Source organism: Rhodococcus sp. P1Y, assembly GCF_003641205.1.
In the GTDB taxonomy this organism is placed as follows: Bacteria; Actinomycetota; Actinomycetes; order Mycobacteriales; family Mycobacteriaceae; genus Rhodococcoides.
The window spans coordinates 629,294-859,979 of the sequence record NZ_CP032762.1 but is presented as its reverse complement, the minus strand read 5'-3'; the positions used below and the strand labels follow the sequence as shown (position 1 = coordinate 859,979).

General features: G+C 63.3%; 196 protein-coding genes, 3 tRNA genes and 1 pseudogene (2 of these 200 cut by a window edge). 102 read left to right on the top strand and 98 right to left on the bottom strand.

Features of this window, described 5'->3' with window-relative positions; genetic code table 11:
* The 3 genes from D8W71_RS03990 to D8W71_RS03980 form a co-directional block, all read left to right on the top strand.
* On the top strand, nt 1-379 hold the 3' portion of the coding sequence (locus D8W71_RS03990; protein WP_236077701.1) for a hypothetical protein. 221 nt of this gene lie to the left of the window's left edge; 379 of the gene's 600 nt are visible here — the last part of the coding sequence; its start codon lies beyond the left edge, outside the window; its stop codon occupies nt 377-379.
* Entirely contained in the window at nt 379-603 is a 225-nt protein-coding gene (locus D8W71_RS03985) for a helix-turn-helix domain-containing protein (RefSeq protein ID WP_121111185.1), read from the top strand. Before D8W71_RS03990 ends, D8W71_RS03985 begins: the two co-directional genes overlap by 1 nt.
* 69 nt (nt 604-672) lie before the next feature.
* The gene (locus tag D8W71_RS03980) at nt 673-1,929 is read left to right on the top strand and encodes a TerD family protein (RefSeq protein ID WP_201265246.1); all 1,257 of its coding nucleotides are present in this window, start codon (nt 673-675) and stop codon (nt 1,927-1,929) included.
* Here D8W71_RS03980 and D8W71_RS03975 read toward each other — a convergent pair.
* From D8W71_RS03975 to D8W71_RS03960, 3 genes are all read right to left on the bottom strand, one after another.
* The gene (locus tag D8W71_RS03975; RefSeq protein ID WP_442972013.1) at nt 1,920-3,488 is read right to left on the bottom strand and encodes a glycosyltransferase family 87 protein; all 1,569 of its coding nucleotides are present in this window, start codon (nt 3,486-3,488) and stop codon (nt 1,920-1,922) included. The genes D8W71_RS03980 and D8W71_RS03975 overlap by 10 nt on opposite strands.
* A gap of 10 nt (nt 3,489-3,498) precedes the next feature.
* On the bottom strand, nt 3,499-5,937 hold the full coding sequence (locus D8W71_RS03970; RefSeq protein WP_236077700.1) for a transglycosylase domain-containing protein: 2,439 nt from the start codon (nt 5,935-5,937) through the stop codon (nt 3,499-3,501).
* A gap of 378 nt (nt 5,938-6,315) precedes the next feature.
* Complete coding sequence (locus D8W71_RS03960; protein ID WP_121111181.1) at nt 6,316-6,777, bottom strand: DUF5318 domain-containing protein; 462 nt, start codon at nt 6,775-6,777, stop codon at nt 6,316-6,318.
* Nucleotides 6,778-6,834: 57 nt separating this feature from the next.
* Here D8W71_RS03960 and D8W71_RS03955 point away from each other — a divergent pair, with 57 nt between their 5' ends.
* From D8W71_RS03955 to D8W71_RS03940, 4 genes are all read left to right on the top strand, one after another.
* The gene (locus tag D8W71_RS03955; protein ID WP_236077699.1) at nt 6,835-7,650 is read left to right on the top strand and encodes a DUF1707 SHOCT-like domain-containing protein; all 816 of its coding nucleotides are present in this window, start codon (nt 6,835-6,837) and stop codon (nt 7,648-7,650) included.
* Nucleotides 7,651-7,667: 17 nt separating this feature from the next.
* Nucleotides 7,668-8,510, top strand: a complete 843-nt coding sequence (locus D8W71_RS03950; protein WP_121111177.1) for a DUF1707 SHOCT-like domain-containing protein — start codon at nt 7,668-7,670, stop codon at nt 8,508-8,510.
* A gap of 476 nt (nt 8,511-8,986) precedes the next feature.
* A complete protein-coding gene (locus D8W71_RS03945; protein WP_121111175.1) occupies nt 8,987-9,568 on the top strand; it encodes a PadR family transcriptional regulator in 582 nt (193 codons plus the stop codon).
* On the top strand, nt 9,561-10,637 hold the full coding sequence (locus D8W71_RS03940; RefSeq protein ID WP_121111173.1) for an inositol-3-phosphate synthase: 1,077 nt from the start codon (nt 9,561-9,563) through the stop codon (nt 10,635-10,637). Before D8W71_RS03945 ends, D8W71_RS03940 begins: the two co-directional genes overlap by 8 nt.
* A 113-nt stretch (nt 10,638-10,750) precedes the next feature.
* On the opposite strand, the gene D8W71_RS03935 is transcribed toward D8W71_RS03940, so the two are convergent.
* From D8W71_RS03935 to D8W71_RS03925, 3 genes are read right to left on the bottom strand one after another with little or no spacing between them, the layout of a single operon-like run.
* Nucleotides 10,751-11,806, bottom strand: a complete 1,056-nt coding sequence (locus D8W71_RS03935) for a PDR/VanB family oxidoreductase (RefSeq protein WP_121111171.1) — start codon at nt 11,804-11,806, stop codon at nt 10,751-10,753.
* Nucleotides 11,803-12,681 (bottom strand): metal-dependent hydrolase, encoded by an 879-nt coding sequence (locus tag D8W71_RS03930; protein ID WP_121111169.1) that lies wholly within the window; start codon nt 12,679-12,681, stop codon nt 11,803-11,805. Before D8W71_RS03930 ends, D8W71_RS03935 begins: the two co-directional genes overlap by 4 nt.
* Entirely contained in the window at nt 12,678-13,577 is a 900-nt protein-coding gene (locus D8W71_RS03925; RefSeq protein ID WP_121111167.1) for an alpha/beta fold hydrolase, read from the bottom strand. The genes D8W71_RS03930 and D8W71_RS03925 overlap by 4 nt, the downstream gene beginning before the upstream one ends.
* Nucleotides 13,578-13,715: 138 nt before the next feature.
* On the opposite strand from D8W71_RS03925, the gene D8W71_RS03920 reads away from it, so the two are divergent.
* Nucleotides 13,716-14,384 (top strand): TetR/AcrR family transcriptional regulator, encoded by a 669-nt coding sequence (locus D8W71_RS03920; protein WP_121111165.1) that lies wholly within the window; start codon nt 13,716-13,718, stop codon nt 14,382-14,384.
* Nucleotides 14,385-14,669: 285 nt separating this feature from the next.
* Here D8W71_RS03920 and D8W71_RS27525 read toward each other — a convergent pair whose 3' ends face one another.
* Genes D8W71_RS27525 through D8W71_RS03905 form a run of 4 tightly spaced genes read right to left on the bottom strand, consistent with a single transcriptional unit; the run spans nt 14,670 to nt 18,008 of the window.
* Entirely contained in the window at nt 14,670-14,846 is a 177-nt protein-coding gene (locus D8W71_RS27525; RefSeq protein ID WP_201265245.1) for a hypothetical protein, read from the bottom strand.
* The gene (locus tag D8W71_RS03915) at nt 14,843-15,664 is read right to left on the bottom strand and encodes a carbohydrate ABC transporter permease (protein ID WP_121111163.1); all 822 of its coding nucleotides are present in this window, start codon (nt 15,662-15,664) and stop codon (nt 14,843-14,845) included. The genes D8W71_RS27525 and D8W71_RS03915 overlap by 4 nt, the downstream gene beginning before the upstream one ends.
* Nucleotides 15,661-16,710, bottom strand: coding sequence for a carbohydrate ABC transporter permease (locus D8W71_RS03910; protein ID WP_201265244.1), 1,050 nt, complete (start codon nt 16,708-16,710; stop codon nt 15,661-15,663). Before D8W71_RS03910 ends, D8W71_RS03915 begins: the two co-directional genes overlap by 4 nt.
* Before the next feature lie 26 nt (nt 16,711-16,736).
* Nucleotides 16,737-18,008 carry an ABC transporter substrate-binding protein gene (locus D8W71_RS03905; RefSeq protein WP_121111161.1) on the bottom strand — a complete coding sequence of 424 codons (1,272 nt, stop codon included), beginning with the start codon at nt 18,006-18,008 and terminating at the stop codon, nt 16,737-16,739.
* 217 nt (nt 18,009-18,225) lie between these two features.
* Between D8W71_RS03905 and D8W71_RS03900 the strand changes: the two genes are divergently transcribed.
* The 9 genes and pseudogenes from D8W71_RS03900 (at nt 18,226) to D8W71_RS03855 (ending at nt 41,718) form a co-directional block, all read left to right on the top strand.
* Nucleotides 18,226-19,050: a DUF2786 domain-containing protein gene (locus D8W71_RS03900; RefSeq protein ID WP_121111159.1), complete on the top strand. Its 825-nt coding sequence runs from the start codon at nt 18,226-18,228 to the stop codon at nt 19,048-19,050.
* Between the two features lie 102 nt (nt 19,051-19,152).
* The gene (locus tag D8W71_RS03895) at nt 19,153-19,665 is read left to right on the top strand and encodes a TIGR04338 family metallohydrolase (RefSeq protein WP_201265243.1); all 513 of its coding nucleotides are present in this window, start codon (nt 19,153-19,155) and stop codon (nt 19,663-19,665) included.
* Nucleotides 19,666-19,692: 27 nt separating this feature from the next.
* On the top strand, nt 19,693-20,457 hold the full coding sequence (locus D8W71_RS03890; RefSeq protein WP_121111157.1) for an LLM class F420-dependent oxidoreductase: 765 nt from the start codon (nt 19,693-19,695) through the stop codon (nt 20,455-20,457).
* A gap of 58 nt (nt 20,458-20,515) precedes the next feature.
* On the top strand, nt 20,516-21,220 hold the full coding sequence (locus D8W71_RS03885) for a class I SAM-dependent methyltransferase (RefSeq protein ID WP_236077698.1): 705 nt from the start codon (nt 20,516-20,518) through the stop codon (nt 21,218-21,220).
* A gap of 128 nt (nt 21,221-21,348) precedes the next feature.
* Nucleotides 21,349-23,052: pseudogene (locus tag D8W71_RS27520) on the top strand (ABC transporter substrate-binding protein/permease).
* A 4-nt stretch (nt 23,053-23,056) separates the two neighbouring features.
* Entirely contained in the window at nt 23,057-23,782 is a 726-nt protein-coding gene (locus D8W71_RS03870; protein WP_121111151.1) for an amino acid ABC transporter ATP-binding protein, read from the top strand.
* A 142-nt stretch (nt 23,783-23,924) separates the two neighbouring features.
* Entirely contained in the window at nt 23,925-25,970 is a 2,046-nt protein-coding gene (locus tag D8W71_RS03865; protein ID WP_121111149.1) for a PhoX family protein, read from the top strand.
* Nucleotides 25,971-26,317: 347 nt separating this feature from the next.
* Complete coding sequence (locus tag D8W71_RS03860) at nt 26,318-40,741, top strand: non-ribosomal peptide synthetase (protein WP_236077697.1); 14,424 nt, start codon at nt 26,318-26,320, stop codon at nt 40,739-40,741.
* Entirely contained in the window at nt 40,741-41,718 is a 978-nt protein-coding gene (locus D8W71_RS03855) for an alpha/beta hydrolase (protein ID WP_121118530.1), read from the top strand. The genes D8W71_RS03860 and D8W71_RS03855 overlap by 1 nt, the downstream gene beginning before the upstream one ends.
* 96 nt (nt 41,719-41,814) lie before the next feature.
* Here the strand turns inward: D8W71_RS03855 and D8W71_RS03850 are convergent, their stop codons facing one another.
* Nucleotides 41,815-42,510, bottom strand: a complete 696-nt coding sequence (locus tag D8W71_RS03850) for a glycoside hydrolase family 25 protein (protein WP_121118528.1) — start codon at nt 42,508-42,510, stop codon at nt 41,815-41,817.
* 122 nt (nt 42,511-42,632) lie between these two features.
* Nucleotides 42,633-43,970, bottom strand: coding sequence for a glucosylglycerate hydrolase (gene ggh, locus D8W71_RS03845; protein ID WP_121111147.1), 1,338 nt, complete (start codon nt 43,968-43,970; stop codon nt 42,633-42,635).
* A gap of 118 nt (nt 43,971-44,088) precedes the next feature.
* Between ggh and D8W71_RS03840 the strand changes: the two genes are divergently transcribed.
* The 4 genes from D8W71_RS03840 to D8W71_RS03825 all read left to right on the top strand — a co-directional run bounded on the left by D8W71_RS03840 (nt 44,089) and on the right by D8W71_RS03825 (nt 47,273).
* Nucleotides 44,089-44,613: a DinB family protein gene (locus tag D8W71_RS03840; protein WP_121111145.1), complete on the top strand. Its 525-nt coding sequence runs from the start codon at nt 44,089-44,091 to the stop codon at nt 44,611-44,613.
* Nucleotides 44,614-44,661: 48 nt separating this feature from the next.
* A complete protein-coding gene (locus tag D8W71_RS03835) occupies nt 44,662-45,333 on the top strand; it encodes an SDR family oxidoreductase (RefSeq protein WP_121111143.1) in 672 nt (223 codons plus the stop codon).
* Nucleotides 45,334-45,474: 141 nt separating this feature from the next.
* Nucleotides 45,475-45,900: a pyridoxamine 5'-phosphate oxidase family protein gene (locus tag D8W71_RS03830; protein ID WP_121111141.1), complete on the top strand. Its 426-nt coding sequence runs from the start codon at nt 45,475-45,477 to the stop codon at nt 45,898-45,900.
* Between the two features lie 143 nt (nt 45,901-46,043).
* Nucleotides 46,044-47,273, top strand: a complete 1,230-nt coding sequence (locus tag D8W71_RS03825) for a glutaminase (protein WP_121111139.1) — start codon at nt 46,044-46,046, stop codon at nt 47,271-47,273.
* Nucleotides 47,274-47,432: 159 nt separating this feature from the next.
* Here D8W71_RS03825 and D8W71_RS03820 read toward each other — a convergent pair whose 3' ends face one another.
* Both D8W71_RS03820 and D8W71_RS03815 read right to left on the bottom strand, forming a co-directional pair.
* Nucleotides 47,433-48,074, bottom strand: coding sequence for an SGNH/GDSL hydrolase family protein (locus D8W71_RS03820; protein WP_121111137.1), 642 nt, complete (start codon nt 48,072-48,074; stop codon nt 47,433-47,435).
* A 28-nt stretch (nt 48,075-48,102) separates the two neighbouring features.
* On the bottom strand, nt 48,103-48,543 hold the full coding sequence (locus D8W71_RS03815) for an Lrp/AsnC family transcriptional regulator (protein ID WP_121111135.1): 441 nt from the start codon (nt 48,541-48,543) through the stop codon (nt 48,103-48,105).
* Nucleotides 48,544-48,623: 80 nt separating this feature from the next.
* Here D8W71_RS03815 and D8W71_RS03810 point away from each other — a divergent pair, with 80 nt between their 5' ends.
* From D8W71_RS03810 to D8W71_RS03800, 3 genes are all read left to right on the top strand, one after another.
* Nucleotides 48,624-49,298, top strand: a complete 675-nt coding sequence (locus tag D8W71_RS03810; RefSeq protein ID WP_121111133.1) for an AzlC family ABC transporter permease — start codon at nt 48,624-48,626, stop codon at nt 49,296-49,298.
* Nucleotides 49,291-49,617 (top strand): branched-chain amino acid transporter permease, encoded by a 327-nt coding sequence (locus D8W71_RS03805; protein WP_121111131.1) that lies wholly within the window; start codon nt 49,291-49,293, stop codon nt 49,615-49,617. The genes D8W71_RS03810 and D8W71_RS03805 overlap by 8 nt, the downstream gene beginning before the upstream one ends.
* Before the next feature lie 384 nt (nt 49,618-50,001).
* Complete coding sequence (locus D8W71_RS03800) at nt 50,002-50,694, top strand: thioesterase domain-containing protein (RefSeq protein WP_121111129.1); 693 nt, start codon at nt 50,002-50,004, stop codon at nt 50,692-50,694.
* On the opposite strand, the gene D8W71_RS03795 is transcribed toward D8W71_RS03800, so the two are convergent.
* Nucleotides 50,675-52,522 carry an AfsR/SARP family transcriptional regulator gene (locus D8W71_RS03795; protein ID WP_121111127.1) on the bottom strand — a complete coding sequence of 616 codons (1,848 nt, stop codon included), beginning with the start codon at nt 52,520-52,522 and terminating at the stop codon, nt 50,675-50,677. The genes D8W71_RS03800 and D8W71_RS03795 overlap by 20 nt on opposite strands.
* A gap of 64 nt (nt 52,523-52,586) precedes the next feature.
* On the opposite strand from D8W71_RS03795, the gene D8W71_RS03790 reads away from it, so the two are divergent.
* Nucleotides 52,587-53,381: an SDR family NAD(P)-dependent oxidoreductase gene (locus tag D8W71_RS03790; protein ID WP_236077695.1), complete on the top strand. Its 795-nt coding sequence runs from the start codon at nt 52,587-52,589 to the stop codon at nt 53,379-53,381.
* A 45-nt stretch (nt 53,382-53,426) separates the two neighbouring features.
* Here the strand turns inward: D8W71_RS03790 and D8W71_RS03785 are convergent, their stop codons facing one another.
* Both D8W71_RS03785 and leuS read right to left on the bottom strand, forming a co-directional pair.
* The gene (locus D8W71_RS03785) at nt 53,427-54,695 is read right to left on the bottom strand and encodes a lipase family protein (RefSeq protein ID WP_121111123.1); all 1,269 of its coding nucleotides are present in this window, start codon (nt 54,693-54,695) and stop codon (nt 53,427-53,429) included.
* A gap of 89 nt (nt 54,696-54,784) precedes the next feature.
* Nucleotides 54,785-57,673: a leucine--tRNA ligase gene (gene leuS, locus D8W71_RS03780; protein WP_442972012.1), complete on the bottom strand. Its 2,889-nt coding sequence runs from the start codon at nt 57,671-57,673 to the stop codon at nt 54,785-54,787.
* A 51-nt stretch (nt 57,674-57,724) separates the two neighbouring features.
* Between leuS and D8W71_RS03775 the strand changes: the two genes are divergently transcribed.
* From D8W71_RS03775 to D8W71_RS03765, 3 genes are all read left to right on the top strand, one after another.
* Nucleotides 57,725-58,126, top strand: coding sequence for an SdpI family protein (locus D8W71_RS03775; RefSeq protein ID WP_121111121.1), 402 nt, complete (start codon nt 57,725-57,727; stop codon nt 58,124-58,126).
* Nucleotides 58,111-59,085 carry a DUF1648 domain-containing protein gene (locus tag D8W71_RS03770; RefSeq protein ID WP_121111119.1) on the top strand — a complete coding sequence of 325 codons (975 nt, stop codon included), beginning with the start codon at nt 58,111-58,113 and terminating at the stop codon, nt 59,083-59,085. Before D8W71_RS03775 ends, D8W71_RS03770 begins: the two co-directional genes overlap by 16 nt.
* A 300-nt stretch (nt 59,086-59,385) precedes the next feature.
* A complete protein-coding gene (locus D8W71_RS03765) occupies nt 59,386-60,327 on the top strand; it encodes a GGDEF domain-containing protein (protein WP_236077694.1) in 942 nt (313 codons plus the stop codon).
* A 64-nt stretch (nt 60,328-60,391) separates the two neighbouring features.
* On the opposite strand, the gene D8W71_RS03760 is transcribed toward D8W71_RS03765, so the two are convergent.
* Complete coding sequence (locus D8W71_RS03760) at nt 60,392-61,600, bottom strand: esterase/lipase family protein (protein ID WP_121111115.1); 1,209 nt, start codon at nt 61,598-61,600, stop codon at nt 60,392-60,394.
* A gap of 298 nt (nt 61,601-61,898) precedes the next feature.
* On the opposite strand from D8W71_RS03760, the gene D8W71_RS03755 reads away from it, so the two are divergent.
* Both D8W71_RS03755 and D8W71_RS03750 read left to right on the top strand, forming a co-directional pair.
* Nucleotides 61,899-62,900, top strand: a complete 1,002-nt coding sequence (locus D8W71_RS03755) for a bile acid:sodium symporter family protein (RefSeq protein WP_121111113.1) — start codon at nt 61,899-61,901, stop codon at nt 62,898-62,900.
* A gap of 99 nt (nt 62,901-62,999) precedes the next feature.
* Complete coding sequence (locus tag D8W71_RS03750) at nt 63,000-64,346, top strand: glutamate decarboxylase (protein ID WP_121118524.1); 1,347 nt, start codon at nt 63,000-63,002, stop codon at nt 64,344-64,346.
* Between the two features lie 128 nt (nt 64,347-64,474).
* On the opposite strand, the gene D8W71_RS03745 is transcribed toward D8W71_RS03750, so the two are convergent.
* The 5 genes from D8W71_RS03745 to D8W71_RS03725 are packed head-to-tail and all read right to left on the bottom strand — an operon-like array spanning nt 64,475 to nt 67,857.
* Nucleotides 64,475-65,083: a YqgE/AlgH family protein gene (locus D8W71_RS03745; protein ID WP_121111111.1), complete on the bottom strand. Its 609-nt coding sequence runs from the start codon at nt 65,081-65,083 to the stop codon at nt 64,475-64,477.
* A gap of 58 nt (nt 65,084-65,141) precedes the next feature.
* Complete coding sequence (locus D8W71_RS03740; RefSeq protein WP_121111109.1) at nt 65,142-65,834, bottom strand: TetR/AcrR family transcriptional regulator; 693 nt, start codon at nt 65,832-65,834, stop codon at nt 65,142-65,144.
* Nucleotides 65,835-65,862: 28 nt separating this feature from the next.
* On the bottom strand, nt 65,863-66,102 hold the full coding sequence (locus tag D8W71_RS03735; RefSeq protein ID WP_236077693.1) for a helix-turn-helix transcriptional regulator: 240 nt from the start codon (nt 66,100-66,102) through the stop codon (nt 65,863-65,865).
* Nucleotides 66,092-66,943 (bottom strand): ABC transporter permease, encoded by an 852-nt coding sequence (locus D8W71_RS03730; protein WP_121111107.1) that lies wholly within the window; start codon nt 66,941-66,943, stop codon nt 66,092-66,094. The genes D8W71_RS03735 and D8W71_RS03730 overlap by 11 nt, the downstream gene beginning before the upstream one ends.
* Nucleotides 66,940-67,857 carry an ABC transporter ATP-binding protein gene (locus D8W71_RS03725; protein ID WP_201265242.1) on the bottom strand — a complete coding sequence of 306 codons (918 nt, stop codon included), beginning with the start codon at nt 67,855-67,857 and terminating at the stop codon, nt 66,940-66,942. The genes D8W71_RS03730 and D8W71_RS03725 overlap by 4 nt, the downstream gene beginning before the upstream one ends.
* A 174-nt stretch (nt 67,858-68,031) precedes the next feature.
* Here D8W71_RS03725 and D8W71_RS03720 point away from each other — a divergent pair, with 174 nt between their 5' ends.
* From D8W71_RS03720 to D8W71_RS03710, 3 genes are all read left to right on the top strand, one after another.
* Nucleotides 68,032-68,961 carry an NAD-dependent epimerase/dehydratase family protein gene (locus D8W71_RS03720; protein ID WP_121118520.1) on the top strand — a complete coding sequence of 310 codons (930 nt, stop codon included), beginning with the start codon at nt 68,032-68,034 and terminating at the stop codon, nt 68,959-68,961.
* 27 nt (nt 68,962-68,988) lie between these two features.
* Nucleotides 68,989-70,287 carry an MFS transporter gene (locus D8W71_RS03715; RefSeq protein ID WP_121111103.1) on the top strand — a complete coding sequence of 433 codons (1,299 nt, stop codon included), beginning with the start codon at nt 68,989-68,991 and terminating at the stop codon, nt 70,285-70,287.
* A gap of 76 nt (nt 70,288-70,363) precedes the next feature.
* Nucleotides 70,364-71,854: a DUF4185 domain-containing protein gene (locus D8W71_RS03710; RefSeq protein WP_121111101.1), complete on the top strand. Its 1,491-nt coding sequence runs from the start codon at nt 70,364-70,366 to the stop codon at nt 71,852-71,854.
* A 66-nt stretch (nt 71,855-71,920) separates the two neighbouring features.
* Here D8W71_RS03710 and D8W71_RS03705 read toward each other — a convergent pair whose 3' ends face one another.
* Complete coding sequence (locus D8W71_RS03705) at nt 71,921-73,423, bottom strand: CCA tRNA nucleotidyltransferase (RefSeq protein ID WP_121111099.1); 1,503 nt, start codon at nt 73,421-73,423, stop codon at nt 71,921-71,923.
* 122 nt (nt 73,424-73,545) lie between these two features.
* Between D8W71_RS03705 and D8W71_RS03700 the strand changes: the two genes are divergently transcribed.
* The 8 genes from D8W71_RS03700 (at nt 73,546) to D8W71_RS03665 (ending at nt 85,232) form a co-directional block, all read left to right on the top strand.
* The gene (locus tag D8W71_RS03700; RefSeq protein ID WP_121118518.1) at nt 73,546-74,103 is read left to right on the top strand and encodes an NUDIX hydrolase; all 558 of its coding nucleotides are present in this window, start codon (nt 73,546-73,548) and stop codon (nt 74,101-74,103) included.
* Complete coding sequence (locus D8W71_RS03695) at nt 74,103-76,466, top strand: DUF6049 family protein (protein ID WP_121111097.1); 2,364 nt, start codon at nt 74,103-74,105, stop codon at nt 76,464-76,466. The genes D8W71_RS03700 and D8W71_RS03695 overlap by 1 nt, the downstream gene beginning before the upstream one ends.
* Before the next feature lie 13 nt (nt 76,467-76,479).
* A complete protein-coding gene (locus tag D8W71_RS03690) occupies nt 76,480-80,775 on the top strand; it encodes a murein biosynthesis integral membrane protein MurJ (protein ID WP_236077692.1) in 4,296 nt (1,431 codons plus the stop codon).
* 123 nt (nt 80,776-80,898) lie between these two features.
* On the top strand, nt 80,899-81,492 hold the full coding sequence (sigM, locus tag D8W71_RS03685; protein WP_121111095.1) for an RNA polymerase sigma factor SigM: 594 nt from the start codon (nt 80,899-80,901) through the stop codon (nt 81,490-81,492).
* 56 nt (nt 81,493-81,548) lie between these two features.
* Complete coding sequence (locus D8W71_RS03680; protein WP_121111093.1) at nt 81,549-82,346, top strand: hypothetical protein; 798 nt, start codon at nt 81,549-81,551, stop codon at nt 82,344-82,346.
* 89 nt (nt 82,347-82,435) lie between these two features.
* A complete protein-coding gene (gene trxB, locus D8W71_RS03675; protein ID WP_121111091.1) occupies nt 82,436-83,425 on the top strand; it encodes a thioredoxin-disulfide reductase in 990 nt (329 codons plus the stop codon).
* A 9-nt stretch (nt 83,426-83,434) separates the two neighbouring features.
* Nucleotides 83,435-83,827 carry a thioredoxin gene (gene trxA / locus D8W71_RS03670; protein WP_268959858.1) on the top strand — a complete coding sequence of 131 codons (393 nt, stop codon included), beginning with the start codon at nt 83,435-83,437 and terminating at the stop codon, nt 83,825-83,827.
* A 208-nt stretch (nt 83,828-84,035) separates the two neighbouring features.
* Nucleotides 84,036-85,232, top strand: a complete 1,197-nt coding sequence (locus tag D8W71_RS03665; RefSeq protein ID WP_121111087.1) for an N-acetylmuramoyl-L-alanine amidase — start codon at nt 84,036-84,038, stop codon at nt 85,230-85,232.
* 67 nt (nt 85,233-85,299) lie between these two features.
* On the opposite strand, the gene D8W71_RS03660 is transcribed toward D8W71_RS03665, so the two are convergent.
* From D8W71_RS03660 to rpmH, 12 genes are all read right to left on the bottom strand, one after another.
* A complete protein-coding gene (locus D8W71_RS03660) occupies nt 85,300-85,986 on the bottom strand; it encodes a GNAT family N-acetyltransferase (RefSeq protein WP_121111085.1) in 687 nt (228 codons plus the stop codon).
* 250 nt (nt 85,987-86,236) lie between these two features.
* Nucleotides 86,237-87,274: a ParB/RepB/Spo0J family partition protein gene (locus D8W71_RS03655; protein ID WP_121111083.1), complete on the bottom strand. Its 1,038-nt coding sequence runs from the start codon at nt 87,272-87,274 to the stop codon at nt 86,237-86,239.
* A gap of 5 nt (nt 87,275-87,279) precedes the next feature.
* The gene (locus D8W71_RS03650; protein ID WP_121111081.1) at nt 87,280-88,296 is read right to left on the bottom strand and encodes a ParA family protein; all 1,017 of its coding nucleotides are present in this window, start codon (nt 88,294-88,296) and stop codon (nt 87,280-87,282) included.
* Between the two features lie 63 nt (nt 88,297-88,359).
* Nucleotides 88,360-89,037, bottom strand: a complete 678-nt coding sequence (rsmG, locus tag D8W71_RS03645; RefSeq protein WP_121118513.1) for a 16S rRNA (guanine(527)-N(7))-methyltransferase RsmG — start codon at nt 89,035-89,037, stop codon at nt 88,360-88,362.
* Between the two features lie 2,177 nt (nt 89,038-91,214).
* Complete coding sequence (locus D8W71_RS03635; protein ID WP_121111077.1) at nt 91,215-92,177, bottom strand: LLM class flavin-dependent oxidoreductase; 963 nt, start codon at nt 92,175-92,177, stop codon at nt 91,215-91,217.
* Nucleotides 92,178-92,192: 15 nt separating this feature from the next.
* On the bottom strand, nt 92,193-93,041 hold the full coding sequence (locus tag D8W71_RS03630) for a T3SS effector HopA1 family protein (protein ID WP_153275302.1): 849 nt from the start codon (nt 93,039-93,041) through the stop codon (nt 92,193-92,195).
* Between the two features lie 92 nt (nt 93,042-93,133).
* Entirely contained in the window at nt 93,134-94,138 is a 1,005-nt protein-coding gene (locus D8W71_RS03625) for a phosphotransferase (protein ID WP_236077896.1), read from the bottom strand.
* 477 nt (nt 94,139-94,615) lie between these two features.
* A complete protein-coding gene (locus tag D8W71_RS03620) occupies nt 94,616-95,260 on the bottom strand; it encodes a Jag family protein (protein ID WP_121111071.1) in 645 nt (214 codons plus the stop codon).
* Nucleotides 95,261-95,283: 23 nt separating this feature from the next.
* Nucleotides 95,284-96,372 (bottom strand): membrane protein insertase YidC, encoded by a 1,089-nt coding sequence (gene yidC / locus D8W71_RS03615; RefSeq protein ID WP_121111069.1) that lies wholly within the window; start codon nt 96,370-96,372, stop codon nt 95,284-95,286.
* Between the two features lie 4 nt (nt 96,373-96,376).
* A complete protein-coding gene (gene yidD, locus D8W71_RS03610; protein ID WP_121111067.1) occupies nt 96,377-96,715 on the bottom strand; it encodes a membrane protein insertion efficiency factor YidD in 339 nt (112 codons plus the stop codon).
* On the bottom strand, nt 96,716-97,108 hold the full coding sequence (gene rnpA / locus D8W71_RS03605) for a ribonuclease P protein component (protein ID WP_121111065.1): 393 nt from the start codon (nt 97,106-97,108) through the stop codon (nt 96,716-96,718).
* 31 nt (nt 97,109-97,139) lie between these two features.
* Nucleotides 97,140-97,283 carry a 50S ribosomal protein L34 gene (gene rpmH, locus D8W71_RS03600; RefSeq protein WP_026347786.1) on the bottom strand — a complete coding sequence of 48 codons (144 nt, stop codon included), beginning with the start codon at nt 97,281-97,283 and terminating at the stop codon, nt 97,140-97,142.
* 614 nt (nt 97,284-97,897) lie between these two features.
* Between rpmH and dnaA the strand changes: the two genes are divergently transcribed.
* From dnaA to D8W71_RS03540, 12 genes are all read left to right on the top strand, one after another.
* Entirely contained in the window at nt 97,898-99,430 is a 1,533-nt protein-coding gene (dnaA, locus tag D8W71_RS03595) for a chromosomal replication initiator protein DnaA (protein ID WP_121118511.1), read from the top strand.
* Between the two features lie 615 nt (nt 99,431-100,045).
* Entirely contained in the window at nt 100,046-101,230 is a 1,185-nt protein-coding gene (gene dnaN / locus D8W71_RS03590; RefSeq protein ID WP_121111063.1) for a DNA polymerase III subunit beta, read from the top strand.
* A 70-nt stretch (nt 101,231-101,300) separates the two neighbouring features.
* Complete coding sequence (gene gnd / locus D8W71_RS03585; RefSeq protein ID WP_121111061.1) at nt 101,301-102,221, top strand: phosphogluconate dehydrogenase (NAD(+)-dependent, decarboxylating); 921 nt, start codon at nt 101,301-101,303, stop codon at nt 102,219-102,221.
* Between the two features lie 3 nt (nt 102,222-102,224).
* Complete coding sequence (gene recF / locus D8W71_RS03580) at nt 102,225-103,445, top strand: DNA replication/repair protein RecF (protein ID WP_121111059.1); 1,221 nt, start codon at nt 102,225-102,227, stop codon at nt 103,443-103,445.
* Nucleotides 103,442-104,017, top strand: a complete 576-nt coding sequence (locus D8W71_RS03575; protein ID WP_121111057.1) for a DUF721 family protein — start codon at nt 103,442-103,444, stop codon at nt 104,015-104,017. Before recF ends, D8W71_RS03575 begins: the two co-directional genes overlap by 4 nt.
* Nucleotides 104,018-104,183: 166 nt before the next feature.
* Entirely contained in the window at nt 104,184-105,101 is a 918-nt protein-coding gene (locus D8W71_RS03570) for a metal-dependent hydrolase (RefSeq protein ID WP_121111055.1), read from the top strand.
* 35 nt (nt 105,102-105,136) lie between these two features.
* Nucleotides 105,137-106,234, top strand: a complete 1,098-nt coding sequence (locus tag D8W71_RS03565) for a PDR/VanB family oxidoreductase (RefSeq protein ID WP_236077691.1) — start codon at nt 105,137-105,139, stop codon at nt 106,232-106,234.
* A 293-nt stretch (nt 106,235-106,527) separates the two neighbouring features.
* Complete coding sequence (gene gyrB / locus D8W71_RS03560) at nt 106,528-108,567, top strand: DNA topoisomerase (ATP-hydrolyzing) subunit B (protein ID WP_121118509.1); 2,040 nt, start codon at nt 106,528-106,530, stop codon at nt 108,565-108,567.
* Between the two features lie 76 nt (nt 108,568-108,643).
* Nucleotides 108,644-111,190 (top strand): DNA gyrase subunit A, encoded by a 2,547-nt coding sequence (gyrA, locus tag D8W71_RS03555; protein ID WP_121111050.1) that lies wholly within the window; start codon nt 108,644-108,646, stop codon nt 111,188-111,190.
* The gene (locus tag D8W71_RS03550) at nt 111,191-112,651 is read left to right on the top strand and encodes a DUF3566 domain-containing protein (RefSeq protein WP_236077690.1); all 1,461 of its coding nucleotides are present in this window, start codon (nt 111,191-111,193) and stop codon (nt 112,649-112,651) included. It abuts the gene before it with no gap.
* Nucleotides 112,652-112,760: 109 nt separating this feature from the next.
* Nucleotides 112,761-112,834: transfer RNA gene (locus D8W71_RS03545), tRNA-Ile, on the top strand.
* Between the two features lie 287 nt (nt 112,835-113,121).
* Nucleotides 113,122-113,194 (top strand) — tRNA-Ala (locus tag D8W71_RS03540).
* Nucleotides 113,195-113,305: 111 nt separating this feature from the next.
* Here the strand turns inward: D8W71_RS03540 and D8W71_RS27285 are convergent.
* On the bottom strand, nt 113,306-113,458 hold the full coding sequence (locus tag D8W71_RS27285; RefSeq protein WP_153275301.1) for a hypothetical protein: 153 nt from the start codon (nt 113,456-113,458) through the stop codon (nt 113,306-113,308).
* Between the two features lie 213 nt (nt 113,459-113,671).
* On the opposite strand from D8W71_RS27285, the gene D8W71_RS03535 reads away from it, so the two are divergent.
* From D8W71_RS03535 to D8W71_RS03525, 3 genes are all read left to right on the top strand, one after another.
* Nucleotides 113,672-114,619: an acyl-ACP desaturase gene (locus D8W71_RS03535; RefSeq protein ID WP_121111048.1), complete on the top strand. Its 948-nt coding sequence runs from the start codon at nt 113,672-113,674 to the stop codon at nt 114,617-114,619.
* A 238-nt stretch (nt 114,620-114,857) separates the two neighbouring features.
* Nucleotides 114,858-115,856: a GGDEF domain-containing protein gene (locus D8W71_RS03530; RefSeq protein ID WP_236077689.1), complete on the top strand. Its 999-nt coding sequence runs from the start codon at nt 114,858-114,860 to the stop codon at nt 115,854-115,856.
* Nucleotides 115,857-115,981: 125 nt separating this feature from the next.
* Entirely contained in the window at nt 115,982-117,571 is a 1,590-nt protein-coding gene (locus D8W71_RS03525) for an alpha/beta hydrolase (RefSeq protein ID WP_121111044.1), read from the top strand.
* Here D8W71_RS03525 and D8W71_RS03520 read toward each other — a convergent pair.
* The gene (locus tag D8W71_RS03520; RefSeq protein ID WP_121111042.1) at nt 117,565-117,972 is read right to left on the bottom strand and encodes a hypothetical protein; all 408 of its coding nucleotides are present in this window, start codon (nt 117,970-117,972) and stop codon (nt 117,565-117,567) included. The two genes, D8W71_RS03525 and D8W71_RS03520, sit on opposite strands and share 7 nt — an antisense overlap.
* 77 nt (nt 117,973-118,049) lie before the next feature.
* Here D8W71_RS03520 and D8W71_RS03515 point away from each other — a divergent pair, with 77 nt between their 5' ends.
* Both D8W71_RS03515 and D8W71_RS03510 read left to right on the top strand, forming a co-directional pair.
* Nucleotides 118,050-118,577, top strand: coding sequence for a peptidylprolyl isomerase (locus tag D8W71_RS03515; protein WP_121111040.1), 528 nt, complete (start codon nt 118,050-118,052; stop codon nt 118,575-118,577).
* A gap of 61 nt (nt 118,578-118,638) precedes the next feature.
* Entirely contained in the window at nt 118,639-119,556 is a 918-nt protein-coding gene (locus D8W71_RS03510) for a rhomboid family intramembrane serine protease (RefSeq protein WP_121111038.1), read from the top strand.
* Nucleotides 119,557-119,583: 27 nt separating this feature from the next.
* Here D8W71_RS03510 and D8W71_RS03505 read toward each other — a convergent pair whose 3' ends face one another.
* The gene (locus D8W71_RS03505; protein WP_201265241.1) at nt 119,584-120,066 is read right to left on the bottom strand and encodes a PH domain-containing protein; all 483 of its coding nucleotides are present in this window, start codon (nt 120,064-120,066) and stop codon (nt 119,584-119,586) included.
* 57 nt (nt 120,067-120,123) lie between these two features.
* Nucleotides 120,124-120,387: a cell division protein CrgA gene (gene crgA / locus D8W71_RS03500; protein WP_121118505.1), complete on the bottom strand. Its 264-nt coding sequence runs from the start codon at nt 120,385-120,387 to the stop codon at nt 120,124-120,126.
* 290 nt (nt 120,388-120,677) lie between these two features.
* On the opposite strand from crgA, the gene D8W71_RS03495 reads away from it, so the two are divergent.
* Together D8W71_RS03495 and D8W71_RS03490 are read left to right on the top strand one after the other, a co-directional pair.
* The gene (locus tag D8W71_RS03495; RefSeq protein WP_121111034.1) at nt 120,678-121,433 is read left to right on the top strand and encodes a DUF881 domain-containing protein; all 756 of its coding nucleotides are present in this window, start codon (nt 120,678-120,680) and stop codon (nt 121,431-121,433) included.
* 38 nt (nt 121,434-121,471) lie between these two features.
* On the top strand, nt 121,472-122,113 hold the full coding sequence (locus tag D8W71_RS03490) for an aminodeoxychorismate/anthranilate synthase component II (RefSeq protein WP_121111032.1): 642 nt from the start codon (nt 121,472-121,474) through the stop codon (nt 122,111-122,113).
* A gap of 9 nt (nt 122,114-122,122) precedes the next feature.
* On the opposite strand, the gene D8W71_RS03485 is transcribed toward D8W71_RS03490, so the two are convergent.
* The 3 genes from D8W71_RS03485 to D8W71_RS03475 are packed head-to-tail and all read right to left on the bottom strand — an operon-like array spanning nt 122,123 to nt 124,946.
* Nucleotides 122,123-122,884: an ABC transporter ATP-binding protein gene (locus D8W71_RS03485; RefSeq protein ID WP_121111030.1), complete on the bottom strand. Its 762-nt coding sequence runs from the start codon at nt 122,882-122,884 to the stop codon at nt 122,123-122,125.
* Nucleotides 122,881-123,870, bottom strand: coding sequence for a FecCD family ABC transporter permease (locus tag D8W71_RS03480; RefSeq protein WP_161965505.1), 990 nt, complete (start codon nt 123,868-123,870; stop codon nt 122,881-122,883). The genes D8W71_RS03485 and D8W71_RS03480 overlap by 4 nt, the downstream gene beginning before the upstream one ends.
* Nucleotides 123,871-123,929: 59 nt before the next feature.
* Nucleotides 123,930-124,946: an ABC transporter substrate-binding protein gene (locus D8W71_RS03475; protein ID WP_121118503.1), complete on the bottom strand. Its 1,017-nt coding sequence runs from the start codon at nt 124,944-124,946 to the stop codon at nt 123,930-123,932.
* Nucleotides 124,947-125,151: 205 nt separating this feature from the next.
* On the opposite strand from D8W71_RS03475, the gene D8W71_RS03470 reads away from it, so the two are divergent.
* Both D8W71_RS03470 and D8W71_RS03465 read left to right on the top strand, forming a co-directional pair.
* Complete coding sequence (locus D8W71_RS03470; RefSeq protein ID WP_236077688.1) at nt 125,152-126,417, top strand: MFS transporter; 1,266 nt, start codon at nt 125,152-125,154, stop codon at nt 126,415-126,417.
* A 60-nt stretch (nt 126,418-126,477) separates the two neighbouring features.
* Complete coding sequence (locus tag D8W71_RS03465; protein ID WP_121111026.1) at nt 126,478-126,963, top strand: GNAT family N-acetyltransferase; 486 nt, start codon at nt 126,478-126,480, stop codon at nt 126,961-126,963.
* Nucleotides 126,964-126,974: 11 nt separating this feature from the next.
* Here D8W71_RS03465 and D8W71_RS03460 read toward each other — a convergent pair whose 3' ends face one another.
* Nucleotides 126,975-127,625 carry a glycosyltransferase gene (locus tag D8W71_RS03460; protein ID WP_161965395.1) on the bottom strand — a complete coding sequence of 217 codons (651 nt, stop codon included), beginning with the start codon at nt 127,623-127,625 and terminating at the stop codon, nt 126,975-126,977.
* 686 nt (nt 127,626-128,311) lie between these two features.
* Between D8W71_RS03460 and D8W71_RS03455 the strand changes: the two genes are divergently transcribed.
* Nucleotides 128,312-128,932 carry a TetR/AcrR family transcriptional regulator gene (locus D8W71_RS03455; RefSeq protein WP_121111022.1) on the top strand — a complete coding sequence of 207 codons (621 nt, stop codon included), beginning with the start codon at nt 128,312-128,314 and terminating at the stop codon, nt 128,930-128,932.
* 17 nt (nt 128,933-128,949) lie between these two features.
* On the opposite strand, the gene pknB is transcribed toward D8W71_RS03455, so the two are convergent.
* The 7 genes from pknB to D8W71_RS03420 form a co-directional block, all read right to left on the bottom strand.
* Nucleotides 128,950-130,878 (bottom strand): Stk1 family PASTA domain-containing Ser/Thr kinase, encoded by a 1,929-nt coding sequence (pknB, locus tag D8W71_RS03450; RefSeq protein ID WP_121111020.1) that lies wholly within the window; start codon nt 130,876-130,878, stop codon nt 128,950-128,952.
* Nucleotides 130,875-132,359: a serine/threonine-protein kinase gene (locus tag D8W71_RS03445; protein WP_121118499.1), complete on the bottom strand. Its 1,485-nt coding sequence runs from the start codon at nt 132,357-132,359 to the stop codon at nt 130,875-130,877. Before D8W71_RS03445 ends, pknB begins: the two co-directional genes overlap by 4 nt.
* 7 nt (nt 132,360-132,366) lie before the next feature.
* Nucleotides 132,367-133,854, bottom strand: a complete 1,488-nt coding sequence (locus D8W71_RS03440; protein ID WP_121111018.1) for a peptidoglycan D,D-transpeptidase FtsI family protein — start codon at nt 133,852-133,854, stop codon at nt 132,367-132,369.
* The gene (locus tag D8W71_RS03435; RefSeq protein ID WP_121111016.1) at nt 133,851-135,308 is read right to left on the bottom strand and encodes an FtsW/RodA/SpoVE family cell cycle protein; all 1,458 of its coding nucleotides are present in this window, start codon (nt 135,306-135,308) and stop codon (nt 133,851-133,853) included. Before D8W71_RS03435 ends, D8W71_RS03440 begins: the two co-directional genes overlap by 4 nt.
* Nucleotides 135,308-136,768 carry a PP2C family protein-serine/threonine phosphatase gene (locus D8W71_RS03430; protein WP_121111014.1) on the bottom strand — a complete coding sequence of 487 codons (1,461 nt, stop codon included), beginning with the start codon at nt 136,766-136,768 and terminating at the stop codon, nt 135,308-135,310. Before D8W71_RS03430 ends, D8W71_RS03435 begins: the two co-directional genes overlap by 1 nt.
* The gene (locus tag D8W71_RS03425) at nt 136,765-137,229 is read right to left on the bottom strand and encodes an FHA domain-containing protein FhaB/FipA (RefSeq protein WP_115966709.1); all 465 of its coding nucleotides are present in this window, start codon (nt 137,227-137,229) and stop codon (nt 136,765-136,767) included. Before D8W71_RS03425 ends, D8W71_RS03430 begins: the two co-directional genes overlap by 4 nt.
* 169 nt (nt 137,230-137,398) lie before the next feature.
* Nucleotides 137,399-138,898 carry a DUF3662 and FHA domain-containing protein gene (locus D8W71_RS03420; RefSeq protein WP_121118497.1) on the bottom strand — a complete coding sequence of 500 codons (1,500 nt, stop codon included), beginning with the start codon at nt 138,896-138,898 and terminating at the stop codon, nt 137,399-137,401.
* 209 nt (nt 138,899-139,107) lie between these two features.
* Here D8W71_RS03420 and D8W71_RS03415 point away from each other — a divergent pair.
* The 4 genes from D8W71_RS03415 (at nt 139,108) to D8W71_RS03400 (ending at nt 147,199) form a co-directional block, all read left to right on the top strand.
* A tRNA-Leu gene (locus D8W71_RS03415) sits at nt 139,108-139,190 on the top strand.
* Nucleotides 139,191-139,939: 749 nt separating this feature from the next.
* Complete coding sequence (gene gltB, locus D8W71_RS03410; protein WP_121111012.1) at nt 139,940-144,526, top strand: glutamate synthase large subunit; 4,587 nt, start codon at nt 139,940-139,942, stop codon at nt 144,524-144,526.
* Nucleotides 144,519-145,970: a glutamate synthase subunit beta gene (locus D8W71_RS03405; protein WP_121111010.1), complete on the top strand. Its 1,452-nt coding sequence runs from the start codon at nt 144,519-144,521 to the stop codon at nt 145,968-145,970. Before gltB ends, D8W71_RS03405 begins: the two co-directional genes overlap by 8 nt.
* A gap of 317 nt (nt 145,971-146,287) precedes the next feature.
* Nucleotides 146,288-147,199 (top strand): cutinase family protein, encoded by a 912-nt coding sequence (locus D8W71_RS03400; RefSeq protein ID WP_121111008.1) that lies wholly within the window; start codon nt 146,288-146,290, stop codon nt 147,197-147,199.
* Here D8W71_RS03400 and D8W71_RS03395 read toward each other — a convergent pair.
* Entirely contained in the window at nt 147,196-148,755 is a 1,560-nt protein-coding gene (locus tag D8W71_RS03395) for an MFS transporter (protein ID WP_121111006.1), read from the bottom strand. The genes D8W71_RS03400 and D8W71_RS03395 overlap by 4 nt on opposite strands.
* 35 nt (nt 148,756-148,790) lie before the next feature.
* Here D8W71_RS03395 and D8W71_RS03390 point away from each other — a divergent pair, with 35 nt between their 5' ends.
* Complete coding sequence (locus D8W71_RS03390; protein ID WP_442972011.1) at nt 148,791-149,111, top strand: putative quinol monooxygenase; 321 nt, start codon at nt 148,791-148,793, stop codon at nt 149,109-149,111.
* Here D8W71_RS03390 and D8W71_RS03385 read toward each other — a convergent pair.
* From D8W71_RS03385 to D8W71_RS03375, 3 genes are all read right to left on the bottom strand, one after another.
* Nucleotides 149,094-150,548 (bottom strand): phage infection protein, encoded by a 1,455-nt coding sequence (locus D8W71_RS03385; RefSeq protein ID WP_121111004.1) that lies wholly within the window; start codon nt 150,546-150,548, stop codon nt 149,094-149,096. The two genes, D8W71_RS03390 and D8W71_RS03385, sit on opposite strands and share 18 nt — an antisense overlap.
* A 173-nt stretch (nt 150,549-150,721) precedes the next feature.
* Nucleotides 150,722-151,318 (bottom strand): histidine phosphatase family protein, encoded by a 597-nt coding sequence (locus D8W71_RS03380; RefSeq protein ID WP_121111002.1) that lies wholly within the window; start codon nt 151,316-151,318, stop codon nt 150,722-150,724.
* Between the two features lie 5 nt (nt 151,319-151,323).
* A complete protein-coding gene (locus D8W71_RS03375) occupies nt 151,324-152,226 on the bottom strand; it encodes a LysR family transcriptional regulator (RefSeq protein WP_121111000.1) in 903 nt (300 codons plus the stop codon).
* An 82-nt stretch (nt 152,227-152,308) separates the two neighbouring features.
* Between D8W71_RS03375 and D8W71_RS03370 the strand changes: the two genes are divergently transcribed.
* Complete coding sequence (locus tag D8W71_RS03370) at nt 152,309-153,562, top strand: MFS transporter (protein WP_121110998.1); 1,254 nt, start codon at nt 152,309-152,311, stop codon at nt 153,560-153,562.
* On the opposite strand, the gene D8W71_RS03365 is transcribed toward D8W71_RS03370, so the two are convergent.
* The 4 genes from D8W71_RS03365 to lysX form a co-directional block, all read right to left on the bottom strand.
* Nucleotides 153,559-153,963 (bottom strand): TIGR03618 family F420-dependent PPOX class oxidoreductase, encoded by a 405-nt coding sequence (locus D8W71_RS03365; protein ID WP_121118493.1) that lies wholly within the window; start codon nt 153,961-153,963, stop codon nt 153,559-153,561. The two genes, D8W71_RS03370 and D8W71_RS03365, sit on opposite strands and share 4 nt — an antisense overlap.
* 113 nt (nt 153,964-154,076) lie before the next feature.
* A complete protein-coding gene (locus D8W71_RS03360; protein ID WP_201265240.1) occupies nt 154,077-155,081 on the bottom strand; it encodes a beta-ketoacyl-ACP synthase III in 1,005 nt (334 codons plus the stop codon).
* Between the two features lie 78 nt (nt 155,082-155,159).
* A complete protein-coding gene (locus tag D8W71_RS03355) occupies nt 155,160-156,107 on the bottom strand; it encodes an alpha/beta fold hydrolase (RefSeq protein ID WP_121110994.1) in 948 nt (315 codons plus the stop codon).
* Complete coding sequence (gene lysX, locus D8W71_RS03350) at nt 156,108-159,344, bottom strand: bifunctional lysylphosphatidylglycerol synthetase/lysine--tRNA ligase LysX (protein WP_236077895.1); 3,237 nt, start codon at nt 159,342-159,344, stop codon at nt 156,108-156,110.
* Nucleotides 159,345-159,674: 330 nt separating this feature from the next.
* Here lysX and D8W71_RS03345 point away from each other — a divergent pair, with 330 nt between their 5' ends.
* The 3 genes from D8W71_RS03345 to D8W71_RS03335 are packed head-to-tail and all read left to right on the top strand — an operon-like array spanning nt 159,675 to nt 162,355.
* Nucleotides 159,675-160,463: a GAP family protein gene (locus D8W71_RS03345; protein WP_121110990.1), complete on the top strand. Its 789-nt coding sequence runs from the start codon at nt 159,675-159,677 to the stop codon at nt 160,461-160,463.
* A 42-nt stretch (nt 160,464-160,505) separates the two neighbouring features.
* Nucleotides 160,506-161,720 (top strand): sensor histidine kinase, encoded by a 1,215-nt coding sequence (locus D8W71_RS03340; protein ID WP_121110988.1) that lies wholly within the window; start codon nt 160,506-160,508, stop codon nt 161,718-161,720.
* Nucleotides 161,717-162,355 carry a response regulator gene (locus D8W71_RS03335; RefSeq protein WP_121110986.1) on the top strand — a complete coding sequence of 213 codons (639 nt, stop codon included), beginning with the start codon at nt 161,717-161,719 and terminating at the stop codon, nt 162,353-162,355. The genes D8W71_RS03340 and D8W71_RS03335 overlap by 4 nt, the downstream gene beginning before the upstream one ends.
* Before the next feature lie 107 nt (nt 162,356-162,462).
* On the opposite strand, the gene D8W71_RS03330 is transcribed toward D8W71_RS03335, so the two are convergent.
* On the bottom strand, nt 162,463-163,707 hold the full coding sequence (locus D8W71_RS03330) for a fatty acid desaturase family protein (RefSeq protein ID WP_121110984.1): 1,245 nt from the start codon (nt 163,705-163,707) through the stop codon (nt 162,463-162,465).
* Between the two features lie 455 nt (nt 163,708-164,162).
* Here D8W71_RS03330 and D8W71_RS03325 point away from each other — a divergent pair, with 455 nt between their 5' ends.
* A complete protein-coding gene (locus tag D8W71_RS03325; RefSeq protein WP_121118491.1) occupies nt 164,163-165,140 on the top strand; it encodes a hypothetical protein in 978 nt (325 codons plus the stop codon).
* On the opposite strand, the gene D8W71_RS03320 is transcribed toward D8W71_RS03325, so the two are convergent.
* The 4 genes from D8W71_RS03320 to D8W71_RS03305 all read right to left on the bottom strand — a co-directional run bounded on the left by D8W71_RS03320 (nt 165,122) and on the right by D8W71_RS03305 (nt 169,524).
* Nucleotides 165,122-165,670, bottom strand: coding sequence for a GNAT family N-acetyltransferase (locus tag D8W71_RS03320; protein WP_121110982.1), 549 nt, complete (start codon nt 165,668-165,670; stop codon nt 165,122-165,124). The genes D8W71_RS03325 and D8W71_RS03320 overlap by 19 nt on opposite strands.
* A gap of 229 nt (nt 165,671-165,899) precedes the next feature.
* Nucleotides 165,900-166,313 carry a TIGR03668 family PPOX class F420-dependent oxidoreductase gene (locus D8W71_RS03315; protein WP_121110980.1) on the bottom strand — a complete coding sequence of 138 codons (414 nt, stop codon included), beginning with the start codon at nt 166,311-166,313 and terminating at the stop codon, nt 165,900-165,902.
* Nucleotides 166,314-166,347: 34 nt separating this feature from the next.
* The gene (locus D8W71_RS03310; RefSeq protein ID WP_236077686.1) at nt 166,348-168,408 is read right to left on the bottom strand and encodes a putative bifunctional diguanylate cyclase/phosphodiesterase; all 2,061 of its coding nucleotides are present in this window, start codon (nt 168,406-168,408) and stop codon (nt 166,348-166,350) included.
* A 114-nt stretch (nt 168,409-168,522) separates the two neighbouring features.
* Nucleotides 168,523-169,524, bottom strand: coding sequence for a LacI family DNA-binding transcriptional regulator (locus D8W71_RS03305; RefSeq protein WP_121110978.1), 1,002 nt, complete (start codon nt 169,522-169,524; stop codon nt 168,523-168,525).
* A gap of 45 nt (nt 169,525-169,569) precedes the next feature.
* On the opposite strand from D8W71_RS03305, the gene D8W71_RS03300 reads away from it, so the two are divergent.
* The gene (locus D8W71_RS03300; protein WP_236077685.1) at nt 169,570-170,793 is read left to right on the top strand and encodes an MFS transporter; all 1,224 of its coding nucleotides are present in this window, start codon (nt 169,570-169,572) and stop codon (nt 170,791-170,793) included.
* A gap of 103 nt (nt 170,794-170,896) precedes the next feature.
* Here the strand turns inward: D8W71_RS03300 and D8W71_RS03295 are convergent, their stop codons facing one another.
* The gene (locus D8W71_RS03295; RefSeq protein ID WP_121110974.1) at nt 170,897-172,792 is read right to left on the bottom strand and encodes an anthranilate synthase family protein; all 1,896 of its coding nucleotides are present in this window, start codon (nt 172,790-172,792) and stop codon (nt 170,897-170,899) included.
* A 366-nt stretch (nt 172,793-173,158) separates the two neighbouring features.
* On the opposite strand from D8W71_RS03295, the gene D8W71_RS03290 reads away from it, so the two are divergent.
* From D8W71_RS03290 to D8W71_RS03280, 3 genes are read left to right on the top strand one after another with little or no spacing between them, the layout of a single operon-like run.
* Entirely contained in the window at nt 173,159-174,196 is a 1,038-nt protein-coding gene (locus tag D8W71_RS03290) for an ABC transporter substrate-binding protein (RefSeq protein WP_201265239.1), read from the top strand.
* Complete coding sequence (locus D8W71_RS03285; protein ID WP_121110972.1) at nt 174,178-175,233, top strand: FecCD family ABC transporter permease; 1,056 nt, start codon at nt 174,178-174,180, stop codon at nt 175,231-175,233. The genes D8W71_RS03290 and D8W71_RS03285 overlap by 19 nt, the downstream gene beginning before the upstream one ends.
* A gap of 22 nt (nt 175,234-175,255) precedes the next feature.
* On the top strand, nt 175,256-176,026 hold the full coding sequence (locus D8W71_RS03280; RefSeq protein ID WP_121110970.1) for an ABC transporter ATP-binding protein: 771 nt from the start codon (nt 175,256-175,258) through the stop codon (nt 176,024-176,026).
* Between the two features lie 2 nt (nt 176,027-176,028).
* Here the strand turns inward: D8W71_RS03280 and D8W71_RS03275 are convergent, their stop codons facing one another.
* Together D8W71_RS03275 and D8W71_RS03270 are read right to left on the bottom strand one after the other, a co-directional pair.
* Nucleotides 176,029-176,370 carry a PLD nuclease N-terminal domain-containing protein gene (locus D8W71_RS03275; RefSeq protein WP_121110968.1) on the bottom strand — a complete coding sequence of 114 codons (342 nt, stop codon included), beginning with the start codon at nt 176,368-176,370 and terminating at the stop codon, nt 176,029-176,031.
* Between the two features lie 71 nt (nt 176,371-176,441).
* Entirely contained in the window at nt 176,442-177,677 is a 1,236-nt protein-coding gene (locus D8W71_RS03270; protein WP_121110966.1) for a lipase family protein, read from the bottom strand.
* A gap of 151 nt (nt 177,678-177,828) precedes the next feature.
* Between D8W71_RS03270 and D8W71_RS03265 the strand changes: the two genes are divergently transcribed.
* Complete coding sequence (locus tag D8W71_RS03265) at nt 177,829-178,446, top strand: class I SAM-dependent methyltransferase (RefSeq protein WP_121110964.1); 618 nt, start codon at nt 177,829-177,831, stop codon at nt 178,444-178,446.
* Between the two features lie 27 nt (nt 178,447-178,473).
* Here D8W71_RS03265 and lat read toward each other — a convergent pair whose 3' ends face one another.
* Complete coding sequence (gene lat, locus D8W71_RS03260; RefSeq protein WP_121118485.1) at nt 178,474-179,823, bottom strand: L-lysine 6-transaminase; 1,350 nt, start codon at nt 179,821-179,823, stop codon at nt 178,474-178,476.
* A gap of 175 nt (nt 179,824-179,998) precedes the next feature.
* On the opposite strand from lat, the gene amaB reads away from it, so the two are divergent.
* The gene (gene amaB / locus D8W71_RS03255; protein ID WP_121110962.1) at nt 179,999-181,534 is read left to right on the top strand and encodes an L-piperidine-6-carboxylate dehydrogenase; all 1,536 of its coding nucleotides are present in this window, start codon (nt 179,999-180,001) and stop codon (nt 181,532-181,534) included.
* A 119-nt stretch (nt 181,535-181,653) separates the two neighbouring features.
* On the opposite strand, the gene D8W71_RS03250 is transcribed toward amaB, so the two are convergent.
* Nucleotides 181,654-182,220 (bottom strand): TetR/AcrR family transcriptional regulator, encoded by a 567-nt coding sequence (locus D8W71_RS03250; RefSeq protein WP_121110960.1) that lies wholly within the window; start codon nt 182,218-182,220, stop codon nt 181,654-181,656.
* A gap of 79 nt (nt 182,221-182,299) precedes the next feature.
* Here D8W71_RS03250 and D8W71_RS03245 point away from each other — a divergent pair, with 79 nt between their 5' ends.
* Entirely contained in the window at nt 182,300-182,878 is a 579-nt protein-coding gene (locus D8W71_RS03245; protein ID WP_121118483.1) for a dihydrofolate reductase family protein, read from the top strand.
* On the opposite strand, the gene D8W71_RS03240 is transcribed toward D8W71_RS03245, so the two are convergent.
* Together D8W71_RS03240 and D8W71_RS03235 are read right to left on the bottom strand one after the other, a co-directional pair.
* Nucleotides 182,879-184,039: a hypothetical protein gene (locus D8W71_RS03240; protein ID WP_121110958.1), complete on the bottom strand. Its 1,161-nt coding sequence runs from the start codon at nt 184,037-184,039 to the stop codon at nt 182,879-182,881.
* 145 nt (nt 184,040-184,184) lie between these two features.
* A complete protein-coding gene (locus D8W71_RS03235) occupies nt 184,185-185,129 on the bottom strand; it encodes a hypothetical protein (protein WP_121110956.1) in 945 nt (314 codons plus the stop codon).
* 166 nt (nt 185,130-185,295) lie between these two features.
* Between D8W71_RS03235 and D8W71_RS03230 the strand changes: the two genes are divergently transcribed.
* The 7 genes from D8W71_RS03230 to D8W71_RS27280 all read left to right on the top strand — a co-directional run bounded on the left by D8W71_RS03230 (nt 185,296) and on the right by D8W71_RS27280 (nt 190,834).
* Nucleotides 185,296-185,835 carry a helix-turn-helix domain-containing protein gene (locus tag D8W71_RS03230; protein WP_121110954.1) on the top strand — a complete coding sequence of 180 codons (540 nt, stop codon included), beginning with the start codon at nt 185,296-185,298 and terminating at the stop codon, nt 185,833-185,835.
* Nucleotides 185,832-186,317, top strand: coding sequence for a YbaK/EbsC family protein (locus tag D8W71_RS03225; RefSeq protein WP_121110952.1), 486 nt, complete (start codon nt 185,832-185,834; stop codon nt 186,315-186,317). The genes D8W71_RS03230 and D8W71_RS03225 overlap by 4 nt, the downstream gene beginning before the upstream one ends.
* Before the next feature lie 175 nt (nt 186,318-186,492).
* Nucleotides 186,493-186,819, top strand: coding sequence for a cupin domain-containing protein (locus D8W71_RS03220; protein ID WP_201265353.1), 327 nt, complete (start codon nt 186,493-186,495; stop codon nt 186,817-186,819).
* Between the two features lie 240 nt (nt 186,820-187,059).
* On the top strand, nt 187,060-187,440 hold the full coding sequence (locus D8W71_RS03215; protein ID WP_121118479.1) for a hypothetical protein: 381 nt from the start codon (nt 187,060-187,062) through the stop codon (nt 187,438-187,440).
* A 95-nt stretch (nt 187,441-187,535) separates the two neighbouring features.
* Nucleotides 187,536-187,874: a MarR family winged helix-turn-helix transcriptional regulator gene (locus D8W71_RS03210; RefSeq protein WP_201265238.1), complete on the top strand. Its 339-nt coding sequence runs from the start codon at nt 187,536-187,538 to the stop codon at nt 187,872-187,874.
* Nucleotides 187,875-189,337: 1,463 nt separating this feature from the next.
* Nucleotides 189,338-190,045 carry an HNH endonuclease gene (locus tag D8W71_RS03200; protein ID WP_161965394.1) on the top strand — a complete coding sequence of 236 codons (708 nt, stop codon included), beginning with the start codon at nt 189,338-189,340 and terminating at the stop codon, nt 190,043-190,045.
* 516 nt (nt 190,046-190,561) lie between these two features.
* A complete protein-coding gene (locus D8W71_RS27280) occupies nt 190,562-190,834 on the top strand; it encodes a hypothetical protein (RefSeq protein WP_153275300.1) in 273 nt (90 codons plus the stop codon).
* A gap of 447 nt (nt 190,835-191,281) precedes the next feature.
* Here the strand turns inward: D8W71_RS27280 and D8W71_RS03190 are convergent, their stop codons facing one another.
* From D8W71_RS03190 to D8W71_RS03115, 17 genes are all read right to left on the bottom strand, one after another.
* On the bottom strand, nt 191,282-191,500 hold the full coding sequence (locus D8W71_RS03190; RefSeq protein ID WP_121110942.1) for a hypothetical protein: 219 nt from the start codon (nt 191,498-191,500) through the stop codon (nt 191,282-191,284).
* Nucleotides 191,501-191,502: 2 nt separating this feature from the next.
* Nucleotides 191,503-192,768 carry a phage major capsid protein gene (locus D8W71_RS03185; RefSeq protein ID WP_121110940.1) on the bottom strand — a complete coding sequence of 422 codons (1,266 nt, stop codon included), beginning with the start codon at nt 192,766-192,768 and terminating at the stop codon, nt 191,503-191,505.
* 17 nt (nt 192,769-192,785) lie between these two features.
* Complete coding sequence (locus D8W71_RS03180) at nt 192,786-193,346, bottom strand: HK97 family phage prohead protease (protein WP_121110938.1); 561 nt, start codon at nt 193,344-193,346, stop codon at nt 192,786-192,788.
* A gap of 414 nt (nt 193,347-193,760) precedes the next feature.
* On the bottom strand, nt 193,761-193,982 hold the full coding sequence (locus D8W71_RS03175; protein WP_121110936.1) for a hypothetical protein: 222 nt from the start codon (nt 193,980-193,982) through the stop codon (nt 193,761-193,763).
* A gap of 190 nt (nt 193,983-194,172) precedes the next feature.
* On the bottom strand, nt 194,173-194,313 hold the full coding sequence (locus D8W71_RS03170) for a hypothetical protein (RefSeq protein WP_153275299.1): 141 nt from the start codon (nt 194,311-194,313) through the stop codon (nt 194,173-194,175).
* A gap of 47 nt (nt 194,314-194,360) precedes the next feature.
* Complete coding sequence (locus tag D8W71_RS03165) at nt 194,361-194,555, bottom strand: hypothetical protein (RefSeq protein WP_121110932.1); 195 nt, start codon at nt 194,553-194,555, stop codon at nt 194,361-194,363.
* A 416-nt stretch (nt 194,556-194,971) separates the two neighbouring features.
* A complete protein-coding gene (locus D8W71_RS03160) occupies nt 194,972-195,304 on the bottom strand; it encodes a hypothetical protein (RefSeq protein WP_121110930.1) in 333 nt (110 codons plus the stop codon).
* Between the two features lie 59 nt (nt 195,305-195,363).
* Complete coding sequence (locus D8W71_RS03155) at nt 195,364-196,026, bottom strand: hypothetical protein (RefSeq protein WP_121110928.1); 663 nt, start codon at nt 196,024-196,026, stop codon at nt 195,364-195,366.
* The gene (locus D8W71_RS27275; RefSeq protein WP_153275298.1) at nt 196,023-196,238 is read right to left on the bottom strand and encodes a hypothetical protein; all 216 of its coding nucleotides are present in this window, start codon (nt 196,236-196,238) and stop codon (nt 196,023-196,025) included. The genes D8W71_RS03155 and D8W71_RS27275 overlap by 4 nt, the downstream gene beginning before the upstream one ends.
* The gene (locus D8W71_RS03150; protein ID WP_153275297.1) at nt 196,238-196,438 is read right to left on the bottom strand and encodes a hypothetical protein; all 201 of its coding nucleotides are present in this window, start codon (nt 196,436-196,438) and stop codon (nt 196,238-196,240) included. The genes D8W71_RS27275 and D8W71_RS03150 overlap by 1 nt, the downstream gene beginning before the upstream one ends.
* A gap of 424 nt (nt 196,439-196,862) precedes the next feature.
* Nucleotides 196,863-198,293, bottom strand: a complete 1,431-nt coding sequence (locus tag D8W71_RS03145; protein ID WP_121110924.1) for a recombinase family protein — start codon at nt 198,291-198,293, stop codon at nt 196,863-196,865.
* 50 nt (nt 198,294-198,343) lie between these two features.
* Nucleotides 198,344-200,374: an HNH endonuclease signature motif containing protein gene (locus D8W71_RS03140; RefSeq protein ID WP_121110922.1), complete on the bottom strand. Its 2,031-nt coding sequence runs from the start codon at nt 200,372-200,374 to the stop codon at nt 198,344-198,346.
* Between the two features lie 53 nt (nt 200,375-200,427).
* Nucleotides 200,428-201,648: an ISL3 family transposase gene (locus D8W71_RS03135; RefSeq protein WP_121110920.1), complete on the bottom strand. Its 1,221-nt coding sequence runs from the start codon at nt 201,646-201,648 to the stop codon at nt 200,428-200,430.
* 215 nt (nt 201,649-201,863) lie between these two features.
* Nucleotides 201,864-203,099: a threonine--tRNA ligase gene (gene thrS, locus D8W71_RS03130; protein WP_121118477.1), complete on the bottom strand. Its 1,236-nt coding sequence runs from the start codon at nt 203,097-203,099 to the stop codon at nt 201,864-201,866.
* A gap of 216 nt (nt 203,100-203,315) precedes the next feature.
* Nucleotides 203,316-203,837: an alpha/beta fold hydrolase gene (locus tag D8W71_RS03125; RefSeq protein ID WP_236077684.1), complete on the bottom strand. Its 522-nt coding sequence runs from the start codon at nt 203,835-203,837 to the stop codon at nt 203,316-203,318.
* Nucleotides 203,838-203,865: 28 nt separating this feature from the next.
* On the bottom strand, nt 203,866-204,708 hold the full coding sequence (locus D8W71_RS03120; RefSeq protein ID WP_121110916.1) for a DNA-3-methyladenine glycosylase family protein: 843 nt from the start codon (nt 204,706-204,708) through the stop codon (nt 203,866-203,868).
* The gene (locus tag D8W71_RS03115) at nt 204,708-205,079 is read right to left on the bottom strand and encodes a VOC family protein (RefSeq protein ID WP_121110914.1); all 372 of its coding nucleotides are present in this window, start codon (nt 205,077-205,079) and stop codon (nt 204,708-204,710) included. Before D8W71_RS03115 ends, D8W71_RS03120 begins: the two co-directional genes overlap by 1 nt.
* A 63-nt stretch (nt 205,080-205,142) precedes the next feature.
* Here D8W71_RS03115 and D8W71_RS03110 point away from each other — a divergent pair, with 63 nt between their 5' ends.
* A complete protein-coding gene (locus D8W71_RS03110; RefSeq protein WP_121110912.1) occupies nt 205,143-205,562 on the top strand; it encodes a MarR family winged helix-turn-helix transcriptional regulator in 420 nt (139 codons plus the stop codon).
* Nucleotides 205,563-205,571: 9 nt separating this feature from the next.
* On the opposite strand, the gene D8W71_RS03105 is transcribed toward D8W71_RS03110, so the two are convergent.
* On the bottom strand, nt 205,572-207,947 hold the full coding sequence (locus D8W71_RS03105; protein ID WP_121110910.1) for an ATP-binding cassette domain-containing protein: 2,376 nt from the start codon (nt 207,945-207,947) through the stop codon (nt 205,572-205,574).
* A gap of 52 nt (nt 207,948-207,999) precedes the next feature.
* Nucleotides 208,000-208,410, bottom strand: a complete 411-nt coding sequence (locus tag D8W71_RS03100; RefSeq protein ID WP_121118475.1) for a VOC family protein — start codon at nt 208,408-208,410, stop codon at nt 208,000-208,002.
* 123 nt (nt 208,411-208,533) lie between these two features.
* On the opposite strand from D8W71_RS03100, the gene D8W71_RS03095 reads away from it, so the two are divergent.
* Entirely contained in the window at nt 208,534-209,886 is a 1,353-nt protein-coding gene (locus D8W71_RS03095; RefSeq protein WP_121110908.1) for a hypothetical protein, read from the top strand.
* Between the two features lie 76 nt (nt 209,887-209,962).
* On the opposite strand, the gene D8W71_RS03090 is transcribed toward D8W71_RS03095, so the two are convergent.
* Complete coding sequence (locus D8W71_RS03090; RefSeq protein ID WP_121110906.1) at nt 209,963-211,684, bottom strand: cutinase family protein; 1,722 nt, start codon at nt 211,682-211,684, stop codon at nt 209,963-209,965.
* Between the two features lie 168 nt (nt 211,685-211,852).
* Between D8W71_RS03090 and D8W71_RS27515 the strand changes: the two genes are divergently transcribed.
* From D8W71_RS27515 to D8W71_RS03070, 5 genes are all read left to right on the top strand, one after another.
* Complete coding sequence (locus D8W71_RS27515) at nt 211,853-211,996, top strand: hypothetical protein (protein WP_201265474.1); 144 nt, start codon at nt 211,853-211,855, stop codon at nt 211,994-211,996.
* Nucleotides 211,993-214,176, top strand: a complete 2,184-nt coding sequence (locus tag D8W71_RS03085; protein ID WP_121110904.1) for a heavy metal translocating P-type ATPase — start codon at nt 211,993-211,995, stop codon at nt 214,174-214,176. Before D8W71_RS27515 ends, D8W71_RS03085 begins: the two co-directional genes overlap by 4 nt.
* Nucleotides 214,177-214,221: 45 nt before the next feature.
* Nucleotides 214,222-214,455, top strand: coding sequence for an RNA-binding S4 domain-containing protein (locus tag D8W71_RS03080; RefSeq protein ID WP_121110902.1), 234 nt, complete (start codon nt 214,222-214,224; stop codon nt 214,453-214,455).
* Complete coding sequence (locus D8W71_RS03075) at nt 214,452-215,231, top strand: class I SAM-dependent methyltransferase (protein WP_236077683.1); 780 nt, start codon at nt 214,452-214,454, stop codon at nt 215,229-215,231. The genes D8W71_RS03080 and D8W71_RS03075 overlap by 4 nt, the downstream gene beginning before the upstream one ends.
* 75 nt (nt 215,232-215,306) lie before the next feature.
* A complete protein-coding gene (locus tag D8W71_RS03070) occupies nt 215,307-216,740 on the top strand; it encodes a hydroxysqualene dehydroxylase (protein WP_236077682.1) in 1,434 nt (477 codons plus the stop codon).
* Here the strand turns inward: D8W71_RS03070 and D8W71_RS03065 are convergent.
* Nucleotides 216,737-217,753: a DUF5914 domain-containing protein gene (locus D8W71_RS03065; protein ID WP_121110898.1), complete on the bottom strand. Its 1,017-nt coding sequence runs from the start codon at nt 217,751-217,753 to the stop codon at nt 216,737-216,739. The genes D8W71_RS03070 and D8W71_RS03065 overlap by 4 nt on opposite strands.
* Before the next feature lie 206 nt (nt 217,754-217,959).
* Between D8W71_RS03065 and D8W71_RS03060 the strand changes: the two genes are divergently transcribed.
* Both D8W71_RS03060 and D8W71_RS03055 read left to right on the top strand, forming a co-directional pair.
* Nucleotides 217,960-218,568 (top strand): DJ-1/PfpI family protein, encoded by a 609-nt coding sequence (locus D8W71_RS03060; RefSeq protein ID WP_121118471.1) that lies wholly within the window; start codon nt 217,960-217,962, stop codon nt 218,566-218,568.
* Complete coding sequence (locus tag D8W71_RS03055; protein WP_121110896.1) at nt 218,565-219,026, top strand: MarR family winged helix-turn-helix transcriptional regulator; 462 nt, start codon at nt 218,565-218,567, stop codon at nt 219,024-219,026. Before D8W71_RS03060 ends, D8W71_RS03055 begins: the two co-directional genes overlap by 4 nt.
* On the opposite strand, the gene D8W71_RS03050 is transcribed toward D8W71_RS03055, so the two are convergent.
* The 3 genes from D8W71_RS03050 to D8W71_RS03040 are packed head-to-tail and all read right to left on the bottom strand — an operon-like array spanning nt 219,002 to nt 220,560.
* Entirely contained in the window at nt 219,002-219,481 is a 480-nt protein-coding gene (locus tag D8W71_RS03050) for an SRPBCC domain-containing protein (RefSeq protein WP_121110894.1), read from the bottom strand. The two genes, D8W71_RS03055 and D8W71_RS03050, sit on opposite strands and share 25 nt — an antisense overlap.
* 39 nt (nt 219,482-219,520) lie before the next feature.
* Nucleotides 219,521-219,829 carry an AzlD domain-containing protein gene (locus tag D8W71_RS03045; RefSeq protein ID WP_121110892.1) on the bottom strand — a complete coding sequence of 103 codons (309 nt, stop codon included), beginning with the start codon at nt 219,827-219,829 and terminating at the stop codon, nt 219,521-219,523.
* Nucleotides 219,826-220,560, bottom strand: coding sequence for an AzlC family ABC transporter permease (locus tag D8W71_RS03040; RefSeq protein ID WP_121110890.1), 735 nt, complete (start codon nt 220,558-220,560; stop codon nt 219,826-219,828). The genes D8W71_RS03045 and D8W71_RS03040 overlap by 4 nt, the downstream gene beginning before the upstream one ends.
* Before the next feature lie 66 nt (nt 220,561-220,626).
* Between D8W71_RS03040 and D8W71_RS03035 the strand changes: the two genes are divergently transcribed.
* Nucleotides 220,627-221,184, top strand: a complete 558-nt coding sequence (locus tag D8W71_RS03035; protein ID WP_121118469.1) for a helix-turn-helix domain-containing protein — start codon at nt 220,627-220,629, stop codon at nt 221,182-221,184.
* Nucleotides 221,185-221,291: 107 nt separating this feature from the next.
* Here D8W71_RS03035 and D8W71_RS03030 read toward each other — a convergent pair whose 3' ends face one another.
* Together D8W71_RS03030 and D8W71_RS03025 are read right to left on the bottom strand one after the other, a co-directional pair.
* Nucleotides 221,292-222,509: an FAD-binding domain-containing protein gene (locus D8W71_RS03030; RefSeq protein WP_121110888.1), complete on the bottom strand. Its 1,218-nt coding sequence runs from the start codon at nt 222,507-222,509 to the stop codon at nt 221,292-221,294.
* Between the two features lie 118 nt (nt 222,510-222,627).
* A complete protein-coding gene (locus D8W71_RS03025) occupies nt 222,628-223,980 on the bottom strand; it encodes an MFS transporter (protein WP_121110886.1) in 1,353 nt (450 codons plus the stop codon).
* A gap of 186 nt (nt 223,981-224,166) precedes the next feature.
* Between D8W71_RS03025 and D8W71_RS03020 the strand changes: the two genes are divergently transcribed.
* Nucleotides 224,167-225,378 (top strand): PucR family transcriptional regulator, encoded by a 1,212-nt coding sequence (locus D8W71_RS03020; RefSeq protein WP_121110884.1) that lies wholly within the window; start codon nt 224,167-224,169, stop codon nt 225,376-225,378.
* Here the strand turns inward: D8W71_RS03020 and D8W71_RS03015 are convergent.
* Complete coding sequence (locus D8W71_RS03015; RefSeq protein WP_121118467.1) at nt 225,365-226,447, bottom strand: zinc-dependent alcohol dehydrogenase; 1,083 nt, start codon at nt 226,445-226,447, stop codon at nt 225,365-225,367. The genes D8W71_RS03020 and D8W71_RS03015 overlap by 14 nt on opposite strands.
* 241 nt (nt 226,448-226,688) lie before the next feature.
* Between D8W71_RS03015 and D8W71_RS03010 the strand changes: the two genes are divergently transcribed.
* The 4 genes in view from D8W71_RS03010 to D8W71_RS02995 are tightly spaced (each overlapping or abutting the next) and all read left to right on the top strand, a layout consistent with a single transcriptional unit that may run on beyond the window.
* Nucleotides 226,689-227,858, top strand: a complete 1,170-nt coding sequence (locus D8W71_RS03010) for a thiolase domain-containing protein (RefSeq protein ID WP_121118465.1) — start codon at nt 226,689-226,691, stop codon at nt 227,856-227,858.
* The gene (locus D8W71_RS03005) at nt 227,855-229,444 is read left to right on the top strand and encodes an acyl-CoA synthetase (RefSeq protein WP_121110882.1); all 1,590 of its coding nucleotides are present in this window, start codon (nt 227,855-227,857) and stop codon (nt 229,442-229,444) included. The genes D8W71_RS03010 and D8W71_RS03005 overlap by 4 nt, the downstream gene beginning before the upstream one ends.
* A complete protein-coding gene (locus tag D8W71_RS03000) occupies nt 229,441-230,337 on the top strand; it encodes a PPC domain-containing DNA-binding protein (RefSeq protein ID WP_121110880.1) in 897 nt (298 codons plus the stop codon). Before D8W71_RS03005 ends, D8W71_RS03000 begins: the two co-directional genes overlap by 4 nt.
* Nucleotides 230,334-230,686, top strand: partial view of an SDR family NAD(P)-dependent oxidoreductase gene (locus D8W71_RS02995; RefSeq protein WP_121110878.1) — the 5' end (the start) only. Its footprint extends 430 nt past the window's final position; only the first 353 of its 783 coding nucleotides appear in the window; it begins with the start codon at nt 230,334-230,336; its stop codon lies off the right edge, out of view. Before D8W71_RS03000 ends, D8W71_RS02995 begins: the two co-directional genes overlap by 4 nt.

The following is a 230,686-nucleotide window of genomic DNA, read 5'->3' as shown; positions in this document are numbered from 1 at the left end:
GGCCAGGTTGATCACATACATCGACGTGTTCCGGTACACCGAGATTCTCGGTGCTCTGGTGTTTCTCCTGCTGCTGATCACGTTCCTCTATCGCTTCTGCGACCGGGTCATCGAGGGTCGTGCGTTCGGGCGTGGGGCGACCGTCGACGTCGCTGCCATCGCCGGATCCCTCGTCCTGTTTCCGTTCGCCGGAAGCATGATTCGGACCATGACGACCAACAGCGTCGTCAGCTCCCTCGAGTTGGGCGACGTCGTGGATACCGCACGAAGCTTCAGCGGACCGCTGTTCGCACTGCTCGTCGCCGCAGGCCTCCAATTCGTTTACGCCACAATCCAACAGGGCTCGAAGCTCGCCAGAGACGCCGAAGGGCTCGTCTGATGGCCGAACCCGTCGACCATCTCGTGTCGTGCCACCTCGGTGCGGTTCTCGACGCCAGAGGTATGACTCTGGCCGACCTGTCCCGGTTGGCAGGTGTGAGCGTGGTGAATCTGTCCGTTCTGAAGAACGATCGAGCGAAGGCAATTCGATTCAGCACGCTGACGGCAGTGTGCCTGGCCCTGAACTGCACACCCGGGGACCTGTTCACCGTCCGAAGGCAGTAGCGCCATTCGGACAAATCCACCCAGTACATTGGTGTGCAAGCATCTGCCATCCGACACGAAGGACTCTCCATGTCTGTTCAAGGCCACTCCTTGACAAAAGGTCAGAACGGCCCGATCAGCGCAGGCGACGTCGTCGTCTCCGTCCAGCTCACCGCACCGGCCGACCTGTCCGCGCTGCTCGTGGGCGCAAACGGAAAAGTCCGCTCCGATGCGGACTTCGTGTTCTTCAACCAACCCACCGGCCCCGGCGTTCGCTTGGTACCTGGTCAGGGCGGACAGCCTGCGCAGCTGGCCGTGTCGCTGTCGCAGATTCCCGCGGACATCGAACAGATCCGCGCGGTCATCACCCTGGAGGACGCGTCGAGCAGCTTCGGCCGTTCCGCGCCTCCGACGGCGTTCGTCAGTGATGGGCAGGGGACCCCACTCTTTCAGTACGCGATCGACGGGCTGAGCAATGAATCGATCGTGATCGCCGTCGAGATCTATCGCCGCGCAGGCGCCTGGAAGGTTCGCGCAGTCGGACAAGGCTATGCGGGCGGGTTCGCCGCCCTGGTAACCGATCACGGTGTCTCCGTGGACGACGCGCCTGCCGCGCAGCCCGCCGCCGCTGCCCCGACGCCACCGCCGGCAGCGCCGACACCACCGCCTGCTGCTCCGGTTGCGGCGCCCGCTGCTCCGGTTGCACCCGCAGGCCCGCCCGAGGTCAGCCTGACCAAGGCGAGGCCTGTCAGCCTCACCAAGGGGCAGAAGGTGACGTTGAGGAAAGACGGCGGCGTCGCGCTGACCGTCATCAGAATGGGGCTTGGCTGGGACCCGGTGCAGGCGCCGAAGAAGTCAGGCTTCCTCGGCGGTCTGGCCGGTGCCGTCAACAAGGGCGGCAATATCGACCTCGACGCCTCGGCGATCATGTTCGCCGGCACCAAGGTCGCCGACGTGGTCTACTACGGCCAGCTCAAAGCGAAAGACGGCTCGATCAATCACCAGGGCGACAACCTCACCGGAGAGGGCGAGGGCGACGACGAGGTGGTGAACGTGGACTTGACTCGGGTTCCCCAACACGTCACGGCCATCGTGTTCACGGTGACCTCGTACCGGGGGCAGACCTTCGAGCAGGTCGCCAACGCGTTCTGCCGCTTAGTCGACGACACGAACAACAGCGAACTCGCGCGCTTCACCCTGCAGGGCGGAATGCCGTACACCGGTCTGGTCATGGCCAAGGTCTACCGCGACGGAGGAAACTGGAAGCTCCAGGCACTCGGTGAAGGCATCAACGCCAAGCATGCAGGTGAAGCAGTACCCCAGCTGGGGCCGTACATTCAGGCTTGATCGAGCGCTTGCCGACGAACGGTTTTGGAGCGTGAACGGACGTCGGGGGCTCGATCGAGTACCCCGCCGTTCGGATCGTCCACACCGAATCGGCGAACCAAATCCTCGCGCGGACGGTAGATCTGGCGAACCACGAGTGCGCACAGTCCGGCGACGGCCAGATCGCGCACCACAACGGTGCCCGTGAACCACTGCTCGGGTACACCCTTGTTACCGACGCCGAGGTAGTAGTACATACGCGGGAACCAGACCAGAGCGTCGATCGTCATCCACGCCAACAGAATTCGTCGATGTGGAAGCGCCAGCACCGCCAGCGGAACCAGCCACAGCGAGTACTGCGGGCTCCACACCTTGTTGGTCAACAGAAAACCCGCGACGACGAGGAATCCGAGCTGCGCGAGTCGCGGCCTGGTGGGCGCATTCATCGCGATGTACGCCACTGCCCCGCACACAGCCGCGAAGAGGGCGAGTGTCACGGCGTTGAGGAAGATCGGTTCGTCGCCGGGATACAGTGTTCCGTCGAACCCGCTCCACCCGGTGAACGACGAGATCACGTTGTAGATCGAGTCCGGATCGGCGCCGCGAACCGAGTTGAGCCGGAAGAATTCGTACCACCCACTCGGATACAACAGTGCGATCGGGAGATTCACCACGATCCATGCGGCGAGGGCAGCGCACGCAGCTTGACCCCATTCGCGCAACTTCCCTGCACGCCAACACAATACGAGCAGCGGCCCGAGCAGCAGCAGCGGGTACATCTTCGCCGCACCACCGAGACCGAGAAGGACGCCTGCCAGCACGGGTCTCTTCTTCCCCCACGCCAGCACACCGCCCGCCGCGAACGCTGTTGCCAGCGCATCGAAATTGGTGAACCCGTGCACGATCACCAGCGGTGACGCCGCGACGATAGCCGCATCCCAGATCCGCCTGCCTGCAGACATCGCGGTGGCCCACACCGTCACCAGCCACGCGAGAGCGAGGCCGATTGCTACGACGTTGAAGTAGACGGCGACCTGCAACGCCTGAGGGAGCCACGAAACCGAATTCCATGTCTTCGCAACGACCATCGACCCGTACTGATAGAGCCCCGACAGCACCGGGTACTCCATGTACCTGATCTGGGTGGTCCCGTCGGCGGCGACTTCCTCCCATGACTTCTTGTACGGGAACGCGCCTTGATCGAGTCGTTCGGCTCCGAAGAGCGGCACGGTATCGGAGTAGCACATCGCCACGTACTGCCTGCTGCCGCTCCAGTCGAGGCCCAGCTCGCCGCCGGGCCCGTTCGGAGCCTGCTGAATACAGCCGGCTTTCGCGAACCAACCGAACGCGAGAAACACCACCGCCAGCAGTAGGAGAACACGTAGCGGAGTCATGAACCGTTGCCGTCCGACCAGCGCATGCTTTCCTGCGGGGCCACCGATCACGCCGGCGAGCTGTGCCGTCGTCGGATCCGTGGTCGCCGGGAGGTCGCGTCGACCGTCCGAGAGAAGAACCGGAGCGGGGGTGACCGGGCTTGCGATTCTGCGCACGCCGCTACGCCCGGATCTTCTCTCGTTCACTCCGGTGAGGCTACCGGGCCGGCACTGGTTCTGGCTGCTGCGCAGGACCCTCCGGTTCCACTGGCTGCGCCGGCTGCGCGGGTGCCAAGCCCGGAAGTGGAATGCTCACGCCCGGCAGAATCTCGACCTGCCGTGGGGTGATGACCACGGGAGGTGAGATCTCGGTCGGAATGGGCAGCGTGATCGGCGGCGGTGCCGTCGTCGTGGCCGTGGTCGATGGCGCAGCGGGAGCCGAATACTGGGGCACACCAGCCTGTCCCGCGATCGGCTCCGGCGTCGGGAACGTCTCGTTGCTCGTTCCCTCCAGCGTGCCGTCCATCGTGTCCTTCCAGATGTCCGACGGAATACCGGAGCCGTAGATCGAACCGCCGTAGCTGTTCTCCAGCGGCAGACCCTGTTCGGTGCCGACCCACACGGCAGTCGAGAGCGACGGTGTGTAACCCACCATCCATGCGTCCTTGTTCTCGCCGGTGTCGCCTAGCTGAGCGGTGCCGGTCTTGGCGGCGGACTGACGTCCACCGGCGAGGTTGTGGCCGTTGGAGTACCCCGCGATCGGACGCATCGCAGCCGTGACGTTGTCTGCGACAGCAGCCGAGGTGACCTGTTGGCCGGGCTCGGCGCCCCGATCGAGCAGGACGGTTCCGTCCGCCGTGACGACCTTCTGCACGAAGTGCGGTGCGTGATAGACACCCGATGCTGCCAACGTGGCGTACGCCGACGCCATGTCGATGACCCGAGACTGGTACTGGCCGAGCACGATCCCGTTGTTCGGTCCGACACCGCCCGGCTCGGTCAGCGTCGGTCCGACGCCTGGAATTTCCTCGGCCACACCGAGTTTGTGCGCCATATCGGCGATCGACTGCGAGCCATTGTCCATGGCCAACTGCATGCGGTAGAAGCTCGTGTTGAGGGACCGCTTGAGCGCCTCGGCGATGGTGCACGTACCGCACGATTCGCCCTCGACGTTGCCGATGGAGATGCCGTTGACCGTCAGCGGCGAGCTGTCGTACATCTGCGAGAGCGGGATGCCCTGATCGAGTGCGGCGGCGAGACCGAACACCTTGAACGACGAACCCGTCTGGAGCCCGGATTGCGCAAAGTCGAAACCGCTGCCGTCCGCTCCGCCGTAGTACGACTTCACTGCACCGGTGCGCGGGTCGATCGACACCGACGCAGTGCGTAGTTCCTCCGGTTCACCCTCCATGTTGGAGTTCACGGCATCGATGGCGGCGGCCTGCGCCACCGGATCGATGGTCGTGGTGATCTGCAGTCCTTCGGTGTTGAGATCCTGTTCACTGACACCAGATGCGGAAAGTTCGCGCAGAACCTGCGCCTTGATCAGCCCGTTGGGTCCGCTGTCGGCCTCGCTCGCGTTCGCTTGCGCGCTGGGGATCCACGGCGGATACACCATCGCCGCACGCTGAGCCTGATCGATGTTGCCCTGGCTCACCATCCCGTCGAGGACGTAGTTCCAGCGCGACTGCGCCCCTTCCGGGTTGAATTCCGGATCGAGCCCGGACGGCTGCTGAATGGTCGCAGCCAGAACTGCGCCCTCCTCGACCGTCAGCTGGTCGACAGGTTTGCCGAAGTACGCCTTCGACGCCGCGGCAATGCCGTACGCACCGCGACCGAAATAGATGGTGTTGAGATACGCGGCGAGAATGTCGTCCTTGGACCACTCGCGCGCCATCTTGGAAGAGATGACGAGCTCGCGCATCTTGCGCGTCAAAGTTCGATCGGAACCGACGAGCGCGTTCTTGACGTACTGCTGTGTGATCGTCGAACCACCACCGGCGCTGTCGCGGCCCAGGACGTTGTCGCGCAATGCTCGTCCGAAACCGGTGATCGAGAAGCCCGGATTGGAGTAGAAGTCGCGATCCTCGGCCGAGAGCACCGCGTTGCGCACGTGCAGCGGGATCTGATCGATCGTCACGTCGGTGCGATTGCCCTCTTCGGGAACGACGCGACCGATCTCGCTGGTGCCGTCGGAAGCGAAAATCGTCGCAACCTGGTTGGTTTTGAGATCGCCGGGACGAGGCACGTCCTGAGTGACGTACGCGACCATGAACACGAGGATCGGGACGATCAGACCCAGCGCGACGAGGGAGTACAACGTTCGACGAACGGTACGCCACCTGGACTTCTTCTTCGTTTTCGCGGCTGAGCCTCTCTCGGGCGGTTCGGGTGGTTCGCTACCCGAAAATTGCGGGGAATCGTTGTCGGGCGGATCGATCGGTGGCGGTGCGCCCGTTCCGCGCCTGGGAGGCGGGATCCGATCCTGACCGCCTGCGCGCGAGTCGGACTGCCAACCGCCCGACTGACCTGCGCCGGGTTGGCGCGCTTCCGGCTGACCTGCGCCGGGTTGGCGCGCTTGCGGCTGACGGGGATTGGGTATCGGTGGGCGGCCAGGGGGCGGCCCGAGCGGGCGCCCCTGGGCGTCACGTCGCATCGGTCCTCCGACTGGGGGAAGTGGGCGACCCTGGGCGTCACGAGGGATGTTGGGCGGGCGACCCTGCGTCGGCGGTAGCGGCCTGCCCTGCGCGTCACGTGGAACTCGGCCATGTTCGGGACCGAGTGGTCTGCCCTGCCCGTCGCGCCGGACACCGGAGGGAGGTCCAGCCGGACGACCCGGCGGTGGGACAGGTGGCCGCGGACCCGGAGGACGACCCGGCGTGCCGGGCGGCACGTTCGGCGGCCTGCGGGACGGGTCGCGATCTCCTGAATTACCGCCAGGGTTGTTGTCGTAGGGGGAACTCACGTACGGGTCTCCAGTGGTTGGGCGGGCACATCTCGCGTGTCGACCGATGCGGTCGGCACGGCGATTGTGTCACTCGCTCGCTGTTCGACGGTTCGGTCCACGAGAACCGGGTCGTGATCGTCGCGGTTGCTTCGGGGCAGGAACTGCTCCCAATACATAGGACTGCACGAGGTGATTCCAACTACACGACCTGCACACCTCGACGACGTGTACCGAGAACTCCTCCTGCGTTGCGGCCAGACGGACCAACTCCTCGGCTGTGCGGGCCGAGCCCGACAGGGCGCCGAGCTTCTCGCCGAACACCCAAGACACGTGCGTGAGCTGCTCTTTTCTGCAGATCGGGCACACCACGTCGCTGCCGCGGCCGTGGAACTTGGCAGCACGGAGCAGATACGGATCCGCGTCGCACACTGCGGTGACGCCCGTCCTGCCCGAGTACACCTCGGCAAGCAGCGACCGTCGCTGAAGGGCGTAGTCCACCACCTGTCGCTGAAGTCGCACGAGAACCAGAGTACGTGCGGCCGACGACATACGGGCCGGGCGGCGTCCGTCCTGTGCAATCGAAGTGGGCGAAACTATGCTCCACCTGTGCCGACGCGTCGATCACCCACCATGCGTGCACGTGACGTCGATCGCACGGACGCATGTGCGACTCTCGACGAAGCGCTTGCCGACGGTCAGCTCTCCGAGTTCGAATATCGAGCGCGACTCGACCTCGCCACAGAAGCGGGAACGCTGGCCGACCTACACGCACTGATCGAGGACCTGCAGAACGAGTCGAACCTGGCGCCGATGGCGTCGGGAATCGAGATCACACACCCGCTGAAGACCGCCCGGGCGTCGCGTATCGGGTTCTTCTCCGTCGCGGTTCCGCTGGTCGTAGCTCTCCTGGCGCTCACGTTCGGCATTCGGGCCTGCACTGTCGCCGACGACCCGGAGTCGGTCTACGGAACTGGCGGCTATCAGAACCCCGCTGTCATCGCCGACATCGTCGACGCCCTGCGCGCGAAGACCGGAACGACCGTCGTCGACTCTCTCGGCCTCTACGACGGCTACGCGATCGTCTGGATGCCCGCACCGAACGCGCCTCAGAAGCAGGTCACCTACGACTTCCGCGACGGTGAACTGGGGGACTACAACGACGCTTTTGCCGGTACCCGTAAATTCGACGAACCGCAGATCGACCTGACGACGATCGACCTGACCAAGACGGCAGGAATCATCGCAGGTGCAGCGCAGAGCCTGAACCTGCAACGCGTCGACAGCTACAACATCCGGTTCGCGGGCGGTGACAACGGTCCGCAGATCTCTCTGTCCGCCGAGAACACCGACAAGGAAAGCGGAAACCTCGCCTTCGATCCCGCGGGGAATTTCCTCCGCGTCACTCCATTCTCGTTCGGCTGAGAGGACCTGAGTTTCCGATGACACAACGCCCGGATGTCCGCGCTCGGGACATCGATCGCGCGATCGCGGTCACAGCGCTGGACAACGCCTACGCCGACGGACAACTGACCTTCGACGAACATCGGCTGCGGGTCGAACGCGCGCGCGTCGCGACGACGTTGGCAGATCTTCGACGGCTGATGTCGGACCTGCAGATGGACGTCGACCTGCCCGAGCCCGAGCCTCGCTCGGAGCCGCCACGCGGTCGCGTGTTCCTTGCATTGGGATCGGTCGCCGTCGTAGTTGCCGGACTCGTCGTGTTCCTGTCCACCCGCGACCAAGACGATCCGACACCCGTTGTGGCCGCCGTCGCCACAACGACTACGGCCCCGACCGTCCCCATGGACCTACCGGCCGACGTCACGCCGATCGTCGCCCGCCCTTTCGTCTTCGACACCGCCGAGGGTCTCGAGGACTTCCGCGCCCGATACATCGAGCGGTTCGGCAGTTCCGAGGTGCTGGAGGTGAGTATTCAGGCCGACGTCGACAACCGCGCCGACGTCTACCGGATCTCGGCCGACGGTCGCCGCGAGCGAGTCTTCGTGGCGGGCGGATTCGAGGTGGACAGCAGCACCTCGTTGCTGGACGAGGTCGAGAAACCGTTCGACTGGACCCTCGTCGACCCTGCCGTCGTCGCTGGTCTCATCGCGGGCGCACCCGAGACCGTCGGCGTTCCGGGAGCCGAGGTCGAGTACGTGACCATCGAGAACGCACGTGAGGGTCAACAAATCTCCATCACCGTCTCCGACGCCGACAGGCGTGGCGGACGAATCGAATCCGATTTTGCCGGGGTCATCACGAGGGTCAGCGTCTCGGGCTGAAGTTCGGGTCCGGGGTCCGGGGCCCGGGGTCCGGGGTCCGGGGTCCGGGGTTTCGGGGTGTCCGGGGCCCGGGACGACCGAATGACTGTTTCGGTCACTCAGAGTGTGCGAACGAGCCTTTCGGTCACTCAGAGTGTGCGAACGAGACTTTCGGTCACTCAGAGTGTGCGAACGAGCCTTTCGGTCACCTCACCGGACCGAACGGCTCATTCGGTCACCCCGGCCCCTCCACGCGCGCATTCCAGCCAGGACACCTGTTGCAACCCGCGCACCCGCTGAAACCCGCGCACTCACGAATCCGCACCCCGGCTGCACCGAACGGCTCATTCGGTCACCTAGGACCGGCATGAAAACTCCTAATGTCCGTACAAGATTACTTGTCGCTATGTATGTACATATATCGGCGCGATACATTTTGTGTATATGCTCGGTCATCGCATCAGGAAAGTGGTCCAGTACTCGCGAAGGGGGTAGGCATGCTCGAGCTCGCGATTCTCGGATTGCTGCTCGAATCCCCGATGCACGGGTACGAGCTTCGTAAGCGCCTCACCGGTTTGCTCGGAGCATTCAGAGCGTTCTCCTACGGCTCGCTGTATCCAGCTTTGCGCCGCCTACAGGCGGACGGGCTGATAGCCGAGGATGCCGGTCCGGACTTGCTCGTCAAGCGTCGGGCACGGCGCGTTTACCAGCTCACGCCGGAAGGCAAGGCACGGTTCGCCGAGCTCGTTGCCGACACAGGACCGCAGAACTACACGGATGACGGATTCGGCGTTCACCTCGCCTTCTTCAGTCGCACCCCGGCGGAAGCCAGGATGCGAATCCTCGAAGGCAGACGCCGTCAGGTCGAGGAGCGCCGCGAAGGGCTCCGCGAGGCCGTCGATCGAGCGAGCGGGACGTTCGATCGCTACACCCGTCAACTACACGAACTCGGACTCGAGTCCAGCGATCGAGAAGTCCGCTGGCTGAACGAGGTCATCGCAGCCGAGCAGGCGGGCCCGCCCGCCACTCCCAATCCGAAAAGCGTTTCGAAGACAGAAGGAGAACCCGACCATGGGTGAGAACAGTATCCGCGTAGCCATTGTGGGTGTGGGCAACTGCGCCTCGTCCCTGGTTCAGGGCGTGGAGTACTACAAGGACGCCGACGAGAACGTCACCGTCCCAGGCCTCATGCACGTCAAGTTCGGCAAGTACCACGTCCGCGACGTCGAGTTCGTCGCCGCGTTCGACGTGGACGCGAAGAAGGTCGGTTTCGACCTGTCCGACGCGATCTTCTCCAGCGAGAACAACACCATCAAGATCGCTGACGTCGCCCCCAAGGACGTACAGGTTCTGCGCGGACCGACTCTCGACGGGCTCGGAAAGTACTACCGCGAGACCATCACCGAGGCCGACGGCGATGCCGTCGACGTCGCGCAGGCTCTGCGTGACGCCAAGGTCGACGTGCTCGTCTCCTACCTGCCTGTCGGATCCGAAGAGGCCGACAAGTTCTACGCACAGGCGTCCATCGACGCGGGTGTAGCGTTCGTCAACGCACTGCCCGTCTTCATTGCCAGCGATCCCGTCTGGGCCAAGAAGTTCGAAGACGCAGGCGTGCCTATCGTCGGCGACGACATCAAGAGCCAGGTCGGCGCGACCATCACGCACCGCGTCATGGCGAAGCTGTTCGAGGACCGCGGTGTTCAGCTCGACCGCACCATGCAGCTCAATGTCGGCGGCAACATGGACTTCCTCAACATGCTCGAGCGCACGCGCCTCGAGTCGAAGAAGATCTCCAAGACCCAGGCGGTCACGTCGAATCTCCAGAAGGAGTTCAACGCCAAGGACGTTCACATCGGACCGTCCGACCATGTCGGCTGGCTCGACGACCGCAAATGGGCATACGTTCGCCTCGAAGGCCGAGCATTCGGCGACGTGCCACTGAACCTGGAGTACAAGCTCGAGGTCTGGGATTCGCCCAACTCCGCAGGCGTCATCATCGACGCAGTGCGTGCAGCCAAGATCGCACTCGATCGCGGCATCGGTGGACCGGTCATCCCGGCTTCCGCTTACCTGATGAAGAGCCCGCCGAAGCAGCTCGCCGACGACGTCGCGCGCACGCAGCTCGAAGCGTTCATCATCGACGCGTAGGCAGCTCCGCTGCCGGTGAGTGGGTAGTTACGTTCCGACGTAACTACCCACTCACGACCCTCGTGCGTGCGTAATTACCTTCCGCGATCATTACGCACGCACGGGCGCAGACGCTAGATATCCAGGACGAGCCGGCCGCCGGCGGACCGTTCGGTGCAGATCAGCATCCCCTCAGGTCTGCCTTCGACGCCTACCCGGCACGTGCCGCAGAATCCCTGCTTGCAGGAGTATGCAAGATCAGGTCTGAACGGCTTCACGGCATCCAGAACGGACTGGTTCGCGGCCACCGTGATTCGCTGACCGGTGTCGGCGAGTTCCACCTCGAACTCCACCCCGTTCACGATGGGTGGTGGCGAGAACCGTTCGAAGTGAAACTCCGAATCTGCCTGCACCCCTTTGCCGAGGGTGTCGATCATCGGCATCGGCCCGCACGCGTAGATCGCAGAATCCGAGCGCGAGCCGGTCAGAAGCACTTCTGCCGACGGCATTCCGCCCTCATCGTCGGTGACGACTGCAATTCGGCTCCGGAACTCTGCGAGCTCTCCCAAGAACGGCAACGAGTCTTTACTTCTACCGGTGTACACCATCGACCAGTCGACCCCGAGCCGGTGCGCCAGCCGCATCATCGGAAGAATCGGCGTGATCCCGATACCTCCTGCAACGAAATGCAGGTGCTCGGCAGCTGACCCGTGACCCGGCACCGCGAAGGCGAACGCATTGCGGGGGCCTCGGATCGTCAGTCGGCTTCCAGGTGCCAACTCGTGCATCTCGATCGATCCGCCCTCACCGTTCGGTATGCGCCGCACAGCAATTCGGTAGCGCTTACTGTCGGCCGGATCCCCACACAGTGAGTACTGCCTGGTTCGGCCCGATGGCATTTCGACATCGATGTGCGCGCCCGCACGCCACGTCGGCAGCTCGCCGCCGTCCGGAGCCGCGAGGATGAAGCTCACTACGTTCTCGTCATGTGCTTCGACGCGTCTTGCCATGATCACTACGGGAAGACGTCGGTCGTTCGACTCCCCGACGACGTCCCGCCGGTGCAGAAACCGGAGAGAATGCATGTGTGCGTTCATCAGTCGCTCGAGCACCCTGAGCAAGGGGTCGCGTTCACGGCGTCCGTACAGATCCGGTGGCAGCTTCTCCGGAATCGGGAGCATCACGTTCATGGCAGAGCCGCCCGTGCGGCAGGGGATTTGGCAAGATAAGCGACCGCCTGCGCAGTGCTTCCTTCGTTCTCGGGCGAGTACGACGGTTTGAGATACCGCGCAACACCTTTCGTCATCTGAGCCAGCGAGGGCAGTGATCCTCGCCGCATCGCGGACATCCAGGCGAACCACAGCGAGACATAGCCGCGATTCTTCGTCGTCGGATCTTGCTCGACGATGTACTTGGTTCCGCGCAGCATCAACACGATGAACCCGAGGAAAGCCACGAGCATCGAGAAATTTCTACGGAAATAGCCGACGCCGAAATACAGTGCGACGTCATGCGCGACGTTCCGATGCTCGACTTCCTCGGCGCCGTGCCAGCGATAGAGGTCGACCATGTTCGCATCGCCACCGAAGCTGTCCCACTGCGAATTGAGTGCGTAATCACCGAGGAACGCGGTCATGTGCTCGATTGCGCCGATCAACGCGATCCGCTCGACGAGTTGTTGGTTCTGCCCCTTCGCCGACATCGCAGGCCGGGGACCGAGCACTTTGCGCATCAGGTATTCCGCATGCGCGGCGAACGGCCTCGGATCCACACCGTGTGCGTCGAGGTAGTCGTAGAGCACCACGTTGTGGGTTTCTGCGTGCATCGACTCCTGACCGATGAACCCGAGGACGTCTTCGCGTAGTTTGGCGTCGGCGATCAGCGGCAGGGCCTCGGTGTAAGTAGTGCAGAACCACCGTTCACCCTCGGGAAGAAGCAGATTCAGAGCGCTGACGGTGTGGGACGCTATGGGTTCGGTCGGCATCCAGTGCAGCGGCGTTCGGGTCCAGTCGAACGTCACGTTACAGGCCTGCAAGGACACCTCGCCTGGGTCGTGCTCGTTCATTTTTGAATCCTCTCCACAAATGCGGTGGTCTCCCGCGCAACCAAGGCGGGGTCCTTCAACGGAAGCCAATGTCCGGAGCGCACATCGGTTCGACTGACCTTCGAGGCCCACCGTTCGACGCCGGCGAACGATGCCGGTCTGATTGCCGGGTCGCGAGTGGTGACAAGTAGGTGCACCGGCACATGGGTGTAACGCTCTTGCGGCCTGAGGACTTTCCGAAGCACGTTGGCTCGGTAGATCCTCAGCCCGGCCACCATGTCCTGCCGAAACGTGGGCGCGAACTGGAGCTGGCGCTTGTCGACGCGTTCGACGATGCGCAGCAACAACGACCAGATCCACCGTCGCCCGAAGACCCGGAAAAACAACCTTGGCACTGGACCCGACATGAAGAACAGAGTGTATGCGCCCGACGCCATCTGAGAAATCCACTGCCACATGCCCATCGGGGTGAAGCGTGGATTCTGTAGCCACGTTCCCATGTGGTCGAGGCTCGGACCCGAGATGGAGGTGAAGGAGCTGATTCTGGTGTCGGCCCCGGGTTCACAGATGGCTTCCCACACCTGCACCGAACCCCAGTCGTGTGCGAGCACATGCACAGGCGTCGAACCTGCCACTGCGTCGACGACTGCCATGAAGTCCGACGCCAACTGCTCGAGTTTCATCTCCTCGACGGTGCCTCGGCCGGTGGAGCGGCCGTGCCCTCGCGTGTCGTAGGTGACGACGCGAAATCTCGAGGTGAGGTGTGGAAGCACGCCGTCCCACAGGTGGTGGGTGTCGGGCCATCCGTGGACGAGCACAAGGATCTCCCCGTTCGGGTCACCCTGCTCGTACACCGACAACGTTGCCCCGTCGACATAGACGGTGCGTGCGTCCACGCGCTGTTTCTCGATTGTCATTTCCGCTCCCGTATCTACAGCATTACCGACAGTACGATAAACGTTACCGCCGGTACGCACTGGTTGCACTCTCCTCAATTCGGCGCACCCTGTCAACCCTTGTGGCCCGTCACCTGGGGCGACGCTTAAGATGAGCGGATGCCGACGTCACGCGATCCGGAAGCACGCAGGACACGTGCCAGGGAAGAGTTCGTCGACGCCGCGTACCGGGTCATCGACGCTCATGGTCCGAATCCGAGCATGAACGACATCGCCCGCGAAGCCGGCGCTACCAAGCCGCGGTTGTACCGCCAGTTCGCCGACAAAGCCGACCTCTACAGCGCCGTCGCACAACGGATGGCCGACGAGGTCTACTCGCTCGCCGTCTCCGATTTCAATTTCCTGCTCGATGCGCCGGTATCGGCCCTGCGCCACGCCATCACCGGGTACGCCGACGTCGTCGCCCGTCACCCCAACGTGTTTCGGTTCCTGGCGCAGTCACGGAGCACCTCCGAGGATTCGACGGTCGCACCGCCGCTCGACATCGGACGCGACATCGCGACCCGGTTCTCCTCCGTCGCCGCATCGATCCTGAAATCAGTGGACGCCGACACCGCAGGCATCGACTACGCCTGTCGGGCAGCCGTCGGCGCCGTTCTGGCGGCAACAGACCTGTGGCTCGACGACCCGACGCTCGAAGCGGCGGATTTCGTCGACCAGATCTCGGCGCTCGTGTGGGGTCTGCTCGACGCCTTCCTGCGGCGCAAGGAAATCGACCTCGACGGCAACGACCCGATCTTCATGACGCTCGCGCGGCTCAAAGGGTAGTGCCGTGCCTGGAGCGGAGTTACGGCTTCGACCGCACACCTTCCAGACAAGCGCACACGCTGCAACCTGTGCAATGACACGCACAGTGTGCGAACACCTCGAATCGGCAGCGAACGACTCATTCGGTCACTCCAGGCCGCACACACACCCTGAACGCGCGGGTTCCAGCCCACGCACGTGCTGCAACCCACGCTCCCGCTGCAACACGCGCACCCACGAATCCGACACCCCCAGCGAGACCGAACGGCTCATTCGGTCACTCCAGGCCGCACACACACCCAGACGTCAGGCGCGGATTCTGCGCGCCACGAAGGCCAAGGCGCCCAACAACGCGAGCAGCACGACCGATGGCCAGACCTGAGGGTCCCCACCGATTATCCCGGCGACCGCGGCGATGAATGCCATGAGTGCGAAGAAGCCCAGGATCCCCGCGAGCAATTGCAGGTGGTCCTGAGCGGTCATGACTTCACGCCACCAGCGGTGAGGCCGGAGATGATGCGGCGCTGGAAGATCAGCACCATGATCACCAAGGGGATTGCGACGATGGTTCCTGCCGCCATGATCGCCGCGTACGGAACCACGTGCGGATCGTTGCCGGAGAACCGCGCGATGGCAACGGTGACCGGTTCGGTCTTGTCACTCGAGAGCTGGCTGGCGAGAAGGTACTCGTTGACGGCCGCGATGAACGCGAGGATTGCAGTCGTGAACAGTGCAGGCGCAGCCAGCGGCAGCATCACGAGGCGGAACGCTTGGAAGCGTCCGGCGCCGTCGATGCGAGCGGCTTCCTCCAGCTCCCAAGGCAATTCAGCGAAGAACGCAGCCAGCGTGTAGATCGTGAGTGGAAGTACGAACGAGATGTTCGGAATGATCATCGCCTGGTAGGTACCGATCCAGCCGATATTGGTGAAGAACTGGAACAGTGGAGTCACGAGTGCGACGACGGGGAACATCGATGCACCGAGGACGATCCCGACCACGATGTACTTGAATCGAAAGTCGATGCGTGAGAGCGCATATGCACAGAAGATGCCGATCACCAGAGCGATGAACGTTGTCACACCACCGATGATGAGGCTGTTGATCACCGCTCGGATGAAGTTGTTTCCGTTGCTCGTCGACAGTGCGTTGGAGAAGTTTTCGAAGGTCACGTGCGTAGGCCACGGTGTGGTGTCGAACGTGTACCTCGGATCGCGGAATGCGGTCACCGCCATCCAGTAGAACGGGGCAAGACCCCAGACAAGAATGATCACGACGCCGACGTATATGCGTGCCGTCTTCACGAGGCCGTTCCCTTACGTTGATTTTCCTGCGTCGCAACGGCATTGGCACCGAGGAACTTGACCAGCACGAACGCCACGATGAATATCATCACGAACGAGATGGTCGACAGCGACGCCGCGCTGTTGAATCCCTGGCGTATCTGCTCGACCACCAAAATGGAGATCGTCCTCGTTGCCGGATTGCCCTCGGTGAGGATGGCGGGCAAGTCGTACATCCGCAGAGCGTCCATCGTGCGGAACAGGATGGCCACCATCAGCGCAGGCTTCACGAGAGGAAGCGTGATCTTGGTGAACCGCTGCCATGCCGACGCTCCGTCGACGCGAGCGGCTTCGTAGACGTCCGACGGGATCATCTGCAGGCCCGCCAGAATCAGCAACGCCATGAACGGCGTCGTCTTCCAGACGTCGGCGATGATGACGGCGAACCGGGCAGGCCACGCATCACCGGTCCACAAGATGTTCGTTCCCAGGATCTTGTTGGCAATTCCGTCGTACGCGAAGATGAAGTACCACAGCTTGGCGGTGACCGCGGTCGGGATGGCCCACGGGATCAAGATCGCGGCGCGCAGCAGAGCGCGACCGGCGAATGTCTTGCCCATGATGACCGCCATCGCGAATCCGATGACCACCTCGATGGACACCGTCACAACGGTGAAGAACGCGGTGTTGCCCACCGCTCCCCAGAACTGCGAACCCAAAGTTCCAGGAGGACACGGCACGAGCGTGCCGGATGCCGACGTGCACTGCTGAAGAATCCAGTGCGTGTAGTTGGAGAATCCGGCACTGCCGCCCTTGACGAACATGCCGGTAGCCGGATCGAGGCCGGCGTCCTTCTGAAAGGACATGATCAGCGCCCTGATCACCGGGTACGCGATGACGATCGCAAGGATCACCAGCGTCGGCGCAATGAGCAGCCAGGCGCGTCCGGGCGTCAGTCCGAACGGCTTCTTCTTGTCGGTGCGTGCATGACGACCGCGGCCGGGGGAAGTTCCCCCGGCCGCGGCGACGTCTACAGCCCCACTGGTGTCACCAGTAGGTAGAGCCATGAATTCTCCCGATGAAGGTGTACGAACTAGTTGGAGCCGGCAGATTCGATGCCTGCCTGGATGTCCGCAATAGCCTGATCGACGTCCTTGTCACCCTTGATCGCAGCGGACACGTTGTCCTGTATGGCCTTCGACACTGCCGGGTAGAACGGCGTGACCGGACGCGGGACGGCGTTCTCGATCGATGCCTTCAACGCGGGGAGGTACGGCATCTCGGCGATAAGGGCCGGGTCGTCGTACAGCGAGGCGAGCACGGGAGGCAGTGCGCCTTCGGCGATGATCCGCTGAGCCTGCTCGCCCTGGAGGAAGCGCAGGAAGTCCGCTGCCGTCGCCTTGTTCTCCGAGAATGCGCTTATCGCTGCGTTGTAGCCACCGAGCGTGGAGGTGCCGACGCCGGTAACTCCGGGAAGCGGTGCGACGGAGTACTTTCCGGCGACTGCCGACCCTTCCTTGGCTGCGGTGCCGTAGACATACGGCCAGTTGCGCAGGTAGAGAGCCTTGCCGTCCTCGAATGCCTGCTGGCTTTCGGGCTCCTTGAAGGTGGTGTCCTGAGCCGGGATGACACCGGACTCGAACGCCGTCACGAGCGCCTGAAGTCCTGCCTTGGCTTCGGGGCTGTCGACGGTGGGAGTCTTGCCGTCTTCGGCGACGAACGATCCCCCGTGCGCGTTGATGATCTCCGATGCGTTGGCGGTCAAGCCCTCGTAGGAGGCGAACTGACCTGCGTAGCAATCGATGTTGTTCTCGACGGCGACGGTGCAGCTGGCGTTGAGCTCGTCCCAGGTGGTGGGAGCCGCCGGAACGAGGTCGCTGCGGTAGAACAGCAGGCCGCCGTTGGTGTTCTTCGGAGCTGCGTACTGGGTGCCGTTGTAGGTTGCACTCGCAACGGTGGCGGGCAATACACCTGCGTTGTCGAGCGCGAACTCGCCTTCGAGCGGCGTGAGCCAGCCCTTGGCGGCGAACTCGGCGGTCCAGATGACGTCGAGGGCCATCACGTCGTAATCGGTCTGCTCGGCCTGCAGGTGCTGAACCAGGTCGTCGTGTGCCTGGTCGGCGTCGTTGGACTGCTCCTTGAAGGTGACCTGCTCGTCGGCATGCGTCGCGTTCCACTGGTCGACGATCTGGCGCACGACACCGGTCTCGGTGGTGTCCTTGCCTTCGACGTAGGTAATGGGGCCGCGGCCGTCGGTGTTTTCCGACGCGGAATCCGTCGATCCGCTGTCACTGGAACACGCGGTGAGCGTCAGCAGCGTTGCCGCTGTTGCCAGGACCGCCACCTTCGAGATCAAAGACGCCATTGTTCTTCTCCACTTGCTTGGTACACGGTGGTGTGCGTGGGGAGGGCCACAGGGAAACTGCGAATGTGCTCCCCCCGACGCGCACATGTCGATACGCACTGTGACACACAACTCGCCCGAAGTGGGTGATTTGCGCCGAAGCTGAATCGGTACACATGAGAGAGCCCACGGAAAGACCGGGTGGGGGCTGTCGGTGATTGGTTGTAGGTTGCCCACTGTGAGTTCGGACAAGATGTTGACCCGTATCGGTGGGCTGTTGCGCCAGGCCGAGTCGACCGACAATCCGCACGAAGCCGAGGCATTCATGGAGGCCGCTCAACGCCTCGCGACGGCTACGTCGATCGATCTTGCCGTGGCACGCTCGCACAGTGCGTCGCGTGAGAAGCGTGCGACCCCGACGCAGCGAGTGATACGGATAGGCGAGCCCGGCAAGCGCGGACTGAAGACATACGTGCACCTGTTCGTGTCCATTGCGTTCGCGAACGACGTCAAGTGCGATATCGCCCAGTCGTCCTCACAGGTGTTCGCGTACGGATTCGAGTCGGACATCGATACGTGTGAGGCGCTGTACTCCAGTCTTCTCGTTCAGATGGTGCGGGCCTCCGACGCCTACATCAAGTCCGGTGCCTACAAGAACGAGACCGCGGTGCGTCCGGTGATCGAGAAGATCGGCCGCAGGCGATACAGGCGTCAGGAAACTGTGATCGTCGCGCCGATCACGGCCAGGCTCAACTTTCAGACCGCCTTCGCCGAGCGCATCGGCAAGCGGCTCGGTGCGGTCAGGAAGGCAGCCGAGATGGAGGCGATCGCCGACGAGAAACCCGAGACCGGAACCGCTCTCGTCCTACGCAACAAGGAGGTCGAGCTGCGCGACTTCTATTCGGCTACTTCCAAGGCACGAGGGACTTGGCGACAGCAGAGCGCGAACGCCACTGTTTCCCGCGGCGCCCGTTCCGCGGGGGATCGTGCCGGGCGGGCAGCGCGTCTGGGCGGAGAGACCGAGATCGGTTCGGCGAAAGGGCAACTCGGGCACGGCGGGTAGAGTTGATCACACCGCGAACACCTTCAACTTCCCCTCCAAGCACGAGGACAGCATGGAGTTGAGCCTGAAGACGTGACGGAGACCGTCGCTACACTCGCCTCGGTGAAGACGAGGGACTCGCAACGCTCCAAGGTGTACGAGGCGGAAACGATGGTCAGGCGCATCTTCGACCGCGCCGACGAACGCAATCTACGTACCGTCGACGTCCTCGGCTCGACCCTCACGCTGCCCATCGAGCGGAAGTTCGCGTCCATCGATTCGGTCCAGAGTTACGTCGACTCGGTACTGACACTGAACTGGGTGCGCGAGACCTGGCCGCACGCGAGTACGACCGTGCGGGTACGCGAGAGGTCCGGCGCGGGCGCGTCGCATTACGAAACGGACACCGCAACGATCGCGGTTCCTCTGCACCGCCGAAACGAGGCGTGGGCACTCCGTGAACTGGTGGTGCTGCACGAACTTGCACATCACTTCGAGCCGGAGGAGTCCGACACACCCTCGCACGGCGGACAGTTCGTCGATCGATTTGTCACCCTGGTCTCCGAGATCGTCGGATACGAGGCCGGTTTCCTGCTCAGGACGACGATGCTCGAGACGGGCGTGAAAATCGGGTGACGCGCCGCGAAAGGCACACTGGATTCCATGACTGTGAAAATTGGTGTTCAACTTCAGCCGCAGCATTCCCCCGACTACCAGCTCATCCGTGACGCGGTTCTCCGCTCCGAGGATGCAGGTGTCGACATCGTCTTCAACTGGGACCACTTCTATCCGCTGTACGGCGACCTGGACGGCGCACACTTCGAGTGCTGGACCATGCTCGGCGCGTGGGCCGAGCAGACCTCGAACGTCGAGATCGGCGCACTCGTCACCGGCGGTGGATACCGCAACCCCGACCTGCTCGCGGACATGGCGCGCACGGTCGACCACATCAGCGGCGGCCGGCTGATCCTCGGTATCGGCGCAGGTTGGAACCAGAAGGACTACGACAACTTCGGCTACGAGTTCGGTACCCCGGGTAGCCGATTGAAGCTCCTCGCCGAGTACCTGCCGCGCATCGTCAACCGCCTGAAGGCCGGAAATCCGGCACCGACGCGCGAGATCCCCATCCTCATCGGCGGCGGGGGAGAGAAGAAGACCCTCAGGCTCGTCGCCGAGCATGCCCACATCTGGCACAGTTTCGCCGATCTGGACGAGCTGAAGCGCAAGTCCGGAATCCTCGCCGAGCACGGCGAGGCCGTCGGGCGCGATGTCACCGCGATCGCCCGTTCGGTTTCCTGGCCGGGGGCGGACAAGGCGCAGGGATTCGTCGACGCCGGGGCCACCTTGTTCACCGTCGGCACGGGCGGTCCCGAGTACGACCTGACCGAGTTGAAGGACGCTATCGCCTGGCGAAACTCCCACCGTTGATTTGCTGCTTCGGCAAGAATAGTTGCCAACCCGCCTGGACGGGTGCATTGTCGTTGCCATGGAAGACAATCACCCGTTCTCCGGGGCATCCGAAGCCGAAGTGTGTGCCATCGTCCTCGGGACAAGAGCGCACGGACTGCACACCGCGGAAACCACGCATGACACGGTGATCATGGACAAATCATTCTGGGACGGCATGTACTCCGCCCGCGAGCGGAACTGGAGCGGCAACCCGAATCCCGTTCTGATGCAGCAGGCTTCGGGCCTCACCGTAGGCCGTGCACTCGACGTCGGCTGCGGGGAAGGTGACGACGCCCGCTGGCTCGCAGCCCAGGGATGGACGGTGACGGCAGCAGACATCTCGACGGTCGCACTCGACCGAGCGCGCCGCCTCACCGCAGCCGATGCCGCGATCACCTGGTTACAGGCGGACTTGTCGGCGGCCCCACCGCCCGCGGAGTCGTTCGATCTTGTCTCGGTGCACTACTTCGCACTCCCCAAGGCGAACGGGTCCACGGCTGCGCTCGGGATCGCCCAGTCCGTCGCGTCGGGTGGCACGCTGTTGATCGTCGGACACGCAATCCGCGAAGGCAACAGCTGGAACGGCATCTCGCCGACGGATTTCCTCGAACCCCACGACGTGGGACTACTACTCGGGGACGGTTGGAGTATCGAACTCGACGAGACCAGGAGCCGGACCACGCCGGCACCCGAGGGCTCTGGACACACCCACGACACGGTACTGAGAGCTCGTCGGCACTGATTGAATTCCGTCGATCGGGGAATGACTGCGACGGAGACTTGGTTAACAAAAACGCGCTGTGACTTTCAGGGTCGCAGACGTCCGCGCTAGCCTCAGTCGTCATTTCGATCCGTCAACAAGGAGTTCTCTTGACCAGTCGACCTATACGAGGCCGTGCCATTGCAGCCATCGCTGCGACGCTCGCACTCACGCTCGGGGCCGTCGCCTGCTCCAGTGACAACTCTTCCGGCGGAACCGGTGAGAACGCACTTGCGGGATCCGACCAGGTGTCTCTCGACAAGTACACGACCGAGAACGTCACCCCGCTCGACGAGATCGACACCGCGAACCTCGGTCTCATCGAGCCGGGCAAGTTGTACGTCGGAACTCTGTCCGACGCACCGCCGAACATCTTCATCGACGAGGCGGGTAACTTCACCGGCTTCGACAACGAGCTGCTCAGGGCTGTCGCCGCCAAGCTCGACCTCACCGTCGAGTTCTCGGCAACCGAGTTCTCGGGCCTTCTCGCATCGGTCGGAAACAAGGTCTACGACGCCGGTTCCTCGTCCATCTCGACGACGGACGCTCGCCGTCAGACCGTCGGATTCACCAACGGCTACGACTTCGGTGAGATGGCGCTCGTCGCCAAGAACGACTACTCGGTCAAGACGATTGCCGAGCTCGACGATCAGCAGCGCATCGGCGTCGTTCAGGGCACCGTCCAGGACGACTACGTCACCAACACCCTCGGCATCGAACCCGTTCGCTTCCCGGATTACAACACCGCATATGCGAACGTGAAGTCCGGCCAGATCGATGCATGGGTTGCGCCGTCGCAGCAGGCTTCGGGCCAGGTCAAGGCCGAGGACGGCGTCGCGATCCTCGAGAAGACGATCAACACCACCAACTTCACGGCGTACGCAGTGAACAAGGACAACCAACCGCTGATCGACGCCCTCAACTCGGGGCTCGACGCCGTGGTGGCCGACGGAACCTGGAACACCCTCGAGAAGGAGTGGTACCCGGACCGCGAGGTCCCCTCCGACTGGAAGCCGGGCAGCAAGGCCTCCACCCCTCCCGCTAGCTGACGCATGAGCACACTGTCGAATCTGTACGACACGTTCTTCAACTGGGAACTCATCTGGGACACCGTTCCTAAGCTGATCACCGTCGGATTGCCGAACACCCTGATCCTGGCTGCGTCATCCGGGGTGATCGGTACGGTGATCGGCCTCGGGTTGGCGGTTGCGGGTATCTCGCGCACCCGGTGGCTTCGCTGGCCGGCCCGGGTGTACACGGACATCTTCCGTGGTCTCCCAGCTGCGCTGGTCATTCTGCTCATCGGGCTCGGCTTCGGACCGACGCTCACCGAGTACACCGGCAGCCGAAGCCCGTTCCCGCTGGGCATCGCCGCGTTGTCGCTGATGGCGGCGGCGTATTTCGGCGAGATCTTCCGCTCGGGAATTCAAAGCGTCGACTCCGGTCAGCTCGAGGCCTCCCGTGCGCTCGGCTTCAGCTATCGGAAGTCCATGACGCTCGTCGTCGTGCCACAGGGCATCCGACGGGTCCTGCCCGCCATCGTCAATCAGTTCATCTCGCTCATCAAGGACAGCTCGCTGATCTACTTTCTCGGGCTACTCGCGTCGCAACGTGAGTTGTTCCGAGTCGGGCAGGACACCGCCGCGCAGACCGGCAACCTGTCGCCGCTGCTGGCGGCGGGCGTCTTCTATCTGATCCTGACGGTTCCGCTGACCCACCTGGTGAACTTCATCGACAAGCGACTGCGCTCCGGCAAGGCAGACACCTCGGGAACCCTCGATCCGGTCGAGGTTTCCATAGTGGTGGAGAGGTAAGAACATGGCTGTCTCATTGACGGGCAACGACATTCATCTGGCGTTCGGCACCAACAAGGTGCTGCGCGGGGTGAACATCCATGTCGACGCCGGCAACACCACCACCGTCATCGGCCCGTCCGGATCGGGCAAGTCCACGCTGCTGCGTGCACTTAATCGCCTTCACGAGCCCGATCAGGGCGACATCCTGCTCGGGGGCACGTCGGTATTGAAGGACAATCCCGACGAACTACGTCAGCGCATCGGGATGGTTTTTCAGCACTTCAATCTTTTCCCGCACAAGACGGTTGCCGAGAACATCGCCCTTGCCCCGCAGAAGCTCAAGGGCCTGTCGAAGGATGCCGCGCGCGAGGCTGCGCTGGAACAGCTCGAATTGGTCGGGCTTTCGGCCAAGGCGGATTCACGGCCGGGCAACCTTTCCGGAGGGCAGCAGCAACGCGTCGCGATCGCCCGCGCCCTCGCGATGAAGCCCGAGATCATGTTCTTCGACGAGGCCACGTCGGCGCTGGACCCCGAGTTGGTCAAAGGCGTCCTTGCGTTGATGGCCGACCTCGCCTCGGGCGGCATGACCATGGTCGTCGTGACCCACGAAATGGGATTCGCCCGTTCGGTGTCGAACAAGGTGCTGTTCATGGACCACGGCAGTGCCGTCGAGACCGGCACGCCGGCGCAGCTTTTCGACGATCCTCACACTGACCGCCTGAAGCAGTTCCTCTCCCAGGTCTTGTAGCAGCTCCGCCGCCAGTGGTGCGGTTAAGCGCCTCAGGGGGCACTCAACCATGCCACTGGGGGCGCCTTAGGGCAGGCTCGTTCTCGCCCGGTTCACCTGGGCTTCTCTTTGCTTTCGCTTTAATCTGTCACCGTTCGCTCTCATGAAGCTTCTCCCCATATTCGCGACCCACGACGGCAGCTCGGCGAGGTCGAACCTGACGTGCAAGTACAAGTGCGGCGACGCCTGCTTCCACGAGGTCCCCAACACGTCCAAGGGTCAGTACTTCGGCGACATCGTCAAGACGGCGATGACCAGGCGGGGGATCCTGCGCGGCGGCGCCATGGCCGTCGTCGCGGTCGGAGCGGGTGGAGTGCTCGCGGCGTGCAGTACCGATGAACCTGCGTCCGGCGGGTCCGCCGGTGGCTCGACGACGACCCCACCGGTCGACGGCGTCGACTTCACTGCGGTCGAGCCGAACACCGAAGACGCCGTTGTCGTCCCCGAGGGCTACGAGCAGGCCGTCATCATCCGCTGGGGTGATCCGGTGCTCGAGGGTGCACCTGCCTTCGATTTCGACAGCCAGACCGCGGCGGCACAGGCTCAGCAGTTCGGTTTCAACAACGATTTCGCAGGCCTGCTCCCGATCGAGGGTTCCGACAACTCGTACCTGCTGGTGGTCAACCACGAGTACACCACCGAACCATTCCTCTTCAAGGGCTACGACGAGGAAAACCCCACTCGCGAGCAGTTCGATATCGCACTTGCCGCACATGGCCTTTCGGTTCTTCGGGTCGACGGCGAGTCCGGCTCGGGCAAGCTGACTCCGGCCTTCAGCGAGTACAACCGCCGCATCACCGGAACGACGAAGTTCGTCATCACCGGCCCTGCAGCAGGCAGCGACCTCCTCAAGACCTCCGTCGATCCGACGGGCACCACCGCATTCGGCACGTTCAACAACTGCTCGGGCGGATTGACGCCGTGGGGAACGGTGCTCTCGGGCGAGGAGAACATCAACCAGTACTTCGGCAACGCGGAATCTGTTACCGAACCTGTCCAGGCAGCCCGCCTCGCGCGCTACGGCATCGAAGGCGCCGCGAGCGATCGCAAGTGGGAACGCTTCGACAAGCGCTTCGACATCGCCCAGGAGCCCAACGAGGTCAACCGATTCGGCTACGTCGTCGAGGTGGATCCCTGGGACCCGAACTCGACTCCGATCAAGCACACCGCGCTCGGCCGCTTCAAGCACGAGGCCGCCACCATCTACGTCACCGACGACGGCACGGTCGTCGCCTACAGCGGTGACGACGAGCGCTTCGACTACATGTACAAGTTCGTCTCGAGCCGAAAGGTGATGTCCGGCAACGGCCAGGCGGCCATGCGGCACAACACCACGATCCTCGACGCGGGTACCTTGTACGTCGCCGTGCTCACCGGCGACGCTCCCGACTCCATCGACGGCAGTGGGACGCTCCCGGCGTCGGGCAAATTCGCGGGTAAGGGTGAGTGGATCCCGCTGCTCCGCACCGGCGAGGACGGCCGTGGAGAGTCTCTCGTCGACGGCATGTCCGCCGAGGAGGTTGCCGTGTTCACGCGTCAGGCAGGGGACAAGGTCGGTGCCACCAAGATGGACCGCCCTGAGGACTTCGAGCCCAACCCGGTCACCGGCAAGGTCTACGTCGCGCTGACCAACAACTCCAACCGCGGCACCGAGGGCAAGGCAGCGGCGGACGAGGCGAACCCCAGGAACAAGAACAAGAACGGACAGGTTCTCGAGATCGAAGACGAGCACGCCGGGACCACGTTCGTGTGGAACCTTCTCATCGTCGCGGGCGACCCGAACGAAGCCGACACCTACTTCGGCGGCTTCGACAAGAGCCAGGTCAGCCCGATCTCCTGCCCGGACAATCTCGCCTTCGACTCCAAGGGAAACCTGTGGATCTCGACGGACGGCAACGCGTTGGAGTCGAACGACGGCTTGTTCGCGGTGGTGCTCGACGGCGAGCGTCGCGGCGAGACTCGTCAGTTCCTGACGGTGCCCGCCGGCGGCGAGACGTGCGGCCCGATCATTCAGGACGAACGCGTCGTCGTCGCAGTCCAGCACCCGGGTGAGTTCGACGAGGCGTCGGCGGACAACCCCATGTCGCACTGGCCCGACGGCGGCGATTCCCAGCCGCGTCCGTCCATGGTTGCGGTCTGGAAAGCCTGACTTTTTTCAGGCCCGAAGACGCACATAGCCGGTGGTGAACGGCTGTGTGCGTCTTCGTCGTTGTTAGGTGTCATCGAAATCGTTCGGACGAGGCTGTGACTTCTCTGCACGCTCCCGGTCAGCCACTCCTACCCGGTTGACCATTGATAACGGTTGTGTAAACCTCTAGAAAAGACAGACCTGGCGGTTGGGATGGAAGCGCACTGTGCAGAACGACCGGGTGCGCGTCCGACTCACAGCGGGGGGCGTTCGGGGCAACGTACTCTTCGCCGATCCCACACCCATCACGACGCCAGGACGCCGCTCCTTCGATCGAGAGAGCGAAAAAATTGGAATCGGCTGAACCAGTGACATCGGTGCAGGGCACCGATGCGTTCCCGCTCACCGCGGCGCAACGAGGGCTGTGGTTCGCCCAGCATCTGATGCCGAATGTTCCGATCACCATCGCCAATTACATCGACGTCCACGGTGAACTCGACGAGGACCTGATGCGGTCGTCCGTAAGCCGCGCTGCGGGCGAACTCGGTGCGGGATCGCTCCGTCTCGTCGAGATCGAGGGCGAACCACACCAGTACGTCGACGAGCCCACCGAGGAAGACTCGGTGCAGATCGACTTCAGGGCAGAGAAGGATCCCGCGAAGGCCGCGCTCGACTGGATGCGCGCGGCGTACTCCGAGCCCGTCGACTTGATCGCAGGTCCGCTGATCAAGGCCGCGACGCTTCGTATCGCCGAGAACCGAACGTTCTGGTACTCCCATGTTCACCACATCGCGCTCGACGGTTACGGCGCGGTCCGGCTGATGAGTCGTGCCGCCGAGATCTACACCGCAGTCTCCGCGGGTGAAGAGCCGACTCCTTCCAAGGCAAGCGATCTGGAGGACGTGTACGCTGCCGAGGCGGACTACCGCACGTCCCCCCGATTCGAGAAGGACCGGCAGTACTGGTCGGAGAAGACCCTCGACCTTCCGACGCCGATCAGTCCGACAGGCATCGTCGCACCCCCCGCTCCCCGTTCCCGCATCTGCGGCGAGCCACTCCCCGAGACCGTCGAACGCGCGCTGACGCTCGCCGCGGAGCGCCTCGATTCTGCTTTCGCTCCCATCGCCGTCGCCGCGGTGGCCGCGTTCCTCTCCAGGCTCACCGGAGCCGACGACATCGTGCTCAGCCTGCCGGTGGCCGGCCGGACCACAGCAGTTCTACGACGCTCGGGCGGAATGGTCTCCAACGTTCTCCCTATTCGAGTACGGGTCGACGACGCCACCACGGTGGCTAGCTTGGTCGCCGACGTGCAACTCGAGCTGACCGGAGCCCTGCGTCACCAGCGCTACCGAGCCGAGGACATCCGTCGCGACGCCGGGGCCACGCGGGAGCAGCGCGGATTCTTCGGCCCGGCCATCAACATCATGGCCTACGAGACCGAGGTGCAGTTCGGTCGCGAGACCGGGCACTTCAACGTGCTGTCCACCGGGCCGGTCGAGGATCTGTCGGTCAACATCTACCCCCCGGTCGACGGTGGGCGGTCGCGTATCGACTTCGAGGCCAACCCCAATGTCTACGGCGCAGAGGTCTTCGAGGATCTGTACCGCCGTTTCATCGGTTTGCTCGCCCAGTTTCTCAGCACTGATTCCGAATCCTCGGTTCTCGCGCTCGACATCCTCGACCCCGCCGAGCTCGATGCGATCGTGCCCGCCAGGGGCGGCGAGGACGCCGAGCAGATGCTTCTGCCGGACATACTCGCCGCCGGTGTGCAGCGGAACCGCCACGGTGTCGCACTGATCGAATCAGGTCGCGAGGTCACCTACGCCGAACTGGACAGCACCTCGAATGCCGTTGCGCGAGCACTGATCGCACGAGGCGCGGGACCGGATACCGTGGTGGCGGTTGCGTTGCCGCGGTCCATCGACTCCGTCGTCGCGTTCTGGGCGGTAGCGAAATCCGGCGCAGCATTGGTTCCGATCGACCCGACGTACCCGGCCGAGAGAATCGGCCACATGGTCGTGGACTCCGGTGCCGAAGTCGGACTCGGTTCGCTCACGCGCGGCCAGTCGCTACCCGACACGGTCGACTGGCTCGGCCTCGACGACGCGTCCTTCGCCGAGGAGTTGTCCTCGCATTCTTCGGCACCGGTTTCCGACGCCGACCGCCGGGGACACCTCACCCTCGACCACGCCGCGTACATGATCTACACGTCCGGATCTACGGGGACGCCGAAGGGCGTGCTCGTCACTCACCGCGGTCTCGGTGCGTTCACCGCCGACGCGCGACCGGAACTTGCGCTGCAGACGGATTCGAGGGTTCTTCGCTTCTCGTCGTCGAGTTTCGACGCCTCCATCTTCGAGATGCTCGCCGCGTTCAGCGCGGGCGCGACGATGATCGTCGCTCCGGCGGACGTCTACGGTGGCAGCGACCTGACCGACCTGCTGACGGAACGCGCGGTCACCCATATCGTGACCGCACCCGCTCTCCTGGCCACCGTCGAGGTGGACAAAGTCGACTCCCTGCAGTCGGTCGTCGTGGGCGGCGATGTCTGCCCACCCGAACTGGTCCAACGCTTGCGCGGACGCGCGGAGCTGCGAAACAGCTACGGCCCTACCGAGTCCACGATCGTCATCACGATGTCGACTCCTCAGACCGACCCGCGAGCGGTCTCCATCGGATCACCGTTGCAAGGAGCATCGGCCGTCGTGCTGGACCGCTGGCTACGCCCGGTTCCCATAGGCATGACCGGCGAACTCTACGTCGGCGGCGCCGGACTCGCCCGCGGCTACCACCACCGGACTGCACTCACCTCGGCCAGATTCGTCGCCGATCCCTACGGCAGCGGTACGCGCCTGTACCGCACCGGCGACATAGTCCGCTGGCGCGTGGGCACACACGGCACCGCACTCGAGTTCGTCGGACGCAGTGATTTTCAGGTGCAACTACACGGTCTGCGAATCGAATTGGGCGAGGTCGACGCCGTTCTCTCGTGGCATCAGTCGGTCGATTTCGTGCTCTCGACCCTGGTCCACAGGGGGGACCGATCCGCCCTGGTTTCGTACGTGAAGATCAAGGACGGGCACGAGTTCGACCGCTCGTCGCTCGTCGCGCTCGCCTCCGATTTCCTTCCGTCGCAGATGATTCCAGCTCATCTCGTCGAGCTCGACGAGATTCCGTTGACCCCGTCGGGGAAGGTCGACCGGTCCGCCTTGCCCGACCCGATCGCCCACACCGACGTCGTACCCTTCCGCGAAGCGAGCAGCCGGGTTCAGCAGGAGATCGCCGACGCCATGGCCGAGGTTCTGGGCCGTGAATCCGTCGGTGTCGACGACTCGTTCTTCGCCCTCGGTGGAGACAGCATCGTGGCCATCCAACTGGTGTCGCGGGCCAAGGCGTCGGGAATCGTGTTCACGCCGAGGGACGTGTTCGAGCGTCGAACCGTCGCGGGACTCGCCGAGGTCGCCGTCGGCGGCGGTGAGCGCATCGTCCTCGAGGAGCTGCCGGGCGGCGGGGTCGGGGAGATGCCGTTGCTCCCCATCGCCCACACCGTCCTGAGCAGGGCAGAGAGTCCGTCGGACATCGATTCGTTCTTCCAAGCACTCACGTTGGTGGCTCCCGACGACCTCGCTCTCGATACGCTCGCGGGCGCCGTTGCTACCCTGCTCGATCATCACGACGTCCTGCGCTCGACCCTCGCTCCGAACACGCTCGCAGTCGGGCCCGCGGGATCCGTGGATGCCAGCACGCTGATCACCGAGGAATCGACGGACGATCTGGACGACGTCGTCCGACGCGCAGGTGCTCGACTACGGCCACGCGAGGGTGTGATGCTGCAGGTCGTTCACGTGCAGTCCTCCGATCGTGCGCGGCTAGTGCTGGTGGCCCACCACCTCGTGATCGACGGTGTTTCCTGGCGAATCCTTCTTCCCGACCTGGCGACTGCGTACGCGGGCGCGCCCATCGCGCCGGTGGAGACATCCGTGCGGCGCTGGGCTTCCGCGGTGCACGACCTCGTCGTCGACAATGCCGACGCCTGGCGTGCAGTCCTGGGTGACGGCGCAGCCGACCTGGGCGCCCGGTCACTCGATTCGCGTGACACCGGTGCGACGACGCGGCAGGTGGAACTCGAGGTCGGCGCCGAGGACACCGAAGCACTGCTCGAGCGACTCCCCAACAAGTACCGCATGGGCCCGGAGGATGCGCTCCTGACCGCTCTTGCTGTGGCACTGAGCCGTTGGCGCACCGATACGTCCCATCTCGTGTCGATCGAAGGCCACGGGCGTGACTTCGACGCGATCGAAGGCGCCGACCTCACCCGTACCGTGGGGTGGTTCACCACGACGCATCCCGTACGCCTGACAGTGGCCCGCGGGGCCGATCCGCGGGCCGCTGTGACGGCGGTGAAAGAACAGCTTCGCGGCGTGCCGTCTCCTGCCCTCGGATACGGAATTGCGCGCATGCGAGGCGAATTGGCCGACGCACCGAACCCGCAAATCAGCTTCAACTACCTCGGCAAGGTCACGGCGACACTTCCGGCTGAGATGCAGGGTGGGCCATGGACACCCGACCTGTCCGTCAGCGCCGATGCGGGGAGCGGGAGCAAACTCCGAACCGAATCCGTGCTCGACATCAACGCCGCAGTCAAGGACGGGGTGCTGTCCACACGCATCACGTTCCCGACGGGTGTGCTCGAAGACAGTGACGTTCGCGTGCTCGCCGGCCACCTCGCGGACGCGATCTCCGAGCTTGCCCAGCACGGAAAGTCCGACGCCGCAGGCGCTCTCACCCCGTCCGACGTGCCGCTCGTCACCGTCGACCAAGCCAGGCTCGACGTGTGGCAGAAGACCTATCGGTCGATCGACGACGTGTGGCCGCTGACCCCTCTTCAACGCGGACTTCTGTTCCACGCCGACCTGACTCGCGGCGGCGTCGACCCGTACACCGCCCGGATCGTGTTCGATCTGGACGGCGATATCGATGCAGACCGCCTGCGACGTGCTGCCCAAAGACTTCTGGATCGGCACGACAACCTCCGCGTTGCGTTCACCCACGACTCCCGCGGCCTTCCAGTTCAGGTCGTGCAGAGCAGCGTCATCGTGCCGTGGCGCGAAATCTCCGGTGATTTCGGCGAGAACAGCGAGGACGCGCGTTTCGACATGCAGACGCCGCCGCTGATCCGTTTTGCACTCGTACACGAGGCCGACCGGACGAGACTCGAGATCACCAATCACCACATCCTGTTCGACGGCTGGTCCATGCCGATTCTGATCAAGGAATTCCTGGTGTTGTACGCGGCGGACACGGAGATCTCCGTACCTGCGCGCCCCTACCGTGATTACCTGGCGTGGTTGGCCGCTCGCGACGACAGTGCTATCGCGAAGTGGACCTCGCACCTGTCGGGCGCGGTGGAACCGACCCTGCTTGCGCCCGCTCGTACGGTCGAGTCGTCCCCGCCGCTCGATGTCGCCGTGCGCGTCGACGCCGCAGCGCTCGAATCCTTCGCTGCCGCGGCAGGTGTCACCGTCAACACCGTCGTCCAAACCGCCTGGTCGCTGTTGCTGTCGACCGTTCTCACGCGCTCGGATGTCGTGTTCGGCGCCACCGTGTCCGGGCGCCCGGGCGAGCTGCCCGGATCCACCGAGATGCTCGGATTGTTCATCAACACTCTTCCCCTGCGTGCTCGAATCGGTTTGCGCGACACCGTCACAGAGTTGGCCCAGAGGATTCAGCAGGAACAGGTGGAGTTGCTCGACGCGCACCACGTCGGTCTCGCCGAGATTCACGCCGCGGCGGGACCAGGGGCGGGTTTCGACACTTTGGTGGTGTTCGAGTCCTACCCCATCGATCACAGTGCACTCGATTCCGATACCGACATCGCAGGCATGCGGGTCCGCGGCATCGAGGTCGCCGATTCCACGCACTATCCGCTGACGCTGGTGACGGTGCTGAAGCCGACACCGACCATGACACTTCGTTATTCACCGGAGACGTTCGCGGCGAACCACGTCGCCACGTTCGCCGAACGTCTGCAGCGAATACTCCACTCCATGGCCGCTCGACCCGATGGACGTGTCGTCGACATCGACACACTGGGTGAGCTGGAGCGGCAAGCAGTGACCGAAGACTGGATCGCAACATCCGTCGACTGCGGATCGGACACACTCGTCGATCTGCTCAGGGCATCGTCGCTCGTCCACGGAGGCTACACGTGCGTCGTGTTCGACGGCCGCTCGTTGACCTACGACAACTTCGCAGCCCGAGTGCAGTGCTTGGCGCGATACCTGATCTCTCGCGGCGTCGGTCCGGAATCTGTTGTTGCCGTCTCGCTTCCGCGGTCGATCGACCAACTCGTTGCGATTCACGCCGTGATTCATGCCGGTGCCGCGTACCTACCGCTCGACGCTTCCCTGCCCGCGGCGCGTATTGCCCACATGATCGACACCGCATCGCCCGCCCTTGTCCTCGGGGCGGATACCGAGTGCGGCGTCCCGGTCATCGACCCGCGCACGCTCGACCTGTCCGGGTTCCGCACGGGTCCGATCTCGGCAGCCGAGCGTCTCGGAGTCGTGCGTCCCGACAACACCGCGTACGTGCTCTTCACCTCCGGTTCGACCGGGCGCCCCAAGGGTGTCGCGGTCTCGCACGCGTCGATCGTGAACAGGTTGCTGTGGATGCAGGACACCTACTCGATCGACCGATCGGACGTGGTTCTGCACAAGACTCCGACGACATTCGACGTCTCGGTCTGGGAATTGTTCTGGCCGCACCTGACCGGCGCCCGAACGGTGATCGCCGAACCCGAGGGGCATCGCGATCCGAAGTACCTGTCTTCTCTCATCCGGGACGAGCGGATCACGACAGCGCATTTCGTTCCGTCGATGTTGGATCTGTTCCTCGAACACGCTGACATCGAGAACTGCTCGACGCTGCGCCATATCTTCGCCAGCGGCGAGGCCCTCACGCGCAGGACCGTCGAGAAGACACATTCCGCGCTGAGCGCGTCACTGCACAACCTGTACGGTCCGACGGAGGCAGCGGTCGACGTCACCTATCACCGCACCGAGACGTCGAACACCGGTCCGGTGCCGATCGGCGTGCCGGTGTGGAATACCGGAGTACGGGTGCTCGACGGTGCGCTGCGGACCGTCCCCATCGGTGCGATCGGCGAACTCTATCTCTCCGGTGTGCAACTCGCGCGTGGATACATGGGCAGAGCGGCCCTCACGTCCGACCGCTTCGTTGCCGACCCCTTCGGCGACGGTGGGCGCCTGTACCGGACCGGCGACCTGGCGTCATGGACCCTCGATGGCGAATTGGAGTACAAGGGCCGCAACGACTTCCAGGTGAAGCTGCGTGGCCAGCGTCTGGAGCTCGGTGAGATCGAGGCTTCGCTGCTGCGGGCTCCCGGCGTGAGCAACGCAGTGGTGACCGTGCGAGGAGCCGGTACCAACGAGCGCCTCGTCGCGTACGTGTGCGGAACCGCGGACACCGAGACCGTCCGGGCTCATGCCGAGTCCGAGCTCCCCGCATTCATGGTCCCGTCGACATATGTGTCCTTGCCGCGGCTTCCCCTCGGCCGCACCGGAAAGCTCGACCGCGGCGCACTTCCCGAGCCCGCCGAGTCGCTCGCTCCGAGCGAACCGCCTGCGGGGGACAGGGAGGTAGTTGTCGCACATATCTTCGCCGACGTTCTGGGGATCGAACAGGTCGGTGCCACCACCAGTTGGTTCGAGCTGGGTGGGAACTCGCTGACCGCAACTCAGGTCACAGCTCGAATCAACGCGGAGCTCGGCGGCAACCTGAGCGTGCGAGATCTGTTCGAGGAGCCGACGGTTCGCGGTCTGAGTAGACGCATCACTGCCGGAACCTCCGGGCCGGCACTGGTGCGCGCAGATCGCCCGGCGTCGATCCCGTTGGCTCCCAACCAGCATCGGATGTGGCTGCTCAACCGGTTCGACCCGTCGTCCGGTGCGTACAACATCGCCGGTGCCGTTCGGTTGACCGGAACGCTGGACATCGATGCCCTGGTCGAAGCAGTATTCGACGTCGTCGACCGTCACGAGGCCCTGCGGACCGTCTACCCGGATTCACCGGACGGACCTCGTCAGGTGGTGGCCAGTTCCGAGTTCCTCGACGTCACCGTCACCGACACGACCGACGCCACACTCACCGGCGCGCTCGTCGGAATCGCAGCGCGCGGCTTCGACATCACAGCGGCACCGCCCGTCCGTGCATCGATCTTCCGAGTCGCTCCCGATCAGCACGTGCTGCTCGTCGTCACGCACCACATCGCGGCCGACGGATGGTCCATGCGGCCATTGGCTCGCGACGTCATGATCGCCTACGTCGCTCGGGCGGCAGGCGACACACCCTCCTGGACCCCACTCGACGTGCAGTACGTCGACTATTCACTGTGGAAGGCAACTGCTCTCGGGTCCGACACCGATCCCGAGTCCGTCGCATCGAAACAACTCGCGTTCTGGACGCACGAACTGGCGGGTGCGCCCGATCTCCTACCGCTGCCGACCGATCGACGTCACCCGGCCATGGCGTCGTACCGCGGTGAATCGGTTGCCTTCTCGGTTCCCGAGCCTGTCCGCCGAGCGGTCGGTGAGGTGGCTACCCGCAGCAGCACAACGAACTTCATGATCCTGCACGCCGTCCTCGCAGTGCTTCTCGCGCGGATCTCCGGGGAGCAGGACATCACTGTCGGCACCCCCGTCGCAGGACGAGGAGACCGTGCTCTCGACGACCTCGTCGGAATGTTCGTGGGAACCCTTGCGCTTCGAACGTCCGTCGATCCGGCGGCGACGTTCACCGAGCTGCTCTCCCACGTCCGTGACCGCGACCTCGCGGCGTACGCCAACTCCGACCTTCCGTTCGATCGTGTGGTCGAGGAACTCACGCCCACGCGCTCGACTGCGCACCACCCGTTGTTTCAGGTGATGCTCGCGCTCGACGAGCCGACCCCGACGATCGAACTGCCGGGACTGACCGTCGAACCTCTCGCGCCGGTCGCCGCAGTCGCCAAATTCGATCTGCAAATCACCGTCGAATCGGACGATCTGAGCGGAACATTCACGTACGCAACAGATCTGTTCGATCGAGGCACGGTCGAACGTTTTGCCCGGCTGTACGTCTCGATTCTCGAGGAAGTCACGAACGACACCGAGGTCGTCGTCGGTGACATCGCGCTCGCCGACCCGAGTGTTCTACACGGAACGCCGGCGCAACGCCCCCTGACCCTTCCCGACGCCCTGTCCTCGGGTGTCGTTCTGTCGGGCGGCGGGCCGGCACTCAAGTTCGGTGAGACGACCGTCGGGTACCCCGAGCTGGACGACGCATCCACTCGCATCGCGCGGCAGTTGATCGCCCGCGGCGCCGGTCCCGAGACCTTCGTCGCTATCGTGTTGCCTCGCAGCATCACTGCCGTGACAATGCTGTGGGCGGTGGCCAAGACCGGTGCGGCGTTCGTACCGATCGACCCGAAGTATCCAGCCGACCGAATTCTGCACACGCTGAACGACTCCGGTGCAAGCATCGGAATCACCGATACTGTCCGACTCGGCGCTCTCGACTGGATTCACCCCGACGAACTCGACCCGACGCTCGGGTCGCCCGTACCCATCACGGACCGCGACCGCATGTCAGACCTCCTGCCACATCACGCGGCCTACGTCATCTACACGTCTGGTTCTACCGGATTGCCCAAGGGCGTCACCGTCACCCACACCGGACTGGCCGATCTTTCCACCGAATTCGTCGAACGTCTTCGGCTCGACACGGACAGTCGGACACTGCATTTCGCATCCACCAGTTTCGATTCATCGGTGATGGAGCTGTTGATCACCGTCGGAGCCGGCGCGGCGATGCACATCGCGCCCCCGGACATCTACGGCGGCGCCGAACTGGTGACGGCGCTCGAGGGCGTCACCCACGCGTTCCTCACGCCCGCCGCGGCCGCGACCATCGATCCCGATTCGGTGCCCGACCTCCGCCTCCTCATCGTCGCTGGTGAGGCCAGCGGACAGGACTTGGTGCAGAAGTGGGCTTCTCGTGTCGCACTGTTCAACGGATACGGACCGACCGAGGCCACCATCGTCACGACACTGGCAGGCCCGATGTCCGGTGCAGGACCGGTCCTCATCGGTGGACCCACCCGCGGCGTCGCCGCGTACGTCCTGGACGACAGGCTTCATCCGGTTCCGACGGGCGTCACCGGAGAGCTCTACCTCGGAGGCGACGCGCTCGCACGCGGATACCAGCACAATCCCGGCAAGACCTCGGGAGCGTTCGTCGCCGATCCATTCAGTCGTGCCGGGGGTCGTCTCTACCGCACGGGTGATCGAGTCCGAATCGTCGGCGACGCGTTCGAGTTCCACGGTCGCGCCGACGGCCAGGTCAAGATCCGCGGGTTCCGCGTGGAACTGGGTGAGATCGAGGCAGTTCTCCTGCGCCACGACGCCGTCGAACAGGCGGTAGCGGACATACGTGGCGGAAGCGTCGTCGCCTATGTGGTGCTTGCGCGCCATATCGAGCGCGCGGAGTTGGTCGACCATGCTCGGGCCTCGTTGCCGGTGCACATGGTGCCGCAGGCCGTCACCGTGATCGACACGGTGCCGTTGACAGGGTCGAACAAGATCGACCGGCGAGCGTTGCCGGATCCGGTCTTCACGACGCGTGAGTACGTAGCACCACGCACGAACACCGAGACCATCGTTGCCGACGTCTTCGCTGCCGTCCTTGCGGCCGAGCGCGTCGGCGTCGAAGATCATTTCTTCGATCTGGGCGGTAACTCGCTCGTCGCCACTCGGGTGGTCGCGAGAGTCAACGAACAAGCACGAACGGCCCTGCCGGTACGAGCATTGTTCGAGGCGCCGACGGTCGGGCAGTTCGCCGCTGTCGTCGAGAGCTCGGAGTCGTCCTCTCTTCCCACTCTCCACGCAGGGCCACGTCCGGAGAGGATTCCGCTGTCGGCGGCTCAGCGCAGGATGTGGTTGCTCAATCAGGCCGAGCCGACCTCGGCGGCCTACAACATCGCATTCGCAGTTCGGCTGACGGGAACTCTCGACGCCGGGGCGTTGGCCGACGCCGTGCGCGACGTCCTGGACCGGCACGAGACCCTGCGCACCGTCTACCCCGTCGCCGAGGACCCGCACCAAGTCATCCTGGCGGCCGACGACGTCGCCCTCGACTTGACTCCGCAGGACATCGCGGAACATTCGGTGCTCGCCGAGGCCGCCGCCGTATTGAACCGAGGCTTCGACGTCACGTCGTCGGTACCGCTGCGCGGCAGTCTTTTTCGAACGTCGCCGGACGAGTACGTACTGGTGCTCGTCGTCCACCACATCTCGGCGGACGGCATCTCGATGGGACCGCTCGCCCGCGACGTCATCTCCGCGTATGCCGCGCGTCTGCACGGAGGGCCCGCACCCTGGGAACCCTTGGAAGTCCAGTACGCCGACTACGCCCTGTGGCAGGCGAACGTACTCGGATCCGTCGACGATCGCGCCTCCGTCCTGTCGACCCAGCTCGACTTCTGGCGCCGGACGTTGGACGGCCTCCCCGACGTCCTCGAACTTCCCACGGACCGGCCACGACAGGCGGTTGCGTCGCAGCGCGGTGCCCAGGTCGAATTCGAGATCCCGCCTGCCGTGCTGTCCGCTGCCCGGTCGCTCGCACACCGGAGCAGCGCTTCGGTCTTCATGGTGATGAACGCCGCGTACGCGGTCCTACTGGCTCGGTTGTCCGGAACCACCGACATCGCTGTCGGCACAACGGTGTCCGGGCGCGGTGCGGGCGCTCTGGACGACGTCGTGGGCATGTTCGTCGGAACGGTCGTCCTACGGAGTGACGTCAGGCCGGACGCGACCTTCACCGAGCTCCTCGCGCAGGTCCGAGAGCGAAACCTCGATGCGCTGGCGCACGCGGACGTACCGTTCGAGAGCGTCGTCGAGGCCGTGCGCCCGAGCCGGGCGACATCACACTCGCCGCTGTTCCAGGCCTTGCTTGCCTACGAGCCGGATCGTCCGTCGTCGTTGGAACTCCCCGGCCTCACGATCTCCGAGTTTCCGTACGAATCGGGGGTGACCCGCTTCGATCTGGCTCTGACACTCTCCGAGACTGCGCAGGGCCTCCGCGGTTCATTGCGGTACAGCACCGACCTGTTCGATGAGTCGACGGTCGCGACGTTCGCGGCGCGCTTCGTCCGCATTCTCGCCGCGGCAGTGACCGAGCCGTCCACGGCAGTCGGAGACATCGACATCCTCGACAGCGAGGAACGCACCGCGCTCGCGCCCGTCCGGGCAGGAGCGTCCGTACCCGCTCGCACACTGCCGGAGCTCGTTCATGCTGCGGTGCAGCAGAATCCGGACGGCATCGCGCTGCGCTGGAACGGCACCGACCACACCTACCGCGAGGCCGACGAACGATCGACCCAGCTGGCCCGCGTGCTACTCGGGTACGGCATCGGACCCGAGACCGTCGTGGCGATCGGACTGCCGCGGTCGCTCGAGTCGGTTCTCGCCGTCTGGGCCGTGGCCAAGACCGGTGCTGCGTATGTGCCGGTCGACCCGATGTATCCGCGAGATCGCCTCGAACACATGGTGTCCGACTCGGGTGCCGTCATGGGTATCACCGTCGCGGCATTCCGCGGCGCTTTGCCCGGCGCCATCACGTGGCTCGAACTGGACGAGCCGGAGAACAGCGCCGAACTGGAGCGTGCACCAGCCGCACCGCTGTCCTCGAACGAACTCAGCGGTGCCGTCGGGCTCGACACGGCGGCGTACATGATCTACACCTCGGGATCGACCGGTCTACCCAAGGGCGTGGTCGTGTCCCATCGCGGTCTGGCGAACCTCGCCGAATCGAGACGCCTGCTGCATCGGATACAGCCGTCGTCACGATTCCTGCACAACACCTCGCCGAGCTTCGACATGGCAGTCGGAGAGATGGTGTCGGCTCTGTCCGCTGCCGCAACGCTCGTCATCTCACCGCCCGAGATACTCGGTGGCGACGAACTGACGAAGTTCCTTCGCGACGAGGCCGTGACCCACACCCTGACGACGCCGTCGACGCTCTCGAGTCTCGACCCGGCCGGACTCGACGCGCTCGAGGTCGTCTGTGTCGGCGGTGAAGCATGCAGCCCCGATCTGGTCGCCCGGTGGGCACCTGGCCGCATCATGCTCAACGGATACGGCCCGACGGAGGCCACCGACATCTCGACTCTCGGCGAGGTCGAATCCGGTGCTCCGATCGATATCGGTACTCCGATAGCAGGTTTCGAGGCGCTGGTGCTCGATGTTCGGCTGCACCCCGTCCCTGTCGGCGTGCCGGGCGAACTGTTTCTCGCGGGGCCTGCGCTGGCGCGCGGATATCATGGACGGCCGGACCTGACCGCGGGCCGCTTCGTCGCAAATCCGTACGGCGGAGGCCGCATGTATCGCACGGGCGACATCGTTCGGTGGACGCCCGACGGCCGCATCCGGTACAGCGGGCGCGCCGACAGTCAGGTCAAGATCCGCGGGTTCCGCGTCGAACTCGGCGAGATCGACGCAGCACTGGCGACGCATCCCTCGGTGGACTTCGCTGTGACGCTGGGGCAGACAGGGCCGTCGGGCGAGCAGATTCTGGTGTCGTACGTTCTCGGGAACGTCGACGGCGTGCGTGAACACCTGCGTAAGCGCCTGCCCGGCTACATGATTCCCGCTGCCGTCACGTCCTTGGATTCGGTGCCTCGCACCTCCACCGGCAAGCTCGACATCGGCGCGCTCCCGCCACCTGACTTCGGACGCACGCGAGCGTCTCGATCCCCATCCACGACGAGCGAACGGCTCGTCATCGACACATTCTCGGAGGTACTTGCAGTGGACGACATCGCAGTCACGGACGACTTCTTCGAACGCGGAGGATCGTCGCTGACGGCGATGCGCGTGCTCAGCAAGTTGCGGGCAACGACGGGCACGACCCTGTCTCTCCAGGCGCTGCTCGCGGAGCCGACCCCGGAATCGTTGGCGTCACTGCTCGATTCCGGTTCCGACTCGCGGTCCTCGTTCGACGTCGTGTTCCCCATCAGGAGCGAAGGAGCGGGTACCCCGCTGTTCTGCATCCACCCGATCGTCGGATTGTCCTGGTGCTACAACGGACTCGACAAGTACACCGATCGACCGATCTACGGTATCCAGACTCCCGCACGATCCGATCTACCCGACACCTTGGACGCGCTGGCGCAGCGGTACATCGACGAGATCACTGCCGTGGTCCCGGACGGGCCCTTCCACCTGCTGGGATGGTCGCTGGGCGGAACCATCGCGCACGCCATGGCAGTTCGGTTGCGCGAGCAAGGAAAGCAGGTCGGATCGCTCGTGCTGCTGGACAGCCATGCCGTACAGACCGAGGATGTGTGGGAGACCGATCTACCCGCAGCCGATCTGTTGGATGCCGTCGGAATCACGATGCCCGGAATCAACGGTCAACGCATCAGGCTCGATTCGCTGCCCTCACTCGTCGCAGGGTCCGGCATCATCGAAACCGCGGAGGTCGAGCGCCTCATCGCGTCGGCTCGCCACAACCACGACCTTGCCGTCGACCACGTACCCGGCGTCTACGACGGCGACGTTCTCTTCGTCGGCGCGGCTCACGAGGAGGTCCAGGGATTGCCGACATGGCACCCGTACGTCCGGGGGACCATCTCCAATTTCAGCGTGCCGCAATCGCATTGGCAGATGACGTCGGCGGCGTCCCTGCGCGCAGTGGGACCGCTCGTCGCACGACACCTCGGTGCACACTCATGATGTGGCTCCGACGAGTTGTCCTCGTCGCCCTTGCCATGGTTCTCCTGGGTCCGAACGCCATCGCTCTCGCACAACCGTCGGGTGCCTCGGTCGACCACATCGACAAGACGAGTGATCGGCGCTGGGACGTGTATGTCCATTCGCCATCCATGGACCGAGTGATCCAGCTACAGGTACTCCGGCCGGCCGATACGTCGATCGCGCGGCCGACGCTGTACATGCTCAACGGCGCAGGCGGCGGCGAGGACGGCGCGAACTGGCTGAACAAGACCGACATGCCTGCGTTCTTCGAGGACAAGAACGTCAATGTCGTCCTTCCCGTCGGCGGCGGATGGAGCTACTACACCGATTGGAACCAGGACGACCCCAACCTCGGCCGAAACAAATGGCAGACCTTTCTCACCGAAGAATTGCCACCGGTTCTCGAGAAAGAATTGAACACCAACGGCGTCAACGCAATCGGCGGACTGTCCATGTCTGCCGGATCGGTGCTCGATCTGGCGATCCAGGCCCCAGGCCTCTACCGCGGGGTGGCGTCGTACAGCGGGTGCGCGCAGACCTCCGATCCGGTGTCTCGACGCGTTGTCCGTGCTCTCGTCGCGTTGCGAGGCAAAGGAAACGTCGACAACATGTGGAGCACCGACGCCCAGTGGATCCAACACGATCCATACGTCAACGCCGAGAAGCTGAGGGGGCTGGAACTGTTCGTCTCCAACGCCACCGGCCTCCCAGGTGAGTACGAGATGCCCGGCGCCGTGCTGCCGGTCAACTCACCGCCGCTACCCGAGCAAATCGTTCTCGGCGGCGCCATCGAAGCTGCGTCGAACACATGCGCACATCGACTCCGAGACCGACTGAACGAACTCGGCATCCCTGCACAGTTCGACCTCGACTACCCGGGAACGCACTCCTGGGGATACTGGCAGGACGCTCTGCGGACATCCTGGCCGACGCTCGAGCGCGCGCTGGAACTGTAAGGAGCCGGGCGCTCCGCGCCAGTGGCATGATTAGGTGCGTTGTAGGGCACTTAATCATGCCACTAGGCAACCCGGCCCAACACTGGTCACCTAGGGCTACCAGCGAGCGAGCCGCCTGATATCCCCGCCGGCCCCGCTGTATTCGTTGATATCGGTGGGTGCTTCGATGCCGGGGATGCGGCCGTTGTCGGTGAACTGCCAGAACAACCAGTTCTTCCATCCGCCCGGCAACGGTCCGAGCGTGTCGTTGTAGTCCGCGATCCACAATGGGTAGTGGTTGAACTCGTGGGTGTCGGCCATCGCGGTACGCCAGAAGTTGGGGTAGGTGTAGATGATCGGTTGGCGACCGGTCAACGCCTGCACCGTGTTCAGGTATCGGTGCGTCCAATCGATGAGCTGCTCCGGCGGCAAGCCACGCGAATTCTCCAGATCCAACACCGGCGGTAGATCGCCGGGACCGTTGATGCCGAGCACGACTGCGGCGTAGTACGCCCCCTGCGCCTCGGGCGAAAGACGCACGTCCGCATAGTGATACGCGCCCCGTGCAACCCCAGCCGCCCGCATCACCAGGCAATCCTGGACGAAGTGCGGGTTGATGTAATCGAGCCCCTCGGTGGCTTTCACCATCGCAAAGTCATGACCGGAGCTACGCACCTTGTGCCAGTCGATCTTGGTGCCGTCGATGTGCTGCCACGACGACACGTCCGGCCCCTGCGGGTTGGCCGACGCCGCCGCCGGGAGGCCGGTGACAAGTGCACCAGCGAGAAGAAATGGGACGAGCGCGCGTTTCATGACCACCGTCTGACGGTAGGTAACCGTCGCGGATACGTACATGGTGAATCGTCACAGACATCTGAACGTGAACGGAAATACACAGTGGGCTATGTATTTTCGTTCACATGCGCCGGAGGCGCCTAACCCAACCAGTCGAGAACTGCTGCGGCTGTCCAGGATTGCTGCATGCTTCCGAGAGGCTCTCCGGTGAACGGTTCGTAGTACTCCGCGAACGTCCCGTCGCTGGCTTGGCGCAGACCTTCCTCGCGGAGGTTCAGCGATCGCTCGGCCCACCCCCGTCGCGAGAACGCCCACGAGAACAGCCAAGTGATGACAGGCCACACGGGTCCGCGCCAGTATTCACGCGGCTTGAAGTCGCGCGACACGGGCGAAGTCGACGGCGGAACCGCATAGCGAAGATCGGGGTGACCACAGAACCTGGTGCCCTCGAATATTCGGAGCAGCGTGCGTTCCTGCTCACGTGGCAATCCACCGCACAGCAGGGGTGCGAACATCGCAATGGTGTCGGTGGTGATCCATCGGCCTGCACGTAGGTCGAAGTCTCGTGCCGCTCCTGACCGGGCGTCGGTCGTCGCGATGACGCCCTTGCGGAACTTCTCGGCCCAGCCGCGCAGCTCACGAACGTCGGAATTGGGCTTCGAATGTTCTTCGCCGATGGTCGCCAGTACGTCGCACGCCATCGCGAAGATGGCACTGACGAACACGTCCTCGACCGCAAAGCTCATCTTCTCCGCCAGGGCCGAGTCGTCGTATCCAGCCTGTTTCATCTCTTCGACGAGCCAGATGTACCGGTCGTACTCGATGTTGCTCGGCCGTTGCGAGGAGTCTGTGATGACGGCGTCGTCCTTACGGATGTACGGCGGCATTTCCCCGGGCACGACATTCCGGTACGACGCGTCCCACCGCGGTGAGTTGTCCATCCCGGACTCCCAGCCGTGGAACAGGGTGACCCTGCCGTTGTCGGCGATGTCGCGCGCTTCGGCGAGCCACCGGTGCCAGCGAACGAGGTTGTCCCACCGCCGGTCGAGGAACTCCTCGGCGACGGCCCTCGTCGTGCGGCCGTGGCGTCGGGAATGATCGAGGATGCGCTGGACGGCGATGGCGTGCACCGGAGGCTGTGTGATGCCCGACGTATGCGGGCCAATGGGTGAATGAACAGCCAGCTCGCTGGTCTCCCACCTCGACGGGCCAGGGAAGTAGCCGTCGACTCCATTGGCGAAGACGATGTGCGGAATCATCCCGTTCTTCCACTGGGCCGACAGCAGCGTGTCGAGTTCGACGACAGCACGTTCGACGCTCAGCGGGGCTAGTCCGACGGACACGAACGCTGCGTCCCAGCTCCACATGTGCGGGTACAGCTTGGGGGCGGCACTCGTCATCGTGCCCAGGTCGTTGCCGCGCAGGAGGTAGGCAGCCCGGCCTGCCAGCTGTGTCGAAGTGAACCCACGGTCGCCCATCGCTCTAGTTTGCGACCGATCACAGTTTTTCGCCTCTCGAGACCGTGATTCGATCGAGGACCGAAGCTGACCGCAATCCGCCCTAGTGTTGTCCTCACCAGCAACGAAGGGATCGACAATGACACTCACCGGTGAGAAGGCCGACATTCTCAGAATGCTCGCCGAACAACGAAAGAACTTTCTCATCACCGTTCGCGGCATCACGGACGAGCAGGCGGGGCAGCGGACGACGGTCAGTGACCTCACCCTCGGCGGTCTTCTGAGCCACGTCGTCGGCAACGAGAAGAGTTGGATGGGAATCATCGCGGCCAAGGACGAGACCGCCGAATTCGACATGTCGGCAATGAGCGAGGAGTACATCCTCAGCGCTGATCAGACGGTCGCCGGTCTTGTCGAGGAGTACGCGCGCGTCGCAGAAGCAACAGAGCAGGCTGTCGCCTCGTTGGATCTCGACGAGCAGATCCCGCTCCCCACAGCCCCGTGGGCACCCGAACGCGCATGGCAGTCGGTGCGCTTCACGTTGCTGCACATCCTGCGCGAGGTCTCGCAACACGCCGGGCACGCCGACATCATCAGAGAATCGCTCGACGGCGGGAACACGACGCGGCACATGGCCATCGAAGCCGGCATGACGTTCGACTGAGGCCGGTGCTGGAACCCGTGGTGATCGGGTCCACCTACGCTGGAGGCCATGACTTCCACGGCACTGGTGACAGGCGCGAGCAGAGGCCTCGGCGCCGCGATTGCACGTAAACTGGCACCCGATCATCATCTTTACCTGGGCGGACGGTCCTTGGATTCGCTCGCAGCCATCTCTTCGGAACTCCCGGGTTCGACGCCGTGGCCGGTGGATCTTCTCGACCACGATGCGGTTCGCGCTTCGGTTCAGCACATCGATTCGCTCGACGTTCTGGTTCACAACGCAGGTGTTGCGGCGCTGGGGACCGTGGAGGAATCGTCGGTCGACGACTGGCGCTCGCAGTACGAGTCGAATGTTCTCGCGGTTGTATCGCTCACCCAGGCTCTGCTTCCTGCGTTGCGACGCGCAGGCGGGCATGTCGTTTTGATCAACTCGGGAGCTGGACTGCGGGTGAACCCGGGCTGGGGCGGTTATGCGGCGTCGAAGTTCGCGTTGAGAGCGTTCGGCGACGCCTTGCGCGCCGAGGAGACTTCCCTGCGGGTCACCTCCGTCCACCCGGGTCGTATCGACACCGACATGCAGCGCGCGATCGTCCGCGATGAAGGAGACGAGTACGACGGCTCGAAGTTCTTGCAAGCCGACACCGTCGCTTTGGCGGTGCGCAATGCCGTCGACACCCCGGCCGACGCCCATCCGACCGAGATAGTGCTGAAGACGCGCTGACGTTCACAACGATTCCGTGCGTTCACAACCGAAATTCGCGTTGTAAACGGATGGCAGCGTTGTAAGAGAGTGGATCCAAACCGCCCGATTCGACACGCGAAACCCTTCGACGACCTGTAGAGATCGACCTAAGCTGGCCACATGCCACTGTCGAAGTCGGAACGTGAAGAGTTTCTGTCCGAGCCGCACATCGCGGCCCTGTCGGTGTTCGCCGGCAACGACCGGGGCCCGTTGACGGTGCCCATCTGGTACCAGTACAGCCCTGGCGGCGAAGCCTGGTTGCTCACCGGCAAGAACTCCAAGAAGGCCGAGTTGATCCGCGCCGCAGGGCGTTTCAGTTTGATGGTCGAGCAAGTCGAACCCACCATCAAATACGTGGCGGTCGACGGCCCGGTGACTCGCGAAGAGCCGGGCACGCTGGATCAGCTCAGGGAGATGGCTGCCCGCTATCTCGCTCCCGAGAAGGTCGAGGGGTACCTCCAGTTCGCGGCGTCCGATCACGGGGATCAGACCTTGTTCGCCCTGCGCATCGAGCACTGGCTCGGCGCGGATCTGGGCGCGATCTAGCGGCTCCGCCGCCCGTGCGTGAGTAATTACCCTCCGCCGTAATTATTCACTCACGAGCCTGGCCACAGGTCGTGAGCGGGTAATTACCTTCCGCCGTAACTACGCGCGCACGGGCGGGGGAGGGCCGGTGCTAGATTTCTGCCGTGAAGTCACCTGTACCCGATTACCTGCGCGAAGTACTGGACAGCCTGGCGGACAACTCCGACGGTGCCGTAGCCGACTACATTCCGGATCTGAAGAACGCGAACCCTGACGTGTTCGGGATCGCCGTTACCACCGTCGACGGTCGCACCCACGCCGTCGGTGACGACGAAACCGAGTTCTCGATCCAGTCGATCTCCAAGCCGTTCGCCTACGCAGCCGCGCTGACCGATCGGGGCTTCGACGCAGTCGCGAACACGGTCGGGGTCGAGCCGTCGGGCGAGGCCTTCAACGAACTCTCCCTCGAAGGCGAGTCCCGGCGCCCGAAGAACCCGATGATCAACGCAGGTGCCATCGCCACTCATTCGTTGCTGGGCGGGAGCGTCGACGAACGCGTAACGAAGGCCGTGGACTTCTTCTCGACGCTCGCCGGGCGCCGACTTTCGATCGACGAGTCGGTGTGTCGATCCGAAATGGACACTGCCGACCGCAATCTCGCGATCGCACACATGCTGCGTAACTACGGCATCATCGACGACGAGGCCCATTCGATCGTCGAGGGCTACACGTCACAATGTTCGATCAACGTGACCGTCCGGGATCTGGCCGTCATGGGTGCCACCCTCGCCAATGCTGGGGTCCACCCTGCCACCGGCGATCAGGTGGTCTCCAGAGCCGTTGCACGACAGACCTTGTCGGTGATGGCCGGTGCGGGAATGTACGACGCGGCCGGGCACTGGCTCACCAGAGTCGGAATTCCCGCCAAAAGCGGTGTCGCGGGCGGACTTCTCGGCGCACTCCCGGGGCAAGCCGGTGTCGGGGTCTTCTCACCCAGGCTCGACAGTCACGGCAACAGCGTCCGCGGAGTCAAGGTCTTCGAGCGACTGTCCGACGACATGGGCCTGCACCTGATGGAAGCCGAGCCCTACGGTTCCTCGGTCCTGCGCGATATACGCGTCGTGGACGGTGAACTCAGAGTCGAGTTGCAAGGCGTCATCCAGTTCACCGGCGCCGAGAACATCCTCGACGCGCTGGAGAACGACGACTCAGGGGCCGGCACCGTCGTCGTCGATGTCTCCAGAGTGGATCGACTCAGCGACGTCGGTCGCCGGATGGTGCTCGAGGGAATGCGACGCCTCGCGCTGGACGATCGGACCGTCGCGCTGATCGATCCCGACGGGGTCCTGCCCGATCCCGATCTCGGTGACGGCAGGTTCCCGGAAATCCGCTAGCGTTCGCATCGCTCGCATAGGCCCGCCCGGCATCGCTTGAATGGTCCATCCATACGAACAGATAGCTTGGATGCGACATTCAAGCGGCGGGACTGGGCATGTACGCGACATTCAAGCGGCGGCCGCGGGACCTCCCGTCGACCGAACAACTGCACCCGCTCACCTGCAGCTGCGCGGGATCCCCTGGGCGGACAAGGCGTCGAACACTCGGGTTGCCATGCGCGCGTGACCGCGAGTGTTCGGATGAATCCCGTCGGGCGCGTAGTCGGTGGCGGCGTTCAACCAGCCCTCGGCCTTCGGGTCGATGAACGTCACTCCCGCTACACCTGCGGCGTCCCGAAGGGTGCGACGGATGTTGTCGATGTTCTCGTGCTTGGCGTTCGGTGCACCCGTCGGCCCGACGACGACAATCCTCGCTTGAGGGGCCACCACTCGGAATGTCGCGTAGAGGCCGGCAGCAGCCACGAACAGCCGGGCGTCGCCCCGATCGTTTCCACTTCCTTGGATGATGATCACGTCCGGGATCGCCGACGCCACCGCTGCCACCCGCGAGAAGCTGACGTACGGATCTGCACTCGCGGCGTATCCGCTACCGGACCGTGCGACCAGATCTAGATTCCAGCATCCACGTGCAGCCAGAACGTTCGCGAAACTGTCGCCGCTGCTGTTCGCACCCACGCCGACGGCGAAGGAATCGCCCACAATTGCCACTCGCAGAGGCCTGGGCTGAGCGCTCGCGGACTGCATGCCTGTCAACAGCGTGACCAATCCGACGAGACACAGTGCCAGAAGCCTTTTCACCCTCCCGATGGTAGGTCAGCCGACACCCTCAAGCATCGGACTTGAGGATCTTCATGGTGATGCGAGAATCCACCCGCGCGATTGCCGGGTCTCCCATGAGCTGCGTCGTCAACCACTTCTCGAATGCGGCGAGATCGGCAACCCGGACACGTATGAAGTAATCGGGGATGCCGAACATGCGCCTCACTTCGGCCACCTCACTCATCCCGGCGATTCTCTCCTCGAACGCCGCAACCGTTCGGAAGTCCTTCGCGACGAGGTCGGCGTGGATGATGACCTCGAACCCGCGACCCATCCGGGTCCTGTCGATGTTCGCGGAGTAGCCCGTGATGACGCCGTCTTGCTCCAACTTGCGCACACGCCGCAGGCACGGCGCAGGTGTGAGCCCGACGTGCGCCGCCAATTCCTGGTTGGTCAGTCGGCCGTTCTCCTGCAATAGCAACAAAATGTGCTCATCGATAGCATCCACACTCCATATATTGCGTGCATCTCGGGCTCAACACAAGATGCAGCAACAAAATCGCTCGACGCTTTTCCTATCATTGCCGCATGACCACGTTAGCCCCAACACGGGTTCGATCCTCGTTCCACGACGCCACCCGATCCGCGGGCGTCGTCTGGCTCGGATTGTTCGTTCTGGGAATCGGTTTCGGCGTCATCGTCACCGCCCACGATCTGCCCTGGTGGCTCGCGCCCATCATGTCCGGCGTCATGTTCGCCGGATCCGTCGAGTTCATCCTGGTCGGACTTCTGGCCGCGTCCGCGCCGCTGGCCGCGATTGCGATCACCACGTTTCTGGTGAACTCCCGACACCTGTTCTACGGATTGTCGTTTCCGTTGCACCGCGTCGACGGTCGTTTTGCCAAGCTGTACAGCATCTTTGCGTTGTGCGACGAAGCCTTCGCCCTGGCCTCCACGCGCATGAAGAGCGGGCACATCCTGTGGACCCAGTTCGGCCTTCACTCGTCGTGGATGGTCGGATCCCTCGTCGGCGCCGCGATGGGCAGCTCTGTGCTCGCTGGACTCGAGGGACTCGACTTCGTCCTGACCGCTCTGTTCCTCGTGCTGTTCCTCGACGTGTACCGCGAGAACCCTGACAAAACGACCCTGTGGCTGGCCCTCGGTGCCGGACTGATCGGCTACGTCGTGGCTCCGGGGTCAATGCTTGTCGTGTCGATGTCCGTCTTCACCGCCGCGCTGTTGGTCAGGCACCGACGTGGTTGATTACTGGTACGTCGCGGCGTCCCTGGCCGTCGCCGTAGGAATTACGTTCTCACTGCGAGCAGTTCCGTTCGTGGTGCGCTCGAGGTTGCGTGAATCCGCACTGCTCGACGCACTGGGGAAGTGGATGCCACTCGGCGCCGTCGCCATCCTCGCGGTCTACGCGCTGTCCTCCATCGACCTGGGCACCTCGTCACACGGCGTCCCACAGGTCGCCGGCGTCGTCACGACGGTCGGCATACACCTCTGGCGTCGCAACATCGCCCTCAGCATCCTCAGCGGCACCGTGGTGTGCGTCGGGCTGATGAACTGGGTCTTCTGATCCGTCGAGTTCGTACTTGTGCAGATCCGCACCGGCGTGTCATCTGCACAAGTACAAACTCGGGAGCCTCGCGGCGACGCAGTGCCTTGTGCGATGCCGACAAAACGGGCACCGGCCTGCGTAACGGTGAGAACCAGGCTGTACGCGGAAAGTGACCCGGATATCGGGCCTGATTCCGAACCCCGCCCTGCGTGAGGGGTCTGCCGGTCCAAATCCGGCCGTGTGCCGCCATTTGTGGCCGGGAACGGTATGAACACTGAATGATCACAAACTTGTGACGCGGGTAACAAATCTGGTTGAACAGGCGACATACTCGTCGAGCGAACATCGAACGGGCGGATCGAACCACGCCCAGCACCAAGACTCTACCTTCGGAGGCTCCGCATGACCGTTGTGAACGACTACTCGAAGATGGCCTTCACGGACCTTGTAGACAGCACGGTCACCGCGTACGCAACACCGACCATCGTGCCGATCCGAGCGACGGGAACCCTGGCGCCGGCATTCTGCATTCATCCGATCGAGGGCCTCACCAGTTGCTACGCAGAGCTGGTCGAACACTTCGACGAGGATCGTCCGGTCTACGGTGTGCAGGCGGTCAGCGGACGCCCCGCGACACTCACGGCCCTCGCCACCCACTACGCCGATGAGATTCTCGCAGTCAGTGCGGGTCGACCGGTACATCTCGTCGGGATGGCATTCGGGGGCCTACTTGCTCACGCCATCGCCGTCGAACTGCAGCAGCGAGGAAGCGTCGTCGACAACCTCGTCATGGTCGGTATCGACCCGATGCGCCGATCTTCCGACCCCCAGAACGATCTTCTGGAACGAATGGGCGATGTCATCGATCGCAGTCGTGCAGAGGAGATGCTCGCTCTCGCCAGTCACAACGAGAAGTTGGCCCTCGGGCATTTCCCCGGCGTCTTCGTCGGAACGGCGTTCGTCGTATCCGCCGTGGACGCCGACAACGGCTCCGCGTGGCACCCCTTCGTCAGCGGTGATGTTCTCAAGTACACCGTTCCCGACATCGCCGACCTCGCGCTTGTCGGGCAACTACTCAATCGCGTCGTCCGATAGCATTCCCGAGCGCCTCGACCAGCGGTCCGACCGGACCTGAGTCGACGGCCCCGCTGCCTGCGGCCCGCTCGTGTACCGCGGGCCGAAGAGCGTCGTACGCGCGTCGGGCAGAATCTTCATGCTGTTCGGCGAGAGCCGCCGTCCCGATCAGGTACCAACACACCTCGGTCATCAAGTCATTCGGTGGATCGGGGACGACATCCAAGCTGCTCGACGCTTCCTCATGTCTTTCGTTGTGCGCCAGTATGATCGGTCGACACCACGGCTCGTAGGGTCCACAGTGCGCGCCGGGAAGATCGTTTCCGTTTCGGACCGCCGTCGTGAGGTCTGCCAGTTCCTTCAGTCCGGTTCGGAAGCCTGGCATCTCCGGACCGTCCGATGGACGTGGACCGCCGAGGAAAGTGTGCCGAAACCACGCGGTGAACACCGACGCCAATGGACGCTCGAAACGCCCTGCCAGAGCGTCGACAAGGTCAGCTTCGACGGCGGCACTCGAGATGTCGTCGAGCGCGCACAGAGCCTGCATTCTGATGAGGCGTCCCGCAATCTCGAACGTCGACAGCTCGGAATCCAGTGCAAGCCGGGTGATTTCGCTGCCGATATCCGCTCTGATGCCAGCCCGACCGGTCGTCTCGAAACTCTGTAGATAGCGGGCGCTCAGCGCAAGGGCCAGAAGGGCAGGATCCCCGAGGCGACGGGCGATTGCTTCGGCCTCCTGTGCCTCGGCCATCCGGCTCCCGATGCCTCGCGACTCCATCGCAATCGTGGCGAGCAGCCGCGCCCGCACTCGATCCGATGCTGTCGAAGGCAGTGCGGCTATGACACGGTCGGCAGCGGCGACGATGACTGCAGACTTCGCCGGGTCGTCCGACCGAGTCCAACTTCCTGGAACGTCGTACCGGACGATCACCCGTGCACTCAGTTCGGGATCTCCGAATTCCTCGGCTGCAATGATCGTCGCAACCCGGCGTTCGGTGGCCGCGTCGACCGATCCGGACAAAGCGAGCAACGGGAGAAGTGCTGTGGCACTCTCGAGTTGAGAACGTGCGCCGGCGCGGGCCTGAATCGACGCAGTCTGCATGAGGATCGAAGTGCCTTGGGCAAGCAGATCGCGGTCGTGTTCTCGGATGCGCTGTTCGAGATCGGTCAAGCGTTCGCTGGGGTCCAAGCCGAGCCCGCGGGCGAGAGTGGTTCGGGCGCGTCGAAGAACTGCAAGCGCGTCGCCCTGGCGCCCCGACCGGTACAGAGCAAGCGCGAGCAGCCGCCAGCCATCCTCCCTCCACGGGTGCGCGTCTACATGTGGGTCGATCAGTGCGATCACCTCGTCGGTACGGCCGAGCGCCAACCTGCCGCCTGCGAGATGTTCGACGGCGCCTGCGCGTAGTTCGGCGATTCGAGCGCGTTCACCTCTCGCCCACATCCGATCGTCGAACTCCTCGAACGCGCTACCTCGCCATTCCGCCAACGCACACTCGTGCTCGTGGGCCCCAAGCAATTGTTCGGCTCGCCACAGATCCACCGCACCTCGTGGCAGGTTCAGCGCGTACCCGGACCCTCGCGTCACCAGGATCGACGCGGGCACCCGGGCGGCGCGATCGGGTTCGATGATTTTCCGAAGCTCCCCGATGAAGGTCTGAACGATCCCAGCAGCACCGGCCGGAGCATCCTCCCAGAGATCGTCGACGAGACTCGTCGTCGACACCGTTCTGCCACGGCCGATCACCAGCAGAGACAGGATCTCGCGGTGCCGGGGCTTGGACAGACGAACTTCCGAACCATCCAGCTCGGCCTGCACGGGCCCGAGGACACGGATCCGCAGTTCGCTCACCCGACCGAGTCTAGTTTCCGCTGATCGACCGCTGATCGACGTACGTGACCATCAGGGAATGGATATGAATCTCAGCGGCAGGTCGGCGTTCGTCAGCGGTTCCACCGAGGGAATCGGCTATGAGATCGCCAGGAGTCTGGCGGTCGAAGGTGTAGACGTGACCGTCAACGGCCGTGACGCAGCGAAGCTCGATCACGCCGTCGCGTCGCTGCAGCGCGAGGCCCCTGCAGTATCGGTCGACGGCGTCGCAGCAGATTTCGGTGTGGCGGCAGACGTCGAGCGTCTGTGCAGCGAGATCGTCGACGTGGACATACTCGTGTGCAATGTCGGACTCTTCGAACTCAAAGCCTTCCAGGACATATCCGACGCCGACTGGCAGCGGTACTTCGACGTCAACGTCATGAGCGGCGTCCGACTCGCGCGACGTCTGATGCCGGGGATGCTGCGGAGGAACTGGGGTCGGATCGTGTTCGTGAACAGTGAATCCGCCGTCGACGTTCCGGCGGACATGATTCACTACGGCGCCACCAAGGCAGCACTGCTGTCGCTCGGGAACGGTCTCGCCAAGCTCACCGAAGGCACTGCCGTGACCGTCAATTCGGTACTCGGTGGGCCCACCTACTCGGCTGGCGTCGCACGGACCGTCGAGATGATCGCCGAACAGCAGTCGATTCCCGTCGACGACATGAAAGCAGCGATCGTGAGCGCGAACTCGGCGTCTCTACTGCAGAGATTCATCGAGCCCGCCGAAATAGCGAACATGGTGGCATTCCTCGCCAGCCCCGCTGCATCTGCGACCAACGGCACTGCCGTGCGCGTCGACGGGGGCATTGGCGCTTCGCGCCCCGTGCGTGCGTAGTTACGTTCCGCTGTTACTACGCACGCACGGGCGGCGGAGCCGCACTTACGGAACCGGCGTCGGCGCCAAGGAATTGCCCACCGGAATAGTTGCGCAGTTACTGTGCGTCGGTCCGCCCGCGAACCGCTCGCCAAGGAACTGGAACGCTTGGGCCTCGAACGGCGGGAACGCCAGCTCGTGGTTCAACCCGTCGTACTGCGCATACTGCACGTTCACGCCGCGGCCGCAGTATTCGTGCGCGAGCGCTTGAACATCGGCGGTGATCATGACGGTATCGCCGATGGGATCCGAATGCCCGACCGCCAAGAACAACGGAGCTCTCGGTGTGCCGGAGATACCCATGATGTTGTCGTTGATGATTTCGACGACGGCCGGAACATCGAGGAGCGAGGTGTACGGCGCCTTCACCATGTCGGCGTCGGTGAGAGTGGGGTAGTCGTCGGCGAACTGGGCGATACATTCCTGGTCGACCTGATCCATCACCTGTAAGCCGTAGTCCGAAACGAACTCGCTCGTGTCGAGACCGTACGCGCGCTGGTAGGCGACGATGAGTGCCGGAATCACACCTGCCCATTTGGGGCTGCCACTCACATACGGAAGATTGTGCGCGAAGTCGACGGGCACACCACCTGCGGCGACGCCGACGATGTTCAGTTCCGGCGCGTAGCTCGGCGCGACCTCGGCTCCCCACTGCGTCGGAACCGACCCGCCGGAGTACCCGAGCAATCCGACCGGCGTCGAGGTGGGCAGCTGCAAGAACGCCTGCGCCGCTCGAACTCCGTCGAGCGCGGCGTATCCGGACTGCCGCCCAACCGTCCACTCGAGCTCTTCACCCTCGTAATCGGGTGCGACGACGGTGTATCCCGCGGCGAGATACCCGGCGATGACGGCTTGTTCGGCAGTGGCGATCTGGCTGGTCGCGCCACCACTGAGTGTGTACGACGGATCGCACTGAGATCCGAGAGCGTCGTAGGCCATGTGGTAGGAGACGATCTTCGTCGGCCCGGGGATCAGAGGCCGCAGAACCGTCGCAACTGTGACGACGCTGTCGCCCTGCTGATCGGTGGTTCGGTAGAGGACCTGATCACCCTTGATGGGTGTGGTCTGCGTCGGCGTCGCGAACGTCATCGGTCGCGAGCGGAGCACAGAGCCGGGAGCGACGTCGAGTGAGCCGTCCCAGCTGTAGAACGGATCGTTCGCCGGAATCGGCGAGCCTGGCCCAGGATCAGCCTGAGCAACGTACGCGCTGGAGCCGAGGACGAGCGCCGCTGCAGCAACCACCCTGACGAGAAAGCCTTTACCGAACTGTGACATGACACAAATTAGAGCGTATGGGCACCCCGAATGCCCCACATACGCTCAGATTCATCCTCTTCGGGTGGGTTCTCTGCCGTCGAGCGGCCTTACTTCAGAACGATGTTGACCATTCGACCCGGGATCACGATGACCTTCGTCGGCGCTTTGCCGTCCAGGAGTGCAGCAATCTTCTCCTCGGCCAACGCGGCTTTCTCGACGTCGCCGTTGGTGGAGTCGGCCGGAACGGTGATGCGACTGCGGACCTTGCCGTTGACCTGGATGGGGTAGTCGACAGTGTCGGCGACGAGCCACTTCTTCTCCACCCGCGGGAACGGACCGTGCGCGAGTGAGCGGTCGTGACCCAGTTGCTTCCACAGCTCCTCGGACAGGTGAGGCGCCATGGGTGCGAGCATCAGGATCAACGGCTCGACAACTCCGCGCGGAGCACCGTCCGGGTACGCCTTGGTGAGGTGATTGGTCAGCTCGATCAGCTTCGCGCCTGCCGTATTGTCGCGCAGCGCAGTGTAATCCGCTTCGACACCGTCGATGATCCGGTTGAGGACACGCAGCGTGTCCTCGGTGGGCTTCTCGTCGGTGACGCGCACGTCGCCGGTCTCCTCGTCGAGCACCAGACGCCATACGCGCTGCAGGAAACGCTGCGCGCCGACGACGTCCTTGGTCGCCCACGGACGCGAGGTGTCCAGCGGCCCCATCGACATCTCGTAGAACCGCAGGGTGTCGGCGCCGTACTCGGCGAAGATGTCGTCGGGGGAGACGGAGTTCTTGAGGCTCTTGCCCATCTTCCCGTACTCACGATTGACCGGTTCACCCTGGTAGAACCAGCCGCCGTCGCGCTCTTCGACTTCTTCCGCGGGCACGTAGACCCCGCGCGCATCGGTGAACGCGTACGCCTGGATGTAACCCTGGTTGTAGAGACGACGGTACGGCTCACTCGAACTCACGTGGCCCAGGTCGAACAGCACCTTGTGCCAGAACCGTGCGTACATCAGGTGCAGGACGGCATGTTCCTGCCCACCGACATAGAGGTCTACTCCGCCAGGATCGTTGGGCCCGTGAATGTCCGGACGCGGTCCGACCCAGTACTTCTCGTTCTCCGGGTCCGCGAATGTCTCGGAGTTGGTCGGATCGATGTAGCGCAGCTGGTACCACGAGCTGCCCGCCCACTGCGGCATGACGTTGGTGTCACGCCGGTAGGTCTGCAGACCGTCACCCAGATCGAGCTCGATATTCACCCAATCCGACGCCTTCGCCAGCGGCGGGGAGGGCTCGGAACTTGCGTCATCCGGGTCGAAGGAGACCGGTGCGAAGTCCTCGACCTCGGGAAGCTCCACCGGCAGAACCGATTCCGGGAGGGCATGGGCGTTGCCGTCGGCGTCGTAGACGATGGGGAACGGTTCGCCCCAGTAACGCTGACGGGCGAACAGCCAGTCGCGCAGCTTGTACTGAATGGTTCCGCGGCCGTTGCCGTCCTCTTCCAGCTTGGCGATCACCGCGGCCTTCGCATCGGAGGTCGAAAGTCCCTCCAGGAACCCAGAGTTCACCAACGCGCCCTCGCCGGTGTAAGCCGCCTCGGTGACGTCACCACCCGCGATGACTTCCCGGATGGGCAGACCGAACTTGGTGGCGAATTCCCAGTCGCGCTGATCGTGACCGGGAACGGCCATGATCGCGCCGGTGCCGTATCCAGTGAGGACGTAGTCGGCGATGAATACCGGAACCTGCTCACCGTTGACTGGGTTCTCGGCGTAGGAACCGAGGAAGACGCCGGTCTTCTCCTTGTTCTCCTGACGCTCGAGGTCGGACTTGGCCGCGATCGAACTGCGATACGCCGCAACGGCTTCCGCGGGTGTCGGGGCGCCACCGGTCCACACATCGGAAACGTCGGCGGGCCACTCCGACGCGACCAATCCGTCGACCAGGTCGTGTTCGGGGGCAAGGACGATGTAGCTCGCGCCGAACAGGGTGTCCGGACGAGTTGTGAACACCCAAATTTTAGATGACGAGCTGCTTGCGAACGACACCTCGGCACCGCGGGACCGGCCGATCCAGTTGCGCTGAATGGTCTTGATTTTGTCCGGCCAGTCCAGGTACTCGAGGTCGTCGATGAGGCGATCGGAGTACGCAGTGATACGCATCATCCACTGCCGGAGGTTCTTTCGGAAGACAGGGAAGTTCCCTCGATCGCTTCGTCCGTCCGCGGTCACTTCCTCGTTCGCCAGCACGGTTCCCAGACCCGGGCACCAGTTGACCATCGAGTTGGACTCGTAGACCAGACGGAACGAATCCAGCACGGACGCCTTGTCCGACGCAGTCAGCGACGACCATTCCCGGCCGTCGTCCAACGCGCGCGAACCGTCGGCGAACGACGATTCCAGCTCCGAGATCGGCCGTGCCTTCTGCTGGTCCTCGTCGTACCAGGAGTTGAAGATCTGCAGGAAGATCCACTGAGTCCAGTGGTAGAAATCCACGTCCGTCGTCGAGAAGGATCGCCGTCGATCATGCCCGAGACCCAGCCGACGCAGCTGGCGCCGCATGTTCGCGATGTTGGCCTCGGTGGTCGATCGAGGGTGTGTGCCGGTCTGCACGGCGTACTGCTCGGCCGGCAGCCCGAAGGCGTCGTAACCGAGAGCGTGCAGAACGTTGCGTCCGTGCATGCGGTGGAACCGGGCGAAGACGTCCGTGGCGATGTATCCGAGTGGGTGTCCGACGTGTAGCCCGCTGCCCGACGGATACGGGAACATGTCCTGCACGAAGAGCTTGTCCTTGGGGACCTCGCCTGCGAGCTCACCGACGGGGTTGGGGGCGTCGAAAATGCCCTGCTCATCCCACAGGTCCTGCCACTGCTGTTCGATGCGCCCTGCCACGTCCGCGGTGTAGCGGTGCTCGGGGACGGTCGCTGACGACGGTTCGACTGGATCGGTCACACCCACCAGCCTAATGGGGTTCGTCCAGGCATTACTTCCGCCCTCGTGCATGATCTAAGCCGCTCGCCACCGACGCATGTAGTAGGCCGTATCCTTGGCTGTGTGATCGTTGTGTCGATACTGATGTTCGTGCTGGCCCTCGTCGTCGGCTCGGTTGCCGCCAGTGCCCTGGCGGGTAAGTTGCCGCGCAACCGGTGGGCAGGCGTACGCACTGCCGAGTCGATGCGTGACGACGACACATTCGTTCTGGCCAACAAGATCGCCGCACCGACGACCGCCGCTGCGGCTCTTCTTCTGTTCGTCGGCGGCGCCGCCGCGCTGATGCTCACCGGCGCATTCGCCGTCGTCGCGGTCGTCGTCTGCATCATTGCCGCGTTCGTGACGGCCGGCGTCGGTGGCTCGGTCGGCGCACGCGCAGCGGCCGCGAAGCCCGTCGAGGAAGTCGGCGGCTGCGGCCACGCCTGTATTTCGTGCAGCCTCAAGGATGCATGCGCGCCGAGCTGACAGTGGCGAAACAGCGGACGTTCGATCCCGCGGGCGTGATCTTCGGCGTCCTGGTACCTATCGCAGCCGCTGCTCTCGGCGTGATCGTTGTGCGGCTCTGGACCCCGCGTCTACCCGAGCAGATCGCGACGCACTGGTCGGGCACGGAACCCGACGGATTCACCAACCCGTCGACAAGCGCGTGGACATTGGCGATCGTCATCGTCTTGGTCGGCGGTGGGTGCAGCGCGGTTGCCGCTCTCGCGCACGCTTTGCTCGTCATGCGTCGGCTGATGCTGATGATCGGCCTGACGGTCGTCGGTCTCATCACCGTCCTTCAACTCGCAGTGTTGGCCACTCAGCTCGACGTCACCGATGTCGACAGCGTCGAGGTTCCCGGCTGGGCGCTCGGTGTCGGCACACTGGTGGGATTTGCCGTCGGCCTGCTGGGAGCGACACTGCTGCGTGACTACCGCGACCGCGTCATCGCGGACGCGCCGCCTCCTGCCTCGCTTCCGCGTGGAAGCGAAGAGCTTCCGATCGTCGAACCCATCGGCGCAGGCCGAGTCGCCATGACCGTCCTGTTCGGAATACTCGCGGCTGCGGCCGCGCTGACCTGCTGGTTGTCAGAGTCCTGGTGGCCTGTCGCGATCTTCGTCCCGCTCGCGGTGATGTCGGCGTCGCTGATGCGCTACGAACTCGTCGTCGACCGCCTGGGGATCCACGTAAGGACGCTCGGGATGGCCGCATTCGACTATTCGGCGAACGAGGTCACCGGCTCTTCGGTCCGCGAGGTCGATCCCTTCACGGACTTCGGCGGATGGGGTCTACGCTCCAAGGGGCACGGCAACTACGCGGTGGCGACGTCCAAGGGACCGGCGGTGTTCATCACCTTCGCAAACGGACAGCGATTGACCATCACCACCCCGCGCGCCGAACAGATCGTGGGCGCCATCAACACTCTCGCGTCCGAACGCTGAATCGCAGAAAACAAACCGTTCACCAGTTTCGTCGCTAGGCTGTCACCCATCAAGGGGCAGCGACTGGAGGCAATGACGAACGACATGCACCCTTCGTCTGGCAGCCCCCCGACGCGGCCTCGGAGGGCTAACCACCGCCGACCTGCGGCCGACAATTTATGGGCCTCGCTCAAAGAGTGGTACCACGAGCCGTTCGACTACGAGTGGATCGTCACTCACAAATCCACACGAGGGCTGCATCGGTCGCTGCAGAATGTTTTCGGCGCGGCCACGCTGTTGTTCGCTGCTGCGTCCGTATTGATGCTGTTCAGCAGCCGCGGGCCACAGGGATTCCTGTCCCAAGCATGGGTCGTAGTCGTGCTGATGATCCAGATGGCCGTCGCGCTTCGATGGTTTTTCGGTCCACTACCCGTACGCCGCGACTTCATCGGTTTCGCAATATTCGGCGATGTAGGTCTCACGTCGGTGCTTGTTCTGTACGAACCGTTCGGGGCCCTGATCGGGTGCGGATTGTTCGTCGTCACCGGCGCATTGTGTACGTACTTTCTGAGCCCCCGATGGCTGCTCGCACACTTGGCGTGGTGCGTCGGATTCATTTCCATCACGACCATCCGGGCGTGTTACGCCCAAGTCGAGGACCTCGCCACACCCATCGCCGGCGGTCTGGTGATACTTGCCATCAACAGCGCCATTCCATTCGTCGCGCACATCGCCTGGACCGCCATCGGACGCGACGCGCGACGTTCGCTCCTGGATCCGCTGACCGGCCTCCTCAATCGACGCGGGATAGACGACGCAGCACACGAACTGGTCGGTAAGAGTCACAAGCGCCGGCACAGTCTCGTCGTGGTCGTCGTCGATATCGACAGATTCAAGGCAGTCAACGACTTCTACGGTCACGATGCAGGGGACGAGGTCATCATCTCGGTGGCCACAAGGCTCCGCGCCGTCGTGGAGGACGGGGGCGTCGTCGCGCGTACGGGAGGGGAGGAGTTCCTGATCGTGTTCGCCAGTCCTATCGACCAAGCACACGATCTGATCTACCGAATCGGACAGCACATCTATCGGCCGAGCGACCCTATCCCGGTCACCGTCAGCGTCGGTGCAGCCATCGTGTCCGACCCATCGGAGCTGTGGGGCGACGGGGCCTCGGTCATCGTCAAGGCAACTCGCGCGGCCGATTCGATGATGTACCGGGCCAAGTACGACGGCGGAAACCGCACCGCCACAATGCAAATGTAACTTCGGTAGCAGTGAGGCCCGAACTCCGCTGAGTTCGGGCCTCACGATGGAGCTGCCGAAGGACCTAGCCTCCGGTCACCGGTGCATTCCACACGCAAGGGATGTCTTTGGCGGGCGTTCCGACTGGATCGAGCGCATTCTTCACAATGGCGATCGCTCGAGGCGAGACCGAGATCGACAGGTGATCGGACAGGTCGATTCCGCAACCGTCCTGAAGCAGGACATTCTTGACAGTTGCGCCAGGCCCAGCGGTCAGGAAGGTCGTCTTGTACGGAGTGACAACCTCGTCGTACTTGGTGCCGAGCACGGTGTAATCGATCCCAGGCTCGGTGTCGCCGCCGACGGCAAGTGCCTTGACGACCTTCGAGTCGATGACCTGATCGGATGCAGCAGGACCGGCGATGGCCCCGACGAGGCCCAGGACGTTCAGGCCGAGATTGTTGATCGTGCGACCGAGCGTGCCAATTCCGACAAGCGTAGTTCCGTGGTTCGATCCGGCTACGCTGACGACTTTCCCGACCTTGTTCTGGCTGGGATCCGCCGGGTTGGCGCCGCCCTCGAAACGAAGGTACTGCCGAGTGACCAGACCGCCCTGCGAATGCCCGACGATGTCGACCTTCGAAGCACCGGTGCGCGCCAGCACGGCGTCGACGTAGGTCGCGATCTCTTTGGCGCTCTCGGTGACCGGGCCGGTACCGCGAACGGACTTCACATGCCCCAGACCACTCGAGTCGGTGTCACCGTAGTTCAGCGCGAACACGCAGTACCCCGCCTCCTTCAGCGCCGGGGACATGCGTGCAAAGTTGTTGTAGGCGTTCTCCCACGTACCATGCAGCAGCACTACAGGATTCGGATGCGCCTCGGTCGGCTTGCAACTCCAGTCGTTGGCGCCCTGCGGCGCTACGTCCGGATGGACGATGTTGTAGAGAAACCCTGCCAGGAAGTTCTTCTGCACGGGCCCGTACCCGACGGTTTCGCTCTCGGGATCGTACGTGCTTCGAGCTTCGGACGGCACAGCAGCGATATCGGGACGCTCGATGCCCTGCTCTTCCGCCTTGGGACGCTCTTCCTCGGTCCCCTCCGGCGGAACAACCTCCGTTCCATCGCTCGTGACGACAGCAGGCTCGTCGGAAGTAGCTGCGGGTGGTGCCGGCTCCTCGGAAGGCTGCGCGCTCGCTACACCGAGACCCGCGAACACGATCGCAGCCGAGATGGCCGCGATAGTTGCAGTACCTCGTGCTCTGCCCCGAACCCTGGAATGCTTGATCGACATAGGCCGTTCGCTTTCATTCGTCGGCAACTGTCACGTCGCAGCGGAAGTTGCCGTGGCTGCACCGAATTCGACGCGGAGGGCGAGGAAAGAGAGCCCATCGCCGACCGTGTGAATGGCGCAGCGTCGATGCTGTCCGCCGAGCCGAAACGAACACTAGATTCGCAAGCGGGCGAAACCAACGAATGGCGGCAATCACTGGAGAACAGGAAAGATCTGCCGCGACATCCTTGGACACCCTCACAACTCTGGCGTGCGACGCGTGCTCTCCTTCGAAAGCCGAGCCGATATCGTAAGCAGAGTGAACCTTCTTCGACAGGCCAAGCCGGACGGCTTCGTGCTCGGAATCATCGGTGTCGCGGTGCTCGCAAGCATTCTTCCCGCCACCGGGACCGCCGAGAACGTTCTGGGGTGGACGACGAAGTTCGCGATCGGCCTGCTGTTCCTCATCTACGGCGCACGGCTCTCACCCCTCGAAGCGTGGGAAGGTGTCACACACTGGCGGCTGCACTCGGTCGTGCTCGCGACAACCTACATCGTGTTCCCGCTCATCGGCCTCGCGCTCCGAATCCTCGAACCCACGGTCGTCACCGCCGATCTGTACACCGGAATACTCTTCCTGTGCCTCGTACCGTCGACGGTCCAGTCGTCCATCGCATTCACCTCCATCGCCAAAGGCAACGTCGCGGGAGCCGTCGTCAGCGCATCGTTCTCCAACATCATCGGCGTTTTCGTGACCCCGTTGCTGGTGATTCTGCTGATGAACACCACGGGCGACGCTCACGTGGGCGCGGCCTCGATTCTGAACATCGTTGCGCAACTCCTGGTTCCGTTCGTTCTCGGACAACTGCTTCGACCTTTCGTCCACGGCTGGCTGACGCGGCACTCCGGGCCCACCAAGGTCGTCGACCGCGGATCGATCCTGCTCGTCGTCTACTCGGCGTTCAGCGAGAGCATGAACCAACATGTGTGGTCGTCGGTTTCGATATCGCAGATTCTCGCCGTGGTGGCCGTGTGCATCCTGATTCTTGCGGTGGTCCTGGGCTTCACACACTTCGTCGGCAAAGCCTTCGGGTTCCCGATAGCGGACCGAATCGTGTTGGTCTTCTGCGGCTCGAAGAAATCGCTGGCCAGCGGACTTCCGATGGCATCGGTGCTGTTCGTCGGTCAGCCGGTCGGCCTGATCGTGCTCCCACTACTGCTGTTCCATCAGATTCAGCTACTCGTGTGCGCAGTCATCGCCCAGCGATACGCGTCGAAGTCGCACGCCGAGGGTGATGTGGAGACGGCCACCCGAGGCTAGCGTCGAGTTCACCTATGAGGAAAGAGGTCGAACGTGGCATCACACGATCGGAACCGGCGCAGCGGCCGGGCCAGGAGAGCCGAGCATCCGGGCGGCGTCATCCCGGCCGCCTACACCGGCCGTCTCGCCACCAACCCGATCCCGGCCCTGCGGTTGCCCGAGGAGCAACTCGATCCCGAAGCCGCCTATCGTTTCATTCACGACGAATTGATGCTCGACGGCTCCTCCCGCCTCAACCTGGCGACCTTCGTCACCACGTGGATGGACCCGCAGGCCGAGAAACTGATGGCCGAGACGTTCGACAAGAACATGATCGACAAGGACGAATATCCGGCGACCGCGTCGATCGAGGAGCGGTGCGTCAACATGGTCGCAGACCTGTTCCATGCCCCTGGACTCGATCCCGAGGACGCATCTACCGCGACCGGTGTGTCCACGATCGGTTCGAGCGAGGCCGTCATGCTCGCGGGACTTGCACTGAAGTGGCGGTGGCGGGCAGCCAGAACCGGGGACTCGTCGAAGCCCAATCTCGTTCTGGGAAGCAATGTTCAGGTGGTGTGGGAGAAGTTCTGCCGCTATTTCGACGTGGAACCGAAGTATCTGCCGATGGAAGAAGGCCGCTACGTCATCACTCCCGAACAGGTACGAGAAGCTGTCGACGAGAACACGATCGGTGTGGTTGCGATTCTGGGGACGACCTTCACCGGTGAGCTCGAGCCGGTTCGGGAGATCTGCGAGATGCTCGATTCGCTTGCGGAAAGCGGTGGACCCGACGTTCCCGTTCACGTCGACGCGGCCAGTGGAGGATTCGTCGTACCGTTCCTGGATCCGCACCTCGAGTGGGATTTTCGGCTCCCACGGGTCAAGTCCATCAACACAAGTGGCCACAAGTACGGACTCACCTATCCTGGAATAGGTTTCGCGGTGTGGCGCACACGCGAGGATCTGCCGGAGGAATTGGTGTTTCGCGTGAACTACCTCGGTGGCGACATGCCGACGTTCACCCTCAACTTCTCACGGCCGGGCAACCAGGTCATCGGTCAGTACTACAACTTCCTTCGGCTCGGGCGAAGCGGATACACCGACATCATGAAAGCTCTGCGGGGCACCGCCGTTCGCGTAAGCAGTCATCTGGCCGAACACCCCGCGTTTCATGTCATCACCGACGGCAGTGCCATTCCGGTTGTGTCGTTCGAGTTGACAGGAGACAGGGCGTACACGGTCTTCGACGTCTCCCACGAACTCCGTGCCCGCGGCTGGCAGGTCCCGGCATACACGATGCCGGACAACGCAACCGACGTCGCTGTGCTTCGCATCGTCGTGCGTGAGGGGTTCAGCGCCGACCTCGGGCGTCTACTGTGCATCGCGATCGGCGAGGTGATCGACCAGCTCGAAGAGTCCGCTGCCGGAGGCGGACATTCGTCGGCGACGCATTTCGCGCACTAGTGCGGCTTCGCCGCCTGTGCGTGCGTAGTTACGTCGGGCGGTAACTACGCACGCACGACCCCGGGCCGTAGGTCGTGCGTGCGTAATGACACCGGGCGGGTATTACGCACGCACGGGCGCCGGAGGCGCTAATTCCGCTCGACGTCGATCGGATGCGACGCCAGCATCGCCAGCGGCATCGGCTGGCGTCGCAACACGTGCGCCCACAGGTCGATCTTGGCTGGTCCGATGACATCCGAGGCGAGCGCCGAGACGACCATCCAATCGTCGCGTTCGAGTTCGCCTTCCAGCTGTCCCAGCGTCCAACCGGAATAGCCCGCGAACACACGCACGCCCTCGACCAGCGGCGCTATGTCCTCGGGACTCGAATCCAGATCGATCATCACCACCCGGCCGTCCACACGTCTGATCCCGGGAATGCCGTCGATGTCCACGCCGGTGCGAACCGTCGCCAAGCACAGCGCCGAATCACGCTTGACCGGTCCGCCGACATAGAGGGCCTTCGGTTTCGCCGCCAGGCCAGCCCACTGCGGCAGAACGTTCTCGACGGCCGTCTCGCTCGGTCGATTGATCACGACGCCTAGGCTGCCGGCGTCGTTGTGCTCGATGATGTAGATGACGGTGCGCCGGAAGGTGGGCTCCACGAGCTCGATCGACGACACCAACAAGCTTCCCGGCCTGACCGCCTGATCGACGGATGCCGTCTGGTCTTCGGGTTCCTCCGCGTGCGCCGCCATAGAACACATTGTGGCACCGCGCACCGGTAGATGTGACGCAAGGAATCGGACGAGTTTGTCAGGTATCGATGAACCCTGCGAGCTCGACCAATCCCGCCAGCTGATACTCGAACAAGTCGTCCCTACTGCTGAACGTGTCCCTCCCGTACTGGTCGAACACATCGAAGCTCACCGCGCCGAACAGGGACGCCCACACCAGGACTCCACGGGCGATCACCTCGTCGGACATTTCCGTTCGCATGTCGCCTCGAACCTCGGTGAAATTCTGGTGTAGCGACGCGAGAGAGATCGAGGTAGGTCGATCCACCAGACGCTCGGATCTCCATGCCTCGTCGAAGATCGAGACCAGCTTCACGATGACCCGCGTGCCCGGACCGGTCGTCTGCTCGGCCGGTGCCTTGTACCCGGGGACCGGACTGCCGAACAGTAGTGCGTACCGGGCAGGCTCCCGCAGACCCCAACCTCGAACTGCACGGCCGAGCGCGAGGAACTTCTGCGCCGGTCCGCCGGCGTCGTCGACGGCGTCGTCGACGACATCACCCAATTCGGTGTAGGCGTCGACTACCAGAAGCGTGAGCAGTTCGTCCCGGCTCTTGACGTACCGGTACACCGCCGAGGACACCACGCCCAAGTCTCGCGCCACCGCCCGGAGCGAGAGCGCCGCTGCGCCGTCCGCGGCGAGGTGTTCCCGTCCGATGCGGGTGATGTCGGCGAGAGTCTGCTCTCTCGCACGTGCGCGGGGGGTGGTCATGGATTCACACTATCGGGGCCAACAGCGCTCAACCCAGCTCCTTCGATCCCAGCCGGGCGAACGGTTCGATCGAGAAGATCACCTCGGCCGGGACCTCGAAGTACGCGGCGATGCGCAGAGCAAGGTAAAGGCTGGGGCTGTATTCGCCGCGCTCGAGGTATCCGACGGTCTGGTAGTGAACGCCGAGCGCCTCGGCCAAGTCCCGTCGCGAAATTCCTCGTTCCGCCCGCAGCATCGCGATGCGGTTGTAGATGACTTCAGTAGGCACGCTGCAAGGCCTTGTCTCGACGCTCGTCCATCTTGCTTCCGGATTCGTTTCTGGCCATGCGTCCCAACACTATCGGTGCCACCACGAGCCCGACCACAGCCCATGCACCCAGCACCCCGGCAGTCTCCAGATGTCGCCAGGAGTGCCCGATTTCGATGTCGACGGCACTGTCGGGCAGCAGCGCCGATCTCAATCCAAGACCCAGCCAGTAGCAGGGCAACACCTGCGCGATTCCTTGCAGCCAGGCCGGTAGCGCCGTGATCGGATAGAAGATTCCCGAGATGCCGACGATCAACATCATCGGCATGGTCACGAAGAACAGCGCGCGTGCAGTTCCGACCACTGCGCCGAGCACCGCCCCGAGAGGGAGCGTAGCCAACAACCCGAGCACCACGACCCACACCAGGTCGAACCAGGATCTCGCACCCGACAACGACACACCCCCGACGATGATCCACCCGGCTATCAAGACCGCTAAGGCCTGAACGGTCACTGCAGCTGCATTGGTTCCGATTCGACCGATGAAGTAACCGATCATCCCATTGGGAGTTGCTTTGGCTCGCAGCAACGTTCCGTCCTCACGGTCCAGTACGAGACTCTCACCGATGGTGTAGACGCCGTTGAAGAAGATGATGGTACCCATCACCCCGGGCAACGCAAGAACGGCCAACCCGAAATTGGTCTGTTGGAAGCTGCCGTTACGCATGAAGAACAGAGCGACCATGATCAGAGCTGGAAAGAGGAAGAGCGCGGCCAGACCCTGTGGATCGGTGAACATCTGGCGCAGTTCGATTCTCGTACGTCGAAGTCCCGCACGGATGGCGACACCTTTGGCGCTCATAGCGAAACCTCTTCCAATGCAGCAGCACTCGGCTTCTCATGTCGATGCACCAAAGCCATGTAGGTGTCTTCCAGAGTCGCGCGTCGTACTTCCAGGTCGACTACGTGATCGCCGTATTGACCGAACAACTCGTGCACGAACTTCGCCGCTTCGGTGGTGCTGTGCACCGAACGCCTGCCGTCGACGCTCCAGCGCACCTCCGAATCTGCAGGCATTGCCTGCGCCAGCTCGTCCGGGGTGCCGTCGGCGATGATTCTTCCCCCGCCGAGAATAACGATTCGGTCGGCTAGCTTCTCGGCCTCGTCGAGATCGTGCGTGGTGACCAAAATCGTCGTTCCCTCCAGATCGGCCAATCTGTGCACCAAGTCGTGGAATTCGCGTCTGGCGTCAGGATCGAATCCCGCTGTCGGCTCGTCGAGAAACAGAAGCTCAGGTTTGCCGACGATCCCGATTGCCACGTCCATGCGGCGTCGTTGACCACCCGAAAGGGATGCGATCTTTTTGCCGGCCTGGTCGCTCAGTCCGACGAGGCCGAGTAGATCCTCGACCGCCCACGGCCTCGCGATATCGCCCGACCCGTATGGGGCATAGAAGGAGCCGAGGTAGTCCAGCAGTTCGCCGACCCGCCACTTCCCGTGGTCGCGCCACGACTGCAGCACGACGCCTATCCTCGCCCGCCACTGCTCGTCCCCGTCGGCGGGGTCGGCGCCCAATACCTCCACTCGGCCGGCGGACCGTAGGCGAAATCCCTCTAGGATCTCGAGCGTCGTCGATTTCCCAGCGCCGTTAGGGCCCAGCATCACCAGGACTTCGCCTCGACGCGCGCGGAATGTCACCCCCTCCAGGACATCTTTCGTGCCATATCGCATTCTCAAATCACGGACGTCGATGACGACGCTGCCCCTACTGCTCATGATTCCTCCAGCGTTGCTGTTCGCTTATATTCCGTAGCATAACTACTACATTTCATATTTCCTATAGTTCGGGTCAGTCTTTGTTGAGAGCACTGCTCTTGCTTTTCGTCGCCAGCAGGTGCACACTCGATGAAACAGAGAGCAGCGCTCACAGAATCGAATGAAGGAAGCATCATGAACCAGCTACACATCGTCGTCGGAGCAGGACCCGTCGGGTGGACCGTCGCGCAGCAGCTCGCCGACCTCGGCCATTCGGTTCGAATTCTCACCAGGTCCGGATCCGGACCCGATCACCCGTCGATCGAGCGTCGCCGCGTCGACATCGAATCCGATGATCTCCAAGCGGAATTCGACGGCGCGCATGCCATCTACCTGTGCACACATGTCGCGTACGAGGACAAGGTGTGGCGAGAGAAGCTTCCGAAGATGGAACAGCGTGTGCTCGACGCCGCCGCCGGAACCGTCGTGGTCTTCCCCGAAGGTCTGTACTCCTACGGCCCCATCGACGGACCCATCCGCGAGGATGCCCCACGGAACGCAACACACCGCAAGCTCGGCGTCCGAACCATGCTCCTGGCCGCCCGCGACGCTCACAGCACCCCGACCGTCAGCGTCGCCGCCTCGGACTTCTACGGTCCCCGCGTTCTCACCTCGCACATGGGCGACCGCGTGGTTCCGAACGTTCTGAACGGCAAAAGTATTCGAGTCATTGCGAACGCCGATCTGCCGCATTCGTTCACGTACATGCCCGACTTCGCTGCAGCACTGATCACCGCCGGATCCAGGCGCGATCTGTGGAACACCGTCTTGCACGCACCGACGGCACCCGCTGTGTCTCAGCGTCGGATGATCGAACTCTTCGCCGACGCCGCGCACGTGCAGGCGCCGACCGTCGGCACGATCCCGGCGTGGTGCGTTCGAGCACTCGGCGTGGTTCCCGGGCCGCTCAAAGAACTCGGAGACACGCTCTACCAATTCGCTAAGCCGTACCAGCTGGACAGTTCACGCAGCGAAGCCGTTCTCGGACTGCGCCCAACTCCGTTGGCCGAGGGAACTGCCGCGACCGTGGCCTGGTGGGAAGCGAAGGAGCTGACGCATTCGTGACGAGGTCCTGAGGCTAAAGTGCCGTAAGTGAGCGACGAGACCCTACTGACGCGACTGCGTGATTCACCGGGCGCAGGCAAGCTCACCGCCATTCGGTTCGCTGGACAATTCGGCGACGGTCTCTTCCAGGCGGCCTTGAGCGGCGCCATTCTGTTCAATCCCGAACGCGAATCGAACCCGGCAGCCATCGCTGCCGGGTTCGCCGTTCTGCTGGTTCCGTACTCGGTGATCGGACCGTTCGCCGGCGCAATGCTCGACCGCTGGGACCGGCGAGCGGTCGTGCTGTGGGCCAACGTTCTCCGAATGGTGCTGATCGCCGTCACCGCAGCACTCCTGTGCGCCGGAGGAGGCGAGACACCTCTCCTTCTCCTCGCTCTGACGACAGTCGGATTGAGCCGATTCGTACTCGCAGGCGTGTCGGCGTCCCTACCGCATGTGGTGCGCACCGAGTGGCTCGTCCCGATGAACTCGCTTCTCGCAACGATCGGTTCGGGATTCGCAGCCGCGGGAGCGGGAGCAGCCGTCGGGATCATCGGCTATTTCGGCGCTGGGGACTTCGGATCCGGCATGGCCGTCGCTGCCTCGGCCTCGGGCTCGATCATCGGAACCCTTGCTGCCGCGCGATTCGCCCGGCGCTCCCTGGGACCGGCGACTCTGATCGAGAGCAGCGATCGGGGCGCCCTCGACGCCGTTGTCGACATCGCGGCCGGGCTCAAATCGGGTGCCGTCGCAGTCTGGAAGTCCCCGACGGTCACCGCGGCAATGGCAGGAATCGGCGTTCACCGCATCGTCTTCGGCGTCGACACCCTGATCATGGTTCTCATTCTTCGAGAAACCACGTCCAGCTCGCTCCCAGGTGGGTTGGCCGGTTTCGGCATCGCCGTCGGCGCAACGGCTGCGGGCATGTTGATCGCCGCTGTCCTGACGCCCTTTCTCCTGCCGCGGCTCGGCCGCGTTCGATCCATCGTCGGCGCCCTGGCACTCGCAGCGGTCGTCCAAGTCACGTTCATCGCCGCACTCACGCAGACGAGCCTGCTACTCGGCGCGTTCCTGCTGGGCATCGCAGGCCAGACCATCAAGCTCACCGGCGACGCGTCCATGCAGACCGAGATCGACGACGATCACCGCGGTCGCGTCTTCGCGTTGCAGGACACCGTCTTCAACATCTTCTTCGTCGGCGCACTTGCGGCCGCTGCATTCGCAGTCGGGCCGGCCACGACGAACCTCGTCGGTGAGACCTCCGCACACGTCGTCGTGTTCGCAGGTGGGTTCGTCTACGTTCTCGGTCTTGTACTGGTGTCGATGAACGCTCGCCGCGCGCGGTAGCGCGCGGCGAGACCGCGCTCAGTGCTATCTTTCTCGCAAACCAGCCGGTCTGTTGATGTAATCAGGAGGTCAGAGGATGCGCGCCCGTTCTGTCGTTCTGGGCTGCGCTCTCGCCCTCACCGCGTCGAGCACCGTGTTGGTGACGCCGGCGCACGCGGCTCCGCCGTTGCCCGTCAACCAGTGCGGCGAGACCGGATTCGATCCGAAGGACTACCCGCCGGAGCCGCTGAGCCTCGACTCGCCTCCGGTGCTGCCACCGATACCCGACCGCATCGGTATCCCGGTCCCGTACCCGTCCGTCGAGTTGGTTCCGCTTCCCGACCCGAAGCCCGACAACACACGCGTCGAAGCAGAGCCACTCACCGACCCATGCCTCGACCCGTGTCCCGACCTCACCGACGACCCGGACAAGGTGAGCGGCTCAACCGGCTCCGCTCGATTCCCCTTTCCGCGAATCGAGTTGGACCTTCAGCCTGAGACCATCCCGATCCCAGTACCGGGACCGCCGGGAGATCCGATCGACCCAGCCCCACCTGCGGCGGTCAACCCAGCGGAACCAGGTCCCACAAGCGCCCCACCCGCGAAGCCCGTCGTCGCGGATGTCGGAGTGGTATCTCAGCTCACCGGTCACGGCTCGGACAACCGGACCGACAAGCGCTGGCAGGTCGACGGCACCGATCTGGGCATCATGTGGGAGAACAAGCCCGGCGAAGTTGCTGTGGCGTTCGGGGATTCGTTCGGCAAAGGCTGGCAGTACGGCGTCGTCGGAGGACCCGACTGGCGGAGCAACACACTCGGCTTCAGTACCGACACCGACTTGTCCGACGGCATGACCATCGACAGCATGGTGCAGGACTCCCGTTGCCACGCAGCCGAATTGCTGTCCAGCCGCAAGGTGAAGAACTGGGAGACGACGGTCATCCCCACGTCGGGTTTCCCGATCGGTGACCGTCAATACCTGTCGTACATGTCCATCCGTCGCTGGAGCACGATCCCCGGGATGTGGTGGACCAACTACGGCGGCATCGCCTACTCGGACGACAACGGATCGACCTGGACGAAGGATCCACATGCGCGGTGGGACAACATGTTCGGGCTGTCCAAGTTTCAGGTTTCGACCATGGTTCCACAGGGCGACTTCGTATACATGTTCGGCACCGTCAACGGCCGTGTCGGATCGGTGGGTCTTGCCCGTGTGCCCAAAGGCGACGTCCTCAACAAGACTGCCTACCAGTACTGGGTGAACGGTACCTGGGCCCCCGTGGACTCCAACGACGCAACCGAAATTGCCGGCGGAATCGCCAGCGAACTGTCCGTGCGTTTCGACGCCGAGCGGTCGATCTGGCAGATGACGTACCTCGATCCCATCGCAGGCAACATCGTTCTGCGCGAATCGAACTCACCACAGGGACAATGGACGGCCCCGTCGACGCTCGTCAGAACCGCCGAGTACCCCAAGACCTACGGCGGCTTCATGCACCCCTGGTCCTCGGGCGGCGAACTCTACTTCACCGTCTCCGAATGGGACAGCTACAACGTATACCTCATGAAGGCGACAGTCTCATAAGGTCATTCCGCAGGCTCCACTCCTGCCCATAAGGTCATTCCGCAGGCTCCACTCGTGCCCATAGAGTCATTCCGCAGGCTCCACTCCTGCTCGCTGAGCAGGTGAAGCGCCCTTCCACCAGGCCAGGAGTTCTTTCTCGGCCTCGTCTCGGGGGAGCGGCCCTCGGTCGAGTCGCAGCTCCTTGAGGAACTTCCACGCCTTGCCGACCTCGGGGCCCGCGGGAATGCCGAGGAGTTCCATGATCGCGTTGCCGTCGAGATCGGGGCGTACCCGGGCGAGATCCTCCTGCGCGGCGAGTGCGGAAATTCGCTCTTCCAGGTCGTCGTAGGTGGCCTGCAACGCCGCTGCCCGACGCTTGTTCCGTGTCGTGCTGTCGGCGCGAACAAGCTTGTGCAGCTTGGGAAGTAGCTCACCGGCGTCGGTGACGTAGCGGCGAACAGCCGAGTCGGTCCACTGCCCCTTGCCGTAGCCGTGGAACCGCAGGTGCAGGAAGACGAGCTGCGAGACGTCGTCGATCATCTTCTTGGAGTACTTCAGCGCGCGCATCCGTTTACGCACCATTTTCGATCCGACGACCTCGTGATGGTGGAAACTGACGCCGCCGCCTGGCTCGTGCTTACGGGTATCCGGCTTTCCGATGTCGTGAAGCAGTGCAGCCCAGCGCAATACGAGGTCGGGATCCCCGTCCTCCAGATCGATCGCCTGCTTCAACACCGTCAGTGAATGCCAGTACACGTCCTTGTGCTGATGATGTTCGTCGATCTCGAGCTTCATCGCCGGAACCTCGGGAAGCACGTACCCGGCCAACCCCGTCTCGCACATGACGTCGATACCGTCGATCGGGAACTCACCGAGAATCAGCTTGTCCAATTCCACCTGGACGCGTTCGGCGGTGATGCGTCCGATCTGCGCAGCCATCTCCTTGATCGCGGTGTGAACCCTCGGCATCAGTGAGAAGCCCAACTGCGATACGAACCGTGCGCCGCGGAGCATGCGTAGCGGATCGTCTCCGAACGACTTCTCGGGCGCCGACGGTGTGTCCAGAAGGCCTTCGAGCAACGCGTCCATGCCGCCGAGCGGGTCGACGAACTCCTGCGCACCGTCCGCACCGAGCCGAACTGCCATCGCGTTGACGGTGAAATCCCGACGGACGAGGTCCTCCTCGAGGCTCGTGCCGTATTGCACCTCGGGGTTGCGGGAAACCTGGTCGTACGAGTCGGTGCGGAACGTGGTGATCTCGATGAGGTGATCGCCCTTGGCCGCGCTGACCGTGCCGAAGGCAATTCCCGTGTCCCATTGGTTGTCGGCCCAGCCCGACAGGAGTCGTTGCACGACCTCCGGTCGAGCGTCCGTCGTGAAGTCCAGGTCGTTGCCGAGTCGTCCGAGGACGGCGTCTCTGACACTGCCTCCGACCAGGTACAGCTCGTGACCTTCGTCGACGAATCGGTCGGCCAGCGGTCCGAGTACGTCGGAGAGCATTCCCAGAGTGCGCTCGGCCGCCGCGGTGAGTCTCGCCCGACGGTCGGCAGACTTCTCGGACGGCTGGGGGTAGGGAGACTTCTCGGCCACGTCGAGAAAGCCTAGTGGGTGCAACCCGCAGAACGACCACGGTGAGGTCACGAGTGGAGCCCGCGGAACGAGCACGGTGAGGCAAAGCGGTGTTGGTGCGTGTTCCATCTAGTATGGATTGGGTGTCTGCTGGCGAACGTGCGAACAGGAGCCGCCGCAACCCGCGGCGGCGAAACGCGCGCGCCGATGGTGACAAGCCCAGGCTTCGTACCGTTCGGGAAACCTCTGCCGGGGGCCTGGTCGTGGACGGTCTCGATGGCCCTCCCTCGCTGCGGTGCGCGGCACTGATCGGTCGGACGGATCGCCGGGGACGCCTGCTGTGGTCCCTGCCCAAGGGCCATATCGAGCAAGGCGAGACCGCCGAGCAGACCGCAATGCGTGAAGTTGCCGAGGAGACGGGTATCCAGGGATCGGTCTTGGCGTCGCTGGGGAGCATCGACTACTGGTTCGTCACCGAGGGCCGTCGCGTCCACAAGACGGTGCATCACTATCTTCTGCGTTTTCTCGGCGGTGAGTTGTCGGACGAGGACGTGGAGGTCACCGAGGTTGCCTGGGTCCCACTCACTGAGCTGTCTTCGCGGTTGGCCTACGCCGACGAACGCAAGCTGGCCGCCATAGCCAGCCAGCTGATCGAGGGTATGGCAGGGCCGGACGCCGAGACGCCCGTCGGCAGGGAGTGATGGTGAGGCTCCCGAAGGTCACTGCGGCCGCATTGACCGCGCTGATGCTTGCCCTGACGTGCACTGGCGTCGCCGCAGCTCAGGACACCGAGGATCCCAGTACGTCGGCGGAAGTGACGTATCAATCGAGTGAGACCGATCTGCCGGAGACAACCAAGGGCACTCAGTTTCTGAACCTCTCGGTCGATACCGTCGCTCCCGGAACCGTGACCACCAGCAGTGAGCCGTTCGTCACGGTCAGGGCGACCGTCACCAATACCGGTGACCGACGCGTCGACGACATCAGCGTCAGGATGCAGAGCGCAGATGCCGTCGAAAGGCCCGAAGAGCTTCGCACCGCACTGTCCCTCGACCAGCAGGAATACGGATCCGTCGGCGAGTTCCAACTCGTCGCAGGCAGCCTCGAGCGGGGCGCGAGCGCGGAGTTCGTCATCTCGATGCCGCTGCGCAGTGCCGTCGGACCTTCGTTGGGTGTCCAGCAGCCTGGGGTGTATCCGGTGCTGCTCAACGTCAACGGAACCCCCGAATACGGCGGAACCGCACGGCTCGACGACGCGCGTTTTCTACTGCCCGTCACCGGCGTCCCTCGCGATCCGACGGTCCCCGATCCGGCGTCTCCCGACGCCGCGCCCAGGCCCCCGAGCACTGCCGACCCGGTGGCCACCACGCTCATGTGGCCCCTCGCAGACAAGCCACGCCTCGCCGCCGGACTCCCCGGATCCCTGGACGAGAAGGTCCGTCTCGTCGACGACGAACTTGCGGGTGAACTCGTCTCGGGCGGGCGCCTGGACGAGCTACTGCAGTCGGTGGAGTTCGCGACGACGGACCAACTCGATCCCGAGGGCCGATTGGCGGAGTCCATCTGTCTGGCCATCGACCCCGATCTGCTGGTCACCGTGTCGAACATGACGCGCGGCTACCTGGTCGTCGACGATCCGAACGACCCGAAGGGCCCAGCCCGCGAGGGCGCGGGTCGCGACGCGGCGTCCAATTGGTTGTCGAGGCTGGAGAACCTGGCGCAATCGACGTGTGTGACGGCGCTTCCGTTCGCGCAGGTGGATCTGGACACGCTCGGGAACGTCGGCGACGCGTCCCTGGTGTCGACCGCCATCGAATCGCCCTCCGACATCGTCGACGCCATCCTCGGGGTCACCTCGGTCCGCGGGGTCGTCTGGAGTTCGACGGGTCAGCTGGGCGAGACCGGTGCCGCCGCCGTCCGGTCGACGGGCCCCCGAACCGCGCTTCTGGCAGACAACAGCATTGCGCCGGGTGCGTCGGGGAGCGTTGCCCGCGTCGTCGGGGGCAGTACTGCCGACGCCGAGTTGAACGCGACCGTGTTCGACGCCGCTACGGCGACGGCACTGGCAGGCGTCGGTGACGTCCCGGCCACGCCGGCGTACACGCCGGACGATCAGCGGTACGACCTGGCGTCGGACTCGAGGACCGCGCGTCTCCAAGACGCTCTTGGCGCGATCACGTACCACGCACTGGCGCCCGTGACGGCAGCCGAACGCGCCCTGACGATCGCGCCACCCCAGTACTGGACGGCGGGCGGCGACGAACCGGATGCAATTCTGGGAACCGTCTCCTCGCTGCTGCGTTCGGGCCTTGCCACTCCGCGCCCGTTCGGAGAGCTTGCTGCCGCGCAGCCCACCGGGTTGCCCGTCGAGACCAGAACGATTCGGCAGAGCGACCGCGACGTGGACCTCGAAGACCGAGTCAGAGCGCAGAGCAAGCGGATCGAGGCTTTGCGGGGCTCGCTGGTCGAGGACCCACAGTCGGCCTTGACCCCGCGGTTGTTCACCGCCCCGCTCCGCGAGGACCTTTTGCGCACGATCGGTACGGCCGATCGTTCCGTGGATTCGGTGGCAGCGTCGAACTCCGCCCGCGACCGGATGGACGTTTCCGAGCAGGGGCTCGACGCGGTGTTCAGCTCGGTGACCGTTCTGGCGCCCGGAGGCGTCTACACGCTTGCGTCGGAGCAAAGTCCGCTACTCCTCGTCGCTCGCAACGACCTACCCGTCGGTGTGAACGTTCGACTGAAGGTCGATGCGCCGCCCGTGATGAGGGTCAGCGACGTCGGATCGATGGCTTTGCCGGCCCGAGGCAGCAGAACGATCACCGTGCCCGCCGAGGTCGACGACAGCCGCAACCTCTCCGTCGACTTCTCGCTGACCACTCTCGACGGCCAGCAATTGGGCGAACCGTCGACGGTATCCGTACGGTCGAACGCATACGGACAGGCATTGGCGATCATCACCGCGTGCGCCGGTGTACTTCTCTTGCTGCTGGCAGGACGCAGACTGTGGCATCGGTTCAAGGGTCAGCCGGACCCCGCCGACGAAGGATACGAAAGGCCATGACGGGCGGTGACTCATGACAGGTAGTGACATCCCGTACGAGGGTGAGAATCCGCGGACACGGCTGCCCGCAGCCCAAGTGTTTCGTCGCACCGCTCCGCCTCGTCAGGCACCGTGGGAGCGCGACGGCTACGGCAGGCCGAGGGGCCAGGAGTTCGGCTGGCAACCGGTGCGCGAGATGCGCAGCTATCCGGCTCCGCCGTCGCCCGACGGTGGGCCTGCACCGGACAACTCCGTCACCCAGCTGATCCCGCGGTTCCGGGACGAGGACTACCCTCCTGTCGCGCCACAGCCGGCCGCCGAACCCGACGAGCCCGCGCCCAAGACGCAGAAGAGTTTGATGGCGGCGACGGGATCGATCGCCGTCGCGACCCTGGTCAGCCGTATTACCGGGTTCTTCAAACAGATCGTCATGCTGGCGATTCTCGGCGGGGCGATTGCGAGTTCGTTCACCTCCGCGACGATCCTGCCGAACATGATCTCCGAGCTGGTCCTCGGTGCAGTCCTCACCGCCATCGTCGTCCCGGTTCTGGTTCGCGCCGAAATGGAAGATTCCGACGGCGGTGCGTCGTTCGTACGAAGGCTGTTCACTCTGGCGTTCACCATGCTCGCCGTTGTCGCGGTGATCGCGACCATCAGTGCGCCCCTGCTCAGCGAAATGTTGATCGAGGACGACGCAAAAGTCAGCAGTGAGCTGACCACGGCTCTGTCCTATCTGGTTCTCCCGGCAATACTCTTCTACGGCCTGTCCGGGCTGTTGACCGCAATCCTGAACACTAGGCAGAACTTCCGGCCCGGTGCGTGGGCACCGGTATGGAACAACCTCGTCGTCCTCGGCATCTTCTCGCTGTACTTCCTGGTACCGGGCGAGATCACGCTGAACCCGGTGGAGATGAGCGATCCGCACATCCTGATCCTGGGTCTCGGCGTGACGGCAGGCGTGGTGACACAGGTGATGGCACTGATCCCGGCATTGCGCCGCGAAAAGATCGATCTGCGTCCGCTCTGGGGTTTCGACGCGCGTTTGAAGGCTTTCGGTGGCATGGCGGCCGCGATCATTCTCTATGTCGTGATCAGCCAGCTCGGTCTGGTGTTCGCCACCCGAATCTCCGCAGCTGCCGACGAGTCCGGCCCTGCCATCTACTCGCAGGCGTGGATCCTGCTGCAATTGCCGTACGGCATCCTCGGCGTCACCGTCCTGACGGCGATCATGCCGCGCCTGAGCCGAAACGCCGCCAACGGTGACACCCCTGCGGTGGTCGACGACCTGTCGGTTGCTACCCGACTGACCCTCGTCACACTCGTGCCGATCGTAGTGTTCCTGACGTTCGCAGGCCCGTGGGTGGGCGAAGCACTGTTCGGGTTCGGCAATTTCAAGGACGAGGCACCGCGGCTCGGCGAGGCCGTCAGTTGGTCGGCCTTCACGCTCATTCCCTACGCACTCGTGCTGATCCACCTCCGTGTCTTCTACGCCCGGGAACAAGCCTGGACGCCGACGTGGATCATCCTCGGAATCACCGGCGTCAAGATCGCGCTGTCGGCACTGGCGCCGGTCTTCGCACAGAACGATCAGCAGGTCGTGCTCTGGCTCGGCGTAGCCAATGGTTTCGGCTTCGTCGTCGGTGCGTGCATCGGCGGATTCCTGCTCCATCGCAGTCTCGGCGACTTGCGGATGATCAACATCGGTAAAACGATCTGGATGGTGCTCATCGCATCGGCCGCAGGTGGCACGGCGATGCTCGCTATCGATCGGATCGCCGATCTGGGTGCATTGACGGATCCGCTCGGGATGATCGGTGCCATCCTACGGGTCGCCGTCTGTGCGGTTCTCATGCTCGGCATCACCTTCGGCATTCTGTGGTTCGGGCGCATTCCGGAAGTGCTCGCGGTGACGGTTGCACTGCGTAAACTCGTCGACAAAGTCCGCGGCAAGTCGGGGCCCGTCCCCGAACCTGTCGCTTCGGTCCCGGCCGAACGCATACTCGCCGTCACATCTGCCCCTGCGTGGGACACTGCACGCGACCGACTCCCGTACCCTGGTCCTCGGCGGACCGGGACGCCGTCCTCGTCGCATCTGTTCGAACGGGGCGGACGCATGGGGCAACCCGGGGATCACACGCGTGAAGGAGTGAGAGTGACCGACGACGAAGTGGCTGGGGGGCCGGCCAAGTCCGCGACCAACGGCGCCGAGCGAGCACCTGGTGGAGTCGAGGTGGATGAGCGGGCAAACACAGCTCGTGCTGCCGCGGCGTCATCCACGTCGGCTGCGAGCGAGGACTCTTCGTCCGATACGCCTTCCTCCACCGACAGCGACGCCGACGAGAGCACCGTCGGTTCCGAGAAGTCTGCTGCCCCGGTGACCGAAAAAACTTCTGCTGCAACGGAAAAGCCAGCTCCCCGTGCCGCCGAGGCGAAGCCGACTCAACGGGCCGAGGCGAAGCCGACCGAACAGACCGAGGCGAAGCCGACCGAAGCAAAGCCGACCGCTGCTGAAGCAAAGTCCGGCGAGGCTGCCGAAGCAAAGCCGGCCCCGGCGCAGGGCGAAGCCGTCGACACTTCGGCGTCTTCGAAGAACCCGAAGACTCTGGACGCCACGGAAGCTCTGAACATCACCGACGAGACCGAACCGGCCGGGCCTAAAGCGGCCGGACCTGATTCGGGTGGACCTGATTCGGGTGGACCTGGTGCGAAGACGGCCCCCGCTGCGGCAACGGGCGGAAATTCGGCCGCCCCTTCGGTCGCACCACCCGCAGGTGGCGACATTCGCGGGCTCCGCGGTCCCAAGCTCATTCCCGGTGCGTCGGTCGCAGGCGGCCGCTATCGTCTGCTGGCCCCACACGGCGGCGCACGAGGGCTGAAGTTCTGGCAGGCGCACGACGTCAAGCTCGATCGCGAAGTTGCACTGACCTTCGTCGATGCAGATCAGCAGGCCACCAATCTCTCGGCGGACCGGCCCGAAGGCCCTCAGGCAATTCTCTCGCGCACGCTGCGCCTCGGGCGCATCAATTCACCCGGGCTTGCACGTGTTCTCGACGTTGTCCGGGGCAGCTCCGGTGGAATTGTCGTGTCCGAGTGGACGCCTGGCCGGTCGCTTCGCGAGATGGCCGACACGGTGCCCTCTCCGACCGGCGCTGCGAGAGCGATCAAAGCACTCGCGGCCGCCGCTGAAGCAGCTCACCGTAGTGGCGGTGCGCTCTCGATCGACCATCCGGATCGAGTTCGCATCAGTACCAGCGGCAACGCCGTTCTCGCATTCCCCGCGACCCTCGCCGACGCGGACCCTGGTTCCGATGTTCGTGGTCTCGGTGCCATGTTGTACGCCCTGATCACAGCGCGATGGCCGCTGACCGACCCCACTGCTCGGCCCGACGCTCAGGTCAGGTCCGTCGGTGGCATGAAGATCGCCGATCGGGACGCGAGCGGCAACGCCGTCGAGCCTCGCCGGATTCGGCCGGACGTTCCCTTCGAGATTTCTGCGGTCGCAGTTCGCGCGCTGGAGCAGAACAGCGGCATCAGAACCGCCGCGACCGTTCAGCACGTGCTCGATCAAGCTGCAGTCGTGAACGACAAGACAGATCTGATGCCTGCGCTGCGGTTGGGCCAGCGAGCACCCGGTGCGACCGGGCATTCGCTCGCAGACCCCGAGGAGATCGCGGCTCAACAGCAACGGTCGCGGAACACCAACATTGCTCTCGCCGTGTTGGGCGTGCTCACCGTCGTTGTTCTCGGTTTCGCCGGCTACTGGCTGTTCACGTCCATCGCTGGGGGCAGCACGGACGAACCCCTCACGCAGCAGGACTTCGGCCTGACGACACCCGAGACCGTACCTCCGGCCCCCGGGGCCCCGGGAGCACCGGTTCCGGCACCTGCGGCAGCGCCGGTGGCAATCGATTCCGTCGAGGTGTTCTCGCCCCAGGGAAGTGCCGACAACGCGGCGACGGCATCCAACGCAGCGGACGGCGATCCGTCGACAGAGTGGGCATCCGACTCGTACTTCCAGCCATTCCCCTCTCTGAAGAACGGCGTGGGCCTACTCGCGACGCTTCCGTCTTCCCAGGTCCTCACCAGTGCTTCGGTGACATCGCCTTCTCCTGGAACCGTGGTGGAGATCCGGTCGGCACCGAGCGATTCGCCGAGCCTGAGCGACACGACGGTCATCGGACAGGCGACGCTGGGCAACGGTGTCACCGAAATCCCGCTCCAGGCGAGCGAGCCCACCAGCCACGTGCTGCTGTGGATCACCGGTTTGAGTACGGACAGCGGGCGTAATCAGTCCTCCATCGCGGAGTTCGGATTCACCGCGCAATCCTGATTCCGGTCTGTTTAGCGGCACTTTTTACTGCAAATTGCTTGAAAATACGAACGTTACATACTCTGCGGTCTCGATGCTTTAGGCTCTCCAGCAATGCGGTAACACGGGGGGAGCCGTTTTCGTATGGGGACTGCTGGTGTAAACAATGGCGTGGGGGGAGTGCTCAATGCACGTTCCGATGTCGAACTTCTCGCTGCTCACGTAGCGGGTGATCCAACGGCGTTCACCATGCTCGTTCATCGTCATCACGAGCATTTGTGGATGACCGCTCGACGAACGAGCTACACGAACGAGGATGCGGCAGACGCGCTTCAAGAAGCCCTTCTGTCCGCACATCGCATGGCGGCCTCGTTTCGCGCCGATGCAGCGGTTCGAAGCTGGCTGCACAAGATCGTCGTCAATGCATGTCTCGACCGCATTCGCCGCAACCGCTCACGTCCGACGATTCCGCTTCCTGACGGCGATGCGCTCGAGCTGGCCGATGCGCGGGACCCGATGGCAACCGTCGAGACATCCATCGAGGTCCACTCTGCCCTGATGACACTCGCTCCCGAACAACGCGCAGCTGTGGTCGCCGTCGACATGGAGGGCTACTCGGTTGCCGATGCGGCGCGGCTTCTCGGTGTTCCAGCCGGGACGGTGAAGAGTCGCTGCGCACGCGGACGGCTCAAGTTGGCAGTCCTTCTGGAATATCTGCGCACGGATGGGAACCGATAGCCCGGCTGCTGCGTCCTACCATGTGTACGACGGATTGTGTAGGGAAGGAGACGTCGATGGCTTCGCACGGTACAGAGCCCGAGCAGCCGTACCCTTCACAGCCGTTCTCGATGGAATTGCTCGCCGACCTGCATGCGGGTGTACTGCGCGAGTCCGTGAGCGAGGAACTGTGGCCACGCGTCCGTCGGGATCCGGAGGCCGTCCGCGTCTTGGCGGCACTCGACGCGGTGACCGCGACACTCGCTGCCTCCGGCAACGAATTGGCCCGCGGCGAAGCCATGCCCCCTGCCGTAGCCGAACGAATCGATCGCGCACTCGCCGCGGCCGAGAACCCCGTCTCCAGCACCGCCGGACCTCTCGAACCGCCACGAGACCAGACGCCGGTGACGCCGATTGCATCACGGCGTCGCGTACCGCGAACTGTGATGGTTGTCGGGGCTGCAGCCGCCGTGGCGGTTGTTATCGGGATCACCACGGCCGTTGCGTTCGTGAGTTCTTCCAACGACGACGCAGGCTCCGAGACCGTCGCCCAGGCTCCCGGACTGGTGGTGGATCCGCCGGCATTGGTGATCGACTCGAACCGTCTGGATTCCTCACTGGCATACGACGTGATGGCCAATCGCGGCGCGAACGAACTGATCGATTCCGTCGCACTTCCAGATTGCCTGCAGGCCAACGGATTCGATCGCTTCTCGGTGGTCTTGGGAAGCGCAGCCGTCGAGTTGGACGGCCGCTCGGGCATCATGCTCGTCATCCCGCGCAACGGAGCGTCGTCCGGTTTGACGTTGTTGGCGGTCGAGCCCACCTGCGGTGTCGACAACCCAGGCACCCTCGTTCGCCGCGACGTCGATTGAGATTGCTCTGCGTGGCGGGTCGGCGGGAACAACAACCTTTACCCTGGTGTTGACACACACGTTGTTCAAGCATCTATCGGAAGGCCCGCATGACTACGCCCAAGGTTCACGACCTCATCATCGTCGGCTCTGGACCGGCCGGGTACACCGCTGGCGTCTACGCAGCCCGGGCTGAGCTCCAGCCCCTCCTGTTCGAGGGAACGCAATTCGGCGGCGCGTTGATGACCACCACCGAGGTGGAGAACTTCCCCGGCTTCCGCGAAGGAATCATGGGTCCGGACTTGATGGAACAAATGCGCGAGCAGGCCAAGCGCTTCGGAGCCGACATCCGCACCGAAGACGTCGAGGAACTTCAGCTCGACGGTGAAATCAAGACCGTATCTGCCGGAGGCGAGACGTACCGCGCGCGCGCCGTCATTTTGGCGATGGGCGCAGCAGCCCGGTACCTCGGCATCCCCGGCGAGGAGAAGCTACTCGGTCGTGGGGTAAGTGCGTGCGCCACGTGTGACGGATTCTTCTTCCGTGATCAGGACATCGCTGTCATCGGCGGCGGCGACTCTGCCATGGAGGAAGCAACGTTCCTCACTCGCTTCGCGCGCAGCGTTACCATCGTCCACCGACGTAGTGAGTTCCGCGCGTCACGCATCATGCTCGAACGCGCCAAGAACAACGAGAAGATCAATTTCCTGACCGACACCAAGGTGTTGGAAGTGCTGGGTGACTCCTCGGTGACGGGTGTGGCCATCGAAAACGCACTCACAGGTGAGAAAAGCACCCTCGCTGTGACCGGCATGTTCGTCGCCATCGGTCACGATCCACGCAACGAGCTCGTCAAGGGACAGGTCGCCCTCGACGACGCCGGTTACGTCACGGTTGCGTCTCCGACGTCGGCCACTTCGGTGGCGGGAGTCTTCGCGGCGGGCGACCTCGTCGACCACGTGTACCAGCAGGCGATCACTGCGGCAGGGACCGGCTGCACCGCATCGATCGACGCCGAGCGTTGGCTAGCTGAGCAGGGCGATATCACGACCAACACCCTCGAGCACGCCGACCAACCGGTCGATGCAGTGTCTGCCTGACACGACCGTTTGGGGCTCGACCGTTCCAACCCGAAAGTCACCACTTCTACTCACAGGGAGCTACACCAGATGTCCGACGACAAGAAGACCGTCACGATCACCGATGCATCGTTCGCGGACGACGTCCTCACCAGCGAGAAGCCTGTACTGGTTGACTTCTGGGCCACCTGGTGTGGTCCGTGCAAGATGGTGGCCCCTGTACTCGAGGAGATCGCAGCCGAACATGCCGACAAGCTGACCATCGCCAAGCTCGACATCGACGCCAATCCTCAGGCGGCTCGCGACTTCAAGGTCATGTCCATCCCAACGCTCATTCTGTTCCAGGGTGGCAAGCCCGTGAAGCAGATTGTCGGGGCCAAGGGCAAGGCCGCCCTGCTCAAGGACCTCGAATCCGTTTTGTGACGCAGCTGCAGTAGAACCGTTTCCGTGACGGAGGCGGCGTGGATTGCGATACCTCGGCCTCCTTCTGCGACAATCGTCTGATGTGCCGACGCAGGGTCGGCACATCGACGCTTGTGTTCGAGGACGCGCATCGTCGGGCGGGGAGTATGCCGCCCGGTCTGTTCGGCACCGACATGAAAACCGTTCATTCTGCGAGAGGTCACGAGGTATGCACCGACTCAGTCACGGCGATTCCGGTCCCGCCGTAGCGGAGGTACGGAGCACCCTGATCTCGCTGGGCTTCCTTCACGAGGAAAACAGCGGTGCGGGTGGGGTCGAAGACCCGCTTCACTGGAGCGCACCAGCATCGAATTTCGATTCTCTCCTGGACGGCGCGGTACGAGCCTTTCAGCAACACCGCGGCCTGCTGGTCGACGGCACCGTCGGACCCGCCACGTACCGTTCCCTCAAAGAGGCGTCATACCGCCTCGGGGCCCGCACCCTGATCTACCAGCTCTCCGCGCCGCTCTACGGCGACGATGTCGCCACTCTCCAGACTCGTCTCCAAGACCTCGGTTTTTACAGCGAACGAGTCGATGGCTACTTCGGACCGAAGACTCACGAAGGATTGTCCTCGTTCCAGCGGGAGATCGGATTGTCGCCCGACGGCATCTGCGGTCCCGCGACCCTGCGTTCGCTCGATCTGCTCGGTGCACGCGTCACCGGTGGTTCGCCGCACGCGATCAGCGAAGAAGAGCTTGTCCGGCAATCCGGCCCTCAGTTGACGGGTAAGCGCATTGTCATCGATCCCGACCTCGGTGGCCCTGACACTGGAATCATCGTCGACGGGCTGTACGGCAAAATTTCCGAGGCCGAAATTCTGTGGGACGTAGCAAGCCGCCTCGAGGGACGAATGGCGGCCACAGGGATGGAAACGTTCTTGTCGCGAGCACGGGGCACCAACCCCAGCGTCGCCGATCGTGCGGAGACGTCCAACGCTTTCAACGCCGACCTGATGATCTCGCTTCGCTGTGCGTCCAGTGCCAGTCCAGCTGCCAACGGCGTCGCGAGCTTCCACTTCGGCAACTCCCATGGCTCGGCGTCGCTCATCGGCCAAGTTCTCACCGGATACATCCAACGCGAAATTGTTGCTCGCACACCGCTATTGGACTGCCGCAGTCACGGACGAACCTGGGACCTGTTGCGGCTCACCAACATGCCGACCGTTCAGGTCGACCTCGGCTATCTGACGAGCGCGGCGGACGTCGCTGTACTCGGAGATCCTCGTTCACGCGACATCATTGCCGAGGCAATTCTCATCGCGGTCAAGCGGCTTTATCTCCTCGGGCAGGACGACCAGCCGACAGGCACTTTCACGTTCGCCGAACTACTGGCCGAGGAACTTGCCGCAGCAGATCGACGCTGAATCACTTAAGACACTGACTTACACGGCTTTGCACCGGTGTGTACACCGGACCGCCGAAGTGTCGCGGTCACCGAACGCCGACGGTGTCCTTGTGCTCGATATCGACCATGGTCAAACTTGCTGCGATGAGTAGTCGCTCCAATGCGGACTCCACGTCTTCTTTCCATCCGTGATCGCGATCCAGCTCGAGCCGCAGTCTCGGGTAGCGGTGATGTGGTGCAACTACCTCGAACCCTGCCTTCTCGAGAAAATCGGCATCGATCATGCAGGTGACGTCCGAGCAGGTGCGCGATGCGGTCGCGCGAGGACCGTCGACCTCATCGGAGTCGGTGCGCCGAATCCCGAAGGCTTCCAGGGCTCGAACGCCACGGTTGACGAGGTCGGCTACTACGGCCTGGATGAGAGAGGCAGAGTTGCTGTCGCGATCGACGTCGGACTCGATTCTCAATGTCGTGAGCAGAACTGCGTCGGCGCTGACGGGGGACGTCGGAAATGTCGTGGCACGTGGGACGGCACCGGGTGGGGCGTACAGCGCACACCCTGTCGTCGCACCCGCTGTCGTCAGCAGCTGTCCGCACGATCCCCACTCGAGCATAATCATCGACAACCACGCCTCGTTCTCCAACTCGAGGTCGAGTGCCTCACCGTCAGCCTTCTGGGTAGGAGAGTCGAGAACCCAGAACCGACACCGCCGGGTGTGGTTCGGCAGTCGATCGAAGGAGTCCAACGTGACCCCGGTGACGAGCGTCGACACTACTTACCTCAGCCTCCAAGCCCGGTGCATCTTCTGTCGCAAAATGGTCTCGTATGGGTACCGTTCGGCTTCAACCCACTCGACCAGAATAGGCGATGCTGACGGCTTCGGTCGCGTCGTGGGCAGTGCGAGCGAAATAGTCTGTCCTGCATCATTTTTCATGATATATCGCAACTTTCGAGTACCTGCGAACGGTACTATCGTCACAGTGACATAAGTACCGCTGGTATCTGTACCTGAAATATCGCGGTTACTTCTTCTTCTGATCTTCCATCATTTCCACAATGCGCTGAAGATCGTCGACCGACCCGAATTCGACAACGATCTTGCCTTTTTTCTTGCCGAGGCTCACGGTGACTCGTGTATCGAAGGAGTCGGAAAGGCGATCGGCGACATCTTGGAGTCCCGGCATCTGAATCGGCTTGCGCCTGGGGGACGGATTCGGAGTGACATCGTCGTTTCGATTTGCGAGAGTAACCGCCTCTTCGGTCGCCCGTACCGACAGTCCCTCCGCGACGATCCGGGTCGCCAGTGCTTCTTGAGCATCCGAACCAGCGTCCAAAGACAGCAGTGCACGCGCATGCCCGGCGGACAAAACGCCCGCCGCAACGCGTCGCTGAACTGCGATCGGAAGCTTCAAAAGGCGAATCATGTTGGTCACGACGGGCCTGGACCGACCGATCTTCGCCGCCAGCTCCTCGTGGGTCACGTCGAATTCTTCGAGGAGTTGTTGATATGCAGCCGCTTCTTCGAGGGGGTTCAACTGCACGCGATGGATGTTCTCGAGGAGCGCGTCGCGCAGCATCGCGTCGTCGGCTGTCTCGCGGACAATGGCCGGAATGGAGTCGAGTCCGGCTTCCTGGCTGGCTCGCCACCGTCGCTCACCCATCACGAGTTCGTACTTGCCGCCCTCGATCGAGCGCACAACGATCGGTTGCATCAACCCGAATTCACGGATCGAGTGGACCAATTCCGCGAGCGATTCCTCGTCGAACACGCTTCGAGGCTGCTTCGGGTTGGGCTGAATCAGCCCCGGTGCTATCTCCCGATACACCGCTCCGGCGGGTGCCAGGTCCTCTTTCGAACTGCGAACCGGGGGAGTCGGGGTGGGGGCAGACACCACTTTTTCGGCCGCAGTCGATCCCGGTCGAGTCTCCCGGGTAGCGGAACTGTCGTTTCCGATCACCACGTCTGCTGCTGCACTACCCAACCGAGGTCCGGCCTCCGGACCGGTCGGGATCAGCGCGGCCAACCCACGGCCCAAGCCGCCCTTACGTGTCTGACTCATCTTTTCTACTGCTCCTGCTGTGTGGTCGAGGACGCGAATTCTGAACGCGCTGCGAGTTCCCTACCTGCATCCAGATAGCTCATCGCGCCTCGCGAGCCGGGATCGTAGTCGAGCACCGTCATGCCGTAACCCGGAGCTTCCGACACCTTCACGCTGCGGGGAATGACGGCTCGGAGAACCGCATCGCCGAAGTGTTTGCGGACCTCCTCCGCAACCTGATCGGCCAACTTGGTTCGACCGTCGTACATCGTGAGGATGACCGTCGACACATGGAGGGCGGGGTTGAGGTGAGCCTGGACAAGTTCGATGTTGCGGAGGAGCTGACCGACTCCCTCCAAGGCGTAGTACTCACACTGAATGGGAATGAGCACTTCGCTCGCCGCAACCAATGCGTTGACGGTGAGCAGTCCGAGCGACGGTGGGCAATCGATGAGAACGAAGTCGGCGTCGATATCGTCCAAGTTGGTCAGCGCAGTCTTGAGCCGTCCTTCGCGCGCAACCATCGACACGAGCTCGATCTCCGCACCGGCCAGGTCGATCGTGGCTGGAATGCAGAAGAGCCGTTCACTGTGCGGACTCTGTTGGATCGCCTCTTTGGCGCTCACCTCGCCGATGAGGACCTCGTAACTCGAGGGCACACCCGAGTGGTGCTCGACGCCCAATGCCGTGCTGGCGTTGCCCTGAGGGTCGAGATCGACCACCAGTACGGTCAAGCCCTGGATCGCCAAGGCGGCCGCGAGATTGACCGCTGTCGTCGTCTTGCCGACACCGCCTTTCTGATTGGCGATCGTCAGCGTCCGCCGCCGTACCGGCTTGGGCAACGTGACGCTGCCCGGATGAAGCACCTGACTTGCTCGCTGCGCGGCGGCCCCGATCGGGGTGTCGTCGGACGAAATGCTGCTGTATGCGCCGAAGCCAGATCCACCCGTCTCGTCCGATGTAGAACCCTTTCGTGCTTTCGACGCACTCGCGGTCGCGGACTCTGTTTCACGTGAAACAGTTGGATCGGATCCACCCGACATACATGCTCCTTAATACGGAACCGGATTGAAGTAGAAGAAATTTAAGGGAGAAGCCGTGGGGAGTTACGAGCGAGCGAAGCGGCGAGGCACTCTCTCGGCGCGAACCACGATTGTCGGTGTCGGCACTACATCCACGCCGCACCTCACAACCTCTAGCTTGCCAGCACCCATACGAGTAAGGGAAGCCCGATCGCGTTCGATCTCCTCTTCTGCACTACTTCCCTTCAACGCCAGCATCCGCCCGCGTTCGTGAATGAGCGGGAGCGACCATTTCGCAAGCTTTTCGAGCGGTGCGACGGCTCTCGACGTGACAACATCAGCGCCGCCGGCCTCCTTCTTCACACCGGGTTGCTCGGCACGACCACGAACGACCAGAACATCGAGATCGTGCGCTTCGATGAATTCTGCGAGATAGACCGTTCGACGAAGAAGTGGCTCGACAAGCGTGACGTGAAGATCCGGTCGCGCAATCGCAAGCGGGATCCCGGGGAGCCCCGCACCACTCCCGATGTCTACGACCCGCTCGCCTTCATCGATTAGCTCGCCGATCACTGCGCAGTTCAAAAGGTGTCGCTCCCAGAGTCGGGGGACTTCCCTCGGACCGATCAGTCCGCGCTCGACGCCATCCGTAGCGAGAGACTCATGATATTTCTTGGCCAGATCAAGACGCGGACCGAACACGCGCTCAGCAATTGCCATCAATTGATCGTTGTCCAACGCCTCTGGTTCCACACTGTTCATCTTCCCGCCTCGCGGGGCACTTCGCCAAACCAATGACATGTTCTCGGCGAATATCACGCGTGCATTGGTCGATCCCGGGCACGGGCGTCAGTTTCACGTGAAACATCGTGCGGTGTTCCTTGATGCAACGCCGCACCATCACCGAATCCGGACACGCGGGGGATGAAACGAGCCGACCCCGACTTACCGTGACGGACTTCGAACGCAAAACCCACGGACTTCCGACTCGCACATCTCCAACTATGTTCCACGTGAAACATCGCGTCTCCAAGGTCGCCTGGACTCGCGCACGCAACCCCGTCGCGGAGTCCGGACCCGGGCCAGGCAAAAATGCTGTTGTGGTCGTGTCCGCCCCTCGACCGAGACACGTCCACTGCGCGTCAGGGTGTCCACCCGCAATATTGCTACCCCGACGCCGCAACGTACTGACGCCGGCCGACGAGAATATTGGCCGATCACACCCCTTCATGTTCTCGACAATTGAGTGGGAGGTGCGACGTCACCAGACTGGGTCGGTCCGTCGATTCCACCGGAATACTCGGGGTCGCCCTACAACCGCTGGCGCCCAATCCGTGCTCGCCAGACAGAAGACACCTCTCGAGCGCGTGTGGATCACCGTTGAATGTCACAGTCTGAACAGCCTTACATGGGCGTCGGATGATCAGACTGTCCGAACACGGCAGGACAGTGATTCCCATGCAATGGCGTGGGGTGGCCACCCACCGCACTGGTCGGTCGCGATCGCGGTCCGAAGTGTGCCGACGTCGAACCGTCCGGATGTCCTGCCGAGAAGAGGATCCCGTGGACCGCCGGTTGCGACTTTGGCGCGTCGTGTCCTACACGAATCAACTCTCGGGTCAGATCGACTGACGATTGCTGCAAGATGAGCAAGAGTAGGTAGTTCGGTTCGATCAGCTATCCCGTGCGGCGATATTTGATCAGCTGATGCCGGCGGTGGTCTGCGACCATGGGTCTACGCAGACAGTCTCCGACGATGTTTCACGTGAAACCGCGACTAGAGTATTCGGCAGAATGGAGTCCCTGCAGAACTGCGTTGCAACAGCCCGACAGCGTTCCAGCGAGTCGAGAGAAACACCGTCGGCCTGGAGTGAACAGGAACAGTTGTGCGCAATCAGCCGTTCGACTGGACTACTCATTGGCAGGGGGAGGGGGAACGGCGCCTACTGCCCGTCAGCTATCGCTGACGGTGAGAGGTCCCCCAAGTACACAATCCGACGTTTGCGTGGACAGCCTGGCGCGGCGACGCCAGTCGGATACATCACGACGGCTTGACCATCAAGATGTTTCACGTGAAACAGATCGCACGCACCCGATGTAGCCACCAGCCGCAGTAAAGAAAGGCGTCGACAATGATATCGACGTCGTGAACTTTGTTCCCAAACCGATGGGCTGCGCGCCTCCCCGGTGCCCTGACGCGACCTGCTGACAGCGGCCAGCGGTCGTACCCGTCACCCGAACTGTTGGCCCCGCAACTGTCACAGTGACGTTTCTTCCTGATGTCATTGCCTGCGGGTATAACGACCGACTTCCAACTTACAAGAATGTCATTTCCCACCGCTTCAATGGAACGTCGACAGAACCAACCTGCTGACACGAACCGGAGGGGATTCCAACTCGCGATCACGACCCGAGGACCGGACCCGGGGACCGGCTCGACACCGATACTTTCGCTACCGACGCGGTCAATCTTCGCCAGCGCATCGCGGACGATCTTCGGCTCGAACGGTGTCAGCGATATCCAGTCTTCCCGCGCTCGACGCCCGAGTGCCGCCCGACACTGCGTCCATCGGAGCGATCATCGATACCTTCGGACGCGCACCTGGCTTGGACTTCGATACGAGCTTGACTCGGAGCTTCGGCGCACATCGTTTGGCCCGCCACTCCAGCCTCGAACGTACAGAAGTTATGGACACACTCTGCCGGCGAGAGCACCCAACGCCAATGCAGGTCCGTCGGGTCGCTATCCGGGAACCTAGCGCGAACACCAATCCCAGTGTCATGAGTACGGCCAGCAAACTCATCCACAACGTGGATCTACTTCCAGTCCCAATGTCTTACAGCACGCGTAATGCGTTGCCGTCCGTTGTTTCACGTGAAACCAGCCCACTCCGTTGTTTCACGTGAAACCAGCCCGCTCCGGTGTTTCACGTGAAACCTCAGCTTCCGGGAGTGACTCTGTCGGCCGCGGCTACGATGTCAGCGAGGTCTTCGATCGCAGCACTCGCCCCATACAACAGCGAGACGCCAGTGACGTTCACGATGACCTCATCCACACCGCACTCGCTGTATGACAACAATTCCTCGGCGATCCGGTCTGCCGTGTCGAATACGAAGACGCGCTTCTCCATCAACTCCCGAGCCCCCGACGCCGGATCCGATGCGTCGACATCCAAACCCGCGCGCCGAAGCATCTCGGTGTAGTGATGTGTTTCCAAGTGTTTGCCAGCCCCGGTATGTGCGAGCAACGTTCCACTGCGTCCCGGGCGATCGACCGCGCACTGAACGTAGGCGACTGTCCTCGGATGCGTGCCATCGGAGCGGGTGGAGGCAGGATTCAAAACATCACGGATGTAGTTCTTCGGAGCGAGCCACGACACCTGAAATTCGGCGCTCGGCGCTCCAACACGTGCCATACCTTCACGCAGCACCCCGATGCCGATTTCTACACGGGGGTGTTCCGCGGGAGGTAATACACCGCCAACGATCTCACCTTCCAGATCATCCCTGACGTGGACGCCGGAAAGCAGATCGCGAACGATACGAACGTAGGTCGACATATACGTCGCCGGCTTGGAAAACGGCCGCCCGCGCACAGACGAAACGAAAGCTGGATCAGCCGACCCGTATGCGATCGAGACATTGTTACCAGTTGCGATCGCGACCGATCGGGCCTGCATTGCAGCGTCGTACGGCGAACGCAGAACGGCAAGAGCGGTACCAATTCCAACGGGAACCGCCCACGGCGTTCGTCCCAGAGCCGCAAGAGTCGAGTGAGAATCGATTACGAAGGATTGGCCCATCCATAACCGGCTCAAGCTTGTAGTCGAAACCACTTCAGCAAACGGATCGATAGCGCCTATTTCCCGGGGCTGCTCCGGATACAGCGCCGAAATCTGCATGTGTGTGCTCTCTTCCTACGCCTGCGAGTTTCTGCTGAAATCCGCGAGGTCCACTCCCGACACACTTGCGCTCTGCTCCAACGCCGTGGTCAACGAGATTCCCTCGGACCGATGGCGAGCAAACGCACGAGCCACGACCGTCGAACGATGTTGGCCAAAACTCTCCTTGACACCGCGTTGGTGACCTCTCAGAGGTTCCTGCGCCGTACCAACTCCGTGTCCGTGATCAGCGACGAACAGCGAGGTCGACTTCTCGAACTCGTTCGTAGTCCGCTGCCGTCTGACGTCGAGCACTGCCTCCAGGATCTCGGACCCTCGCTGCTGTGCGTAAACCACGAGCGCGTCGGATCGGGGGTAACGAACCCGGCGCGAGAGCAGTTTTGTCCGGAACGGAATTCCGAGCTCGATCAACCTCTCGATGCATACCGCCCATTCGCTTACTGCCGTCTCGGGGTCGGACTGCGCTATGTAAATCCGTTCGATCGGAGCATCGTCGCTCGTCGCTCGATGACTTGCCAGTCGATGGTCGTACAACAGGAACCCGGGCGATAGATTCGGCCGCCACGACGTGGTTCGAAGATATGTTGTCCCGTCGACCTCGAAAAGTGCCTCTTCCGTCGGACTCGCGGAGACAGAGACCCGTCCTATCGACAGCGCTCCTGTAGAGATGGAATCGACTGCGACATCGGTCAATCCATCGACAACGCGACCTCGAACAAACCGTTCGAACTCGTAGTCCTGCAGAACTCCGTCCAGGGTCTTGGTGTCGTCTGTGTTTCCTGCGTGAGCCGCCCTGTAGATCCGGTCCGACAATTCTTGCTCGGTCTGATCTTCGATGCCCCCGACATTTCGATCCGCTGTCACCAATTGAGTTCCATCGACACGCAAGCGCTGCGCAACGTGCTCCACCGAAGGTACGCATACCTGTTGCTTCCCGGGCCCCGCCGCCACCGCCGTCATCGGACGTTTCCGAACAGTTCGGAAGCAGATTCAGGATCGATCAGTGCCTGCCTTCCGATCCCCGCCAGAGCCTTGTCGATCGCGGAAAGTTGAGCAGCCAACATCGACCTCGCGATCGTGCGACCGATGATGAACCAACCGACACATCGTCCGAGGTCGACGCGGTCCACCCGGTAGCCTCCTGACTCTTCGTATGCCGTGAGGAATTGCTTAGCATCCGGAGCTGCTGTCCTCAGGGCATCGACCATCGTGCCGACTATCTCTTCGTGGGCACCAAGGACCGAATCATGTTCCGTATCGATTGACGACACCGCGCGGAGCACAGCCTCGTGCAGAATTGAACCGACGAAGGAACCGAGGTCCAACCCCGGCCATCCATAGCGGTACTCTTCGAAATCCACGATCCAGAGGCGGCCCTCGGAGAACACCACCTGATCGAGCCTCAGATCCGCATGGATCGGCGAACGCGTCTTCTCGCGGGAAATTGCCAACCTGAAATTGTCAACGGCATTCACCAAAGATGTGTCGTGATGGAATAGGCGCCAGCACTCGAGTTCCCCCGCGCTTGCGTCGATCCACCTGCTCAGAGAGATGGACCCGAAGCTGGTCAAGCGTTCGTTTCGTACGTCTTCCACCGACATCGAGGGTTCGGCCGGAGCTGTGTGTACTCGGGCAATCAGCCTGCCTGCCCCGGCGAGAAGCAATTCTCTTTGTAGGCCGTCGGATTCAGCGTCCGCGAGCATGGTGCCCAGCGTGCCCGGATCTTTCAGAAGTTCGAAGTCGACTCTCGAATCGTCGCGATACGTGATCGAGGGTGATACGCGGTGTTCTGACGCAGACTGCGCCTCGTCGAATGCCACCGTACGAGCAATCCGTTTTTCGGCGCCGACACCCTCGAACACCTTCACAAAGGCGTCTGTTGTGGAGTAAGTGGTGTTGCGGCCTGCAAATCGTGTGCGGAACTTCGTGGATAGCGGAGCTGTGTCGTCTTCCACATTCACAGTGGTCAAGAATCCAAACCCCCTGGGTATTGGCCTTCGGACGCGCAAACTTCGGGCACGTCGACCGCCATGCGGTCGACGTGCCCTCGGTATCTCAGTGAAGTGAGAAGGTCGTGATGCTAATCGAGTTGCTGAACTGGGAGTCGCTGATGATGCTCCGTCCCACCATCGAGGCACCGAGCCCCGATCGTGCGTCATTCATGACGTCTGCTGGCGTGGTGTACGCCGTGTATCCGTTCGCGAGTGAATCCATAGTCAGATTCTCCTGTCGTCTCATCGGACCTCGGCCTAACCGACCGAGTGGTATCGATGCTAGGACACCTCGAAGACCATGTTCAACAGCAAAGTGATCGCAGTCACTTTGGACTCGCGCAGTGACGACTTCCGTTCGCACCTGTAAGACCGACGCCGCAAACTCCGCCGTAATTCCTTACAGGACAACCGATTTCGCGACGCTGTGGCTCACTAACCCAGTGGTTACGGGGTCTTGACCACGACCACACGCCGAGACGGCTCCACACCGGTACTTTCGCTGTCGACACCATCGATCTTCGCGACGGCATCGTGAACGATCTTCCGCTCGAACGGTGTCATCGGAGTCAACTCCTCACGCTCACCACCCTCGAGAACGCGACGCGCGGCCTCGATTCCGAGAGTGCTCAATTCGCTACGCCGGTTGGCACGCCATCCAGCGACGTCCAACATCAACTTGCTGCGCTCACCAGTCGACTGCTGCACCGCCAGTCGCGTCAACTCCTGCAACGCATCGAGGACCTCACCCTTGCGTCCGACCAGTTTCGCCAGATCCGACCCACCGTCGATGCTGACTACAGCCCGATCGCCTTCGACATCCAGGTCGATATCGCCGTCGAAATCCAGGACATCGAGGAGTTGCTCCAGATAGTCACCGGCGATTTCGCCTTCTTCGACGAGATAGTCTTCCGAATCCTCGTCGTCGTCCTCGAGTTCTTCGGCGTCAGCAGTATCGGGTTCCGCGACTGTCGACTCGATATCCTTCAACGCTTCGTCCGACTTGTCGGTCTCGACTGCCACGACTTCACTCGCTCCATCCCCAGCGCTCACTGCGTTGTCCGTGTTGGTTACTTCAGTTTCTGCAGACATTTTCGGTCCTCAATATCCGGGCGTCAGCGACGCTTGCGCTTCGGCTTACTTCGATTGGCCTGCGACCGCGGCTTCGGGGAGCCGTTCGAACCTGAGGCTCCGGTGATACCGGTGGTGTCGGCGCTCGAGGCATCGCCCGCCGCTGCATCCGTCGGAGTCATCTTCGACAGCTTCGGACGAGCACCCGGCTTGGGCTTCGATACGGGCTTGACTCCGGGCTTCGGCGCATTCTCGGTTCGCTTCTCGAGCGTCACCTGCTTCTTTGCTGCCTCTTCTTTGTCGATCTTGCCGAAGACGAGGTGCTGCTGGCCGTAGGTCCATGCGTTGTTGCTGACCCAGTACAGAAGGATGGCGATCGGCAAGAAGGCGCCGAATGCGAGGACACCGAGCGGGAACACGTACAGGGCGAGCTTGTTCATGATCGCCGACTGCGGATTCGCGGCCGCCGCTTCACTCTGACGTGCAACCGACGCGCGCGAGTTCATGTGCGTGGCAATCGCTGCAATTACCATCAGCGGCACCGCTACGAGGACGATCGTCAACGTCGATGGCACGCCGAGCCCAAGCTCTGGGTTGGCGTACGCCGCCAACTGATCCTGCGCACTCGTTATCTGGGCGGAAATCGGTGCACCGAACAGACGTGCGTCGAGGAAAGAGTTTACGTCTTCTACCGAAAAGGCGTAGTTGGGCAGAGAGCGTGTTTCCTCGGCACTGAGGCCAAGCTGTCCGTATGCCGTGCCGGTCCGGTTGAACGAACGAAGCACGTGGAACAGACCGATGAACACGGGAGCCTGAGCAAGCACGGGTAGGCAGCCCATGATCGGGTTGAAGCCGTGTTCCTTCTGCAGTTTCTGCATCTCGACGGCCATACGTTGCTTGTCTTTGCCGTACTTCTTCTGCAGCGCCTTGATCTGCGGTTGCAGTTCCTGCATCTGCCGCGTGGTGCGCACCTGCTTGACGAAGGGCTTGTACAGAATCAGACGCAGGGTGAACACGAGGAACACCACGGAAAGTGCCCATGCAAATCCGTTGTCGGCACCGAGCACGGCGCCGAACACCTTGTGCCACACCCAGAGAATCCAGGAGACCGGATAGTAAATGAAATCGAGCACGGCTCTATGTACCCCTCTGTTCGTCCACTCTTACGAACGAGTGGATGTCTTCGGTCGAAGTCTGGTCGGCATCGGCGTGGGTTCGGTGACGCCACGAACCACGCTCGGGCACCGGGTCCCACCCACCAGAGTGCCAGGGTGCGCACTTGAGTAACCGTGCAACGGCGAGCAAGGAACCTTTGATCGCGCCGTGGGTCTTCAACGCATCGACCGCATACTCACTGCAGGTGGGGGAGAACCTGCAGGTCGGCAGTCTGAGCGGAGACACGTACGTTCGATACAACTCGATACAGAAAACCAGAGTTCGAACCGGAATCGAACGCAGTACGCGAAGGAACTTCATTTAAGGTGCATCTTTCGACGCCGTCGAGCCGGGGGAGTGCACAAAGCCCAGTTTCTTGAGTCCGGATCCAACCTGACGAAGCAGATCCTGGGAAGAAAGTTCGGCCGCGCCAGGCAACGCCCTGATCACGACATCGGTGTTGCTCGGCACTTCGGGGAGCAACTGGCTGCAAATATGCCGAAGCCGGCGCGCAACTCGATGACGAGTTACCGCCGGCCCGACAGCTTTGCTCACGATCAATCCGAATCTCGGTTCGCCGATGGAAAAGACAGCGCTCGAGTCGTCACGCGCGAACGCATGTACGACCAAGTCTTGTCTACCCATTCGACGGCCTCGACGCACGGCACGCGAGAAATCCGCGCTGCGGTGCAGTCTGTGCGGCTCAGGTAACACCCCGAGCTCCGTAACTCAGAAGAACAACGATTTAGGCGGTGAGTTCCTTGCGGCCCTTGCCGCGACGTGCAGAAACGATTGCACGACCTGCACGCGTACGCATCCGGAGACGGAAGCCGTGAACGCGCGCACGGCGTCGGTTGTTCGGCTGGAACGTCCGCTTGCCCTTGGCCACGGTCAACACTCCTCGAAATTTGTAGACGCCCATCTTGGCGCCTACTGATGGCAGTACCGAATTCGGTTGAACTCGAGTTACATCCCAGAGCGAGAATCCCGAAAGAACACAGACTGTAAGCAGCCAGCAAGCATCGGCCACCTCGCCTCGGGTGACTGTTCGAGAGTACTGATCGACCAACGATGGGTCAAACTCGTCTCCGCGCCTCGATCAAGACTACATCGATGTCATTCATCCACAAGGCTGGGGACGAGGCCATGTTGATAACTACTTTCGACCGAACATTTCGATCCATTCACAGGGTGCGGTCGTAGCTCGAGAATTGAGATTCTCACAACGCCGCAGGTAGAACCCCTTATGAACGGCTAGATGTTCGTAAAACGAAGGTTTTGGGTCACACGGATGTCGTTCATCCACACCTGTGGATAATTGTGTGGAAAGACGCGCCAGGTGGCATATTCGTACCGGGCGCATGCGCACCGATCCGGTATGGCTCCCCCGACGCTCGTCGACGGGGACGTTAGTCGAACCGTGCGCGGTACACGTGTACTTCGGCAACACCGATTTCGCGTACGTCCACTTATCTTGCTTTGTAAGTCCGAATGGGAGGCACCGTGAACGACGATCCGGGTGCGCTGGCGCGCGTCTGGCCAGAGGTTGTCACGGAGTTGACGTCCGACAGGCACAGCGGGCAACCGCTGACCAAGGGGCAGAAGGCCTGGCTCGCTTTGGTCGAGCCCCTCACCCTGACGCAAGGCTTCGCACTTCTCGCTGTTCCGTCGTCTTTTGCTCAGGAAGCAATCGAACGCGATCTCCGCGAACCGATCCTTCATGCACTTGGACGTCACCTCGGCCAAGGCGTCGAGGGTCTCGGCGTCCGGATTTCGGCACCCGAGGACGACAAGATCGAGCCCGAGCGTCCAGCTCATCCGGAGCCGCAGAGTTCGCCGACGTATCGACGACGCTTCCTCACCAGCACCGACGACGATCCCTCCGATTCCGAGACTGCGGACTACGAGGAGGTGGACGACGAACGAGAGGCCCTCGCCAGCGTCCAGAACTCGTGGCCCACCTACTTCACCAAGCCGCCCGAATCATCGAGTTCGACGCCGGGGGCGGGCAGCCTCAATGCCAAGTACACGTTCGACACGTTCGTCATCGGAGCCTCGAACCGTTTCGCGCATGCCGCAGCCGTGGCCATCGCCGAAGCCCCCGCGAGGGCGTACAACCCGCTCTTCGTGTGGGGAGCGTCGGGACTCGGCAAGACACACCTGCTTCATGCAGCCGGTCACTACGCTCAACGACTGTTCCCCGGTATGCGCGTGAAGTACGTCTCGACCGAGGAATTCACCAACGACTTCATCAACAGTCTTCGTGACGACCGTAAGGTCGCGTTCAAGCGTCGCTACCGAGAAACCGACGTACTTCTGGTGGACGACATCCAGTTCATCGAGGGCAAAGAAGGAATCCAGGAAGAGTTCTTCCACACCTTCAACACCCTGCACAACGCCAACAAACAGATCGTGGTCTCGTCCGATCGGCCACCGAAACAGTTGGCGACGCTCGAGGAGCGCCTGCGTACGAGGTTCGAGTGGGGTCTGATCACCGACGTCCAGCCGCCGGAGCTCGAAACGCGTATCGCGATTCTGAGCAAGAAGGCGAGGATGGACCGACTCGACGTTCCGCACGACGTGCTCGAGCTGATCGCGTCGCGCATCGAACGAAATATTCGTGAACTCGAAGGTGCGCTCATTCGTGTCACCGCATTCGCCTCGTTGAACGGCCAGGCACTCGACCTGACGCTCGCCGAGGTCGTCCTACGCGATTTGATGCCGGATTCGACGAGCCTCGAGATCAATGCGGCGACGATCATGGCCGTCACCGCCGAGTACTTCAACACATCCATCGAGGACCTGCGCGGTCCTGGCAAGGCTCGTGCGCTCGCCATGGCTAGGCAGATTGCCATGTATCTGTGCCGCGAGTTGACAGACCTCTCGCTGCCGAAGATCGGTCAGACGTTCGGTCGCGATCACACCACTGTGATGTACGCGGACAAGAAGATTCGCAAAGAGATGACCGAACGGCGCAAGGTTTACGACCAGGTCCAGGAACTCACTGCTCGGATCAAACAGCGCTCGAAGAGATAAAGCGAAGATCTACGACGTCGTCAGAGGGCGGGCCGCTCGTGCGGCCCGCCCTCTGACGCTCTTTCGAGCCCATCTGCTTTCGCGCCCCGACTTGCTTCGTGCTCTCGAACCCCGACGAAATTAGGCCGATCTCGGACCAATTTCTGTACTTCTCTCCATTGATTCACACCTGTGGATAACCATGTGGATAGATGCGCACATCTGGGGATGAATTGTGAGCGCCTGTGCACGGAGTGTCATTGGTCCACAGGCCGCCCCATCTTTGCCGCCGATTGGTGCAGAGTTCATCCCCACGACACCACGCCTGACGACCTGGGCAGAATCACACGCGTACACAGATTCCACAGGACCTATTAATACTGAGAATTTCTCCTTGAAGAAATCTCTTTGAAAACAGGTGTTGGGGAAGGATCGCTTCACAGCCCTCTCCGCACAGCGCTGAACCGACGTGTGAACGGAGACGTTCGGCTTTCAAGTTGGTCGTCGAGGGCATACGGTGTGCATCTGCCGGTTGTGTCAGACTCTTCGATGCACCGGTAACCGAGCGCACACGGCGCTCACCGAAGACCACCACTTCGAGATCGACCGCTGCCGAACGAGAGGAAAGACCGAGCGATGGAGCTTGGAAGTCTGAAGTTTCGCGTTGCTCGCGAAGATTTCTCCGATTCCGTTGCCTGGGTTGCTCGAAGCCTGCCCTCGAGGCCTCCAGTGCCGGTTCTCGGTGGTGTTCTTCTCGCAGCCGACGAAAACGGTCTGACAGTCTCGGGCTTCGACTACGAGGTTTCGGCTCAGGTCAAAGTTTCGGCCGAGGTCGCGACGCCGGGCCGAGTCCTCGTGTCGGGCAAGTTGCTCGCCGACATCACCAAATCGTTGCCGAACAAGCCCGTCGACGTCGGTGTCGACGGCACCCGGGTGCTCATCACGTGTGGTAGCGCAAAATTCTCGCTTCCGACGATGCCGGTCGAGGACTATCCCCAGCTTCCCGAACTGCCGACACAAACGGGTTCCGTCGCCGTGGATGTGTTCTCCGAGGCCATCGCCCAGGTCGCAGTTGCCGCAGGCAAGGACGACACGCTTCCGATGCTGACCGGGATCCGGGTCGAGATTCACGGGACGACCGTCGTGTTGGCAGCAACCGACCGCTTCCGTCTGGCAGTGCGTGAGCTTGAGTGGATGCCGGTGGGCGGGGAAACCAAGACCGAGGTTCTCATTCCGGCTCGAACCTTGTCGGAATCGGCAAAGACGTTGACCGGCAATGCCAATTCGCCCGTGGAACTTGCCCTCGGATCGGGCTCGTCCGTCGGTGCGGACGGTCTTCTGGGCATCATCAGCGGTGGCCGACGGACGACAACACGTCTGCTCGACGCCGACTTCCCCAAGTTTCGTCAGCTGCTCCCTCCCGAGCACACGGCCGTCGCCGTCGTCGAGATCGCTCCGCTCGTCGAAGCGATCAAGCGCGTGGCACTCGTTGCCGAGCGTGGTGCCCAGGTTCGGCTCGAGTTCTCCTCCGAAGGGGTTCTGCTCTCCGCCGGCGGCGACGACGCAGGTCGAGCCGAGGAAGCACTGATGGCCGACTTCCAGGGCGAGGCACTGACCATCGCTTTCAACCCGGGCTACCTCATCGACGGACTGTCGTCGTTGCACAGCGAGAAGGTCACATTCGGATTCACGACGCCCAGTAGGCCTGCGGTTCTGCGTCCGACGACGGATGATGAATTGGTACCCGACGCTTCGGGGAAGTTCGCGGCACCGCAGAGTGCGTACACGTATCTGCTGATGCCGGTTCGACTCCCGGGCTGATCGGGTACGTACCGTGGGAGTGATCGCTTCACCCTCACCATCGGCGGCACACTAGAGAAGGACACTCCGCATGCAGCTGGGACTGGTCGGACTCGGAAAAATGGGCTTCAACATGCGTGAGCGTCTACGCGCTCACGGCCACGAAGTCATCGGATACGACCCGAGGCCGGAAGTGACGGACACACCGTCGCTCGAGGGCCTGGCGCAGGCGTTGGCCGCGCCGCGCGTCGTATGGGTCATGGTGCCGTCGGGTGATATCACTCGCAGCACCATCACCGGTCTCGCCGATGCCCTCGAGAAGGGCGACCTCGTGATCGACGGTGGCAACTCGAGGTTCACCGACGACGGCCCCAACGCAGCTCTTCTCGCAGAAAAGGGCATCGGATACATCGATGCAGGCGTGTCCGGTGGGGTCTGGGGCCTCGAGAACGGCTACGGACTGATGGTCGGTGGATCCGCTGCCGACGTCGAGCGCGCGCTTCCGATCTTCGATGCTCTGCGGCCCGAGGGCGAGCGCGCCAACGGATTCGTCCATGCGGGGCCGGTCGGTGCAGGCCACTACTCCAAGATGGTGCACAACGGGATCGAATACGGACTGATGCAGGCGTACGCCGAAGGTTACGAGCTGCTCGAGGCCGAAGACCTCGTCGAGGACACACACGGTGTTCTGCGGGCGTGGAGCAAGGGAACCGTCGTCAGATCGTGGTTGCTCGATCTGCTCGTGCAAGCCTTGGCGCAGGATCCAGAATTCCGTGAAATCTCCGGGTACACAGAGGATTCCGGCGAGGGACGATGGACAGTGGAAGAGGCGATCAGGCACGCGGTGCCGGCCCCCGTGATCTCCGCGGCACTGTTCGCACGGTTCGCGTCCAGGCAAGACGATTCTCCCGCAATGAAGGCAGTGTCCGCCCTGCGGAATCAGTTCGGCGGGCACGCGGTCAAACGCGCGACTACCGAAGAGACGCTTCGCGCACCTGACCCCAAGAAATAGATCTTGTTCGTTCGCTCCTTCACCCTGCGTGATTTTCGCTCGTGGGACGACGTCACCATCGATCTGACTCCGGGGTCGATGGTGTTCGTCGGACCGAACGGACATGGCAAGACCAATCTGATCGAGTCCCTGGGATACCTGTCGACACTCTCTTCGCATCGAGTGTCCTCGGATGCACCGATGATCAGGGCAGGAGCCGATCGTGCGTTCGCCAGTGCGTCGGTGGTCAATCTCGGTCGCGAACTCACCATCGACATCGAGCTGCTCGAGGGAAAAGCCAACAAGGCGAGGATGAATCGCTCCCCGGTGCGACGACCGCGGGAGATCCTCGGCGTGCTGCACAGCGTTCTCTTCGCACCGGAGGATCTGTCGTTGGTACGCGGTGATCCGGGAGATCGTAGGCGCTACCTCGATGAACTACTGACTACGCGCCGGCCTCGAATGGCTTCGGTACGAGCCGATTACGACAAAGTGCTGCGTCAGCGATCGGCGCTTCTGAAGACAGCGGGTGGCGCGCTGCGCCGAGGGTCGCGCTCGAGCGACGGCGCGAGCGCTCTTGCGACACTCGACGTCTGGGATGGTCACCTCGCCGCGCACGGCGCTCATGTGCTTGCTTCTCGCATTGGACTTGTGCACGAACTGCTTCCGTTCATTGCCGACTCCTATGCATCCATCGCGCCCGAGTCACGGCCGGCTGCGGTGAGATACCGCAGCAGTTTGGGAGAAGCGCTGCCGCCCGAATTCGCAGACCCCGGCCGTGCTCCCGAGGCGGACGACGTGGAAGTACTCGAAGCGGCGTTTCTGCATCAACTCAACGAGATGAGACAGCGCGAAATCGAGCGCGGAGTGTGTCTGGTCGGTCCGCACCGGGACGACCTCGAATTGGTTCTCGGCGATCAGCCGGCGAAAGGCTTTGCAAGCCATGGTGAATCGTGGTCGTTCGCGCTGTCGCTGCGACTTGCCGCGTTTGCACTACTACGCGCCGAAGGAACGGATCCCGTCCTCATGCTCGACGATGTGTTCGCCGAGCTCGACCGTAAGAGGCGAAGCGCTCTGGCCGCGGTGGCAGCCGACGCAGAACAGGTCTTGATCACCGCCGCTGTCGCCGAGGACGTTCCGCCCGAACTGGACGCTCGACGTTGGGGAGTTCAAGCTGTACAACATGATTCAGCGAGAATCTCGACCATCTCGGCAGTGGATCGTGTAGAGGGGGCGGAACTGTGAACGAGAGCGGCGGCGGAACTCACGACAAATCTGTCGACCCTGGGCAGGAGCCGGAGCTGAAGGGTATCGATCTTGCTCGACGCGCGCTCGAAGACGCACGGGCCGCAGCCAAGGCCAGCGGAAAGTCGGTGGGTCAGGGAAGATCGTCGCCGTCGGGCGGGGTCAGGGCGCTGCGTGGGCGACGAAAACGCGGATGGTCGGGTCCAGGCCCGGACGATCGTGATCCTCAGACTCTTGGATCGCTCGCCGGATCCATCGCACAGAAGCGGGGTTGGTCGGACAAAGTAGCCGAGGGCACCGTCCTCGGACGGTGGCCGACGGTGGTGGGCGAGGACATCGCGTCGCATGCGCTACCGATGAAGCTGGAGGACGGCATACTGAGTGTGACCGCCGAGTCGACGGCCTGGGCGACTCAACTTCGATTGATGCAGGCTCAGATCCTGGCCAAGATCGCGGCTGCGGTGGGCCACGGCGTCGTGACGTCGTTGAAGATCCACGGTCCGACGACGAAGAGTTGGCGCAAGGGCGATCGTCACATCAAGGGTCGCGGTCCTCGGGATACCTACGGGTAGAGGTGGCCGAGGGCAGTGAATCGTCACAATAGCCAAGGTCACACGTGTGTGCCAGAGTGATCTTGGTTGCTCATGTGTGCCCTCGTTGCGTAGCGTTTCCGTGATCGATAACAAACGGCGAGTCGGGACCGGTGTTTGTGACAGCTCGAAACTACGAAGGGATCGTGTGTCTTCACCCGAGGATTCGAACACAACCGTCAAGCCCGGCAGTGCCGGGGAGGCGGAGGACCGAGTCGTGCTCCAAGCACGAAACGTGTCCTTCGACTGGACGAAGTTGCCGCTGCACTATGTCGATGATGACCCGCTGGCCACGCACCTGATCAATGTGATGCACCTGCTCCTGCCCGAGGGAGAGGAATGGTTCGTACGCACCTTCAAGGAAGCGCTGCCTCTCATTCACGACGAACAACTCCGTGACGACGTCATCGGGTTCATCGGGCAGGAGGCCATGCACGCGACTGCCCATACACAAGTGCTCGATTCGTTGACCGCACACGGCATGGACGTCGAGCCCTACGTCGAGCAGATGCAGTTCCTGTTCGGACGAGCCCTCGGCAACCGCAGTGGCCACAGCAGAAACAGCCTTGTCGAGCGTGTCGCATTGATCGCAGCGGTCGAGCATCTGACGGCGTTTCTCGGTGACTGGGTGCTGAATGCGCGCGAACTCGATGCAGTGGAATTCGACCCGACGATGTTGGATCTGCTGCGCTGGCACGGTGCCGAAGAAGTCGAGCATCGGTCCGTCGCGTTCGAGGTCATGCAATATTTCGATGTTCGTCCCGCTCGCCGGCTCCGAACGTACGTTGCGATTGCACCCACGCTCGTGTGGTTCTGGGCTCGTGGAGTCCGGTTCCTGATGGACCAGGATCCGACGCTGGCACATCTGCCACCGAAGAAGCGTCGGCCGTCTGTTCGTGATTATCGACGTGTAGCGAGGCGCGGGCTGTTTCCGGGGCCGATGTCGATCTGGAAAGCATCACTTCGGTACTTCAAGAGCGGCTACCACCCTTCGCAGGAAGGGTCGACCGAACAGGCCGTCGAGTACCTGGCGACGTCGCCTGCAGCCCGCGCCGCAGCTCGGTGAGGGCGGAGATGGGCTTCCGACGACGGCTGAAGGACATGGCCGCGACGGTCGAGACATTTCGACAAGGTCGGTCGATTCCGCAGAACCTCTACGGGCGAGGAGTGCCGGATCAGACGGTGTCGATCGTCACTGATGCGCTCGACAAATGGTTCGCACTGCTCGACGGCGGCCGTTACGACGACGCGTATGCCTCGCCGCCGGTGATCCGGGCGATTCCGCTGACACTCGCGAGCCGCGAGATTCTGTGTGAGGACAACGCGGTGGTTCGGTTGACTTTCGCGTCGACCGATGGCGCGGATCTTCCGGCGTGGACACCCGGTATGCACCTCGATTTCACACTGCCGTCGGGGCGTCGGCGCCAGTACTCTCTGTGCGGCGATCCGGCCGAACGAAATACGTATACCGTTGCGGTTCGGTACATTCCGGACGGCGGCGGAGGTTCTACCGAGATGCACTCCCTCGAGGAGGGTGCAGCGGTGACGGTCAGAGGTCCACGGAACGGGTTTCCATTCGTTCCGCGTGGCAACGCGGTGTTCGTGGCAGGCGGCATCGGTATCACCGCGATCCTGCCGATGGTGCGTGCGGCGAACGCGGCCGGAATGGATTGGCATCTCGTGTACTGCGGTCGCTCACGGGAGTCGCTGCCGTTTCTCGACGAGATCGAGGCGCTGCCGCCCGGCCGTGTCACGATCCGCACCGACGATGCCGCTGGAATAGCCACCGGACCCGAGCTCCTCGAACGAGCAGGAACCGGCGCCGTCTACTGCTGTGGCCCACCTCCGATGATCGATGCGGTTCGGCGTGCCTTCGACAGTGTGCCCGCGACCCATCTGTACTTCGAACGTTTCTCCCCTCCTCCGGTGCGCGGTGGTGTCGAATTCGAAGTTCAGTTGGTCGACACCGGCGAGATAATCACCGTTCCGTCGGATACGACTGCGCTGCAGGCAATTCGGGAAATCAAGCCCGATGTCGCGTACTCGTGTCAGCAGGGATTCTGTGGAACCTGCCGAACCCGTGTGCTCAGCGGTACGCCGGACCATCGTGAATCTCGACTGACTCCCGAAGAGCAGGAGAGCGAGATGTTGATCTGTGTCTCGCGCGCCGAGGGCGGACGGATCGTGCTTGACCTGTAGCAGTCTTATCGTCGATCGACCCTCCATCTTTGTCGCGGACACGCGAGAAAATCCGTCTGTGAGGCATTCAGGGGCCAATTCGGGGTGTCATCGTCCCCATGCCGTCGGTAGGTACCAGTAGGATGGACCGGTAACAGAGAAACCCTTCGGATCGGCTCCGCCGAACGTGCCAGACCACCCGGTCGAGCACGGACGTGGAGTCGACTCGTGCGGTGGCACCACCAGGTGCGTACGCAGCAGCACCGTGTGGTGCGAGGGGGTCTTTCGACGCGCAGAAGGAGAACAACCGAACCGTGGCTGCCGAGAAGTCAGGTAAGACCGACAACAAGGATTACGGCGCTTCGTCGATCACCGTGCTCGAAGGGCTGGAAGCAGTCCGCAAGAGGCCCGGTATGTACATCGGGTCCACCGGTGAGCGAGGCCTCCACCACCTGATCTGGGAAGTCGTCGACAACTCTGTGGACGAGGCCATGGCCGGTTACGCCTCCACCGTCGACGTCACCATTCACGAGGACGGCAGCGTCGAGGTCAAGGACGACGGCCGAGGAATCCCCGTCGGCACGCACTCCTCCGGTGTACCCACCGTCGAGGTCGTCATGACCCAGCTGCACGCGGGCGGCAAGTTCGACTCCGACTCGTACGCCGTGTCCGGTGGTCTTCACGGCGTCGGCATCTCGGTAGTCAACGCCCTCTCGACCAAGGTCGAACTGCAGATCGCGCGCGACGGACATCGCTACACCCAGACGTACAACTACGCCAAGCCCGGGCCGCTCGAAACCGTCGGTGACACGACGGACACCGGCACGATCGTCCGTTTCTGGCCGGACGGCAAGATCTTCGAGACTCTCGACTTCAGCTTCGATACCGTGCATCGTCGCCTCCAGGAGATGGCGTTCCTGAACAAGGGACTGACCATCAACTTCGTCGACGAGCGAGTCGCGGACACGGACGCAACCGAGGAGGAGCTGGGCGAAACCGCCCTCGCGCCCAAGTCGGCGGAAGAAGAAGAGGCGGAAGCAGCGGCCGCCAAGCCCACGAAGGCGCGCAAACGGACCTACCACTACCCGGACGGCCTGGTCGACTTCGTCAAGCACATCAACGCCAAGAAGACGCCGATCCACAACTCGGTCGTCGGCTTCACCGGTAAGGGTGAGGGCCACGAGGTCGAGATCGCGATGCAGTGGAACGCCGGCTACTCGGAATCGGTCCACACCTTCGCCAACACCATCAACACGCACGAGGGCGGCACCCACGAAGAGGGTTTCCGCACCGCGCTCACTGCGACGGTGAACAAGTACGCCAAAGAGAAGAAGCTCGTCAAGGAGAAAGACGGCAACCTCACCGGCGACGACATCCGTGAGGGACTCGCCGCGGTCATCTCCGTGCGAGTCGGAGAACCGCAGTTCGAGGGACAGACCAAGACCAAGCTCGGCAACACCGAAGTGCGATCGTTCGTCCTCAAGGCCTGCAACGAGCACCTGTCGCATTGGTTCGAGTCGAATCCGGCCGACGCCAAGACGATCATCAACAAGGCCGTGTCGTCCGCGCAAGCACGGATGGCCGCCCGCAAAGCACGAGAATTGGTGCGGCGCAAGAGCGCAACCGATATCGGCGGCCTACCGGGCAAGCTGGCAGACTGCCGCTCGAACGATCCTGCCAAGTCCGAGATCTACATCGTGGAGGGCGACTCCGCAGGTGGCTCGGCGAAATCGGGCCGCGACTCGATGTTCCAGGCAATTCTTCCGCTCCGCGGAAAGATCATCAACGTCGAGAAAGCACGCATCGACCGCGTCCTCAAGAACAACGAGGTCCAGTCGATCATCACCGCGTTCGGCACCGGTATTCACGACGAGTTCGACATCACCAAGCTGCGCTACCACAAGATCGTCCTGATGGCCGACGCCGACGTCGACGGCCAGCACATCTCGACGCTGCTCATGACATTGCTGTTCCGCTTCATGCGGCCGCTCATCGAACACGGTCACGTGTACCTGGCCATGCCGCCGTTGTACAAGCTGAAGTGGAGCCGGGGCGAACCCGACTTCGCGTACTCCGATCGTGAGCGCGACGGACTACTCGAAGCCGGCATCGCCAACAAGCGCAAGATCAATGTCGAGGACGGTGTCCAGCGCTACAAAGGCCTCGGCGAGATGAACGCCAAGGAACTGTGGGAAACCACGATGGACCCGTCGGTACGCGTTCTGCGGTTGGTCACCCTCGACGATGCAGCTGCTGCAGACGAACTGTTCAGCGTGTTGATGGGTGAAGACGTCAGTGCCCGACGTAGTTTCATCGCGCGCAACGCCAAAGACGTTCGTTTCTTGGATGTGTGACAAGCCTGGACGTGTGATGCGGTTTCCACGTTCCTGAATCTGCTTACGCCACAAAGATTTTGATAGAGGAGAATTGATGTCGGACATTACCGAGCCTCCTGTCGGGCCACCCGGACAGACGACGAACGCCGAAGGCGGCGACCGGATCGATCCGGTCGACATTCAGCAGGAGATGCAGCGCAGCTACATCGATTACGCCATGAGCGTCATCGTCGGTCGCGCGCTTCCCGAAGTACGCGACGGACTCAAGCCGGTTCACCGCCGAGTTCTGTACGCAATGTACGACTCGGGCTTCCGTCCCGACCGCAGCTATGTGAAATCGGCACGACCCGTTGCCGAAACGATGGGTAACTACCACCCACACGGCGACACCTCGATCTACGACGCGCTCGTTCGTCTCGCACAGCCGTGGTCGATGCGCTACCCACTGGTCGACGGTCAGGGCAACTTCGGCTCCCGCGGAAACGACGGCGCTGCCGCCATGCGTTACACCGAGGCGCGCCTGACGCCGCTCGCGATGGAGATGCTGCGCGACATCGACGAGGAAACCGTCGACTTCATCCCCAACTACGACGGCAAAACCCAAGAGCCGACCGTACTTCCGTCGCGCGTGCCGAACCTGTTGATGAACGGCTCGAACGGCATCGCCGTCGGTATGGCCACCAACATTCCGCCGCACAACCTGCGTGAACTCGGCGAAGCCGTCTTCTGGGCACTCGACAACTTCGAGGCCGACGAAGAAGCAACACTCGCCGCATGTATGGAACGCGTCAAGGGGCCGGACTTCCCCACACACGGACTCATCGTCGGTGGACAGGGAATCCAGGACGCCTACTCGACCGGTCGCGGATCGATCCGTATGCGCGGCGTGGTCGAGATCGAAGAGGATTCCAACGGACGCTCGACCATCGTGATCACCGAGCTGCCGTACCAGGTCAACCCGGACAACATGATCACCTCGATCGCCGAGCAAGTCCGCGACGGCAAGCTCGGTGGGATCTCCAAGATCGACGACGAGTCCTCGGACCGCGTCGGCATGCGCATCGTCGTCACCATCAAGCGTGACGCCGTCGCCAAGGTCGTGCTGAACAATCTCTACAAGCACTCGCAGCTGCAGACGAGCTTCGGCGCCAACATGCTGTCGATCGTCGACGGTGTCCCACGGACACTGCGTCTGGATCAGATGATTCGCTACTACGTGGCGCATCAGCTCGATGTCATTGTTCGCCGCACGCGCTACCGACTCCGCAAAGCGGAGGAACGGGCTCATATCCTGCGCGGTCTGGTCAAAGCGTTGGACGCTCTCGACGAGGTCATCGCCCTCATCCGTCGTTCACCCGACGTCGATGCTGCGCGTGCAGGCCTGATCGAACTGCTCGATGTCGACCAGATCCAGGCCGATGCCATTCTCGCGATGCAGTTGCGTCGCCTGGCTGCCCTCGAGCGTCAGAAGATCATCGACGAGTTGGCCGAGATCGAGCTCGAGATCGCCGAACTGCAGGACATCCTGGCCAAACCAGAGCGCCAGCGGCAGATTGTGCGTGACGAGTTGGCCGAGATCGTCGAGAAGTTCGGCGACGACCGTCGTACTCGCATCATCGCCAGCGACGGAGACGTCAACGACGAGGACCTCATTGCTCGTGAGAACGTCGTCGTCACCATCACCGAAACCGGTTACGCCAAGCGGACGAGGACGGATCTCTACCGCTCGCAGAAGCGCGGAGGAAAGGGCGTCCAGGGGGCGGGCCTCAAGCAGGACGACATCGTCAGCAAGTTCTTCGTCTGCTCCACGCACGACTGGATTTTGTTCTTCACCACGAAGGGCCGGGTCTACCGAGCCAAGGCGTACGAGCTTCCAGAGGCGAACAGGACCGCCCGCGGCCAGCACGTCGCCAACCTTCTGGCATTCCAACCCGATGAACGCATCGCGCAGGTCATCCAGATTCAGACGTACGAGGATGCGCCGTACCTGGTGCTCGCCACCAAGGGAGGCTTGGTCAAGAAATCCAAGCTGACCGATTTCGATTCCAACCGCAGCGGCGGAATCGTCGCAGTGAACCTGCGAGGCGAAGACGAACTGGTCGGCGCAGTGCTCGCGTCCTCGGACGACGACTTGTTGCTCGTATCTGCGCAAGGGCAATCGATTCGGTTCTCGGCAACCGACGAGGTTCTGCGTCCGATGGGCCGCGCGACCTCGGGTGTCCAAGGCATGCGTTTCAACGGCGAGGACGAACTGTTGTCGCTCAACGTCGTCCGTGAGGGCAAGTACCTGCTGGTCGCGACCTCGGGCGGGTACTCGAAGCGCACCGCAATGGAGGACTACCCGCAGCAGGGACGTGGCGGAAAGGGCGTGCTGACAATTCAGTACGACCCGAAGCGTGGCACCCTGGTGGGGGCTCTCATCGTCGACGACGATGACGAGCTGTACGCAATCACCTCCGGTGGCGGCGTAATCCGGACCGCAGCGAAGCAGGTTCGGAAGGCTGGTCGGCAGACGAAGGGCGTTCGGTTGATGAATCTCGGGGAAGGCGACACACTTCTCGCTATTGCCCGTAACGCCGACGAACACGATCCGGAGCCGGGTGCAGTCTCCGCCGAAGACGAAGTACCGAAGGAGTCGTAAGTGAGCACTCCCAACAGGCCTGGCAGTAGGCCCGTTCCATCGAACGAACCGGGCGAGCAGCCGCGGACTTCCGCTCGGCCGCAACCGGCTGTTCGGCCTGGAACGCAGCCGCAGGCGGCCGGAGGCAACCGGCCGCCGGTTCGGCCACCGAACGGCTCGGGTCAGGCTCCGGGTCGACCGGCGCCACGTGCCGAGAATCCAGCGGCCGGGCAAACGCCCGAGCGTCCCGGTAACGGCCAGCCTGCGCGTCCGTCTGCGTCCGGTCCGAAGACTCCCGAGCGTCCCCAGGTGCCGTCCGCCGAACGCCGCCCGGACGCACCGACGGCGGCGCAGCAGCCTCCTACCGAGGCCGCTCCACGCGTGGAAGCCGACAGGCCTGCGCCCCCACGCCCTGATGCTCCTCGCGGTGAGGTCCGCCGTCCGGATGCTCCGCGGCCGGATGCTCCTCGTGCCGAGGATCGTCCGATCGACCCTCTCCGGTCCGGCGACGTAGGACAGCCAGCGACCGCTGCATTCCAGAAGCCGCCGTCCGGACCGGTTCGCAGCACACCGGTCCAGAACACACCTGTTCAGGGTCCATCCGCACAGGGTCCATCCGCACAGGGTCCATCGACGCAGGGTCCTTCTGCGCCGGGCTCTTCGGTTCAGGGCGCGTCGGTGCAAGGGAACGGCTCGACGCAGGGCGCTCCGCCGTGGCAGCGCGGGTCGACGCCCCAGCAGAGTGCAGCTCAGCAGGCACCGCCGCAGCAGGGTCAGAACGCCCGGTCACCGCAGAATCAACCGCAGACGAACCTGTCGGCTCGAGGGGGAAGCCTTCCGGCAGCAACCCCGGGCCAGGCCGTTTCCGCGCAGGGTGCACCGACGCAGGACGCGCCCCGCACTGCTCCTGCCGGCTACCCCGAGCAGGAGAACCCGGCCGACCGGACGCAGCGACGCGATGCGGCCAAAACGAAGGCTGCCGGGATCGACGGTCCGACGCGGCACATCGAGCGCAAGGACCTGGCGAAGGACATGCCGGATCTGTCGGAGGTCCGGCACTCGGAGCCGACTTCCGAGACGCAGAAGGTTGCACAACCACTGGTGGTGGCAGCACGCGAAGATGGTGAGCCGCTGCGTGCGACTATCCAGCTCCGCAAGATCGATCCATGGTCGACTCTGAAGATTTCGCTCGTCATCGCGGTGTCGCTTTTCTTCGTGTGGATGGTCGCTGTCGGATTGCTGTACGCGGTGCTCGACGGCATGGGTGTGTGGGATCGCCTCAACAGCGCGTTCACCGAAATCGTGAACGAATCCGGTGACGGCGGTTTGGTCAGCGCTGGCCAGGTGTTCGGCTACGCAGCTGTGATCGGCATCATCAACATGGTGCTGTTCACGGCCCTCACGACCATCGGATCGTTCATCTACAACCTGTCGTCCGACCTGGTCGGGGGCGTCGAAGTGACGCTTGCGGATCGCGACTGACTGCCAGGTTTCGAGGGCCGTATCGGGCCGTTTTGGAGTACAGCGGTTCGATACGGTAACCTCACTCCTCGGTTCGGGAAGAGAATTATTCTCCCGAATCGAGGTACGAGGGCCTATAGCTCAGGCGGTTAGAGCGCTTCCCTGATAAGGAAGAGGTCGGAGGTTCAAGTCCTCCTAGGCCCACACCGAACACGACGAAGAGGTGAGATTCTGTGAAGTTTCTCGTCTGGATCGGCGTGTTGGTGACAGTGGCAGTAGCGGTGTCGAAGGTGCGGGATGCCCGTAGCGGAGATGGCGTGTGGCACGAAGTCACCGCAGCCTGAAATTTGGGCCGGTTGCTCCGACGAACGACGTAATTGCGAAGTGCGCCAGCACTTTCGAATTGCGACAGGGTTCGGAGTGAGTATCGAGTAAGGTGACATCGCGGGGTACGAGCAGGTAATGTTTGGAACGCTCGTCACGCAGGATCCGGGGCCTTAGCTCAGTTGGTAGAGCGCTGCCTTTGCAAGGCAGATGTCAGGAGTTCGAATCTCCTAGGCTCCACAAGTGCATATGTGTTCGGAATGAGACGCTCAACTTCGGTTGAGCGTCTTTTTCGTCTTCGGGGCGCTGTGTCGGTAGCGCCGTCAGTTACATGGATCGGCGGTAGCGCCGTCAGTTACATGGATCGGCGGGCCGGAAGAAGTCGTAGCGGTAAGGACTTGCCCATAGTTTCCGGACGGCCGCCGATGATGCGTGCCGTGCGTAGGTGATCATGCCGATGTGGACGAACACGAGTATCGATGCGAGTGCGATGAATGTCGTCATGAGCTTCAGTGTCTGCCTCGGGGCGCTACGACAACAGTGGCAGTAATGCCAACTATGTACGAGAAACTGCCAACTGTGATCCCAACCAGAGACTGGTTGCGCGAATGTGGACTTCTCCAGACATCACCGTGGTCCCGTGACGCACCCGACACGCCGGGCATAGCCTACGGCTGACCGCGAAGTCACCGCTGTACCCGTACGAAGGACCGAGCAATGCGCGATCTCGACCATACCGAGCTGTTGACGGAACTCGAAGAGACGATGGAACAGAATCTGAACCGTCATCTGTCGATTTCCAAGGAATGGCATCCGCACGATTACATTCCGTGGGACGAGGGACGCAACTTTGCCGCCATGGGTGGGCAGGACTGGGACGAGTCTCAGTCCAACCTCTCCGAACTCGCACGTGTCGCGATGATCACCAACCTCCTCACCGAGGACAATTTGCCCTCCTACCACCGAGGTCTGGCCGACAACTTCTCGTTGGACGGTGCCTGGGGTACCTGGGTGGGCCGATGGACGGCCGAGGAAAACCGCCACGGAATCGTGATGAGGGACTATCTCGTCGTCACGCGTGCTGTCGATCCCGTAGAGCTCGAACGCGCCCGCATGCAGCACATGACCACCGGTGTCGACGCCCCTATGGACGGCGCGAACTTCCTGCACTCTGTTGCATACGTGACGCTGCAGGAACTGGCCACGAGAGTGTCACACCGCAACACCGGACTTGCGTGTGGTGACGAGATCGCCGACCGCATGCTCGCGCGGATCGCCGCGGACGAGAACCTGCACATGATCTTCTACCGCAACCTCGGCTCGGCGGCGCTGGACCTCACGCCCGACCAGATGGTCAGGGCGATCGCCGACGTGGCCACCGACTTCGCGATGCCCGGACTCAACATGCCGAACTTCCGCAAGAACGCGATGGCGCTGGCCAAACACGGCATCTACGATCTCCGTCAGCACCTGGACGAAGTTCTGCTCCCGGTCCTTCGCCACTGGCGAATTTTCGACCGCGACGACTTCTCAACAGCGGGAGAAAAAGACCGCGACCGACTCGCAGTGTTCGTCGAAGAGCTGTCCGCCAAGGCGTCGAAGTTCGAAGAATCACGCGATCGTCTCCTCGCCCGCGAAGCCGCCCGCGCCGAACTCGCCTCCTGACACCGCCAAACCGCACCGCCGCGCTCTCGCTGCCTGGGTCACTCCGCACCGCTGCGCTCTCGCCTGGTAACAGCTCCAAAGCATGCGGAAGGTGTTAAAGTCCCGCACGACAGACGTCGCCGTAGACGCTGAACGCGATGTCCTGGGGAGGTGGCAGAGTGCGGATTCTTATCCGTGGAGGCTCCACCCCGACCCTTGTTTGTTGCCGTAGCGGGGCGTGCGTCGGATGATCGACCGGATGCTGTCCAAGACAGCGAAACTCGACGAATCCGGAATCACCCTGTTCGTGTACATCGTCGCCACCACTCTGCTGTACGTCGCGAGCGGCAGTGCGTCGTGGAGCGTCGCTGGTCCGTGGCGACGGCTGGCGATCGTGGTCGTGTTGGCGCTCGGAATTGCGTCGGCCGTGACACTGATGCGGTCGCGGGCGCCCAGTCCGAAACGGACGATCGGTGTCGTCACGTTCATGGGGATCCTTGCTGTGGCCCTGTCCTTCTCGGCGAGCTACACGATGTCGGCCTTCTTGGTCTGCGTTCTGTCGACGATGTTTCTCGGTATGCACATCGGGGCCTTCTGGTCGGAGCGCAACGCGGGGTTCTGGGTTGCCACGCTCGCGCTGTCGGCAGTCCTCGGAGCATCGATCGGGCCGTACGAATCGTCGTTCATTTCCTTCGTTCTCATCGCACTCGGTGTAGTCGGAGCGACCGAGGTCTTCGGAGCCTTCGCCCGACGTATGCGGTACTCGGCCACCCACGACGCGCTCACTGGGCTTCTCAACAGATTCGGTTTCGAATCGAAAGTCGAGAAGATGTTGCCCGCGTGTGCAGCCCGGGGTCTGTCGGTCAGCATGGCGGTGCTCGACCTCGACCATTTCAAACAGATCAACGACGAATACGGTCATATCGCGGGCGACGTACTCCTCGCCCGGGTGTCGAAGGCATGGAAGGCGGAGTTGAGCCGTCGAGACGTTTTGGGCAGGCTCGGCGGCGACGAGTTCGTCCTGTTCATGCCAGGGGTTCTGGAAGCCGAGGCGTGGCAGATCGTCGACCGTCTCCGCCGTGCGCATCGTGCGGAGTGGAGCGTCGGTCTCGTGACCATGCCTGCCGCACGCCGATGGGCCGAGATCTACCGAGCTGCCGACGCGGATCTGTACCGCGCCAAGCGCAGTCGTCCGTCGAAAGTCAGTCGGACCGAGGACTCCGGGCCCGACGAATCGGAGTGGAGAATAGCGCGTTGAGAAGTACTCCACAGAATCTATCCACAGTCTGGGGATAGATTTCTCGGCGCCGTCCTGCGCTGTTGTTTACTTCCCTTGGATCGACGGCAACCGCCGCCCGATTTGATCCCAGGGGGGTTTCGAACATGGTGTCGTGGACTGATATCTGCCGCTGGGACCCGTCGGAGATCGCACTGGTAGCGCGACGGTTCACCGAGGCTGCGCACTCACTCACCGTGGGCATCGAGAATCTGGAATGGGAACTTCAGCGGCTCGACTGGTCGGGAGACGCCGGCGGCGCGGCGAAAGCAGACCTGCGGCGCGCGATCGCCGAGAACCAGGCGTCCGCGCGGCAATTGGAGTACGTCGGGCAGTGTGTAGCCGACACCACCGATCGCATGTATCCAATCCGGGCAGTCGTTCGGGAATGTGAGTCGACCAGCACCGACAACACGATGCCCATCGATCAGGATGGCGCTGTCACCGACGGCCTAACGTCGTATGCGACGGGCGCCGAAGATGCCTGGGACGCAGCCAGATCGAGGATGCGCATGCTCCGTGAACTGGAGGCATCCGTCGCCGAGGTGATTCGTCGTGCCTCGGAGATCGACACCGAAGCCGCATCCCGACTCCGTTCGGCTGTGGCCCCGGAGCCGTTCACGCCCAGCGCGCCCGTCGCCACGGCGTCGTCGACGTCGCCAGGTCTCGCCGCGGCCAACGCAACGTGGTGGGACCTACTCACTCGGTCCGAGCGAACGTCGATCCTGGTCGACGACCCAGGGTCTATCGGGAACCTCGACGGCATTCCCGCCGACGTCAGGGACGCGGCCAACAGACGAATGTTGGTGAGCGAACGCGATCGCCTGGAGCAGGTTGCCGAGGACCTCGAGAGCACTCTGCAGGCCAACGTATTCGGCGGTCTGTTCGACAACGCAGATGCCGGGTTGGAGCAGACACTGAAGCGTATTGCCGCGCTCGACGAGATTGCCGACGTCCTCGACGAGGGACATCGTCAGCTCCTGGTGCTCGACAACTCGAGCGCTACGGATACGTTGGCCGCGATCGCTGTGGGAAATGTACACACGGCCTCACATGTTGCGGTGTTCGTTCCCGGCCTGGATTCGGAGGTCGGTGCGGATGTCCGTCGCTACGACGGTGATATGGATTCCTTGAGAAGTACTGTGCAGCAACTGGTTCCGCCTACAGAGACGGTCGCGTGCGTGACGTGGATGGATTACCAGGCTCCGCAGTTGGGGTGGAGTTTGTTCGATCCACGCCGGACGGTCATGTCGCCGTTGGCTGCGGCAACGGGAGCGCCGCGTCTGAGGTCGTTCCTCGACGGACTGGACGCCGCCCGATCACAAGACCCCCATCTGACACTGCTCGGCCATTCCTACGGCTCGTTGACAGCGGCGCTGGCGCTTCGGGGGGCGGACACCACCGGCGTCGACGACATGGTCGCGCTCGGTTCACCCGGCCTCGGCTTCGACAACGTCGAGCGGTTGTCGGTCCCGCCTGGACATCTGTTCGTAGCCGAAACTCGCGACGACCTGGTGGCCGACACCGGTCTGTTCGGCGCCGACCCCAGCGAGATCGATGGAGTGAGGCCGTTGGCCACCCGGTCCGGCGGTGATCACGCGGACAGTCACGGTCACAGCGAGTACCTGTCGGAAGGAACGGTGACTCAGCAGAACGTGGCACTCGTGGTCTCAGGGCGTACCGAAGCGGTTTACTGAACAGAGTGGCGCGGTAGTCGAGCGCCATCCGGGCCCGGAGGAGTGTCGGCGTAATCGTCGAGGCTCGGGGGAGCGTCGGCGGGCGGAACAAACGTGTTGCGGCGTCGTGTGACCAGTACCGCCGCAGCGACGGCGACGCCGACTATCGATCCGAGGACGACGAATTTCCTCGTTTTCGTGCTGGTAGAAGCCGACTTCGGCTTCGGGCCGGTCAGCGCAGCGAGCGACCGCTGGGCGCTGCGTCGTTCTGCACTGCGGCGGGCGAGTGTGTAACCGCGCTGCGCCACCTGCAGACCCAGGCCTGCCGACCCCGTTCCGAACACCTTTGCAGCCTTGGCCAGAGTGCCCCCGGAACTCACAGCGACAGTGCGAAACCGCGAGGACTTCGATGTGGTCGTCATGGGTCCACTGTTTCATATCGACGCGAGGAAAGACCGTCACCGATCGGTCGAGAGCGGGTCAATGGCACGATGGTGGGGTGACTTCACCAAACAAGACATCCACGGCCACGCTGCACACCAACCGCGGCGACATCGTCATCGAACTGTTCGGCAACCACGCGCCGAAAACCGTAGAGAACTTCACCGGTCTCGCGGACGGATCGAAGGACTACACCACTGCCAACGCATCCGGTGGCAACTCGGGACCGTTCTACGACGGCGCCGTGTTCCACCGCGTGATCGACGGCTTCATGATTCAGGGCGGTGACCCGACCGGCACCGGCGCAGGTGGACCGGGTTACAAGTTCGCCGACGAGTTCCACCCCGAGCTCTCGTTCGACCGTCCGTACCTGCTCGCCATGGCCAACGCCGGACCGGGAACCAACGGATCGCAGTTCTTCATCACCACCGGCAAGACCCCTCACCTCAACCGCAAGCACACCATCTTCGGTGAGGTCACCGACGAGGCGTCGAAGAAGGTCGTCGACGCCATCTCCGGTACCCCGGTCGGCCGCGGCGACCGTCCGGTCGACGAGGTTGTCATCAACAGCATCACGCTGGCCTGACACACCCGGCCTGACACGCCCCGTTCCGGCATATTCGCACAGACACTGAGGACGATTTTCGATGACGAACCCCGGCTGGGGTGGCCCGTACGGTAACGAGCCGACCCCATCTCGGTCGACGTGTGTTCGGCACCCCGATCGTCCTACATCGCTGGCGTGCTCTAGGTGCGGCCGGCCTGCATGCCCTCAGTGCCTGCAGGCCGCCGCCGTCGGGCAGCACTGCGTTGACTGTGTCCGTGCCGGCAACGCGAACGTCCGCCAGGCGCGGACGGTTGCCGGGGCGCCCGCCAGCGGCACGTTCGGGCTCGTCACGTACATCCTGATGGGTCTGAACGTGCTCGCCTTCGCGGCGACGGCACTGCAATCCCGCAGCCTGCTCGACAACAGCGCGGACTCGTCTCTGTTCGACTCGTGGGCATTGTTCCCACCCGCCGTGGCAACCGGAGACGTCGAACGTCTCATCGGGAGCGGCTTCTTACACTTCGGCCCGATCCATTTGCTCGTCAACATGTTCGCGCTGTACATCATCGGGCGTGATGTGGAGGCCATCCTCGGCCGAGCACGCTACGTGGCTGTGTACGCGGTGTCGCTGCTCGGAGGCAGCGCGTCGGTGATGATCCTCGAGGCGCCCATCAGCCTGACGGCTGGCGCGTCGGGCGCGATTTTCGGGCTTCTCGGCGCCCAAGCGGTCATCCTGCTCAAACTCAGGCGAAGTCCGACGCCCGTTTTGGTGGTGATCGGCCTCAATGTGGTCATCAGCATCTCGATTCCCGGGATTTCGCTGTGGGGCCACATGGGTGGTCTCGTCGCGGGTGCTCTCGCGACCGCGGGGATCCTGTTCCTCCCGAACGTGGTCGGCGGCAATGATCGACGCCGCGCATCGATGGTCGGCTGGTGTGCAGTGGCGGGTGTCGCTGTGCTCGCGCTCGCCGTCATCGCGTTCCGGATTCTCGACCTGCGTTCGCAGATGGGTCTGTAAGAGCGGTCGAATCTCGGCCGACCGGCGTCAGCGCTCGCGCGGTACGAACCCGTATTGATCCAGGGCGTCGAACACGTCCTGTGGATCGGTTCCCAGGTCCCATCTACCGAAGATGACCAGTCGGTCGTCGTCCTCACCTGCACGCCGGACGTCGATCTCCAACATCGGCACGCGTCGCCCCAGCCTCGGATACTTCGAGATCTTGATCCGCGCGATTTCATCGCGTCGGTAGGAACGGACGCCCGTCAGTCGCTTCATCGACAACGTCTCGTCGTTTATCCACAGACGAGGACGCTGGTAGGCCGCGAGAGCGCCGATTATCCACAGCCCCAACGCGGCAATCGAGATCAGAAATCGGCCGGCCGTATCGGTCGATGTCAGCAGCGACGCTCCGACCAGGGAAAATCCACCGACGAACAGTGCGATCACGGCGGGCAACGGTGTTGCCCATGCCCGTCTATCCACACCCTGTGGATGGGAAGATCCTTTATCCACAGGCTTTATCCACATTGGGGATGAATAACACGCGTGTAACTCGAACGCCGACGCTGCCGTCTGCGGACTCGATCATCGCCACCGCATGGTCATGACCAGACCGACAACCATGAATCCGAAACCGATGAGGAAGTTCCAGGCGCCGAGATTGTTCATCCACGAGATGTCCTCGGCAGCCAAGTAGTAGACCAGGAGCCACAGGAGCCCGACCAGCATGAATCCGAGCATGACCGCAACGTAGAACGGACTCGACGGGCCCGCTTTGACCGAACCGGGCGTACGTGTTCCCGGTGCGATGACATAGTCCTTCTTCTTCCGGACCTTGGACTTCGGCATAGTTTCCCCTTCGCTGTCGTTCGCCTGCACCGACGCGCTCACTCGGCCTCGGTGCGGCGAGGATGCAAGGTTGTGGACAACCGCTGTGGAGCCTGTGGATGAAACTGGCTCGGACGCGGCCCCAAACCCTCACATCGACGAGGCACAGGAGCAGGTAGCGTTCGGTGCTGTCACGTGCCCAATTTTGCGCACATGCCCTGTACACGCTAGCTCAGCGCACCCACGTCGGTGCACACCCACGCATCGACCCATACACATCGGCACATACATCAGGGAACATCGGAGGAGTGATGGCGAGGGACAACCCGCACGCCCGCTCTGCCGCGTCGTACGTATGGCAGGTGCTCGTGGTGGTGGTGTGTCTGGTTGCAGGCGTCTTGCTGTCCACCACGAGGCAGTTCTCGCACGGCGACGAGATCCGTCGCAGCGACACCACGAGGCTGTCGAGCCTCGTCCGCGGCGCGCAAACAAGCGCCGACGCCACCGAGCGCACACGTGACGAGTTGGCTGCACGGCTCACCGAACTCCGGAACACCGCAGGTGCCCTCGACTCGAACGTCGCCGACGCGCTGGCCCAGGCAACACCACTCGAGGAGCCGGCAGGCCTGCGCGCCGAGTCCGGCCCCGGCGTCGTCGTCACCCTGACCGACGCGGCGCGGGGCCAGGACGGACGGTATGTCGCCGACGCCTCGCCGGACGACCTCGTCGTGCATCAGCAGGACGTGCAAAGCGTGCTCAACGCGCTGTGGTCGGGGGGAGCGCGCGCGGTGGCGATGCAGGATCAGCGCATCACCGGTCAGGTCGCGCCGCGCTGCATCGGCAATACGCTGCTTCTCGGCGGCCGTACCTACAGCCCGCCGTACGTGATGGCTGCGATCGGTGATCCGGCCATGTTGTCCGCTGCATTGGCCGATGAGCCAGGGGTCACGGTGTATCGGCAGTACGCAGTGCGATACGGACTCGGCTACAGCGCCGACGTGCAGGGCAACGTGGAGGTACCGGCATACGACGGGTCGATTCGTCTGCGGTACGCCCAGCCAGGGTGAACCGGAGAGACACAAGACGGTGGGCCTATTCTGGCCCCATGCGCATTCTGGTCGTCGACAACTACGACAGCTTCGTCTTCAACCTCGTCCAGTACCTGGGTCAGCTCGGAGTGAACGCAGACGTCTGGCGCAACGACGACCCTCGGCTCGACGACAGGGCAGCGGTCGCACGAGACTTCGACGGCATTCTGCTGAGCCCAGGACCAGGAACGCCGCAACGCGCGGGCGCGACGATGGACCTCGTCACCGCGGCTGCGAAGGAGAAGACCCCTCTTCTCGGGGTGTGTCTCGGTCATCAGGCGATCGGCGCGGCCTTCGGTGCCACGGTCGACCGCGCGCCCGAGCTGTTGCACGGCAAGACCAGTTCGATCGAGCACGTCGGCGTCGGAGTCCTCGCGGGTCTACCGCAGCCCTTCACGGCCACGCGATACCACTCGTTGACTGTCGAGGAGAACACGATTCCCGACGAGCTGGAAGTCACCGGCCGCACTGCCTCGGGTCTGGTCATGGCCATGCGGCACCGCGAGCTCCCGATTCACGGCGTTCAATTCCACCCGGAGTCGATTCTCACCCAGGGTGGGCACCGGATGCTCGCCAACTGGCTCCAGATCTGCGGGGCGCAGTCCGACGACGCCCTCATCGCCGAGCTCGAGGACCAGGTCGCGTTGGCGTTTCGCTAGAGGGTGTTCCTAAAGCTCGAATCTGATGAACAGGCGGTCGTCCGGCCCATCCGTGCTGACCTTGGCTCGCACGTGGTAGACCTCGGCGATCAGCTCCTCGGTCAACACGTCCGCCGGTGAGCCCGCTGCGACAACGCGTCCCTCGGACAGAACGATGAGCTGTGTGCAGAACATCGCGGCCAGATTGAGGTCGTGTAGGGCGATGATGCTCGTAATAGGTAGTCGCGCAACGAGAGACAACAACTCGAGCTGATGATGAATGTCGAGATGATTGGTTGGTTCGTCCAACAACAACTCGCGCGGTTCCTGGGCGAGCGCCCGAGCGATCTGGGCTCGCTGGCGTTCGCCACCTGAGAGTTCGTGCCACAGACGGTGCGCCTTGTCGGTCAACCCCGTATGAGCCAGCGCCGAGTCGACAGCCGCGGCGTCTGCCGTAGCGTTTCCTCCGAAAGCACCGCGGTGCGGAATCCGGCCCAGGCGGACGACGTCGGCAACGGTGATGTCGAAGTCCGTATCCGCGTGCTGGCTCACCCACGCAACGGCTTTCGCGATCTCGCGCCGACGCATACCACCCAACTCGGCGCCGTCGAGCGTGACAACTCCCGACGTGGGCCGCACCGCACCGTTCATCAACTGCAGTAGAGACGACTTGCCGGAGCCGTTGGGTCCGAGAAGGCCGACGGTGTCACCCGGTTCGGGGAGCAACGAGACGCCGTCGACGACGAGGGCGCGCCCGCGCTGCCAACTCACCTTGTCCGCAGCGAGCGTCATGCCGACTTCTTTCGCCTGGACAGGATGGCGATGAATGCAGGAACACCCACGAGCGCGGTGCCGACGCCTACGGGGAGCGGCGTCGGTGCGAAAGCGACACGGGAAACGGCGTCGACCCACACCATGAAAACCGCGCCCATCAGCGCGGTCACAGGAATCAGTCTGACGTGGCGAGATCCGATGAGAAACCGTGCGGCATGGGGAAGTACGAGCCCGACGAACCCGATGGCGCCGGCCACGCTGACGAGGGTCGCGGTGATGAGCGCGGTGACCACGAGCAGCGCTGTTCGTGCGGTGCGCACGGGGATTCCGAGGGATGACGCCACCTCGTTGCCGAAGCTGAACGCGTCGAGAACGTAGGCGTAGTAGAAACAGATCGCGACGCCGAATGCCACCACGGTCATGCATAGGACGACGTCGTTCCAACGCACTCCTTCGAGCGAACCGAGGAGCCAGAACATGACGCCGCGGGTCTCGTCGGAGTCCGCGAAGGCAAAGATGACCAGCGAGGTGAGGGCCGAGAACAGCTGCGTGCTCGCAACTCCCGCGAGAATGACCCTGTCGTTGTTGCCGCCCGAGAGCTGAGCGAGCAGGAGCACGAGCCCGAACGCGACGAGGGCGCCGATGAATGCGCCGCCCGACAATCCCAATGCGGCGCCGCCGATTCCGAGGACACCGACGACGACGGCGCCCGTGGATGCACCCGAACTGATGCCGAGGACGAACGGATCGGCCAATGGATTGCGCAGCAGGGACTGCATGATCACGCCGCAGATGCCAAGACCGCTGCCGCACGCCGCGGCGACGAGGCTTCTGGGTAGACGTTCTTCCCAGACGATTGCGTTCTTGGACATCCGAACTGGGATATCGGTCAACCCCAGATGGTTCGTGACCACGTCTCGGACGTTGACCAGGGAGACATCGGCCGGTCCAAGCGTCATCGCAACCGCGACCGAGACGAGAAGTAACACCATGCCCGATGCCATGACGACAGGCAGCCCTATCTGCCGTCGTGCCACCGGCGCCTGGGTGGGTGTTGTCGTGTTCAGGACTGCGGGCCCATCTCGCGGAGCCCCGCGGCGACCTTCTCGACACCGTCGACGAGCCTGATCGACGGGTTCATCTCGGCGCCGTGCAGCGAGATGTACCGCTTGTTCCGCACCGCTGTCATCGTGCTGGTGACCGGGTCCGATTCGAGGAAGGCAATCTTGTCCGCCAAGAGGTCACCGGGGAACCGGGCGCGCAGTAGATCGCCGAGGACGAGCACGGACGGGTCCCGGTCGACCATCGTCTCCCAGCCGACGGCGGGCCAGTCGTCGTCGATGTCGGAGTAGGCGTTGGTGGCACCGACCGTCGTCGCGATGAGGTTTGCCGATCCGAGGCCACCCGCGACGTAGGGGCTCTTGGTGTCGGCGAACCAGAACGCCATCGAATCTCCCGACGCGGACATTCCGTCGGTAGCGGCGGCCAGACGTTCCTGGAGGTCCGTCACGAGTGCTTCGCCCCGGTCCTGGACGTCGAAGACCTCGGCGACCTCGGTGATCTCCTGGTAGAGCGAATCGATCGTCAGAGCGTTGGTTCTGGTTCCGCCGCCGTTGATACTGACTCCATTGTCGCAGTCGGTTGGAGACAGATAGGTTCCGGTGCCGGTCTCGGCGAATCGCGCTCGGTCGGCGACGCCGCCGTCCTTGAAGTGACGGCCGAACGACGCCGTGACGAAATCCGGGTCCGCATCGAGCACGACCTCGTAGGTCGGTGCGTTGTCCGCGAGTCTCGGAACGTCCGCGTTGGCGGCCGCGAGGTTCTCCCGCACCGGGTCGGTCCACGACGCAGTTCCGACCATGCGGTCCTGCAACCCCAGCGACAGCAGAATCTCGGTCGAGTTCTGGTCCAGCGAGACGACGCGCTGCGGGGGTGCGTCGATCGTGATCGACTGCCCGCAGTTGTCGAGAACGAGGGGGTAGCTGGTTTCGCCGTTGCCGCCGATGGTCTCGACCTCGGATACGGCTTCGGACTCGCCGCAGGCGGCGATCATGCCGGCCGCGAGGGCCAGCGTCGTCATGGCGCCGATGCGCCTGAGAATCGCACTCACAGTTGACAACTCTTTCGGGTGAACCAGACGTGAGTGTTCACGCGAAAAGGTGCGCGTTACACCCGCGCAGACGGAGATGGCGACGAACTCGGATAGGCTAACCTATTGCGCGGCCCGGAGTCACATCGAAGCGCGGTACCGTCGCCGCAAGAGAAAACGACGACAGGAGTGTGGCGTGACGGCGGGCGCCGACGAACGGCAGCGCGGATGGCGCTGGTCGTTCATCAACGAGATGTCGCGTGCGACCCCCACGATCCGGTTGCTCGTCCTGACTCAGCTGACGTTCAACCTCGGTTTCTTCATGGTCCTGCCCTATCTGTCGGTCCACCTGACGGGCGACCTCGGACTCGGTGCAGCGATGGTCGGTGTTGTGCTGGGCATCCGAACGTTCTCGCAACAAGGGTTGTTCTTCGTCGGCGGCACCCTCGCCGACCGGTTCGGCATCAAGCCCGTCGTTCTCACCGGATGTGCGATTCGCGTGCTCGGCTTCATCGGGCTCGCGTTCGCCGACTCCCTGATCGCTGTGGCGGCGGCGACGGTCGCAGTCGGATTCGCTGCCGCGTTGTTCTCTCCGGCAGTCGAGTCTGCAATTGCCATCGAGGCAGGCAAGGGCGAGAGCGCCGGTGGCCCGACCCGGGTGCAGACCTTTGCATTGCTTTCGGTGTGCAACCAGATCGGTTCGTTCTTCGGTCCCCTTCTCGGCTCGCTGTTGCTGCTGGCAGACTTCCGTCTCGCGTGTCTCGTCGCGGCAGCAATCTTCGTCGTTGTCATTGCTGCACATGCTGTTTGGCTGCCTGGTGGACCGGGACCGCATCGCGGCGAGTCCTGGCTGGCCGGGTGGAGGGACGTGGTGCGCAACAGAGTGTTCGTGCTGTTCGCGTTGGCGATGAGCGCGCAACTGGTCGCGTACAACCAGCTGTATCTTCTGCTTCCGCTCGAAGTGGAAAGGGCGTGGGGATCGCAAACGGTGTTGGGATGGTTCTTTGCGATATCGGCCGTCTTCGTCGTCACTGCGCAGATGTCCGTTACCCGTGTGGCGGCGCGGTTCTCGCCGCGGGTGGTGCTGCCCGTCGGGTTCGTCGTGGTGGCGGTGTCGTTCGTAGTGGTGGCCGTGTCGACGCCACTCGGGATGAGCGGGCTGATCGGTTTGGTCCCGGCCGGCGTGTTCGTGCTTCTGCTGGCCCTCGGTCAGATGATCGCCTTGCCGCAGGCGCGTGATCTCGTGCCGCTGCTCGCGGCCGAGCGGCGCCTCGGGTCGTACTACGGATTCATGGCGTCGGTCGGCGGTATCGGAGTGCTGGTTGGCTCGGTGATCATCGGCGCAGTGATCGATGCAGCTCCCGAGACCGGATGGGGAGCGTCGGTGCCCTGGTGTGTGGCAGCGGCGTTCCCCATCGCCGGCATCGTCGGGCTCAGAATCGTGTCGGCAAGATTGCCGTAACCGGTTCGCGCGTGCGTTTGCGTCGCCTGCGGAGGAGAGCCGGTGTGATGGGATGTGATGATGGATTCCGCCACTGTGCTTCCGGTTCGTAGAGCCGATGCAACCGCCGCCGCCGAATTGCTCGTTCTACAGCGGTGTTGCTGGGTTGAGGAAGCGTTGGTCAACGACACCCTTGACATCCCGCCCCTGCTCGAGACCTTGGATGAGGTCAGAACATGGGTCACTCAGTGGTCGGTTTTGACCGTTCGCGACGGACACCGGCTGGTTGGCGCTGTTCGGGGCCGACCAATTGACGACACCTGGGAGATCGGTCGGCTGATGGTGGCGCCGGATCTGGCCGGACAGGGATTGGGCCGACACCTACTCGATCGAGTCGAGCAACTCGCGCCCTCGCATACGCGGACATTCGAGTTGTTCACCGGTGCACGCAGCACCCGCAACATCCGACTGTATGAGCGGGCCGGATACCGAATAGTCGAAGATGATCTCGTCCCCGACGGGCATATCGCCGGGGCGATCGTTCTACGCAAGTCGATCGACCGGTGATGCGGTAACGACTATTGGATTCCGGACACGATTATTTCGACAGCACCAGCCATGCCAGGCGACGCCGATGCCTGGCGTCGCAATTGCGCAGCCCGAGAAACGAATCCGCTGTCGTTGCAGACTCGGTCGACAGCTTTTCGTATCAGAGCAGGTGCGACCGACTGGCGTGCAATACCAATACCGATGCCGCTCCATCGAACTCGGGCCACGACGTCTGCCTTGTCCTGTGAGCGACCTGCAGCGACGACGGGAATGCCGTGGCGAAGAGCAAAATTGACGCCTCCGTAGCCACCGTTCGTCACGAAACACGACAGCGATGGAAACACATTGTCGTACGGAAGGTGCCGGGCAATGTACACGTTGTCCGGCAGCGGGTGGTTCCGTCCAATGTCGCCGTCGCCGACGGCGACCAGCACGTTCATGTCCCGATCTGCCAGGGCGCTGATAGTGGGCAGCACGAGCTGATCAAGGTCCAGCTCGGCTGATCCCTGCGTCACCAAGACGGTGGGTTTCCGGGTATCCAGGTCGTTCCACCATGAAGGCAGAGGGTGAGAGTCGACAGAACTCACGGACAATGGACCCACGAAATGCACCTTCTGGTCGTACCGCTCCGGCAGGGGGTACTCGAACCCTGGAACTGTCAGCTGGACAATATCGTCCACCAAGGTCACCCAGTCCAAGAAAGATATCGGTAGCTCAGAGCCTCTGGAACGAACCCGACGCTCAGCGGTCTGTTGCAGCGATCGCAGCACCACAGACCGGACTGCGGCGTTCGACGCCGCGTTTCTCACTCGACCGAGCCAAGACTGGGCGGGCAGCCACCCCAACCCAGTCGGCGGTCGATCGCGTGTGGGAAGGGAGAGAGGATTGCTTCCCAATGCTACGACGCGAGGTCTGGATGCGCTCGGACGCAGCACAAGGGGAATGGCCCCGAAGAACATTGTCTCGACCACAATGACGTCGATCGACTCCTTCTCGACAATCTGATCGACGCTGATCGATTGGTCCGCAATCGGTTCGACGAAGATGTGCTCGAGGTCGTACTGGGCCTTCCTAGCGCCGCGCAGCGACCGGAGGGGAATTCGGCGTCGAGGTCGTGTTCGTCGAAATCAGCCGATGCCGGAAGGGGATGCCACGACGCCCCGGTGGAGGCGACCTTGGATTCGAACGCTCGTCCGGTAGTCACATGAACTCGGTGGCCGAGGCGTACGAGTTCGGTTGCGATAGGCAGCGTGGGCGCGACGTGGCCGGTAAACGGACCTGAACAGAACAAGATCGAAGCCATGCACACTCCCGGTTCTAGGACTCATTTGATCACATCGACACTGTACCGAATTAGGATGGTCGAATGGCAGACAAGCGGAGTTACCACTCGCCCGCCCGGGAAGGCGCAGCCTTGCTCACGCGACACGCCGTTGTCGACGCAGCCGCCGAGCTGTTCGAGACACAGGGGTACGGAGGCACGACCATGCGGTCCATTGCCAAGCGCGCCGGTGTCAGTGTCGAGACAGTGAACGCGTTGGGACCGAAAGTTCAGCTTCTTCGTTCTGCGTTCGAGCGCAGATTCTTGCCGTCGAGCCCGGATGGACGGATGACGGCGGGGTCAGTGCCAGAAGTCGACGTGTCCGACTCCGCTTCCGTCCGTCAAGTTCTGGGCCCGTTGATTCGCCAGTTCGAGCGATCGGCGGGAATGCATCGTGCGCTGGGCGCTGCTGCCGACATCGACGCTGCCGCGCGGCGACTGGTCGACGATCTGCGAGACGCTCAGCGACAACAGATCTACGGTCTGATCGACCGACAATTCGGCAAGACATCCACTACCGAAGCTAAGCTGAAGGTAGCGGACGCGTTGGCTTACACACTGTCGCATGGGGCTTACGACCACTTCGTGAGAGCGTGCGGTTGGTCATCGGTTGAATACGAAGCCTGGGCCGCCGACACAGTTGTCGAACACCTCAGAACTTTATGATCCGGCGACGACCCGCACTACCGTCCTGGGATCCCCAGGACACCCACGTTCACATTGACCGACTGAGTCTTGGTGATTTCCGAGCCTGCGGGTTCGGCCTGGTTCACGATACGACCGACCATCGTCGGGTCGAGGGTGCCCTCCTGCGTTGAGGAGATGCTCGACGCCGATCCGGTCCAGCCCGCAGCCTGCAACGCAGTCAGGGCCTGGCTCGGTGTCAATCCGAGCAGATCGGGCATCGGAATCTTGTCGCCGTTCGATACCCGCAACGTGACTGTGTCGCCTTCGACGGCGTTGGAACCACCGGCCGGAGCGGTCGAGACCACCTCGCCCATGGGCTGGCTCGAGTCGATGTTCTCGATCTGAACCTTGAAGCCTGCGCCCTCGACGTTGGGCTGCGCCACCTCGACCTGCTGGCCGACCACATTCGGCACTCGTACCTGGGCGGGTCCGCTACCGAGCGTGACCTTCACCGATGAACCGACCGTGATGCCGACTCCAGACGACGGATTCTGCTCGACGACTTTGTCGAGGTTCTCCGGCGTCGACGGAACCCGTGCCACCGATGCGTCGAGTTCCAGTCCGAGTGCCGACAGCGCCTGTGCTGCCTGCTGTTGATTCTTGCCGGTCAGCTGAGGTACCTGAACCTGCTCCGGGCCGGTGGACACTTCCAGATTGACGGTGCTCTTGGTGTCGACTTCGGCTCCGGATCCGGGCCGAGTGTTGATCACGGCGCCCGACGGCACGGTCGCGTCCGGCTTCTCCTGGATGGCGACTCGAAGATCGGCCTCCTGAAGCCGCGATTCTGCGTCGGAAGAAGAAAGACCGGTGACATCGGGGATCGCGACGCGAGCAGGTGACGACCCGGGGCCGAGTGACCACAGGAAGGCTCCGACTATGCCGACGACGACGATCGCAGCGATCGACAGCAGAGCGATACGAACCCCGCGATGACGCGGTGCCGCCTCGTCGTCTCCTGCATGGCGTCCGCCTGTGCTGTCGGGCTGGGGCGTCCCGGTCTGACGTGGAAGCGGAGCGCGGGCGTCCATCGACCCCAGAATGGTCGTGCGGTCCTCGTCGTTCATCACCGTCGGCGCGCTCGGGCGTTGACCTCCGAGAACGCGGACGAGGTCGGTGCGCATTTCGGCGGCGGACTGGTACCGGTTGGCCGGGTTCTTGGCCATTGCCTTGAGGATGATCGAGTCGAGTTCGCGTGGCACATCCCCGTTGACCCGCGAGGGGAGCTCGGGATCCTCGCGCACATGCTGGTACGCCACTGCGACGGGAGAATCGCCCTTGAAGGGAGGTTCGCCGGTGAGGATCTCGAACAGAACGCATCCGAGTGAGTAGACGTCCGAGCGCGCGTCGACCTGCTCGCCGCGAGCCTGCTCCGGCGACAGGTACTGAGCCGTGCCGATGACGGCAGCGGTCTGCGTCATCGGGCTCGAGCTGTCCGCGATGGCCCGGGCGATGCCGAAGTCCATCACCTTGACCGCACCCGCGTTGTTGATCATCACGTTGGCCGGTTTGACGTCCCGATGCACGATGCCGTTGCGATGCGAGAAGTCCAAGGCCGCACACACGTCGGCGATCACTTCCATCGCACGTCGCGGCGCCATGGGCCCCTCGCCGCGAACGATGTCGCGCAAGGTGCTGCCCTCGACGTACTCCATGACGATGAACGGCAGCGGACCTGCCTCGGTCTCGGCTTCGCCCGTGTCGTAGACAGCAACGATCGCCGGATGATTCAGAGCAGCCGCGTTTTGCGCCTCTCGCCGGAATCGCAGGTAGAACGTCGGGTCGCGCGCCAGATCAGCACGCAGCACCTTGATCGCGACATCGCGGTCGAGGCGGTTGTCACGTGCCAGGTGCACCTCCGACATACCACCGAATCCGAGAATCTCTCCCAGCTCGTAGCGGGACGAGAGGTTGCGGGGAGTCGTCATCGCTGTCCTTGTCGATCAGAGCCGGAAGAGTCGGTGCCAGGAAGAACAGAGCTGGATCGGCCGTTGCCCGCCGCGACGGGATTCTCACCGAGAGGATTTCCCGACGCCTGAGGTTCTTCCTCGTCACCGCCGTTGCCACCGATCCCCGGGATGGGCGGCAACGTGAACGTGAATCCACCATTGGACGTCGTGGTGGTCTGCTGGGGTGTGGTTGTCGGCGGCGTCGTCGTGGTCGCCGGTGGTGTTGTGGTCGTGGTGGTGGGTTGGGTCGTGGTGGTCGTTGGTTCCGTGGTGGTGGTCGGCTCGGTGGTGGTTGTGGTCGTCGTCGTGGTGGTCGTCGTCGGCCGCTGGGTTGTCGTAACCGGGTTGAACGGAGCGGGCGTTTCGCCCTCTCGATTCAGCAGCACGAACCCACCGATGACGATCGCGAGCAGCAACAAGCCACCGCCGCCCCAGGCGAGCGCCTTCTGCGCAGACGACATGCCGGTCGGTGCCGGGGCAGCGGGCTGCGCCGTGCCGGTGGCCGGGCCGGTGTACCGGTTCTGCGATGTCGGCATCATTTGTGTACTGCTCGGCGCCGCAACGACGCCGGGCATCATTACGCGGCCGGTGCCGGGGCCCCTGCCGCTACCTGGAGCAGGTGGCCTGCGTCCGGCGCGGACAGCGGCAACGGCGTCGGCGAACTCGCCGCCGTTCGAGTAGCGCGCGGCCGGATCCTTGGCCATCGTGATCTCGATGAGCTCTCTGACGCCTGCGGGGAGGTCTGCGGGGAGCGGCGCAGGCATCTCCCTGACGTGCTTCATCGCGACGGTGAGGGCACCGTCGCCGACGAAGGGCCTCGTGCCCGAGAGCGCCTCGTAGCCGACGACACCGAGCGAGTACACGTCGCTGGCCGAGGTCGCCTCTTCGCCGAGTGCTTGCTCCGGAGCGATGTACTGGGCGGTCCCCATCACCATGCCGGTCCTGGTCACCGGCGACGCGTCGACGGCCTTGGCGATGCCGAAGTCGGTGATCTTCACCTGACCCGCTGGCGTGATCAGGATGTTGCCCGGCTTGACGTCCCGGTGCACGACGCCTGCGGTGTGCGCGATCTGAAGCGAGCGTCCGGTCTGCTCGAGCATGTCGAGTGCGTGTCCGAGGGGCAGACGACCGATACGACCCAGGACAGCGTTGAGCGGCTCTCCGTTGACCAGTTCCATCACCAGGTACGCGAGCGATTCGCCTGCCTCGTCGCGAGTCTCGCCGTAGTCGTAGACGCCTGCGATACCCGGGTGATTGAGCTGCGCTGTGGTGCGCGCCTCGAACCTGAAGCGCTGCAAGAACTCCGGGTCCTCCGAGAACTCAGCTTTGAGAACCTTCACCGCGACCTTGCGATCGAGGCGGTTGTCCATCGCCTCCCACACCTGGCCCATTCCGCCCGTCGCGATCAGACGCAGAAGGCGGTAGCGCTGTGCAATGACTGCACCGTTCTTCAGTGGCACGAGATGTTCACCTCCCCTGCAATCCGGCAGCGATGACTGCGCGACCGACGGGGGCGGCAACCGATCCGCCCGTCGCTGCGAGCGCGCGGTCTCCACCGTCCTCGACGATGACGGCAATGGCGATCTTCGGATTCTCCGCCGGTGCGAAACCGATGTACCAGGCGTGCGGCGGCGTGTTCCTCGGATCTGTTCCGTGTTCGGCGGTCCCGGTCTTCGACGCGATCTGTACGCCTGCGATCTTGCCGTCACCGCCGGTGTTGTTCTCCGAGCCGATCATCAGGCTGGTGAGCGTCGCAGCGGTTTCCGGGCTGATCGCCTGCCCCTTCGAGTCCGGTGTCGTGGTGGACAAGTTGGACAGGTCGGGAGACTGCAGCTGACTGACCATGTGTGGCGCCATCCGTACACCGCTGTTGGCGACGGTTGCTGCGATGACCGCATCCTGAAGAGGCGTCAGGGCGACGTCGCGCTGGCCGATGCTGCTCTGTCCGAGGGCGGCGTCGTCGGGAATCGACCCGATGGTGCTGTCGGCCACCGGCAGCGGTAGCGATGTGGTCTCGTCGCCGATGCCGAACGCGCTTGCGGTGTCGCGCAGAGCGTCGGCTCCGGTCTTGATGCCGAGTTCGACGAATGCGGTGTTGCACGACCTCGCGAACGCTTCACGGAGCGAGGCGGTGGCACCTCCGCCGCACGTGCTTCCGTTGTAGTTCTCGAGCGAAGTCTCGGTGTCGGGCAACGTGATCGTCGGGGCAGCGGTGAGCTGATCGTCGGGGGTCGCGCCGTTCTCGAGGGCAGCGGCGGTCACGAGGACCTTGAAGGTCGATCCGGGCGGATACGTCGCCGAGATAGCGCGATTGAGCAGCGGCTTTGCTGGATCGGCATTGAGCGCATCCCACGCATCGGAGGTCTGAGCCCCGTCGTGGCTCGCCAGCAGGTTCGGGTCGTAACTCGGCGAGCTGGCCATGGCGAGAATGTTGCCGGTCGACGGTTCGATTGCGACGACCGATCCGGTGTACCCACGCGAGAACAGCTGATCGTAGGCGACCTGCTGGACGACGGGATCGATTGTCGTGACCACGTTTCCGCCGCGCGGGTCACGACCGGAGATGAGGTCGAACAGCCGACGCCCGAAGAGTCGATCATCGGAACCGTTGAGCACTTCGTCCTCGGTGCGTTCGAGACCGGTGCTCGAGTAGAGCATCGAGTAGAAGCCGGTGACCGGCGCGTTCGCGAGAGGGCTGTTGGGCGCCAACTGATTCGGCGGATACGTACGCAGGTACTTGTATCGATCGTCGGTGGACACCGACGCGGCGAGCACTTGTCCGCCCGCAGATATCTGACCGCGCTGACGTGAGTACTCGTCGAGCAGCACGCGTGAATTGCGCGGATCGGAACGCAGGTCGTCGGCCTTGATGACCTGCAGGTAGGTGACGTTGGCCAGCAGCGCGACGACCATGACCATCACCGCGATGGAGACGCGGCGCAGGGGTGTGTTCATGGGCGCTTCACCATCTCGGTCTTCGCTTCCGCGATGGGCGCTGCCGGGGTCGGCTTCTTCTTTGGTGTCGCAGGTTCACGGGCTGCGTCGGAGATCTTGATCAACAAGGCGACCAAGAGATAGTTGGCGAGAAGCGAAGATCCTCCGTAGGACAGATAGGGCGTGGTCAGACCGGTGAGCGGGATCAGCTTGCTCACCCCGCCGACGACGACGAACAGCTGAATGGCGACGGTGAAGGACAGGCCGGCCGCGAGCAGCTTGCCGAAGCTGTCGCGAACCGCAAGGGCAGTGCGCAACCCACGAATGATGAAGACGAGGTACAGGAGAAGGACTGCGGCGAGGCCGATGAGACCGAGTTCCTCACCGATAGCGGCGATGATGAAGTCGGTTTTCGCGAATGGAACCTGTGACGGCCGTCCGCTGCCGAGTCCTGTTCCGGCCAGGCCACCGGTCGCGAAACTGAACATCGACTGCACGATCTGATAACCGGTGTCGTTGTAATCGTCGAACGGGTGCAGCCAGGTATCGGTACGGATCTTCACGTGACCGAACACCTGATAGGCGAACAGAAATCCGACGAGTAGCAGACCGAATCCGATGATGAGCCAGCCGACTCGTTCGGTGGCGATGTAGATCATCACCAGGACGGTGCCGAAGATCAGCAACGACGATCCGAGGTCCTTCTCGAAGACCAGCACGCCGACCGAAACAATCCACACCAGCAGGATCGGGCCGAGATCGCGAGCTCGGGGAAAGTCCATGCCGAGGAAATGCTTGCCCGCCGTGGTGAACAGCTCACGCTTGGCAACCAGCAGCGACGCGAAGAAGATCAGCAGCAGGATCTTCGCGAACTCACCGGGTTGAATGCTGAACCCCGGCAGCCTGATCCAGATCTTCGAGCCGTTCACCTCGGAGAACGCCGACGGCAGAATGGCCGGAATGGCCAGGAGTACAAGCCCGCACAGCCCGACGGTGTAGCTGTACCGCGCCAGTGTGCGGTAGTCGCGCAGCAGGACGAGAAGAGCGATGAAGCCGGCGATGGCCAGCGTCGTCCACAGCACCTGCTGGGTCGCGTCGGGAGACGGAATCTCCTGCCCCAGATACGCAGCGGCCTGCTGGTCGGCCAGGTCGAGTCGGTGTATCAACACCAGACCGAGTCCGTTGAGCAGTGCGACGATCGGCAGCAGAAGGGGGTCCGCGTACGGCGCGAACCTGCGCACGGCCAGGTGAGCGACGGTGACGAGGGCGAGATAGGCGAGCCCGTACTTCGCCAGATCCCAGGTGACGGCCTGTTCCTGGCTTGCCTCGACCAATACGAGAGACAGCGTGGTGATCACTACTGCGATGCCCAGCAGTAGCAACTCGACGTTGCGTCGGTTGGATTGGACGGGAGCAGGCGCGAATCCGCCCGGTGGGCTCGGAAAGGACGCCCCCACAGATGGATTGGAACTCATCAAGTACCAGCTCTGCAGTTCTGACCCGGTAGCTGAGTCACGGTGGGCGCAGGCGTTGTGGTCGGTGCCGCCTCGACCGGCGGTGCGGCGGGGTCGGCCGGCGGTGCCGCAGGATCAGCGGGCGGTGCCGCAACGGTGGGAGCCGGGGCGGGCGTCGTCGGCTGGGGCGGCGCGGATGTGGTCGTGGTCGCCTCGGCGACGGTGCACGGCGGCAACAGATCTCCCGACGCAAGGCGGTTCATCTGGCCGTTCGCGTCGTCGAGCGTTCCGGAGGGGAGCCCGGCGCGTACTTGCTCGCGGGCCGCTGGAGCCAAATCGTCCACCTCGAACTGGTCGCATCCAGCAGGTGCCGTGTCCGGAGCGGTCAAGGTGAGTGCCCCGTCGTCTGCGAGACACCCGATGGAGTGCACGGACTGCAACGAGTATCCGAGGACGGAGCCGGGCACGCCCCGCATGACCGCGACGCGGCTCGAATCCTCACCGACGTAGTAGTTGTTTCTGATCGCGGCGTTCGCGACGAACGCACCGCCGACCAGCAATGCGATCAGTCCGACCGCCAGCAACGACCACCGAAGCTTGTGCGACTTCTTCTCCGGCACTGGGGGAGCTGTCGTGACGCGCTTGGGGGTCGAGCGCGGTGGGCGCATCGCGGCTGCACGGCCGGCCGCTGTGTTCGGTGGCGGTGAGTCCTCTTCGTCCTCGGTGCTCGCGGCGCCACCGAGTATCGGTGAGCTCTGTCCGTAGTCGATGTCGACGACGTCGGCGACGACCACGGTGACGTTGTCGGGGCCACCGCTGCGCAGAGCGAGTTCGATGAGTCGGTCGGCGCTGGAGGCGCAATCACCCTCGTTGAGGGTGTTTTCGATGGTCTCGTCGCTGACGACGTCGGACAGACCGTCGGAGCACAGCAGGTACCGATCGCCTGCTCGCGCTTCACGCACGGTCAGCGTCGGCTCGATCTCGTTGCCGGTGAGCGCACGCATGATCAACGATCGCTGCGGATGAGTGTGTGCCTGTTCGGCGGTGATCCGGCCTTCGTCGACGAGAGATTGCACGAAGGTGTCGTCGCGGGTGATCTGCGTCAGTGCGTGTTCACGCAGCATGTACGCGCGCGAGTCACCGATATGAACGAGACCGATCTTCCTGCCCGCGAACAGAATTGCGGTCAGGGTGGTTCCCATACCGTCGAGCTCGGGTTCTTCTTCGACCTGGTCGGCGATGGACGCGTTGCCTTCTCGCGTCGCGGCTTCGAGCTTGCCGAGGAGGTCGTCACCCGGTTCGTCGTCGTCGAGGTGAGCGAGGGCGGCGATCATCAACTGCGAGGCCACCTCGCCCGCGGCATGGCCACCCATACCGTCGGCGAGCGCGAGAAGCCGCGCACCCGCGTAGACCGAATCCTCGTTGTTCGAGCGCACCAATCCTCGGTCGCTGCGCGCCGCATAGCGGAGTACGAGGGTCACGGGCGGAGCTCGATAACGGTCTTGCCGACTCGAACCGGAGTGCCCAAGGGCACACGAACGGCAGTCGTCACCTTGGCACGATCGAGATACGTTCCGTTAGTCGAACCGAGGTCCTCGACGTACCAGTCACCGCCGCGAGGTGAGATGCGCGCATGACGTGTGGACGCGTAATCGTCGGTGAGGACCAACGTCGAATCGTCGGCGCGACCGATCAGCACCGGCTGCGTGCCGAGCGAAATTCTGGTTCCGGCGAGACCGCCCTGTGTCACCACTAGATTCTTGGCAACCTTCTGCTTGTTGAACGACGGAAGAACTTTCGATCCCCTGGAGTATCGCGCGGGCACACGCATCCCCGACGCCGCATAGATGTCGCTTCGCAAAGTCCGAAGAACGGCCCAGACGAAAAACCACAGCAGCAACAAAAAGCCCGCACGGGTCAACTGCAGTATCAAGCCCTGCACAGCCGTCCACCTCCTTCGGAACCGTCATCGGTCGTCGTAGTCGCACACACACGCATGCCGTAGCTTCTTTTCGAATTCCCCGAACACGTGCGAGACGAGCCGACACGACTTCTCACGCAGCATCCTAGAGTGAAGCTGCGTGTGTCGATCACCATACTGGTGAGGTCGATTAAACGATGCGGACGAGGATCTCGGAGTGTCCTGCTCGGACCACGTCACCGTCGGCCAGCTGCCAGTCCTGCACAGGCGACCCGTTGACCGTCGTTCCGTTGGTGGAACCGAGGTCGGACAGCATCGCCACCCGCCCGTCCCAACGAATCTCGACGTGGCGACGAGAGACGCCGGTGTCAGGAAGGCGGAACTGAGCGTCCTGACCGCGTCCGATGATGTTCTGGCCGTCGCGGAGCTGGAAGTACCGTCCGCTGCCGTCCTCCAACTGCAGAGTGGCCGTCAAGGCTTGGCTGTCGTTGTACGCGGGCTCGTCGTAGCCGTACGCCGGCGCCTGCTGGTACCCCGCGGTCGGGTACTGGGCCTGCTGGTAGCCGTTCTGCTGCGCTGGGTAGTCGTAGGCAGGCTGTCCGTATCCGGCCGGCTCGGCGTAGGCCTGCTGGCCGTACCCCTGCTGGCTGGGTGGTTGCTGGTCGTAACCCTGTTGGCCGTACGCCGGATCGGAGTAGGCCTGCCCGCCCTGGTCGTAACCCTGGTCGTTCGCTGGGTTCGAGTACGCCTGCTGGCCGTACGCCTGATCGTCGTAACCCTGCTGCCCGTATGCCGGCTGGCCGTACGCCTGCGGGTCGTAACCCTGCTGGCCGGGCGAGGGGTGGACGTATGCCGGCTGACCGTTCGCCGGATCGACGTACGCCTGGTCGCCGTAGCCCTGCTCTTCGTAGCCGCGCTCATCCGAGCCTTGGCTGTACGCCTGGGGGTCGTACTGTCCCTCGGCAGCGGGTGCCGGTGCTCCGTAACCGCCACCCTGGGGTGCGCCGTTGCGATAGCCGGGGTCCTGGCCGTATGCGTTCCGGTCGTGACCGTTCTGCTGCGAGTAACGCGGATCCTGGGACGGATAGCCGTTGCGCGCACGAGGGTCGGGGCGAGAGCCGTCGGCCGGATCGCGTTGCGGGTCGTAGCCTGGGTTCTGCGTCATGTGGCCGGCTCCTGATGTCGACATAGGTGTGGCTGACGGGCGCGAAGGTCGCGGACCGGGTACCGCACCCACCGTGGGTCCTGAAGCTCCGGCGAATGCAGAAGCTTGATTCTTGGATGGGGCATTCCCGGCCGCAGTCGGTGATCGTCCCACATCGGGGTCCACCGAACCACTGGCCCGGAACTGGCCCGTGTGCAAAGTAGGGGACGGCTCGAACCGAACCACGACATCGCCGTACGTCTGCCAACCCTGATCCCTGATGTAGTCACCCAGGTGGCGCGAGAACGCTTTGACGGTCAGGTCCCGATCTGCTGCCAGTTCGTCGTGATCGGACGTGTTGATGGTGATCACATAGCTGTTCGGGGCGAGCTGATGTCCGCCTTCCAGCGGTCGAACCCGGTCGGCTGCCTCCTGCTGCAGTGCAGCTTCGACCTCCTGAGGAACGACGCCGCCACCGAATACCCGGGCGAACACGTCACCGACCGCGCCCTGCAGCTTTCGTTCGAAGCGCTGGACAATTCCCATGGTGACCTCTCCTCCCTGATCATTGGGTGCCACGAGCGCGTGTCGCCTCGAGGTCGTCGTCACAGCATGATATACGTTGCCGCGTCACCGCTGCGCCTACTGTGCGCCCCACGACGCAGTTCGTAGGCGGTTGCCGACGGACCCGATTGTCCCCACGGAAGGCGATTTCATCCACGCCGGAAGTGCATGTTAATGTTCACCGGTCACCTGGGCGGGTGGCGGAATGGCAGACGCGCTGGCTTCAGGTGCCAGTGTCCTTCGGGACGTGGGGGTTCAAGTCCCCCTCCGCCCACAGCAGTTCTTTCCAGTCGCAAACGACGCTCTTCCTCAACACAGGATTGGCCGTCGTTTGCGACTTTTTTCTTTGGGCTGGAGTTGTGCCGTTCTGGCAGCATGATGCGGTCAGCGGTCGCGCCCCTTGATCACCCTGTGCCGGGTTCCAACCCAGGCGATATTGCGTGCCGTCAATTGCTCTCAGCCGCAGTTGTATTGGAGCCAGATTCGCGCCAAGGCCCGCCGCTTGAATGGTCTTCCGTAGCTATCTGATCGTATGAATGGACCATTCAAGCGATGGGTCGTCCGCATTTTGCCCGCTTGAATGGGACGTGCCAGCTGTCAGATCATATGAATGGACCATTCAAGCGATCGTCGGAGCGGCGTACCCAGGGATGACGGTGAGGGGTATCCACGCGTGATCGGGGTTCGAGGCGCTCGCGTTGCACGCGTCGGAGACGTGTCTATGGATCGACGGACAAACACGAATGCCCTGGTCAGAAGGCTAGATAGGGATACCTTAGTTGCGTGGTGGGCATGGTGCTGATTTATCGTTTGTGGTTGGACCGGCGTACCCGATGCCGAATCCGCCCGCTAGACGCTTGAGCGCTGCGAACGAGCCCACCCGCTCGACGTTAGCCGAAGATCGTTTTCGGGGGTGCTGCTTCAACGGCGAACGGCACCCAAGATAGCCGTCCGCGACGGTCGGCGATCAGTGCCGCGCCGTCGCGGATGTACTTGAAGGCTGGACTTATCCGAAGGCTAGGTATGAAGCACACTCCGGGCCCGCAAGGCCTCTACGACCCCCGTAACGAGCACGACTCCTGTGGTGTCGCGTTCGTCGTGGACATGCATGGTCGTCGTAGTCGAGACATCGTCGAGAAGGCGATCACTGCGCTGGTCAATCTCGAACATCGGGGCGCCGCCGGCTCCGAACCGAACACCGGTGACGGCGCCGGAATCCTGATCCAGGTTCCCGACGCTTTCTTCCGCGCTGTCACGGATTTCGACCTGCCTCCCGCGGGTTCGTACGCAACCGGAATTGCATTCCTTCCGCAGGGGCGCAGCGATGCAGCGCGCGCGTGCGAGGGGGTCGAACGGATCGTCGAGGCCGAGGGCATGAAGGTCCTCGGATGGCGTGAAGTTCCCACCGACGATTCCTCTCTCGGGGCGCTCGCGCGCGACGCGATGCCGACGTTCCGACAGTTGTTCTTCGCCGCCGAGGATCTGTCCGTTACCGATCTCGAACTCGAGCGTCGGGCATTCGTCATCCGCAAGCGCGTCGAACACGAGCTGGGCGAAGAAGGCGCAGGCAAGGACGGCCCCGGCCGCGAGACCGTGTACTTCCCGTCGCTGTCCTCGCAGACCTTCGTCTACAAGGGCATGCTGACCACGCCTCAGCTCAAGGGTTTCTACAACGATCTCCAGGACGAGCGCGTCGAAAGCGCTCTCGGCCTTGTGCATTCCCGATTCTCCACGAACACGTTCCCGTCGTGGCCGCTGGCGCATCCGTTCCGCCGCGTTGCGCACAACGGCGAAATCAACACAGCGACTGGCAACGAGAACTGGATGCGTGCCCGCGAGGCACTCATCTCCTCCGATGTCTTCGGGTCCGACGCCCTCGAGAAGATCTTCCCGGTCGTCACCCATGGTGCAAGCGACACAGCACGTTTCGACGAGGTGCTCGAACTCCTGCACCTCGGTGGACGTAGCTTGCCGCACGCCGTCCTCATGATGATTCCCGAGGCATGGGAGCGTCACGAGTCGATGGACCCCGCTCGCCGGGCGTTCTACAAGTACCACTCCTCGCTGATGGAGCCGTGGGACGGACCTGCATCGGTGTGCTTCACCGACGGCACCCTCATCGGAGCTGTGCTGGACCGCAACGGACTTCGCCCCAGCCGTCTCTGGGTCACCGACGACGGGCTCGTCGTCATGGCGTCCGAGGTCGGTGTGCTCGATATCGACCCATCGAAGGTCGTCCGCAAGGTTCGTCTGCAGCCCGGCCGTATGTTCCTCGTGGACACGGCGCAGGGCCGCATCGTCTCCGACGACGAGATCAAGGACGAACTCGCCGCCGAGCACCCGTATCAGCAGTGGCTCGACGAGGGTCTCACCTCGATCGACGATCTGCCCGATCGCCCGCACGTGCACATGCCGCACGACCGAGTTCTCATCCGCCAGCAGATCTTCGGCTACACCACCGAGGAGCTGAACGTGCTGGTCTCGCCGATGGCGAAGTCCGGGGCAGAGGCAATCGGCTCGATGGGTACCGACACGCCCATCGCTATTCTGTCGACGCGACCGCGGATGCTGTTCGACTACTTCTCGCAGCTGTTCGCGCAGGTCACCAACCCGCCGCTCGACGCGATCCGCGAGGAGATCGTCACGAGTATCGGCGGCACGATCGGACCCGAGGGCGATTTGCTCAACCCGGGGCCTGACGCGTGCAAGCAGATCGTTCTTCCGCAGCCGATCCTGCACAACGACGACCTGTCCAAGCTCGTTCACATCAACGACGACGGCACCCAGGAAGGCCTGCGTTCGGTCGTCGTTCGCGGTCTCTACCCAGTGGCCGAGGGGGGCGAAGGACTCCGAAAGTCGCTGGAAGCCATACGGGCTCAGGTATCGGCTGCCATCTCCGGTGGCGCGCGCATCATCGTGCTCTCGGATCGTGAGTCGAGCGAGAAGCTCGCCCCGATTCCGTCGCTGCTCCTGACCTCGGCCGTGCATCACCACCTCGTACGCGAGAAGACCCGCACCAAGGTCGGTCTCATCGTCGAGGCCGGCGACGCCCGCGAGGTCCACCACATGGCGCTGCTCATCGGATTCGGTGCGGCCGCGGTCAACCCGTACATGGCATTCGAGTCCATCGAGGACATGATCGAGCGCGGTGCTCTCACCGGCATCGAGTTCGACAAGGCTGTCTCCAACTACATCAAGGCCGCAGGCAAGGGTGTGCTGAAGGTGATGTCCAAGATGGGCATCTCGACGCTGGCCTCGTACACCGGTGCCCAGCTGTTCCAGGTCATCGGTCTGTCGCAGGAGCTCGTCGACGAGTACTTCACCGGACTGAACAGCCACCTCGGCGGTATCGACCTCGAGCAGGTCGCCCAGGACGTCGCGACCCGCCACGGCGTCGCGTACCTCGAGAACCGTCAGGAGCGCGCACATCGCGAGCTCGAGACGGGCGGCGAGTACCAGTGGCGTCGCGAGGGGGAGTACCACCTCTTCAATCCCGACACCGTGTTCAAGCTGCAGCACTCGACCCGCACCGGTCAGTACGACATCTTCAAGGAATACACGAAGATGGTCGACGATCAGTCCGAGCGGCTTGCGTCGCTCCGTGGTCTGTTCCGGTTCAAGACCGAAGAGCGCGAGCCGATCTCGATCGACGAGGTCGAGCCTGCGTCGGAAATCGTCAAGCGCTTCTCGACGGGTGCCATGAGTTACGGCTCGATCTCGGCCGAAGCCCACGAGACCCTCGCCATCGCGATGAACCGTCTCGGCGGCCGATCCAACTCCGGTGAGGGCGGCGAGAGCGTCGACCGCTTCGAACCGGACGAGAACGGCGATTGGCGTCGCAGTGCCATCAAGCAGGTCGCGTCGGGACGTTTCGGTGTCACCTCGCACTACCTGACCAACTGCACCGACATCCAGATCAAGATGGCACAGGGAGCCAAGCCCGGTGAGGGCGGCCAGCTTCCGGCCCACAAGGTGTACCCCTGGGTTGCCGAGGTCCGGCACTCGACGCCGGGTGTCGGCCTCATCTCGCCGCCGCCGCACCACGACATCTACTCCATCGAGGATCTCGCTCAGCTGATCCACGACCTCAAGAACGCCAACCCGCAGGCTCGCATCCACGTGAAGCTGGTCTCCGAGGTCGGCGTGGGAACGGTCGCAGCAGGCGTCTCGAAGGCGCACGCCGACGTGGTGCTCATCTCGGGCCACGACGGTGGAACAGGGGCAACCCCGCTGACATCGGTCAAGCACGCAGGTGGACCATGGGAACTCGGCCTGGCCGAGACTCAGCAGACCTTGCTGCTCAACGGACTTCGCGACCGCATCGTCGTCCAGGTCGACGGCCAGCTCAAGACCGGCCGCGACGTCATGGTCGCTGCTCTCCTCGGCGGTGAAGAGTTCGGTTTCGCGACCGCTCCGCTCGTCGTGTCGGGCTGCATCATGATGCGTGTCTGCCACCTCGATACCTGCCCCGTCGGTGTCGCGACGCAGAACCCGTTGTTGCGCAAGCGGTTCGCAGGCAAGCCCGAGTTCGTCGAGAACTTCTTCAACTTCATCGCCGAAGAGGTCCGCGAGCTCATGGCCGAGCTCGGCTTCCGCACGCTCAACGAAGCCGTCGGCCAGGTCGCCCTGCTGGACACGACCGCGGCGAAGGAAGCGTGGAAGGCGTCGAAGCTCGATTTGTCGCCGATCCTCGACGAGGTCGAGTCGGCGTTCATGAACCAGGACCTCTACAACACGGGCGTCCAGGATCACGGACTCGACAAGGCCCTCGATCAGCAGCTCATCGCGCAGAGCCGCAACGCACTCGACAAGGGTGAGAAGGTCAAGTTCGAGTCCAAGATCACCAACGTCAACCGCACGGTCGGCACCATGCTCGGCCACGAGCTGACCAAGGCGTACGGCGGAGTCGGCTTGCCCGACAACACCATCGACATCACCTTCACCGGGTCCGCGGGCAACAGCTTCGGAGCCTTCGTTCCCGCGGGTATGACGCTTCGCCTTCACGGTGACGCCAACGACTTCGTCGGCAAGGGCCTCTCGGGTGGACGCATCATCGTGCGTCCGTCGTTGAACGCTCCCGCCGGCTTCGTCGCCGAGGACAACATCATCGGTGGCAACGTCTTCCTGTTCGGTGCAACGCAGGGTGAGGCTCTCATCCGCGGAGTCGTCGGCGAGCGTTTCGCCGTTCGTAACTCGGGTGCGGTGGCCGTTGTCGAAGGTGTCGGTGACCACGGCTGCGAGTACATGACGGGTGGCAAGGTCGTCATCATCGGTGAGACGGGCCGCAACTTCGGTGCCGGCATGTCCGGTGGTGTGGCGTTCATCTTCGACCCGAACAAGACGTTCGAGGCCAACCTGAACACCGAGCTCGTCGACATCGAGAGCATCGAGGGTGACGAGTTCACCTGGCTCAAGGAGATCGTCACTCGTCATCACGACGAAACGGGATCCGACGTTGCAGAGCGAATCCTCAGCGACTGGTCACAGCAGGTGAACCATTTCGTGAAGGTCATGCCGCGTGACTACAAGAAGGTACTGCTGGCCATCTCCGAAGCCGAGAAGAACGGCGCGGACGTGGACGAAGCGATCATGGAGGCAGCTCGTGGGTGACCCACAGGGATTTTTGAAGAACACCGTTCGCGAACTGCCGAAGCGTCGGCCCGTCGACCTACGGTTGATGGACTGGAAAGAGGTCTACGAGGACTTCTCCAAGGACACGCTGCGGACTCAGGCCAGCCGATGCATGGACTGTGGCATTCCGTTCTGCCACAACGGTTGTCCTCTCGGCAACCTCATCCCCGAGTGGAACGACCTGGTGTTCAAGGACCGCTGGCGCGAGAGCATCGACCGCCTGCACGCCACCAACAACTTTCCGGAATTCACCGGGCGGCTGTGCCCGGCGCCGTGCGAGGCGTCGTGCGTCCTCGGCATCAACCAGGATCCGGTGACGATCAAGCAGGTCGAGGTCGAAATCATCGACAAGGCCTTCGAAGAGGGCTGGGTCGCACCGGTCTACCCGACGTACCTGACCGGCAAGACCGTCGCCGTCGTCGGTTCCGGACCTGCCGGACTCGCTGCGGCGCAGCAGCTCACGCGGGCCGGCCACACCGTCACGGTGTTCGAACGTGCCGACCGCATCGGCGGCTTGCTTCGATACGGCATCCCCGAGTTCAAGATGGAGAAGCGCCACATCGACCGCCGTCTGGCACAGATGGAGGCCGAGGGAACGGTGTTCCGCACCGGCGTCAACGTGGGAGTCGACATCTCGGCCGACGAACTGCGTGCGCAGTTCGACGCCGTGGTCCTCTCCGGCGGTGCCACCGCATGGCGGGACCTCCCCATCGAAGGACGCGAGAACGAGGGCATCTACCAGGCCATGGAGTTCCTGCCCCACGCGAACCGCGTGCAGCAGGGCGACTTCGCCGAGCCCCCCGTCACCGCCAAGGGCAAGAAGGTCGTCATCATCGGCGGCGGTGACACCGGAGCGGACTGCCTCGGAACCTCGCATCGTCAGGGCGCGGAAAGCGTCCACCAGTTCGAGATCATGGCTCGCCCGCCGGAAGAGCGTGCAACGTCCACTCCGTGGCCGCTGTACCCACTGATGTACCGCGTCGCGTCCGCTCACGAAGAGGGCGGCGAGCGAGTGTTCTCCGTCAACACCGAGCGTTTCCTCGGCGAGGACGGCAAGGTCACCGGACTCGAGGCGCACGAGGTCGAGTTCAAGGCAGGCAAGTTCGAGAAGGTCGAGGGCAGCGAGTTCACCCTCGAGGCCGATCTGGTGCTGCTCGCCATGGGCTTCGTCGGACCCGAAAAGCCGGGTCTGCTCACCGATCTCGGTGTGGACCTCAACGAGCGCGGCAACGTCGTCCGCTCGAACGAGTGGGTCACCAACGTCCCCGGCGTCTTCGTCGCCGGCGATATGGGCCGCGGACAGTCACTGATCGTGTGGGCAATCGCCGAGGGTCGCTCCTGCGCAGCCGCCGTCGACACCTTCCTTCAGGGTGCCACCGCACTGCCCGCTCCGATCGTGCCGACCCAGGCGCCGCAGCGGTAGTTTTCTCGTACGCCGACCCACCGCTTGAATGGTCTTTCGTAGTCATCTGATCGTATGGATGGACCATTCGAGCGGTGGGTCGTCCGCATTCTGCCCGCTTGAATGGTCCTCGGTAGCTATCCGATCGTATGAATGGACCATTCAAGCGATCACCGGGCCACACGCACGTTTCCCCGCGCAAAAACCTCGTTCTCGTTCCAGCATGTGAGACTTCACAACTTTAGGTAACCTCCGTTTACCGATTGGGCATCAATTCGACATCGAGGCGTGGAATTCTCGCCTGCGAAGTCGAAGTCCGCTATAGCAGTGAGGTCACCATGCGCGTGAAGAAGCTCGTCGCCACCGTCGGTTCCGCGATGGCCGTGATTGCCGGAGTCGGAGTACTGCCGACGGCCACTGCTTCGGCCGATCCAGGTTCGTGCCCGAGCCTCTACGTCGTCGCTGTTCCCGGAACCTGGGAGACCAGCTCGGGTGCTGCGCCGAAGCCCGGCATGTTGACCGCTGTCACGGACCGGATCGCCAGTTCGAGCATCAGGACCGACTATGTGTCCTATCCCGCCACCGCGTTTCCGTGGGAGGGCGGTGTATACGGCGAATCCCGTGCAGTCGCAACGGCCAACGCGGGCGGCATGATCAAGGCAATGGCCGATCAGTGCGGTACGACGAAGTTCGGCATCATCGGCTACAGCCAGGGTGCCGATGCCGCAGGTGACCTCGCGGCAAGCATCGGGACGGGCCTGGGCGTCGTACCTGCCGATCGGGTGGTTGCCGTCGGACTGATCTCCGATCCGAAACGGTCCGACGTCGACGCACTTGTCGGTCCCGAGGTCGTCGGCACCGGAGTCGGCGGCCCCCGCGTCGGCGGCTTCGGATACGTCAGTCCGGTCGTCCGCACGTTCTGCGCCGTCGGCGATCTGTACTGCTCGACGCCGAAGGACGATTACGTCGCCAGGCTCGCCGGGTTCCTCGCGGTCTCGTCCGATCCGAGCCCCAGCGTCGCCGCACAGGCTCAGAAGGACGCCGAGGTTCTCCTCGGCGACATCGCGGCTGCCGGCGGACTACCGGTACTGCAGGGCCAGCTGTCCGATCAAGCCAACGAGCAACGCCGACGTGAGATCGAGGCGTTCTACCGGTCCGGAATTCACCAGGAATACGGTTCGTACGCAGTGGATTCCAACGGTACGAGCGCAACGACCTGGTTGGCGAACTACCTACGGGACAGCATCTAGGACGACGTCGCCTTCCCCCGCAGAAGCAGGAAGACCACCACAGTGGAGACGGCCATCAAGCCTGCGCTCCACGCACCGGCGAGGTTCAGCCCGTCGATGAAGCTCGACGCGGCGAGTTCGCGCAGGGCGTCGGCGAGCGGGGCAGGAAGGTAATCGGCGACGGCCATGCCCCCACCGACGGTTTCGGCTGCGGGTCCGGCGATCTCGGGGGGCGTCTCCGGCGGCAGTGAGTTCTCTATGCCGTTGCGATAGACCGTTGTTCCGATGGTGCCCAGAATTGCAATGCCGACCGCGCCGCCCAGTTCCGCTCCCGTCTCGGACAACGCCGATGCGGCACCTGCCTTTTCGGGCGCGGCGGCCGTGAGGACGATATCGGAGTTGAGCGTCGACGCTGCGCCGACACCGAGGGTGATGAGCGACATCCCGGTGATCAGCAACGGTATGCCCGAGTTCGCGCCAACGAAGTGCATGGTCAGCGAGCCGAAGGCAATCAGCAGCAGTCCACCGGCGATGATGGCACCCGTCGGGACGTATTTGCTCAGGGTGGGCGAGAGGACGGCTCCGAGTGCTGCAGCTGCTGCCGGTATCAGCAGCCAGAGCCCCGCGGCGAGTGGCCCGAGTCCGACGAGTAGCTGCAGATACTGCGAGGCGAACAAACTGAAACCGGTGAGTGCGAAGATCACCAGGAACTGAACCAGAACGGCTGCACTGAAGGCACGTTCGGCGAACAGGGTGATGTCGATCAGCGGGTCGCGGGCTCGCCGTTGGCGAAGGACGAAGAGGGTGGCCAGTATCAGTCCGCCGACAGCGGTGGAGACGGTGGTGGCGTCGAGACCGTCCTGAGCGCCGTGCTTGATCGCGTAGACGATACCGAGCATGGCCGCGATCGACAGGCCAACGCTGATCGGGTCGAACTTGCCGGGGTTGGGATCCTTGAACTCGGGGACAAGCAGTGGGGCACTGACGAGCAGGAGAACCATCACCGGAATGTTGACGAGGAACACCGAGCCCCACCAGAAGTGCTCGAGCAGGAATCCGCCGATGACGGGACCGATCGCGCCGCCGCCTGCGAACCCGGCGGTCCACACGCCGATGGCTTCCTTGCGTTGACCGGGGTCGTGAAACATGTTGCGGATCAGAGACAGTGTGCTCGGCGCGATGGTCGCTCCGCCGACGCCGAGCAGGGCGCGCGCAACGAGCAACATCTCGGGGGATGTCGAGAATGCAGCGAGCACCGAGGCCGCGCCGAAGACCATGGCACCGATCATCAGCAGGCGACGTCTGCCGATTCGGTCGCCCACTGATCCCATGGTGATCAGAAGGCCGGCGAGGAAGAAGCCGTACAGGTCGAGGATCCACAGCGTCTGATTGCTACTCGGCTGAAGATCGGCAGTGACGGCAGGTAATGCCAGGTAGAGCACCGAGATGTCCATGGACACCAGAAGAATCGGTATGACGAGAACACTGAGCCCGAGCCAGTCCTTGCGTGTTGCCTTCTCGTGCACGGTGGCCCCTTTGTTTGCCTGACGGGTTTCTTTCGGTGTCGACGCGCCCATGACGGTACCGTCGCCGGTAGAGGTTGCTGTCAGATGTGACCGACGTCGAAAGGATTCTTGTGCTCAGTGATCTGAAGGTCGTCGCAACGATCACCGCGAAACCGGACTCGGTGGACATCGTCCGAGCTGGTTTGGCGGAACTCGCAGCAGAGTCGCTTCACGAGGACGGCAACGTGTCCTACGAGTTGTTCGAGTCCGGTTCGGAGCCCGCGACGTTCGTCACGATCGAGGTGTGGCGGTCAGAGGACGACCTCAACGCTCACATGCGCACTCCGCACCTGCAGAAGGCGCTCAGCGAATTCGGTGAGCATCTGGCCGCCCCGCCGGCCATCCATCCACTACGCGTGGTTCGGTAGATCCGCTTCTGATCGCCTCATGACGAGGCCCGAGACGACCAGCAGTACTGCCGTCAGGGCAATCGCCAGCCACCCCGTCGACGTCATCGCGGAGTAGCCGATCTCGCGAGCACCGGCCGCTGTGTACGCCATCGGCATGAACGCCGAGAGGTGACCCCAGATGGCCGCACTGCTGGCATAGGCTGCGCCGCAGACGACGACCTGGATCAACAACAGTGCGACGTTCACGGCCTGCCCGACGGTCGGTCCGAGCAAGCGTTGTATCGCGCCGGCGGCGGCGAGGTACGCGGCAGCGGAGACGACCAGGAAGAGCCCGGCCCCCAGGAGTGCTCCAATTCCGGCTTCCGGGGCGGTGAAAGCGAACGCCAAGGCAGCGCAGATTCCGACTGCGAGTATCGCGACGGCGGCAGCAACCCACCGAAGACGAGAGTCGCGACTCAGCACGCGGACCAGGCTGACTGCTCCGATCGCGCCGACAGCCACGAGAGCGGCGATGAGGTACGGCGCAACCGGTGTGCTGGCGGAGGTAGGGGCGACCGCGACGACGGTGGCCCCGGAGTCGTCGGCGTTCAGCTCGGATGCCTTCGGCAATGACGCCGACGCCTCCTGGACGTTGGTCTGAATTCCGCTGACAATGCCTGACACAGGCCCGACGGCAGTGACGAGCTGATCGGTTCCGGCTCGAAGTTGGCCACCGCCGTCGTCGAGCTGTCCCAGTCCGTCGCGCAATTGCACGGTGGCGTCGCCGATCTGACCGGTGGCCGTCAGGAACTGGCCGGACGGATTGTTCAACTCGCCCGACAGCTGCTGGGCCCCGTTCTTGAGGGTCTGCAGCTGGTCGAGGGTCGACGGGCCGAAACCTTGCGTGTTCAACGTGTCGATGACGCTGCGAATCTGACCCGAGATGGCGTCGGAACCGGGATGCGGAAAGCTGTCGACCTGCACGGCTGTGGCTTCGAGCTTGGCCGTGAACTCCGACTGCTGCGCACCGAACGCAGACAGCCGGTCCACGAGCTGATCGACACCGCCGCTGATCTGCGACGCACCGTCGCCAAGCTGGCCTATTCCGTCCTGGTACTGAACGAAACCGTCGGCGAGCTGGATGGTGCCGTCGTGCGCCTGGGTGATGCCGTCGGCGAGTTGGACGACACCGTCGTTCAGCTGTTTGCCGCCGTCGGTCAGCTGCGACACTCCGCCGGAGAGGAAGCTGATGGGCAGGTTGGCTTGCTGAAGACTTCGCCTGGACGCTGCGAGCGGGTCGCCCGATGCGCCCTCCTCGGCACCTGCCTGGGTCGCAGATTCGGACGCGAGGGTCTGCTCACTGTCGGGACTCAGGTCGTAGCCGGCGCCGAGCGCGAACGCGCCCGCCGCTACCAGCGGAAACGCAAGGGCTACGAGAGCAGCAGACGGCCGACGAAGAAAGCGCAATTTACCCATAATGGTTTCGAGGCTAACTGCACTTGCACTGTGCATTCACCAACCGCAGGTGCCGTGAGGTCCGTAAACCGGGCCTGAGCAGGGACTTTAAGAGGTCTCTGAGGATCCAGAGATGCTCCGCCCCAGTGGCACGGTCAAGTGCCCCAGCGGGCGCTTAACCGTGCCACTAGAGGTTAGCGATTGCGGGGCAGCAAATCCCACACGTGCTGAGTCTCGTTGACCGAGGCCACCGAGCGGCTACCGTTGCGTGAGTAAAGAATTCGAGTGATCGAACAGTAGTCGATCGGGAATCCGAGCACCGTGGGCGTTCCGAGAACATCCTGCAGAAGGATGTTGATCACGCCGCCGTGCGCGAAGACCACCACGGTGTCGGTGTGTTCGACGCCGGACACAGCCTCGGCCATTCCACCGAGCACACGGTCGCGAAACGCGCCTTCGTCGACCTGCTCGGGCAAATGGCCTGCCTTGATACGGGCAAACGCGTCGGCGAACTCTTCCCGAGCGTCCTCGATGGGGATGTAGCCGCCGAAGTCACGGTCGTATTCGGTGAGGCGTTCGTCGGATTCCAACGTCAGACCGAGTTCTGCTGCCACTCCGGTTCCCGTCTGCAACGCCCGCAACTGGCTGCTCGCGACGGTACGGGCAATCGCGAAGCGGGCCAAAGCGCCGGGAAGTCGTGCAGCCTGATCCACCCCGAGCTCGGCGAGAGGTGGATCAGCCGAGTCCTCCGAACGGACGGGCAATGCGTGGCGTACCAGGATCAGCTGCACGGGGTCTACCTAACCACCAGCCCGCGACCGCTGCGGACGACGAGAGTGCGAAACGCCTCGACCTGGCTCGCGGGAGTCCGAGGAGACCAGACCATCCCGATCCGGCGTCGGGCAGTGGTGTCGTCGATGCGTACTTCTACCGTCTCGGGGCCGTGTCCGCGCAACCGAGGCAGGATGGAAATACCCAGGCCGGCCCCGACGAGCCCGCGGAGTGTGTGAATGTCCTGGCCCTCGAACGCAATCGTGGGTGTGATGCCTGCCTCGGCCCACAGTTCGTCGCAGATGGACCGCATGCCGAACCCGTGTCCCATGGCGATGTAGTTCTCGTCGCCGGTGTCGGTCAGGTCGACCGAACGTGCGCCCGCGAGTCGGTGGCCTGCGGGTACGACGAGAACCAGCCGCTCGTCGTAGAGCTGAAACGAGTTCGCATCGGTGTGCTCGGCGCTGAGCGCAACGAAGGCGAGATCGGCCGCGCCGTCGTCGAGACGGTCGAGGCATCGGGCGCGTGCACCCTGGTCGAGCTCGAAGGTGACCTTCGGATGCTCCTCACGAAATTTCTTGATGAGTGCGGGGACGATGTCCTCACCGAGCGTGTTCTGGAAGCTGATGGAGATACGGCCGCGGGCTCTGGCGTCGTGCTCGCTCATCGCGTCCAGTCCGGCTTCGAGGTCGACGGCGACGCGGTGCAGGTAGGGCACGAGAATGCGACCGGCGGCAGTCAGAGCGATACCGCGCCCCCGCCTCTCGACGACGTCGACTCCGAGGATGTTCGACGCCCGGGCGATCTGGCGACTGACGGTCGGCTGCGGCACGTCGAGAAGGTCGGCTGCCTCGGTGATGTGTTCGGTATCAGCGACGGCCAACAGTGTCGGTATGAGGGGGAGCAGGTGTCGGGCCTCGTCGCGCATTCTCGAATCATACGTTCGGTGAATGAATCAGGCATTGCTCATGCATTGGACGTAGGTAGTTCGTCGTCCTAACGTCGTAGCAATGAGTTTCTCGACAGACGATGTCCTGGGGTGGGAGGGCCATCCACGCGGGTCCCGTGACTACAAACGACTCGTCGCAGCCCTGTTGTTCGCGGGTATCGCAACGTTCGCGCAGCTGTACTCGGTGCAGGGCATTCTGCCGCTCATCGCGTCGAGCCTGAAGATCACACCGTCGCAATCGTCGCTTGCCGTGGGCTTCGCGACCGTTGGTGTCGCGGTATCGGTCCTGCCGTGGTCGGTGATCGCCGACCGAATCGGCCGGGTCAAGTCGATGAGCATCTCGGTGATCGCGGCGACGGTGTTGGGGCTGATCGTCCCGTTGTCGTCGTCGCTCCCGATGTTGCTGACTCTGAGGTTCTTCGAAGGCGCAGCGCTGGGCGGTCTGCCTGCCATTGCCATCGCGTACTTGAGCGAGGAAGTTCACCGCAAACACACGGCTCTCGCAGCCGCGACGTATGTGTCGGGCACGACGTTGGGTGGACTTCTGGGGCGAATTGTCGCGGGACCGGTTGCCGAGCTCACCAACTGGCGGATCGGCACGCTGACGGTCTCGGTCATCGCCGCCGTCGCGGCCGCGCTGTTTCTCGTCCTCGCGCCCAAGCCTCGCCGCTTCCTCGGTACGTCCGCAGACGAACCGCCGCTGGGGACGAGGTTGAGGGCCAACCTCAGAGATCCGGGCATGCTTGCGTTGTACGCCCAAGGTTTTCTGCTGATGGGCGGGTTCGTCGCGATCTACAATTTCCTCGGCTTCAGGCTGGAGGACTCGCCGTTCGGACTGCCGCAGTCACTGATCAGCCTTATTTTCGTGGCCTACCTGAGCGGGACGGTGTCTTCGCGAGTGGCGGGTCAGCTGGCGGTCAAGCACGGTCGGGGTCCGGTTCTCGCCGGATCGACGGCCGTCATGATCGCGGGTGTCGGGCTCACGATCAGCGGCAACTTGGTCGTTATTCTCGGTGGTCTCGTGGTCCTGACCATCGGATTCTTTGCCGCTCACGCCATTGCCTCGGGGTGGACCGGTCACCGGGCAACGGTAGGCCGCGCGCAGGCGACCTCGCTCTACAACCTCTTCTACTACGGCGGATCGAGCCTGATCGGGTGGCTCGGCGGCGTCATCTACCAGCAGTTCGGTTGGACGGTGATGGCACTGTTCGTCGCCGTACTGGCCGCTGCTGCGATGGTGGTCATGCGCTTCGCGCCTGTGAGTGCCCACGCCGTGACGAGTGAGCGCTCACAGGCGGCTTCAGTTGCGCCCTAGTCGGTCTTGACTTTGCCCCAGCCGACGTAGGCGTCGATTTCGAGGTGGCCGGTGACTCGGGCCTGGTCGCGCACCGGGTAGGGCACACCGGTGTAGAAGGTGGAGATGCGATCGATGTCGACCAGATCGGGATCGTCGGTCAGCGTGATGGATCCGTGGACAGTCACGTGTGTGTACCAACTGGCTTCGTCGAGCACCGAGATCGAGACCTTGGGATTGGCCCTGATGTGCTCGAGGCGCTTGCGGTCAGCCTGGAAGTTGAGGACGATCTTGCCGTCCTCCCACAGGTACCAGGTGGGAGCGGTGATGGGCGTTCCGTCGGCGCGGACGACGGCCATGACGGCCGGGTTCGGCTTCTTCAGGATTTCGATGGCATCTTCGGGCAGCGGTGGCTTCGGCATACCGTCAAGCCTACTGAGCCCAAGCCCGCCCAGCCCCCCGCCGAGATCGAAGTTGTGCACGAATTTCGGATGAAAACGGTGCACAACCTCGATCTCGCGGCGAACAGCTCGACTTACAGCTTGGGAAGCTTGACGATCTGACCGGCGTAGGACAGACCCGCACCGAAGGCGAGGAGCAGAGCGGTGTCGCCCTCTTTGGCCTTACCGGTGCGGAGCAGCTCTTCCATGGCCAGTGGGATGGACGCGGCCGAGGTGTTTCCGGTCTCGGCGATGTCGTTGGCGACCGGGGTCTCCTCGTTCAAGTTGAGGCTCTTGGCCAGCAGCTCGGTGATTCGACTGTTCGCCTGGTGCGGGACGAATGCGTGCAGTTCGTCGGCTTTGATGCCCGCGACGTCGAGGACTTTCTGCGCAGCCTTACCCATCTCGAACGCAGCCCAGCGGAACACGGAGATGCCGTTCATCTTGATCCAGGGACGCTCGGCACCCTCGGTCATGATGTAGTCGTACCAGTCGATCGTCTGGAAAATGGCGTCGGCCTGTGAGCCGTCCGAGCCCCAGACTGCGGGTCCGATCTCGGTTTCGTCGCTCTGCCCGACGATCACTGCGCCTGCGCCGTCGGCGAAGATGAAGCGCGTCGTGCGGTCGTACGGATCGGTGGTCTCGCTGAGCTGTTCAGCGCCGATGACGAGAACGTATTTCGACGTTCCGGCTTTGACCAGGTCGGATGCGACGGTGAGTGCGTAGCAGAATCCGGCGCAACCGGCGCCGATGTCGAATGCGGCCGGCCCGTTGGTGCCGAGTGCGAATGCGACCTTCGCGGCAGCCTGTGGCGTCTGCTCGAGGTGAGTCGAGGTCGCGACGATGACCGTGTCGATCTGATCAGCGGCGACGCCGCTTGCTTCGAGGGCCTTCTTGCCGGCCTCGATGGCCATGTACACAACGTTCTGCTTGGGCTCGGTGAAGCGCCGGTTCTTGATGCCGGACCGCGTCTGAATCCACTCGTCGCTCGAGTCGATGAACTCGCAGATCTCGTCGTTGGTCACTACTCGCTCCGGGCGGTGAACACCCAGTCCGAGTAGCTTCGACTGGCGTCCCTGCGTTGTGCTGATCGCACCCATCTTCGTTTTCCTCTCGTGGCTACCGTGCCATCGCCGAACTGCGGTTCGGGTCTTGGGCAACGGGCTCGACAGGACACGTTACGTGTCGACGCCCCCGTGATGTGACACCAGTTCCGCGATCAGTCCTGCCACTTCGGCGGGCTGATCGATCATCGCGTGGTGATGTGCGTCTCTGACCACGGTGAACTTCGCGTTCAGGTACCGCGCGAGTCGCTGCTGCTTGTTCAGCCACATTCGTCCCCACGGCGTCGGCCTCCCGGTGTGGGCGGCCGCAACGGTGACCGGACACTGCTTGTTCTGGTCATTCCGCAGGCTCCACTCCTGTGTCGGCATGGATGTTCGACGCCGGATCGTGTTCAACTCCGCAGCCATGTCCGGGTAGACGAAGTCCTCGATCAACGACGCTTCCAGGTACGTCGGGTTCCGGTAGATCTGTTCGATCCAGTCGTGGGTCTCGATAGGAATGCCGTCCGGTGGGATCGACTGGTTCAGGATTCGCCGGACGGTGGTGCCCAGGAGCCTCTGCAGACCTGTCCGTGACAGCGCCCCGGCCAGCACGTATGCCGCTTCGATACGCAGACGTTTCGGAATCACCGCCCATGGGTCACGCTCGGCACTCGCGTCGAGCAGTAGTACGCCTGCCGTGCGATCGGGATAGAGCCGCGCGAACGCCTCGGCGTAAAAACCCGCAAGAGAATGCCCGACGATCACCGCCGGCCCCGTCAGTGTCAGCGCGTCGAGTACGCCGAGGATCCGTGCGGCCTCGCCGACGACAGTGGGCGTCTCCCCGTGCGGGAACGGTTCACTGAGGCCGAATCCGGGCCGGTCGAACACCACTACGGTGTGGAACGCCGACAGAATGCCGGCGCAGTCGTCCCAATCGAACCAATTCCCGCCGAGTCCGCCGCACAGCACAACCGTCGGGCCGCCGCCTCTGCTGACGACATGGGTCCTCAGCCCGTTCACGTCGAGCACACGGCCCGGCGATCGCTGTTGGATGGAACGCCGTTGTTTCACGGGAAACATCTACTGACGTGGCTTGGCGAGCGGGAACGCAAGCGTCTCGCGGATGCTGCCGCCCGTGATGAGCATGACGACTCGGTCGACGCCCATGCCGAGGCCGCCGGTCGGCGGCATGCCGTACTCCAATGCCTGAAGGAAGTCCTCGTCCAGGCTCATCGCTTCCTCGTCGCCGCCTGCCGCGAGCATGGACTGCTCGGTGAGACGTTGGCGCTGGTCGACCGGGTCGGTCAGCTCGCTGTAGGCAGTCCCGAGTTCGACGCCCCACGCGACGAGGTCCCACTTTTCGGCGACGCCGGGAATCGATCGATGTGGCCTGGTCAGCGGCGACATCGACGTCGGAAAGTCCTTGTAGAACGTTGGGAACTCGGTGTAGTCCTCGACGAGGTGTTCGTACATTCCCTGGGCGACAGCTCCTGCGTCCCAGTCCTTTTCGTACGGGATGTCGTTCTCGTCGCACAAGCGCTGTAGCTCCTCGAGCGAGGTGCTCGGAGCTACGTCGACGCCGAGCTTCTCGGCTACGGCTCCGTGCAGTGTCTTGACGGGCCATTCGCCGGAGATGTCGATTTCGATCATTTCGCCGTTCGGGCCGTCGGGGCGCAGGACTATCTCGCGTCCGTGTGCGGCGACGGCGGCCTTCTGAATGAGTTCGCGGCACAACACCATTGCGCGTTCGTAGTCCGAATGTGCCTCGTAGGCTTCGAGAATTGTGAACTCGGGGTTGTGCTTGAAGTCGGCGCCCTCGTTTCGAAACACCCGACCGATCTCGAACACCTTGTCCATACCGCCGACGCACAATCGCTTCAAGTAGAGCTCGGGCGCGATGCGCAGGTACAGATCGAGGTTGTAGGCATTGATGTGGGTGATGAACGGTGCTGCGTTCGCACCGCCGTGCACCTGCTGCAGAATCGGTGTTTCGACCTCCATGTAGCCGCGGTCCGAGAGTGAGTCACGCAGTGACTTGACGACGTTGGAGCGCGCAATCATCAGCTCGCGGGCACTGCGGTTGATGGCGAGGTCGACGTAGCGTTGGCGCACACGCGACTCCGGATCGGTGAGACCCTTCCACTTGTCCGGCAGCGGATGCAGGCACTTGGCGTTCATGCGCCAGTCCGACGCCAGCAACGAGAACTCACCCTTCTTGCTTCGGCCGATCGTCCCGCTGACCTCGATCAGGTCACCGAGATCGAAATCGGAGTCGAAGCTGTCCATCTTGTCGCCCACGCGCTCGCGGTCGAAGAGCACCTGGATGTCGTCGGTCCAGTCTCGGACTACGGCGAATGCGACGCCGCCGTAGTCGCGAATACGCAGGATGCGTCCCGCGATTCGGACCGTGGTGCCCTGCGGGGTAGCGAGGGCCTCGCCGACGGAATGCGTCGGCGGATGCGCGACGGGATAGCCCTCGATCCCTTCGCTGTTCAGGCGTTCGAGCTTGGAGATGCGAACACGCACCTGGTCGGGACGCTTGGGTCCCTTCAGCGGGGCGTCGTCGTCGATCGTGCCCGGTCCGCTTCCGTCGGAGTGAATGTCCTCACTGCCGGCCAACGCGGCAGGCACGGCTGTGTGACTGCCTGTGTGCTTGCTCGCACGACGGAAGCTGGGAAGCGTCAGGAAGCCTTCGGCGATGGCGGAGGCGATGCCGACCTTGGGGAGCTCACGATTGTCCGCGAAGCACAGGTAGCGCGGTTCCCAGTCGGGTTGATACTTCAGATTGGAGCGGTACAGCGCTTCGAGCTGCCACCAGCGAGAGAAGAACACCAGCACCGACCGCCAGACACGCAGCACCGGGCCTGCCCCGATGCGGCTGCCTTCCTCGAACACAGCTCGGAACACAGCGAAGTTCAGCGAAATCTTGCTGATGCCGAATTGATCGCCGCCAGTTGCCAATTCGGTGACCAGGAGTTCGATGACGCCGTTTGGTGACTGTGGATCTCGGCGCATCAGATCGAGCGATACTCCCGACCGGCCCCAGGGAACGAGGGAAAGAACGCCGACGGTCTTGTCGTCCTGACGAGCTTGGACCAGAAGGCAGTCGCCGTCGAGGGGGTCGCCCAAACGACCGAGTGCCATGGAGAAGCCGCGTTCGGTCTCGGTGTCACGCCAGTTGTCGGCGCATTCGATGATCTCGGCCATCTCCTGAGCCGGGATGTCGCGGTGGCGGCGAAGTTGGACGGTGACGCCGGCCTTGCGAGCCCTGGTGACGGCCTGCCTGACGGGTCGCATCTCGCGACCGTTCAAATTGAACTGCTTGGTGTAGAGGATCGCTTCGTCGCCGAGTTCGAGAACGTTCAGACCTGCGCGCTTGAATGCCGTCGCACCGTCCTCGCTCGCGCCCATCACCGCGGGCGTCCACCCGTACTTCTCGGCGAGTTCGAGCCACGAGTCGATCGCATGTGGCCAGGCCTCGGGATTTCCGATGGGGTCGCCGCTGGCCAGGCAGACCCCGACCTCGACGCGGTACGTCACTGCGGCTTTGCCGCTGGGAGCGAAGACGACACCCTTGTCGCGGCGGGTAGCGAAGTAGGCGAGCGAATCTTCGGCGCCGAACTTGTCGATCAGACCTCGCAGTGCCGACTCGTCGCTGCCGGTCAAAGCATTGGACGATCGCTGTGACCGGAACAAGGTCACCACCGCGGCCAACAAGGCGAGTGCGCCGAACAAACCCAGAAGCGTATTGACGAAACCGTGTGGGCGACCGTCGAATTGCTCGTTGTCGACCGCTGCCAGCGCGGTGACGCGGTTGAATGCCCACAGGAACGTCTGACTTTCGGGGAGGGTGCCGGGGAAGAGCGCAACGAGACCCCACCCGACTCCCGTTCCGATAGCCGCCCCGAGCACCAGCACGCCGAGGGCCTTCCACGCAGCACCTCGTCGAACTCGGGTGTAGAACTCCCTACGGGCAGCGATCAGGATGGCGATGATGACGACGACCACGCCGATCGCCACCCAAGCGTTGACGTTCTTGTCGTTGATTCCCTGGTCGAGGTTGTTGAGCGCGACGAGGACGAGATAGAGCGTCAGAAACCACCAGGCGATGCGCTTGCGGCTTGCGAGCGCGGCCGCGGTGAGGCCCACCACGAGTGCCCACGCGAGCGAGGTGTCCGGCGCGTCGATGTAGTAGTCGTCTATGTACTCTCGCGGAACGCGAATCACGACACGAAGAGCAGGGGAGAGGCTCCACAGGAACACGAGCACCGCGAACACACCGAGAATCAAGCCCGAGATGTGCGGAACCTGCGTCAGACGGCCGTGTTCCGGCGGAACGAAGGCCCGCGGCGCCGTCTTCTCCGTCTTCTTCGATGTGGATGTCGTGTTCTCCGGTGACACCGATGTGCTCGTCACTGCCCAACTCCTACCGTCAGCGCTTTCTTCCCCACGGTTACGGTAGCGCCGTCCGCGCAGTCAGCACCGTTCATTGGTGTGTCCGGCAGCGGTTTCACCCTCTGGGGATCAGGAGACGGAAGCCAGCGGCCGTGCGGACTACTACCTTCGGTGGATCTTCCCTGGTATTACCGCAGGTGAGGCGTTCTGACTAGGTGCGGGAGGCGTCGTACAACGGCTTGACTGGGGCACATGACCTCCCTCCTGATGTCGATACTGCCGCTGGCGTTGCTCGACGCCGTCAGCGTGGGTGCCCTGGCGATGCCGGTGTGGTTTCTGATCTCCGATCGCGTTCGCCACGGCTACCTGTGCCTCTATCTCGCTGTTCTCGCTCTCGCGTACGCGGCCCTCGGTCTCGCGCTGGTGAACGGGCCAGCCGGCCTGCGAGAGGGCGGCGAGAATCTGCTGAACTCCACGGCGGGCGACTGGATTCGAGGGTTGGTCGGCGTTGCCCTTATGGCGTTCGCGGCCTGGTACGGACTCGTGCACAAGGTAAGCGTCCGAGCACCGGGCGGGGGATCGGAAGCAGGACGGCTCGAAGAAGGACGATCGAAAGCAGGCCGGTTCGGAGCATGGCGCGACGGTGCTGTCGGTGAGAATGCGAGTGTCCGTGCGGTGGTCGGCCTTGCTCTCGTTGCGACGCTGGTAGAAATCCCGACGGCGGTGCCCTATGCGATCGCACTCGGCCGTGTCGACGAGACCAATCCCGGCTTGTTCGTGCAGGTATGTGCAGTCGGCGTATATGCCGCGGTGATGGTTCTTCCGGCGTTTGCGCTCACCGTCGGGTCGCGGCTCGCGCGTGCGCACGTGGCGGGGTTGCTGCACCGAGTCGACAGATGGTTTCGTGTGAACGCCCAGGAGAACACCGCCTGGTTGATCGCGATCGTCGGGCTTGCGTTGTTCTTCGAAACGCAGCTGTACGACTCGGTGATGAACCTCGTCTCCGACCCGAACAGCGCACAGGGTCGGCCGCTACAGTGAAACGGCACCTGGCGGCGTGTGTGAGACCGGAAGGGTGAGGCGATGCTCCGATTCAGTTGGCGGCCCGTGCACGTCTCGATCGTGCCGCTGGTGTTGCTTCCCGCGTCCGTCTTCGTAATGGCGGTGATGGTGGCAGCCGATATAGCCGGCGTTGCGGGTCGACGCCTGCTGGACCAACCGGTGCTGATCGTTCCCACGATTGCGTTGCTGTCGCTTCTTTCGGGTGTGCTGTGTTGTCGTCGACGGTTCCCCGTCGCCACGTACGCGGCGAGTGTTGCGGTGACCGCGGCGACGATGGTGTTCCTGCAGAGTGCGAGCCTCGGTGTGACACCGCTGTATTGGTTCGCTTCGGTGTCGCTCGGCATTCGGGTCTCGGGGGTGCGCTTGGTGTCGGTGGTGGTCGCCGGCATCGTCGTCGAGACACTCGTGGTGTCCGCGGTTCGTGTGTGGACACCCGACGGTGGGGATGCGACCTTCACCACGCAGCTCTGGGTGGGAGCGTTCAACGCCACATTGACCACAACCGCCCTCGTCTTGCTCGGAAGCGTGATTGCGAGCCACCGTCGCCAGGTGGAGGCAGGTGTGACCGAACTCGATACGGCACGCGAAGAACATCGCGCTCGTATCGATCGTGCCATCGAGGCCGAGCGAACCTCCATGGCACGGGAGTTGCACGACGTCGCCGCGCACCATCTGACCGGGATGCTCATCCAGGCGAAAAATGCGGACCGCCTGCTGACGGCCGATCCGGAGAAGGCGCGGGAGTTGTTGTCCGGTGCCATCGGCCAGGGCCACCGAACGCTCGACGGGCTGCGTCAGATAGTCGGAATACTCCGAACCGCCGACGACGCACGCATTCCCCCGCAGCCGACGATTGCCGACATCCCTTCGCTCGTCGAAGAATTTCGGCCGCTTTTCGCGGACGTGTCGGTAGCCGTCTGCGAAAATTCGGCGGCCGTGGACAGCGGCGTACAACTGGCGTGCTACCGCGTCGTGCAGGAATCTCTGTCCAACGCCAGCAGGCACGCCCGCGGTTCGACCGCGACCGTCGTCGTCGATCGAACCAACTCGGTCATCGTTGTGAACGTAACCAATGATGCCGGTGCGGGAGATGCAGACGATCCGGGCCAGGGACTGGGACTTGTCGGAATGCGGGAGCGCGTCGCGCTACTCGGCGGGACTCTGGACGCCGGAGCCTGCGGCGACGGTTGGCTGGTCCGCGCAAAGCTTCCCGTCGACGGACGAGTAGCCGCATGATCACTGTTCTGCTCGTCGATGATCAGCCGGTCGTGCGTCAAGGATTCGAGATGTTCCTCTCCGACGACCCGCGCATCCGAGTGGTCGGTCATGCTGCGTCCGGCAGCACGGCTGTCGAGCAGGTCGCCGCATTGCGTCCCGACGTGGTGCTGATGGACGTGCGGATGCCTGGGCGCGACGGATTGTCTGCCACACGCGACATCGTCGAGCGGTTCCCTGAGTCGCGGGTAATCGTAGTGACGACATTCGACCTGGACGAATACGTATTTGCCGCTCTGGATTTCGGCGCAGCAGGGTTTCTGCTCAAAGACGCCGACCCGGGGGAACTGGTGGCGGCGGTTCTCACGGTGTCGGAAGGTGGCACGGCCATCGCGGACCGAGTGACCACCCGCGTGGCGCGCGAATTCGCCCGCCGCCGAACGACTCCCACCAAGGCGGTCGAACACGACCTCACCGCACGTGAGATGGACGTCGTGCAGAAACTCGCGAACGGCAAGAGCAACGAAGACATAGCGGCCGAACTGTACATCGAGCCGAGCACCGTCAAAACCCACATCGGCAACATCGCCCGCCGACTCGGCGTACGCACCCGCGTCCAGATCGTCATCTGGGCCTATCGCAGCGGAGTCGTGTAACGCCTGTCTGTTCGGCTTCGCCGCCTCGGATCGAGGGGCGTAGTCAAGACGGGGTGTGGTCGTGCGGCGGGCATGGTCGTGATCGCATCGACCACACCCGCCCGCCTTCAGGAGTGAGCGCCGACCTCGGAGTGCTTGCCCGCCAACGCAAGTGCCGTACGGAGTCCTCGACGCTTACCGGTCTCGGGATCCACTCCGAACACTTCCTTCATCCCACCACGGATACGGAACTTGAGTTCCGATGCCGTCTCCGGTGCGTCGTCCGACGTCGCCGAGAGAAAACGGTTGGGAAGCGTGAGCTTGAGGATGGTGCGGAGCGTCTGTCCGTACTGATGCGCGAACGAACCCGTCGTGTAGGGCAAGTCGTACTTGTCGCACAGCGCACGAACTTTGACAGAGAGCTCGGCATATCTGTTGCTCGGCAGATCCGGGAACAGGTGGTGTTCGATCTGGTAGCAGAGGTTGCCACTCATGAACGCCAGAACCGGACCTGCGGTGAAGTTGGCACTTCCCAACATCTGTCGCAGGTACCACTCCGGTTGGGTCTCGGTCTCGTACTCCTCGAGCGTGAACTTCTCGGCGCCGTCGGGGAAGTGTCCGCAGAAGATGACGCCGTAGGTCCAGAAGTTGCGTATCAAGTTCGCTGTCACGTTGGCGGTCAAAGTCGACTTCCACGCTGGACCGGTCAACAGTGGGAACAGAACGTAGTCCTTGCCGACCTGTTTGCCGATCTTCCGGATGACGTCCAGCGCCATCTCCCGCTTGTCCTCCCACTTCAACTCGCCGGCGCGGAGCTTGTCGATTTCGAGGTGGTGAAGGGCGACGCCCCACTCGAAGAACGTCGCCAGTAGCGCGTTGACGAGCGGCTGGGCGAGGTGCTCGGGCTTCCACGCCTGGTCGCGAGTGATGCGAAGAACTCCGTAACCGACATCGTTGTCCAAACCGACGATATTGGTGTACTTGTGGTGCGTGAAGTTGTGCGACTGCTTCCACCCCGAGGACGGGCACGTGTTGTCCCACTCCCAATTGCTCGAGTGGATCTCGGGATCGTTCATCCAATCCCATTGCCCGTGAATGACGTTGTGGCCGAGCTCCATATTCTCGATGATCTTGCCTGCACCGAGCAACGCAGACCCGAGTAGCCAGGCCGGCCTCTTCTTGCTCGCGAACAGAACGAGCCGTCCCGCCACGACGAGCGAGCGTTGAAACGTAATGCTCCGCTGGATGTACTTCGCATCTCTGTCGCCGCGCGAATCCTCTACGTCGCGCCGAATAGCGTCCAGTTCCTTACCGAGGGCCTCGATATCCGCCTCCGTCAGGTGCGTGTACTCCTGAATGTCCGATATCGCCATGGTTCCCCTCCCATTTTCGACGAGACTCGACCTGTCTCCCAGGTGGCCCCCGTCACCGCCCCAACCGTACGTGCCCGGCGGTCGGGCGTCGAGGAGTTTGGATTCCGTCACCCTTCTCGGCGGAACGGTGGGGCTTTGCCCTCCTTCGTCGGACCGAATGACTGTTTCGGTCTCGGGGGGTGAGCGAATGTCTGTTTGGGTCTCGGGAGGTGAGCGAACGACTCTTTCGGTCTCGGGGGGTGAGCGAACGACTCTTTCGGTCACTCTGAGTGTGCGAACGACTCTTTCGGTCACCCGAGCGTCAGCGAATGTCTCATTCGGTCACCTCGAACGTGAGCGAATGTCTCATTCAGTCACCTCCATCGACCGAAAGTTATCCACAGTCTACGAAGTTGTCCACAGGCCCCCAGTTCGGACGGCCGAAAATGTCGGACCCGTCGTATTCGATGTCGGCCATGAAACGAGGGGGATGGGCAGACGACGATTACGCGCTGCGCCAGAAGTCCAAGAACGGTGTCATCAGAACGTCCGTACTGAAAGCGATGGGGGTGGGAGCGAAGACGATCGTAGACAGGACATCGGGCGGACCGTGGCAACGGATACTGCCCGGGCTCGTATTGCTACACAACGGCCAGCCGTCCCAACAGCAGCGGAACACTGCCGCGAGCATGTACGGCGGCGACGGTTCGATGCTCAGTGGACGGGCAGGTCTCGCGCTCCACGGGTTCGGTACGGCGAAGACGTCAGCCGACGTATTGGTGTTGATTCCGCCGGAACGGCACCGCAAGGATGTGTCGTTCGTCGTCACCGAACGGACCGAGAGGATGCCGGAGTCGACGACCAAGATGGGTCTACCGGTGGCTCCGCTCGATCGATCCTTGCTCGACGCCTCTCGCCGGGTGCGCGATCGGAGGGCATGCGTAGCCCTTTTCGCCGAGGTCGTTCAGCGAGGCGCCGTCGACGTCCAGTCGCTGCTCGTCGAACTGAACGAGGGCTGTGGTCGAGGCAGTGCAGTCCCTAGACGTGCCCTTTTGGAACTTATGGGCGGTGCACATTCGGTCGCTGAGGTTGATGCAGAGAAGTTGTTCGAACGGAGCGGTCTGCCGCCCAGCGTCGCCAACGTCGACTTGTACACGGAGTCGGGCGAGTTCATCATGACGACGGACAGATGGTTCGACGACGTGGCCTGCGCGTGTGAGACCGACTCGTACCTGCATCATGCGAGCCCAGCCGATTACGAAAAGACAATCAAGCGGAGGGCCAACGCCGAGGGCCATGGCGTGGTCGTCACGTCGCACACGCCGAAAATGATCGCAGAAGAACCAGAACGAGTGGCTGCGGATGTGCTGACGGCCTATCGAAGGGCGCAGGAACGACCGCGGCCCAACATCGTCGCCGTGCTGCAAGGGACTCGTTATCGAGCTGCGTCGTAGATCCAGATCATCTGCCGACCTGTCTGATGTGACGTCGTGACGGGATGGTCGTCGATGCGGTCCAGGCGATACCCCAATCGTTCGGGTATCGCCTGGCTGCGTAGATTAGCTGCATCGCAATGGATTTCGACTCGAACTATGTCGGCCATACCGGCTGCGACCATGGTCAGGGCAGAACTGGCTCTGGTAGCTATTCCGCGGCCTTCGGCGGCTCCGGTCAGCCAGTATCCAATTTCCAGAACGTCTGGGGCCGTCCGATGCAGCCCGATCTTTCCCAAGACTTTGCTGCCCGGTGCATCGACGATGATGTAGTCGTACACGCTGCCGGAATTCCATTGGGCGTTGGTGTCCGCGATCCGAATCCTCTGTGTATCGACGTCTGCGGCGTCGTCGACGGCCCATTCCATCCACGGAGCTAGCCGGAAAATGTTCGAGCTGATTGCGTCGGCGATGGCCTGCGCATCGTCGGTCGTTTCGCGTCGGATGACGAGATGGTCGAGTTCGATTCTCTCGGGTGGCGTCGGAAGCATGTCCAGCAGTGTGCAACTGATTCGTTCGCTATGCGAGTGAATAACAGGGGTTCGGAGGTGACCGAAACAGACATTCGCTCACCTGAGGAGACCGAATGAGACAGTCGCACACTCTGAGTGACCGAAACAGTCATTCGCTCACCTGAGGAGACCGAAACAGACATTCGTTCACCCGAAAGCCCCGAAAGCCCCGAAAGCCGAAAGCACTGGAAGAGAAATTCCAGCCCACCTACGACGCTCGCCAGGACCGCCAGGTGAGCTTGCTGACCACGATGACGGGGCCTTGGGGTCTGGCGGAGGAGTATTGCTCGTACTTGGAGACCAAGGCGTCGATTGCTGCGGTGCCCTCGTCGGTGTCGGCTTCGACGACTCGGGCCGACCCGCTGGCACGGACCCACCACAGCTTGTCCCAGTCGTCGTCGTAGTTGTCGACGATGAGGCCGACGGCCGGGTCGGCGCGGATGTTCTCGAGTCGCTGGAGTGCGCGTGTGGTCTTGGGTTTCCAGTCGATTGCGGAAACCAAGTGGTCGCCGACTCGCGCGAAGACGATGGGCACCAGATGTGGGGTGCCGTCGGGGTTGATGGTGGACAGCATTGCGCGTCGAGCGCTGGAGAAGCGCTCGATCTCGTCGTCGATCTTCACAGCGTTGTCCTCACGTGAAACTGGTTCGTCGTGCTCAAGCGGATGCGCTGTGCGCGCCGTTCTGGTGAAGAACGGTTTCGAGTTGTGCTGCAGTCATGGCACGGCCCAGTAGATGACCTTGCCCGAATGTGACGCCCATGTCGACGCATGCCTGTAGTTGGTCGACGGTCTCGATGCCCTCGGCGACGGTGTCTTTTCCGAGATCGTGGGTCACGTCGACGACGGCTTTGCAGAGGGCGGTCATCGCGCGGCGACGCTGCAGGTCTTTGCTGTCCAGATGTTGAGTCAGCGACTTGTCGATCTTCAGGATGTCCACGGGCAGCGTTGCGAGTCGTTCCAGCGACGAGAATCCGGAGCCGAAGTCGTCGATAGCGACAAGCGAACCGTGCCGTCGGACATCCATGAGTTGGTAGTAGACGGCGTCGACATCGTGCAGAGATTTGGACTCCGCCAGTTCGAGCACCAGGCGGCCGGGTTCGATTCCGAGTGAGTCGATGATGCTGTTGACGTCGGTCGCGAGGGTTCCTGCCGCAAAGTGGAGGGGGCTGACGTTGACCCCGACCTGCACGTCGATGTTCTTGCGCTGCCAACCGGCAACGGTTCGACCGACCTGGGTGAGGATCCAGTTGCTGAGCGGGATGATCAGATCGGCGTCCTCGGCGAGGGCGATGAAGCTGTCCGGCATGAGAAGTCCGAGTTCGGGATGGTTCCACCGAATGAGGGCTTCGGCGCCGACGACGGCCCGCGAGGACAGTTCGACGATCGGTTGGTAATACATCTCGAGTTCGTGTTCGGCCATTGCGACTCCGCGGAGCCGTTCGACGAGTTCGAGACGGGTGCGATTGGTGTCGCGCAGCTCCGGCGAGAACACCTGGTGGCTGCTGCGTCCGAGCGATTTGGCGGCATGCATCGCGGTGGTGGCGTCGTGAATCAGTTGGACGGGATTCGTCGTAGTGCGGTCCGAGGTGGCTACCCCCACGCTGGCTGTGACGGTGAGCTGGCGGTCGGCGAGTTCGAAAGCCGGCTCGAGGACGCTGGCGAATCCCGCGGCCATCGCGCGGGCGGTGATGGGCTGACAGCCTCGGGCAATGACGACGAACTCGTCACCCGTCAGTCTGCCGAGCGTGTCGGTGGGACGTGTCGACGCTTTGATGCGCCGGGCGACGGACCGCAGGAGTTCGTCGCCCGAGGTGGGTCCGAGGGCATCGTTGAACTCTCCGAAGCCGTCGATATCGACCAGGAGAACACTGACCTCGTTGTCGGACGATCGGATCGTGAGTTCGTGCGCAAGCAGTGATTCGATCTCGTCTCGGTTCGGAAGGCCGGTGAGCGGGTCGTGACCGGCGCGCGGTTCGACGGGCAGTTCGGTGATGTCCTCGTGCGTGAGATAGAGGCCTGCGCCGTCGGCCAGCCGGGTCGCACGGAGTCGAAAGCGGAATCGGTCGGATTTGTAGTCGACCGAGAACACAGGGCGGTCGCCGCTGGCAACGGACAGCAAACCGGCGAGCACGGCGTCTGCTGATCGATTTCCCATCTTGGCCGCTGCTCGGCACAGATCGAAGTAGTTGCTGCCCGGGTTGACGTCCACCCCGGAGGCCGCGTCGTCCCAGAGCGTGGTCCAGACGCGGTTGACCAGCATTATCGTGCCGGTGAGGTCGACGACGACAGTGCCTGCGGGTACTGCCTCCAGCATCGTTTGTGCGAGCTCGCCGGTCCATTCGGTGCGGCTGCTGCCCAGCCGTTCCTCGGTGATGTCGGTGGCCCAGACGGCGAAACCGTCCTGCTCGCGGTGGGTGCTGTACGACAGCCATTTCTGGATCGAGTAGGAGAAGTCCTCGAACGCAGCGATGTCGGAACCAGCACATGTCGCGACGAACTGAGACCAGGTCGTGCTGGTGAACCAGGTACTCATGCAGCGGCCGATGACGTCGTCGGCCGGGAGTACCAGCAGCGCGAGTGCAGCGGGGTTGGCATAGGTGACGTTGAAGAGGTCGTCGACGAACATGAGCGCATGCGGAATGGCGTCGAGTTCCGCACGCGAACTGCCGGTGGTAGCCACCGTGACAGGGCGGCGCGTCGGTGGCACTTGGCTCACGCTTCCCCCCTAGCGGCCGGTCGGCCGTCCTAAAGAATAACCCCAAGGTTTGGTTCAGTGCTAGAAACAGGGCAGAAACCTTGTTTTGGGAGCTGTTGGAGACCCACGTGATCGTCAGTGAGTGGAACTCCGGAGCTTCAGTGACCAGTCGGCTGCCGGGACTTCGTCGAGGGTCCCGAGTACCCATCGCGCAGCGTCGCGGCCTTGGTCGAACAAGGATTGTGCGACCGTCGTGAGGCCTGCATCTCGCGCCTCATCGGAATCGTCCCACCCCGTCACGGTCATGGCCGGCGCCACGTCGAGAACGCCGAGCGCAAGGTCGTCGCTGGTGCACAGAATGGCGTCGACCCCGGTCTCGATCAACTGGGTGGCCGCGACTCGGCCCTCGGCCCGTGAGTTCGTGGCGACGAACGATACCGGGACGTCGGACCATTCGAATCCTGCGTCAGCCATCGCTCGTCGGTATCCAGTCAGTCGGTCCGCAGTAACCGGGAACGTGGCGTCATCGGGATCGGGCCCGAGAACACGCTCGACGACACGCTCCCGATCGCGGGGAAAGCTCAGCACTGCAGGCCTTTTCGACTGTTTCACTCCTACGGTGCCGATCGCGTAGGCGGCCTCTTCGTCGTTAATTCCGACCAATCGAGCGCCTGGGTACGACGGACCACCCTGAATGCAGACGGGCTTTCCGGTGCCGACTGCGACTTCGAGCATCGGGTCGTCGACGACCGTCGTCCAGAGCACGAAACCGTCGACCTGGGCGTCCCTGACTCGGTTCAGGTCGGCACCGATGCGGGAATTGGGTAGCAGAACGAGACCGGAATCGGTGTCGAGGCATGCTTCGGCTATGCCGGACAGGAACGCGCGGGCCTGAGGGTTCTCGAACGAGTACGTCAACTTCTCGGTGAGTACGACGCCCAGGTTGTTGGTCTTTCCGCTGCGCAACGATTGTGCGGCGCGGTGGGGACCGGTGAAACCGAGTTGCGCGGCAGCGGCGTGAACGCGCGTTCGCGTTGCCGCCGAGACCCGAGAAGGCCGGTTGTAGGTATAGGAGACGCTCATCGTGGACACGCCCGCTGCGGCAGCGACATCGGCCATGGTCGGGCGGCTGTTCATCGCATCAGCCTAGCGTCTCCGTTGGAGATGTGTAACGATACACAAGTGCCGCGACAAACAACGCTCGGAACGACAGCGCCCGGATCGACCACTCTCCGACTCGTCGTGCTGGCTGCTGCGGCCTTCGCGTACGTGACGGCCGAGACTCTGCCCGTCGGCCTCTTGCCGGAAATATCCGCCGACATGAGCGTCAGCGAATCCAGCGTCGGGCTTCTGCTCACCTTCTACGCCTACGGCGTGGCCGCGATGACGATGCCGCTCATGACGTTCGTGCATCGATGGCCCCGCAGGCGGGTCGTCGTGGTGACGGTAGCTGCACTCGCGATATCCCAGCTGATCTCCGCCGTCGCCGTCGGGTACCCGATGTTGGTGGTTGCTCGAATGATCTGTGCGGCAACCCATGGAGTCTTCTGGGCAGTCGTCGCACCGGTCGCTGCGTCTCTCGCGGCGCCGGGAAAACAAGGCAAAGCAATCGCGACGGTCTATGCGGGAACGTCGCTGGCGCTGGTCGCAGGCAATCCGCTGTCGGCGGCGTTGGGTCAATGGCTTGGATGGCGCACGGCCGCAGCATGTATCGGTCTTGTGTCGGCGGGCATCGCAGTGACCTTGTACTTCGTATTGCCGGTGATGAGGGTCGCCGAAGACAAGAAGCCCGTCGCCAAGAACGGGACGCTCGACCGGTCGCTCGTGCTGATCTGCGTCGCGACCTTCCTGGCGGTACTCGGTCACTTCATCGCGTACACCTACTTCTCCCTCCTCGTCGACCGCGGGCTCGGTTCGATGGGGACGACCCTGACGGTCATGCTTCTGCTGTACGGGCTGAGCGGCGTCGTCGGCATCTGGGTCGTCGGCAAGACGTTCGACAGGTGGCCTCGCCGATCGACAATCGGCGCACTCAGCGCCGTGACCGCAGCTCTACTGCTGTTGTGGACGACGGTTCAGTCGGCGCCGGGATCCCTTGCAGTGCTGGCAATCCTGGGCATTGCGCTGTGGGGCTTCGCCTTCACGACGGTTCCCGTGTGCTTGCAGTCCTCGGTGCTCGCGACGCCACGCGCCGATCCGGATCGGGCGTCGGCCATCTACGTCGTCGCCTTCCAGCTCGCCATCGCGTCGGGTGCATTGGTCGGAGGCGTCATCGTCGATCGAAGCAGTATCGCCGTGGTGACACTGGTGGCCGCATTGCTGGTGGCGTCGGCCCTGGTGACGGTGGCGCTTGCGCGCGGCAGCTTCCCTGGGCAACGTCGGACGGCTCTGGCCGAGGTCGCCTGAGCCGGCGGTCTTGGCTGCACACTATCGGCCCGAACCGACGGATACCCGCCGATCAGGGCCGATAGTGTGCACTGGCGGCCGCTGTGCCGCTGCGGGCCCCGACTCACACTCGCTCGGCGACAGCCGAAATCAACAACCTTCGCACGAGGTCGGAGAGCAGGTCTATTCCCTCGGTAGAGAGGATGGACTCGGGGTGGAACTGGATCGACTCGAAACCTCGACCGCGCAGCGCGTTGACCTCCGAACCGTCCGCGGAAACCTCGACGACACCGCCGACATCACCGACACCACCGACACCACCGACTGCACGGTCGGCAGGACCGTCGAGCGCAACGAACGTGTTGTAGAACCCTACGGCTCTTGGCACCCCGAAGACGTCGGCCACCTTCTGGACGCCCTGCTGCGGACGGTCGAGCGCGACGACGTTCAAGCCGAGTACGCGTGCGAGCACCTGGTGACTGAGGCAGATGGCCAGCAGTGGCTGTCCGCTCGTCAGTCGTTCGCGCACAGCGGTTTCCGCTGATGCGATCCTGGCAACGGAAACCTCACGCGGGTCCCCAGGGCCCGGTCCGCACACGAGAAGATCGGCGTCGGAGGAGACGAAGTCCTCCCACCGCACCACAGATACCGTCATCCCCAGGTGGCGGAGCTGATGCGCGAGCATGGCAGTCCACTGGTCCTCGAAATCCACCACCGTGGCCGTCCTCCCTTCCAGCTCAACAGGTCGCAGGTCCAGCCCCTCACATGGCGGTAGTTCCACAGCCTGCTTGTCGAGCCAGAACGACGCGAGCATGCTGTTCCTACGCTGCAGCGCTTCGGAAACTCCCGGCGCCGTGGACAGTCGGACGGCATCGCGTGCGAGCGGACGCGGTGGTTCGACCCCTAGAGCGGCGAGCACGCCTCCCAGTTTCGAACGTGTCTCTGCCACCTCGTGTTCCGGAACGGAATTGCGCACCAACGTCGCGCCGGCAGAAATTTTCAGGTCACCGTCGGGCGAGATTTCGCAAGTTCTGATCAGGATCGGCGCATCGACAGTTCTCACGCCGTCGATCGTGTCGAACAGTGCGAGGACACCGGAGTAGTACCCGCGCCCGGACGCTTCGTAGCGCGCGATCACCCGTGATGCGTTCTCGATCGGCGACCCTGTGACCGTCGGTGCGAACATCGTCTCGCGCAGGATGTCCCGTGGATCGAGAGCACATTCGCCGACGAGGATGTACTCGGTATGCGTCAGGTGTCCCATCTGTTTCAGACGTGGCCCGATGACGCGTCCGCCTCGGTCGCAGATGCGGCTCATCATCTTCAATTCTTCGTCGACGACCATGAACAGTTCGGCATTCTCCTTGGCGTCCGCCAGGAAGTCGAGAACACCTGCCGCAGAGGGACCCTCGACGGGATGGCGGTATGTGCCGCTGATGGGGTTCATGATGGCCGAGGTGCCGTCGAACCCGACGTGACGCTCGGGCGTTGCGCCAACGAGGGTCACCGATGGTGTCGACACGTAAAAGGTCCAATACGAGCCGGATTCACCGAGCAGCAGGCGACGGAAGATCTCCAGTCCATCGGCCGATGCGTCGTCCAGTCGAGCTCGGAAGTCGCGGCGAATGACGAAGTTCGCGCCTGCACCAGTCCCGATCTCGTCGGCGAGTACTCGCGACACGATCGATGCGTATGCGGCGTCCTCGGGTTCGAATCGGCCGCCGGTCATCGCGAGATCGCGGACGGCCAGAACCTCGAGCACGTCGTCAACACTCAGATGTGCGCGTTCACGCACCACCAGGCAGTGCAGTCCCGCGTCGTCGTCGTGACAGACGAAACCGCGCTCGGATATCTGACGGAACGGAACAAGCGCCAGCACAACCTCGCCCTGCTCCAGCGGGATGTCAGCCAGCGTGTCCACGGTGACGACCTCGCCGACCAGCACGTCGACGCCGTCTTCGCGGCTGAGAATGGCAAAGGGCTCGGCGCCGCCGACCACTCGGTTCAAGAACTCGTGCATCGAAAGCCTCTCGGTTGTTCAGACCGACTTCCGAGGTGACGGAGACATGAAAAATGGCCACCTCGAAAGGCGGCCACGGATGGATCTACTTGGTGCGTGGGCGCCTACGAGCGCCACCACCATGATCCTGCTACGGAAAGATTCGCGTACATGTCGAGTCACTGTACACATCGATGGCAGGATAGTCTCACCCTCGGATCGCTCCTGCGAACCGAAGTGATGGGCGAGAGAACCCGGTGCGACTCCGGGACTGACGCGCAACGGTGACCATTCCTACACGGGGTGGAAGTCCGATCGCTCGCACATCGCTGCGTACATCCCGCGGCTCCGCGAAACGAGCCCCTAGTAGGAAGTTTTCGCCACCCGATGGTCACCCGCTCATCTCTTCCCTTTGCTGTGCTCGCAGCTGCGCTGGTACTCACCAGCTGTTCGTCGAACTCCGACGGACCCACCACCGAGGCGTCTGTATCCAACTCGAATTTCCCGCTGACCATCAGTAATTGCGGCCAGGACGTCGTTGTCGACGCGCCGCCGCAGCGCGCGGTGTCGCTCAACCAGGGTTCGACGGAGATCCTGCTCAGTCTCGGTCTGGCCGACCGGATGGTGGGGACCGCGACGTGGACCGATCCGGTGCGCGAGAACCTGGCGTCGGACAACGACAGAGTGCCGCGTCTGGCCGACAACGCACCGTCCCTCGAGGTGGTGCTCGATACAGAGCCCGATTTCGTGTCCGCGTCGTTCGGCGGGACCCTCGGCTCGGGAGGCGTCGCCGAACGCGGGCAGTTCGAGCAACTCGGCGTCCCGAACTACCTCTCGCCGACGGACTGCAACGGCAAGACCGACGAGAGCGTCAACTCCGACGGTGCCCGCACCCAGCCCCTCCAGATCGATTCGGTCTACCAGGAGATTCGCGACCTGGCGGCGATCTTCGACGTTCGTGACCGCGGCGAGCAGTTCGTCGCCGAACTTCAGGGCCGGTTCGAGACGGCATCGCAGGCGGTCACAGCGTCGGGAACCTCGCTGGTCTACTGGTTCGCCGATACCGCCACCCCGTACATGGCCGGCTGCTGCGGGTCCTCGGGGATAATCACGAACTCGGTGGGCGCGGAGAACATCTACTCCGACACCACCGACGAGTGGCCGCAGGTGAGTTGGGAGTCGGTGGCGGACCGCAATCCGACAGCCTTCGTCCTGGCCGACCTGAGCCGTCGGACACTGGCAGGTGACGCACTCGACTCGAAGATCGAGTTCCTCGAGAACAACCCCGTCACCCAGCGCCTACCTGCAGTGACCGACAAGCGGTACATCGTGGTCAATGGCGCGGATCTGAATCCGTCGATCAGGACCGTCGACGGAGTCGAGAAAGTGGCAGCGGCGCTGCAGGAATGGGGCTTGGCGCAGTGAGCACCGGCACGGCCGCGCCGACGAGGGGCAGCCTTCTTGCGCCGCTGCTCGTCATCGGTAGCGTCGTGCTCACGCTGTCCATCGCACTGGCCATCACGATCGGACCAGCAGATCTGTCGATTGCGGACGTCTACCGAATCGTCGCCGAACACATGGGATTCGGAGACTCGGGTGTCAGCCCAATCAAGGACGGGATCGTGTGGGAGCTGCGGCTTCCGCGTACGTTGCTCGCTGCCGTCTGTGGCGCGGGACTCGCGCTGTGCGGGGCGATCATGCAGTCGCTTCTTCGCAATCCGTTGGCGGATCCGTTCGTACTCGGCATTTCCTCGGGTGCCTCGACGGGGGCTGTGACGGTGGCAGTGTTGGGAATCGGTAGCGGGATGTATTCGCTGTCGACCGGTGCATTCGTCGGCGCAGTCTTCTCCTTCGTGCTGGTGATGCTGCTCGCGGCCGGTGCCGGGGGAGGCACCGATCGCGTAGTTCTGGCGGGAGTCGCAGGAACACAGCTGTTTTCGGCGTTGACGTCGTTCATTGTGATTTCGTCGGCCGACGCAGAACAGACACGGGGGGTGTTGTTCTGGTTGCTGGGTTCGCTCGGCGGAGCCGACTGGGGCGACGTTGTGCTGTGCGGATCGATCTGTGCAGTCGGAATTGCGGTGTGCCTGCTGTACTCGTCGGCGCTCGACGCGTTCACGTTCGGCAACGACGCTGCAGCCTCACTCGGGGTCTCGGTGAAGTGGATTCGCATTCTGCTTCTGCTGATCACGGCCTTGATCACCGCAACACTCGTCAGTGCTGCAGGCGCCATCGGATTCGTCGGACTCGTATTACCCCACGCGGCACGCTTTCTCGTCGGCTCCCGCCACCGAAGGCTACTTCCGACGACAGTTCTGGTCGGCGCAATCTTCTTGGTGTGGGTCGACGCGATCGCCCGCACGGTATTCCAACCGCAGGAAATCCCAGTGGGCGTGGTGACCGCTCTGATCGGCGTTCCGGCGTTCGCACTGATCCTCTTTCGCATGCGGAGAACACGATGATCTCCACGATCTTCAGGACGTCATGACTATCCAGGCCAAGGGAATTCACTGGTCGCGCGGCTCCCAGTCAATTCTCGGTGGCGTCGACTTCGAGCCCGCGAAGGGCGAGACCATCGGACTCATCGGCCCCAACGGGTCGGGCAAGTCCTCGCTTCTGCGAATTCTGGCAGGGATCGTGTCTCCGGACGAGGGATCGGTGTCACTCGACGGCTCGGCGATGTCGAACATGCGCCGAAAGCAAATTGCGCGACGCGTGGCGATGGTCGACCAGCATTCGGACACCGAAGTCGACATCTCGGTGCGCGATGTCGTGCGGCTCGGCCGAATTCCGCATCAGGGGATGTTCGGGGGTGACACCGCTGCCGACGACCGAGCCGTCACCCGCGCGCTCGAGGACACCGCGATGGCATCGAAAGCGCAGCGGCTCTGGCATACGCTCTCCGGCGGAGAGCGGCAGCGAGTTCAGATTGCGCGGGCGTTGGCCCAGGAACCGAGCGAACTTCTACTCGACGAACCGACCAACCACCTCGACATCGCGCATCAACTGGACATCCTCGACTTGGTGTCGCAGCTACCGCTGACGAGCTTCATCGCGCTGCACGACCTGAACCTCGCGGCGATGTTCTGCGATCGGATCGTGGTGCTAAGAGCAGGCGTCGTCGTCGCACTCGGCACGCCAACCGAGGTCATCACCGAAGCGCTCGTGCTCGATGTCTACAACGTCCATGCGGTCGTCGAACTCGACGACACCGGTACGTATCCCCAGGTGACGTACAAGCCGAGGCGCGGATAGGGCTAGTCGCCCCTCGCCCTTCGGCGCTGTTCCTCGGCCCGGGCGCGGCACTGACGCAAGAACTCGGCGTCGGCCTCGGCATCGGTCGCAACAGCCCGTCCGGGCTTGGCGTCGTACTCGGGGAAGGCCGAGTTGCTGCCCTGCCTGCCGCTGCCGCCCCAGATTCCGCCGTCGACGGGACGTCCTACCAGCAGCCACACGATCGATCCGGCGAGGGGGATGAAGATGACCAGCAGCAGCCACATCATCTTCGGCAGGTGACGGACAGCGCCGTCCTCGGCCGTGATCACGTCGATCAGGCAGAACACCCACAGAACCATGATGATCAAGCCGAGATACGGCATCGACGCACTCCTCCAAGTCAAGACCGGTCGGTCTTTTGCATGGGGAACTTAACAGATGGCGTCGACGAGAGCTAACCGCAATTCGAGGTGGTCGGAACCCCCGCGAACCGATCTCGGATCCACGCCAGTCCGACGCCGAAGTCGGTCGCGGCTGGCGCCAGGTGGTTGATGCCGAAGCCGCCGGGAACGGTCGGCAGTTCGTTGACGTAGAGCGAGGCGTCGGCGCCGCGCGCGCACCAGTCGGCGACCAGCTGCGAGGATTGTCCGAACGGTATGAAGTCGTCGTTCCGCGCGGAGTTCACCAACACCGGCGCACTCGGGGTGAGATTACCGATGCGTTGGTCGTCGAATACTTCTCGTACGACGGGGTTGTCCCCGATCACGTCGGCCAGTGGCCTGCCGTCTTTGGTCCACTGCGCCGTCGACGAGCCGCCGAACTCGCGCCGGGCTTCGATGAGGCATTGGGTGGACACGCGCTGCAACACCTCCTTGCCGCGATCGTTCGACGCCTCGTCGACCACTGCTTTCAATTCGGGGTAGCGAGCGGCAAATCCATTGATCGCGAACCCGATCGCCGCGGTCAGCCCCGTGCCGTCGATGTGACGCAGAACGGCATCGAGATCTGCAGGTGGTGCGCTCGCGTAGGTTCCCGCCACGTTCAGCTCGGGTGCGTAGTCGCCCACCAACTCCGCCGCCGACGCTGCTGCACCGCCGCCTTGCGAATGCCCCCAGAAGGCGATCGGGCCCTGTTCTCCCGCACGGGCGAGTGCGGCGCGGGCCCCGTCGATCATCGCGTGTCCCTCTTCGACGCGGTTGACGTAGGTGTGGACGCCGGGCGTTCCGAGGCCGATGTAGTCGGTGACGAACACGCGGATGCCCTGGGTCAGAAATGCGACGGCGAATGCGCCTTCGTAGTTGATCGAGGTACTGCCCGTCGACGGATCCCGCTGGCCGCCGGTGGGGAACTGACGCGACGGTGCGCACTGGTCACCTTGGCCCTGGGTGCCTGGCCCGATGACGACGGTGGGCGTGGGGCCACCGAAGTACGGAACCGTCGGCTCGAGGTACGTGCCCGTGACGGCGACCGGTGTGCCGTCACCGAGCGTCGAGCTGTATTTGACGCGTTCAGCGGTGCCAGGCAGTTCACCGACCTGTCCGACGAACGAAATCGGTTGAGCAGCAACGACGGTGCCCGGAATGTTCGGCACCACCGGCGGTTCGGCATAGAAGTCCGGCTGAGCGTGCGCCGGTACGGCCACCGCCGCCGCGACGATTCCCAACGCCAAGGCAATGACTGTCCGTTTCATGACTTCCCCCTACATTTCGATCACCCCGGTCAGACTAGATGCAGGTTCACCGAGGAACGAACGGTTTCGATCACCTCGATTTCAGTGCAAGGGTTCACTGGGTTTGCGGCGGGGTAACGCCTAGCGAACCGATTTCTACTCTGGAGGGCCGATGGGGCTGGAACAACTCGAAGCGATGGTGCACGAGACCGTGACCGCGGGGGAGCCGTTCGAGTACGGTGCGGATCGGGCGGAGATGGACTACCTGTCGTCCCTCGCTGCTCGACCCGGTACCCGGCTGATCTGTGAAGTCGGGTTCAACGCAGGGTTTTCGAGCTGGGCGTTCTTGTCCGGGTCGCCGTCGGTGATCGTGTACTCCTTCGATCTGGCCGGCTACGCCTACAGTTCTGCGGCGAAGGAGCACATCGACGAGTTGTTTCCCGAGCGGCACAACCTAATTCGCGGCGATTCGCACGTCACCATCACCGAGTTCGCGAAACAGAACCCGGATCTGCGTTTCGATGTCGTCTTCGTCGACGGCGATCACTCACCCGAGGGTGCACGCGCCGATCTGGCGGACCTGCGCCCCATGACGACCCCGGAGACCGTGGTCGTCATGGACGACATCATGCCCTGGCTCTGGTACGGCGAGGGGCCGACGACGGCGTGGCAGGAAGCCGTCGACGCCGGACTGATCGCTCATCGATCGTTCTTTCAGGACGGCGATCCGGTCGAGAAAATCGAACCGCCCGCGAGCCGGGCGTGGGCTGAAGGTTTCTACCCGCGCTGACAGGCGCTTATCCCAGCTCATCCCAGTTCATCTCAGCCGATCGAGGGACCTCTCGATCGCGTCGACGCCTCGGTTCAGATCGTCTGCACTGATCGTCAGCGCAGGCCGGAAGCGGACGGCGCTGGCGCCGCAACCGAGGGCAAGGACATGCTCGGTATCTCGGAGATCGTCGACGAGTCGGTCGCGGGATGCGGCGTCGGGCATCGTGAATGCGCACATGAGGCCGCGGCCACGAACCTCGGTGACGCATCCGTGCCGAGCGGCCAAGTCCTGCAGTCGGGCGAGAAGGTGGGCGCCGAGGACTCCAGCACGGTCGATCAAACCTTCGGACTCCACCACTTCGAGGATCCGACGGGAACGGACCATGTCGGTGAGGTTCCCGCCCCACGTCGAGTTGATGCGTGAGGAGACGCGGAAGACGTTGTCGTCGATGTCGTCGACGCGTCCTCCTGCCATGACGCCGCAGACCTGCACCTTCTTCCCGAAGGCAAGAACGTCGGGTACGACGCCGAGTTGCTGGAATGCCCACGCGGTCCCGGTCATTCCAGCACCGGTCTGAACCTCGTCGACGACGAACAAGGCGTCGTACTCGTGGCACAGATCGCGCAGCTGCTGCAGAAACTGCGGCCGGAAATGGTTGTCGCCGCCCTCGCCTTGAATGGGTTCGACTATGGCGCAGGCGATGTCGTTCGGGTTGGCGTCGAATGCCCGTCGGGCCGCGGCCAAGGCGTCGGCTTCGAGGGCGTCCATGTCGGCGCCCGTACGGATGTACGGAGACGGAATGCGTGGCCAGTCGAACTTGGGGAACCGTGCGACCTTGTTGGGGTCGGTGTTGGTCAGCGACATCGTGTATCCCGAGCGCCCGTGAAAAGCGTGCTCCAAGTGCATGACCTGGGTGCCGAGGGCAGGATCGATTCCGTGTGCTTCGTTCCACCGGCTCTTCCAGTCGAACGCGACCTTCAGGGCATTCTCGACGGCCAGTGCCCCGCCCTCGACGAAGAAGAGGTGAGGTAGACGCGGGTCGCCGAGAACACGGGCGAACGTGTCGACGAAGTCCGCCATCGCCGACGTGTAGATATCGGAATTGCTGGGCTTGTTCATCGCGGCCTGGAGGAGGTCGGATCTGAACGCCTCGTCCTGGGTGAGCGCCGGATGGTTCATACCGAGCGCGTTGGAGGCGAAGAAGGTGAACAGGTCGAGGTACTCGGTGCCGTCCCTGGCATCGGTGAGCGTCGAACCATGTGACGCCGTCAGGTCCAACACCATCTCGAATCCGTCGGCGAGCATGTGTCGGCCGATGGTGGCGTGCACATCGGCTGCGCGGTTCGGATCAACCACGGCGGACAGATCCACGGGGGCGTGCAATACCTGCGTCATGAAAGCCAACATACGCGTAAATATTCCGTATGCAACCCCGTATGACCGTAAAGATTCCTGTCAAACGGTTCGTAGACTAGATTGGGATCGGCCGCAAAGAGCTGCACGACGCAAAGACCTGCACGACGCAACGATGCGCACGACGTAACGATCCGCACACGAAAGGTGGACGCACATGTCCTCGACCGTCACCCACGACGAGCTCAGCGTTCGGACTCGCGCGATTCTGACCAGGCTCGGGGTGACTGCCGACCTCGATGTACCACCGTCGCGGTTGCCGATCGTGGCGCGTTCACCGATTACCGGTGGGAATCTGGCGTCGTTGGCCTCCGCGACGGTGTCCGACGTGGATGCCACTATCGCGTCCGCGAGAACCGCGTTCGCACAGTGGTCGACGGTTCCCGCACCGGTCCGAGGCGGGTTGATCCGTGAGCTGGGTGAACTGCTGCGCGAACACAAGGACGACCTCGGGTCGTTGGTCTCCATCGAAGCAGGCAAGATCGTGTCCGAGGGCCTCGGTGAGGTGCAGGAGATGATCGACATCTGCGACTTCGGCGTCGGGCTGTCGCGTCAGTTGTACGGAAACACCATCGCCACTGAGCGGCCTGGTCACCGAATGATGGAGCAGTGGCACCCGCTTGGGGTCGTCGGCGTCATCACCGCCTTCAACTTCCCGGTGGCCGTGTGGTCCTGGAACACGGTGCTCGCCCTGGTCGCCGGCGACACCGTCATCTGGAAGCCGTCGGAGAAAACTCCGTTGACGGCGTTGGGTGTTCAGGCATTGTTCGAGCGTGCCGCAGCGAAGGCGGGCGTGGACCCCACCGTCGCCCAACTTGTCATCGGCGACCGCGTGGCAGGCGAAGCGCTCGTCGACGATTCCCGTGTGGCGCTTCTGTCCGCGACCGGTTCGACGCGGATGGGCCGGGCCGTGGCTCCACGGGTTGCCGAGCGGTTCGGGCGCGTGCTCCTCGAACTCGGCGGGAACAATGCGGCCATCGTGACCCCGTCGGCCGATCTCGACCTGACCACCCGCGGCATAGTCTTCTCGGCGGCCGGTACCGCGGGGCAGCGGTGCACGTCGCTGAGGCGTGTCATCGTGCACTCGTCGATTGCCGACGAACTTGTGGAACGCGTCTCGAGGGCATACGAATCGCTGTCCATCGGTTCACCTTTGGAGTCCGATACCCTGGTAGGGCCATTGATCGACGCGCCCGCGTTCGCGGGCTTCCAGAAGGCGTTGGACGCAGCGGTGTCGGACGGCGGAGTGATCAAGGCAGGCGGTGAGCGCGTCGACGTGGGCGGCGAGTACTCGTACTACGTGCAGCCCACCGTGGTGACGATGCCGGCCCAGACCGACATCGTCAGGCACGAGACCTTCGCGCCAATCCTGTACGTGTTGACCTACGACACGCTCGACGAGGCGATCGAGCTACACAACGATGTGCCACAGGGACTTTCGTCGTCGATCTTCACCACGGATCTGCGTGAGGCCGAGAAGTTCCTGTCGGGCGCAGGGTCCGACTGCGGCATCGCGAACGTCAACATCGGTCCGTCGGGTGCAGAGATCGGTGGCGCTTTCGGAGGTGAGAAGGAAACCGGCGGCGGACGCGAATCCGGTTCGGACGCATGGAAGTCCTACATGCGGCGTGCGACCAACACGGTCAACTACTCCAACGATCTCCCGCTCGCCCAGGGAGTGGAATTTGCCTGATGCGGCTTCGCCCCCCATGCGTGCGTAATTACCGCCGAACGTAATTACGCACTCACGACCGTTGACCTGCTCGTGCGTGCGTAGTTACCGCCGAACGTAATTACGCACTCACGGGCGGGTCAGCGCAGCAACCCCGCGACCAGCGAATCGACGATGTCGTCGGTCGAGGTATCGGGGTCGATGGGATAGGTCAGCCGGTCGAGCAGCAGTCCGTCGATCGCGTAGTGGAACAGGGCGATCTCTTTCGATCCACCGGGTAGGCCTGCGGCCAGGTTGAACTCGACATCGCCTCGGAAGTTCGACCGCTGCCAACGGCCGAGTGCGTCCCTGATTTCCGGGCGTCTCGACGCCTCGAGCCGTAGTTCGAACAGCGCAAGCGTCACGTCGCGGTTGCCGAGGAGACGAGCGACGATATCGCGTGTGTACTCCGCGAACAGCTCTGGGCTCGGCGTCTGCGCTGCCAGGGGTGCGTGGACTTCTGGATCGGGCGCCAGTCGCTCCCCGATACGTTCGATCAAGCCCGCGACGATGTCTTCACGTGATCGGAAGTAGTTGGAGCTGGTGCCCTTCGGGACACCGGCTGCGTCGTCGATCGCACGATGCGTGAGCCCGCGCGCGCCTTCTGCGGCCAGGATGCGTATGCCGGCGTCGGCGAGCTCGGAGCGTCGCTGCGGGTTACGTGCCATGAGAAAAGACTAGCCGAACCACGACAAGTGTCGTACTCTTGCGATGTAACCACTACAAACGTCGTGAATGGAGATCCGCATGCGTGAACTGGTCTACTACGTGGCTGTAAGCCTCGACGGCTACATCGCAGCACCGGACGACACGTTCGATGCGTTCCCGCAGACGGGCGACCACATCGACATGATTCTCGCCGAGTACACCGACACCATCCCGACCCTCGGACTCGAAGCGACCGGACTGACCCCGCCGCTGACTCGCTTCGACACGGTCCTCATGGGGTGGAACACGTACGACATCGGCCGTCCTCACCCACCCAGAGGGCACTACGGTCATCTGAAGCAATATGTGTTCTCCCGCAGCCACATCGGTGCCGATGTCGAACCTGGGCTGACCCTGACGGATCGGGACCCGGCCGAGGTGGCGCGGGAGTTGAAGCAACAGGACGGAAGTGGGATCTGGCTCGCCGGGGGTGGAATTCTGGCGTCGTCGATGGTCGAAGAAATCGACAGGCTGATATTCAAGGTCAACCCGATACTGCTGGGATCGGGCAAGAAGATCTTCGCCGAGCGCGACTACTCGGTCGGCCGATGGAATCTCGTCGCGAGCACGCCCTACGAGTCGGGCGTCGTGATCAACGAGTACGTCCCCGGGACGTGATCATTCGATCGGAATACTGTGGGCTCGAAGCCGCTCGACGAGGTCCTCCGGTGGCCAGGTGGGCAACCGGAATCTAGCCGGGTCGAGTCCTCGAACCGGCTGAATCCCGGTGATGGACAGAACGTCCTCGAACTGGACGTAGAACGGCGGGAAGCCGTCACGGCAGAATGCGACGAGATCGGTCTGCGGCAAAGTGCAGTCCACGTCATGGTCCCAGATGGTGACGGTTCGTGGACCGAAGGGCGTCGTTCTGACGGTTGCAGTGCTGACCTCGGACCGTACACCGTCCAGCTCGTACTGGCGAATGAGCCAACTCGACTGTGCTGCATACTCCTTGGCGATGTGGACGCAGCGAGCGCGTGCGCTTCCTGTGTCTTCCGGCTGGACGTAGTCGTACGTGACGACGGCGCCGCGGTCGTCGACGGTGTACGCCTGCGGCGACAGAAAGCGCGAGGTGTGGGCGTACTGCTCTTCGACCTTGCGGAAATGGTTTGCCAGCAGGTCGGGATCGTCACTCGGCACGACGTATAGCGTGTCTACATCCGGGACGAATGCCACTGGCGCACAGCCGAATCGGCCCTGGTGGGACGCGAGCCACCCTGGATCCAGGAGCCACGAGGTGACGTACTGGCCACCTCGATCGACGAGCCGTTGGGTTGCGCGGCCCTTGGACGGGTCGGCGTGCTGGGTGATGGTCGCAAGATTGGAGCGCGCGGCGGCGAACACCGTTGCCGGGTCGACGCCCCACTTGTCGATCGTTTCCCACGAGACGATGTCGCGATGGGTCGGCAGATCCACCGCGACGAGTTCGTCCACGAGCGGGAACACGCGGCGGGACAGCAGTAGGTCGGGCGGTGAGCCGAGCGTGTACGTAGACGGCTTCAATACCGGTCGCAGTCGCGGAAGCGCCTCGTTCCAGCTCCCTGGCCATTCGATGGACGACATCGTCGTGGACACGAAATGGGCGACGTGAGATTCCAGGTCGAGATCGGAGGCAGCGGCGGTGTCATGGAATAGGTGATCTAGCTGAAGGACCGAATCGCGGCCGTACCTGACTGCAAAAGTCGTCGGATCGAACCGCGGGTCGGTCCCACCCTCGCTCTGCACACGTTCGACGACGAGACGCGCAAGGCGCTCCCGCGGATCCTCGTTTCCCCCCACCGGGTGATGGTAAAGGATAGTGCCCGGTCTATCGAGTCGTTGGGGCTGTATCACGCGTCCAGCGCGGTTGGACACTTCACAAGACCGACTTCGACGTGGGCAGGTCCGCACGAGCTCCCCGGCACGGTCAACTGTCGACCGAACCTCATAGGTCGCGAACGCCTGGAACCACGACTGACCTCGACGCTGACTGCGCGGTGAAGGCCACGGAAGCGAGCACCACACCCACGATCAGTCCCAACGACACCAAGTCCGGCGGTTGTCCGGCAGCCACCTGCGTCAGCCACGTCAGTCCGGGTAACAGTGCGATGATGGCGATCGCCCGCAGCGGCTCCGCTCGTTGGACTCCGACCTGCAGCACGAATAGCGGAACAACGACGGCGAGACCACCGAACACGAACAGCGTCGTCAACTCGCCGGCATCGGGCATCGGAGTTCCACCGAACAGCCATGCCACTGCCGCAAGAACGTAGGTGAGATGGAAGCGGTGAGCGGTCACCCAGACCGGACTGATTCCACTGTCGCCCAGCGCTTTCGACAGCAATACAACCACCGCCATGCCATTGCCCGCCACAGCGGCCAGCAGCAGTCCCGCAATTGTCCGAACGGAACCGGTGCTCGAGGCCGACAACTGCCAGGTGCGGTATGCAAGAAGAAGCCCGAAGCCCACCATGACTGCAACCAGAATCAGTTCGATCCGCCCGTGCCAGTTGCGACGTCCCGCCACGACGCGCGCGATCACCATCAATGCCACCGGTCCGAGTGCCGATTCGATCGAACTCGTCGTCGAGGCGGGAACGAGACTGATCGACACGTAGAAGCTGAGGAATGTCGTGGCCGTAGCAACGTTCATCCAGATCATCGACACGCGTGCCCCCCGTGGCGCCGGTCCGGCGTCGCTCGGACGCAGTTTGTCGATGACGCCGAACACGGCGGCGGCGGTGGCGAACGCCATGGCCGAGAAGATCATGCTCTCGGAGGCGCTGACCCTCCCCGACATGATGCCTTGCACGACAGCCTGCACGGCCACGGCAGCCAGAATCAGCAGAAGGACGCGGTTGTGCGAGAACCGCCAGGCAGAAATGGGCATTGCATCCCCTCGGTGTGGAGTGCCTCGTGAACCGCACGAAGCCGGGCCGTGCAGGCCGGAAACCTCGCGACGGCAGACGCATTCAGCGACCACGCCTGCGCGAGGTCCCCTTGACGAATCATGAAACCAGGCTATGGTCGTTCTGTAAACAGAACGGAAGAACATCATGGATGACGACGTCGGCGGACGCCTGCGAGCCCTACGGCTCGACCGAGGCTGTTCGCTGTCCGAGCTGGCGCGCCGGAGCGGGATAGGCAAGGGCACGATCTCCGAGCTCGAAAACAACCGTCGCGGAGCGCGTCTGGACACCCTCTTTGCACTCACCAGCGCGTTGGAGGCACCCCTGGGAGCCGTCCTGCCCGACCGCGCCGTGAACTCTGCGTCTCTTCACGGCGACTCCGTCGACGCGACACTGGTCGACCGGTTCGAGCTGGCCCAATGCCTGGTCGAGGTGTACCGGGCCTCGATCAGCGAGACCGTCCAGCATTCGGACCCACACGCCAACGGCGTCGAAGAGACGGTGACCGTCGTGGAAGGCCGGGTGGTGGTGGGTAACGGAAGTCAGGAGTTGACGGCAGGCGAGAGTCACCGTTACCGAGGCGACGAACCCCACCTGTTCCGGTCCGTCGGGGGTAGCGCCACGGCCCTGATCTTGATGCACTACCCGCGTCCGCACTGCACCGGATCGAGAGAGGCAAGCCAGTGAGTGAACTTCCAGTGCCCGAACGCACTCGTATTGTCCGGGAGCACTTGACGGCCGCCGGGATAACCGCACCGATCCACGAGTTACCGGCCTCGACCCGCACTGCCGCCGAGGCGGCCGGCGCACTGGGATGCGAGGTCGGAGCCGTCGCCAGCAGCCTGCTGTTCCTCGCTGACGACGAACCCGTCCTCGTGATGACCAGTGGTCGACATCGTGTCGATCCGGAGCGCCTCGGCGCCGCACTCCGGGTCGGAGAAGTACGACTCGCGGCGGCAAAGCAGGTCCGCGCCGTGACGGGTCAAGCCATCGGAGGAGTCGCACCGACGGGACATCCTGAACCGATCAGAACCGTCATCGACGAAGCCCTGCAACAACACCCGAGGATCTGGGCCGCGGCGGGGACCCCTCATACCGTCATGTCGCTGACCTTCGCCGACCTGGTCACGTTGACGCGCGGCACCTGCGTCGTCGTGGCGACCGATTGAAAGATGACGGCAGGTGCCGGAACGCGTATGCGTCCGCCGCGGCCAGCCGACCCGCTTTTCGAACAGTCCCGTCGACCTTTAGGCTCACCAATAGATGGAGAAAGCGATGAACACACAAGGTTCGCGGCCGCGTACCGCAGATGATCGCGTCCGTAATGTCGAGGATGCATTGTCCATGGTTTCCGAATACTGGCAGCCGCACCGACTTACGACTGTCAACGACTACGACGTCAAAGTGGTCAAGCTCGAGGGCGAGTTCGTATGGCACACGCACCCCGAAACCGACGAACTCTTCCTTGTGGTTCGTGGCGACCTGACGATCCAACTCCGCGACCGCGATGTCCGCCTCGGACCCAACGATGTATTCGTGGTGCCGAAAGGGGTCGAGCACTGCCCCAAGGCGGACGGAGAGGTACATGCAATCCTGTTCGAGATTCAAGGCACCAGCAATACTGGGGACGCCGAAGGGGACCGCACCTCGCAAACACACGAACTCGGCTAGCGGCAACGGGTTCGCTGATCTACGAGAACGGCAGGATGACTCCGATTATGGTGCGCTGATGGAACATCTGGTTCAGCCGGGGAGTTTCGATGTCGGTTGACACGACCGCGTACTCCCGTCGTATCGGGAGAACCGGCCTCGGAAGTTCGACCCCTAGGTACCGGACAAGCTATTGAATGCACGAGGTCATCGAGGTAGTTCACTATAGGAAAATGTATGCGGATCGCATATAGTCTGAGTATGCATTCCAGTCTTGAAGCAGCAGTCAATGAGTGGCACGCGAGCGTCAACGCCGATGATCTGCCACGGTCTGCGCGGGCGGTCAGTGATCCCGTCGTCGTCCTCGGGCCGAAAGGGGCTGGCCCGATAACCCCTTCGCAGTTCGCCGAGTGGGTGACGCGGTCAGGGATCAAGCTGATTCCACGGTCCTGGCACCCGATCAGCGAGCGGTTGATGGTGGTCGAGGAGGACGCCACCTGGCCCGAGAGCATTCAGCCAACGCGGGTCGCGACGGTCTTCCGTGCTTCCAACGGAAAGATAACGGCTGCACTGCGATTGCCCGACCTCGAGGCCGCTCTGGAGCTTGCTTTCATCTGCCGCGAGATGGCGGCAACCGAATGAACAGCCAAGGGCCGGGGCAGGTCTTGTTTCACTTCGTTCGCCACTGGGCGAGTCGGCCCGTGGCCGCGGACGTCGGTGGTGAGCGAGGAAGACTCGTGACGGTGTGCGAAGCGGTGTACTCGCTCTGTCAGCGGGGGACTGCTACAACCGTCAACGCAATCGCGCACGAGGTAGGGATCGACCAAAGTGGCGCATCGCGATTGATCAAGAGCGCCAAGTCAGCTGGCTACCTGGCTATGGCAGCATCCCCGTCTGATGGACGACAACGTGAAGCATCACTCACCCCCGCAGGCCTGTCCATGCTCGAGCAGGCACATCGGTGGCAGGAAGACGTCTTTGCGCAGCTGACTACCACATGGAATGACAAGAGGCGTCGCGACTTCTACGCGGCGATGAGAGAACTGATGGACAGCTCCTACACCATGGACACATGACACGAGCGTGGTCGAAGAACCAATTCTTCTGTCGCAACGTCAGATTTGGCCCGCGGCTGACGTGCCGGGGCTGCTCGGGTGCTTCTATGAACTTCGCAATGGCCGAGCACCCAGAACGCGACTCCAGTCGTGCTGCCCGGCCCGATCGGCCTGAATCGGAAGGCGGGAGAGCACCAATCCCAGGTGCCGTTGGCCGCGCAACTTTGCGCTCATTCTTCGCCGATACCAACGGTCCTGACGTCAAGACAGGTCCGGACTGGGTGGACGGCTCCGCCGGCGTTCCTTCAAGGTAGCGACTCTCTCGCAGATGTACGTATTCCAATCAGCGACCGGAGTGCCCACGACGGCCGAGGTAGCTACGTCAGCGGAGCGCATCAGCGGCGGTGATTATCTTTGGGCATGGCTGTGGGCGGCACAGGTGGTGCTTTCTGTGCCGCTGGGTGCAGGTGCCCTGTGTGTGGGGCTGGTTGGGACTCTCGGGTGGCGACCGGTTCTGCGGTCGGGTCGCCACCCCCTTGTGTCAGGCGGGTGGTGCGCCTGGTTCGGGGGTTCCGGGTTGTTGGTGGCCAGGTTCTCGGTGGTCTGGTTCTTGGGGGTCCGGTGGTGGGGTGTTGGTTCTGGGTTGGGTGCTGGGCATGCCGGGCAGGGGCATGTCGGGGAGGGTGTGTTGGGAGGGTGTGTTGGAGGGGTGGATGTATTCGTGTGGGTGGTGGTAGTGGTAGAAGTCACTGAATATTGGCCACCGCGACACGCGACCTTGCCCTAGCGTATCGAGTCTGGTGAGGGCGCTAGAGTGGTCGCTGTTACATCGTCGCCGCTGGCCGTGGGCCGGGCAGCTCTCGGGCTTCCTCTGACCTGTCAGCGCGCATTGTTGAGCCGCTGGCTGTGGGCCGGGCTATCCGAGAGCACCACCACATGCCGGAGGCTCGTTATGTCCACGTTCGACTACGCAACCCAGCTCGTTATCATCGCGGCGTGCACGCGCTACCTGTTCGGCGCGGTTTGCATATCCAGCCAACACGCGATCCGATCTAGCGTCTATCGCATGAGCAGAACCGACCGATTCATCGCAACCGTCTATCCGCTGTCGCTGTTCGTGGTGTCGCCGATCTACGCGTACTACCTGCTGCACTGGCTCGGGCTACCCGCATAGAACGACGAAAGCCCCGACCTCGGGAAGCTGATTGCCGGGGTCGGGGCTTTCGGGTGCGGGTCGAGCTGTGAACTATCTGCGAGGAAAGTTATGCCTACACCGCGTTACCGCGTACTCCAGTGTGCGCCCGTCCCGGTGAAAGTTCCAGCCGCAAAACGGAGCAGAACTTTCCTCGATCTCTCTCTAGAGTTGTCGGTGGGAGGTTCCAACTATGAACGGATCATGCAAGCACGACACCTGCGATCGAGTCGCCAACGGTAGCCGCGGATACTGCAAAGCTCACTACCTGCGGTGGCACAAGGGGCAGGATATGAACGCGCCCTTACTGACTCGGCAAAGCGTCGGCGCTACCTGCTCGGTCGATGGTTGCTCGAAACCACGTAAGGCCAAGGGCTACTGCGATACTCACTATGCGCGCCACAAGGCCGGTCTGTCTGCCCTGCCACCTATTCGGTCGCACAATCGGGTGTGCGAGCACGACGGTTGCGACCGGCCGCACGGGTCCAAGGGCTACTGCCATGCTCACTACAAGCGTGCGAAGACCGGTCTACCTATGCACGAACCGATCCGAGTCCGCGGTGAGGGCGGTGGTGCTTGCTCGGTCGAGGGCTGCGACGATCCCGCGCACGGTAAGGGACTCTGCCGAACGCACTACGGGCGCGCCTACCCGCGCTCACCCGAAGCGAACAGGGCCAAGCTCTCGCGCCGTCGGCATCGTGCGGTGGTGCGTATGACGGTCGAGGATCGCGCTCTCTCGGTCGAGTACCGGCGCGCTATCGAGCACGACAGTTGTTACTACTGCGGGCGGTCGGGTGTCATGCACGACGATCACAAGCTACCGCTGTCGCTCGGTGGCACCGACCATTGGTACAACCTGTGTCGCGCATGCTCGGATTGCAACCTGCGTAAGGGCACCATGACGGTCGTCGAGTGGGTCGTGCAGTACGGCGCATGGTGGTGGGAGCAGAACTACCCTGAGAGCAGTGCTCTCACTATGATCGAAAAGCGAGTACACTGAACACTTTTGAGGGGTCATTCTGAGCAAAAATCTGAAATTTCCAAATCGTACCCCTATTTTCGCTGGTCGCAACGCTCTGACCAGGGCTTTTGTGGGAGATTTTCGATCAGAGAGAGTAATCGGCTGCGTGGCAGGGTCAGCCGTGCCTACTGGATACGGTGTCAAGTATCCCCCCCTACCCTGGGCGGCAGGGGCTTTCGAGATCAGGGCTCGCCGGGCGGTCAGCGAGCGGGGTCTCCAGCGAAGTGAGTGGACGAGTCAATCAACCTGTGTCACAGTGGGTTCTAGGTATCAACTACCCAGACACCCACACCACCACTCGGAGACACCATGCTTGCACTCGCACCAGCCGTCGGACCGACCACACCCACAGCGCCTACCGCCGACCCGACACCAGCACCGAGCACGACGACAGCGAAGACTGTTGTTCTCAAAGTTCTTTCGAACAAACATGTTCAATCGATTGCGAAGCGAACACTAACTGTCACAGCACAACTCATCGTGTGCATGGTGGTCATGGGTGCAGCAGGCATGGGACTCTTGCTGGCTTGGCTGGCGTCGACCACATGGAACCTACTGACAGGCATGACTATTGGAGTGTTGTTGAGCAACAAGAGTCAAACGATCTTGGGTATCGACACAGGATCAGCAAGTGTGCATGTGGATGTCGAGTGGCTGAACGACGAACTGGCAGTGCATGTGTGGAACGTGGCAGGCAGGGTCATCGAGCGCGCTATCGAGTGGCTCATCGAGTCCGCGGTGGTAGTGCGCGGTATCAGCAGGGCTTGATTACCGGGGGCTGAGCCCAACGGAGAGCGCCGATCCGGCGGTGGTGGTATCAGAGTGCCCGACCCGATCTCGACGACGGTGAGCGTGAGCATCAGACACATGAGCCGCAGTCGAGGTCGGGTCTAGCTAGATCCATATTCGAAAGTCGGAGGGACCGCGCAGTCTTGACAACTTTCGAACACAGATCACAAGAACGTTCGACGTCGGGAGCGCCTGCCCGGATAAACCAAAGCCGGGGTGCATCTCCGCGCTTATTGCCACCGTCCACAACATGAGGGCATGAATGTGAGACGGAGCGCTCGGTCTGTGTCGAACGTTTGCGGTGTCATCGCGGACACCTGCCGAGTTGCGTTGGTTGGCAACGTACTTTCGGCGTCAAGGTGCCGGATCGAGCCGTACAGGTGGTCCGCGTAAGGAAACCTGCCGCTACTCGATCCGGCTAGTCATCTAGTCGAGCTTGTCGATGGGCACCCATTCCCACACCGGCCGCGCCCAACCTGTCTCGGGATCATTGCGGAGCACCATAATTTGACGCGCCGAGCCTGACAGCAATCGCTCGTCGGCGGTAGGCGAGTTCGGCATCGAGCGCCAGTGTGAAAGCGTCAACCCCTCACGCCGCTTCTCGTTGCCGAACGGACCATCGTCGAATGACTCGACCTCGATCATGGTTACTTGACGCCCTGGTCGACCTGAAAAGCGAGAGGCTGGGCGATCTGCACATCCCATCGGCTGCTGGCCAGGAAAGCGACCTGCCCTGTGTCAGCGTACCTTTCGGTGAGAACGCGTAGCGTGAAGTCCTGTCGCAGACCAATCAGGAGCTGATCGAACTGTCCCGTGATGATCACCGACGTATCGTTGCTGGTGCCGGTCGACAGGTTCACCGGAACGCTCGATGTCACGAACGCCTGCGGCAGGTGTGCCGGTCCCGCGAGGTAGTCGCCCTGACTGTTCTTCAGGAGTGCGAGCGCCGTTGCAGTCCTCGGGCTTGCGATTTGTGCTGTCGGAATGAAGTTCTGCGCGGCAACGTTTCCGACGGCCTGAATCAACCAATCGTAGTTGGTGATTGCGGTTCCGTTGGCCCCGTGGGCAACTTTGGGGACTCCTGGGGTATTGACCAACCCCAACGGGTTCGGGCTCACACCGTCGCCGAAAAGAGCGAACTTGTCGATGCCGAGCGCGAACTGACGAGCGAAAGCCTGCGAAATGACGTCCCCGGCAGCAGGATTGGCATCATCGAGCAGTTCCTTGGATATCAGAATCAGGCGCTCGTACGAGCGAGCTTTCAGCTCGACAGCATCGAACGTCATGTCCTGCGCGACCCTCTGCTGTCCCTCGGCGTAGAACGACGGCGCACCCTCGCCCGTGAGTCGTGGCACCCGAAGCGTCGAGCTTGTCATGGGTACGATCGTCGCACCGGCCTGTGTGACAACGGCATTGGCGCGTGCGATGTCGATCAGGTTGGTTGCCAGAGGTGTCGGAACGATGGCTGTGGAGTTTGTGGTCGCGAGAGCGCGCTCGGCCTCGGCCCCGTCCCAATTTCCCGTGGCCATCCCGCGAATCAGGCGGTCGAACGAGAGTTCATCGGTGGCTTTGGCGTCGGCGTGTCCGTTGTCGTTGGCCCATGAGCGGAACGAGTCTCCCTTACCGAGAGTCGTCTTACCCCGGAGCGAGATCGAGCTGGAGGCAGTGCGGGTGGTTCCCGGCGAACCGTCCTCGGTGGACAGTGTTTCGAAACCGTTGATGACCTTAGCGGCGCGAGCTTCGATCGCTGAGATCCGTTCGCGGGCTTCTTTGTACTGCGCTTCGAGGTCGTCGAAACGCTCGGTGTCCTGAGAATTCAGGTCTGCGCCTCGGGTAGCGAGTGTTTCGAGTTCTGTCTTTGCTTCGCCGAGAAAGTTCTGCAGCTCGGCCTTGTTGGCTGTCTTGAGATTCATTGTCTACCTATCGTCGGTTAGAGATCGAGTAGCCGTAAACGGCGCGTAGCCGCTTCGGATGTAAGAGTGTGTGTGTCCGCGCTGCGCGAGCCTGTAACTGCTGCGGCGTCCCCGTACGCGCCTTCCAGCACGAGAGACACCTCGGCGAGTGCAACCTCGGTTAAGGTTCGCTTGGTCCTGGTTCGGTCCCATACTTCGGAGATCGGCCGGAAGCCTATCGACAGATGATCGAGCGATCCGTCGCGTACCAGTTCCAGTGCCTCATCACCCGATTGAGTGCGGGACACTCGGAACTCGGCATAGAGTCCTTCGGCGCGCTCTTCGAGCAATACGGCTCGACCTAGGGGCATCCGTGATCGGTCATGCAGTCCGAGTAACTTGACACGTTCTCCACGCTCGGCGATGGTCTTGCGGAATGCGCCATACCGGATGGTTTCCGTGAATTGGCCCTCATAGCTGTTGATTTCAGCTGGTGAGTCGAACGGCGCGGCGATCCCGGAGATGATCCGTTCGTCTACGTCGTCGGACCTGAGTTCGAGACGTAGAGGCGTAGTGCGGTGAATGAGATTGGAAGTCATGGGATTTCCGTTCGAGGTAGCGCGGTGATGACACACGTGTCCTTCGAGAACGGCCCTTGATGCGCTGCGACGAGTGGGTTTTCCTTCCCCGGCTCGTGCTTCTTCGCTGGTGAGCGTTGCTGCGGCGCTGGCGATTCCCTCGGCTCGTGATGAGCGGTCGGGGCGACCTGCTGGGATCCATTCTAGTCGTTAGGTGTGGTAACAACCCGCTCGAAAACGACCCCGATTTCCGTTGATGGGAGATCAGGGTCGTCCTCGGGTCAGGTCAATCCCGGCAGCGTTTGCAGAGATCGACGCCTGCCTGCCTGACGCGCCTGCCACACACCGAGCACCTGACTACCTTGACCCGCGGTGGTCTCGGTGTTCTCGGAGTCTCTCGGAGGATCTGAGCCCTCCAGTCATCGTCGGGGAACCTCATGCGTGCGCCTCCACGAACTCGGTCCACTCGGCCTCGGTATCGAACAGGTCGGGGCTGGCGGTGGCGTAGGTGATCCCCGCGGCGCGGAACTCGATCAGGTCATCGGACACTCGGTGCGCAGTGGTCCCCGGCTCGTTGGTGATTTGTTCGCGCTGGTCCTCGGGTAGCGCGTCGAGCCCTGCCTGCAACAGTTCGTAGAGCTTGCGTGTGTTGATCATGCTTCTTTGCGTCCTTTCCTCGGTTCGAACTTCCCGGCGTTCCACATGCGCTGTCTTGGGTTAGGTCCGTCTGGTTTGGCTTCTCGGCAACACACCCATCGGTGACGCTTGTCGAATAGGTAGTAGGTGATTTCTTGTCCTTGCCGGATCGGCGCGGAACACAACGGGCAGGTGCTCGGTCGCTTGGCTTTCAACGCGGGTCGCCGTCGTCGAGTGCGCTCGGTACGAACCTTTGGTAACCGTCGCTGTAGTGGACGATGTGTCCGTAAGCGTTCGGGCTGCGGACGGTTTCGACGTGGTCTATCTGGTCGCGGTCGGGAGTGGCGTTCATCTTCTGGTCTCCTCGGTTGGGTCGGTGTAAACGAATCTGCTTACACGTCATCTGGTCTCCAGTTCGTCGAGAGGGTCGGTGTGGACGTAGCGAATACGGCCTGAAGGGGTCTCTGCGAGTCGGCCAACCTCGATCAGCTCGACCACCAGTTCCGTCGAATAGCCTGCGTCGGTGAGGCTCTGAGGACTCACTCCGTTGACGTGAGCGCGTACGTGCGCCAACAGTCGGCCCTCGGTGGTCATTGGAGCGTCCGAATAGTGTTGGAATTCATGATGTTTCACTTTCCTGGTCTGTTATTGATAACGATTGTCAGGTATGATCGAGTGGCCGGATCATCGAAACCTGTGGGAGGTCCAATGTCCGCACCTGTAATTTCTCGCCCCTCGTCGGCTATCGACGCGCTGTTCTCGACGCCCGCGCCACGCAGAACCTCTCGCCCGTACCGCCGAGCGGACCGACCTCTCGTCATAGCACCCGACGGGAAGCTACGTCGGCAGGTCGCGCCGAGCATCTAGAGGCGCACCCTCGACCCCCCGGCCCCTCGGCTTTCGGTTCTTATGGCTGAATCGAACGCTGAGGGGCTTTATCGCGCCAGGGGCTACTCGGGGTACTTAGTAACGCTAAAGACCGCTGGGCGTGGACGCTGGGCGGTCGGAAATCACGGTCGCGATCCGTTGTAGACAGTTGCCATGTTGGTCCGTAGCGCCTCGACGTGTTCTTCGGCCATCTCGAGCGTGACGTGGAAAAAGATCTCGTCGATCTCGCCGTCGGAATCGAGCGGAATGGAAATCGCCACCGAATAGGGCGCCTCTGTCGATACTCGATGTTTGGTGACTAGGCTCGTATATCCCTCTTCGTCTGTCTCGCCTGTCTCGGAATAGAATTGATTACCGTCCATTATCGACCATGAGTACGTGGTCAACATCTCGAGGAACATCGTTCGATATACCCCGGTCAGCTCGATCACCGGCTCGAAAAAGAACAACACCACTTCGTGTGGTCCTTTGGAATTTCGGTCAATTATTCCCGTCGAAAAGAAACTGATATCGATCATGCGCGGTCCCATCCTGGTGGCGGCTCGTCCAGTTGCTTGATTCCCGGACGGGTGGGTAATCTGCGGCGCGGTCTCTTTTGTGCGCCCTTCTCACTCTCTGGAGCGACGGAGGACGACGACGGCGAAGCCGAGTCGGAGGACGTAGGAGTGACTGTCTCTGTTCCCGTTCCCTTTCCCTTATTAGGACGGGACGGGACGGGACGGTACGGGGTCATGTCACCTGGTGCGTCACCTAACGCGTCACCATTGCTCTGTTGCTGGTCAGAGGCTTTCGACTTCGGCGATGCGTTACGTGACGCGTTACTGACATCCTCTTCCTTCATGTCGAGTCCTCTTTCTCGATACCGGCGCTGGCGCTCACGTCCGAGTTGTGCCCGTCGCTCGACCACCTCGGCCAATTCCTGGTCCTGCCACGGCAGTTGATAGGTACCGTCGCCGTTGTCGATCCATCCGAGTTTGTCTATTAGTTCGGCGATAAGATCGGGCGCATTGTCGAATACAGCGGTGAGCTTCGAGAGATTCCGAGCCTTGAGGTGTCCGTCATTTCCGGCTTTGTTGCAGAGCACTAGAGCGCGGATATGGAATAGCTCGGCATCGTGCGAGAGTTCGAGATCGTCGGCGCGGTCCGACCAATCATCAGGAATGCGAGTCCATGTCACTCTGAATTCACCTTGCCTTGATCTCGTCGCCATTGCATGTAGTGCTTCGAGCACATTCGGCGAGTACGGGCCTCGGTGGCGCACTCGGCGCGCATGCAGATCAGCTTGCCGTTCTGGGAGTACTGCTCGGCGGCAGCAAGCTCGGCAGGCTCGGACGCATGCACCAGCTCGTTCGGGTGTCTCCTACCGCATACGACACCAGCCGAGCGCATCACCGACCTCCAGCGAGTAGGGCCGCAATCCGGCCGCGCTGTTCTTCGGTCAGTGGCGGCGCTGCGGCGACGATCTCCCGAACCTTGTCCTCGATTTTCGAGGTGGCCAACTCGGTTTCGAGGTCGGTATGGTCGCCGTTCGGGTAGTGGCGTCGGTTCGTGCCTAGCTTGCCGCCGAGAGACTGGGTGCGCTTCGACATGGACATGGTTACCTCACAGGAGTTTTGGGTTCCTGCGGGGCCTGTAGGAGTATGGGCCGACTTCCCGTACCTACCAGTTCCGCTCTGACGCCTTCGCAATCATGAGTGTCGATCTCACCAGGGTCGGTCACCCGGTGTCTTTAGCTATTCGGAACGCTACACCCACAACCGGACAGTGGCTGCTACACGCACGGTGTGTCCGGACCACCAGCGTGTAGCTGCTGCGTTGATGTGGTGGCGTGTTATCGGGCGTCAAATGAGCCGACGTAACGCGCACTGGAAGGTAGAGGGGGGTTTGTCCTCCTGAGCATTTTTGCTCACAGGGACATCTTTCACGTCGTCGGCTGCTGTTCGTTGACTCACGCCCTGCATGGATGCGATTGCGCGAGTGGTGAATCCGCGCTTTAGCAATAGTGCTAAACGGCTACCGTTTCCACTCGATAACTATGCGGTCGGCATCGAACACGTTGCCGCGCTTGACTACCGGCAGGATCACCACGCTCATGAGTACGTCGATGATCTTCGAGCGCCGCTCGGGTGAGAGACCGGACCACACCGTATCGAGGTCGCCCTCGGCGAGCAGTAGCTCGGCAACCGGATCGCGCTGCGCCTGAGCGGCAAGCTGGCGGTCGATCTCGGCTACCTGGTCCCTCAGTGGCTTGACGGCATCGAGCAGGTCCGAGTAGTCGAGCCCGTCGTCGGTACTCCAGGCGCCGGTGGCCGAATCGATCCGAGCGAGCAATCCGTCGCGGCGAGCGGTGAGCGCGGGCAGGTCGACCCCGGTGCCCTTGTCGAGGAGGTCGAGAGCGTCCGGACGCGCCAACCTACCGAGCACGATCGAGTCCACGTAGTCGTCGAGCCGTCGCTGATCTCGGCGGTTGTGGCCCTTGACCCGGCATCGGTAGTGGGGAATGCCTCCTCGGCGCGCTACTTCCATCTTCGGCAGCATGCCGCCCTCGTCGGGATGACAAGCGCCACAACGGTACACGCTCGATCCTTGCCATAGCCGATCCTTGCGTGTGGGCTGGCGGCGTCCGTCGAGAAACGCTGCGACAGCATCGAATACGTCATCGTCGAGGATCCTCGGCCACTGTCCGACCACGCCCGTAAGGATCTGTCCGTTGTACGTGACCCGCTGCGCATAGAGCGCGTTCCGGAGTTGTTCGCCGACTCGGCGCGATGTCCATTCGCTCCCGTGTCCGTTCTCCAGCTTCGCGCCGGTCGGACTGAGTAGTTGCCTTCCGCTGGTGCGCAATCCTTCTCGGTTCCAGCGTCGAGCGATCTCGGACGTCGAGACACCACCGAGTATGTCGGTAGCTGCGAGCCGAATAGCCTGCGCCTCAATGGGTTCGATCTCCTGTCCACCGAGCTTGTACCCGAACACACGGCGGCGCACTCTCCACTTACCCGACTCGGCGGCTTGACGGTGTGCGAGCTTCATACGCTCGACGGAATGTTCTACCTCACCCTCGGCTACGGCACCGAGAATCCGCGCCTGCATGCGCCCGCTCGACGTCGACAGGTCGAGATCGCCGGAGGTCACTGTTCGGATCGGGGTCGATTGCAGCGCGTCCACGATCCGCACCAGGTCGACGGCGCGTCGGTACAGCCGGTCGGTGTGCCAGACAACTATGCCGTCCACCGCACCGGCAGCGACGTCGGCGAGCATCCGCTCGAACTCGGGCCGGGGCTTGCCGCTCGCGGCGCTCACGTCGTTGTCGACGTACACGCGGGCGACGGTCCAGCCGAGCCGGTCGGCGAGGTCTCTGCACTCGTCCTCTTGCCGCTCGACGCCGCGCCGGGTTGCATCGGGATCGGACGAGATGCGCACGTAGATCGCTGCGGAGATAGCCATAAGTCCACGCTAGATCGAGAGCAGTGCTCTGGGGTGGGTTTCGTAGGGTTCTAGTGGTTGATGGTTCCGTGTCTGTGGGGGTCGAGTGCGGTGGGTGGGTGCCAGAGGGTGCGGCCGGGGTAGGGGTGGTCGGGTTCGGCTTTGGTGGTGGCCCAATGGGTGTCGGTTTTTCCGACGAGGGGGTGGTGGATGTCGCAGCCGAAGGTGAGTGTGTCGATGTCGGTGTTGCCGCCGTCGGCCCATTCGTCGATGTGGTGGGTTTGGGAGTAGGTGGCGGGTCGGGTGCAGCCGGGGAAGGTGCAGCCTCGGTCGGCGGCGATGAGGACGATGCGTTGGTCGGGTGTGGCGAGGCGTTTGGTGCGGGCGAGGTGCAGGGGTCTGCCGGTGCGGTCGTCGAAGATGACGAGGTAGTGGTGGGCGTGGGTGGCCATGCGGATGGCGTCGCGGATGGCGATGGTGGATCCGGTGGCGGTGATGGCGTGTCCGGTGGCTGTTTCGAGTTCGTTGAGTGTCATGGTGATGACGGCGGTGACGGGTAGTCCTCGGTGTTGGCCGAGTTGTCCGGAGGCGAGCATTTGTCGCAGGATTGTTTTGAGGGCGTCGTGTTGGCGTCGTCCGAGGCCGCGTCGGTCTCGTTGGGCCCGTTCGGTATCGGCTTCGGATTCGGCGTCCTCGCCGTCGCCGTCGGCATCCTCACTCTCGTCCTCGGCGGCGGCGTCGTCGTCCGAACTGTCGCCCGGCTCGTCGTCTGGTCCGTCGTCTCGCGAACTGTCGCCCGGCTCGTCGTCTGCTCCGACGTCGTCCGAATTGTCGTTGTGGTCGCTGGTGGGTGTGTCGAACAGGCTCGGATCCGTGGCCGTGGCCCCGTCTTGACCGTGGTGTTCGTCATCGTTGGGTTCGTCGTCGTTGTGTTCGTCGTCGTTGGGTTCGTCGATGAGGGGGGTGGTGTCGGCGGGGTTGCACATGCCGGGTTTGGCCCATTTGCTGAATGCGGCTTCGAGGTAGGCGCGGAATTCGGCGTCGCAACGGAATCGTCCGGTGCTCAGTCCTGCGGCGTCGGGGTCGTCGAGGTAGAGGTAGGTGCGGTCGGCGACCGATTCTTTGTCGAGGTCGCCGTCGGGGTCGAGGATGTCGTAGAGGCGGCGGGCGGCGACGGTGAACGCGTCGGGTAGTAGGTCCCTAGCGAGTTGCACCAGTTGTTGTTCGGCGTGCTCGGCGGTGTCGGTGTCGACTTTGGTGCCGAGTCTTTTGAAGAATTTGCGGATGATCTGTTGGTGTTCTTCGCCGATGATTCCGTCTTCGGCGGCGTGGGTGGTGGCGGGTAGGTGTGGTGGGAGGCGTTCGCCGGTGAGGGTGGTGCGTTCGCCGAATTGTTCGGCCATCAGGATGCGTTGTCCGGATTGTTTCATCGACAGTCGTAGGAGGACGGCGAGTGCTTCGGGGATCGATCCGTAGATGCCGTCGAGTCCGTGTTGGTCGATGAGGTCGGCGATCCAGGTGTGGGAGTAGGCGAACAGGGTTCGGGTCATGGTTTCGGTGCGCATCAGCAGGGCTCGGCGGTCACTGTTGGTCAGGGCCATGGTTTGTATCTGTCCGAGTCGCGTGATGCCTGCTTCGAGGTCTGCGATGACGCGTGCGAGGCCGGGTGCGTCGATCACCGGTGTCGCGGTCAGGTCGAGTTCGGTGACCGGTACGACTCCGTCTCGGTCGTCGCGGTTGGTGGACCAGGACTGTGCCCAGGCGGTCATCGGATCCGGCTCCGACCCAGCCTCCTCCACTTCAGCCTCCTCCGACCCAGCCTCCTCCGATTCAGCTGGATCCTCCGTGCTGATCGAATCGGGTTCGACTGCAACACCACTCAGCTCGGAGGTCTCACCCGCACCGGCGTCGTCACCGGCGGGGTCAGCAGCCGCATCCGGCAGCACGGCAGCATCGCCAGCCGTGACTGAGTCGCCAACCGTTACCGCTTCCCCCGCCGTCACCGCTTCGCCGGCCGTGACCACCCCACCGATCGTCAGATCGGCGATATCCCCTGCTGCTGTGTTGGCTTCGTCGACCGAAGCGCTATCCCCCGAAAGCATGAGATCAATCTAGCCCGACCCACCGACAAGTTTTCGAACGTACGTGCCCATCCTTACCTTTGTGTGGGTAGTTTGACCTCGATTCCGCCGAGGTTGAGGTAGATCATTGCTTTCAGCGATGCGGCAGAGTGGTGGCCGTAGCCGCGGGCGTTGATCAGTCTGATCTTGGAGTTGATTCCCTCGATGAGAGCGTTGGAGACACCCAATTCGATTGCTGCGCAGATCGCCTCGGACTTCTTGTCGATCATCCGGGCGAGTTGAACGAACGCACTGATGCCGCAGGACTTCGCTTCTTCGATCCAACGCCTCAAATACCGTGCAGCGTTCGACGGCGCGACTTTCCGGTAGAGATCCCGGAACTGTTCCTTCAGACGCCACGCCGTCCCGACTTCGGTGTCAGCTGCAGTCACCGTCCGCAATAGCGACTTATGGGTCTTGGTGAGCCGATTCTTACCGAGCCGCAACGCTGTTCGAGCCTTGCGCCACTCCGGTGCCTGCATGGTCAGCGTGCGACGAATCGACGCGGCATCGGAGAACACCCGGTCCAACGCTCGATTGACCCATTGCATGACATGAAAGGGATCCATGCACTGACGAGCCTGCGGGACGTGATGTTCGGCGGCCGCACGGAACGCCGGCGACCCGTCCATCGACACCACCTGCACCTCCTCTCGCTCCTGCGCGGACTGTTGTTCGAAGAACTCCGAAAACGAGTCCCGACCGCGGCCCTCGGAGATATAGATGACCTTGCCGGTGTCGTGATCACCCACGATCGTGAGGTACTTGTGCGGATGCCGATAACAGATTTCGTCGACACCGATCCGATAGAGCCGATCGAGGCGACGCGAGTCGATCAACGCATCGACCGCGCGTGTGACGATGGAGGTCACCGTTCGCCACGCGCAGCGCATCAACGTCGATACCGAGGTCCTGTCGGTGCGAGTGACCAGCCACAACACGGTGTCTTCGAAGTCTCGTGAATGCCGCGCTCGTGGCCGCGCCCACGGGATGTCCTCGGTACGAACACCGCAGGTCGGGCACTCGATCCGTCGGATCGAGTAGACCAGCCACACCTTGTGCCGGCCGAAATCGAGATGCCGCCAGCGACGAGGTTCGCGATCGTAGGCCGCGGTGCGCGAATAGCCACACGGGCACTTCACACGGCGTGCGGTAAGTCTGAGCGTGACCTCGACGGATGAGTCTGTGATCGACACATCCGATACCGATGCACCGGGGATCTGAAGTAGACGGTTAAATGCAGTACTGACGCGCACGTGTAGCGGTCCTCCGGATTGAGGTTGGTGTAGGAACCCCGAAATCTAGAGGCCCAACACGTGCGCGTCCCTCATCTCACCGGCAACTCGCCGAACACTGCGTCCAACAACACAACCCGCCCTGAACAGCAGAAATGACGCCCACACAAACCTCAGGAGCGCCACACCAGTTCGAGCCCAAATCTTGAGTGGATCAAACCGTCGGCTCGTTCCGATCATTCCCTCCATGGAATCGAATGCTGTCGTCCTCGGTGCGCTGTCCTCATGAGATCGACAAGTCTCGCGCTAGGTACATCCACTCTGATATCCCCAGCCACATCACTGATTTGGACTATGCCGGCCTCAGCTTCTCTTGGTCCGATCACACCGATGAGGTGATCTCGGCGTTCGCGGGCGCGCCGGATCCTCGACCCGAGTGGGCCCTCGTGCTCGATTCTGGGGCGGAGGTCGTAGCGGATCGCCTCGTCGGCCAGCGCCCGTGCACTCTCGTCCTGGTCGGGGCCTATCGGGAGCAGAGTGAGTTGAACAGGTGCCAGCCAAAACGGAAGTCTGCCTTGATATTGCTCGAGAAGGGCAGCGGTGACGCGTTCCATCGATCCCACGGTTCCTCGGTGGATCATCACCGGTCGGTGTCGACGTCCGTCCGAGCCTGTGTACGCCAGATCGAACCGCTCCGGTTGGTTGAAGTCGAGTTGGACTGTGGCGATGGTTTCTTCGTGGCCGCGTCCGTCGCGTACCTGAATGTCGAGCTTGGGCCCGTAGAAAGCAGCCTCACCAGGTACCTCGACCAAGGACAATCCGTGCTGGTCCGCGATAGGTCGAGCTGCTGTGCGCAGGCTTTCTTGCCCTCGCTCCCACTGCTCGGTGGCACCGAGCCAACTGTAGGATTCGTCGCGGGTGGAGAGCCGAATGTAGTCGATCGACAGCCCCAATACACGCTGCGCGTTCAACGCCGAACGCAGCGCCAGGCCTGCTTCTGCTTCAACTTGGTCGGACCGACAGAACACGTGGGTGTCGTCCAGGGTGATCTGACGTACGCGGCTCAGTCCGGAAAGGACACCGGACCTTTCGGCGCGAAACATGGACGCCAGTTCGTTCAACCGAACTGGCAAATCACGATACGACCTGGTCTCGGAAGCAAAGATCAGAGCGTGATGAGGGCAATTCGCGGGCCTCAACACCAATTCGTCGCCGCCGAGATGCATTGCCGGAAACATGTCTTCGTCGAACTTCTTCCAATGTCCTGAGCGCTCGTACAGCGCGCGCTTGCCGAGCACCGGTGAGTACACGCTCACACATCCGTCTGCGCGCGCGAGCTCTCGCGCGAAGTCCGCGAGTTCCTGTCGAATGACTGCGCCGGCCGGAAGCCACATGGGTAGGCCTGAACCGACGAGCGGATGGGTGGCGTAGACGGACATGCTGCGATTCAGTTCGCGGTGGTCGAGATTCATCGAATACTCCTGTGTCAGTTGGATACGGACCCAGGAAATCGACGAAGCCCCGGATCGAATCCGGGGCTGGATGAGGCTGAGCGTCGTCAGTTCATCGTCGAGTCGCCGGATGAGCCCGGCGTCGTGGCGAAGGAACAAAGATTCAGCACTCGTGAAAGGTACAAGACAGGATGCAGGGATGTCACTCGAATATCGAGAGCGAAAGAACCGATGCGGTCATTCCCGGTGACCATTGTCGTCGAGGATGTCCGACGCAATGGCAGAAATGGCCCCGACGAACTGATGCCCGCCAGTCGGGTGTTCGACGAACCGAGCCGACGGCAGAACGCGCCGGCTCAGCGCAAGGTGCTCGAACGGTACGACCTCATCGTCGCGGCACTGATGAAGTGACAGAGAAGTATCAGGCTCTGGTCCGAAAAATGCGTACTCCTCGACGTCCCAGCCTTCAGGACTCCAATCCGGCATTGCCAGCAGAAAAGCTCGCTCAGGGCGGAATGGTATGCCCTCGGCGAGTACTCGCAGAAGTATCGACGCGCCGAAAGAATGAGCGACAACGATGTCCTCGGAACTCAACTGACCCACGAGTCTGCGGACGGGATCGGCCCAGGCCTCGAAAGACATGTTTGTATCCGAGAATTCCGGCATGTCGACTGCAAGACCGAGAGCGCTGCCCATGGCGTCGGCGATCGCTCGGTCCTCGGTGAAACCGCCCGCGCCGTGAATGAACAGAATTGCCATCGTGAAATCCATTCGCCGTGGTGGAACCTCAGTGTCGCACCTTCTCCGGCTCCGCTGCAGACGCGCGCAGCAAGAGCCCAACCCAGCTCCGATACGGTCGCCAGTTCTCGGCCACCACTGAGATCTCGTCGACGCCGTAGTAATTGCGTACTGCGTCGGAGAAGCGTTGTTCGTGCACGGGCAAGGCATCGGGAATGCCGACGCCGCGAATCATGATCAGCTCTGCCGAATAGGGTCCGATACCCGCTAAATGCTGAAGTTCGACCAGAGCGTCGTCGTAGGGGAGTGCCCGCAACCGGTCGCGATCGAGATCGCCGTTCAGTGCCGCTGCCCCGAGGTGACGCAATTGCTCCACCTTGCGATCGGTGAGGCCCTTGACGGGGGTGAGGTGCTGAAGAAGATCAGGGGCGGGGAAGGCACCGTCAGATCCATACTGGTCGGCGAGACGCTTCTTGATCGCCGCGGTCTGAGTCATTCGTATCCGGTGACCGATGATGCACCATGCCGCTGCTTCGTACGGGGTGTAGAACAACACCGGTCGCAGGCCCGGAAACTGCTCCTGAAGTGCTGCTACTACAGGATCTTTTGACGCAAGAGCAGAGAACCCGGCCCCGTCGTCGTTGGTGCACAGTATCCGTTGAACGTCGCGCCGGACGAGTTCGGGCGCGGCGCCTCCGGTGATCTCGCCGCGGAGCGTGCGCCCGTCCTGGCGGAGGTGGACCCGTGCAGTGGTCCACTCACCGTCCAGCGGCCACGCGAACACAAAGGCGTCCTCTACCTGGTCCACGTCGGTCCCGGGGAAGCCGAGTGCGAACGACCGAGCTGCGTGGAGACTGAACTGCGCGTCGACCTCGAGCGTGAACGAGGACATCAGCTGTTGTGGATCGTGACGGCGTAACCCTCCGGATCGCGGAAGACGAAGGTGAGTCCGAAGGGGCCGTCGAAAGGCGGTGTCAGTATCGAGACGCCCTCTTCGGCGAGGTGATCGTGTAGTCCCTGAGCATCATTCGATGCGAACCACAGCGCGACGCCCAGTCCGGGCTGGCCGGATGTCAGGTCCACACCTGGCAACGGTTCGCGTACTGCGAAGGCGATCGGCGACGTAGCGAACACGACCGCGCCTGGAGGCGATGCGGGCGCACGGACCAGCCCGACCTTGTCCTCGTAGAACGCCGCAGCGCGGGCGACATCGCTGACCTGGAGGGCTAGAAAGCTTGGACCGGAGACGGTTGCGGTGGTCATGTGTTCCCTTTCAAGTCGTTCGTCAAGGTCTTGACGTGATCCACGGTATGTCAAGATGTTGACATGAGTCAAGTGGATGTCGAGACGTCGATCGGATACGCGCTCAAACGCACGACCGCCGCATTGCGCGCGGCCATGGATGAGCAATTGCGGATCCTCGACCTGACCGTCTCGCAGTACTCGAGCCTCGAACTACTCGCCCGCTACCCCGGGATATCCAACGCGGACCTGGCGCGTGGAGTTTTCGTCAGTCGACAAGCGACGCACCAACTTCTGGCGGGCCTGAAGCGTCTCGAACTCGTCGAGACGGACGGCACAGGACGAGACCAGCGCCTCCGACTGACACCGACGGGTGCGAAGAAGCTGGCAGTCGCGTCGAACGCCGTCGCCAATGTCGAAGAGACCATGCTGACCGGGCTCACACCCCAGCAGCGCGAATCCCTCAGGCAAGCTTTGCAGGCGTGCGTGACCGCACTGGCCTGAAGGTGGAGATCAGCCCACGTACGCTCCGAGATGCTGCCCGGTGAGCGTGGACCCGTCGGCGATCAGGTCGGCAGGGGTGCCCTCGAATACGATCTGTCCTCCGTCGTGGCCTGCACCCGGTCCGATGTCGATGATCCAGTCGGCGTGGGCCATCACCGCCTGATGGTGTTCGATCACGATGACGGACTTACCGGATTCGACGAGACGATCGAGGAGCCCGAGCAGTTGCTCGACGTCGGCGAGATGCAGGCCGGTGGTCGGCTCGTCCAGGATGTAGATGCCGCCCTTGTCGCCCATGTGGGTCGCGAGCTTGAGGCGCTGACGCTCGCCGCCGGACAGCGTCGTGAGAGGTTGTCCGATCTTGATGTACCCGAGCCCGACGTCGACGAGGCGGGTCAGAATCTTGTGTGCAGCTGGCAGCGGCGCGTCGCTGGAAAAGAATTCCTCCGCCTGCGCAGCCGACATCGCCAGCACTTCGCTGATGTCCTTGCCGCCGAGGTGGTAGTCCAACACCGACGCCTGGAAACGCTTGCCTTCGCATTCCTCGCACGGGATGGCGACCCCTGCCATCATCGCGAGGTCGCTGTAGATGACGCCGTTTCCGTTGCACGTCGGGCATGCGCCCTCCGAATTCGCGCTGAAGAGTGCAGGTTTGACGCCGTTTTCCTTGGCGAATGCTTTGCGGATGGGCTCGAGCAAGCCGGTGTAGGTCGCCGGATTACTGCGGCGAGATCCGCGAATGGCGCCCTGGTCGATGGCCACTACGTCGTCCAGCCCGGCCAGGGATCCATGGATGAGCGAACTCTTACCCGAGCCTGCGACTCCCGTCACGACGACGAGTACACCTAGCGGGACGTCGACGTCCACGTTCTTCAGATTGTGCGAGTCCGCGCCGCGAATCTCGATGACCTCGGTGTACTCCCGGACCGAATCTTTCACTGCTGCACGATCGTCGAAATGTCGACCGGTGATGGTATCGCTCTCGCGCAGGCCGTCGACCGTACCTTCGAAGCAGACATTTCCGCCGTTGGTGCCGGCCCCTGGCCCGAGGTCGACGATGTGGTCGGCGATCACGATCGTTTCCGGCTTGTGTTCGACCACCAACACCGTATTGCCCTTGTCGCGCAGTTGAAGCAACAGGTCGTTCATGTTCTCGATGTCGTGCGGGTGGAGGCCGGTCGTGGGCTCGTCGAACACGTAGGTGACGTCGGTGAGCGAACTTCCGAGATGTCGAATCATTTTGGTGCGCTGTGCTTCACCGCCGGACAGTGTGCCCGCAGGACGTTCGAGTGACAGGTACCCGAGTCCGATTTGCACGAAAGAATCCAACGTCTCGCTCAGCGATTGCAGCAGCGGCGCCACCGACGGTTCCTTCACGCCCGCGATCCAGGTGGCGAGATCACTGATTTGCATGGCGCAGGCGTCGGCGATGCTGATGCCCTTGATCTTCGAAGACCTGGCCCCCTCGTTGAGGCGAGTTCCGTCGCAGTCGGGGCACACCGCGAAGGCCACCGCCCGTTCGACGAAGGCCCTGATGTGGGGCTGCATAGCGTCGACGTCCTTGGACAGGAACGACTTCTGGATCTGAGGGATCAAGCCCAGGTAGGTCAAGTTGATGCCGTCGACCTTGATCTTCGTCGCTTCGCGGTACAGCAGGTCGTTCAATTCACGCTTGGTGAACTTCGCGATCGGCTTGTCCGGATCGAAGTACCCACAGCCGCGGAAGATACGGCCGTACCATCCCTCCATGCTGTAACCGGGGATGGTGAGTGCGTTCTCGTTGAGCGACTTTGTGTCGTCGTACAACGCGGTGAGGTCGATGTCGCTGACCGAGCCTCTGCCTTCGCATCGCGAACACATGCCGCCGGTGACCGAGAACTTCCGTACCTCCTTGGTCTGCCGTCCGCCCTTGTCGAAGGTTACGGCACCTGCACCGGACACCGACGCAACATTGAACGAAAATGCCTGCGCCGAACCGATATACGGCTTGCCGAGCCGACTGAACAGAATTCGCAACATTGCGTTGACGTCCGTCGCCGTCCCGACGGTCGAGTGGGGATTGGCACCCATGCGCTGCTGATCGACGATGATTGCCGTGGTCAACCCGTCGAGCCGATCCACGTCGGGACGTGCCAGCGTGGGCATGAACCCCTGGACGAACGCACTGTACGTTTCGTTGATCATGCGCTGCGACTCGGCGGCGATGGTCGAGAACACGAGCGAGCTCTTACCCGAACCGGATACCCCGGTGAACACCGTCAGCCTGCGCTTCGGGATTTCGACGCTGATGTCGGCAAGATTGTTCACCCGCGCACCCTGGACCCGGATCTTCTCGTGACTGTCCGCCACATGCAGTTCGGGCGTCGTGCTCGGTCTTCTCGCCATCACAGTCTCTTTCCTCGTACGCGGGAGCGGTGTAAATCTAACCAGAACGAGCTCAGCGAACCTGCTGGATACGAAGGAGATTCCCAGCCGGGTCGCGCACGGCGAAGTCTCGGAGCCCGTACGGCTGCTCGGTAGGTTCCTGGACCACGTCGGCGTCGGCGGCCTGAAGCTTCTCGAACGTGCCGTCGAGGTCGCGGGTCGCGAGTTGCAGGCCGGCGTACGTGCCCTTGGCCATCATCTCGAGGATGAGCCGTCGTTCGTCGTCGGTGATGCCCGGGTCGACTGCGGGCGGCGTCAGGACGATGGATGTATCCGGCTGCCCCGGTGGTCCGACGGTAATCCAGCGGAGACCTTCGTAACCGACGTCGAGGCGTACCTCGAAGCCGAGGAGGTCGCGATAGAACGCGAGTGCGGCGTCGGCGTCGTCGTGCGGGAGGAACGAGGAGTGAATTGTTATGTCCATGGATGAGAACGCTAGTGGCGCCCCGAGATCCCCGCTTCTCGATTCCTGATCGAATGCAAGCCTGATCGAATGCAAGCCTGATCGAACACAAGCCTGATCGAGCCCAAGTACAGACTGCACGGCATGATCAATCGAATGTCACGTGCGATACGGATCTCGCAGTACCTGTCCATCCTGTTCGGTGGTCTGGTGGTGGGGCTGGTGATCGGTTCCCGCGGCATCACCGACTCGCTGATCGATCCGTCTGCGTCGTTCACGTCGGCGGAGAGCATCGGTAGCGGTGTGCTGTTGCTAGCGGTCGTCGGCGTGCTGGCGGCTGCGTTGTCGAGCCGCGCTCCGGATGTTGCCCTCGCGCCGGTTGCCGTCGTCGCCCTGGCGGTCCTTGCCGCCGATACCGTTCTCGACGGTCTACCGGCCTGGACGCGGCCGGTGGCGTCGGGCGTCCTGATAGGTGTACTTGCGGTGCGGGCGGGCACGGATATGCGTGCACAAACGGGGCTCCTGCTTGCGGTGTTCGGTGCAGGGATCTTCGGCACGCGGCTCGACGACGTGCTGACGCTCGACAACATGGCCAGGACCGACTACGCAACTTCCGGGTACGACTACTTCGAGCAAGCGTCGTCCACGCGAGAGATCGTGTTCCTGGTTCTGGCAGCTGCGTCGGCGATTCTGCTCGTCGTGTCCAGGAGCGCGACTGTCGCTGCGGCACAACGCGTCGACGCACGGACGGTCGCCGTGGGTGTTGCCCTACCGATCATCGGGTCTGCTCTGTCGTGGTTGTCTTCGGCGAACAGAAGCGAGGTGGCCCTGTGGTACGTGGCGTTCGCTGCGCTGGTTGCGGCTGCCGTCATCGCATCTTTCGTGCTGAGAGGTCGCGACGGAGCTGTGATTCTTGCGTTGTTCGCTGCCGCGGGCGCGTCGATAGCGATCGGGTACTCGACGGTGACGAGTGCAGCCGACTTCGCGATCGTGGTGGCGTTCTTCGTGGTGGGAGGCATCGTCGCGGCAAGGTGGCCGCATGTGTACGTCGGGTTGGGGTTGCTCGCGGCGACGGCGTTGTCCGCGTTGGTGGGCGGAGTGACCGCAGGCGTGGCGTCAACCTTCGTGTTCCCTTTCGCCGTCGCGTACACCGCGGTTGCGGTTCTGCCGGTGGCGTCGGGCGCGCTGGCGGTGTCGGTGTTCGTTCCCTTCACGTTGACGGTCTCGGTGACGGTCGCGTTCGCCTCCGCCGGGTCGGCGGGCTTGATAGCGATCGAGTCGTTCACGGGCGCGTCCAATCCCCCTCGTAGTGCGCTCGCGCTGTGTGGGGCCGGCGCCTTGCTCGCCTGTGCAGCGGGCATCGCGGTGATCGGCCGTCGCATCCGCCCCGAGCCGGCCGGCCCTGACGCAGCCGGCCCTGACGCAGCCGGCCCTGACGCAGCCGGCCCTGACGCAGCCGGCCCTGACGCAGCCGGCCCTGACTCAACCCGCGCCTGAACTGATCCCGGGCGCACACGGACTAGGCGCCCGCTCCCGATGAGGGAACAGGCGCCTAGTGAGAACGGATCGCGAGCTATCGAGCCGGGGTGACCGTCGTTGTCGGGACCGCAGCCGTCGTCGTGGCTGCGGCAGCGGGGGAGGCCGGGGTGACGACGACCGACGCAGCAGCCGCATCCTGAGCCGGAAGCTGACCCTCTGCCTGCAGTGCTGGATCGACGGGCAGTGCGGGATCGACGGGTAGCGCGGGATCGACCGGCAGTGCCGGATCGACAGGGACGACTGGCAGAGCCGGGTCGACCGGAGCGACGATGCCGGGCTGAACTGCGACGTACGGTGCCGCAAGTCCTGTCGTCGTCGTCGGAGCCGCCGATGTGGTGGTCGGAGCCGAGGTGGCCGTCGTTGCCAGAACAGCCATGCGGGCGTCGTCCTGGACCTTCTTCGTTTCGATCGGCTTTCCGGCCTCGGCGTCCTTGGCGAGCTGTGTCAGCCATGCGGCTGCGTACTGAGCTGACGTCAGCGGCCGGCCCTTGTTCACGTCGGCATCACGCCAGTAGTCGAAGTGGTGTCCGGATCCGGGTCCGAGGGTCTTACCGTACGGATCGTCCATGAGAACAGGGACGGTGTTGGTGTTGGAGCCGATGAAGCCGATGATTTCCTTGGCGATCTTGGACGGCAGGTAGGCCAGGTTGATGGCCTTGTCTGCTGGCATGGGCGCTTCGGTACCGGTCTCCGTCTCGGTGCCGGTCTTCGCGTCGGCCGAGGCCTTGGTGGTCGGGGCCGTCGGCTTGTAGTCCGGCTCGGACACCTTGATCAGAACTTCGAGGAGGGTTTCGTCGCTTGCCAGCCAGTTGTCCTGGCTCGCGATGTGGTTCCAGGCTGCGAAACCGATACGGCCGAGTACCAATGCCATGTCGGCTCCGGTCGCCGGTGTGAGATGGTCGCGTTCGAGAGCGTCGACGTTGAGCTGGCGACCGACGTTCGCTGCGAGGTGGAGCAAGGAGGTGTTTTCCGGCATATCGCAGGTGAGGTCACCTTCGGCGCAGAACGACGCGATCCGGCCGTCGAGTGCGCCGAACCCGCCCGACGTTCCGGGAAGAGCGCCTGCGCCTGCGGGCCCGGTGGTGCCGTTCTGGTACTTGGTTCCGAAACCGTCCGGGTTCGTGGCGGAATCAGCGCCGGGGAACGGGTTGTCGCCGGCGCCGCGACCTGCGTCGGCCATGATGACGACGCCGACCACGCTGTTCGGGTCTACGCCTGCGATGCCGTTGCCGATCTCCATTGCGGCGCGACGGGTGACGTCAGCGCCTTCGCTGTAGCCGACGATGGCGAAGCGGGTGTTGGGGCACGAGGTGGCGATCGCGTTCATGACCGTGTGCGTGTTGGTGACGCCCGTCGTCACGGCGTTCTCGTACGAGGCCATGTTCGCGGGGTACTCGATGTAGACGGCGGCGTAGGAGTCCTCCGCGACCTGACCGTTGGGGACGCCGACCATCTGGTCGATCCAGTCGCTCTCGAAGTCGCCTGCGAGTGCTGCGGGCAACCGGTTGCCTTGAGCGTCGGTGAGCATCTTGGTGTGTTCGCGGGGCGTGTCACCGCGGCCACCCATCGAGATGGTGACCATGTCGTAGCAGGTCGCGGTGGATGCGAGCTCGACCTGGGCGTCGGACGTCGACAGCTTGTCGGTCGTCAACACGGCTGCGCCGACAGCCATGGCACCCAACGAAACGAACGCGACAGCACTCGTGACGAGGCGTCGCCGGTTCGCAGGTGTGCGAGTTGTGAAACGTGAAGCCATGAAGATTCCCAATCAGTTGTCCCCGAACCGATTACACGGCCTGCACTTCGCAGCCGACTACACGGAAGTCGCCGCGGGGGTCTCCGGCGTTACAGGGTGATCGAAAAGAAACGTCGCGATACCCTAGGGGGGTATGGTAGACAGGAGCGAAAGGAAGAGGTGCTCCAAGTGAATACGACGGTCAAGCTCGCGGGATTCGTACTCGGAATTACATTGGTGTTCTTCGCCGCTTTCCTGATCGGAACTGCGGTCGGCCCTGTCGGCCAAGATGCGCCTGCGAGCCACGAGCATGCTCAGGTGGTGCACGAATGACCGAGACCGAGCTGATCCTGGGCGGCATGACGTGTGCGTCGTGCGCCAACAGGATCGAACGCAAGCTCAACAAACTCGACGGCGTCACCGCGACGGTCAACTACGCCACCGAGAAAGCACGCGTGCAGTCCGACGGCGTGGCCACCGAGGATTTGATCAAGGCGGTGGAGGCAGCGGGATACTCGGCCACCATCCCCGCCGACGAAGCAGAACCGGAATCCGCGACAGACCCGATGAAACAACGTCTGCTGATCTCGGCGGCCCTGACGATTCCGGTCGTCGCGATGGCAATGATCCCGACCTTGCAGTTCACCAACTGGCAATGGCTGTCGCTGACGCTCGCTGCGCCGGTCGTCGTGTGGGGCGCGTATCCGTTCCACAAGGCGGCATGGACCAACCTCAGGCACGGCACGTCGACGATGGACACACTCGTGTCGATGGGCACGCTCGCGGCTCTCGGCTGGTCGCTGTACGCACTGTTCTTCGGGACGGCGGGCACCCCTGGGATGAAGCACCCGTTCGAACTGACCATCGCGCGCATGGACGGCTCGTCCAACATCTACCTGGAAGCCGCAGCGGGGGTCACCACCTTCATCCTGGCCGGGCGCTACTTCGAGTCACGGTCGAAGCGTCGGGCGGGAGCTGCGCTGCGCGCCCTTCTCGATATGGGAGCCAAGGACGTGACGGTCCTGCGCGGCGGCGTCGAGCAGCAGGTTCCCGTCGCGGAGCTTGCCGTCGGTGACCTGTTCGTGGTTCGACCGGGCGAGAAGATCGCAACCGATGGTGTCGTCGAATCGGGCGCGTCGGCGGTGGACGCCTCGATGTTGACGGGTGAGTCCATTCCGGTCGAAGTCGCGGAGGGCGATGCCGTCGTCGGCGCGACGGTCGACGTCGGGGGCCGGTTGGTTGTGAAGGCGACGCGAATCGGATCCGACACTCAGCTCGCACAGATGGCCAAGATGGTCGAGGATGCGCAAACCGGCAAAGCGCAGGCGCAGAAACTCGCCGACCGTATCTCGGGCATCTTCGTCCCGATCGTCATGGCGATCGCGGTGGCGACTCTCGGATTCTGGCTCGGCACAGGCGGATCCGTCGCCGCGGCGTTCACTGCTGCAGTCGCAGTCCTCATCATCGCGTGCCCGTGCGCACTGGGTCTCGCCACCCCGACCGCATTGATGGTCGGCACCGGACGTGCCGCGCAGCTCGGAATCCTGATCAAGGGGCCAGAAGTTCTGGAGTCGACGCGGCAGATCGACACAGTGGTTCTCGACAAGACCGGCACCGTGACCACCGGTGAAATGGCCGTTCTAGCAGTCCATTCGGCGGATGGCGAGGATGTTCTTCGCATTGCGGGGGCGCTGGAGGCGGGCTCCGAACACCCCATCGCCAAGGCGATCACAGACGCGGCGCGGGAAAAAGGCCCGTTGCCTGCGGTGACGGAATTCGCCAACCAGGCGGGTCTCGGCGTCACCGGAGTCGTCGAGGGTCGTGCCGTTGTTCTCGGGCGGGCGTCGCTGCTCGCCGATTGGTCTCAGAAGCTTCCCGCCGACCTGCAGCAGGCCATGTCCGACGCCGAACTGGCCGGCCGCACCGCCGTCGCCGTCGGGTGGGACGGCCGAGCCAGGGGTGTGCTCGTCGTAGCCGATTCGATCAAACCCACGTCGAAACAGGCCGTCGCAGAGTTGCGCGCGCTCGGCCTGACGCCGGTAATGCTGACCGGTGACAACGAGGCCGCCGCGAAGAAGATCGCTGCGGAGGTCGGGATCGACGACGTCGTGGCCGGTGTGTTGCCGCAGGGCAAGGTCGAGGCCATCGAGCGGCTCCAAGCCGAGGGCAAGGTCGTCGCGATGGTCGGCGACGGCGTCAACGACGCGGCAGCGCTCGCTACCGCCGACCTCGGTCTGGCGATGGGGACCGGCACCGACGTGGCCATCGAAGCGAGCGACCTGACGCTGGTGCGCGGGGATCTCCGAGCCGTTGGCGACGCGATCAGGTTGTCACGTAAGACACTGAGCACCATCAAGGGCAATCTGTTCTGGGCATTCGCGTACAACGTCGCAGCCATCCCACTGGCTGCTGCAGGCCTGCTCAACCCGATGCTCGCCGGCGCAGCCATGGCGTTCTCGTCGGTGTTCGTGGTGACCAACAGTCTGCGATTGCGGCGGTTTCGCGCGGCGTGACCTCGCGTCCGTGAACTTGTCGCCGGCATAGGTCAAGATGGAGGCATGGCTGACGCTGACGACGTACCGATCCGTGACGAGTCCATCCGACTCGGGCAATTCCTGAAGCTCGCAAACCTGATCGAGTCCGGTGCGGAGGCGAAGAGCTTCATCGCCGACGGGGCGGTCAGCGTCAACGGTGAAGTCGACGTGAGGCGCGGTCGGCAACTGCGCGAAGGCGACGTGGTCTCGATCGACGGCGGACCGTCGGCTCGCGTCGTTCGCGAGGCAGCACTGTGACTACAGCCAGAAAGAGTGGCAGCGCGGTGGGCAAGTCCGGGTTGGATCGGGCGCAGGTTCCCAGTGCGTTCGACCAGGACGCGAAGTCCTACGACCGTCTCGTCGGCGCGAACCCCGGCTATCACGATCACCTCGCCAAATCGGCCGAGCGGCTGAGGCTCCCCGGTCTCGGTGCAGGGCTGCGACTACTCGACATCGGCTGCGGCACAGGTGCTTCGACGGCAGCGCTGTTGAAGGCAGCGCCGCACGCCGAGATCATCGCCGCGGACGCGTCGGCAGAAATGCTCGAGGTCGCGCGTAGCAAGCAGTGGCCGTCGAATGTGACCTTCGTTCATTCCCGCGTGGAAGACCTTGCCGACAACGGCGTCGACGGCCCGTTCGACGGCATTCTCGCGGCGTACCTGATTCGCAACGTCGGTGATCCGGACAAGGAGATCGGGTCGCTCCTGTCCTTGCTGAAGCCTGGATCATCCATCGCATTTCACGAGTACTCGGTCAAGGAATCGCTGCGTGCCAAGCTCGTCTGGACGTTGGTGTGCTGGGCCATCATCATCCCACTGGGTTACGCCGCCACCCGCGACTTCACGCTGTACAAGCACCTGTGGCGAAGCGTCACCAGCTTCGACGGGGTCAACGAATATTCCCGGCGCATGCAGCGTGCCGGCTTCACCAGCCTCACGAACGAGACGATGACGGGCTGGCAGAACGGAATCGTGCATACGTTCCTCGGCGCCAGGCCTGTCCTGGAGAACGACGGGGCGGACGCCGATGTCTGATCGTCGGCGGGTAGTTCACCGGCGCAACCCGGGTATGCGAACGTCGGTTCGCTGGCGCGGGTTCCGCGCGTTGCCGTGATCGGCGGCGGGATCGCAGGGCTCAGCGCGGCGACGGCGTTGGCCGAGCGCGGCGTGTCGGTAGTGGTGCTCGAGCGCGAAGAGTATCTCGGCGGACGCGTCGGCGGATGGTCGACGGAGTTGGAAGACGGTAGTGCGGCCACCATGAGCCGCGGCTTCCATGCGTTCTTCCGCCAGTACTACAACCTGCGAAACCTGTTGGAGCGCAGTGATCCTGGTCTGCACCGGTTGCATCCGGTGGAGGACTACCCGCTGATCGACGGCAGTGGCCGGATCGACGGATTCAAAGGTCTGCCGGAAACGCCGCCGCTCAATGCATTCGCGTTCGTCAAGCGAAGTCCGACGTTCAAGTGGCGGGATCTCGGCAACCTGAGCGGACTGGCGGCGCTGCCGCTGATGACCGTCAGCGTGCCCGAAACGTTCGACAAGCTCGACGATGTCTCGGCGGCGGAGTTTTTGCGGCAGATCAATTTTCCCGAGGCAGCACGACATCTCGCGTTCGGAGTGTTCTCGCGGAGCTTCTTCGCCGATCCGGAGAAGATGTCGGCGGCCGAACTCGCGATGATGTTCCACATCTACTTCCTCGGTTCGTCCGAGGGACTGGTGTTCGACGTACCCACCGGCCCGTACCCGCAGACGCTGTGGGACCCGCTGGGGGAGTACCTGACCGGATTGGGTGTCGACATTCGTACCGGCGTCACGGTCGGTACCGTCGAGCCGGGCTTTCGCGTCGACGGTGAACAGTTCGACTCCGTCGTCATGGCAACCGATGTGGGCGGGCTCCGGTCGATAGTCGACGCATCGCCCGATCTCGGCACCGTCGAATGGCGCTCCCGCGTCAACGCGTTGGAGAACACTCCGCACTTTCTCGTGCATCGCGTATGGCTGGACAAGCCGGTGAACGCGGATCGCCCGCCGTTCATCGGCACCGGCGACATGCCGCCCATCGACAACATCAGCGTGCTCGAGCTGTTCGAGGACGAAGCCGCCGAATGGGCATCGAGGACCGGCGGGTCGGTGGTCGAGCTGCACGCCTACGCCGCAACCGACTCCGAGGAGGAGACCCGAGCGCAGCTGATGGCTCGAATGCACGAGATCTACCCCGAAACCGCGTCGGCCACCGTGCTGTACGAGCGGTCCGAGTGGCGAAACGATTGCCCGATGTTCGGTCTGGGCCAGTTCGCGCACCGGCCCACCGTCCGCACGCCCGAGCCAGGCCTGGTTCTGGCGGGAGACTGCATCCGTATCGACCTGCCGGTCGCGTTGATGGAGCGCGCCGCGACGACGGGCCTCGCAGCGGCGAACATGTTGTTGGAGGGCTGGGGCGTCGAGGGGCACGACATCGTCACCGTGCCGGTGCGTGGGCGGTTCAAGATGTTCGACAAGATCGACCAGTGGACCGCGGGGTTGCAGAAGGCGCCTTCTGCCTAGAGACCCCTCGACCGCAGCTCGTACCGACGCTCGGCGTAGTCGAGGTCGTCTTTCCACAACCGGGCAGCCGTCCACCCCATCGCGGGCCGGATAACGGGCGCTACCTTGCGGGCGAAACGGAAGCCCGGCCGGTCGGAGCTAGCGACCGTTGCTTCGATGACTGCCGTGCGGGGCTTACCGTCGGGACCGGGGGCCATCGGCGTCGCATGTGTTTCTACGACGCTTCCCGCACCCTCGCCCTCGAGTATGCGCATCACGATGGTTCGGGGTCCTGGGCACACGAACTCCGCGCGGACCGGCACGCCGATGCCGCGGCTGACGCGGAAGGTGACGTCGACGAGGAAGCGGTCGTCCTCGTCGGGCACATCGATGTCGGTCGGTGCGTCGATGACCTTCAACCGAGCGAACGAGTACGGATGGAACCAGGCGCCGTGCCACGGATCGAGACGGTTGGCGACGACGTCGTCGGGCTCGCAGATTCCCGTCAACGTCACCACAGCTTCGACGCTCGTCGACGACGGCGGCCGGATGGGGACCACCGGCACGGGCGTCGGCTCCTCACCGCCGAGTTCGTCCAACCGAACCCACACGAGGATGCCGTCGTCGAACGCCGGATACGGCCGCCAGCCAGGACGACCTCTCGGGCCGAGCGGCATGCCGTGCCACAGGCAGATGAGGGTGTCGCATTCGATCTTCGCCTTGTCCAGCGGCGCACCCAGGTGCGGGCATGCTCCAGGGGCTATGTGGATACCACCCGTCTCGTCGCGCCAGGCCACCAGCTCGGTGGTCCCGACGGTCCGTCCGAACGGTTCCTTGGTGCCGATGTCGCGGCTGGCTGCGAAGACGAACCAGTTTCCCGACGGGCGGGTCTTGGCGCGTTTGAGCGCGGATTCGATGACTTGGGGGTTGGCACCCTTCCAGGTGGGCTCCTGCTTCGCCCACGACTCCGACGGGAGTGGCTGGAGGGGGAGCGTCTTGGGCCAGCGGCTGCGCAGTGCGTCGAAAGCGACCATGACTCCAGTATGCGGAACGCGCGGCTCCGCCGCCCGTGAGTGAGGAATTACGGCCGGGTGTCATTACGCACTCACGATCCCCGACCTGGTCGTGCGTGCGTAGTTCCCGCCGGACGTAACTACGCGCGCACGGGTGTGGCATTGACAGGGTGCTGTCAAAACCGTACATTGACAGCACACTGTCAAATCACGCTCGGAGGATGCACATGACGACTATCGCTCTCTACGCAACCGACACCATGGCGGACTGGGAATACGCCTACATCACAACGGGAATCGCGATGGCCCGTGAGCAGGGGGACGACCGATACGAACTGAAAGTGGTGTCCGACGGCGCAGACGTGGTCACCACTGCCGGAGGGCTACGGATCCTGGTCGACGGCGATGTGGCGGACCTCGTCGTCGGGGATCTCGCGGCGTTGATCCTTCCCGGTGGCGGCACCTGGGGGCAGGGCCATGCGAAGATTCTCGACGTGGCGGTCGACGTACTTGCCACGGGGGTTCCCGTCGGCGCGATCTGCGGTGCGACGCTCGGCTTGGCGCGAGCCGGTGCATTGAACGATCGGGCGCACACGTCCAACGCGCTCGAATTCCTGACCACTGCAACCGAATACGCGGGTTCGGAGCATTACCGGGATGACCGGGCCGTCGTCGACGGAAACTTGGTGACCGCGCCCGGGACTGCGCCACTCGAATTCGCCAAAGCAGTGTTCGAGGTGCTCGAGCTGTTTCCGAAGCCCATCATCGACGCCTGGTACGGGCTGTACAGCACCGGTGAGAAGAAGTACTTCGATCAGCTGCAGGGAGCGCAGTGAGGTCTGCGGCCGGTGATGCGTTGACGTCGCTGGTTCTTCCGGCGTTCGAACTGAACGGTGAGTTCCTCGCCGCCGCCGAGGACATCACCACACCCGCAGGTCTGACGCCGGCCTGGTGGCAGGTGTTGGGTGCGACGCTCGACGAGCCGCTCACGGTCGCCGACATCGCGCGTCGTGTCGGCCTCGGTCTTGCCCGCCAGAGCGTGCAGCGCACGGCGGACATACTCGTGGACAAGGAGTGGGCCGAGTACCTTTCGAACCCGAAACATGCTCGCGCCAAGCTACTGCAGCCGACGGCAAAGGGCCGAGATACGCTGCGAGGTCTGCGTAAGGATCAGCACGCCTGGGCCGACGCGGTCGGGCAGGACGTCGGCGAGGAGGAGATCGAACGAGTTCGGGAAGGTATCGCGAAGATCATCGCTGCATCGAGGCGCTACCGCGGTTCGAGCGAGGAGTAGTACTCCTGTTGAGCCGGGTAGTAGTCGTCGAAGTTCGGCAACGGTTGCCCGTCGCGCGACGCAATGAGCATGTCCAGGTAGTACTCCCACCCGGGCCCGATCTCTCCGATACCGTCGGTATCCGGGCGGTGCTGGATCAGAGTCACCAGAGTGGAACTGCCGTCCGAAGTGAGCACTGTCTCGAGATCCCAGCCATCCGCGGACACCGCGAGCCGCCCAGGTGATTCACACGCGTCGACGCGCATATCCATCCACGGCGAACCTTCCTCGAACGCCATCTGAACCCGGATCTCTGCGTCGGAGATGCGTTCCCACGGTCCGAACCACAGAGCGGTGCGGTCGGATTCGGTGAGAGAAGCCCACACGTCCTCGCGTGGTGCGTCGATCGCGCGGGTGATCTCCAGATCGACGCCGGTCTCGGTGCGCCGAAGTATGCCGTTCGGAGTTGGGCTCATAGCGACATTATGCAGCGAATTCGGCTCCCGCCGGGGAGGTTACGCAACCCCGAAGAATCGCAGCCCTGCCGTGGTCGCGGCCGCTGCAACGACGATCACGACGAATGGGGCGTTCTTCCATGCCAACACCGCGGCGACGAGGATCCCTGTCAGGCAGGCGAACCCGGCGAAGCCGTTGTCGACCACCAGTGCCGTGGCGATCAGTGCGACGAACACGACGGCAACGGCGATGGATGCGAGTCGCTCGATTCGGGGCGAGATCGATGTCCGGCTTCGCAACAGTGGCCCGGCCAGTCGAAACGCGAAAGTCCCCGCGGCCAACCCCGCCAGCGGCAGCATCAGATTCATGCGTTCACCTTCGTAGCCAGCCACACTGGAGCCACCCCGAGGAGTGCGAGGAGAACGGGCAGGCCCGGTGGGAGGACGAGCGACGCCGCGACGGCAATCGTTGCACCGAGCACCGCAGCCTTCCTGGTGACGGCATCGCGCAGCGCCGGCATGACGAGAGCGATGAGCACGGCCGGAAAAGCTGCGTCCAATCCCAGCGCCGCGGTGTCGGTGATCAGTCCTCCGGCGAGCGTTCCGCCGAGCACGCCGATGTTCCAAGCGACGAACAATCCGATTCCGCAGACCCAGAACGAAGACCTGCGTCGTACCGGGTCCTTCTCGGTCACGGTGAAGGCGACGACCTCGTCGGTGATGAGGTGGGAACCGAGCAGCCGCCGGGCTCGGGATGAACCGTCGAACGTGTCGCTGACCGAGAAGCCGAGTGGGATCAGACGAGCGTTGACCAGAAGGGCGCTCGCGACCGCAGCGAGCGGATTACCCCCTGCTGCAAGCACTCCCACCAAGATGAACTGAGCTGCGCCCGCAAAGACCAACACCGACATTGCGACCGGTACCCAGATGGGCAGGCCGGTGCCGACGGCGATCGCACCGAACGATGCACCCACCAGTCCGTCGGCGAGACAGACGAGGGCGATGTCGCGCGTCGTTCCTGTCAGTGGAAAGTCGTGGCCCGTGACGAGTGTCCGCGCACGGGTGACGGAGGCACGTACTGTTCGCCATATCGAACGCATAGTCACAATACTGAACGATCCGCAGGTGTTCGTCAAGGTGAACGATAGACCGATAGAGTGAACGACATGTCGCACCCCAGTGCTCCCATCGCAGCCATCGCCGCGTCACTACAACGTGAGCGAAAGCGTGTAGGTCTATCGCTGGCCGAAGTTGCTCGCCGGGCCGGCATCGCGAAGTCGACGCTGTCGCAGCTCGAGTCCGGCACCGGGAACCCAAGCGTGGAGACGCTGTGGGCACTGAGCGTCACGTTGGATGTCCCATTCGCTCAGTTGGTCGAGCCGGTGAAGCCGAGGGTGCAGCTGATCCGCGCAGGTCAGGGGCCGGGGATTCCGTCGGACACGGCTGACTACGTCGCCACGCTTCTGGCGTCGTGCCCGCCGAACGCGCGGCGGGACATCTTCGTCATCAACGCCCAGATCGGTACGCCCCGCAACTCGGATCCCCACTCTCCGGGCGTCATCGAACACGTAGTTCTCTCGGCCGGCCGCGCTGTGGTGGGGCCGACCGACGAACCCGTCGAGCTGCATCCGGGTGACTACGTCAGCTACCCAGCCGATCTGCCGCACACATTCGAGGCGCTCGTGCCCGACACCTCGGCAGTGCTGATCTCCGAGCACGCCTGACCTGTGAGGCGGCTCCGCCGCCCGTGCGTGGGTAATTACCGCCCAAGGTAACTACCCACTCACGAGCAGGTCGGAGATCGTGAGTGAGTAATTACGCCCCAATGTCATTACCCGCGCACGGGCGGCGACGCCGCCCTACGCCACGCACTGAACGAGCGAACAGACGACGCGACCGGTCGCACCAGCCACGGCCACGGGTGAACCTCGACGGGAGCGAGGGCGTCGGCAATGCGAGCAAAGCCGGGGACAGGGGCCCACGTCGTCGCCAGAACACGCCCGGCCAACTCGTCGACCACTCGGCCCCGGCGCACCTCCAGCTCACGCGTTGACGCGATCTCTCCCAGTGTCTCGGCGAGGAAGACCAACCGTTTGCCGGACAGTCGCAGCCGCGCGAGCAGCGGCTCGTCGAATACGAACACCGCAGGCCTCGACGGATCGGCGTCCAGCGCTGGCTCCGAAGCGCCGAGGGACTCAGCGGTGAGCCAGACCTGCTCGCCGCCACCGCCGTCGACGTGCGCAGGGCCAGCCGGAATCGGTGCCTTGTTCAAATCGGGGCCATCGACCGACGGACCGAGATCGGCGTCGGGCCAGTCCTCGATGGGACACGCATCCTTCAGTGCACAGGCCCGGCACAGCGCGGGGGCGCGTTTCTGAACCTGCCATCGGCTGAAGCCGTAGGCCTTTCCACTGCCGGTCCCGACGGTCCACTGCCATCCCAAGCGATTGGCCGCCCTTGATCCGTCGAGAAGGTGGGCGAACATCTCGTCCTCACCGTCACGCCACGTCGCGCCGGCCCGCACAGCCCACTGGGACGACAGCCACATTCGAGTCTGATTCACGAGCCAGCCGTCGTCGTGCAGTTCTCCGACGACGGTGTCCATGCAGTTCATCTCGCCCGGCCACTCGCCCCGCGTCCAATTCTCCGGCCGCGGTTGCTCGCGTCGCAGAGACCGGCCGAGATACTTCCCGACGCGTGCATAGAGGTGCCGCGCGTATTCCTGCCACATGAGTTCGTCGCGGTAGCGCGACCTGTCGCGGGCAGGGGCGTCGTCGACGGCGTCCCAGACTTGCCGCAACGACAGGAGTCCGTGACGGATGTACGGCGACATCCGGCTGGCACCTCGGCGCGAGACGGGAAGGACGGTGCTGCGGGACCGCGCGTACCCCGTCACGTCGAGCCCGGCGAGCGCGGCGTCGGCCGCTGATTGGCCGCCGCGGATGCCGCCCGCCTTCACACCGGACGCGCCCTCGCGTGTCAGGTCACCGAGATGTTCGGCTACCCAGTTCACTGCATTCTCGGGTGGGGGAGTCGGAAGGCGAGGCATCGTCACGGACTTCCCCGCGCGTGCCGATCGAAACCGCCTCGGAAGCCGACACCTTCGATGGGGCGACAGAAACCTGGCCACTGCGACGAACGATGGCCAGGTTTCGGACAGCGGTGAGTCAGACGACGGCTTTGTCCCCTGTCGTCGCGGCGAGGCGCCGCCGGACGACGAACAGCAGGGCGACGGCCATGGCCATGAACCCGCCGACAACCCAGAGTCCGGCTTTCGAACTGCCGGTCGTGTCGAGAAGCCATCCCGTCAGGTACGGCGCAGCGAGACCCGCGGATGCGCCGATCGTGTTGACCAGCGCGATGCCCGCAGCCGCTCCTGCGCCGGTCAGGAAGGTCGTCGGCAGGTACCAGAAGATGGGAAGAGCGGAAAAGATGCCGACCGCGGTGACGGTGATGACCGCCATCGTGAGGAACGGCGAATTCATGTACATCGCGATCGGAACACTGACTGTGGCAAGCGCTACAGGGGCGATGAGATGCCACATGCGCTCTTCGAGTCGGTCCGACCGTCTGGTCCACAGAATCATCGAGATCGAGGCGATAAGGAATGGGACAGCGACGATGAATCCGTTCTCGGCGATGGAGAACGTGGTGTCGAACTGTTGGGCGAAGCCGGCAACGATCGTCGGAAGAAAGAAGCTGATGGCGAAAAGGCCGTAGCCGATTCCGAAGTACGTGAGCCCGAGCAGCCACACCGTCGAGTTCCGCAACGACTCGCGTACCGAGACGTGACCGGTCTTCTCGGTTTTCGACTGTTCTGCCTCGATGCTGCGGTCCAGCCAGGTGCGTTCTTCGCTGCTCAACCACTTGGCGTCGCGGGGACGATCGGTGAGGTAGAACCAAGCGGCGATGCCGAGCAAGACCGTTGGTACACCTTCTACGAGGAACATCACGCGCCAGCCCTCGAGGCCGAAGAGTCCGTGCCAGTACTGGATGATGGCCCCGGAGATCGGTGCGCCTAGCGCGCTCGACAGGGGCAAGGCCACCATGAAGACGCCGACGAGCCTGACGCGGACTGCTCGCGGGAACCAGAACGTCAGGTACAGCATGATGCCGGGGAAGAATCCCGCTTCGGCGATACCGAGCGCGACGCGGGCGATGTTCAACCAGGTGGCATTGGGGACGAATGCCATCAGCGCTGCGATCAAGCCCCACGAGACGAGGATGCGTGCGATCCAGCGGCGTGCACCGAACTTGTGGAGGGCTAGGTTGCTCGGTACTTCGAGAAGGATGTATCCGACGAAGAACAGTCCGCTGGCGAGTCCGTACATGGTCTCGGTAAGCCCGAGATCCTCGCTCATCGTCAATTTCGCGAAAGAGATGTTGGTTCGGTCGATGTAGTTGAGGAAGTACGCCAGCCCGAGGAACGGGATCAGCCGCATCGCGACCTTGCGCATCACGCGGTTGGCCATCTCATTTTCCGGTACCGCAGTGTGCGGTAGTGGGGTGCGTGACACCATTCGTCGCTCCAGTCTCTTTCTGCGAAAAGCCCGTCGTGAAGTGGCGGGCTCACACACCTTGCTCCCATAGTGATGTGAGTCACGACTGTTGGCTGACGAAGCTTGACGAATCAGTTTCCTCTATTTGTCGAACTCCGGCGACAGCGCCCGGCAGACCCTTGGGTAGCACCTGGGTACGCTTCGTTCATGTCGCGAGACGCCGTACAAGCCGTCGTCGACCGCTTCGCCGACGAACTCGGTAGGTCGGTCGTGGTCAACGACCCCGAGGTGCGGATGTTGTTCGCCAGTCGGCATTTCGGCGACGAGGACCCGGTGCGGATCCGAGCAATGCTCAACCGCGACGCGGGAAGCGAAGCCATCGGATTCTTGCTGTCGAGCGGAATCGCGCAGTGGACTCGTCCTGGTCGAGTTCCGGGTTCGGAGGCCCTGGGCCTGCACGCGCGTGCAGGGGTTCCCATTCGCTGGCGCGGAGAAATGCTCGGGATGGTTCTGGTGATGGACGCGGTAGGAACCCTCACCCAGGCCGACTTCGCGCGGATCGCGGAAGTGGCAGACGAGATCGCCCCACTGATGGTCGGTGACCGGACGCCGCAGGACTCGGCGCGTTCGGAGGCACTCGTCGCAGGCATGCTCGGCACAGACGAGGCGGAGCGAGAGGCTTCTCTCGTCGAACTGAAAGCTGCGCCTGGAGCTGTTCGGGTCGTAACGGTGTCGCTGCGGCACAACAAGGACGCCGAGCTGACGGCGATAGCGCTTCGGCATGCCCTGGTGGCTGCGCGCTCACGCAGCCGCGGCGACGCATTGCACACGGTGGTGGGCGACGTCGGCCACCTGGTGTACCTGTCGACGTCGGCCCGTGATCTCGACACCGTCGTGGCCGAGGCCGAGGTGATGGCTCGCGACGCGGGGGACGTCGCTGGAAAAGGCGCAGCGGTCACTGCAGGAGTCGGGGCGCCTGCAGACGGTCTGAACGACGCCTGGATCTCGGCGCGTCAGGCTTCGCTGTCGGCGATCGTCGCCCGTCGGCTCGGCGGAGACACCGTCGTCGCCTTCGAGCGCGCCGGGGTGTTCGGTGTCCTCGCCCGCGTCCACACTGCGGATCTCGACATCACCGCGGTTCCGCACGAGTTGCGTCGCCTCGCCGAGGTGGACCGATCGGGGCGGCTGCTCGATACGCTGCGTGCGTTCTTGGACCACGCCGGTTCGGGTCCTGGCGCGGCCGATGCTCTGTTCATCCACCGGACCACGTTGTACTACCGACTGGACCGGATTCGCGACGCCGTCGGCATCGACCTCGACGACGGTGAGGTACGGCTGCACCTGCACCTAGGCCTCAAAGTGGCGGATCTGATGCAGGCAGAGGGCCTCGACCCGTTCCCGACACTCAACGCGCGCTGAGAGCGTCCTCGGGCGTCTGGAAGTGTGTTGGAACTCCCTGCGGGTACAGAACGACCTTGCACGCGTCGCCTGTCAGAAGCTCGATCGCCGTCTCGACGTCCTCGAGTTCCATACGGTGTGAGACGAGGGAGGACAGATCGACGCTGCCCGACGCCACCAGTGCGGACAGCTCGGTCCACGAGTCCCAGATTCGCCGGCCGAAACTTCCCTTGAGAGTCAGGCCCCGGCTGATCAGGTGGCGGGTCGTGCTGAGTTCGAGGGGGCGACCGGTCAGGCCGACGCTGACGACGGTGCCCTCTCGGCGCACCACGTCCAGCCCGGATTCGAGAGCAGGAAGCGCTCCGGAACACTCGAGCACCAGGTCCACACCTTCCGCAGGTCCGGTCAGCTCGTGGATCCGTTCGACGAGGTGTTCGCCCACAGGCACGAGCGTGGCGCCCAATGTGGCCGCCATCGACCTGCGGTGTGCATTCGGCTCGGCCACGAGAACCTGCGCTCCCTTTGCGCGGGCAATCTGAAGCGCGGCGAGTCCGATGGGTCCGGCCCCGCTGATCAACACCGTGGCACCGGCGAGGTCGATCCCGCTGCGTTGGACGGCGTGCATCGCGCTTCCCGCGGGTTCGAGCAGAGCCGCGGCCTCGATGCTCAATTCGTCGGGCAACGGGAAACAGGTCGACTCGGGCACGACGACGCGCTCGGCGAAGGCGCCGTCGATCGTGAGCCCGAGTAGATCCATCGACATGCAGTTGTGGGCGTTACCCAACCGGCATTGGAAGCATTCAAGGCACGCGATGTGGGTCTCCACGGCAATGCGATCGCCGACGCGCAGGCGTGTGACATCGGGTGCAACCTCGATGACTACTCCGGCGCACTCATGTCCGGTAACCACCGGTAGACGCAGGCCGAGAGCTCGAACGGCGGGGCCGTACTCGTAGGTCTCACGATCGGTGCCGCACACCGACACCGCGCCGACCTCCATGCGGATCTGTCCGGGCCCGAGGACCTGTTCGCGGTGGTCGGTCGCGATGTCGAAGCCGGGTGCGGGTTCGGTCTTGAGCACTGCGCGCACTTCATACCCCTTGTTTCGTTCGATGTGCACACAGTGTGTGGTGACGCCGATCACGGTGCATCGAGCCCTGGACGAGGAAAAGACCCTCACTTTCCTCCCTGTGTAGAAGTCCGGTCTTTCGACAACGAGAGGAATTCGGCGGTTGTCCTCTCGTCCGGCGACGGTGCAACCGCACGCGCTCGGCGACGACCATGACAGGCGTGAGGACGTGACCTGCCTCACGCCACAGGAGAGGACAGACGTGACTGCACCGCACATCATCGGCTGGGCGCACACCCGTTTCGGAAAGAGCGAAAGCCCGGACGTCGAGTCGTTGATCGCCGAAGTGTCGACAGCTGCACTCTCGGATGCCGGGCTCGATGCATCCGACGTCGACGTCATCACCGTCGGAGTGTTCAACAACGGTTTCTCGCAGCAGGGTTTCGAAGGCGCACTCGTCGGAGCTGGGCAGCCGGGATTGGCTCTCGTTCCCTCCACCCACGTAGAAAATGCGTGTGCGACGGGTTCCTCGGCTCTCTACACAGCTCTCGATCATCTGCAGGCGGGCCGCGGGCGAGTTGCACTCGTCGTCGGCGCCGAGAAGATGACCGCGACACCCAACGACGAGATCAACGACATCCTGCTCGCAGGCTCGCACCGGGCCACCGAAGCAAGTGCAGGTAGCTTCGCCGGTGTCTTCGCCGGGCTTGCGGACCAGTACGCCGATCGGTACAGCGACCCGCGCGACGCCATGGCACGAATCGCTGCGAAGAATCACCGCAACGGCGTCGACAACCCGTATGCACACCTGCGGCGGGATCTCGGTTTCGAATTCTGCTCGACGGAGTCGATCAAGAATCCAGCAGTCGTCGGCCGTCTCCGTCGAACCGACTGCTCGCTCGTCTCCGACGGTGCGGCCGCCCTTGTCGTCGCGCTCCCCGACGTCGCTCGGGCCGCACGACGCTCGGTGCGGATCACCGGCCGAGCGCACGCCAACGATCATTTGGCTATCGCTCGGCGAACGGACGCACTCGCTTTCGACGGAGCAGCGCGGGCATTCCACGGCGCACTTCGAGAAGCGGGCATTGCGCTGGACGATCTCGATCTGCTCGAGACTCACGACTGCTTCACGATCGCCGAATTGTTGCAGTACGAGGCCTTCGGCATCGCCGCGCCGGGTAAGGGCGCAGAAGCGCTCGCGGACGGTCGCACCGAGCGCGACGGCCTTCTGCCGGTCAATCGTTCCGGCGGGCTGAAGGCCAAGGGCCATCCACTCGGCGCGACCGGCGTCTCCCAGCACGTCATGGCCGCGATGCAGCTGACCGGCGAAGCGGGTGACATGCAGCTGTCCTCGGCGAGTCGTGCAGCTGTGTTCAACATGGGCGGCGCAGCGGTTGCCAACTACGCGACCGTTCTGGAGGCAATCCGATGACCGGCCCCAGACGAGCAGCGAACCTGGCCGAGGTACTGCGGCAGACGGCCCGTCGCCTTCCTAGCAGCACCGCGGTCGTGCACGGCGGCGAACGCTGGACCTGGGCGGAACTCGATCGACGCGTCGACGCACTGGCCGCCGAGCTGGAGCGTCGCGGGATCAGCAAGGGCGATGTGGTCCTGCTCGACAGCCCGAACCATCCCGAGTTCATCCAGGCGATGTATGCCACGTGGCGAATCGGAGCGGTTCTCGCGCCGGTCAATTCACGCCTCCACGATGACGATGTCGTCGTTATCGCCGGTGTGTGCCGCCCGAGCGTGATGATCGGGCACGCCTCGACCGCGTCGCACGTCGCAGCCGTCACCGCTGCTCGGGGTGTGAACGGTGGGGTGTTGTGGATCGAAGGCACTGATACCGACGCCGTTGCTGCTGTCGAGAGATCGTCGAAACCGGCCGCGATTTCCACCTACGAGGGCGAACCGGCCTGGTACTTCTTCACGTCGGGAACGAGTGGAACACCGAAGGCAGCCATCCTCACTCACGATCAGCTGGGATTCGTCGTCAACAATCATCTTGCCGATCTGATGCCGACGACCGACCGCCACCATGTCTCCCTTGTCGTGGCGCCCCTTTCCCACGGCGCGGGCGTGCACATGTTGCCGCAGGTCGCTCGTGGTGCAGCGACCGTACTGCCGGCATCGACGAGTTTGGTTCCGGATGAAGTATGGGGGCTGGTCGAGTCGGAGCGCGTAACCAACGTGTTCACGGTCCCGACCATCCTCAAGGTCCTCGTCGATCACCCGTCGGTACACGAGCACGACCACTCATCCCTTCGGCACGTGATCTACGCCGGTGCTCCGATGTACGCCCCGGATCAGAAGCGTGCTCGTGAGACGCTCGGTGAGGTATTGGTGCAGTACTACGGCCTCGCCGAGGTGACCGGCAATATCACTGTCCTCCCGAGCGCTGAACATGGACGCCCGGTACCCGAGGGGCTCTCGGCCGGCACGTGCGGCTATCCGCGTACAGGAATGGTCGTCAGCGTTCAGGACGACTCCGGCGCCGAACTGCCGGCAGGGGAAATCGGCGAGCTGTGCGTGGCAGGCCCAGCGGTATTCGCGGGCTATCTCGACAACGACAAGGCAAATGCCGAGGCGTTTCGTGACGGCTGGTTTCGCACAGGCGATCTCGGCGTCATCGATGACGACGGATTCGTTTACGTCACCGGACGTTCCTCGGACATGTACATCTCGGGTGGATCGAACGTTCATCCGCGCGACATCGAGGAGAAGATCCTCACCCACGACGCGATCGACGAGGTTGCGGTACTGGGGGTCCCCGACCCGAAATGGGGCGAAGTCGGTGTCGCGGTATGTGTTCGAACCCCTGGCGCCGAGGTGAGCGCCGAGCAGCTCACCCAGTGGCTCGGTGAACGCATGGCGCGTTACAAACTGCCCCGTCACATCCTCTTCCGAGACGCGCTTCCGAAGTCCGGATACGGAAAGATCGTCAAGCGCACAATTCGAGACGAGCTCGCCGCGCAAGGTTGGGGTCCCTATGCGTCCACGTTGGAGCCGGTCTCGTGAACTCATCAACCCGTACACAGTCACGATTCGAGCCGCTTGTCCATCCTGGTCCGCTCGCGGAGGAGCGACTCGAATCCGTCTCCAGCGCAACGGTGATCGCGAGGTATTCGTTGACGCCGGGCAGCCGATTGATCGATTCGATCGACGAGGCCCTGACCGAGCTAGGGCTCGACTCCGCACAGGTCGAGTTGCTCGGGGGTCCGCTCGCGCGGGTGTCCTACTGCGTGCCCGCCCTGTGCACCGACGGAACCCGCGCAGCCTGGTACAGCGAGACGCGTGAGTCCGCCGAGCCCGCGACGATCGTTGGCGGCAGCGCCACGGTAGGCCGCCGCGATGGTGAACGATTCATGCACTGCCATGCTGTCTGGTTCGATGCCAACGGGTCACTGCGTGGCGGCCATCTGTGGCCCGACACCGTGGTAGGAGCCAGCCCGGTGGAGGTCGTACTGCACGCCTTCGATTCGCTCGAATTGTCGAGCGCCATCGACGACGAAACGCTGATGCCGGTGTTCACGCCTTCTCGTCGGTCCGGCTCGGGTATCGGTACCGGCCGAGCCGTCATGACCCGCGTCCGGCCGGGAGTCGAGATCCACGAGGCGATTCGACAGGTGATGGCGGAGAGCGGAATGCGTCGAGCATCGCTGCGCGGCAGTCTCGGCAGTCTCGTCGGCGCGACGATGCGGCGTGAGGACGGAACCTTACTGGCTCCCGGCCCCGCCACCGAGGTGACACTGGCGGGATACGTTGTCCACGAGGGTGACCGGTTGGTCGAAGCCCGTCTACCGACATTCGCGATCGACCGTCATGGTGCGGTCCACGTCGGCGAGCTGGCCGACCACGGCAACCTCGTCGCGGTCACGTTCGAATTGTTCCTCGAGGAGATCGCGTCGTGACCGGCCGGCTCGCAGGCAAAGTCGCGCTCGTTTTCGGCGCTGGGTCCAGTGGGGCGGCGGTCAGTAACGGCCGCGCCGCTGCCATCGCATTCGCGCGCGAAGGCGCGCTCGTAGCCGCGATCGACCGCAACGCTGCCGAAGCCGAGCTGACCGCTCGGGAAATCGTGCGCGAGGGGGGCGCAGCAGTGGCCCTCGTCGCGGACGTCACCGACGAAGAGCAGGTCGAAACGGCGGTAGCGCGCACCGTTGCCGAGTTCGGTCCAGTTACCGTGTTGCACAACAACGTGGGGTCCACGACGGTCGGCGACATCACCGAACTCGAGAGGACGGAGTGGGACCGAGCGGTGGC

Excerpts from the sequence above, each read along its gene's own strand:
- D8W71_RS03175 (WP_121110936.1), bottom strand. The coding sequence starts at position 193,982 with ATGATCAACACACGCAAGCTCTACGAACTGTTGCAGGCAGGGCTCGAC.
- D8W71_RS03800 (WP_121111129.1), top strand. The coding sequence starts at position 50,002 with ATGACCGTTGTGAACGACTACTCGAAGATGGCCTTCACGGACCTTGTA.
- D8W71_RS03530 (WP_236077689.1), top strand. The coding sequence starts at position 114,858 with ATGCTGTCCAAGACAGCGAAACTCGACGAATCCGGAATCACCCTGTTC.
- D8W71_RS03060 (WP_121118471.1), top strand. The coding sequence starts at position 217,960 with ATGACGACTATCGCTCTCTACGCAACCGACACCATGGCGGACTGGGAA.
- D8W71_RS03440 (WP_121111018.1), bottom strand. The coding sequence starts at position 133,854 with ATGAACACACCCCTGCGCCGCGTCTCCATCGCGGTGATGGTCATGGTC.
- gltB (WP_121111012.1), top strand. The coding sequence starts at position 139,940 with ATGAAGCACACTCCGGGCCCGCAAGGCCTCTACGACCCCCGTAACGAG.
- D8W71_RS03370 (WP_121110998.1), top strand. The coding sequence starts at position 152,309 with ATGAGTTTCTCGACAGACGATGTCCTGGGGTGGGAGGGCCATCCACGC.
- D8W71_RS03360 (WP_201265240.1), bottom strand. The coding sequence starts at position 155,081 with ATGGGTGCGATCAGCACAACGCAGGGACGCCAGTCGAAGCTACTCGGA.
- D8W71_RS03185 (WP_121110940.1), bottom strand. The coding sequence starts at position 192,768 with ATGAATCTCAAGACAGCCAACAAGGCCGAGCTGCAGAACTTTCTCGGC.
- D8W71_RS03740 (WP_121111109.1), bottom strand. The coding sequence starts at position 65,834 with ATGACCACCCCCCGCGCACGTGCGAGAGAGCAGACTCTCGCCGACATC.
- D8W71_RS03935 (WP_121111171.1), bottom strand. The coding sequence starts at position 11,806 with ATGAACGTGATGCTCCCGATTCCGGAGAAGCTGCCACCGGATCTGTAC.
- gyrA (WP_121111050.1), top strand. The coding sequence starts at position 108,644 with ATGTCGGACATTACCGAGCCTCCTGTCGGGCCACCCGGACAGACGACG.
- D8W71_RS03720 (WP_121118520.1), top strand. The coding sequence starts at position 68,032 with ATGAACCAGCTACACATCGTCGTCGGAGCAGGACCCGTCGGGTGGACC.
- D8W71_RS27275 (WP_153275298.1), bottom strand. The coding sequence starts at position 196,238 with ATGCGCTCGGCTGGTGTCGTATGCGGTAGGAGACACCCGAACGAGCTG.
- D8W71_RS03760 (WP_121111115.1), bottom strand. The coding sequence starts at position 61,600 with ATGTCGATCAAGCATTCCAGGGTTCGGGGCAGAGCACGAGGTACTGCA.
- lat (WP_121118485.1), bottom strand. The coding sequence starts at position 179,823 with ATGACGCAGGTATTGCACGCCCCCGTGGATCTGTCCGCCGTGGTTGAT.
- D8W71_RS03085 (WP_121110904.1), top strand. The coding sequence starts at position 211,993 with ATGACCGAGACCGAGCTGATCCTGGGCGGCATGACGTGTGCGTCGTGC.
- sigM (WP_121111095.1), top strand. The coding sequence starts at position 80,899 with ATGGGGACTGCTGGTGTAAACAATGGCGTGGGGGGAGTGCTCAATGCA.
- rsmG (WP_121118513.1), bottom strand. The coding sequence starts at position 89,037 with ATGAACAGTGTGGAACCAGAGGCGTTGGACAACGATCAATTGATGGCA.
- D8W71_RS03120 (WP_121110916.1), bottom strand. The coding sequence starts at position 204,708 with ATGTCCTCGTTCACGCTCGAGGTCGACGCGCAGTTCAGTCTCCACGCA.
- D8W71_RS03490 (WP_121111032.1), top strand. The coding sequence starts at position 121,472 with ATGCGCATTCTGGTCGTCGACAACTACGACAGCTTCGTCTTCAACCTC.
- D8W71_RS03480 (WP_161965505.1), bottom strand. The coding sequence starts at position 123,870 with ATGGCATCGGGCATGGTGTTACTTCTCGTCTCGGTCGCGGTTGCGATG.
- D8W71_RS03090 (WP_121110906.1), bottom strand. The coding sequence starts at position 211,684 with ATGGCTTCACGTTTCACAACTCGCACACCTGCGAACCGGCGACGCCTC.
- D8W71_RS03325 (WP_121118491.1), top strand. The coding sequence starts at position 164,163 with ATGAAACGAGGGGGATGGGCAGACGACGATTACGCGCTGCGCCAGAAG.
- D8W71_RS03235 (WP_121110956.1), bottom strand. The coding sequence starts at position 185,129 with ATGCCCATTTCTGCCTGGCGGTTCTCGCACAACCGCGTCCTTCTGCTG.
- D8W71_RS03535 (WP_121111048.1), top strand. The coding sequence starts at position 113,672 with ATGCGCGATCTCGACCATACCGAGCTGTTGACGGAACTCGAAGAGACG.
- D8W71_RS03420 (WP_121118497.1), bottom strand. The coding sequence starts at position 138,898 with ATGGGAATTGTCCAGCGCTTCGAACGAAAGCTGCAGGGCGCGGTCGGT.
- D8W71_RS03115 (WP_121110914.1), bottom strand. The coding sequence starts at position 205,079 with ATGACCACCGCAACCGTCTCCGGTCCAAGCTTTCTAGCCCTCCAGGTC.
- D8W71_RS03250 (WP_121110960.1), bottom strand. The coding sequence starts at position 182,220 with ATGGCACGTAACCCGCAGCGACGCTCCGAGCTCGCCGACGCCGGCATA.
- D8W71_RS03690 (WP_236077692.1), top strand. The coding sequence starts at position 76,480 with ATGACAGGTAGTGACATCCCGTACGAGGGTGAGAATCCGCGGACACGG.
- D8W71_RS03435 (WP_121111016.1), bottom strand. The coding sequence starts at position 135,308 with ATGAGTTCCAATCCATCTGTGGGGGCGTCCTTTCCGAGCCCACCGGGC.
- D8W71_RS03850 (WP_121118528.1), bottom strand. The coding sequence starts at position 42,510 with ATGAAACGCGCGCTCGTCCCATTTCTTCTCGCTGGTGCACTTGTCACC.
- D8W71_RS03635 (WP_121111077.1), bottom strand. The coding sequence starts at position 92,177 with ATGCAGATTTCGGCGCTGTATCCGGAGCAGCCCCGGGAAATAGGCGCT.
- D8W71_RS03745 (WP_121111111.1), bottom strand. The coding sequence starts at position 65,083 with ATGGCGGCGCACGCGGAGGAACCCGAAGACCAGACGGCATCCGTCGAT.
- D8W71_RS03220 (WP_201265353.1), top strand. The coding sequence starts at position 186,493 with ATGGTTTCCGAATACTGGCAGCCGCACCGACTTACGACTGTCAACGAC.
- D8W71_RS03765 (WP_236077694.1), top strand. The coding sequence starts at position 59,386 with ATGCTGTTCAGCAGCCGCGGGCCACAGGGATTCCTGTCCCAAGCATGG.
- crgA (WP_121118505.1), bottom strand. The coding sequence starts at position 120,387 with ATGCCGAAGTCCAAGGTCCGGAAGAAGAAGGACTATGTCATCGCACCG.
- D8W71_RS03505 (WP_201265241.1), bottom strand. The coding sequence starts at position 120,066 with ATGTGGATAAAGCCTGTGGATAAAGGATCTTCCCATCCACAGGGTGTG.
- D8W71_RS03355 (WP_121110994.1), bottom strand. The coding sequence starts at position 156,107 with ATGTTTCCCGTGAAACAACGGCGTTCCATCCAACAGCGATCGCCGGGC.
- D8W71_RS03885 (WP_236077698.1), top strand. The coding sequence starts at position 20,516 with ATGGAAGACAATCACCCGTTCTCCGGGGCATCCGAAGCCGAAGTGTGT.
- D8W71_RS03620 (WP_121111071.1), bottom strand. The coding sequence starts at position 95,260 with ATGTCTGCAGAAACTGAAGTAACCAACACGGACAACGCAGTGAGCGCT.
- D8W71_RS03045 (WP_121110892.1), bottom strand. The coding sequence starts at position 219,829 with ATGAATCTGATGCTGCCGCTGGCGGGGTTGGCCGCGGGGACTTTCGCG.
- D8W71_RS03455 (WP_121111022.1), top strand. The coding sequence starts at position 128,312 with ATGGCAGACAAGCGGAGTTACCACTCGCCCGCCCGGGAAGGCGCAGCC.
- D8W71_RS03125 (WP_236077684.1), bottom strand. The coding sequence starts at position 203,837 with ATGGCAATTCTGTTCATTCACGGCGCGGGCGGTTTCACCGAGGACCGA.
- D8W71_RS03270 (WP_121110966.1), bottom strand. The coding sequence starts at position 177,677 with ATGAAACGGACAGTCATTGCCTTGGCGTTGGGAATCGTCGCGGCGGCG.
- D8W71_RS03925 (WP_121111167.1), bottom strand. The coding sequence starts at position 13,577 with ATGACAATCGAGAAACAGCGCGTGGACGCACGCACCGTCTATGTCGAC.
- D8W71_RS03400 (WP_121111008.1), top strand. The coding sequence starts at position 146,288 with ATGCGCGTGAAGAAGCTCGTCGCCACCGTCGGTTCCGCGATGGCCGTG.
- D8W71_RS03810 (WP_121111133.1), top strand. The coding sequence starts at position 48,624 with ATGACCACGTTAGCCCCAACACGGGTTCGATCCTCGTTCCACGACGCC.
- D8W71_RS03275 (WP_121110968.1), bottom strand. The coding sequence starts at position 176,370 with ATGCCGTATCTCGGCTTGATCATCATGGTTCTGTGGGTGTTCTGCCTG.
- thrS (WP_121118477.1), bottom strand. The coding sequence starts at position 203,099 with ATGAATCTCGACCACCGCGAACTGAATCGCAGCATGTCCGTCTACGCC.
- D8W71_RS03030 (WP_121110888.1), bottom strand. The coding sequence starts at position 222,509 with ATGCCTCGCCTTCCGACTCCCCCACCCGAGAATGCAGTGAACTGGGTA.
- D8W71_RS03485 (WP_121111030.1), bottom strand. The coding sequence starts at position 122,884 with ATGACGCTCGCTGCGGACAAGGTGAGTTGGCAGCGCGGGCGCGCCCTC.
- D8W71_RS03025 (WP_121110886.1), bottom strand. The coding sequence starts at position 223,980 with ATGGTGTCACGCACCCCACTACCGCACACTGCGGTACCGGAAAATGAG.
- D8W71_RS03520 (WP_121111042.1), bottom strand. The coding sequence starts at position 117,972 with ATGACGACCACATCGAAGTCCTCGCGGTTTCGCACTGTCGCTGTGAGT.
- D8W71_RS03830 (WP_121111141.1), top strand. The coding sequence starts at position 45,475 with ATGCCACTGTCGAAGTCGGAACGTGAAGAGTTTCTGTCCGAGCCGCAC.
- D8W71_RS03865 (WP_121111149.1), top strand. The coding sequence starts at position 23,925 with ATGAAGCTTCTCCCCATATTCGCGACCCACGACGGCAGCTCGGCGAGG.
- D8W71_RS27285 (WP_153275301.1), bottom strand. The coding sequence starts at position 113,458 with ATGACGACATTCATCGCACTCGCATCGATACTCGTGTTCGTCCACATC.
- D8W71_RS03395 (WP_121111006.1), bottom strand. The coding sequence starts at position 148,755 with ATGGGCGCGTCGACACCGAAAGAAACCCGTCAGGCAAACAAAGGGGCC.
- D8W71_RS03040 (WP_121110890.1), bottom strand. The coding sequence starts at position 220,560 with ATGCGTTCGATATGGCGAACAGTACGTGCCTCCGTCACCCGTGCGCGG.
- dnaN (WP_121111063.1), top strand. The coding sequence starts at position 100,046 with ATGGAGCTTGGAAGTCTGAAGTTTCGCGTTGCTCGCGAAGATTTCTCC.
- D8W71_RS03930 (WP_121111169.1), bottom strand. The coding sequence starts at position 12,681 with ATGAACGAGCACGACCCAGGCGAGGTGTCCTTGCAGGCCTGTAACGTG.
- D8W71_RS03180 (WP_121110938.1), bottom strand. The coding sequence starts at position 193,346 with ATGACTTCCAATCTCATTCACCGCACTACGCCTCTACGTCTCGAACTC.
- leuS (WP_442972012.1), bottom strand. The coding sequence starts at position 57,673 with ATGCACGAGGGCGGAAGTAATGCCTGGACGAACCCCATTAGGCTGGTG.
- D8W71_RS03495 (WP_121111034.1), top strand. The coding sequence starts at position 120,678 with ATGGCGAGGGACAACCCGCACGCCCGCTCTGCCGCGTCGTACGTATGG.
- D8W71_RS03330 (WP_121110984.1), bottom strand. The coding sequence starts at position 163,707 with ATGGCGATATCGGACATTCAGGAGTACACGCACCTGACGGAGGCGGAT.
- D8W71_RS03945 (WP_121111175.1), top strand. The coding sequence starts at position 8,987 with ATGCTCGAGCTCGCGATTCTCGGATTGCTGCTCGAATCCCCGATGCAC.
- D8W71_RS03150 (WP_153275297.1), bottom strand. The coding sequence starts at position 196,438 with ATGTCGAAGCGCACCCAGTCTCTCGGCGGCAAGCTAGGCACGAACCGA.
- D8W71_RS03565 (WP_236077691.1), top strand. The coding sequence starts at position 105,137 with ATGGCCGCGACGGTCGAGACATTTCGACAAGGTCGGTCGATTCCGCAG.
- D8W71_RS03280 (WP_121110970.1), top strand. The coding sequence starts at position 175,256 with ATGACTATCCAGGCCAAGGGAATTCACTGGTCGCGCGGCTCCCAGTCA.
- D8W71_RS03840 (WP_121111145.1), top strand. The coding sequence starts at position 44,089 with ATGACACTCACCGGTGAGAAGGCCGACATTCTCAGAATGCTCGCCGAA.
- D8W71_RS03920 (WP_121111165.1), top strand. The coding sequence starts at position 13,716 with ATGCCGACGTCACGCGATCCGGAAGCACGCAGGACACGTGCCAGGGAA.
- D8W71_RS03035 (WP_121118469.1), top strand. The coding sequence starts at position 220,627 with ATGTCGCACCCCAGTGCTCCCATCGCAGCCATCGCCGCGTCACTACAA.
- D8W71_RS03730 (WP_121111107.1), bottom strand. The coding sequence starts at position 66,943 with ATGAGCGCCAAAGGTGTCGCCATCCGTGCGGGACTTCGACGTACGAGA.
- D8W71_RS03655 (WP_121111083.1), bottom strand. The coding sequence starts at position 87,274 with ATGAGTCAGACACGTAAGGGCGGCTTGGGCCGTGGGTTGGCCGCGCTG.
- D8W71_RS03790 (WP_236077695.1), top strand. The coding sequence starts at position 52,587 with ATGAATCTCAGCGGCAGGTCGGCGTTCGTCAGCGGTTCCACCGAGGGA.
- D8W71_RS03245 (WP_121118483.1), top strand. The coding sequence starts at position 182,300 with ATGCGTGAACTGGTCTACTACGTGGCTGTAAGCCTCGACGGCTACATC.
- D8W71_RS03870 (WP_121111151.1), top strand. The coding sequence starts at position 23,057 with ATGGCTGTCTCATTGACGGGCAACGACATTCATCTGGCGTTCGGCACC.
- D8W71_RS03190 (WP_121110942.1), bottom strand. The coding sequence starts at position 191,500 with ATGATCGAGGTCGAGTCATTCGACGATGGTCCGTTCGGCAACGAGAAG.
- D8W71_RS03285 (WP_121110972.1), top strand. The coding sequence starts at position 174,178 with ATGGGGCTTGGCGCAGTGAGCACCGGCACGGCCGCGCCGACGAGGGGC.
- D8W71_RS03100 (WP_121118475.1), bottom strand. The coding sequence starts at position 208,410 with ATGGACATAACAATTCACTCCTCGTTCCTCCCGCACGACGACGCCGAC.
- D8W71_RS03080 (WP_121110902.1), top strand. The coding sequence starts at position 214,222 with ATGGCTGACGCTGACGACGTACCGATCCGTGACGAGTCCATCCGACTC.
- D8W71_RS03140 (WP_121110922.1), bottom strand. The coding sequence starts at position 200,374 with ATGCTTTCGGGGGATAGCGCTTCGGTCGACGAAGCCAACACAGCAGCA.
- D8W71_RS03295 (WP_121110974.1), bottom strand. The coding sequence starts at position 172,792 with ATGCACGAGTTCTTGAACCGAGTGGTCGGCGGCGCCGAGCCCTTTGCC.
- ggh (WP_121111147.1), bottom strand. The coding sequence starts at position 43,970 with ATGGGCGACCGTGGGTTCACTTCGACACAGCTGGCAGGCCGGGCTGCC.
- D8W71_RS03230 (WP_121110954.1), top strand. The coding sequence starts at position 185,296 with ATGGATGACGACGTCGGCGGACGCCTGCGAGCCCTACGGCTCGACCGA.
- D8W71_RS03290 (WP_201265239.1), top strand. The coding sequence starts at position 173,159 with ATGGTCACCCGCTCATCTCTTCCCTTTGCTGTGCTCGCAGCTGCGCTG.
- D8W71_RS03950 (WP_121111177.1), top strand. The coding sequence starts at position 7,668 with ATGACACAACGCCCGGATGTCCGCGCTCGGGACATCGATCGCGCGATC.
- D8W71_RS03650 (WP_121111081.1), bottom strand. The coding sequence starts at position 88,296 with ATGTCGGGTGGATCCGATCCAACTGTTTCACGTGAAACAGAGTCCGCG.
- yidD (WP_121111067.1), bottom strand. The coding sequence starts at position 96,715 with ATGAAGTTCCTTCGCGTACTGCGTTCGATTCCGGTTCGAACTCTGGTT.
- D8W71_RS03770 (WP_121111119.1), top strand. The coding sequence starts at position 58,111 with ATGCGCGCCGAGCTGACAGTGGCGAAACAGCGGACGTTCGATCCCGCG.
- D8W71_RS03970 (WP_236077700.1), bottom strand. The coding sequence starts at position 5,937 with ATGCGACGTGACGCCCAGGGGCGCCCGCTCGGGCCGCCCCCTGGCCGC.
- D8W71_RS03835 (WP_121111143.1), top strand. The coding sequence starts at position 44,662 with ATGACTTCCACGGCACTGGTGACAGGCGCGAGCAGAGGCCTCGGCGCC.
- D8W71_RS03475 (WP_121118503.1), bottom strand. The coding sequence starts at position 124,946 with ATGACGACGCTGGCCCTCGCGGCCGGCATGATCGCCGCCTGCGGCGAG.
- trxB (WP_121111091.1), top strand. The coding sequence starts at position 82,436 with ATGACTACGCCCAAGGTTCACGACCTCATCATCGTCGGCTCTGGACCG.
- D8W71_RS03940 (WP_121111173.1), top strand. The coding sequence starts at position 9,561 with ATGGGTGAGAACAGTATCCGCGTAGCCATTGTGGGTGTGGGCAACTGC.
- D8W71_RS03465 (WP_121111026.1), top strand. The coding sequence starts at position 126,478 with ATGGATTCCGCCACTGTGCTTCCGGTTCGTAGAGCCGATGCAACCGCC.
- D8W71_RS03725 (WP_201265242.1), bottom strand. The coding sequence starts at position 67,857 with ATGAGCAGTAGGGGCAGCGTCGTCATCGACGTCCGTGATTTGAGAATG.
- D8W71_RS03170 (WP_153275299.1), bottom strand. The coding sequence starts at position 194,313 with ATGAACGCCACTCCCGACCGCGACCAGATAGACCACGTCGAAACCGTC.
- D8W71_RS03910 (WP_201265244.1), bottom strand. The coding sequence starts at position 16,710 with ATGGCTCTACCTACTGGTGACACCAGTGGGGCTGTAGACGTCGCCGCG.
- D8W71_RS03695 (WP_121111097.1), top strand. The coding sequence starts at position 74,103 with ATGGTGAGGCTCCCGAAGGTCACTGCGGCCGCATTGACCGCGCTGATG.
- D8W71_RS03665 (WP_121111087.1), top strand. The coding sequence starts at position 84,036 with ATGCACCGACTCAGTCACGGCGATTCCGGTCCCGCCGTAGCGGAGGTA.
- D8W71_RS03960 (WP_121111181.1), bottom strand. The coding sequence starts at position 6,777 with ATGTCGTCGGCCGCACGTACTCTGGTTCTCGTGCGACTTCAGCGACAG.
- D8W71_RS03065 (WP_121110898.1), bottom strand. The coding sequence starts at position 217,753 with ATGGTCGCTTTCGACGCACTGCGCAGCCGCTGGCCCAAGACGCTCCCC.
- D8W71_RS03215 (WP_121118479.1), top strand. The coding sequence starts at position 187,060 with ATGCATTCCAGTCTTGAAGCAGCAGTCAATGAGTGGCACGCGAGCGTC.
- amaB (WP_121110962.1), top strand. The coding sequence starts at position 179,999 with ATGTCCTCGACCGTCACCCACGACGAGCTCAGCGTTCGGACTCGCGCG.
- D8W71_RS03855 (WP_121118530.1), top strand. The coding sequence starts at position 40,741 with ATGTGGCTCCGACGAGTTGTCCTCGTCGCCCTTGCCATGGTTCTCCTG.
- D8W71_RS03020 (WP_121110884.1), top strand. The coding sequence starts at position 224,167 with ATGTCGCGAGACGCCGTACAAGCCGTCGTCGACCGCTTCGCCGACGAA.
- D8W71_RS03265 (WP_121110964.1), top strand. The coding sequence starts at position 177,829 with ATGGGGCTGGAACAACTCGAAGCGATGGTGCACGAGACCGTGACCGCG.
- D8W71_RS03095 (WP_121110908.1), top strand. The coding sequence starts at position 208,534 with ATGATCAATCGAATGTCACGTGCGATACGGATCTCGCAGTACCTGTCC.
- D8W71_RS03340 (WP_121110988.1), top strand. The coding sequence starts at position 160,506 with ATGCTCCGATTCAGTTGGCGGCCCGTGCACGTCTCGATCGTGCCGCTG.
- D8W71_RS03320 (WP_121110982.1), bottom strand. The coding sequence starts at position 165,670 with ATGCTTCCGACGCCACCCGAGAGAATCGAACTCGACCATCTCGTCATC.
- D8W71_RS03890 (WP_121111157.1), top strand. The coding sequence starts at position 19,693 with ATGACTGTGAAAATTGGTGTTCAACTTCAGCCGCAGCATTCCCCCGAC.
- pknB (WP_121111020.1), bottom strand. The coding sequence starts at position 130,878 with ATGACGACTCCCCGCAACCTCTCGTCCCGCTACGAGCTGGGAGAGATT.
- D8W71_RS03980 (WP_201265246.1), top strand. The coding sequence starts at position 673 with ATGTCTGTTCAAGGCCACTCCTTGACAAAAGGTCAGAACGGCCCGATC.
- D8W71_RS27525 (WP_201265245.1), bottom strand. The coding sequence starts at position 14,846 with ATGACCGCTCAGGACCACCTGCAATTGCTCGCGGGGATCCTGGGCTTC.
- D8W71_RS03510 (WP_121111038.1), top strand. The coding sequence starts at position 118,639 with ATGACGAACCCCGGCTGGGGTGGCCCGTACGGTAACGAGCCGACCCCA.
- D8W71_RS03110 (WP_121110912.1), top strand. The coding sequence starts at position 205,143 with ATGAGTCAAGTGGATGTCGAGACGTCGATCGGATACGCGCTCAAACGC.
- D8W71_RS03105 (WP_121110910.1), bottom strand. The coding sequence starts at position 207,947 with ATGGCGAGAAGACCGAGCACGACGCCCGAACTGCATGTGGCGGACAGT.
- D8W71_RS03145 (WP_121110924.1), bottom strand. The coding sequence starts at position 198,293 with ATGGCTATCTCCGCAGCGATCTACGTGCGCATCTCGTCCGATCCCGAT.
- D8W71_RS03305 (WP_121110978.1), bottom strand. The coding sequence starts at position 169,524 with ATGAACAGCCGCCCGACCATGGCCGATGTCGCTGCCGCAGCGGGCGTG.
- D8W71_RS03905 (WP_121111161.1), bottom strand. The coding sequence starts at position 18,008 with ATGGCGTCTTTGATCTCGAAGGTGGCGGTCCTGGCAACAGCGGCAACG.
- D8W71_RS03005 (WP_121110882.1), top strand. The coding sequence starts at position 227,855 with ATGACCGGCCCCAGACGAGCAGCGAACCTGGCCGAGGTACTGCGGCAG.
- D8W71_RS03375 (WP_121111000.1), bottom strand. The coding sequence starts at position 152,226 with ATGCGCGACGAGGCCCGACACCTGCTCCCCCTCATACCGACACTGTTG.
- gnd (WP_121111061.1), top strand. The coding sequence starts at position 101,301 with ATGCAGCTGGGACTGGTCGGACTCGGAAAAATGGGCTTCAACATGCGT.
- D8W71_RS03680 (WP_121111093.1), top strand. The coding sequence starts at position 81,549 with ATGGCTTCGCACGGTACAGAGCCCGAGCAGCCGTACCCTTCACAGCCG.
- D8W71_RS03365 (WP_121118493.1), bottom strand. The coding sequence starts at position 153,963 with ATGCCGAAGCCACCGCTGCCCGAAGATGCCATCGAAATCCTGAAGAAG.
- D8W71_RS03525 (WP_121111044.1), top strand. The coding sequence starts at position 115,982 with ATGGTGTCGTGGACTGATATCTGCCGCTGGGACCCGTCGGAGATCGCA.
- D8W71_RS03385 (WP_121111004.1), bottom strand. The coding sequence starts at position 150,548 with ATGGGTAAATTGCGCTTTCTTCGTCGGCCGTCTGCTGCTCTCGTAGCC.
- D8W71_RS03785 (WP_121111123.1), bottom strand. The coding sequence starts at position 54,695 with ATGTCACAGTTCGGTAAAGGCTTTCTCGTCAGGGTGGTTGCTGCAGCG.
- D8W71_RS03050 (WP_121110894.1), bottom strand. The coding sequence starts at position 219,481 with ATGAGCCCAACTCCGAACGGCATACTTCGGCGCACCGAGACCGGCGTC.
- D8W71_RS03710 (WP_121111101.1), top strand. The coding sequence starts at position 70,364 with ATGCGCGCCCGTTCTGTCGTTCTGGGCTGCGCTCTCGCCCTCACCGCG.
- D8W71_RS03345 (WP_121110990.1), top strand. The coding sequence starts at position 159,675 with ATGACCTCCCTCCTGATGTCGATACTGCCGCTGGCGTTGCTCGACGCC.
- D8W71_RS03165 (WP_121110932.1), bottom strand. The coding sequence starts at position 194,555 with ATGACCACCGAGGGCCGACTGTTGGCGCACGTACGCGCTCACGTCAAC.
- D8W71_RS03335 (WP_121110986.1), top strand. The coding sequence starts at position 161,717 with ATGATCACTGTTCTGCTCGTCGATGATCAGCCGGTCGTGCGTCAAGGA.
- D8W71_RS03985 (WP_121111185.1), top strand. The coding sequence starts at position 379 with ATGGCCGAACCCGTCGACCATCTCGTGTCGTGCCACCTCGGTGCGGTT.
- D8W71_RS03200 (WP_161965394.1), top strand. The coding sequence starts at position 189,338 with ATGAACGCGCCCTTACTGACTCGGCAAAGCGTCGGCGCTACCTGCTCG.
- D8W71_RS27280 (WP_153275300.1), top strand. The coding sequence starts at position 190,562 with ATGGGTGCAGCAGGCATGGGACTCTTGCTGGCTTGGCTGGCGTCGACC.